The organism is Bradyrhizobium sp. USDA 4461, assembly GCF_054055655.1.
This window is the reverse complement of the sequence record NZ_JBSRXM010000001.1, coordinates 3472545-3698394: the sequence shown is the minus strand read 5'-3', so window position 1 is coordinate 3698394 and position 225850 is coordinate 3472545. Positions and strand designations below refer to the sequence as shown.

Annotated in this window: 212 protein-coding genes, 2 tRNA genes, 1 other RNA gene, 5 pseudogenes and 1 riboswitch (2 of these 221 only partly in view); of the genes and pseudogenes, 97 read left to right on the top strand and 123 right to left on the bottom strand. The window is 65.5% G+C overall.

The features are described 5' to 3' along the window. From ACVINW_RS17315 to ACVINW_RS17305, 3 genes are all read left to right on the top strand, one after another. On the top strand, positions 1-551 hold the 3' portion of the coding sequence (locus tag ACVINW_RS17315; protein WP_456752425.1) for an ABC transporter substrate-binding protein. 796 nt of this gene lie to the left of the window's left edge; the window shows 551 of its 1347 coding nt (coding positions 797-1347); the start codon falls outside the window, past its left edge; its stop codon occupies positions 549-551. Between the two features lie 130 nt (positions 552-681). Further along, entirely contained in the window at positions 682-1638 is a 957-nt protein-coding gene (locus tag ACVINW_RS17310) for a carbohydrate ABC transporter permease (RefSeq protein ID WP_456752424.1), read from the top strand. A gap of 46 nt (positions 1639-1684) precedes the next feature. Beyond that, a complete protein-coding gene (locus tag ACVINW_RS17305) occupies positions 1685-2527 on the top strand; it encodes a carbohydrate ABC transporter permease (protein ID WP_371818069.1) in 843 nt (280 codons plus the stop codon). Between the two features lie 21 nt (positions 2528-2548). Here the strand turns inward: ACVINW_RS17305 and ACVINW_RS17300 are convergent. Beyond that, positions 2549-2885 (bottom strand): annotated as a pseudogene (locus ACVINW_RS17300) (antibiotic biosynthesis monooxygenase family protein). A gap of 255 nt (positions 2886-3140) precedes the next feature. Here ACVINW_RS17300 and ACVINW_RS17295 point away from each other — a divergent pair. Both ACVINW_RS17295 and ACVINW_RS17290 read left to right on the top strand, forming a co-directional pair. Further along, a pseudogene (locus ACVINW_RS17295) lies at positions 3141-4493 on the top strand (esterase-like activity of phytase family protein). 284 nt (positions 4494-4777) lie between these two features. Further along, positions 4778-5221, top strand: a complete 444-nt coding sequence (locus ACVINW_RS17290; RefSeq protein WP_456752423.1) for a hypothetical protein — start codon at positions 4778-4780, stop codon at positions 5219-5221. Positions 5222-5339: 118 nt separating this feature from the next. Here the strand turns inward: ACVINW_RS17290 and ACVINW_RS17285 are convergent, their stop codons facing one another. Then, on the bottom strand, positions 5340-7007 hold the full coding sequence (locus ACVINW_RS17285) for a mucoidy inhibitor MuiA family protein (protein ID WP_456752422.1): 1668 nt from the start codon (positions 7005-7007) through the stop codon (positions 5340-5342). Between the two features lie 175 nt (positions 7008-7182). After that, complete coding sequence (locus ACVINW_RS17280; RefSeq protein ID WP_456752421.1) at positions 7183-8616, bottom strand: MFS transporter; 1434 nt, start codon at positions 8614-8616, stop codon at positions 7183-7185. Positions 8617-8700: 84 nt separating this feature from the next. Here ACVINW_RS17280 and ACVINW_RS17275 point away from each other — a divergent pair, with 84 nt between their 5' ends. Beyond that, on the top strand, positions 8701-9159 hold the full coding sequence (locus ACVINW_RS17275; protein WP_456752420.1) for a MarR family winged helix-turn-helix transcriptional regulator: 459 nt from the start codon (positions 8701-8703) through the stop codon (positions 9157-9159). A 72-nt stretch (positions 9160-9231) separates the two neighbouring features. Here ACVINW_RS17275 and ACVINW_RS17270 read toward each other — a convergent pair whose 3' ends face one another. The 11 genes from ACVINW_RS17270 to ACVINW_RS17220 all read right to left on the bottom strand — a co-directional run bounded on the left by ACVINW_RS17270 (position 9232) and on the right by ACVINW_RS17220 (position 20759). Next, positions 9232-10404, bottom strand: coding sequence for a thiolase family protein (locus tag ACVINW_RS17270; protein ID WP_050423239.1), 1173 nt, complete (start codon positions 10402-10404; stop codon positions 9232-9234). A gap of 261 nt (positions 10405-10665) precedes the next feature. After that, positions 10666-12255 (bottom strand): phosphoglycerate dehydrogenase, encoded by a 1590-nt coding sequence (serA, locus tag ACVINW_RS17265; protein WP_456752419.1) that lies wholly within the window; start codon positions 12253-12255, stop codon positions 10666-10668. 207 nt (positions 12256-12462) lie between these two features. Next, on the bottom strand, positions 12463-13635 hold the full coding sequence (locus ACVINW_RS17260; protein ID WP_456752418.1) for a phosphoserine transaminase: 1173 nt from the start codon (positions 13633-13635) through the stop codon (positions 12463-12465). A gap of 78 nt (positions 13636-13713) precedes the next feature. Then, positions 13714-13926 (bottom strand): hypothetical protein, encoded by a 213-nt coding sequence (locus ACVINW_RS17255; RefSeq protein WP_456752417.1) that lies wholly within the window; start codon positions 13924-13926, stop codon positions 13714-13716. Between the two features lie 167 nt (positions 13927-14093). Further along, complete coding sequence (locus ACVINW_RS17250; RefSeq protein ID WP_456752416.1) at positions 14094-14564, bottom strand: GNAT family N-acetyltransferase; 471 nt, start codon at positions 14562-14564, stop codon at positions 14094-14096. An 18-nt stretch (positions 14565-14582) separates the two neighbouring features. Then, positions 14583-15173: a glutathione S-transferase family protein gene (locus tag ACVINW_RS17245; protein WP_456752415.1), complete on the bottom strand. Its 591-nt coding sequence runs from the start codon at positions 15171-15173 to the stop codon at positions 14583-14585. Positions 15174-15262: 89 nt separating this feature from the next. Continuing rightward, on the bottom strand, positions 15263-16153 hold the full coding sequence (locus ACVINW_RS17240; RefSeq protein ID WP_456752414.1) for an outer membrane protein: 891 nt from the start codon (positions 16151-16153) through the stop codon (positions 15263-15265). Positions 16154-16344: 191 nt separating this feature from the next. Continuing rightward, a complete protein-coding gene (locus ACVINW_RS17235) occupies positions 16345-17196 on the bottom strand; it encodes an outer membrane protein (RefSeq protein WP_456752413.1) in 852 nt (283 codons plus the stop codon). A gap of 307 nt (positions 17197-17503) precedes the next feature. Then, positions 17504-18760, bottom strand: a complete 1257-nt coding sequence (locus ACVINW_RS17230) for an MFS transporter (protein WP_456752412.1) — start codon at positions 18758-18760, stop codon at positions 17504-17506. Between the two features lie 262 nt (positions 18761-19022). Continuing rightward, a complete protein-coding gene (glmM, locus tag ACVINW_RS17225) occupies positions 19023-20369 on the bottom strand; it encodes a phosphoglucosamine mutase (protein WP_456752411.1) in 1347 nt (448 codons plus the stop codon). Between the two features lie 216 nt (positions 20370-20585). Then, complete coding sequence (locus ACVINW_RS17220; RefSeq protein WP_456752410.1) at positions 20586-20759, bottom strand: hypothetical protein; 174 nt, start codon at positions 20757-20759, stop codon at positions 20586-20588. A 136-nt stretch (positions 20760-20895) separates the two neighbouring features. Here ACVINW_RS17220 and ACVINW_RS17215 point away from each other — a divergent pair, with 136 nt between their 5' ends. Then, positions 20896-22032, top strand: a complete 1137-nt coding sequence (locus ACVINW_RS17215) for an alpha-hydroxy acid oxidase (protein WP_456752409.1) — start codon at positions 20896-20898, stop codon at positions 22030-22032. A 158-nt stretch (positions 22033-22190) separates the two neighbouring features. Here the strand turns inward: ACVINW_RS17215 and ACVINW_RS17210 are convergent, their stop codons facing one another. The 8 genes from ACVINW_RS17210 to ACVINW_RS17175 all read right to left on the bottom strand — a co-directional run bounded on the left by ACVINW_RS17210 (position 22191) and on the right by ACVINW_RS17175 (position 30448). Continuing rightward, positions 22191-22799, bottom strand: coding sequence for a hypothetical protein (locus ACVINW_RS17210; RefSeq protein WP_456752408.1), 609 nt, complete (start codon positions 22797-22799; stop codon positions 22191-22193). A gap of 171 nt (positions 22800-22970) precedes the next feature. Then, positions 22971-23549, bottom strand: coding sequence for a hypothetical protein (locus ACVINW_RS17205; protein WP_456756419.1), 579 nt, complete (start codon positions 23547-23549; stop codon positions 22971-22973). 117 nt (positions 23550-23666) lie between these two features. Further along, positions 23667-24509 carry a shikimate dehydrogenase gene (locus tag ACVINW_RS17200; RefSeq protein ID WP_456752407.1) on the bottom strand — a complete coding sequence of 281 codons (843 nt, stop codon included), beginning with the start codon at positions 24507-24509 and terminating at the stop codon, positions 23667-23669. Between the two features lie 31 nt (positions 24510-24540). Further along, positions 24541-25182: a YoaK family protein gene (locus ACVINW_RS17195; protein ID WP_456752406.1), complete on the bottom strand. Its 642-nt coding sequence runs from the start codon at positions 25180-25182 to the stop codon at positions 24541-24543. A gap of 202 nt (positions 25183-25384) precedes the next feature. Continuing rightward, positions 25385-27433 (bottom strand): elongation factor G, encoded by a 2049-nt coding sequence (locus ACVINW_RS17190; RefSeq protein ID WP_456752405.1) that lies wholly within the window; start codon positions 27431-27433, stop codon positions 25385-25387. A gap of 293 nt (positions 27434-27726) precedes the next feature. Continuing rightward, entirely contained in the window at positions 27727-28209 is a 483-nt protein-coding gene (locus tag ACVINW_RS17185; protein WP_456752404.1) for a DUF992 domain-containing protein, read from the bottom strand. A 260-nt stretch (positions 28210-28469) separates the two neighbouring features. Further along, on the bottom strand, positions 28470-28991 hold the full coding sequence (locus ACVINW_RS17180; protein ID WP_456752403.1) for a DUF992 domain-containing protein: 522 nt from the start codon (positions 28989-28991) through the stop codon (positions 28470-28472). Positions 28992-29245: 254 nt separating this feature from the next. Then, positions 29246-30448 (bottom strand): pyridoxal phosphate-dependent aminotransferase, encoded by a 1203-nt coding sequence (locus tag ACVINW_RS17175; RefSeq protein WP_456752402.1) that lies wholly within the window; start codon positions 30446-30448, stop codon positions 29246-29248. 633 nt (positions 30449-31081) lie between these two features. Here ACVINW_RS17175 and ACVINW_RS17170 point away from each other — a divergent pair. From ACVINW_RS17170 to ACVINW_RS17160, 3 genes are all read left to right on the top strand, one after another. Beyond that, the gene (locus ACVINW_RS17170; protein WP_456756418.1) at positions 31082-31732 is read left to right on the top strand and encodes a glutathione S-transferase family protein; all 651 of its coding nucleotides are present in this window, start codon (positions 31082-31084) and stop codon (positions 31730-31732) included. Between the two features lie 180 nt (positions 31733-31912). Beyond that, positions 31913-32089, top strand: coding sequence for a hypothetical protein (locus tag ACVINW_RS17165; RefSeq protein WP_456752401.1), 177 nt, complete (start codon positions 31913-31915; stop codon positions 32087-32089). A gap of 62 nt (positions 32090-32151) precedes the next feature. Continuing rightward, positions 32152-32307 carry a hypothetical protein gene (locus ACVINW_RS17160; protein ID WP_456752400.1) on the top strand — a complete coding sequence of 52 codons (156 nt, stop codon included), beginning with the start codon at positions 32152-32154 and terminating at the stop codon, positions 32305-32307. Positions 32308-32317: 10 nt separating this feature from the next. Here the strand turns inward: ACVINW_RS17160 and ACVINW_RS17155 are convergent, their stop codons facing one another. Then, positions 32318-32671, bottom strand: a complete 354-nt coding sequence (locus ACVINW_RS17155) for a DMT family protein (protein WP_456752399.1) — start codon at positions 32669-32671, stop codon at positions 32318-32320. 211 nt (positions 32672-32882) lie between these two features. On the opposite strand from ACVINW_RS17155, the gene ACVINW_RS17150 reads away from it, so the two are divergent. After that, positions 32883-33698 (top strand): PAS domain-containing protein, encoded by an 816-nt coding sequence (locus ACVINW_RS17150; RefSeq protein ID WP_456752398.1) that lies wholly within the window; start codon positions 32883-32885, stop codon positions 33696-33698. Between the two features lie 92 nt (positions 33699-33790). Further along, entirely contained in the window at positions 33791-34252 is a 462-nt protein-coding gene (locus tag ACVINW_RS17145) for an N-acetyltransferase family protein (protein WP_456752397.1), read from the top strand. A gap of 388 nt (positions 34253-34640) precedes the next feature. Here ACVINW_RS17145 and ACVINW_RS17140 read toward each other — a convergent pair whose 3' ends face one another. Together ACVINW_RS17140 and ACVINW_RS17135 are read right to left on the bottom strand one after the other, a co-directional pair. Next, positions 34641-35870 carry a DUF1501 domain-containing protein gene (locus ACVINW_RS17140; RefSeq protein ID WP_456752396.1) on the bottom strand — a complete coding sequence of 410 codons (1230 nt, stop codon included), beginning with the start codon at positions 35868-35870 and terminating at the stop codon, positions 34641-34643. After that, positions 35867-37438: a DUF1800 domain-containing protein gene (locus tag ACVINW_RS17135; RefSeq protein WP_456752395.1), complete on the bottom strand. Its 1572-nt coding sequence runs from the start codon at positions 37436-37438 to the stop codon at positions 35867-35869. The genes ACVINW_RS17140 and ACVINW_RS17135 overlap by 4 nt, the downstream gene beginning before the upstream one ends. 315 nt (positions 37439-37753) lie before the next feature. Between ACVINW_RS17135 and ACVINW_RS17130 the strand changes: the two genes are divergently transcribed. After that, positions 37754-38428 carry an HAD family hydrolase gene (locus tag ACVINW_RS17130; RefSeq protein WP_456752394.1) on the top strand — a complete coding sequence of 225 codons (675 nt, stop codon included), beginning with the start codon at positions 37754-37756 and terminating at the stop codon, positions 38426-38428. A 27-nt stretch (positions 38429-38455) separates the two neighbouring features. Here ACVINW_RS17130 and ACVINW_RS17125 read toward each other — a convergent pair whose 3' ends face one another. Beyond that, on the bottom strand, positions 38456-38635 hold the full coding sequence (locus ACVINW_RS17125; RefSeq protein ID WP_456752393.1) for a hypothetical protein: 180 nt from the start codon (positions 38633-38635) through the stop codon (positions 38456-38458). A 198-nt stretch (positions 38636-38833) separates the two neighbouring features. Between ACVINW_RS17125 and ACVINW_RS17120 the strand changes: the two genes are divergently transcribed. Continuing rightward, on the top strand, positions 38834-39046 hold the full coding sequence (locus tag ACVINW_RS17120) for a hypothetical protein (protein ID WP_456752392.1): 213 nt from the start codon (positions 38834-38836) through the stop codon (positions 39044-39046). 381 nt (positions 39047-39427) lie between these two features. Here the strand turns inward: ACVINW_RS17120 and ACVINW_RS17115 are convergent, their stop codons facing one another. The 3 genes from ACVINW_RS17115 to ACVINW_RS17105 all read right to left on the bottom strand — a co-directional run bounded on the left by ACVINW_RS17115 (position 39428) and on the right by ACVINW_RS17105 (position 41356). Further along, positions 39428-40348, bottom strand: a complete 921-nt coding sequence (locus ACVINW_RS17115) for a hypothetical protein (protein ID WP_456752391.1) — start codon at positions 40346-40348, stop codon at positions 39428-39430. Continuing rightward, the gene (locus ACVINW_RS17110; RefSeq protein ID WP_456752390.1) at positions 40341-40619 is read right to left on the bottom strand and encodes a hypothetical protein; all 279 of its coding nucleotides are present in this window, start codon (positions 40617-40619) and stop codon (positions 40341-40343) included. The genes ACVINW_RS17115 and ACVINW_RS17110 overlap by 8 nt, the downstream gene beginning before the upstream one ends. A 140-nt stretch (positions 40620-40759) precedes the next feature. Then, positions 40760-41356, bottom strand: coding sequence for a TetR/AcrR family transcriptional regulator (locus ACVINW_RS17105; RefSeq protein ID WP_456752389.1), 597 nt, complete (start codon positions 41354-41356; stop codon positions 40760-40762). A gap of 91 nt (positions 41357-41447) precedes the next feature. Between ACVINW_RS17105 and ACVINW_RS17100 the strand changes: the two genes are divergently transcribed. Further along, positions 41448-42239, top strand: coding sequence for a crotonase/enoyl-CoA hydratase family protein (locus ACVINW_RS17100; RefSeq protein ID WP_456752388.1), 792 nt, complete (start codon positions 41448-41450; stop codon positions 42237-42239). A gap of 112 nt (positions 42240-42351) precedes the next feature. On the opposite strand, the gene ACVINW_RS17095 is transcribed toward ACVINW_RS17100, so the two are convergent. Then, a complete protein-coding gene (locus tag ACVINW_RS17095) occupies positions 42352-43059 on the bottom strand; it encodes a glutathione S-transferase N-terminal domain-containing protein (protein WP_456752387.1) in 708 nt (235 codons plus the stop codon). Between the two features lie 48 nt (positions 43060-43107). On the opposite strand from ACVINW_RS17095, the gene ACVINW_RS17090 reads away from it, so the two are divergent. Genes ACVINW_RS17090 through ACVINW_RS17080 form a run of 3 tightly spaced genes read left to right on the top strand, consistent with a single transcriptional unit; the run spans position 43108 to position 45047 of the window. After that, positions 43108-43245: a hypothetical protein gene (locus ACVINW_RS17090; protein WP_456752386.1), complete on the top strand. Its 138-nt coding sequence runs from the start codon at positions 43108-43110 to the stop codon at positions 43243-43245. Between the two features lie 48 nt (positions 43246-43293). Beyond that, positions 43294-44409: an MBL fold metallo-hydrolase gene (locus ACVINW_RS17085; RefSeq protein WP_456752385.1), complete on the top strand. Its 1116-nt coding sequence runs from the start codon at positions 43294-43296 to the stop codon at positions 44407-44409. A gap of 8 nt (positions 44410-44417) precedes the next feature. After that, a complete protein-coding gene (locus ACVINW_RS17080; RefSeq protein ID WP_456752384.1) occupies positions 44418-45047 on the top strand; it encodes an SCO family protein in 630 nt (209 codons plus the stop codon). Between the two features lie 12 nt (positions 45048-45059). On the opposite strand, the gene ACVINW_RS17075 is transcribed toward ACVINW_RS17080, so the two are convergent. Beyond that, positions 45060-45293, bottom strand: a complete 234-nt coding sequence (locus tag ACVINW_RS17075; RefSeq protein ID WP_456752383.1) for a hypothetical protein — start codon at positions 45291-45293, stop codon at positions 45060-45062. A 263-nt stretch (positions 45294-45556) separates the two neighbouring features. Between ACVINW_RS17075 and ACVINW_RS17070 the strand changes: the two genes are divergently transcribed. The 5 genes from ACVINW_RS17070 (at position 45557) to uvrB (ending at position 51672) form a co-directional block, all read left to right on the top strand. Further along, positions 45557-46459, top strand: coding sequence for a LysR substrate-binding domain-containing protein (locus tag ACVINW_RS17070; protein ID WP_456752382.1), 903 nt, complete (start codon positions 45557-45559; stop codon positions 46457-46459). After that, positions 46452-47672, top strand: coding sequence for an NAD(P)-binding domain-containing protein (locus ACVINW_RS17065; RefSeq protein ID WP_456752381.1), 1221 nt, complete (start codon positions 46452-46454; stop codon positions 47670-47672). The genes ACVINW_RS17070 and ACVINW_RS17065 overlap by 8 nt, the downstream gene beginning before the upstream one ends. 358 nt (positions 47673-48030) lie before the next feature. After that, entirely contained in the window at positions 48031-48267 is a 237-nt protein-coding gene (locus ACVINW_RS17060; RefSeq protein ID WP_456752380.1) for a hypothetical protein, read from the top strand. Continuing rightward, a complete protein-coding gene (locus tag ACVINW_RS17055; RefSeq protein ID WP_456752379.1) occupies positions 48264-48470 on the top strand; it encodes a hypothetical protein in 207 nt (68 codons plus the stop codon). The genes ACVINW_RS17060 and ACVINW_RS17055 overlap by 4 nt, the downstream gene beginning before the upstream one ends. A 289-nt stretch (positions 48471-48759) precedes the next feature. Beyond that, positions 48760-51672 carry an excinuclease ABC subunit UvrB gene (gene uvrB, locus ACVINW_RS17050; protein ID WP_456752378.1) on the top strand — a complete coding sequence of 971 codons (2913 nt, stop codon included), beginning with the start codon at positions 48760-48762 and terminating at the stop codon, positions 51670-51672. A 459-nt stretch (positions 51673-52131) separates the two neighbouring features. Here uvrB and ACVINW_RS17045 read toward each other — a convergent pair whose 3' ends face one another. Beyond that, on the bottom strand, positions 52132-52518 hold the full coding sequence (locus tag ACVINW_RS17045; protein ID WP_456752377.1) for a hypothetical protein: 387 nt from the start codon (positions 52516-52518) through the stop codon (positions 52132-52134). A gap of 877 nt (positions 52519-53395) precedes the next feature. Between ACVINW_RS17045 and ACVINW_RS17040 the strand changes: the two are divergent. Continuing rightward, positions 53396-54382, top strand: a pseudogene (locus ACVINW_RS17040) (IS30 family transposase); the annotation flags it as partial. Between the two features lie 338 nt (positions 54383-54720). Here ACVINW_RS17040 and ACVINW_RS17035 read toward each other — a convergent pair. After that, positions 54721-54960: a hypothetical protein gene (locus ACVINW_RS17035; protein WP_456752376.1), complete on the bottom strand. Its 240-nt coding sequence runs from the start codon at positions 54958-54960 to the stop codon at positions 54721-54723. Between the two features lie 195 nt (positions 54961-55155). On the opposite strand from ACVINW_RS17035, the gene ACVINW_RS17030 reads away from it, so the two are divergent. From ACVINW_RS17030 to ACVINW_RS17000, 7 genes are all read left to right on the top strand, one after another. Beyond that, on the top strand, positions 55156-55947 hold the full coding sequence (locus ACVINW_RS17030; RefSeq protein ID WP_456752375.1) for a hypothetical protein: 792 nt from the start codon (positions 55156-55158) through the stop codon (positions 55945-55947). A gap of 448 nt (positions 55948-56395) precedes the next feature. Next, the gene (locus tag ACVINW_RS17025; RefSeq protein ID WP_456752374.1) at positions 56396-56839 is read left to right on the top strand and encodes a nuclear transport factor 2 family protein; all 444 of its coding nucleotides are present in this window, start codon (positions 56396-56398) and stop codon (positions 56837-56839) included. Between the two features lie 123 nt (positions 56840-56962). Then, complete coding sequence (locus ACVINW_RS17020) at positions 56963-57223, top strand: hypothetical protein (RefSeq protein WP_456752373.1); 261 nt, start codon at positions 56963-56965, stop codon at positions 57221-57223. A gap of 197 nt (positions 57224-57420) precedes the next feature. After that, complete coding sequence (locus ACVINW_RS17015) at positions 57421-57855, top strand: nuclear transport factor 2 family protein (RefSeq protein ID WP_456752372.1); 435 nt, start codon at positions 57421-57423, stop codon at positions 57853-57855. Positions 57856-58002: 147 nt separating this feature from the next. After that, positions 58003-58959: a hypothetical protein gene (locus tag ACVINW_RS17010; RefSeq protein ID WP_456752371.1), complete on the top strand. Its 957-nt coding sequence runs from the start codon at positions 58003-58005 to the stop codon at positions 58957-58959. A 154-nt stretch (positions 58960-59113) separates the two neighbouring features. Further along, positions 59114-59536 (top strand): hypothetical protein, encoded by a 423-nt coding sequence (locus tag ACVINW_RS17005; RefSeq protein ID WP_456752370.1) that lies wholly within the window; start codon positions 59114-59116, stop codon positions 59534-59536. A gap of 226 nt (positions 59537-59762) precedes the next feature. Next, entirely contained in the window at positions 59763-59900 is a 138-nt protein-coding gene (locus ACVINW_RS17000) for a hypothetical protein (RefSeq protein WP_456752369.1), read from the top strand. 88 nt (positions 59901-59988) lie between these two features. Here ACVINW_RS17000 and ACVINW_RS16995 read toward each other — a convergent pair whose 3' ends face one another. From ACVINW_RS16995 to ACVINW_RS16985, 3 genes are all read right to left on the bottom strand, one after another. After that, positions 59989-60132, bottom strand: coding sequence for a hypothetical protein (locus ACVINW_RS16995; RefSeq protein ID WP_024584466.1), 144 nt, complete (start codon positions 60130-60132; stop codon positions 59989-59991). A gap of 171 nt (positions 60133-60303) precedes the next feature. Continuing rightward, on the bottom strand, positions 60304-60786 hold the full coding sequence (locus tag ACVINW_RS16990) for a MaoC family dehydratase (RefSeq protein WP_456752368.1): 483 nt from the start codon (positions 60784-60786) through the stop codon (positions 60304-60306). A gap of 8 nt (positions 60787-60794) precedes the next feature. Then, positions 60795-61253 (bottom strand): MaoC family dehydratase, encoded by a 459-nt coding sequence (locus ACVINW_RS16985; protein WP_456752367.1) that lies wholly within the window; start codon positions 61251-61253, stop codon positions 60795-60797. A gap of 265 nt (positions 61254-61518) precedes the next feature. Between ACVINW_RS16985 and ACVINW_RS16980 the strand changes: the two genes are divergently transcribed. Together ACVINW_RS16980 and ACVINW_RS16975 are read left to right on the top strand one after the other, a co-directional pair. Beyond that, a complete protein-coding gene (locus tag ACVINW_RS16980; protein WP_456752366.1) occupies positions 61519-61815 on the top strand; it encodes a DUF4282 domain-containing protein in 297 nt (98 codons plus the stop codon). A 155-nt stretch (positions 61816-61970) separates the two neighbouring features. Continuing rightward, a complete protein-coding gene (locus ACVINW_RS16975; RefSeq protein ID WP_456752365.1) occupies positions 61971-62114 on the top strand; it encodes a hypothetical protein in 144 nt (47 codons plus the stop codon). Positions 62115-62178: 64 nt separating this feature from the next. On the opposite strand, the gene ACVINW_RS16970 is transcribed toward ACVINW_RS16975, so the two are convergent. The 3 genes from ACVINW_RS16970 to ACVINW_RS16960 all read right to left on the bottom strand — a co-directional run bounded on the left by ACVINW_RS16970 (position 62179) and on the right by ACVINW_RS16960 (position 63869). Beyond that, entirely contained in the window at positions 62179-62859 is a 681-nt protein-coding gene (locus ACVINW_RS16970) for a ParA family protein (RefSeq protein WP_021081815.1), read from the bottom strand. A 180-nt stretch (positions 62860-63039) separates the two neighbouring features. Next, positions 63040-63372 (bottom strand): hypothetical protein, encoded by a 333-nt coding sequence (locus ACVINW_RS16965; RefSeq protein ID WP_456752364.1) that lies wholly within the window; start codon positions 63370-63372, stop codon positions 63040-63042. 158 nt (positions 63373-63530) lie between these two features. Continuing rightward, positions 63531-63869: a hypothetical protein gene (locus ACVINW_RS16960; protein ID WP_456752363.1), complete on the bottom strand. Its 339-nt coding sequence runs from the start codon at positions 63867-63869 to the stop codon at positions 63531-63533. A gap of 273 nt (positions 63870-64142) precedes the next feature. On the opposite strand from ACVINW_RS16960, the gene ACVINW_RS16955 reads away from it, so the two are divergent. Then, positions 64143-69764: a DUF7379 domain-containing protein gene (locus tag ACVINW_RS16955; protein ID WP_456752362.1), complete on the top strand. Its 5622-nt coding sequence runs from the start codon at positions 64143-64145 to the stop codon at positions 69762-69764. A gap of 74 nt (positions 69765-69838) precedes the next feature. On the opposite strand, the gene ACVINW_RS16950 is transcribed toward ACVINW_RS16955, so the two are convergent. The 3 genes from ACVINW_RS16950 to ACVINW_RS16940 all read right to left on the bottom strand — a co-directional run bounded on the left by ACVINW_RS16950 (position 69839) and on the right by ACVINW_RS16940 (position 71225). Continuing rightward, positions 69839-69915: transfer RNA gene (locus ACVINW_RS16950), tRNA-His, on the bottom strand. Positions 69916-70103: 188 nt separating this feature from the next. Then, a complete protein-coding gene (locus ACVINW_RS16945; protein WP_456752361.1) occupies positions 70104-70538 on the bottom strand; it encodes a phasin in 435 nt (144 codons plus the stop codon). Between the two features lie 288 nt (positions 70539-70826). Further along, on the bottom strand, positions 70827-71225 hold the full coding sequence (locus ACVINW_RS16940; protein ID WP_456752360.1) for a phasin family protein: 399 nt from the start codon (positions 71223-71225) through the stop codon (positions 70827-70829). Between the two features lie 338 nt (positions 71226-71563). On the opposite strand from ACVINW_RS16940, the gene ACVINW_RS16935 reads away from it, so the two are divergent. Beyond that, on the top strand, positions 71564-75418 hold the full coding sequence (locus ACVINW_RS16935) for a PAS domain-containing protein (protein ID WP_456752359.1): 3855 nt from the start codon (positions 71564-71566) through the stop codon (positions 75416-75418). 340 nt (positions 75419-75758) lie between these two features. Here the strand turns inward: ACVINW_RS16935 and ACVINW_RS16930 are convergent, their stop codons facing one another. Further along, positions 75759-76823, bottom strand: a complete 1065-nt coding sequence (locus tag ACVINW_RS16930; protein WP_456752358.1) for a ketopantoate reductase family protein — start codon at positions 76821-76823, stop codon at positions 75759-75761. A gap of 258 nt (positions 76824-77081) precedes the next feature. Between ACVINW_RS16930 and ACVINW_RS16925 the strand changes: the two genes are divergently transcribed. Both ACVINW_RS16925 and ACVINW_RS16920 read left to right on the top strand, forming a co-directional pair. After that, entirely contained in the window at positions 77082-78308 is a 1227-nt protein-coding gene (locus ACVINW_RS16925; RefSeq protein WP_456752357.1) for a TetR/AcrR family transcriptional regulator, read from the top strand. Between the two features lie 338 nt (positions 78309-78646). Continuing rightward, positions 78647-79885 carry a branched-chain amino acid ABC transporter substrate-binding protein gene (locus ACVINW_RS16920; protein WP_456752356.1) on the top strand — a complete coding sequence of 413 codons (1239 nt, stop codon included), beginning with the start codon at positions 78647-78649 and terminating at the stop codon, positions 79883-79885. A 16-nt stretch (positions 79886-79901) separates the two neighbouring features. On the opposite strand, the gene ACVINW_RS16915 is transcribed toward ACVINW_RS16920, so the two are convergent. Continuing rightward, positions 79902-80039 (bottom strand): hypothetical protein, encoded by a 138-nt coding sequence (locus ACVINW_RS16915; RefSeq protein WP_456752355.1) that lies wholly within the window; start codon positions 80037-80039, stop codon positions 79902-79904. Positions 80040-80071: 32 nt separating this feature from the next. Between ACVINW_RS16915 and ACVINW_RS16910 the strand changes: the two genes are divergently transcribed. Genes ACVINW_RS16910 through ACVINW_RS16895 form a run of 4 tightly spaced genes read left to right on the top strand, consistent with a single transcriptional unit; the run spans position 80072 to position 83749 of the window. Next, positions 80072-81019, top strand: coding sequence for a branched-chain amino acid ABC transporter permease (locus ACVINW_RS16910; RefSeq protein WP_456752354.1), 948 nt, complete (start codon positions 80072-80074; stop codon positions 81017-81019). After that, positions 81016-82308, top strand: coding sequence for a branched-chain amino acid ABC transporter permease (locus ACVINW_RS16905; RefSeq protein ID WP_456752353.1), 1293 nt, complete (start codon positions 81016-81018; stop codon positions 82306-82308). Before ACVINW_RS16910 ends, ACVINW_RS16905 begins: the two co-directional genes overlap by 4 nt. After that, positions 82305-83054 (top strand): ABC transporter ATP-binding protein, encoded by a 750-nt coding sequence (locus tag ACVINW_RS16900; protein ID WP_456752352.1) that lies wholly within the window; start codon positions 82305-82307, stop codon positions 83052-83054. The genes ACVINW_RS16905 and ACVINW_RS16900 overlap by 4 nt, the downstream gene beginning before the upstream one ends. Further along, positions 83054-83749, top strand: a complete 696-nt coding sequence (locus ACVINW_RS16895; RefSeq protein WP_456752351.1) for an ABC transporter ATP-binding protein — start codon at positions 83054-83056, stop codon at positions 83747-83749. Before ACVINW_RS16900 ends, ACVINW_RS16895 begins: the two co-directional genes overlap by 1 nt. A gap of 129 nt (positions 83750-83878) precedes the next feature. Here the strand turns inward: ACVINW_RS16895 and uca are convergent, their stop codons facing one another. The 10 genes from uca to ACVINW_RS16845 form a co-directional block, all read right to left on the bottom strand. After that, positions 83879-87421: an urea carboxylase gene (gene uca, locus ACVINW_RS16890; RefSeq protein WP_456752350.1), complete on the bottom strand. Its 3543-nt coding sequence runs from the start codon at positions 87419-87421 to the stop codon at positions 83879-83881. A 3-nt stretch (positions 87422-87424) separates the two neighbouring features. Continuing rightward, the gene (locus tag ACVINW_RS16885; RefSeq protein WP_456752349.1) at positions 87425-88060 is read right to left on the bottom strand and encodes an urea amidolyase associated protein UAAP2; all 636 of its coding nucleotides are present in this window, start codon (positions 88058-88060) and stop codon (positions 87425-87427) included. Next, positions 88057-88902, bottom strand: a complete 846-nt coding sequence (locus tag ACVINW_RS16880) for an urea amidolyase associated protein UAAP1 (protein ID WP_456752348.1) — start codon at positions 88900-88902, stop codon at positions 88057-88059. The genes ACVINW_RS16885 and ACVINW_RS16880 overlap by 4 nt, the downstream gene beginning before the upstream one ends. Next, the gene (locus tag ACVINW_RS16875) at positions 88899-89732 is read right to left on the bottom strand and encodes an ABC transporter ATP-binding protein (RefSeq protein ID WP_456752347.1); all 834 of its coding nucleotides are present in this window, start codon (positions 89730-89732) and stop codon (positions 88899-88901) included. Before ACVINW_RS16875 ends, ACVINW_RS16880 begins: the two co-directional genes overlap by 4 nt. Further along, positions 89729-90547, bottom strand: a complete 819-nt coding sequence (locus ACVINW_RS16870; protein WP_456752346.1) for an ABC transporter permease — start codon at positions 90545-90547, stop codon at positions 89729-89731. Before ACVINW_RS16870 ends, ACVINW_RS16875 begins: the two co-directional genes overlap by 4 nt. 46 nt (positions 90548-90593) lie before the next feature. Next, complete coding sequence (locus tag ACVINW_RS16865) at positions 90594-91667, bottom strand: putative urea ABC transporter substrate-binding protein (protein ID WP_456752345.1); 1074 nt, start codon at positions 91665-91667, stop codon at positions 90594-90596. Positions 91668-91745: 78 nt separating this feature from the next. Then, positions 91746-91856, bottom strand: a riboswitch (guanidine-I (ykkC/yxkD leader). Between the two features lie 321 nt (positions 91857-92177). Continuing rightward, positions 92178-92894: a GntR family transcriptional regulator gene (locus ACVINW_RS16860; RefSeq protein ID WP_456752344.1), complete on the bottom strand. Its 717-nt coding sequence runs from the start codon at positions 92892-92894 to the stop codon at positions 92178-92180. A gap of 79 nt (positions 92895-92973) precedes the next feature. Then, positions 92974-93765, bottom strand: a complete 792-nt coding sequence (locus ACVINW_RS16855) for a transporter substrate-binding domain-containing protein (protein ID WP_456752343.1) — start codon at positions 93763-93765, stop codon at positions 92974-92976. Between the two features lie 54 nt (positions 93766-93819). Then, the gene (locus tag ACVINW_RS16850; protein WP_456752342.1) at positions 93820-94491 is read right to left on the bottom strand and encodes an amino acid ABC transporter permease; all 672 of its coding nucleotides are present in this window, start codon (positions 94489-94491) and stop codon (positions 93820-93822) included. Between the two features lie 31 nt (positions 94492-94522). Beyond that, positions 94523-95305, bottom strand: coding sequence for an amino acid ABC transporter ATP-binding protein (locus tag ACVINW_RS16845; RefSeq protein ID WP_456756417.1), 783 nt, complete (start codon positions 95303-95305; stop codon positions 94523-94525). A gap of 174 nt (positions 95306-95479) precedes the next feature. Here ACVINW_RS16845 and ACVINW_RS16840 point away from each other — a divergent pair, with 174 nt between their 5' ends. Together ACVINW_RS16840 and ACVINW_RS16835 are read left to right on the top strand one after the other, a co-directional pair. Then, a complete protein-coding gene (locus tag ACVINW_RS16840; RefSeq protein WP_456752341.1) occupies positions 95480-96472 on the top strand; it encodes a hydroxyacid dehydrogenase in 993 nt (330 codons plus the stop codon). Further along, positions 96469-97731, top strand: a complete 1263-nt coding sequence (locus ACVINW_RS16835) for a Zn-dependent hydrolase (RefSeq protein ID WP_456752340.1) — start codon at positions 96469-96471, stop codon at positions 97729-97731. Before ACVINW_RS16840 ends, ACVINW_RS16835 begins: the two co-directional genes overlap by 4 nt. Positions 97732-97756: 25 nt before the next feature. Here ACVINW_RS16835 and ACVINW_RS16830 read toward each other — a convergent pair whose 3' ends face one another. Then, positions 97757-98533 carry a LamB/YcsF family protein gene (locus ACVINW_RS16830; RefSeq protein ID WP_456752339.1) on the bottom strand — a complete coding sequence of 259 codons (777 nt, stop codon included), beginning with the start codon at positions 98531-98533 and terminating at the stop codon, positions 97757-97759. Between the two features lie 165 nt (positions 98534-98698). On the opposite strand from ACVINW_RS16830, the gene ACVINW_RS16825 reads away from it, so the two are divergent. The 3 genes from ACVINW_RS16825 to ACVINW_RS16815 are packed head-to-tail and all read left to right on the top strand — an operon-like array spanning position 98699 to position 101441. Next, entirely contained in the window at positions 98699-99442 is a 744-nt protein-coding gene (locus ACVINW_RS16825) for a 5-oxoprolinase subunit B family protein (protein ID WP_456752338.1), read from the top strand. A gap of 8 nt (positions 99443-99450) precedes the next feature. Continuing rightward, the gene (locus ACVINW_RS16820; RefSeq protein ID WP_456756416.1) at positions 99451-100476 is read left to right on the top strand and encodes a 5-oxoprolinase subunit C family protein; all 1026 of its coding nucleotides are present in this window, start codon (positions 99451-99453) and stop codon (positions 100474-100476) included. 35 nt (positions 100477-100511) lie between these two features. Continuing rightward, on the top strand, positions 100512-101441 hold the full coding sequence (locus ACVINW_RS16815) for a dihydrodipicolinate synthase family protein (protein ID WP_456752337.1): 930 nt from the start codon (positions 100512-100514) through the stop codon (positions 101439-101441). A 14-nt stretch (positions 101442-101455) separates the two neighbouring features. On the opposite strand, the gene ACVINW_RS16810 is transcribed toward ACVINW_RS16815, so the two are convergent. The 5 genes from ACVINW_RS16810 to ACVINW_RS16790 form a co-directional block, all read right to left on the bottom strand. Then, the gene (locus tag ACVINW_RS16810; RefSeq protein WP_456752336.1) at positions 101456-102160 is read right to left on the bottom strand and encodes a hypothetical protein; all 705 of its coding nucleotides are present in this window, start codon (positions 102158-102160) and stop codon (positions 101456-101458) included. 79 nt (positions 102161-102239) lie between these two features. Next, positions 102240-102818 carry an invasion associated locus B family protein gene (locus ACVINW_RS16805; protein WP_456752335.1) on the bottom strand — a complete coding sequence of 193 codons (579 nt, stop codon included), beginning with the start codon at positions 102816-102818 and terminating at the stop codon, positions 102240-102242. Next, entirely contained in the window at positions 102815-107419 is a 4605-nt protein-coding gene (locus ACVINW_RS16800; RefSeq protein ID WP_456752334.1) for a beta strand repeat-containing protein, read from the bottom strand. Before ACVINW_RS16800 ends, ACVINW_RS16805 begins: the two co-directional genes overlap by 4 nt. A gap of 339 nt (positions 107420-107758) precedes the next feature. Beyond that, entirely contained in the window at positions 107759-108646 is an 888-nt protein-coding gene (locus ACVINW_RS16795) for a helix-turn-helix domain-containing protein (protein WP_456752333.1), read from the bottom strand. A 1456-nt stretch (positions 108647-110102) separates the two neighbouring features. Next, positions 110103-111842: a peptidoglycan-binding protein gene (locus tag ACVINW_RS16790; protein ID WP_456752332.1), complete on the bottom strand. Its 1740-nt coding sequence runs from the start codon at positions 111840-111842 to the stop codon at positions 110103-110105. A 352-nt stretch (positions 111843-112194) separates the two neighbouring features. Here ACVINW_RS16790 and ACVINW_RS16785 point away from each other — a divergent pair, with 352 nt between their 5' ends. Further along, positions 112195-112620: a hypothetical protein gene (locus tag ACVINW_RS16785; protein WP_456752331.1), complete on the top strand. Its 426-nt coding sequence runs from the start codon at positions 112195-112197 to the stop codon at positions 112618-112620. Between the two features lie 331 nt (positions 112621-112951). Here the strand turns inward: ACVINW_RS16785 and ACVINW_RS16780 are convergent. After that, a tRNA-Val gene (locus ACVINW_RS16780) sits at positions 112952-113026 on the bottom strand. 77 nt (positions 113027-113103) lie between these two features. After that, complete coding sequence (gene cpdR / locus ACVINW_RS16775; protein ID WP_016843340.1) at positions 113104-113463, bottom strand: cell cycle two-component system response regulator CpdR; 360 nt, start codon at positions 113461-113463, stop codon at positions 113104-113106. A gap of 305 nt (positions 113464-113768) precedes the next feature. Here cpdR and ACVINW_RS16770 point away from each other — a divergent pair, with 305 nt between their 5' ends. The 3 genes from ACVINW_RS16770 (at position 113769) to ACVINW_RS16760 (ending at position 117087) form a co-directional block, all read left to right on the top strand. Beyond that, positions 113769-114656, top strand: coding sequence for an N-formylglutamate amidohydrolase (locus ACVINW_RS16770; protein WP_456752330.1), 888 nt, complete (start codon positions 113769-113771; stop codon positions 114654-114656). A 695-nt stretch (positions 114657-115351) separates the two neighbouring features. Continuing rightward, the gene (hisN, locus tag ACVINW_RS16765) at positions 115352-116131 is read left to right on the top strand and encodes a histidinol-phosphatase (protein ID WP_456752329.1); all 780 of its coding nucleotides are present in this window, start codon (positions 115352-115354) and stop codon (positions 116129-116131) included. Positions 116132-116334: 203 nt separating this feature from the next. Then, the gene (locus ACVINW_RS16760; RefSeq protein WP_456752328.1) at positions 116335-117087 is read left to right on the top strand and encodes a hypothetical protein; all 753 of its coding nucleotides are present in this window, start codon (positions 116335-116337) and stop codon (positions 117085-117087) included. Between the two features lie 5 nt (positions 117088-117092). Here the strand turns inward: ACVINW_RS16760 and ACVINW_RS16755 are convergent, their stop codons facing one another. Beyond that, entirely contained in the window at positions 117093-117986 is an 894-nt protein-coding gene (locus tag ACVINW_RS16755; RefSeq protein ID WP_456752327.1) for a LysR family transcriptional regulator, read from the bottom strand. A 110-nt stretch (positions 117987-118096) separates the two neighbouring features. On the opposite strand from ACVINW_RS16755, the gene ACVINW_RS16750 reads away from it, so the two are divergent. Then, complete coding sequence (locus ACVINW_RS16750) at positions 118097-118849, top strand: sulfite exporter TauE/SafE family protein (protein ID WP_456752326.1); 753 nt, start codon at positions 118097-118099, stop codon at positions 118847-118849. A gap of 56 nt (positions 118850-118905) precedes the next feature. Here the strand turns inward: ACVINW_RS16750 and ACVINW_RS16745 are convergent, their stop codons facing one another. Beyond that, complete coding sequence (locus ACVINW_RS16745; protein ID WP_456752325.1) at positions 118906-119541, bottom strand: LysE family translocator; 636 nt, start codon at positions 119539-119541, stop codon at positions 118906-118908. A gap of 235 nt (positions 119542-119776) precedes the next feature. On the opposite strand from ACVINW_RS16745, the gene ACVINW_RS16740 reads away from it, so the two are divergent. Together ACVINW_RS16740 and ACVINW_RS16735 are read left to right on the top strand one after the other, a co-directional pair. After that, positions 119777-121576 carry an adenylate/guanylate cyclase domain-containing protein gene (locus ACVINW_RS16740; RefSeq protein WP_456752324.1) on the top strand — a complete coding sequence of 600 codons (1800 nt, stop codon included), beginning with the start codon at positions 119777-119779 and terminating at the stop codon, positions 121574-121576. Between the two features lie 60 nt (positions 121577-121636). Further along, positions 121637-122296 carry a hypothetical protein gene (locus ACVINW_RS16735; RefSeq protein WP_456752323.1) on the top strand — a complete coding sequence of 220 codons (660 nt, stop codon included), beginning with the start codon at positions 121637-121639 and terminating at the stop codon, positions 122294-122296. A gap of 27 nt (positions 122297-122323) precedes the next feature. Here the strand turns inward: ACVINW_RS16735 and ACVINW_RS16730 are convergent, their stop codons facing one another. Beyond that, on the bottom strand, positions 122324-123271 hold the full coding sequence (locus ACVINW_RS16730; RefSeq protein ID WP_456752322.1) for an alpha/beta fold hydrolase: 948 nt from the start codon (positions 123269-123271) through the stop codon (positions 122324-122326). Between the two features lie 220 nt (positions 123272-123491). Between ACVINW_RS16730 and ACVINW_RS16725 the strand changes: the two genes are divergently transcribed. Then, complete coding sequence (locus ACVINW_RS16725) at positions 123492-123965, top strand: Hsp20 family protein (RefSeq protein WP_456752321.1); 474 nt, start codon at positions 123492-123494, stop codon at positions 123963-123965. Positions 123966-124196: 231 nt separating this feature from the next. On the opposite strand, the gene ACVINW_RS16720 is transcribed toward ACVINW_RS16725, so the two are convergent. Continuing rightward, positions 124197-124973, bottom strand: coding sequence for a hypothetical protein (locus ACVINW_RS16720; RefSeq protein WP_456752320.1), 777 nt, complete (start codon positions 124971-124973; stop codon positions 124197-124199). A 474-nt stretch (positions 124974-125447) separates the two neighbouring features. On the opposite strand from ACVINW_RS16720, the gene gltB reads away from it, so the two are divergent. From gltB to ACVINW_RS16705, 3 genes are all read left to right on the top strand, one after another. Then, positions 125448-130199, top strand: coding sequence for a glutamate synthase large subunit (gene gltB / locus ACVINW_RS16715; RefSeq protein WP_456752319.1), 4752 nt, complete (start codon positions 125448-125450; stop codon positions 130197-130199). A 148-nt stretch (positions 130200-130347) separates the two neighbouring features. After that, complete coding sequence (locus ACVINW_RS16710) at positions 130348-131805, top strand: glutamate synthase subunit beta (protein ID WP_456752318.1); 1458 nt, start codon at positions 130348-130350, stop codon at positions 131803-131805. A 531-nt stretch (positions 131806-132336) separates the two neighbouring features. After that, on the top strand, positions 132337-132909 hold the full coding sequence (locus ACVINW_RS16705) for a hypothetical protein (protein ID WP_456752317.1): 573 nt from the start codon (positions 132337-132339) through the stop codon (positions 132907-132909). 37 nt (positions 132910-132946) lie between these two features. On the opposite strand, the gene ACVINW_RS16700 is transcribed toward ACVINW_RS16705, so the two are convergent. Then, complete coding sequence (locus tag ACVINW_RS16700; RefSeq protein WP_456752316.1) at positions 132947-134698, bottom strand: outer membrane beta-barrel protein; 1752 nt, start codon at positions 134696-134698, stop codon at positions 132947-132949. A gap of 189 nt (positions 134699-134887) precedes the next feature. Between ACVINW_RS16700 and ACVINW_RS16695 the strand changes: the two genes are divergently transcribed. Next, positions 134888-135895, top strand: a complete 1008-nt coding sequence (locus tag ACVINW_RS16695; RefSeq protein WP_456752315.1) for a KpsF/GutQ family sugar-phosphate isomerase — start codon at positions 134888-134890, stop codon at positions 135893-135895. Between the two features lie 113 nt (positions 135896-136008). On the opposite strand, the gene ACVINW_RS16690 is transcribed toward ACVINW_RS16695, so the two are convergent. Beyond that, positions 136009-136548: a carboxymuconolactone decarboxylase family protein gene (locus ACVINW_RS16690; RefSeq protein WP_456752314.1), complete on the bottom strand. Its 540-nt coding sequence runs from the start codon at positions 136546-136548 to the stop codon at positions 136009-136011. Positions 136549-136637: 89 nt separating this feature from the next. On the opposite strand from ACVINW_RS16690, the gene ACVINW_RS16685 reads away from it, so the two are divergent. Further along, positions 136638-136973, top strand: a complete 336-nt coding sequence (locus ACVINW_RS16685) for a winged helix-turn-helix transcriptional regulator (protein ID WP_456752313.1) — start codon at positions 136638-136640, stop codon at positions 136971-136973. Here the strand turns inward: ACVINW_RS16685 and ACVINW_RS16680 are convergent. The 3 genes and pseudogenes from ACVINW_RS16680 to hemH form a co-directional block, all read right to left on the bottom strand. Further along, positions 136970-137417 (bottom strand): annotated as a pseudogene (locus ACVINW_RS16680) (NfeD family protein). The gene ACVINW_RS16685 and the pseudogene ACVINW_RS16680 sit on opposite strands and share 4 nt — an antisense overlap. Before the next feature lie 41 nt (positions 137418-137458). Then, positions 137459-138463 (bottom strand): SPFH domain-containing protein, encoded by a 1005-nt coding sequence (locus ACVINW_RS16675; RefSeq protein WP_456752312.1) that lies wholly within the window; start codon positions 138461-138463, stop codon positions 137459-137461. A gap of 230 nt (positions 138464-138693) precedes the next feature. Continuing rightward, positions 138694-139731 (bottom strand): ferrochelatase, encoded by a 1038-nt coding sequence (hemH, locus tag ACVINW_RS16670; protein ID WP_456752311.1) that lies wholly within the window; start codon positions 139729-139731, stop codon positions 138694-138696. Positions 139732-139847: 116 nt separating this feature from the next. Here hemH and ACVINW_RS16665 point away from each other — a divergent pair, with 116 nt between their 5' ends. Beyond that, positions 139848-140246, top strand: coding sequence for an MAPEG family protein (locus tag ACVINW_RS16665; RefSeq protein ID WP_456752310.1), 399 nt, complete (start codon positions 139848-139850; stop codon positions 140244-140246). Positions 140247-140385: 139 nt separating this feature from the next. On the opposite strand, the gene ACVINW_RS16660 is transcribed toward ACVINW_RS16665, so the two are convergent. From ACVINW_RS16660 to ACVINW_RS16650, 3 genes are read right to left on the bottom strand one after another with little or no spacing between them, the layout of a single operon-like run. After that, positions 140386-141486: a nickel/cobalt transporter gene (locus ACVINW_RS16660; protein WP_456752309.1), complete on the bottom strand. Its 1101-nt coding sequence runs from the start codon at positions 141484-141486 to the stop codon at positions 140386-140388. Continuing rightward, positions 141483-142121: a DUF1007 family protein gene (locus tag ACVINW_RS16655; protein WP_456756415.1), complete on the bottom strand. Its 639-nt coding sequence runs from the start codon at positions 142119-142121 to the stop codon at positions 141483-141485. Before ACVINW_RS16655 ends, ACVINW_RS16660 begins: the two co-directional genes overlap by 4 nt. 14 nt (positions 142122-142135) lie before the next feature. Beyond that, the gene (locus ACVINW_RS16650; RefSeq protein WP_456752308.1) at positions 142136-144223 is read right to left on the bottom strand and encodes a M3 family metallopeptidase; all 2088 of its coding nucleotides are present in this window, start codon (positions 144221-144223) and stop codon (positions 142136-142138) included. 130 nt (positions 144224-144353) lie between these two features. Here ACVINW_RS16650 and ACVINW_RS16645 point away from each other — a divergent pair, with 130 nt between their 5' ends. Next, positions 144354-144614, top strand: a complete 261-nt coding sequence (locus ACVINW_RS16645) for a hypothetical protein (RefSeq protein ID WP_456752307.1) — start codon at positions 144354-144356, stop codon at positions 144612-144614. A 476-nt stretch (positions 144615-145090) separates the two neighbouring features. On the opposite strand, the gene ACVINW_RS16640 is transcribed toward ACVINW_RS16645, so the two are convergent. Next, positions 145091-145279 (bottom strand): hypothetical protein, encoded by a 189-nt coding sequence (locus ACVINW_RS16640; RefSeq protein ID WP_212012021.1) that lies wholly within the window; start codon positions 145277-145279, stop codon positions 145091-145093. On the opposite strand from ACVINW_RS16640, the gene ACVINW_RS16635 reads away from it, so the two are divergent. From ACVINW_RS16635 to ACVINW_RS16615, 5 genes are all read left to right on the top strand, one after another. Next, positions 145278-146420: a type III PLP-dependent enzyme gene (locus ACVINW_RS16635; RefSeq protein ID WP_456752306.1), complete on the top strand. Its 1143-nt coding sequence runs from the start codon at positions 145278-145280 to the stop codon at positions 146418-146420. The genes ACVINW_RS16640 and ACVINW_RS16635 overlap by 2 nt on opposite strands. A gap of 127 nt (positions 146421-146547) precedes the next feature. Next, entirely contained in the window at positions 146548-147150 is a 603-nt protein-coding gene (locus ACVINW_RS16630; protein WP_456752305.1) for a GNAT family N-acetyltransferase, read from the top strand. A gap of 9 nt (positions 147151-147159) precedes the next feature. Further along, positions 147160-147327, top strand: coding sequence for a hypothetical protein (locus ACVINW_RS16625; protein ID WP_456752304.1), 168 nt, complete (start codon positions 147160-147162; stop codon positions 147325-147327). 119 nt (positions 147328-147446) lie between these two features. Continuing rightward, the gene (locus tag ACVINW_RS16620; protein WP_456752303.1) at positions 147447-147836 is read left to right on the top strand and encodes a RidA family protein; all 390 of its coding nucleotides are present in this window, start codon (positions 147447-147449) and stop codon (positions 147834-147836) included. Between the two features lie 38 nt (positions 147837-147874). Continuing rightward, on the top strand, positions 147875-149317 hold the full coding sequence (locus ACVINW_RS16615) for a homospermidine synthase (protein WP_456752302.1): 1443 nt from the start codon (positions 147875-147877) through the stop codon (positions 149315-149317). Between the two features lie 67 nt (positions 149318-149384). On the opposite strand, the gene ACVINW_RS16610 is transcribed toward ACVINW_RS16615, so the two are convergent. From ACVINW_RS16610 to ACVINW_RS16575, 8 genes are all read right to left on the bottom strand, one after another. Next, the gene (locus tag ACVINW_RS16610; RefSeq protein ID WP_456752301.1) at positions 149385-150125 is read right to left on the bottom strand and encodes an acetoacetate decarboxylase; all 741 of its coding nucleotides are present in this window, start codon (positions 150123-150125) and stop codon (positions 149385-149387) included. Between the two features lie 121 nt (positions 150126-150246). Continuing rightward, positions 150247-150579, bottom strand: a complete 333-nt coding sequence (locus ACVINW_RS16605; protein WP_456752300.1) for a hypothetical protein — start codon at positions 150577-150579, stop codon at positions 150247-150249. Between the two features lie 75 nt (positions 150580-150654). Continuing rightward, complete coding sequence (locus tag ACVINW_RS16600) at positions 150655-151371, bottom strand: MgtC/SapB family protein (protein ID WP_456752299.1); 717 nt, start codon at positions 151369-151371, stop codon at positions 150655-150657. A 38-nt stretch (positions 151372-151409) separates the two neighbouring features. Next, positions 151410-152429 carry a WD40 repeat domain-containing protein gene (locus ACVINW_RS16595; RefSeq protein WP_456752298.1) on the bottom strand — a complete coding sequence of 340 codons (1020 nt, stop codon included), beginning with the start codon at positions 152427-152429 and terminating at the stop codon, positions 151410-151412. Further along, complete coding sequence (locus tag ACVINW_RS16590; RefSeq protein ID WP_456752297.1) at positions 152429-153484, bottom strand: CobW family GTP-binding protein; 1056 nt, start codon at positions 153482-153484, stop codon at positions 152429-152431. The genes ACVINW_RS16595 and ACVINW_RS16590 overlap by 1 nt, the downstream gene beginning before the upstream one ends. A gap of 108 nt (positions 153485-153592) precedes the next feature. Continuing rightward, a complete protein-coding gene (locus ACVINW_RS16585) occupies positions 153593-154465 on the bottom strand; it encodes a metal ABC transporter solute-binding protein, Zn/Mn family (RefSeq protein ID WP_456752296.1) in 873 nt (290 codons plus the stop codon). 5 nt (positions 154466-154470) lie between these two features. Next, positions 154471-155340: a metal ABC transporter permease gene (locus ACVINW_RS16580; RefSeq protein WP_456756414.1), complete on the bottom strand. Its 870-nt coding sequence runs from the start codon at positions 155338-155340 to the stop codon at positions 154471-154473. A 5-nt stretch (positions 155341-155345) separates the two neighbouring features. Further along, positions 155346-156101 carry a metal ABC transporter ATP-binding protein gene (locus ACVINW_RS16575; protein ID WP_456752295.1) on the bottom strand — a complete coding sequence of 252 codons (756 nt, stop codon included), beginning with the start codon at positions 156099-156101 and terminating at the stop codon, positions 155346-155348. A gap of 1106 nt (positions 156102-157207) precedes the next feature. Here ACVINW_RS16575 and ACVINW_RS16570 point away from each other — a divergent pair. Then, the gene (locus tag ACVINW_RS16570) at positions 157208-158665 is read left to right on the top strand and encodes a leucine-rich repeat domain-containing protein (protein WP_456752294.1); all 1458 of its coding nucleotides are present in this window, start codon (positions 157208-157210) and stop codon (positions 158663-158665) included. Positions 158666-158928: 263 nt separating this feature from the next. Here ACVINW_RS16570 and ACVINW_RS16565 read toward each other — a convergent pair whose 3' ends face one another. After that, a complete protein-coding gene (locus ACVINW_RS16565) occupies positions 158929-159846 on the bottom strand; it encodes a LysR family transcriptional regulator (RefSeq protein ID WP_456752293.1) in 918 nt (305 codons plus the stop codon). Positions 159847-160122: 276 nt separating this feature from the next. Here ACVINW_RS16565 and ACVINW_RS16560 point away from each other — a divergent pair. Continuing rightward, positions 160123-161434 (top strand): annotated as a pseudogene (locus tag ACVINW_RS16560) (MFS transporter). A 20-nt stretch (positions 161435-161454) separates the two neighbouring features. Continuing rightward, positions 161455-162528 (top strand): tartrate dehydrogenase, encoded by a 1074-nt coding sequence (locus ACVINW_RS16555; protein ID WP_456752292.1) that lies wholly within the window; start codon positions 161455-161457, stop codon positions 162526-162528. A gap of 116 nt (positions 162529-162644) precedes the next feature. Here the strand turns inward: ACVINW_RS16555 and ACVINW_RS16550 are convergent, their stop codons facing one another. From ACVINW_RS16550 to ACVINW_RS16515, 8 genes are all read right to left on the bottom strand, one after another. Further along, positions 162645-163394 (bottom strand): serine O-acetyltransferase, encoded by a 750-nt coding sequence (locus tag ACVINW_RS16550; protein WP_456752291.1) that lies wholly within the window; start codon positions 163392-163394, stop codon positions 162645-162647. Positions 163395-163560: 166 nt separating this feature from the next. Further along, entirely contained in the window at positions 163561-164052 is a 492-nt protein-coding gene (locus ACVINW_RS16545) for a DUF2852 domain-containing protein (RefSeq protein WP_456752290.1), read from the bottom strand. Between the two features lie 130 nt (positions 164053-164182). Then, entirely contained in the window at positions 164183-164896 is a 714-nt protein-coding gene (locus tag ACVINW_RS16540) for a TetR/AcrR family transcriptional regulator (protein ID WP_456752289.1), read from the bottom strand. Positions 164897-165006: 110 nt separating this feature from the next. Further along, on the bottom strand, positions 165007-165369 hold the full coding sequence (locus tag ACVINW_RS16535; RefSeq protein WP_456752288.1) for a hypothetical protein: 363 nt from the start codon (positions 165367-165369) through the stop codon (positions 165007-165009). 86 nt (positions 165370-165455) lie between these two features. Continuing rightward, the gene (locus ACVINW_RS16530; protein WP_456752287.1) at positions 165456-165881 is read right to left on the bottom strand and encodes a YciI family protein; all 426 of its coding nucleotides are present in this window, start codon (positions 165879-165881) and stop codon (positions 165456-165458) included. A 134-nt stretch (positions 165882-166015) separates the two neighbouring features. Next, positions 166016-166432 (bottom strand): YciI family protein, encoded by a 417-nt coding sequence (locus ACVINW_RS16525; RefSeq protein ID WP_456752286.1) that lies wholly within the window; start codon positions 166430-166432, stop codon positions 166016-166018. A 129-nt stretch (positions 166433-166561) separates the two neighbouring features. Continuing rightward, positions 166562-166933 (bottom strand): nuclear transport factor 2 family protein, encoded by a 372-nt coding sequence (locus tag ACVINW_RS16520; RefSeq protein WP_456752285.1) that lies wholly within the window; start codon positions 166931-166933, stop codon positions 166562-166564. Positions 166934-167081: 148 nt separating this feature from the next. Further along, positions 167082-167735: a glutathione S-transferase family protein gene (locus ACVINW_RS16515; protein ID WP_456752284.1), complete on the bottom strand. Its 654-nt coding sequence runs from the start codon at positions 167733-167735 to the stop codon at positions 167082-167084. 521 nt (positions 167736-168256) lie between these two features. Here ACVINW_RS16515 and ACVINW_RS16510 point away from each other — a divergent pair. Further along, complete coding sequence (locus tag ACVINW_RS16510; RefSeq protein WP_456752283.1) at positions 168257-169927, top strand: methyl-accepting chemotaxis protein; 1671 nt, start codon at positions 168257-168259, stop codon at positions 169925-169927. Between the two features lie 174 nt (positions 169928-170101). Continuing rightward, the gene (locus ACVINW_RS16505; RefSeq protein ID WP_456752282.1) at positions 170102-170887 is read left to right on the top strand and encodes an SDR family NAD(P)-dependent oxidoreductase; all 786 of its coding nucleotides are present in this window, start codon (positions 170102-170104) and stop codon (positions 170885-170887) included. A gap of 181 nt (positions 170888-171068) precedes the next feature. On the opposite strand, the gene ACVINW_RS16500 is transcribed toward ACVINW_RS16505, so the two are convergent. After that, a complete protein-coding gene (locus ACVINW_RS16500; protein WP_456756413.1) occupies positions 171069-171638 on the bottom strand; it encodes a histidine phosphatase family protein in 570 nt (189 codons plus the stop codon). Between the two features lie 67 nt (positions 171639-171705). Beyond that, complete coding sequence (cobS, locus tag ACVINW_RS16495; RefSeq protein ID WP_456752281.1) at positions 171706-172458, bottom strand: adenosylcobinamide-GDP ribazoletransferase; 753 nt, start codon at positions 172456-172458, stop codon at positions 171706-171708. A gap of 153 nt (positions 172459-172611) precedes the next feature. On the opposite strand from cobS, the gene cobT reads away from it, so the two are divergent. Then, positions 172612-173625, top strand: a complete 1014-nt coding sequence (cobT, locus tag ACVINW_RS16490; RefSeq protein WP_456752280.1) for a nicotinate-nucleotide--dimethylbenzimidazole phosphoribosyltransferase — start codon at positions 172612-172614, stop codon at positions 173623-173625. Positions 173626-173682: 57 nt separating this feature from the next. Further along, the gene (locus tag ACVINW_RS16485; RefSeq protein ID WP_456752279.1) at positions 173683-174129 is read left to right on the top strand and encodes a hypothetical protein; all 447 of its coding nucleotides are present in this window, start codon (positions 173683-173685) and stop codon (positions 174127-174129) included. 256 nt (positions 174130-174385) lie between these two features. Here the strand turns inward: ACVINW_RS16485 and ACVINW_RS16480 are convergent, their stop codons facing one another. The 5 genes from ACVINW_RS16480 to ACVINW_RS16460 all read right to left on the bottom strand — a co-directional run bounded on the left by ACVINW_RS16480 (position 174386) and on the right by ACVINW_RS16460 (position 177564). Then, on the bottom strand, positions 174386-174796 hold the full coding sequence (locus ACVINW_RS16480; RefSeq protein ID WP_456752278.1) for a VOC family protein: 411 nt from the start codon (positions 174794-174796) through the stop codon (positions 174386-174388). 104 nt (positions 174797-174900) lie between these two features. After that, positions 174901-175311 carry a DoxX family protein gene (locus ACVINW_RS16475; RefSeq protein WP_456752277.1) on the bottom strand — a complete coding sequence of 137 codons (411 nt, stop codon included), beginning with the start codon at positions 175309-175311 and terminating at the stop codon, positions 174901-174903. A 155-nt stretch (positions 175312-175466) separates the two neighbouring features. Continuing rightward, positions 175467-176744, bottom strand: a complete 1278-nt coding sequence (locus ACVINW_RS16470; protein WP_456752276.1) for an RNA polymerase sigma factor — start codon at positions 176742-176744, stop codon at positions 175467-175469. Beyond that, positions 176741-177109 (bottom strand): YciI family protein, encoded by a 369-nt coding sequence (locus ACVINW_RS16465; protein ID WP_456752275.1) that lies wholly within the window; start codon positions 177107-177109, stop codon positions 176741-176743. Before ACVINW_RS16465 ends, ACVINW_RS16470 begins: the two co-directional genes overlap by 4 nt. Before the next feature lie 167 nt (positions 177110-177276). Then, positions 177277-177564, bottom strand: a complete 288-nt coding sequence (locus ACVINW_RS16460) for a hypothetical protein (RefSeq protein ID WP_456752274.1) — start codon at positions 177562-177564, stop codon at positions 177277-177279. An 89-nt stretch (positions 177565-177653) separates the two neighbouring features. Here ACVINW_RS16460 and ACVINW_RS16455 point away from each other — a divergent pair, with 89 nt between their 5' ends. Next, the gene (locus ACVINW_RS16455) at positions 177654-178619 is read left to right on the top strand and encodes a 2-hydroxyacid dehydrogenase (RefSeq protein ID WP_456752273.1); all 966 of its coding nucleotides are present in this window, start codon (positions 177654-177656) and stop codon (positions 178617-178619) included. A 245-nt stretch (positions 178620-178864) separates the two neighbouring features. On the opposite strand, the gene ACVINW_RS16450 is transcribed toward ACVINW_RS16455, so the two are convergent. The 4 genes from ACVINW_RS16450 to ACVINW_RS16435 all read right to left on the bottom strand — a co-directional run bounded on the left by ACVINW_RS16450 (position 178865) and on the right by ACVINW_RS16435 (position 181254). Then, on the bottom strand, positions 178865-179356 hold the full coding sequence (locus ACVINW_RS16450; RefSeq protein WP_456752272.1) for an SRPBCC family protein: 492 nt from the start codon (positions 179354-179356) through the stop codon (positions 178865-178867). After that, positions 179337-179756, bottom strand: a complete 420-nt coding sequence (locus ACVINW_RS16445; protein ID WP_456752271.1) for an ArsR/SmtB family transcription factor — start codon at positions 179754-179756, stop codon at positions 179337-179339. Before ACVINW_RS16445 ends, ACVINW_RS16450 begins: the two co-directional genes overlap by 20 nt. Before the next feature lie 98 nt (positions 179757-179854). Then, positions 179855-180505 carry a dihydrofolate reductase family protein gene (locus tag ACVINW_RS16440; protein WP_456752270.1) on the bottom strand — a complete coding sequence of 217 codons (651 nt, stop codon included), beginning with the start codon at positions 180503-180505 and terminating at the stop codon, positions 179855-179857. 89 nt (positions 180506-180594) lie between these two features. Beyond that, positions 180595-181254: a TetR/AcrR family transcriptional regulator gene (locus tag ACVINW_RS16435; RefSeq protein ID WP_456752269.1), complete on the bottom strand. Its 660-nt coding sequence runs from the start codon at positions 181252-181254 to the stop codon at positions 180595-180597. A 97-nt stretch (positions 181255-181351) separates the two neighbouring features. Between ACVINW_RS16435 and ACVINW_RS16430 the strand changes: the two genes are divergently transcribed. Beyond that, positions 181352-181996, top strand: a complete 645-nt coding sequence (locus tag ACVINW_RS16430) for a glutathione binding-like protein (protein ID WP_456752268.1) — start codon at positions 181352-181354, stop codon at positions 181994-181996. 168 nt (positions 181997-182164) lie between these two features. Further along, positions 182165-183496 carry an IS1182 family transposase gene (locus ACVINW_RS16425; protein WP_456756412.1) on the top strand — a complete coding sequence of 444 codons (1332 nt, stop codon included), beginning with the start codon at positions 182165-182167 and terminating at the stop codon, positions 183494-183496. A gap of 208 nt (positions 183497-183704) precedes the next feature. Here ACVINW_RS16425 and ACVINW_RS16420 read toward each other — a convergent pair whose 3' ends face one another. The 7 genes from ACVINW_RS16420 to ACVINW_RS16390 form a co-directional block, all read right to left on the bottom strand. Beyond that, on the bottom strand, positions 183705-184172 hold the full coding sequence (locus ACVINW_RS16420; protein ID WP_456756411.1) for a nuclear transport factor 2 family protein: 468 nt from the start codon (positions 184170-184172) through the stop codon (positions 183705-183707). Between the two features lie 83 nt (positions 184173-184255). Then, on the bottom strand, positions 184256-184705 hold the full coding sequence (gene ybgC, locus ACVINW_RS16415) for a tol-pal system-associated acyl-CoA thioesterase (RefSeq protein ID WP_456752267.1): 450 nt from the start codon (positions 184703-184705) through the stop codon (positions 184256-184258). Positions 184706-184828: 123 nt separating this feature from the next. Beyond that, on the bottom strand, positions 184829-185746 hold the full coding sequence (locus ACVINW_RS16410) for a metallophosphoesterase (RefSeq protein ID WP_456752266.1): 918 nt from the start codon (positions 185744-185746) through the stop codon (positions 184829-184831). A 169-nt stretch (positions 185747-185915) separates the two neighbouring features. Then, entirely contained in the window at positions 185916-186965 is a 1050-nt protein-coding gene (ruvB, locus tag ACVINW_RS16405; protein ID WP_456752265.1) for a Holliday junction branch migration DNA helicase RuvB, read from the bottom strand. Continuing rightward, positions 186962-187579 (bottom strand): Holliday junction branch migration protein RuvA, encoded by a 618-nt coding sequence (gene ruvA / locus ACVINW_RS16400; protein ID WP_456752264.1) that lies wholly within the window; start codon positions 187577-187579, stop codon positions 186962-186964. The genes ruvB and ruvA overlap by 4 nt, the downstream gene beginning before the upstream one ends. A gap of 277 nt (positions 187580-187856) precedes the next feature. Continuing rightward, entirely contained in the window at positions 187857-188384 is a 528-nt protein-coding gene (ruvC, locus tag ACVINW_RS16395) for a crossover junction endodeoxyribonuclease RuvC (RefSeq protein ID WP_456752263.1), read from the bottom strand. Positions 188385-188600: 216 nt separating this feature from the next. After that, a complete protein-coding gene (locus ACVINW_RS16390) occupies positions 188601-189347 on the bottom strand; it encodes a YebC/PmpR family DNA-binding transcriptional regulator (RefSeq protein WP_456752262.1) in 747 nt (248 codons plus the stop codon). Between the two features lie 216 nt (positions 189348-189563). Between ACVINW_RS16390 and ACVINW_RS16385 the strand changes: the two genes are divergently transcribed. Together ACVINW_RS16385 and ACVINW_RS16380 are read left to right on the top strand one after the other, a co-directional pair. Further along, positions 189564-191339 (top strand): methyl-accepting chemotaxis protein, encoded by a 1776-nt coding sequence (locus ACVINW_RS16385; RefSeq protein ID WP_456752261.1) that lies wholly within the window; start codon positions 189564-189566, stop codon positions 191337-191339. Between the two features lie 101 nt (positions 191340-191440). Next, entirely contained in the window at positions 191441-192865 is a 1425-nt protein-coding gene (locus tag ACVINW_RS16380; protein ID WP_456752260.1) for a methyl-accepting chemotaxis protein, read from the top strand. 127 nt (positions 192866-192992) lie between these two features. Here ACVINW_RS16380 and ACVINW_RS16375 read toward each other — a convergent pair whose 3' ends face one another. The 5 genes from ACVINW_RS16375 to ACVINW_RS16355 form a co-directional block, all read right to left on the bottom strand. After that, positions 192993-193817 (bottom strand): TIGR00282 family metallophosphoesterase, encoded by an 825-nt coding sequence (locus ACVINW_RS16375; protein WP_456752259.1) that lies wholly within the window; start codon positions 193815-193817, stop codon positions 192993-192995. Positions 193818-193819: 2 nt separating this feature from the next. Continuing rightward, positions 193820-194398 (bottom strand): 5-formyltetrahydrofolate cyclo-ligase, encoded by a 579-nt coding sequence (locus ACVINW_RS16370; protein WP_456752258.1) that lies wholly within the window; start codon positions 194396-194398, stop codon positions 193820-193822. A gap of 199 nt (positions 194399-194597) precedes the next feature. Then, a non-coding RNA gene (gene ssrS / locus ACVINW_RS16365) (6S RNA) lies at positions 194598-194758 on the bottom strand. A gap of 262 nt (positions 194759-195020) precedes the next feature. Continuing rightward, entirely contained in the window at positions 195021-195404 is a 384-nt protein-coding gene (locus ACVINW_RS16360; protein ID WP_050405741.1) for a cell division protein ZapA, read from the bottom strand. Then, the gene (locus tag ACVINW_RS16355) at positions 195401-195721 is read right to left on the bottom strand and encodes a DUF4164 domain-containing protein (protein ID WP_456756410.1); all 321 of its coding nucleotides are present in this window, start codon (positions 195719-195721) and stop codon (positions 195401-195403) included. The genes ACVINW_RS16360 and ACVINW_RS16355 overlap by 4 nt, the downstream gene beginning before the upstream one ends. A 322-nt stretch (positions 195722-196043) precedes the next feature. On the opposite strand from ACVINW_RS16355, the gene tkt reads away from it, so the two are divergent. From tkt to ACVINW_RS16315, 8 genes are all read left to right on the top strand, one after another. After that, positions 196044-198026 (top strand): transketolase, encoded by a 1983-nt coding sequence (tkt, locus tag ACVINW_RS16350; protein WP_456752257.1) that lies wholly within the window; start codon positions 196044-196046, stop codon positions 198024-198026. A gap of 160 nt (positions 198027-198186) precedes the next feature. Next, on the top strand, positions 198187-199194 hold the full coding sequence (gene gap / locus ACVINW_RS16345) for a type I glyceraldehyde-3-phosphate dehydrogenase (RefSeq protein WP_456752256.1): 1008 nt from the start codon (positions 198187-198189) through the stop codon (positions 199192-199194). A 141-nt stretch (positions 199195-199335) separates the two neighbouring features. Continuing rightward, on the top strand, positions 199336-200532 hold the full coding sequence (locus ACVINW_RS16340; RefSeq protein ID WP_456752255.1) for a phosphoglycerate kinase: 1197 nt from the start codon (positions 199336-199338) through the stop codon (positions 200530-200532). Between the two features lie 40 nt (positions 200533-200572). Beyond that, entirely contained in the window at positions 200573-201640 is a 1068-nt protein-coding gene (gene fba / locus ACVINW_RS16335; RefSeq protein WP_456752254.1) for a class II fructose-bisphosphate aldolase, read from the top strand. Positions 201641-201831: 191 nt separating this feature from the next. Then, positions 201832-202857: a class I fructose-bisphosphate aldolase gene (locus ACVINW_RS16330; protein ID WP_456752253.1), complete on the top strand. Its 1026-nt coding sequence runs from the start codon at positions 201832-201834 to the stop codon at positions 202855-202857. Beyond that, entirely contained in the window at positions 202858-203547 is a 690-nt protein-coding gene (locus ACVINW_RS16325) for a thiamine phosphate synthase (protein WP_456752252.1), read from the top strand. 7 nt (positions 203548-203554) lie between these two features. After that, the gene (locus tag ACVINW_RS16320) at positions 203555-204646 is read left to right on the top strand and encodes a tetratricopeptide repeat protein (protein ID WP_456752251.1); all 1092 of its coding nucleotides are present in this window, start codon (positions 203555-203557) and stop codon (positions 204644-204646) included. Positions 204647-204881: 235 nt separating this feature from the next. Beyond that, positions 204882-205676 (top strand): inositol monophosphatase family protein, encoded by a 795-nt coding sequence (locus ACVINW_RS16315; protein ID WP_456752250.1) that lies wholly within the window; start codon positions 204882-204884, stop codon positions 205674-205676. A 15-nt stretch (positions 205677-205691) separates the two neighbouring features. On the opposite strand, the gene ACVINW_RS16310 is transcribed toward ACVINW_RS16315, so the two are convergent. The 3 genes from ACVINW_RS16310 to ACVINW_RS16300 all read right to left on the bottom strand — a co-directional run bounded on the left by ACVINW_RS16310 (position 205692) and on the right by ACVINW_RS16300 (position 211310). Beyond that, a complete protein-coding gene (locus tag ACVINW_RS16310) occupies positions 205692-206831 on the bottom strand; it encodes an AAA family ATPase (protein WP_456752249.1) in 1140 nt (379 codons plus the stop codon). Between the two features lie 108 nt (positions 206832-206939). Continuing rightward, positions 206940-210098 carry a multidrug efflux RND transporter permease subunit gene (locus ACVINW_RS16305; protein ID WP_456752248.1) on the bottom strand — a complete coding sequence of 1053 codons (3159 nt, stop codon included), beginning with the start codon at positions 210096-210098 and terminating at the stop codon, positions 206940-206942. Positions 210099-210104: 6 nt separating this feature from the next. Next, the gene (locus ACVINW_RS16300) at positions 210105-211310 is read right to left on the bottom strand and encodes an efflux RND transporter periplasmic adaptor subunit (protein WP_456752247.1); all 1206 of its coding nucleotides are present in this window, start codon (positions 211308-211310) and stop codon (positions 210105-210107) included. A 518-nt stretch (positions 211311-211828) separates the two neighbouring features. On the opposite strand from ACVINW_RS16300, the gene ACVINW_RS16295 reads away from it, so the two are divergent. Genes ACVINW_RS16295 through ACVINW_RS16285 form a run of 3 tightly spaced genes read left to right on the top strand, consistent with a single transcriptional unit; the run spans position 211829 to position 214264 of the window. After that, positions 211829-212827, top strand: coding sequence for a flagellar motor protein MotA (locus ACVINW_RS16295; RefSeq protein ID WP_456752246.1), 999 nt, complete (start codon positions 211829-211831; stop codon positions 212825-212827). 15 nt (positions 212828-212842) lie between these two features. Next, a complete protein-coding gene (locus ACVINW_RS16290; RefSeq protein ID WP_456752245.1) occupies positions 212843-213211 on the top strand; it encodes a VOC family protein in 369 nt (122 codons plus the stop codon). A gap of 21 nt (positions 213212-213232) precedes the next feature. Next, positions 213233-214264: a peptidoglycan -binding protein gene (locus tag ACVINW_RS16285; protein ID WP_456752244.1), complete on the top strand. Its 1032-nt coding sequence runs from the start codon at positions 213233-213235 to the stop codon at positions 214262-214264. Positions 214265-214507: 243 nt separating this feature from the next. Here ACVINW_RS16285 and ACVINW_RS16280 read toward each other — a convergent pair whose 3' ends face one another. After that, positions 214508-215500: an aldo/keto reductase gene (locus ACVINW_RS16280; RefSeq protein WP_456752243.1), complete on the bottom strand. Its 993-nt coding sequence runs from the start codon at positions 215498-215500 to the stop codon at positions 214508-214510. A gap of 109 nt (positions 215501-215609) precedes the next feature. Here ACVINW_RS16280 and ACVINW_RS16275 point away from each other — a divergent pair, with 109 nt between their 5' ends. From ACVINW_RS16275 to ACVINW_RS16265, 3 genes are all read left to right on the top strand, one after another. Beyond that, positions 215610-216503: a LysR family transcriptional regulator gene (locus ACVINW_RS16275; protein WP_456752242.1), complete on the top strand. Its 894-nt coding sequence runs from the start codon at positions 215610-215612 to the stop codon at positions 216501-216503. 157 nt (positions 216504-216660) lie between these two features. Continuing rightward, on the top strand, positions 216661-216945 hold the full coding sequence (locus ACVINW_RS16270) for a hypothetical protein (RefSeq protein ID WP_456752241.1): 285 nt from the start codon (positions 216661-216663) through the stop codon (positions 216943-216945). Positions 216946-217346: 401 nt separating this feature from the next. Further along, complete coding sequence (locus tag ACVINW_RS16265) at positions 217347-219059, top strand: hypothetical protein (protein ID WP_456752240.1); 1713 nt, start codon at positions 217347-217349, stop codon at positions 219057-219059. On the opposite strand, the gene ACVINW_RS16260 is transcribed toward ACVINW_RS16265, so the two are convergent. Beyond that, positions 218987-219307 (bottom strand): PilZ domain-containing protein, encoded by a 321-nt coding sequence (locus ACVINW_RS16260; protein WP_456752239.1) that lies wholly within the window; start codon positions 219305-219307, stop codon positions 218987-218989. The two genes, ACVINW_RS16265 and ACVINW_RS16260, sit on opposite strands and share 73 nt — an antisense overlap. A 381-nt stretch (positions 219308-219688) precedes the next feature. On the opposite strand from ACVINW_RS16260, the gene ACVINW_RS16255 reads away from it, so the two are divergent. From ACVINW_RS16255 to ACVINW_RS16240, 4 genes are all read left to right on the top strand, one after another. Then, positions 219689-221206 (top strand): AMP-binding protein, encoded by a 1518-nt coding sequence (locus ACVINW_RS16255; RefSeq protein ID WP_456752238.1) that lies wholly within the window; start codon positions 219689-219691, stop codon positions 221204-221206. Positions 221207-221350: 144 nt separating this feature from the next. After that, positions 221351-222322 carry a S1C family serine protease gene (locus ACVINW_RS16250; RefSeq protein ID WP_456752237.1) on the top strand — a complete coding sequence of 324 codons (972 nt, stop codon included), beginning with the start codon at positions 221351-221353 and terminating at the stop codon, positions 222320-222322. Between the two features lie 23 nt (positions 222323-222345). Continuing rightward, positions 222346-223413, top strand: a complete 1068-nt coding sequence (locus tag ACVINW_RS16245; protein WP_456752236.1) for a carboxylesterase family protein — start codon at positions 222346-222348, stop codon at positions 223411-223413. A gap of 394 nt (positions 223414-223807) precedes the next feature. Next, complete coding sequence (locus ACVINW_RS16240; protein ID WP_456752235.1) at positions 223808-224014, top strand: hypothetical protein; 207 nt, start codon at positions 223808-223810, stop codon at positions 224012-224014. Between the two features lie 9 nt (positions 224015-224023). On the opposite strand, the gene ACVINW_RS16235 is transcribed toward ACVINW_RS16240, so the two are convergent. Together ACVINW_RS16235 and ACVINW_RS16230 are read right to left on the bottom strand one after the other, a co-directional pair. Then, complete coding sequence (locus ACVINW_RS16235) at positions 224024-224326, bottom strand: AzlD domain-containing protein (RefSeq protein WP_456752234.1); 303 nt, start codon at positions 224324-224326, stop codon at positions 224024-224026. Beyond that, positions 224319-224996 carry an AzlC family ABC transporter permease gene (locus ACVINW_RS16230; protein WP_456752233.1) on the bottom strand — a complete coding sequence of 226 codons (678 nt, stop codon included), beginning with the start codon at positions 224994-224996 and terminating at the stop codon, positions 224319-224321. The genes ACVINW_RS16235 and ACVINW_RS16230 overlap by 8 nt, the downstream gene beginning before the upstream one ends. A 74-nt stretch (positions 224997-225070) precedes the next feature. Between ACVINW_RS16230 and ACVINW_RS16225 the strand changes: the two genes are divergently transcribed. Further along, positions 225071-225673 (top strand): CGNR zinc finger domain-containing protein, encoded by a 603-nt coding sequence (locus tag ACVINW_RS16225; RefSeq protein WP_456752232.1) that lies wholly within the window; start codon positions 225071-225073, stop codon positions 225671-225673. A 16-nt stretch (positions 225674-225689) separates the two neighbouring features. On the opposite strand, the gene ACVINW_RS16220 is transcribed toward ACVINW_RS16225, so the two are convergent. After that, positions 225690-225850: the 3' portion of a DsbA family protein gene (locus ACVINW_RS16220; RefSeq protein WP_456752231.1), read on the bottom strand. Its footprint extends 517 nt past the window's final position; the window shows 161 of its 678 coding nt (coding positions 518-678); the start codon falls outside the window, past its right edge; the stop codon is at positions 225690-225692.

The following is a 225850-nucleotide window of genomic DNA, read 5'->3' as shown; positions in this document are numbered from 1 at the left end:
ACGACGTCTCCAACAACCGCGCCTACTCGTCGCAGGAAATCGGCCTGACCGCCAACGGCGTCTCGCTGTACTTCTCGCTGAAGAACGATCCCGCCACCAAGGCGATCGCCGACGACACCGAGCATCAGTTCCTGATCAAGGGGCTGGCGCCGGTCTCGCCGATGTCCGGCCTGACGCTGAATGCGATGGCGTTCAAGCACAGCCCGTATCCCAATGCGGCGAAGGCGTTCCTGCAGTTCATGCTGGAGCACGAGCAGTACGAGCCGTGGCTCAACGCCAACTCCGGCTACTGGTCGCAGCCGCTCGCGGCCTATGCCGACGCCGCAGTGTGGTCGGGCGATCCCAAGGTCGCGATCTTCAAGGACACCATGAAGAGCCCCTACTACAACGGCTACAAGGGGCCGATCTCGACCGCGACCGGCGCCGTCAACGCCGACTACGTGCTGGTGCAGATGTGCGCCTCCGTCGCGACTGATGCGGCAACGCCGGAGGCCGCCGCAGCGGAAGCCGAGCAGCGCGCCAAGCGTTACTTCCGGCGGCAAGGCCGGTAACGGGGGTCGTTGCAGCTGTCATTCCGGGGCGATGCGCAGCATCGAACCCGGAATCTCGAGATTCCGGGTCTGGTGCTGACGCACCATCCCGGAATGACCTTTCAAAAAATCAGACCGGGACAAGGATCTGATGTCTGTCACGACACTGCCTTCACGGGGACAAGCCCTGCACCAGCCGGGCTGGCTCGCGCGCCTGTTCGACTACAAGCCGTTCCTGATCGTGATGTGCCTGGCGCCCGCGGTCGGCCTGCTCTTGGTGTTCCTCACCTATCCGCTTGGGCTGGGCATCTGGCTCGCCTTCACCGACACCACGATCGGCCAGCGAGGCATCTATATCGGGCTGGAGAACTTCCAATACCTACTCAAGGATCCCTTGTGGTGGAACGCGGTGTTCTACTCGATCTTCTACACCGCGGTCGCGACCTTCGGGAAGTTTGCGCTCGGCTTCTGGCTGGCGCTGCTGCTCAACAACCATTTCCCGTTCAAGAGCCTGATCCGGGCGATCGTGCTGCTGCCGTGGATCGTGCCGACGGTGCTGTCGGCGCTGGCGTTCTGGTGGATCTACGATCCGCAGTTCTCGATCATCTCCTATCTCTTGGTCGACGTGCTGCATTGGCGCGACAGCAATGTCGACTTCCTCGGCTCGCCCTGGCCGGCGCGGTTCTCGCTGATCGCGGCCAACATCTGGCGCGGCATCCCGTTCGTCGCGATCTCGCTCTTGGCCGGTCTGCAAACCATTTCGCCCTCGCTCTACGAGGCGGCGATGCTCGACGGCGCCACCTCATGGCAGCGCTTCCGCTACATCACCTTCCCGATGATGATGCCGATCCTCGCGATCGTGATGACGTTCTCGATCATCTTCACCTTCACCGACTTCCAGCTGGTCTATGCCATCACCCGCGGCGGCCCGGTCAACTCGACCCATCTGCTCGCGACCTTGGCGTTCCAACGCGGCATCGCCGGCGGCGAGCTCGGCGAGGGCGCTGCGATCGCGGTCTCGATGATCCCGTTCCTGGTGTTCGCAACATTGTTCAGCTACTTCGGCCTCGCCCGCCGCAAATGGCAGCAGGGAGAAGCCAATGACTGACATTGCAGCCCAATCCTCCAACGTCGCCAGCGCCACGCCGGACACGATGGCGTGGGACTCCCGCGCCCGGCGCGTGGTGATGATCTATCTGCCGCTCGCCTGCTTCATCCTGATCCTGCTGTTCCCGTTCTACTGGATGGCGATCACCTCGTTCAAACCGAACGCCGAGCTCCTGAACTACAAGGAGCACAACCCGTTCTGGATCACCTCGCCGACGCTCGCGCATGTCAAGCATCTGTTGTTCGACACCTCGTATCCGCGCTGGCTGAAGACCACCATGCTGGTGGCGATCGGCTCGACCTTCCTGTCGCTGTTCGCTTCCACGCTCGCCGCCTATGCGATCGAGCGGCTGCGCTTCCGCGGCAGCCCCTATGTCGGGCTCGGCATCTACCTTGCCTATCTGGTGCCGCCGTCGATCCTGTTCATTCCGCTCGCCACCGTGATCGTGCAGTTCGGCCTGTTCGATTCGCCGCTCGCGCTGATCCTGGTCTATCCGACCTTCCTGGTGCCGTTCTGCACCTGGCTCTTGATCGGCTATTTCAAGTCGATCCCCTATGAGCTCGAGGAATGCGCGCTGGTCGACGGCGCGACGCGGCTGCAGATCCTGTGGCGGATCACGCTGCCGCTCGCGGTGCCGGGCCTGATCTCGGCCGGCATCTTCTCCTTCACGCTGTCCTGGAACGAGTTCATCTACGCGCTCGCCTTCATCCAGAGCGGCGCCAACAAGACCGTGCCGGTCGCGATCCTGACCGAGCTCGTCACCGGCGACGTCTACCAATGGGGCGCACTGATGGCCGGCTCCCTGCTCGGCTCGCTGCCGGTCGCGCTGTTCTACTCTCTGTTCGTCGACTACTACGTGTCGTCGCTGACGGGGGCGGTGAAGGAGTAGCAGGGAATTTGAGCAATTGGGTCACGCCGTGACGCCCTTGGAGCGCTCGGTCATCAGCACCTCGAAGCCTTCGAACCTGGGATGGTCGAGATAGAGGCTGCCGCCGGTCTCGTTGCCGGCGCGGGAATGGGCACGGCGGAACGCTTCCGATTTGGTCCAGTCCTCGAACGTCGTCCTGCTGGACCACACGGTGTGAGTGGCATACAGCGTGTGGTCCTCAGCCGCCGGCCCCTTGACCAAGTGAAACTCGATGAAGCCCGGAACATCGCCAAGATGGGAATCCCGCGTGCTCCAGACCGTTCTCGAACGCCTCCTCCCTGCCCCTGATCACTTGAAACCGGTTCATTGCGATGAACATGAATGGGTTCTCCTGTTAAGCGGCGGACATCCGCGAGTGATCCGCCGGTTGATCCCGTTGATATCATGGATGGCTCAAGGCCGCGCTGGGAAACCAGCCTCACGGAGACCGGCACAAGGTCGGGCATGACGGAGGAAGGCGACGTAACGCCGCAAGCCTTATCCCGCCGCAACACGCGTCATTCACAAAACTGTCAGCCGGTTGTAACAGGCGGCTCGGAGAACACCGCATCGTTTATCCTTTGGGAGATCAACCATGCGCCTGTCGCTGCTCTGCTCCGTCGCCTCGCTCCTGCTCGCCACCTCGGCGTTGGCGCAGAGCGAGGGTGAATTCCCGGCAACCTGGCGGGACATGTGGTGATGCCGGCGGAGAGCTTCATCGACGCGCCGGCCGACGCCCCGAACGATTTGAAGACCTCGGGCAAGTACACCACCGGCAAGCGCGTCGACGACATCGGCACCGTGATGGGCAAGTCCTACGAGCGGCCGACCGGCGTGTCGCTGCCGTTCAAGGGCCAGCCGCTGCAGGGCCACTCCGGCATCAAGGCGATGCCCGACGGCTCGTTCTGGGTGATCACCGACAACGGCATGGGCTCGCGCTACAACTCGGCGGACTCGATGCTGTATCTGAACCGCTACAAGATGGATTGGGCCGGCGGCAAGATCGAGCGCCAGGAGACCGTATTCCTGCACGATCCCAACAAGAAGGTGCCGTTCCGCATCGTGCATGAGGACACCGCCAAGCGTTATCTGACCGGCGCCGACTTCGACACCGAAGGATTCCAGATCATCAACGATACATTCTGGATCGGCGACGAGTTCGGGCCCTACATCCTGAAGGCCGACAAGACCGGCAAGATCCTCGCGGTGTTCGAGACGGTCGCGGACGGCAAGCCGGTGCGCTCGCCGGATCACTGGGCGGTGCAGTCGCCCCGGCGCGCCCGGCGCCACCTACAGCAACGTCAATCTGCGCCGCTCCAAGGGCTATGAAGGCTTCGCCTCCTCCAAGGACGGCAAGTTCCTCTATGGCCTGCTCGAGGGACCGCTGTGGGATGCCGACAAGAAGGACTGGGAGAAGGTCGATGGCAAGGAAGCCTCGCGCATCCTCGAATTCGACGTCGCGGCGGAGAAGTTCACCGGCCGCTATTGGCAGTATGTGTTCGAGCAGAACGGCAACGCGATCGGCGACTTCAACATGATCGACCCGACGCAGGGCCTGGTGATCGAGCGCGACAATGGCGAAGGCACCGCCGACAAGGCCTGCCCGCAAGGCCAGCGCGGCGAGACCTGCTTCCCCGACCTCGCCAAGTTCAAGCGCGTCTACAAGATCGAGCTGTCCGACGCCAATGTCGGCAAGCCCGTGCGCAAGATCGCCTATATCGACCTCCTGAAGATTCGCGATCCGAACAAGAAGGCGCGCAAGCCGCTGAACGACGGCGTCTACACCTTCCCATTCTTCACCATCGAGAACGTCGACCGCGTCGACGACACCCACATCATCGTCGGCAACGACAACAACCTGCCGTTCTCCTCGAGCCGCGATCCGAACAAGGCCGATGACGACGAGTTCGTGCTGCTTGAGGTCGGCGACTTCCTGAAGGCGAAGTAATGCACTTCTCGCCACAAATAACGGCGTCGTCGCCCGGTTCAACCGGGCGACCCAGTATTCCAGAGGCGCTCGAGTTCAACAGATAAGCCGCGGCGTACTGGATGCCCCGCTCAAGGCGGGGCATGACAGCGAATTTGGGGAAGCCGGGTCCGATCCAGCTTGGATTGGCTAACGCATGGCTTCTGGCCTCGCCCATTCCCAACGGTTGTTCTACAATTGCGCTTCTATCAAAACGCTAGATGATGATAGCCTCGACCGATACTTGAATCGCTTCGGGGCAAATCATGAATGAGAAATCCGCTTTAACCTATATTGAGGCCCTGATCGCCGCGGGCTTCATTGCGTGCCTGACCTGGGACCAGAGCTGGGGTCTGCCGCCGCCGTGCATCGCCTTGATGCTCGGCGTGATCGTCTGCTTTGCCTATCTGTGCCTGATGCGCTGGTTGGTGCGGCTTCATCAGAACACCTATCAGGTCGTGGCGACGATCCTGGCTCTTGCATGGGCCGCGCTGGCCTATTGCGCAACAGGCGCGCTGCAGGAGGGATTTGCCAACCAGATCCCCGGTACGCTGCTGATGCATCTATGGCCCTGGATTGCGGCGATCGCCGCGTTCCTGGGAGCGCTCGCCAGCAAGGTGCGCTTCATGGACGATGCCCGCGACTATGTGCTCGGCCGCCGCGCGCACTGGGATAACCAGCAATGGCTGGAGGAGAATGCCGGCTTCTAGCCGGCGTTCTCGCGGCAAGGCGCGTCATTCCTTCTTCGCCCGATAGTCCGATCTCAGGCTTTTGCTTTTGGCAAACTGATGCCCGAGATCGGGATTTGTCATCGCCGCGAGATGCAGATCAGCCCGCCGGCACCATCACGACGCCCTTGTCCTTGGGCCAGCGCATCCGCCAGGCGAAGTTGATATCACGGACCTCACCGGCCTTGGCCTCGAACGCCCATTCCAGCACGCCGCGCTTGTCGCGCAGATTGGTGGTCGTCGCAGCCGTCGACGACGGGAGCAGCTCGACCACGATATCGTCGTTCTCGCTGACCGGGAGCTGATCCTGGATCGCGACCTTGATCGGGAAGTCGTGGCCGTTGCGAACCGTGGTCTTGAACGCGCGCTCGTCGGTCTTCGATGTGGTGACGATCAGGCCGGCCGAGCCCTCGTTGCGTTTCACCACCGTGCGCTCGATCTTGACCTTGTCATCGGCGCCGAAGCCGAGCCGCACGGTCTCGTCCTTGGCGGCGCTCGCCATCCGGCTGCGGCCGACAAAGATGCCGTCGCGATAGATCGCGACCTGGCCCGGCAGCAGCGGCGCGTCGTCGGTCTGCACGAAGCTCGCCTCCAGGAACGCGGTCGGATCCAGCACAGGCACCGCACGCACCGCGAGATCGGGGGTGATGGTCGCGGTCGAGATGCGCAGGCTCTTTGCTCCCTCATTGGCGGCAACGCTGACGCGGCCGGGAATCCTGAAGCTGGCCTGGAAGGCGCTGGCTTGGGCAGCCGCTTCCTGCTCCTCGGCCTTCTTGAACAGATGCTGCTCCATCGAAGGCGCAGCCGGTGCGGGCATCAGTGCCGAGGGCTGTTGCACGCTGTCAAACGCTCGGCCAGCCGCCAGCGGTCGCGGCGGCTGCGGATACTGCACGATCAGCGAGCGGAGGTCGGGCGCATTGCCGCCGCGGGCGACGCGTACGGTGGAGACGTCGAGCGCGACATTCGACCAGTCCTCGCCGGTCGACTGGGTGATCTCGGCGCGGCGCACCAGTTCGATTGCGGGCTTGCGGTCCTTGGCGCCGGTGTCGAGCCGGGCGTCATAGATCGGCGTCCAGCGCGCGTTGGGAACCGCATAGGTGACCCGCAGCGTGGCCCTGGTCGCCGCCGCTGATGCCAGCTCGATGCGGACCTCGAGCTTGCTCGGCGGCTTGGCGGCGCGATCGGCCTCAAGGCGCGCGATCTCGCGATCGATATCGCGCTGCTTGCGCGTGGCGTCGCGGATCGCGTTGTCGGCGGTTGCGACCTCGTCCCCAACCGCAGAGAACGCAGCACGCCATTCGCTCACCGGGCGCGCCTCGCCCTTCTCGCCGATGCCGACCGGCGCGGCCTCGGCGAAATGCTCGGCGAATTTGCGCCGCGCCTCCGCCGACGTGATCATCCCCTGCAAATCCTCGCGCTGGTCGCGCAGCGCCTCGATCCGCTTGTCGATCTCGGGCAGGTTCGCCGGCTCCGCCGGGCGTGGTGGCCGCGCGTCGATCGCCCCGATCGTGAGCTTCGCTCCACCCTCGCCCTCGACCCGCAGCGAGGACGGATCGAGCCCGAGCGGGAAATCCTTCGCGACCAGCGTGTTGTCGCCGGCGGGCAGATCCATCGTGATGACGCGGGTGACGCTCGCGCCGTCGGGATAGACGGTGACGGCATCGACCTGCGAAGCCGCGTCGAGATTGGCCGCATGCAGCGGCCCGGCAACCAGCGCTCCCGCCAGCACCAGGCTGGTGGTGACGAGATAATTCGCAATCCTTGACATGACATCCCTCCGGAAAAACGCACATCGCGCGCGATGAACGGCCGCCGAACTCATTGGCGCGCCGTTTCTCGTGGTGAGACGCAGCGAGGAAGGGACTGGTTCGATTGAGGTTTCGCTGCGGCGCGACGATGGCGCTGCCGCGGCTGCAGAATGGCGCGGCGATGTCTTTCGGGTGTTAGCGACCTGTCCGGCGCCGGATGAACAGAACATTCGGCACGAAACCGGCAAGCGTGATCGCGATCATGATCCACCAGCCGCGATGAAACGCCGCGATCCGCTCGGTCATCGTGGCGGGGCTAGCCAGGATCGCGACAAAGATCGCGACGCCGATCGCCAGCGCCGCCTGCCGGATCATGTTGATCACGCCGGAGCCGGTGGCGAACGACGACGGCGGCAGCGAACCGGCGCCGACGCCCATCAGGGTCGGAAACGTCAGCCCGACGCCGACACCGGTGAACATCATACCGACCACGAAGGCAGGCATGTTGGGCTGTGCATCGAGCAGCGTTGCCCAGATCATAAGACCGCCCGCGAACGACATGATGCCGGCGGACACCACGGCCGCCGCGCCAAATCGCGCGATCAGGCGACCGGCAAACAACAGCGAGGTGAACGGGACAAGCAACGGACCCGGCGCGATCGCAAGGCCGGTCTTCAGCGCCGACCACCCCCACACGGTTTGCTCCCACAGCGCCACCGACAGCAGCATCGCACCGAAAGCCGCCGAGTAAGGCGCCATGACCAACGTCGCCCCGGTAAACGGCCTGACTGCGAACAGCGCCGGGTTGACGAAGGGGTTCTGCGATCGGAGGCAGTGCCATGCGAAGGCGGCGAGCGAGAGGCCTGCGACGGCAAAGCCGAGCACGACGCCGCGCGAGCCCCAGCCCCAGTCATTCGCCTTCACGATGGCGAATGTCAGCGCGCCGATGCCGGAGGTCACCAGCAGCGCCGCCCACCAGCTCGGCCGCGGCACGTCGTGGCCAGGCACCTCGGGCAGTTTGAGCCAGCCGACGATCAGCGCCACCACGCCGATCGGGACATTGACGATGAAGATCCAGCGCCAGTCGAAAGTGACCAGCACGCCGCCGGCCAGCGGCCCCAATGCTGCGGCAAGGCCGCCGATCGCGGTCCAGGTGCGCACCGCGCCGGCGCGCTGCTCGGGCGGGAACGAGGCCAGCAGCAGGCCGATCGAGGTCGGCGTCATCAATGCGGCGCCGGCGGCCTGCGCCACGCGGAACAGGACCAGGAGCTCGACACTGGGTGCCAGCGCGCACGCTGCCGAGGCGGCCGTGAACAGCGCAACACCGAGCAGGAAGCTCAGATTGCGGCTGTGGCGCTCCGCCAGGCGGCCGAAAAACACCAGCAGTGCCGCATAGACGATCGCATAGGCATTCAGGATCCAGGACAAATCCTCCAGCGAGGCGCCGCGGAATTCCTGCGCGATGTTCGGCAGCCCGACATTGACGATGAACAGGTCGAGATTTGCCAGGCAGATTCCGACCGAGACGATTGCCAAAACCTGCCGCGGAGTTGCAGTCGCGGCGTGGGACCGCGGCCGTGCTTCGGGTCCGGCCGTCAGCCCGATGGTCTCCGCCTCGACCTCCGACATCACACCCTCCAGGTACGTGCATATGCATCTATTGCCATTAGGTGCATATGCATGTATCTGTCAAGCCCAGTTTGGAGGCAGCCAATGGCGAAGACGGAAGCCACAAGGTGCAATCTCACGGCGTTGCGCAAGGCGACACGGCGGGTGTCGCAGCTCTATGATCAGGTCCTCGCGGCGTCGGGGCTGCGCGGCACCCAGCGGGCCATCCTGGTCCATGTCAGACGAACGGGCGCCCCGACGATGGGGGAGCTTGCCGCAGCTTTGGTGCTCGACCGCACGGCGCTCAATCACAACCTCAAGCCGCTCGCGCGCGACGGCCTGTTGACCATCACTGTTGACAAGAATGACCGCCGCAGCCGGCTGGTGCGGCTGACCAAACGCGGCGAAGCCAGACTTGCGGAGTCGCAGGCCGCCTGGCTTGAGGCGCAGGACCGCTTCGAGACGGCGTTCGGCGCCAGGCAGGCCGCCGATCTCAGGCAGACGCTCGAACTGGTCGCCGCGCTCGAATTCGGCGAACCCGCCGCGGATGTGCCGGCATCATGACGGGCCTCAAATGAAAGCGGCCCGGCGATACCGCCGGGCCGCTCGTTCGCACGCGATCGTGTCGAAGCGCGCTTAGCTGTAGATCTCGAACAGGCCGGCGCCGCCCTGGCCGCCACCGATGCACATGGTCACGACGCCCCACTTGGCCTTGCGGCGACGGCCTTCCTGCAGCAGATGGCCGGTGAGCCGGGCACCGGTCATGCCGAACGGATGGCCGATCGCGATCGAGCCGCCATTGACGTTGTACTTCTCGGGATCGATGCCGAGCTGGTCGCGCGAATAGAGGCACTGGCTGGCGAAGGCCTCGTTGAGCTCCCAGAGGTCGATGTCATCGACCTTCAGGCCATGGCGCTTCAGGAGCTTCGGCACGGCGAACACCGGACCGATGCCCATCTCGTCGGGCTCGCAGCCGGCCGAGGCCCAGGCGACGAAACGGCCGAGCGGGTTGAGGCCACGCTTCTCGGCATCCTTGGCTTCCATCAGCACCACGGCGGCGGCGCCGTCGGAGAGCTGGCTGGCATTGCCGGCGGTAACGAACTTGCCCGGGCCCTTGACCGGCTCGAGCTTGGCGAGGCCCTCCAGCGTGGTCTCGGGGCGATTGCACTCGTCGCGATCGACCACGTAGTCGACGATCGACTCGGCCTTGGTCGCCTTGTCGACCACCTTCATCTTGGTCTTCATCGGGACGATTTCGTCCTTGAACTTGTTGGCCTGCTGCGCGGCCGCCATGCGGCGCTGCGACTCCAGCGAATACTCGTCCTGGTATTCGCGGCTGAGCTTGTAGCGCTCGGCGACGATGTCGGCGGTGTCGATCATCGCCATGAAGATGTCGGGTGCCGTCTTCAGCAGATCCGGGTCGATCGATTCCTTCGGCGAGCCGCCGCCGGGAATCGAGATGCTCTCGACGCCGCCGGCGACGATGCAATCGGAGCCGTCCGAACGAATCGAGTTGGCGGCCATCGCGATGGTCTGCAGGCCCGACGAGCAGAAGCGGTTCACCGAGACACCGGCGGTCGACTTCGGCAGGCCGGCGAGCAGCGCCGCCTGGCGGCCGATGTTCGGGGCGCCATGCGCGCAATTGCCGAGATAGCAGTCCTCGACATACTCCTTGTCGACGCCGGCGCGGTCGACCGCGTGCTTGATGGCGTGCGCGGCGAGCGACATCGGCGGGGTGATGTTGAATCCGCCGCGGCCGGATTTCGCCAGGCCGGTGCGCGCGTAGGAAACGATGACAGCTTCACGCATTGTTTTCTCCCTCTGAGATGACGGTCATTGTGGCGTGTCGTGGCCCGTTCGTACACATTTTTCGACGGGCGCAACAGCAATACCGGAGGCTCCGGAACGACAAACGCCGCCTCCGGGGCCGGAGACGGCGTCATGTTCCGCAGATCGGAATTTGGACGTACCTGAGCGGTATCTTCGTTCGTCACGCCCGGACGCTTCCAGGCGATGACAAGACCGTTCGAACAGTGTTTAAAACGTCAGCGCCTTGAGAACGTCAGCGCCTCAGAACGTCAGCGCCTTGGCCTGCTTCACCTGCGGCAGCGCCTGCACCTTGTTCAGCAGCTCCGCCGGCACCGCACCGTCGACCTCGACCAGCGCGATGGCGTCGCCGCCCTGCTTGACGCGGCCGAGATGGAAGGTCGCGATATTGATCTTCGCATCACCCAACAGGCTCGCGAATGCGCCGATGAAGCCCGGCTTGTCCTCGTTGGTGACATAGATCATCGATTTGCCGAACTCGGCGTCGACCCGGATGCCCTTGATGTCGACGAGGCGCGGCTTGCCGTCGGCATACACGGTGCCGGACACCGAACGCTCCTGGCGCTCGGTGGTGACGGTAACCGTGATCAGGCTTTCATAGTCGCTCTGCGCGGCGCGGACGACCTCGTCCACCACCATGCCACGCTCCTTGGCGACGACCGGCGCCGAGACCACGTTGACCTCGCCCAGCATCGGCCGCAGCAGGCCGGACAGCACCGCCGAGGTGATCGCCTTGATCTTCATCTCGGCGACGTGGCCCTCATAGGTGATCGTGGTCTTGAGGATGCCGCTCTCCGTCAACTGGCCGGCGAACGAGCCGAGCTTCTCGGCGAGCTCGATGAACGGCTTCAGCTTCGGCGCCTCTTCCGCCGTGATCGACGGGAAGTTGACCGCGTTCGAGATCGCGCCCGACAACAGATAGTCCGACATCTGCTCGGCGACCTGCAGCGCGACGTTCTCCTGCGCTTCCGTGGTGGAGGCGCCGAGATGCGGGGTGCAGATCACGTTGGGATGGCCGAACAGCACGTTGGTCGTCGCCGGCTCCTCGACGAACACGTCGAAGGCGGCGCCCGCGACATGCTTGGAATTGAGCGCATCGACCAGCGCCTGCTCGTCGACCAGGCCGCCGCGGGCGCAGTTGATGATGCGCACGCCCTTCTTCATCTTGGCGATCGCGGCCGCGTCGATGACGTTGCGGGTCTTGTCTGTCAGCGGCGTATGCAGCGTGATGAAATCGGCGCGCTTCAAGAGATCGTCGAGCTCGACCTTCTCGACACCGATGTCCTTGGCGCGCTCCGGCGACAGGAACGGGTCGAACGCGATCACCTTCATGCGCAGGCCGAGCGCGCGGTCGGCGACGATCGAGCCGATATTGCCGCAGCCGATCACCCCCAGCGTCTTCGCCGTAATCTCGACGCCCATGAAGCGGTTCTTCTCCCACTTGCCGGCCTGGGTCGAGGCGTCGGCCTGCGGGATCTCGCGCGCCAGCGCCAGCATCAGGGTGATGGCGTGCTCGGCGGTCGTGATCGAATTGCCGAACGGCGTGTTCATCACGATGATGCCCTTGGCGGTCGCGGCCGGAATCTCGACATTGTCGACGCCGATGCCGGCGCGGCCGATCACCTTGAGCCTGGTCGCCTTCTCGATGATCTTGGCGGTCGCCTTGGTGGCCGAGCGGATCGCAAGGCCATCATAATTGCCGATGATCTCGGCGAGCTTGTCCTTGTCCTTGCCGAGGTTGGGCTGGAAGTCGACCTCGACGCCGCGATCCTTGAAGATCTGCACGGCGGCGGGCGACAGCGCGTCGGAAATCAGAACTTTGGGCTTCGTCATGTGACTGTTCCTCTGCCCTGCAGCGGGCGGGTCTCTTGGACCAATGTGGTGAAGTCTCTGATCACGTCTCCACTCCCCGTACTTGCAGGGAGAGGGTTGGGGTGAGGGCAGCCACAGGCGAGGAATAAGTCGAAAGGGCCCCTCGCCCGGATTGCTGCGCAATCCGACCTCTCCCCGTAAGAACGGGGAGAGGTGACAAGAGAAAACTCAGGCCGCCTTCGGCAGCGCGGCCTTGGTCTCGGCAAAGGCCCAGTCGATCCACTGCGTCAGCAGCTCGACGTCCTTGGCCTCGACGGTGGCGCCGCACCAGATGCGCAGGCCGGCCGGCGCATCGCGGTAGTACGCGAAGTCGAAGCCGGCATTCTCCTTCTCGACCAGCGCGACCAGCTTCTTGCAGAAGTCGGCCTGCGCGTCCGATGGAAGCGAGGTGATCGCGGGATCGGTGAACTTCAGGCACACCGAGGTGTTGGAGCGGATCGCGGCATCCTTGGCCAGGAAATCGATCCAGGGCGTCTTCGCCTTCCAGTCGGCAATCGCCTTGGTGTTGGCGTCGGCGCGCGCGATCAGGGCCTTCAGGCCGCCGATCGACTTCGCCCAGTTCAGCGCATCGAGATAGTCCTCGACGCACAGCATCGACGGCGTGTTGATGGTCTCGCCTTCGAAGACGCCCTGGTTGAGCTTGCCGCCCTTGGTGAGTCGGAAGATTTTCGGCAGCGGCCAGGCCGGCTTGTAGGTCTCGAGCCGTTCCACCGCGCGCGGCGACAGGATCAGCATGCCGTGCGCGGCTTCGCCGCCGAGTGCCTTCTGCCAGGAGAAGGTGACGACGTCGAGCTTGGCGAAATCGAGCGGCTGCGCGAAGGCGGCCGAGGTTGCGTCGCAGATCGTCAGGCCTTCACGGTCCGCGCTGATCCAGTCGGCGTTCGGCACGCGCACGCCCGAGGTGGTGCCGTTCCAGGTGAAGACGACGTCCGACTTGGGATCGACCTTGGAAAGATCGGGGATTTCACCGTAAGCCGCGTTCAGCTTGGTGACATCCTTCAGCTTCAATTCCTTGACGATGTCGCTGACCCAGCCTTCGCCGAAGGATTCCCAGGCGAGCGTGGTGACCGGCCGCGCACCGAGCAGCGACCACAGCGCCATCTCGACCGCGCCGGTGTCCGACGCCGGCACGATGCCGATCTTGTAGTCGGCAGGTACCTCAAGCACCTCGCGCGTCAGTTCGATCGCGAGCTTGAGTTTGGTCTTGCCAACCTTCGCACGATGCGAGCGGCCGAGGGCGGCGTCCTTGAGATTGTTGGGGTTCCAGCCGGGGCGCTTGGCGCAGGGGCCGGAGGAAAAATGCGGCACGTTGGGCCGCGAAGCGGGCTTCGCTGCAGTCATAATCTACCCTTCCAGATAGCTGCCTCTCGGTGGGGAGAGGTTTCCCGCCGCCGGGGATATTGGAAAGGGGCCAGAACGTCAAGGAAGTTCGGACTTGTCCGGAACAATCGCGCGATCACGGCTGATTGATGGGGCGTCCCCGACCTGCTGCACCGTCTCCTGGTCGAGCAAATCCGCCGCCAGAGTCATGATCTTAACCGCCCTGCGCCGGCTCGATATTCTCAAAATGCGCTTATCGCCGGCCTGCACGATGTACTCGTTGCCGACCCGCACGATCGAATATTCCGACATTCCAATCCCCAGTTGCCCGCGCCCCGTGGGAGACGTCCGACATACCGGACTCGTTCCGCCCCGTAAAATCACGGAGGCCGGCTTAGTTTACCGGCTGTTAACCGGATCGCCGAGCGGCGGCTACCGCAGGCATTGCCTTGTGTGCGGCACAACTTCGCGCGCGGATATCACAAGCGAAGCGTCATGCCGACATGACTGCGCGCAAACCCAAGCCGCTCATAGAAGCGCTGCGCATCGACGCGGGTGTGATGCGTCAACAGTTCGACGAGCATGCAGCCTTGCGCCCGCGCCTCCGCGACCGCCCACTGCACCAGTTTCTCGCCGATGCCGCGGCTGCGGCAATGCTTTGCGACACGGACATCCTCGAGCAGACCGCGCGAAGAGCCCTGCGAGCTGATGCCCGGCAGCACCGCGAGTTGCAGGCAGCCGACGACGGCACCCTCCCCGTCGACGGCGACGACGAGCTGCAAATTGGCATCGCGCTCGACCCGCGCGAAGGCGTCGTAATAGCATTGCGGCAGCGGATCCTCGATCCGCTCGCGCGCACTGCCGAGCGGATCGTCCGCCAGCATGCCGACGATGGCGGCGACGTCCTCGCGGCGCGCGCGGCGGATCGTGATCGACGAGGGTTCGGTCATGGCGGCATTCACCTGCGATCAGCGGACCGGCGGCAGCGCGAGCACATGCTCGGCATCCGCGATCCAGCGGCGGATCGTGGGGTAGCCCTCGAGCGCGAGGCCGCCGTCCTCCGCCATCCGCGTATAGGCAAGCAGCGACACGTCGGCGAGCGAGAATTGATCTCCGACCAGGAATTGCGCACCAGCAAGATGCCGCTCCAGATGATCGAGCGCCCCATAGCCGCGCTTGATGAGGTTCGGATCGATCTCGGAGACAGGCTTGCCGAGATAGACGGCCTGAAAACGGCAAACCGCGACGTAGGGCTCGTGGCTGTTCTGCTCCCAGAACATCCAGCCATCCATCTGCGCCGCGCGATAGGGATCGCCGGGAATCAGATCGCTGCCGCGCGCGAGATAGCGGATGATGGCGTTGGACTGCGCCAGCGTGCGGCCGTCGTCCAGCTCCACCGTCGGCACCTGGCCCCAGCCGTTCAGCTTGAGGAATTCCGCGGTTCGGCTGCCGCCCTTCATGGTGTCGATCTCGACCCATGTGTACGGCAGCGCCAGCCTGTCGCACACCCATTTCACCTTCAGGCAATTGCCTGAATTGGCGTCGCTGTAGATTTTCATGCGAGGTCGCTCCGCTTGCGGAGCGATATCGGACCAGCCGCGCCATACGCTGTCAAGCTGCGCGGCTTTGTCTCAGAACTTGTAGCCAATCAGAACTTATAGCCAAGACCAGCGCGCACGCTGTTGAGCGAGATGCTGGTGTCCTTGATCGGCGAGAACTTCACGTATTCCCATTCGCCGCGCATGAACAAGCCGCCCCACAGGCAGTATTCGAAACCAAGGCCGGCGGTCCAGCCTGCCACGAAGGCGTTGGTCTTCTGCTCGCTGGCGGTCTGCGACAGCGATGGGATCTGGGTGAACGACGTCGACACGATCGATGTCGTTTGGTTTCCGAACGCATCGGTGGTCGTCGCGGTCACGTCGTCACGCAGCACCACATTGGTGGACACCGAACGCGACACGTCCATGCGCCCGACCGCAAGGCCGCCGAACATGTAAGGCAGGAAACCGTCGAACGCCCAGCCCGCGCGGCCGCGGAACGTGATCACGTCCTTGATCGTCGCGGCGGCAGCGCCATCCAGCGACGTGTTGTAGGTGTAGGTGTGATTGGGCGGCGCGGCCGAGCCCGGTGGGCTCACGATCGCGAGCGCCATCGACCCTTTCGACGAGCTCGAGATCCTGTTCATGTAATTGTAGTTGGCCTCGACGCCGAACACGACATCTTCCCACTGCCAGTTGCGGCCAACGAAGGCGCCGAAATTGGTGCCCTGCGCGGTGTTCTTGTTCAACAGCGTCCATGCCGATGTCGGCTGCGCAAGCACGCTGTTGCGGAAGATGAAGTTGGTCAGCGACACGATGCTGTTGTCGAAGTTCATGTCCGCGGCCGAGTAGCCGACCTGGCCGCCGGCGTACCAGCCCTCCCAGTTCCTCGTGGGCGCCGGTTCGGCCGGAATACTGCCGCGCAGGAAATCGGGCATGTCGGCCGCATGCGCGCCGGTCACTGCCCCGAACATCATCGCCGCCAGCAAGAACCTACGCATCGCAACGCTCCAATCCACTCACCGAATGCGCGCTGATCATCGCCTGTTAACCTTAACCAATCGTTGTCGCCGACGGATTTCGAGCACGCAAGTTGCAGAACTTCGCGAGGACGAGACGCAAAGCAAAAACGGCGCGGGATGATCCCGCGCCGTTGCAATCGTTAACCGTGAAGGGCCGAAATTAAGCCTTATCAGCCCTTGCGGATCAGCGGGGGCGGCGGCGGCGGAGGCGGCACGTCGCAGCACGGCAGGTTGAAGCGCACGCCGAGCTTGACGTCCTGCGAGGTCATGTCGCGGTACTGGAAGCTCGAAGGCCCGGTCGGCGTGTTGTCGAAGAAGTGACCCTGGCCCTGCCCGACGGTGCCCATGTCGAGGTAGCGATAGGCCAGTTCAACCGTGAAGTTGTTGGTGACCTTGTAGGCGACACCGGCATGCAGCGCCCAGGCGAAGTTGGTCTTGGTCGCACCGTCGGCGATGTAGGAGCTGGTCAGGCCGGACCCGCTCGGGAACGTCGCATTGTCGGAGAAGGCCGAGGTCTTGAGCACGGCGGCACCGACACCGGCACCGATGAACGGGGTCAAGCAACCCCAGGTGCCGAGATCGGCGTAGACGTTGACGAGGCCGACCCAGCTCTGGACGCCGCCATGATAGGTGTCGGCCAGCGAGCTCGGCCCGGGGAACGTGAAGAAGTCGGTGCCGTTGAAGCTCACCTTCGAGCGATACTCACCGGTGATGTCGGCGCGGAACCAGCTGTTGAACTGATAGCCGACGCCGAGGCCGAACAGCATGCCGCTGTCGAAACCGTGGCCGTACTGGTTGAACGCGGTGCCGGCCGGCAGCGTGTCGTAGGCGTTGACGTGCAGCTTGGCCTGGGTGTTGGTCATGCCGATATCGCCGCGCAGATACCATCCGCCGAAATCCTGGACCGGCGGGGGAGCATACGCCATCGGGGGCGGCGGCATGATGGGCATGTCGGCGGCGAACGCCGCCGAGGACAACAGAGATGCCGCTCCTGCGGCAATCAGGGTCTTTACGCTACGCATTGGCTTCGTCCTTTTGGGCCAAGTGAGGCGACACGAAAGCCCCACGTCTGAAACTCACGGGCGGACGATGGCAGCAAATGTTTAAGCGGCACTTAACCCTAATTTTTAAGGTTGATTTTCTCTCACCTATTTCCGTGGCTGTTGCTTATGGGTCCATAAATGCGCGCGCGTGCCGTGAAAAATGGCGACCTCGCCACAAGTGCTAATGAAGCGTTGACGCAAGGCGCGCCGTTTGCGGCGCACGCAAGCCGGGCTCGTTAGCGAATGCTTAATCGGGGCGAAGCGTACGCCCCCGCCGCCGGGAGGCTCAGCGAACCGCCTTCGGCATCTTCGGCAGGAACACCGCGAGCAGGCCGATCGCCGGCAGGAAGGCGCACAGCTGATAGACGAAGGCGATTGAGGTGTGGTCGGCGAGCTTGCCGAGCACGGCAGCGCCGAGACCACCGATCCCGAACGCAACGCCGAAGAACACGCCGGAGATCATGCCGAAGCGATGCGGCATCAGTTCCTGCGCAAACACGATGATCGCCGATGTCGCCGACGAGATGATCACGCCGATCACCACCGTGAGCACGGCGCTGGCGAACAGTCCGGCGTAGGGCAGCGCCAGCGTGAACGGCAGCGCGCCGAGGATCGAGAACCAGATCACGTATTTGCGGCCGAAGCGGTCGCCGAGCGGCCCGCCGATGAACGCGCCCGCGGCGTTGGCGGCAAGGAAGATGAAGAGATAAAGCTGCGCGGCCTGGGTCGAGACGCCGAACCTGTCGATCAGATAGAAGATGTAGTAGCTCGACAGGCTCGAGACGTAGAGCTGCTTGGAGAACAGCAGCGCGACCAGCACGATGAGCGCGATCATCACGCGCCGCTGATCCGGATGGTCCGGATGCCGCGCGATGGCCGTAGCCTTCTTGCCTGCGATCTGCGGCTTGTACCAGACGCCGATGCGCCACAGGATCACGATGGCGAGGAACGCGATCGAGGAGAACCAGGCGATCGAGGGCTGGCCGAACGGCACCACGATCAACGCGGCGAGCACAGGCCCCATCGAGGTGCCGAAGCTGCCGCCGAGTTGGAACACCGATTGCGCGAAGCCGTAACGTCCGCCGGACGCCAGCCGCGCGATGCGCGAGGATTCCGGGTGGAACACCGCTGAGCCGAGACCGACCAGCGACGCCGCGATCAGGATGATCCCGTAACCATGGGCGACGCTGAGCAGCAGCAGCCCGAAGAAGGTGAAGCCCATGCCGATCGACAGCGAGAACGGCTGCGCCTTCTTGTCGGTGAAGTGCCCGACCAGCGGCTGCAGCAGCGACGCCGTAAATTGAAACGCCAGCGTGATCATGCCGATCTGCGCGAAGTCGAGCGCGTAATTGTCCTTCAGGATCGGGTAGACCGAGGCGATCAGGGACTGCATCGTGTCGTTGAGGAAGTGCGAGAAGCTGATGCCGGCAAGCACGACATAGGCCGGCCCGGCGGCGGCCACTTTCGTGGCCTGCGCAGAGGTCAGTTCGGCGACCTCCACCGGTTCGCCCAGTGCCTGTTCGCTCACGACGGGTTTGTTCACTGCAGCATTCCCGGATAGTTTCGCAAAAATACCTCCGCGTCGTACGACGCGAAGGTGAGCCGGACCAGTTGCGTTAGCCGATGGCAGCGATGCGCTGTGGGCTCCGCAACAACAGTGCGGCCTCCCGTCATCCTGAGGAGCGGCCACTTGGCCGCGTCTCGAAGGATGAATCGGCCACCGGCCGGGCCGTGCATCCTTCGAGACGCGCGCAAGGGCGCGCTCCTCAGGACGACGGATCACGAGCTGATGCGGCCGGACGCCCTTACGCCGCCGCGGCGTGGCCGAGGGCGCTGACGATGTTGTCGACCACCTCTTCCACCAGGATGCGGTCGTCGCCCTCGCCCATCACCCGGATGACGGGCTCGGTGCCGGAGGGACGGATCAACAGGCGGCCATGGCCGTTGAGGCGCTTCTCGCCGTCGGTGATCGCGGACTTGACCTCGGCATCGTCGAGCGGCTTGCCGCTGCGATAGCGCACGTTCTTCAGGATCTGCGGCAATGGTTCGAAACGCCGGCAGATCTCCGACACCGGGCGGCGCAGCTTCTGCACCACGGCCAGCACCTGCAGCGCCGCGACGAAGCCGTCGCCGGTGGTCGAATAGTCCGACATGATGATGTGGCCCGACGGCTCGCCGCCGAGATTGTAGCCGCCGCTCAGCATCTGCTCGAGCACATAGCGGTCGCCGACCGGCGTGCGGACCATCGAAAGCCCGATGCTTTGCAGGAAGCGCTCCAGCCCGAGATTGGACATCACGGTCGTGACGATGCCGGGCTTGGCGAGACGCCCCTCTTCCTTCCAGCTCTGCGCGATCACCGCGAGCAGCTGGTCGCCGTCGACGATGTGGCCGCGCTCGTCGACCAGGATGACGCGATCGGCGTCGCCGTCGAGCGCGATGCCGATATCGGCGCGCATCTCGCGCACCTTGCGCGACAGCGCTTCCGGCGAGGTGGAGCCGCATTCCTTGTTGATGTTGAAGCCGTCGGGCTCGACCCCGATCGGCACCACGTCGGCGCCCAGCTCCCACAGCGCCTCCGGCACCACCTTGTAGGCCGCGCCATTGGCGCAATCGACCACGACGCGCAGGCCGTCGAGCGAAAGATCGCGCGGCAGCGTGCGCTTGGCGAATTCGATGTAGCGGTCATGGACGCCGTCGATGCGGCGGGCGCGGCCGAGGCTCGCGCTCTGCGCCAGGCGGCGATCGAGCGATTCGTCGAGCAGTTGCTCGATCTGCTTCTCGACATCGTCGGAGAGCTTGAAGCCCTGCGGGCCGAACAGCTTGATGCCGTTGTCCTCGAACAGATTATGCGACGCCGAGATCATGACGCCGAGATCGGCGCGCATCGACTTGGTCAGCATCGCGATCGCCGGCGTCGGCATCGGGCCGACCAGCAGCACGTCCATGCCGACCGAGGTGAAGCCCGCGACCATGGCGTATTCGATCATGTAGCCGGACAGCCGCGTGTCCTTGCCGATCACGACGCGATGGCGATGGTCGCCACGCTGAAACACCAACCCTGCGGCCTGCCCCACCTTGAGCGCGAGCTCCGGCGTGATCAGCCCATTGGCGCGGCCCCGAATTCCATCGGTCCCGAAATATTTGCGGCTCATGATACCCCCAAGGTGGACCTCTCGAACCACCCGGCGAGAGCGTCCCGAACGCCTACCAGTGTAGCGTGCATCGGCCTTATAGACTGCCAGGCGCTAAAATGACTTCAAAAAATATGATGAATCATTACCGCGGCCGAACCGCCTCTTTCGACCTTAAGGCACTGAAAATATATCATTATTTCTCTTTCGGCAATCCCCGGGAAGGCGCGCTGTCCCCTACCCTTTGCCGTCGCGCTTGACGTGCCGGTCGCCCTTGGTGGGGGCCGGCTGGGTGACATTGACGGGATCGGAACCAGGAAACGTCTCCTCAAGCCCCTCTTCCAGGGCCTCGTCGAGCCGGCGCTTTTCGGCGCTGTCGTCTGCCTTCGGCTTGGAGCCTGATTGCGTCATCGCACTCTCCCATCCGTCTCCGATTTGGCAGGCCACCCAACCATGTTAGATGACGGCAAGACCGAACAGCTGCAAGGCTGATTACCGGGACTCGTTACATAGAACTTGCGACATAGAAGAAGGGCCGGGAACGTCCATGAAGCACATTACCTGCATCGAAGACCTGCGCCAGCTGCACAAGCGCCGGGTGCCGAAGGCGTTTTTCGACTATGCGGATCGCGGCTCCTACACCGAGGATACGCTGCGCGCCAATTCCGAGGACCTGCAGCAGATCAAGTTCCGCCAGCGCATCCTGGTCGACGTCTCCAGGCGCAGCCTCGCGACCACCATCCTCGGCGAGCCCTCGGCGATGCCGCTGATCCTGGCGCCGGTCGGCCTGCTCGGCATGCAGCATGGCGACGGCGAGATTTACGCCTGCCGCGCCGCGCAGGCGGCCGGCATTCCCTTCACCCAGAGCACGATGTCGATCTGCTCGATCGAGGACATCGCAGCCGCCGTCGACAAGCCGTTCTGGTTCCAGCTCTACGTCATGAAGGACCGCGGCTTCATCAAGTCGCTGATCGAGCGGGCGATCGCAGCCAAGTGCTCGGCGCTGGTGCTGACGGTCGACCTCCAGGTGATCGGCCAGCGCCACCAGGACATCAAGAACGGCATGACGGTGCCGCCGGAATGGTCGCTGTCGAAGCTGATCGACTTCGCGACCAAGCCGGCCTGGGTGTCCGGCGTACTGCAAGGCAAGCGCCGCACCTTCGGCAACATCGCCGGTCACGTCAAAGGCATGGACGACATCGTCAAGCTGTCGGAATGGACCGCGTCGCAATTCGACACCACGCTGAACTGGAAGGATATCGACTGGATCCGCAGCATCTGGCCGGGCAAGCTGATCCTTAAAGGGATTCTCGACGTCGAGGACGCCGAACTCGCCGCCAAGAGCGGCGCGCAGGCGATCGTGGTCTCCAACCATGGCGGCCGCCAGCTCGACGGCGCACCGTCCTCGATCGAGGTGCTGCCGGAGATCGTCGACGAGGTCGGCTCCAAGCTCGAGATCATGTTCGACGGCGGCATCCGCACCGGCATGGACGTCATGCGCGCGCTCGCGCTCGGCGCCAAATCCTGCATGATCGGCCGCGCCTATGCCTACGGCCTCGGCGCCGGCGGCCAGGCCGGCGTCGCCAAGGCGCTCGACATCCTCGGCAAGGAGCTCACCACCACGATGGGCCTGTGCGGCATCAACACCATCGCCGAGATCGACGACAAGGTGCTGGCGGTTTAGGGACAGCTCTCCCTTCCCTTCTCCCCTTGTGGGAGAAGGTGGCGCGGATGAAATCCGCGACGGATGAGGGGTCTCTATCCGCGGAGACAGACCCCTCACCCCGCTTCGCTTCGCGAAGCGACCCTCTCCCACAAGGGGAGAGGGTGAAAGAGCAAACCTCACATCGGCGGCGCAATTCCATCGCGGCCGACATTGACGCGGTTGGCTTCCAGCGTGCCGTCGTCCTTCTTCACCGCGCCGAAGATGATGATCTTGGCGCCCGGCTTCAGCTCCGACTTGTCGCCGGAGACGAAGGTGACGACCGGGGTACCCGGCGGCACCACGACCTTCTTCTCACCGTCCTTGTATTTCACCGTGATGTTCTGACCGTCGGTGCCCTTCACGGTCTCGGCGACGGTGGCGTTGGTCATGGTCGAGTTGGCGCGCAGATCCCACGGGCGGAAGCCCTCGGCGGCGCCGCGCTGGTTCTCCGGGAAGATGTGAACCGCGATCGCCTTCTGCGTTCCGTCGGGCTCGGGCATCGCGGTGACGCCGATATAGGAACCGGGCTTGATCTCCGACAGATCGGTCTTGGCAACGCCGAACACCGCGACATTGTCCGTCGTCCGCACCTTCATGTCGGCACCGTCGCGCGACTTGATCGACAGCATGGCGCCGTCGACGGCCTCGATGGTGCCGCGAATGCGCACCGTCGGCGGCTGCTGTGCGGAGGCGACGGAAGCAAAGGCAACGACAAGCATTGCGGCGAAGAGCGGCAATTTCGACATGGTGTCCCTCATGGGTTGGCTGGCGAATCAGGGAACACCGGGGAGTTGGTGGTATTCCGTGCAAGCCACAACTCCGCGCGGGAGCGGCGGCTCGCAGGACAACTACGCACGGGACCGGCGGCCCGTTACTGCGGTAACGGACAGGTGATGCTGCGCAGCCGTCGCAGCCCGTCACATCGGCGGCGTGAGGCCGTCGCGGCCGACGCTGACGCGATCGGTCTCCAGCGAACCATCGGGCAATTTCTTCATGAAGGCGATGATCTTGGCACCGGCCTTCAGGTCGGCCTTGTCGCCAGGAACGTAGGTCACGACCGGCGTATCGGGTGGGACCTGGACCGTCTTCTCGCCGTCCTTGTACTTGACCTGCAATGTATGACCGTCATTGCTGACCACGGATTGCGCGACGGTCGCATTGGTCATGCTGCTGTTCGGCTTCAGATCGTAGGGGCGCGAGCCTTCGCCGGTGCCGCGCATGTTCTCCGGGAAGACATGCACCTCGACCGCCTTCGGCGTGCCGTCGGGGCCGGGCACGGTGGTGGTGCCGATGAAGGAACCGACCTTGATGTCGGACAACGCGATCTTGCTGAGACCGAGCACCACCATATTGCCCGTCATATGCAGCTTGACCTCTTCGCCGCTGCGCGACTTCACCGCCAGCGTATCGCCGTCGACGCTTTCGACGGTTCCGCGCACGCGGGTCGGCGTCGGCGGCTGCTGCGCGAGCGCGTAGAGCGTGGATGCCGTCACCATCGCAAGCGCAATGAACGGACGAACGAGATGGAAACGGCGGGCAGTCATGCTTGATCTCCGGGAGGGAACGCGGGGGGACTAACACGAGACCCCGCCCCGGAGACGCTATTCCAGGCCTCAAGTCTTTGTGAGATCGGCTTCGACGATCGCACGCAATTCCGGCGTGACCTGCGGGCGCTGCCCGAACCACAATTCGAAACCGCGCACCGCCTGGTGCAGCAGCATGCCGAGCCCGTCGGCCGTCTTGAGGCCGCGTGCCTGCGCGGCGGCCAGCAGCGGCGTCACCAGCGGCACATAGACAATATCAGAAACAACCGCGCCCTGGGCCAACAGCCCGACATCGATCTCGAGCGCCGGCTGGCCGTGCATGCCGAGCGACGTCGTGTTGACGAGCAGGCCTGAGCGCGGCAGCAGCTCACCGACCTTGTCCCAGGTCGTGGGATGAACACGCGCGCCATATAGTTCTGCCAGCGCGCGGGCGCGATCGATGCTGCGGTTGACCAGATGGACGCGCGCGATGCCGCGCTCGATCAGGCCGAACACCACCGCGCGCGACGCACCGCCGGCCCCTAACACCAGCGCGTCCTCGGTCTGGTCCCAGCCGGGCGCACAGGCGTCGAGATTGTTGATGAAGCCTTCGACATCGGTGTTGGTCGAGCGCAACTCGCCGTCGGCAAACCAAAGCGTGTTGGCGGCACCGACCGCGCGGGCGCGCTCATCCGGCGCCGTCAGCGCCAGCGCGTGTTCCTTGTGCGGAATGGTGACGTTGGCACCGACGAAGCCGCGCAACGACAGGCGGAACAGGAAATCCTTGAAATCCTCCGGCGGCACCGCCTCGATCACGTAGCCGCCCTCGAGGCCGAGCGTGCGCAGCCAGTAATGATGGATCAGCGGCGAGCGGGAATGCGCCGCCGGCCAGCCGATCAGGCATGCGGCGCGGGTCTTGGTTGCGGAGGTCATGACCGTGACATCGGCCAAGGCGGGCGCGCTGTCAATCCGTCCGCTTCGCGGTTGCGGCAACCAGCGCGCTGAGGGCGAACGCGGTGGCCGCGGCGAACCAGATCGCACCGAGATTGATCCAGTGGTAGGCCAATGCGCCGGTGAGCGCGCCCGCGACCAGCGCCGCCCACAGCAGGACGTTCGGCAGCCAGGCCCGGGGCGCGCCGCCGGTCAATGCGGCTGCGATGAGCTGACCGGCCTTGATCAACGCTCCGGTGACATAGGTCAGGCCGAGCCCGGCCCCGCCTTCAAGCTGGAACACCGCGTTCTCAAGCCCCATCGCCAGCACGATGGCCGCGACCGCAGCATTCGGCAGGCCGTAGGCATAGGCCAAGGCCGCTGCCGTCAGCAGCAGCCCCTCGCCGAACAGGATCACCGGCTGCCGATGCGCGATGCGGCTGAGCACGACGAGGCTGCCGGCCGCAGCCCCCGCGACGAACAGCACGATCAGCGCCAGCGCCTCCATCGCGTGCTGCCAATGCCCCTCGGCCAAGGTCACGCCGAGCCGCGTCGAGTTGCCGCTCATGAAGGAGACGAACAGCCCGCCGAGATGCAGATAGCCGATGCCGTCGACATAGCCGGCCAGCGCGCTGAGCGCACAGGCCAGCGCCAGGTTGCGGCGGGATTCAAGCATGGGGGCGGAAATCGCTGCCTTTGTTCAGAGCGACAATGTTCATGAAACCGATCGGCTTGGGAAGAGAAGGAAGAGAAGCCCCCCTCCCCGTCATTCCGGGGCGATGCGACAGCATCGAACCTCAGATGCGCAATTGCGCATCGGGGAATCTCGAGATTCCGGATTCGCTCGCTGACGCGAGCGCTCCGGAATGACGGTAATATCACGCCGCGTCGCGATGCGCGGCGATGATCTGGTCGGCGGCGCGGCCCGTCACCTCGGCCATGCGGTCGAACTGACGGGTGAAGGTGCCGGCGCCTGCGGTCGCCGAGCGCAGCTCGACGATGAGGTCGCCGATCTCGGATTCCGGCATCGTGGCGCGAACGCAGTCCCAGCCGCTCCAGCCCTCGCGGGTATCGAAGCCGAGGATCTGGCCGCGGCGCGCCGACAGGATCGCGTTGATCTTGGCGGTCGCATCGGTCGGACAGACGATCTCGACCATGTGAATCGGTTCCAGCAGCACCGGTTGGCACTGCGGCAGCCCTTCGCTGACGCCGATCCGCGCCGCGGTGCGGAACGCGAGATCGGAGGAGTCGACGCTGTGATAGGAGCCGTCGGTCAGCGTGACGTCGACGTCGATCACCGGGAAGCCGAGCGGTCCCCGCGCCAGCGCGTCAACGACGCCCTCCTCCACCGCACCGATATAATTGCGCGGCACCGCGCCGCCGACCACCTTCTCGTGGAATTCGAAGCCGCTTCCGCGCGGCTTCGGCTTGATGTCGAGCACCACGTCGCCGAACTGACCGTGGCCGCCGGACTGCTTCTTGTGCCGGCCGCGCTGGGTGATGGCTTTGCGGATGGTCTCCTGATAGCCGATCGCCGGCGGATGCGATTTGACGTTGACGCCGTAGCGGTCCTTCAGCCGCTCCTGCGCGACGCGCAGATGCATCTCGCCCTGTCCCCACAGCACGGTGTCGTGGGTGCGCGGGTTCTGGATCATGGTCAGCGAGGGATCCTCCTCATTCAGCCGCAGCAGCGCCTGGCCGAGCTTGACGTCGTCCTTGCGGTCGATCGCGGCGATCGAGATCGACAGCACCGCCGCCGCCGGTTCGACCTTGACCAGCGATGCCGGCGCCGTCTTGCCGCTCGAGACCGTATCGCCGGTCTTGATCGCATCGAGCTTGCCGAGCGCAACCGTGTCGCCGGTCTCGGCCTGCGGCCGCTTGCTGTCATGCGCGCCGGAGACCGCGAGGATGCCGGAGACCCGTCCGCTCTCGCCGGATGAGGATTGCAACGTCGCACCGTCGTCGAGCCGGCCCGCCAGCACGCGCGCCAGCGACAGCTTGCCGCCGTGCTGCAAATGCACGGTCTTGAACACATAGGCCAGCGCGTCCTTCTGATCCTTGACGCCGAGCCGGCTGGCGGTCTCGGCGACGCCGGGCGCTTCGTGACGCAGCGCCTTCATCAAGCGAAGCACGCCGTTCTCGCGGCTCGCGGCACCCAGCAGCACCGGACAGATCAGCCCTTCGCGCAGTTCGCGGGCGAGATCGTCGAACACGGCATCGCGCGGCGGCTGGATATCCTCCAGCAGCTGCTCCATCAGCGCGTCGTCGTGATCGGCGAGCTTCTCCAGCATCGAGAAGCGGGCTTCCTTCTCGCGGTCGAGATTGCCGCCCTCGAGCGCCATCACCTCCGACGGCTTGTGCTCGCGATAGACGAAGGCGCGCTCCAGCGCGAGATCGACAAAGCCCTCGATCAGATCGCCGTTCCAGATCGGGATCTGGCGCAGCACCAGCGGCACGCGCGACGCCGGCTGCAGCGTCGCAAGCGTCTCGCGGACGCGCTTGTTGGCGCGATCGATCTTGTTCAAAAACAGGAAACGGGGAATTGCGAGCTCCTCGAGCTCGCGCAGGATGATCTGCAGCTGCGGCAGCTTCTTCTCGTCAGCCTCGCAGACCACGACTGCGGCATCGACGGCCGGCAACGCGGCACGCATGTCGTGCGCGAATTCGATCGAGCCGGGGCAATCGATAAAGGTGTAAGTGTCCCCCATGAAGCTGGTGGTGGCGGCGGTCAGGCCTACGCCCATCTTGTGTTGGCGCGCCTCGGGGCTGGCATCGCCGACGGAGGTTCCGGCATCGACGCTGCCGCATGACTTGATGGCGCCGGTGCGCGCCAGGATAGCTTCCAGAAGTGTGGTTTTACCGCTTTGGAAAGGGCCCACCAGCGCGATGCACCGTGGACCTCGGGGACTTCTGACGTCTTGTCCCATTGCCGCCTCCTCGTTTTGGAGCTCGGCCCATGATTGGGTCGGCGACCGTTCATGCTCTGCCTGCGTTTGACTTTTGGCAAGCGGGAAAACGTCGCTGCGGTGCGGCGTCGCGCAGGTTTGCGATGGCGGAGCGAAGCGACGAAGCGCCCGGGATCGTTGCCGAAGAAGTCCGAGGCTTCTTCGGCGGATTGCAGAACGGTGTGCGGGATCAGAGCGTGATCCGGAAAAGCGCCAAGCGGTTTTCCCGCGACAAACGCGGAACGCGTCTGTGCGGAGATCATGCTTGGACGGCTTTAGCGGCCCGGACGCAGCTCCAGGCTTTCGAGGCCCGCGGCGACGTTGACGCCGACCTGACCCTGCACGCTGAGCGGCTGCAGGGCGATGGTGTTGTCGGAGCCGCCGACCAGCACGTTGCCGCCGACGCCGACACCGAGCGTCGCGCTGCCCTGTGCGCCGGCGTAATTGCCCGAGAGCGCACCCGGTCCGAGCCGTTCCACCGGTGCGTAGACGCCCCAGGCCAATGCCGACTCCTGCGTGATGCCGAGATCGATGCCGACCTTGTGGATGGTCGCGATGTAGCGATCCTCAGGCATGCCGTTGGCGCGCAGCACGCAGCCGAGGTTGGTCACGGAACCGACGATGAAGCCGATGCTCGCGCCACCGCGGCATTCCAGGACACCGACCTGCACGCGCTGGCTCGGCTGTTGGGCGTTGACGCCAACGATTGCGGTCAGCGTGGCGATGGCGGCACCGGCGAGGAGAGTGAAGCGACGCATGTTGCGGGGTCTCCGGCTGAGAGGCATGACGCGAGCAGAGAACAGAACGGCGCCGTGTCTGCGGCGCCGTTCGCATCCTATGCCATAACATCGAATGGTCAGCCAGAATTTGCGGTGCCCGGCCACCGATTGTTGGGGGATGTTGCGGTGCTGCTATGTTCCACCGGGCCTGCCGCTCTGGCCGGGCAACGGACAGCAAACCACCGACAACAAAAAAGAGGCCCGCTTTGGCGGGCCTCCCTGATCGAACACCGGCCGACTTAGCGGTGGTGATGGTGACGGTGATGGCGATGATGACGGCGCGGACCGTAGGCAACCGGCTCGAGATCGATCCCGGCGATGCCCGCCGCAACGTTGAGGCCGGTCTGGCCCTGCACGCTGATCGGCTGCAGCGCGTAGGCGTTGTTCGGGCCGCCGAACAGGAAGTTACCGCCGGCGCCGAGGCCGACCGAGGCGTTGACGCCGACGCCGCCGTAGCTGCCGGCGAGCGCACCGCGCGGAAGCTGCGTGGTCGGGGCGCTGACGGCCCAGGCGAGCTGGGTGGTCGCGGTGACGCCGAGGTCGACGCCGATGCGCTTCACGGTCGCAACATAGGGCTCGGGGCGGCGGCCGCCGCTCTGGAACACGCACTCGAGGCGGGCAACAGAGCCGACGACGAAGCCGACGTTCTCGCCGCCCTGGCATTGCAGAACCCCGGCCTGAACCTGCTGAGGTGCCGCGTTGGCGGTGGCGAACGGCGCCAGCAACGCAAGCGCTGCAAGGGTGAGAGTCGAAAGTCGCATTATCTGTCTCCGCAAGGTGAACTGAACTGGAATTTGTGCGGCGGACACAATGCAAGGCTCGTGTCCAAAACAAGGCAGTTCGCAAAGCGGCCGTAAAAACTTCCCGCGTGTGGCATCGATGTTCGCACACACGCGCGTGAAGTGAGCAGCTTGTGATTTGACTCTGCGATTTTACCGGCAGGCGATTGAACGCCACAAACAAAAACGCTCCCGCATTCGGTGCGGGAGCGTTTCTTCTATTAACTCAGAAACAATTAACGCAGATTGCCGCAGAAGCGCTGGATGCGCTTGCAGGCATCCTCGAGATCCGAGGTCTTGGTGGCGTAGGAGATACGGAACGCCGGTCCGAGACCGAACGCCGATCCCTGCACCACGGCGACGCCTTCGCTCTCGAGCAGCTCGGTGACGAACGCCTCGTCATTGTCGATCACCTTGCCGGTCGGCGCGGTCTTGCCGATCGTGCCGGCGCAGGACGGATAGACGTAGAACGCGCCTTCCGGCCGCGGGCACTCGATGCCGCTCGCCTGGTTGAGCATCGACACCACGAGGTCGCGGCGCTCCTTGAACACCTTGTTGTTCGCGGCGATGAAGTCCTGCGGACCGTTCAGCGCCTCGACCGATGCCCATTGCGCGATCGACGACGGGTTCGAGGTCGACTGCGACTGGATCGTCGCCATCGCCTTGATCAGCTGCGCCGGGCCGCCGGCATAGCCGATGCGCCAGCCGGTCATGCAGTAGGCCTTCGACACGCCGTTCACGGTCAGCGTGCGGTCGTACAGGCTCGGCTCGACCTGCGCCGCGGTGGTGAAGACGAAGTCGTCATAGACGAGGTGCTCGTACATGTCGTCGGTCATCACCCAGACATGCGGATGCCTGACCAGCACGTCGGTCAGCGCCTTGAGCTCGCTCCTGGTGTAGGCCGAGCCGGTCGGGTTCGACGGCGAGCACAGGATCACCCACTTGGTCTTCGGCGTGATCGCCTTGTCGAGATCTTCCGGACGCAGCTTGAAGCCGGTCGAGGCCGGGCACACCACCGCGACCGGCTCGCCGCCGGCGAGCGCGACCATCTCGGGATAGCTGACCCAGTACGGCGCCGGGATGATCACCTCGTCGCCCGGATTGATGGTCGCCATCAGCGCGTTGTACAGCACCTGCTTGCCGCCGGTGCCGACGATGATCTGGTTCGGCCTGTAGCTCAGGCCGTTCTCGCGCGAGAACTTGTTGATGATGGCTTCCTTGAGCTCCGGAATGCCGCCGACATCGGTGTACTTGGTCTTGCCGGCCTCGATCGCGTGGATCGCAGCCAGCTTGATGTTGGCGGGCGTGTCGAAGTCCGGCTCGCCGGCGCCGAGGCCGATGACGTTGCGGCCCGCGGCTTTCAGCGCGCGTGCCTTGTCCGTGACCGCGATCGTCGCGGACGGCTTCACACGGTCGAGCGCAGCGGACAGGAAGGCCATTATCATCTCCTGGCAAACGTCGTGAGCGGTTGGGCCACGACTTGATTTGAATGGGATCGCGGCACCCTAGGCCGGTCGCCGCTGCACCGCAAGAAGCTTCGCGGTAAAGCACGAAAACTTTCACGCACGGCTCGCGACACGCGCAATATTGCGCAAGTTCCGGAGCCGAATGACTCATATCCGGCAAGCGCGGCCGTGGCCGCTAGCGCCCTGTCGGCAAGCCCTCCGGCGGCATGCACCGATGCGGATTGCTCCGAGGACAATGTGCCGCGCGGCGCTTGCCCGACGGCGGCGACCGGGAGGCCATCAGGCGCAGCGGCCGGGCCGTCTCGCGATCGGAATGGCGCGTTAACGTTGGTGAATTTGCAACGTGCCGGGCCATAGCGTCGATCATGGCAATTGATCAGGCATCGACCGGCACCGTGCACACGTCGCGCAACCGTGATCCCCGGTGTTCGGCCGTGTTGATGGAATCGTTCTGCACGCGTGCAGTGCGGTAGAGGTTTCGACTTTTTCCACTCTCCAGGGCTTGCGACACCCCTCTGTCGGCATCATTGTTTAGCGGCGTTGCGGTGTGACAGGCCGCGCAATCTCGAGCGTACCGTCTCCCTGATCCGAGTGAACACCAACGCAATGTACAAGCTCTATTCGATGCAGCGCTCCGGCAACAGCTACAAGGTCCGGCTGGCGCTTGCCGTGCTGAACACGCCGTACCAGGCAGTCGAGATCGACATCCTGCGCGGCGAGAGCCGCACCCCGGACTTCCTGGCCAAGAATCCGAGCGGCCAGGTGCCGCTGCTCGAGGTCGCCGACGGCCGCTATCTCGCCGAGTCCAACGCCATCCTCTGGTACGTTGCGATCGGCACGCCGCTGGCGCCGGAGTCGCGGATCGAGCGCGCCGAGGCGCTGCAATGGATGTTCTTCGAGCAGCATGCGCTGGAGCCGAATATCGGCGCCGCCTATTTCTGGCTCTCGCTGGTCAAGGGCGGGCGCGACCTGCAAACCCATTCGCTGGAGGACTGGATGGAGCGCGGCTATGCGGCGCTCCAGGTGATGGAGAACCACCTCAAGGGGCACACCTACTTCGCCGCCGAGCAGTTCACCGTCGCCGACATCGCCCTCTACGGCTACACCCATGTCGCCGACCGCTGCGACTTCGACCTGACGACTTTCCCCTCGATCCGCGCCTGGCTGAAACGGGTCGAGCAGACCCCCGGCTTCGTCTCGATGGACTGGCAGCCCGACGCCGCCGAACCGCAGGCCCGCCTTGTGGCAGGCCTCTGAACAATGGGGGTTGGATAGCGGGAAGAACGGGGAAACTGCCTGAACAGCGGGCAAAACCATCCCTTTTGCCGTATTTTGGCCATTTTCGGGGGGCTTCGCCGCCGCAATGTTGCCGGTGACCATCGGCAGATTCGCTCGGATGTCGCGAGTGATTCGCTCGCGGCCTGAGGGATTTAGACCATGACACGGTGGTCCGGCACGGCAGGCTTCCACGGCCGCCCTGCGCCGGTGGCATCGTCCCGGCTGACGAACGCGATCGCCGCGTCGCTCGCGCTTGGCGCGCTGACGCTGTGCCTGGTCGTCGCGGTGACGGTGCTGTCGAGCAACCTGAGCATGGCAATAGCGATCCCGGCGTAATCAGACAATTCCAGTTGGCACCTTGATCCGCGGCAAGGCGCGGGAGGGACAGCGGCGCGACCATGATGAAGACCCCAGTCGGACTTGTGACCGTGACGCTGTCGGCGGCGATCCTGCTGGCCGCGTCGCTCCTGATCGTGACCGGCACCCAGGGCGAAGACCGCGCCCACCCCGCGCCGGTGACGGCCCCCGCCGCCAAGCCGGCTCCGCATCGCTAGCGCAGCGGCACTAGCTCCATTTGTGGAAGATGAAGAACGCGCCGGCGGCGATGAAGGCAAATCCGAGCGCGTGATTCCAGCCCAGCGGCTCCTTCAGGTACAGCACCGAGAAGGCGGCGAACACGACCAGCGTGATCACCTCCTGCATCGTCTTGAGCTGCGCCGCCGAGTAGACCGCGCTGCCCCAGCGATTGGCGGGCACCGCAAGCCAGTATTCGAAGAAGGCGATGCCCCAGCTCACCAGGATGACCAGGGGAAGCGAATGATCCTTGAACTTGAGATGGCCGTACCAGGCGAAGGTCATGAAGACGTTCGAGGCGAACAACATCAGGATCGGCAGCAGCGACGGCGAAATGGCGGGCATCGATGTCCTCTTGAAAGCAAAGCAGGCGGCAACCCGCAGGCCCGGAACCGGGTTCCATGGCGATCTGCATAGCATTTGATTTGAAAGCAGCGAAAGCTGGTTCAGCCCGCGCAAGATGCGCTTAACGGTCGAGACCGAAATGCCGGCGCCGTTGCGGCGCTGTCGTCAAACTAACGCTTTATCGTTTGTTCGACAGATAGCGAGAACGCGCATGCGGTTCGACTGGCGTGCCATTTCAGGTCCGGCCCTGACGGCGATCGCGGCGCTTGCCGCCTTCCTGATCGATCGCCTGATCGTCACCGTCCCCAATCCGGCGCCGCTGTTCGTCTGCATCGTGGCGCTGGCGAGCTCGATCAGCGGCATCACGTCCGGGCTGATTTCCGCTGCGATCGCGGTGGCCGGCTCGGCACTGTTCTTCCTCGATCATCGCGCGCTGCCCGGCTACGACACCGCCGACGTCGCGCGAATGCTGCTGCTGGCGGCGACCGCGGCCGGCACCGCCGTGATCACCGGCATGCTGCGGCAGAAATGGATCGACGCCTTCGCCGCCGACCGGCAGCATCACGCCACCTCGGAGCGGCTCGCCGCCGCGCTCGACCAGGTCGACATCGGCATCGTGCTGCTCGACGCCGACACCCGCGCCGAATTCATCAACCGCGCCTTCCGCGATTACTTCGCGCTATCGGATGCGCAGGCCGAGAGCAAGCCGCCCTTCGTCGCGCTGATGTATCATGGCCGCGACACCGGCGCCTATGAACTGCCGGAAGACGAGCTCAGCGCGTTCATCACCGAGCGCATCGCGATGATGCGTTCAGGCGATTCCACGCCGATCAACCTCAATCTCGCCGACGGCCGGGTGCTGCGCTTCAGCTGCACCGCACTGCCCGACGGCGGCCGCATGCTCAGCTATACCCCGGTGACCGACCTGGTGCGGCACACCGACGATCCGGCAAGGGCCGATGAATATCGGGCACAGCGCGCCGGGCCCGAGCGGCATCCGGCGCGATTGCTGCGCGCCGCGAAGTGAGGCGCGACCTCCACAATTGATCCCGCGGGATAGCGACGGTAGAAGCTTGCGAGCGATGCACACGCATCGTGCAATGCGGGATCATCCACCCCATGTCCGACGACGTCACCATCCGCTTCGTCACATCAGACGATTACGCCCAGTGGCTTCCTTTGTGGGACGGCTACAACGCCTTCTACGAACGGTCCGGACCGACCGCGCTCGCGCCCGAGATCACCGCGATGACGTGGCAGCGCTTCTTCGATGCCTACGAGCCGGTGCATGCGCTGGTCGCCGACGCCGGCGGCACGCTGCTCGGCTTGACGCACTATCTGTTTCATCGCTCGACCACGGCGATCGCGCCGACCTGCTATCTGCAGGATCTCTTCACCAGCGAGGCCGCGCGGGGCAGGGGCGTCGGCCGCGCCTTGATCAACGGCGTCTACGCGCAGGCCAAGCTCGCGGGATCACCGCGCGTCTACTGGCAGACGCATGAGACCAACCACACCGCAATGCAGCTTTATGACAAGGTCGCGGACAGACCCGGCTTCGTGATCTATCGCAAGATTCTCTGAGCGCGCATGCGCGGCCTGTGGATCGAATAAAGATGTCACCGGCACGTTACAAAGCCCGGCTAGGCTTCGCCCTGCGTAAGATCAGGCCCCCCGTCTCAGATCTTCGCCCCGAGCGGTCCCCGTCAGTCGCCGCGTCTGACCGGGACCGCTTTTTACCGCACTGCTTTCGTGACATTCCGTTTGTGACACTGCCCGCGCGGCAGGACGGCACCTTGCTGGCGCTTGTTCTTATGACAGTGCGCAGCATCCTTGCCTGCCCCACATACCTTCGTCATTCGGGGATGCGCCGAAGGCGCAGGCCCGGAATCCATTTCACCGCCTGCGCTGCGGCCCGATGGATTCCGGGCTCGCGACTTCGTCGCGCCCCGGAATGACGGTAGAGCGAGATCTAAACCACCAGCCCCTTCATCGGCTTCACCGGGGCGCTGTCCGGAAACACCGCATCGGCCAGCACGCGCTCGCCGAGGCCGAACTGGTCGTGCAGCAGGCCCTTGATCACGGCGCGGAGGTCGGTGGTCGGGGCGAGATCGCGGGCCTGGTAGAGATTGGCGGGCTTCAGCCCGGGCCAGTCGGTGATCATGCGGCCGCCGTTCACCGCGCCGCCGGCGAGCAGCGCGATGGTGCCGGTGCCGTGGTCGGTACCCTCGGTGCCGTTGATGCGCGCGGTGCGGCCGAACTCGGTGGCGACCACGATCACGGTGTCGCGCCAGCGTGCGCCGAGGCCGCTCTGGAATTCCGCCAGCGCACCGTCGAGGCCGCCGAGCAATTGCGCGAGCCGGCCGACCGGCCCGCCCTCATTGGCATGGGTATCCCAGCCGTCGAAGGCGAGCGCACCGATCCGCGGGCCGTCATCGGCTGACATCAGTTTCGCGGCGCCGCGCGCGACCAGCCGCATCGCCGCTGCACCGCCGCCACCGGGCTTCGGCTTCATCTCGTCGCCCTGCGCCTGTTTCTCGAGCTGCAAGCCCTGCGTCAAAGCACTCGCGAGCATCGGATCGCGGTGCTGATAGAGATCGAGCAGCCGCATCGCGGTATCGTCGGCGGCCTGCGGCAGCGCGGTCGGCGCCCAGCCGACGGTCGGCGCCGCGCCGCGCAGCACCAAAGGCGTGGTCGGGCCGACCGCGAGTGCGCTGGTCACCCGCTCGCCCTTCGGAAGCGCCTCCAGCGCGCGGTTGAGCCAGCCGGACTGCACCCGGCCGGGACCGGGGAAGCCGCTCTCCAGCACATCCTGACCGTCGAAATGCGAGCGGTCGCGATACGAGGTCGCCACCGCATGCACCACCGCGGCCTGCTTGGCGCGATACATCCTTGCAAACTCCGGCATCGCCGGATGCAGGCCGAAGAACGGATCGAGCATCACCGCCGCGTTCGGCCCATCGGCGCGCAACGCGATCGCGCCATGCAGGCCGGCATAATCGGGATCGCCGACCGGCGCCACGGTGGCAAGGCCATCGAGTGCGCCGCGCAGGATGATGGTGACGAAACGCGGATCGCGGCCATCGGCGGCGCGGGCGAATTTCGGCAAATAGGCCCAGGCGGCAAACGAGGCGCCGCCGAGCAGCAGCGCGCGGCGCGACGTCGCCTGCATCATCAGGCTCTCGGAGCAATCCATCGTCATCTCCTCTGGAATTCCGGCGACATCAGCAGCAACGCCAGCGCCTGTTGCCGCGATTCCGCGCGCTCGATGGTGCGTCGCGTCTCCGCCGACGCGGCGTCGGCAGCCACGAGTTCAAGCAGGTCGCGCGGATCGAACTTGTCGGCGAGCTGGGACGCCACCTGCGCCGAGATGTCGAGCCTGAGCTTGAGGCCTTCAGGCGCCGCCCAGGCCGCGCTGGTATCGGGAAAGCCGTTCGGTCCGGCCGGCGACCACAGCGGCTGGCCGAGCACGTTAAGGCCATTGAGGTAGCGCCCCGGATCCTCCGGATTGCGTGCCAGCAGGCGGCCGGAGGCAACCAGGAATTCGTAAGGCGAGCGCATCTTGGTCGGCGGCGCCTGCCAGGCCTCGTTGGACTGGACCAGCGTCGTGGCCAGCGCCCTGAGATCGCCGTCGGTTTTGGTGAAGCTGTCCTGCAGCTTCGCCACCAGCGCCGGCGGCGGATCGTCGGCGACGAAATGACGGGCGAATTTGGTCGCGATGAATTTCGCGGTGGAGGGATGCCGCGCGATGTCGGACAGCACCGCCTCGCCCTGCGCGACACCGACCTGCGCGTAGGTCTTGCCCAGCACCTGCTGCGGGCCGGGCTGGTGCGCATTGGCGTTGAACACGAAACTACCGGGCGTGCCGAGCTGGCCCTGGCGGCCGGCAAAGGTCCAGCCGGTGATGACGCGCGCCAGCGCCGTCACGTCGTCCTGGGTGTAGCCGCCGCCGACGCCGAGCGTATGCAGCTCCATGATCTCGCGCGCGAGGTTCTCGTTCAGGCCGCGGTGGCGGTTGATGCCGGCGCGCGACTCCGGCCCGAGCGATTGCTGGTTGTCGAGGAAGAACAGCATCGCCGGATGCTGCTCGACGCTCTTCAGCATGTCCGCGAAACGACCGAGCACATGAGGGCGGATCGCCTCGCGCTCGAACGAGCCGGCCCACATCCGCGCCAGCGCGCCCTTGTTGGCGGAGATGCAGAAATGGTTGGACCAGAACACCACCAGCCGCTCGACGAAGCCGCAGTCGGCGACCACGCCGCGCTGCAGCCGCGCCAGCGCCTCGGCGCGGAACGTCTTCTGGATGATGTTGGGCGGCTCCGCCGGCGGCTTGGGCGGATTGGCCACCGTCTGCATCGTCGAAGGCTGCATCGCGGCGGACGGCATCATCGCCGCATTGGCATTGTCGACCGCCTGTGGATCCTTGCCGGCGATCTCCTTGGCGGCCGTCGAGAGCGACAGATTGCGCCGCTGCGGCGGCGTTGCATCGGACCCTTGCGACGGTGTCTCGCTCGCGCCCTGCTGCGCGACTTTCGCGGCGTTGCGTGCCTGCTGGATCTCGAACTGATAGTCGAACACCTGCCGGCCGAGCTCTGGCGTCGAGAGCAGGCCCGGCACTTCGAGCAGCGCGCCATTCGGGCGCGCCAGTTCCGCCAGCACGAAACCGCGCGGATCGGAGGCTGCGTTGATGAAGTCGCCGGCCGCCCCGCCGCGGGCACCAAATCCAAACCGATTGAGCGCAGTCAGCGCGGCTTGCGAATCACGGGCCATCAGATTTCCTTTGGCGGCCTATTCCGGCTATACCTGTTGCAGAGCATGATAGCGCGGATCAGGATGAACCCGAGATTAATTCGCGCATTAAATCGCGGTTAGAATGGACCTCTCTTCACGTGATCGTTCCGAACAAGCATCACCGCGCCGGCTGGCCTGCACGGCGTGCGGCAGCGAATTTTCCTGCTCGCCGACAGGACCGTGCTGGTGTTCCGACGAGAGCTTCCGGCTGCCGATGCCGACCGACGGCAGCGACTGCCTGTGCCCGTCATGCCTGCGCAAGCTCGCGGACCAGCAAGCTGACGTGAGCGGCACGTGAACGCACCCTGGACCGTCGACGCCATCCTGCTCGACATGGACGGCACGCTGCTCGACACCGAGAAGGTTTACTTCGACAGCCTGGTCGCGGCGCTGAACGCGTGCGGCTACACCGATGATGTCGTCGCGCTGTGCCGTTCGATGGTCGGCCTTCCCGGCCCGGTCTGCGAGGCGATGCTGCTTGACCGCTATGGCGCGGCGTTTCCGCTCACCGAGGTCAACCGCACCTTTGTTGTCACCCGCGATCGCATGTTCGACGCCGGCCTGCCGCTCAAGCCCGGCACGATCGAACTGCTCGACGGCCTCGCCGCCGCCGGCTGCCGGACCGCGATCGTGACCTCGTCATCGCGCCGCACGGCCGAACGCCATCTCACGCTCGCCGGAATCCGCGACCGCTTCGAGACGCTGCTGACGCTCGACGACGTGACCCACGGCAAGCCGGACCCCGAGCTCTATCTGAAGGCTGCCGCGCGGCTCGACGTGACGCCGACGGCCTGCATTGCGGTGGAGGATTCCAATCACGGCGTCACCGCGGCGCACGCCGCCGGCGCGATCACGCTGATGGTGCCGGACATGGCACCACCGACGGAAGAGACCCGCGCGAAATGCGCCGCCGTGCTGCCCGACCTGAATGCCGTGCTGGCGCTGCTGCAAGAGCGCGGCGCGCTTTAGCGTCATTGGGAGCGGCAGCGAAGCAATTCATGTCCGTGCGGGGAGTCGATGTCGTGATCGCGCTTCTTCAAGGCAAATCGAGCCGGTCTTCGCCGCGCTGCTTCCTCTTTTGATGGCCAGGAACGCAGGCACCCCTGCGGCAGCAGTGCCCGCGAAGAACACGGTCAAAGCGAATACCACGGCCGCAAGTTCGTTCTGCGTGGTCATTGGAACAGCTCCGCAGATCGCTACTCTGCCAAGCTAGCCATGGGTACACCGGCTTGCAGCTCACAACTTTGAAACCGTTTGAGAGTCATGGTTTATGGTCACCGTCTGCGTTTGGACCCATCGCCGTCATCCGCTGTATAGTATCGTCTCAACAGGCGAGCCACCGGGTTGACGAAATGCGGGCGGAAGGATCAGAGAATGACGAGTTCAGCCTTGATTTGCTCCTTCTGCGGCAAGGAGCCGGAAGAAGTTGTTTCCATGATCAACGCGTCATCCGTGAACGCCAAAGGTCAGCAAACCGCCGGCGCGATCTGCAACGAATGCGTCGAACTCTGCGTGCAGGTCATCGGTTTGCAAAAGCCGGAGTGGCTTGAGCGACATCGCCAGTTTGTCGCCGCGTTAGGAAAGTAAGGCCGCAGTGCTACCCAACGCCGTGGTGGCTTTGCTGCAGCAGCGCGGCGCGCTTTAGCCGAGCGCTTCGGGTACCACGCTGTCGGGCTACGCCGAAGCCGCCATCGGACCGCGACTTTTGCGTAGACCGGTGGGCTAATCTTACTGCGTCATAAATCCTGCCTCCTCCGTCATTGCGAGGAGCGATAGCGACGAAGCAATCCATCCAACCGCGTTTGCGGGCCGATGGATTGCTTCGCGGAGCCTGTCATCCGGCGGCGCTTCGCGCCGAGCGGTGGCTCGCAATGACGGATGAATTCGTTTACGGCCTCTCAGGATTGGCTATAAGAGTGCTTGTGACGCAGTAGTACGAACCCAGCATACGAAGCATCGCGAACCCGCTCAGGTCGTTCGCACCTTCGATGACTTCGCGGTCTTTGCGCGTTTCGCCGCGGCGCGATTGTCGTGCGCTGCGTGGCGGCTGCGCGGCTTCGCGTCCCGCGCCGCCTGCCGCGTTTTGTCGCCACCGCGGTGAGCGGCATATTCCTTGCCGTCGATCGGCGCCAGATGAGGCGGGTCGAAATCGAGATAGGGGCGCGCGACGCCAAACTCCTTGCCGTGCGCGTCGACCCATTTCCAGAGCCTTTCCGACGATTTCCAGCGGTCGTCGCGAGTCGCGCCGTCGATGCTGACGATGTCGGCCGCGAGCCCATGGCCGTAGCCGCCACGGAAGCTGCCGCCGTGATACGACTTTGTGCTGGCCGCCTTCAGCCCGCTCGCAATCGACTGGCGGTAGTCGTCGCGGAAGGCGCTGGTGATGCCGGGCGACAGTCCGGCCTGTTCCGCCGCCAGCAGCGCACGAAAGAGCTTCAGCTTGAAGCTGCGATCGACGCCTCCCACGACGTAGTCCATCATCGGCATGCCGGCTCTTTCGGCCGCCTTGGCGTCCTTCCAGGCGAAATCCTCATCGACGAGCTTGGTGAAGGTCCTGGTGACCGTCACCATTTTCTTCTTTCTCTTGACCGTCACCTGCCTCTGCTCAGGCACCTTGATGGTGTCTTCCTTGGGCGTCCTTTGATAGAGCGCCCACAGATAGCGATCGACGCAGGCATTGACGTCCCAGCACTCGTCGAGGATTTCGACGGAGTCCACCGCGGGCTTGACCACGCGCGGCTTCGGATCCGGCGCGTTCGCTGCCGGCGCTTGCAGCGGTTGAATGTCCGGCGGCAGCGCCGGATCGGTCAATGCGGCCTCGACGACAGGCTCCGTCTCGCGCGCGGTCGGCGCGGCATGGGCAGTCGCCACCGCTTCCTGTTCATTCATGGTCGGTGCACGAGGGCCGTCGACAGCTGCGTTCGACGTGGCCAGTCGCCGGCGATGTCGCCGATACGGCATCGGCGATAACAGTGGGTGCGCGGGACCCATCAATCGATGCACCGGCAACTGACGCATCGGCGACTGGCGCATCGGCGACCGATGCACCGATTTTCTCGATACCAGCCGAACCGAACGCCGCAAACCACGAGACAATGCAGCCCGACAGAACGACCGTGCCGCCCAATGTCGCCGCCCGCACCCGCCGCGAGTTCATCATCCCAGCCTCCACGGCTCCTCGGGAGCCAGATTGCAAGCATGTGACGATGCGATCATCGGCTACGGGAGTGGTCGCGCAATGGCGAAAGAAGGTTAACGACCCATCTTTCCGAACGATGTTGCCCGAATGCAACTCGCGCCCTAGCCCCGTTTTTGTCCCTTCTTCTTGAGCGCTATCTCGATCAGCGTCCGCGCGGCTTCGCCCGCGGTCTCCATGTAGCTGGCGTCGCGATGCAGCAGCACCACGGCGAATGATCCGTCCAGCAGCAGCAGGATCTGCCGCGCCAGCTTAAGCGGATCGGCGATCCCTTCGACGGCGAAGGTCGCACGCAGCCAGTCCTCGAACTTCTTCTTGTGCGCAGCGCCGATTTTGATCGCGGGATGGCCGGGCATGTTGGCGAGCTCGGCCGAGGTGCGCAGGAAGCCGCAGCCCTTCCACTTCGGGTGCCGCGCCGAGCGCGCGAGGTTCTTGAAGATGACCTCGACTTTCGCCGGCAGGCCGCCCCCGGCCTCCGCGAACCATTTTCGGAACAGCGCCAGGTTCGGCTGATCGCGCGCGGCGAGATAGGCGGCGACCAGATCGTCCTTGCTCTTGAAGTGATAATACAGCGTGCGCTTGGTGAGGCCGGCCTTGGCGGCGACCTCGTCGACGCTGACGCGGCGGATGCCTTCGCTGTAGAACAGCGAATTCGCCGCCTGGACAATGCGCTCGCGGGTCGGTTCGGAGGCTCTGGGCATGCAGTCGTATGTATACTAACCAGTGAATATACTCAAATTGCGGAAGCCTCTAGGTTCGGCTGCGCGAAACGCCCATGCCGGAGACTGCACCATGTCCGAACCCATCCTGCTCGAGATCACCGACGGGATCGCCCTGATCACGTTGAATCGTCCCGAACAGCTCAACGCGCTGAACTACGCGCTGATCGACCAGCTGATGGCGGCGCTCGGCCGCATCGAGGGCGATGCGAGCGTGCGCGCCGTGATTCTGACCGGCGCCGGCGAGCGCGCCTTCTCGGCGGGCGCCGACATCAAGGAATTCTCGGACAGCGTCAAGCAGGGCGCCGCCGTCGCGGTGCGCGACTTCGTTCGCCGCGGACAAGCCATGACCGCGCGGCTCGAGGCGTTCAAGAAGCCCGTGATCGCCGCGGTCAACGGGATCGCCTTCGGCGGCGGTTGCGAGATCACCGAAGCCGTGCATCTCGCCGTCGCCAGCGACCGCGCGCTGTTTGCAAAGCCCGAGATCAAGCTCGGCATGCCGCCGACCTTCGGCGGCACGCAGCGGCTGCCGCGGCTGGCCGGACGCAAGCGAGCCCTTGAGTTGCTGCTGGCGGGCGATCCGTTCCCGCCCGAGCACGCGCGCGAGATCGGGCTGGTCAACCGGATCGTGCCGCACGATCAATTGCTGACCGCCGCGCGCGAGCTCGCCGGCCGCATCACCAGGCATTCGCCCGGCTCGGTCGCCGGCACCATCACCGCGGTGACGCGCGGGCTCAACATGCCGATCGCCGAAGGCCTGCTGGTCGAAAGCGAACAGTTCGCCGCACTGGTGCCGAGCCGCGATCTCGCCGAAGGGCTCACGGCGTGGAAGGAGCGGCGCCCGGCGAAGTATGCCGAGGCATAGAGCACCAACGCTACCACGTCATTGCGAGGAGCGAAGCGACGAAGCAATCCATTGCTCAGCACGCGCGGACAGATGGATTGCTTCGCTTCGCTCGCAATGACGGCGACGAGCCCTACCGCACCACGGCCGCGGTCTGCCCGAACAGCAGCTTGCGCTCTTCCTCGGTGCGGATCGCGGGCTGGCCGAAATTCGGGTTGACCTCCTTGGCCTTCGCATAGGCACGCTCGGTCGCGGGACGCTTGCCGATCGTCTCCAGCCAGCGCTTCAGATGCGGGAAGTCGTCGATCTCCTGGCCCTGGTTCTTGTAGGGCACGACCCAGGGATAGCTCGCCATGTCGGCGATCGAATAATCGCCGGCGATGAATTCGCGGTCGGCCAGCCGCTTGTTGAGCACGCCGTAGAGCCGGTTGGTCTCGTTGACATAGCGATCGATCGCGTAAGGCAGCTTCTCGACCGCGTAATTGCGGAAGTGATGGTTCTGCCCGGCCATCGGCCCGAGCCCGCCCATCTGCCAGAACGTCCACTGGATCGCGTCGTAGCGGCCGTAAATATCCTGGGGCAGAAATTGTCCGGTCTTCTCGGCGAGATAGAGCAGGATCGCGCCGGACTCGAACAGCGAGAGCGGCTTGCCGCCGCCCTTCGGCGCATGATCGACGATCGCCGGAATGCGGTTGTTCGGCGCGACCTGCAAAAAGTCCGGCTTGAACTGATCGCCCTTGCCGATGTTCACCGGGAAGATCTTGTAGGCGAGGCCGGTCTCCTCGAGGAAGATCGTGATCTTGTGACCGTTCGGCGTGGACCAGTAATGGAGATCAATCATGGGCGTGATCCTGGATGTCAAGGGATTGCCGGCGCATCGGCGAGAACGATGCGCGAGAAAGATGCGATTGCATTGACTTGGGCGCATAACCGCACCCAAGTCAATGGCGCCCGCATTGCACCGCGCGCGAATGTGATCTGCAAACAACGCAAGCGCCCGATTGAGCCGCGCCCCGATTGCACCTAGGCTCCGCATGCTTCGTATTCAAGAATTTTCAGAACATGGGGGATTGCGATGACACGGGATTTGGCACGACGTGAATTCCTGAAGGGCTCGGCGGCGATCGCCGGCGCTGCGGCGGTGGGCGCATTCTCCTGCGTCGAGATCGCGAGCGCGGCACCGATCCAGGTGCCGAGCGTCGACAAGCTCTCGATCCGCGTGCTGGTCGATTCCAGCTTCGACCTGTTCCTGCGGCCAAAGCAGGCGCACGGCGTCTCGATCGCGCCGGCGGCGCGCGGCGCCGACTTCCGCAAATCGCTGCACAATGAATGGGGCCTGTCGCTGTGGCTGGAATCCGAAGCCGCGGGCAGCCAGCGCAGCCTGATGCTGGACTATGGCTATACGCCCGAAGTGCTGCTCAACAACATGGAGCTGGTCGGCGTCGATCCGGCCAAGCTCGACGCGCTGATCGTCAGCCACGGACACTACGATCATTTCGGCGGCCTGAACGGCTTCCTCGACAAATTCCGCGACAAACTGCCGGCCGACGTCAAGCTCTATGCCGGCGGCGAGGACAATTTCTGCCACCGCGTCAACGCGACGGCGACCAAGGGCCAGTTCACCGACTTCGGCACGCTGGACCGCCGCCAGCTCGCCGCGCAGCGCGTCACCACCGTGCTGTGCGAGACGCCGACCGTGATCGCCGGCCACGCCTTCACCACCGGCAAGATCACCCGCCGCAGCATCGAGCGCGTGCTGCCGCAGACCTGGGTCGAGTTCGGCATCAAGGACGGGCTCGGCTGCAACGCCAGCCACTATCTGCCGGCCGAGATGGACGGCAAGATCGTGCCCGACGAGCACATCCACGAGCATGCGACCTGCTTCAACCTGAAGGATTTCGGCCTGGTCGTGATCTCGTCCTGCGGCCATGTCGGCATCGTCAATTCGGTGAAGCAGGCGCAGGAGGTCTCGGGCATCCAGAAGGTGCACGCGATCGTCGGCGGCTTCCATCTCGGCCCGGCGCCGAAGGACTACCTCGCCGAGGTGGTGGCCGAGATCAAGAAGCTCGATCCCGACGTGCTGATCCCGATGCATTGCTCCGGGCTCAACTTCGTGCAGGAGGCGACCGCGCAGATGGGCGACAAGGTGCTGGTCACCACCACCGGCAGCCGCCTTTCCTTCGGCATATGATCGCGCCGATGCTGCGCGCTATCGCATGCGCCGGCGCCGGCCTGTGGCTGACGCTGGCGGCGGCGCTGGCCGGCGATCCGCCACAACAGCAACGATCGGCGCGATCGGCCGCCGAGATCATGGACATCCTGATGTGGAACAGGGAGCCGGTCGGCGGACCGTTCGCGCTGACCGATCAGGCCGGCCATGAACGCACCGACCGCGATTTCCGCGGCAAGCTCATGCTGATCTATTTCGGCTTCACTTACTGCCCCGACGTCTGCCCGACCGATCTGCAGGCGATCGGGCTCGCGCTCGACAGACTCGGCCATGACGGCGATCAGGTGCAGCCGATCTTCATCACCGTCGATCCCGAGCGCGACACCCCTGCGCATCTCGCCGACTACGTACCGATGTTTCATCCGCGATTGATCGGACTGACCGGCAGCGCCGATGCGATCCGCGAACTCGCCGATGCCTACAAGGTCTATTACGCCCGGGTGCCGCTCGAGGGTGCCGGCGACTACACCGTCGATCACACCGCCTACATCTACCTGATGGACCGCGACGGCCATTATCTCGGCTTCTTCCCGCCGGGCACCTCGGCCGACCGCATGGTCGAGATCATCCGGCCCAGGCTCGCGGAGCCGGGACGCTGACTTCCCGCTGCGTCAATGCATCCGCCCGTGCACGCGCAAAAACGTCTCGCCGCTTTCCGTCACCATCACCCGCATGCCCTCGACCGAGGGACGACGCGCGACGTAGCCGCGGTCGACGGCGTCTTCCCAGATCGTCAGCCGCGGGCACGAGGTGCGCCAGACCTCGAGCACCTCGGCATAGCGCCGCGGCTCGCGCGCGACCCATTCCACGAGATCGAGCACCAGGGCGTCCGTGGTTTCGGTCATCGCATGTCTCCTTCAACGACCCGAGCGCGATCGCGACTTCCCCTTCTCCCCGCTTGCGGGGAGAAGGTCAGGATGAGGGGGAGTCTCCGCAAGGGAAGTTGCAGTGGGACTCGCGGAGGCTCCCCCTCACCCGGCGCTTCGCGCCGACCTCTCCCCGCAAGCGGGGCGAGGCGTCACAAACGATCGCTGCATATTACTGCGCCGCTTGGCCTCTGCCCGCAAACCGAGTTATCTTGCCCTTGCATCAGTTTTCCTGAGGGTTCATGCGGCGGCTGCTCTTTCTCAACGGCATCAAGGCGTTCGAGGCCGCGGCGCGGACCGGCAGCTTCGCGGCCGCAGGCAGCGAGCTCAACGTCTCGGCCGCCGCGATCAGCCGGATGGTGCATCTCTTGGAAGAACGGCTCGGCGTCGCGCTGTTCGAGCGCAAGGCCAACCGCCTCGTCACCACACAGGCCGGCCGCGCCTATCAGAGCGGGCTGACGCCGATCTTCGATGCGCTGGCGAGCCTCACCGCGCAGGTCACGGCGTCGGCAAGCGCGCGGGTGCTGACCGTCGGCGTCGGGCCGACATTCGCGATGAAGTGGATGATCCCGCACCTCGCCGAGTTCCGCAAAGCCGAGCCCGACATCGAGGTGCGGATCACGACCGGCGGCATGGCGGTGCCGTTCGCCGACGACTGGAGCTGCGGCATCCAGCTCGGCGACGGCCAGTGGCCGGGCCTGGTCGCCGAGCCGCTGTTCGCCGCCGACCTGATGCCGGTCTGCACCGCGCGGCTCGCCGGCACCTTGAAGCGCCCCGCCGATCTCAAGGGGCCGAGCCTGATCCGCGTCGCGCATTCGCCCGACGACTGGCCATCCTGGCTGAAGGCCGCCGGCGTGCCGCGCCTGACCGCGCGCGGGCCGGAATTCCAGTTCTACGGCCAGGCGCTGCAGGCAGCCAGCGACGGGCTCGGCATCGCGATGGGCATCCGGCCCTATATCGATGACGATCTCGCCGCCGGCCGGCTGGTGGCGCCGTTTGCGCTCAGCGTGCCGAAGGGCATGCGCTGGTATCTGGTCTATCGCGGCTTCCACGCCGAGCAGCGCGACTTCGCCGCGTTCCGGCGCTGGATCATCCGCGCCGCCGCCGAACCCGCCGCCCGCCGCAAGGGAGCGCGCAGTGCCTGAGGAGACCATCGACACGCTGGTGATCGGCGGCGGCCAGGCCGGACTCACCATGAGCCATCGGCTGAAGCAGCGCGGCATCGCACATCTGGTGCTGGAGCGGCGGCGCATCGCCGAGCGCTGGCGCAGCGAGCGCTGGGACGGATTGATGTTCCAGTTTCCGAACTGGTCGGTGCGGCTGCCGGAGTTTGCCTTTCCGCACGGCGATCCCGACGGCTTCTCGGACACCGCGGCGATCATAGCCTTCATCGAGGCCTATGCCGCCTTCGTCGCGCCGCCGCTCCGCTGCGGTGCCGAGGTGTCGAGGCTGCGCCGCGACGCCGCCGGCTTCGTTGCCGAGATCGCCGGCGGCAGCATCCGTGCCCGCAATGTCGTGGTCGCCACCGGCCCCTATCAGCGGCCGCTGCGGCCGGCGCTGCTGCGCGATCACCCCGGCCTGTTTCAGGTCCATGCCAGCGCGTACAAAAATCCTGCGCAATTGCCCGATGGCGCGGTGCTGGTGGTCGGCGCCGGCGCCTCGGGCGCGCAGATCACCGACGAGCTGATGCGCGCCGGCCGCCGGGTCTTCCTCTCGGTCGGCCGTCACAACCGGCTGCCGCGCCGCTATCGCGGGCGTGACCTGTTCTGGTGGCTGGCCGAGATGGGCATCGACCAGACGCCGGTCGAGCAGCGCGGCCCGTCCCGCCTGCTGCCGGTGATCTCGGGCGCGCATGGCGGCCACACCATCGATTTCCGCCGCTTCGCCGCCGACGGCGTGATGCTGCTCGGCCGCATCATTGCGGCACGCGACGGCGTGCTCGAGATCGCGCCCGATCTCGCCGTCAACATCGCCAATGGCGACGCCTACTGCGCGACATTCCTCGGCATCGTCGACGACTTCGTCGCGGCCCGCGGCCTCGATCATCCCGGCGATCCCCTGGCGCGCATGCGCTTGCCCGACCCATCGTGCCTGTCTGCGCCGCTTGCGACACTCGACCTCAGCGCCGAGCGGATCACCTCGGTGATCTGGGCCACCGGCTATGGCCTCGACCTCGGCTGGATCGACATACCGGTGCTGGATGCCGATGGAGCACCACGACACCGCCGCGGCGTCTCGGACGTGCCGGGCCTTTATTTCCTCGGCCTGCAATGGCTGTCGAAGATGAAATCCTCGTTCCTGTCGGGCGTCGGTGACGACGCCGCCGATCTCGCCGACCACATCGCGGCCCGCCGATAGGGACGAGCAAACTTACCTCAAATCAAACGGCAGCCTCTGCTTCACCTCGCCCCGCGTGCGGGGAGAGGCATAAGCCGCCTTCGGCGGCCGTTCTCGATAACGCCGAAGCAGAGCTTCGGCTATGAGGCATCGTCAGATGCGTTCCGGGTGAGGGGAGTCTCCGCAAACACAGCTCTGACCGTAGCGCGGAGACGGCCCCTCACCCCAACCCTCTCCCCGTAAGAACGTAAGAACGGGGAGAGGGAGCCCAGCGCCAAGTTCCGCCACTCTGCGGAAATAAACCGCGCGATTTGTGATCTGGTTCACATAGGGCACCGTGCGCCCGTGCTTCCTATGAGAAGGGCATCCCGAGGTCGCCATGATTTACAGCGGTTTTGAGATCACGTCGTTCGAAGTGGGGAAGGGGCAATGGCACGCCAGGATTCAACGGGTCGATCAAAGGCCGGTCGTCATCGATGGCATGCCGTTTCCGACGCTCGACATCGGCTTTGCGTGGTCCGATCCGGATGCGGCGATCGACGACGCGAAGAGAGCTATCGACCGATTCCCACAACGGTCTGGCATGATGCTGCCGGTGGCCAAAGTGTCGGCGTGACCGGCAACGTCATGATTGCCGCCATTCCGCAATGCGAGCCGGATCCGGTCTGGCCGGCTCAGGTCCGCACCGATTGCCCGGAATGCGCCGCCCGGCTCTCGCTGCTGCGCGTCATCCCGGGCCGCGCCGCCGAATACTGGACCATGCGCTGCGACGGCTGCGGCGGCATCCATCTCGACATCGTGGACAAGCCGCGCGCCTGAGAGGGTGTGAAGCTTTGTCCTCATCCACCGTTGTCGTCGCCCGGCTTGGCCGGGCGACCCAGTACGCCGCGGCTTATCGGCTCAAGCCACGACCGTCTCTGGAATACTGCATCACCCGCAAATGCGCGGGTGATGACACTGAGCAAGCTGCGTAAACCGATCCGGTCATCCTGACGCGCTGCACCGGCCTTTGCCCTGCTGCCACCCTGCTGTCAGCAGCCTCGGCTGCGCGCCAATCCAGCCGTCGTTTGCCCTTTTCTCGCTGCCGGACTCGTCCCATATTCCCGGCATGGCGAAGACACCGAACACCCCGAAAAAGCCCGGCAAATCCCCCAAATCCAAAGCTCATCGACCAGACGTGCTCCCGATCGGACCGGCGCTGGCCGAACTGCTCAATCCCGCGATCAACCGCGGCGACGCCGGCATGGGTTCAGGCACCGGCCTGCAGCCGCCGCCGGACAATTCCTGGGACCGCCGCGCCGGCGGCGAGGCTGCCGCGCATCGCGCGCGGGCGTCGACGCGCGAGACCAGCGAAGGCGTCGCCAAGCGCGATGCCTCCGGGCTCGAGGAGGCCCCGCAGGCCAATTACGGCACCTCGGCCACGATCCCGACGCTGGATCCGGAACTGGCGCGGCAGCTTGGGCTGCCGACCGCCGAGGACGATGACGAGGCGCTGGCCCGTCCGCCGCGCAGCAAGATGGAGGCGCTCGGCGTCAAGGCCACCGCCGACGCGCTGGAGAATCTGATCCGCGACGGCCGCCCCGAGTTCCGCAAGGATGACGGCTCGATGCGGGTGTGGACCCCGCACCGCCCGCCGCGCCCGGAGAAATCCGAAGGCGGCGTGCGCTTCGAGATCAAGTCGCCCTACGAGCCGAAGGGCGACCAGCCGACCGCGATCGCGGAACTGGTCGAGGGCATCCAGCGCAACGACCGCACCCAGGTGCTGCTCGGCGTCACCGGCTCGGGCAAGACCTACACCATGGCCAAGGTGATCGAGGCGACGCAGCGCCCGGCGCTGATCCTGGCGCCGAACAAGACGCTGGCCGCGCAGCTCTATGGCGAGTTCAAGAGCTTCTTCCCCGACAACGCCGTCGAGTACTTCGTCAGCTATTACGACTACTATCAGCCCGAGGCCTACGTCCCGCGGACCGACACCTATATCGAGAAGGATTCCTCGATCAACGAGCAGATCGACCGCATGCGCCACTCGGCGACGCGCGCGCTGCTCGAGCGCGACGACGTCATCATCGTCGCCTCGGTGTCCTGCATCTACGGTATCGGCTCGGTCGAGACCTACACCGCGATGACCTTCGCGTTGAAGAAGGGCGAGCGCATCGACCAGCGGCAATTGATCGCCGACCTGGTCGCGCTGCAATACAAGCGCACCCAGGCCGAGTTCACCCGCGGCACCTTCCGCGTCCGCGGCGACGTCATCGACATCTTCCCGGCGCACTATGAAGACCGCGCCTGGCGCGTGAACCTGTTCGGCGACACTATCGAGACCATCGAGGAGTTCGATCCGCTCACCGGCCACAAGCAGGACGAGCTCGAATTCATCAAGATGTACGCCAATTCGCACTATGTGACGCCGCGCCCGACGTTGGTGCAGGCGATCAAGTCGATCAAATCGGAACTGAAGCAGCGGCTCGACCAGCTCAACGACCAGGGCCGCCTGCTGGAAGCGCAGCGGCTGGAGCAGCGCACCACCTTCGATCTCGAGATGATGGAAGCGACCGGGAGCTGCGCCGGCATCGAGAACTATTCGCGCTACCTCACCGGCCGCCGCCCCGGCGAGCCGCCGCCGACGCTGTTCGAATACGTCCCCGACAACGCGCTGATCTTCGCCGACGAAAGCCATGTCACCGTGCCGCAGATCGGCGGCATGTTCCGCGGCGACTTCCGCCGCAAGGCGACCTTGGCCGAATACGGCTTCCGCCTGCCCTCCTGCATGGACAACCGCCCGCTCCGCTTCGAGGAATGGGACATGATGCGGCCGCAGACGATCGCGGTGTCGGCGACGCCGAGCGGCTGGGAGCTGAACGAAAGCGGCGGCGTGTTCGTCGAGCAGGTGATCCGCCCGACCGGGCTGATCGATCCGCCGGTGGATATCCGCCCGGCCCGCACCCAGGTGGACGACCTCGTCGGCGAGGTCCGCGCCACCGCCGCCGCCGGCTATCGCTCGCTGATCACCGTGCTGACCAAGCGCATGGCCGAGGATCTGACCGAATATCTGCACGAGCAGGGTATCCGCGTCCGCTACATGCACAGCGATATCGACACGATCGAGCGCATCGAGATCATCCGCGACCTGCGCCTCGGCGCGTTCGACGCGCTGGTCGGCATCAACCTGTTGCGTGAAGGTCTCGACATTCCCGAATGCGCGCTGGTCGCGATTTTGGACTCCGACAAGGAAGGTTTCCTGCGCAGCGAGACCTCGCTGATCCAGACCATCGGCCGCGCCGCGCGCAATGTCGACGGTAAGGTGATCCTCTATGCCGACGGGATGACCGGCTCGATGGAGCGCGCGATCGCCGAGACCAATCGGCGGCGCGAGAAGCAGGTCGAGTACAACGAGGCCAACGGCATTACGCCGGAGAGCGTCAAGAAGTCGATCGGCGACATCCTCAACTCGGTCTACGAGCGCGACCACGTGCTGGTCGAGATCGGCGACGGCGGCATGGCGGACGACGTCATCAGCATCGGGCACAATTTCGAGGCCGTGCTCAGCGATCTCGAAACCAGGATGCGCGAGGCCGCCGCCGACTTGAACTTCGAGGAAGCCGCCCGCCTCCGCGACGAGGTCAAGCGCCTGCGCGCCACCGAAATGGCCGTGGTCGACGACCCCACCGCCAAGCAGCGCAACGTGCAGAAGCAGGCCGGCGCCTATGCCGGCACAAGAAAGTACGGCGATGCCGCCAACCTGCCGGTCTCAGCGCTGAAAAACAAGTCCGCGCAGACCTCGCTCAAGGCCAGCCGCGGCGGCAAGTCCGGCTCCCGCGTGCACAAGCCCGACCTCGACGAGATGCACGGCCCGGAATCCCTCCCCTTCCGCCCCAGCGGCGCGCTGCCGGCAAAACCGTTCGGCACCACGAGCCGCATCATCCAGCCGACCGACTCGCGGCAGTCGGGGCCGGAGTTCGGGCCGTCGCCGCGGTCGAGCGGGGGAGCGCCGGGGAAGCGCGGTGGGTGGAAGAAGAGGTGAGCGTGACGCGCGCCAAGCTCTGTAAAAGCAAGATCAAGAATGGCTCGATCAAATGAAGCGAAGCCACATTGTCGAAGCATACAGTGAAGGCACCGAGCCGCCACGTCCTGAATTCTTAGACGATCCAGTCAGGTCTCTTTCCTTGGCTGACATGCATCGAGTCGCCAACAAATTGGATCTCGAGCATAGTTGGAGAGAATTTGTTGGCTGGATTGGCTTTTCAGTTCTTTCCAAATCTTTAGCGAGAAAATCAACTTCGATAGACCAAACGTCTTTGAGACTTCTCTCTGAACAAATTTTTTCTATCGAAATTGGATTAATCAAGATCATCAAACGCTGGTCTGCTCTTAGGAAGTTGGGGTAACCGACTCTCGGAATCAAGGGCGAAGACCGCCTGTTCGTCCCTAATCTGTAGATCGCAGGTAGGACAGGTTGCCTGTAATGGCAAGATGGGACTGCTTACCCCACGCTCGCCACCGCGACCGCCAACAGCGACAGCATGATCATCGTCGTCACGAGTTGCAGCGAGACGCTGGGCTGGGCGCGCCATTGCGCGATCTTTTCGGAGAACGACAGGCCCGCGTCGAAGAACATCGGCGCGTAGGCGTTGCCGAACCGCCTTGGGAATTTGGCAGCAAGCTGCGGCATGATCGCGGCGTAGACCAGCGAGGCGAGCACGACGAAGATCGCGGCGCCGTAGCGTTCGCCGACGATCTCGCGCGCGCCTGATATCTTCAGCACGAGCACGGCGGCGGCGAAGGTCGGCAGGCCCTGCAGGATGGCGGCGAGCGCGAAGCCTTCGAGCCGGTTCTGCGCGGGCGATTTCGGTGCAGTGATGGCGTTCATGGCGGCGTTTCCTTGGCAGTGGTCCGACGCCGCCAATCTAGCCGCGCCCGGCCACCCGCGACATGATGCGCGTCACGCGCCGGCACGAGATCGCCGGGTGCGACAAATCACCCCGACGGGCAAAATAGCGCTTCCGTCGTCGGGCAAATCAGATGTTCAATTCCGCCCGTCTCACCCGACACGAGGGGCGCTTCGCGGTCGTCACGAACGCGGGTCGAGATGCGGTGGACGCCGATTGCGCAACTGACGAGTGCGCATGAGGCGGACGGCGAAATCGTGCAGGCCTGACGCCCTAGCGGTAGGTGTCTCTTCCGATTGCGCAGTGCGCGTTGTGAAGACGGTGACAACAAAGCCAAGTCTCGCCGGGGAGAGCACGTATAAGCCGTAAGCCATCGCGCAGGGAAAGCCGGATTGCTCCGGTTACACCTGTGGTCCTACCCCCGAGCTTTCTACCCCATTGCTCGGGGCCCATGGGTGCGATCGGCACCCGGCTTTCCCTGCGCCCTCTGAACGAGAGAGGGTGGAAAGAAAGAGCAAAGCTCGGACAAATCATGTCGCGAGAATGCGGAGCTGTGTCCTCATCCTCAACTGTCATCGCCCGCGAAAGCGGGCGATCCAGTACGCCGCGGCTTCTCGATTCAAGCACTGCTGTCTCTGGAATACTGGATCACCCGCATGCGCGGGTGATGACATCGAAGAGGCTGTTTGACAGGTGAATCAGATTCCCAGCGTCCCGGCCTGGTGGCCATTGCGCACGGGGCCCATTGCCCCAAACGCGCGACGCTGTGGCTACGATCCCGTTCACAATTGAATGCGGTGGTTATGAGTCCCCTGAGTTCACAAACGAAGTGCAACACTTCCTTGAGGAGGTGTTGCGATGGGGCGGAGTTACGAGCAGCTATCCCTGGACGAGCGATGCGAGATTGCCCGGCTTTCAGCCAATGGCAGCTCGGTGCGGCAAATCGCGGCAGCTCTGGATCGCTCGCCATCAACGATCTCTCGGGAGCTGAACCGCAATTCTGGCGCCCAGGTCGGCTACAAACCCAGCTATGCCCAGCAACAGATGCGAGCGCGGCGCTGGACGGGCGTACGCCTCGAACGGGAGCCCGGCCTGCGCCGCGCGGTCTTGGAGCGCCTTGGTCGGGGCTGGTCGCCCGAGCAGGTCGCGGGCCGGCTGGCCCGCGAACACGGCCGCAAGGTGATCTCCCACGAGACCATCTACCGCTTCATATACGCCCAGATCCGACGCACCTCGGACTTCAGCTGGCGGCGTTATCTGCCACGCGGCAAGAGCAAACGCGGCTACCGCGGCAAGAAGGGCGGCAGTCCCGCAAGCTTCATAGAAGGCCGTGTTTCCTTGAACAAACGGCCTATCGAGGCCGCCGATCGCAATGCCCCCGGTCATTGGGAAGCCGACCTGATGATGTTCTCCAAATACGGTCAGGCGATCCTGACCGTGCACGAGCGCACCTCGCGCCTGCTGCTCGGCATCCGCATCGCCAGCAAGCTCGCGCGCGGTATCGCCCGTCATCTCGTCCGCTTGTTTGCTGCCTTGCCGGAAGGCCTGTGCCAGACCGTTACCTTCGACAATGGGACCGAGTTCGCCTGTCACCTGGAGCTGCACCGCCTCGCGATCGAGACCTTCTTCTGCGATCCGCACGCGCCCTGGCAGAAGGGCGGCATCGAGAATGCGATCGGTCGGATGCGCCGCTTCATTCCACGCAAAACCGATCTCGCGACCTTCCCGACGCGCCGCCTCCGCCAGTCGATCAACGCCTACAACAACACCCCGCGCAAATGCCTTGACTTCCAAACCCCTCTCGAGGCCTTCTCTCAAGTGTTGCACTTCGAGTGTGAATCCACCTCCTGGCTTTCGCCAGGACGACCCGGGGATATGGCGCCGCCTCGTGCCCTACCCCGATCGCTTGTTGCTGGTGTTCTGGGTCAGATTGCCGTGCGCGGCCTGCTCGCGGATGTTGTGCTTCTCGTCGTCGCGATGGCCCTTGGTGGTGTCGAGGGGAACGCCGGGGGCGCTGCCGGGGCCCTTGTGGCTCTTGTTGTCGTCGGGAACGGGCTGGATGGTCTTTGTCTTTGGTTTCGTCATCATCGTCTCCGTTACGCAACGAGACAACGCCGCCCGAGCGGGCGGCGTTCCCGGAACGTGCCTTCACGTTCCACGACGACTTCACAACTGATCTTGCCTTACAGCTTTTCCTGCTGCGACGGCTGCGCCTGTTGCTGCTGGCGCTGGCGTTCCTGCTCCCTGGCGTGATGGCGGCCGTAGAGGCAGCCGGCCGCGGCGCCGAGCATGCCGTGATGGCCGGCATAATGGCCGGCGACGCCGCCGACAACAGCGCCCTTGATGCAGCCCTTGGCGTCGGCCGGGGACGCTGCGGCAAGCGCGGTGACGGCAATGGCGGATGCGAGAAGAATTGATTTCATGATGCGGCTCCAATGCAATGATGCGGCATCAACGATCGAGCCGCCGCCCGGTTCCCATCGGCCTCGCCGCAGAAATTCGCTGCGCGGAGCTCGCCATCGTGCTCTAAATGCCGCCGCATTGCGGACAGCGTTTTGAAGATCATGCGGACACCACATACTGCTTTGGCCTGCTTCGCCCCGGCACTTTGCGCGGCGGTGCTTTTCGCCGCGTGCCTCATCGCAAGCCCGGCCCGCGCCGAGGACAGCGACCGCGCGCTGCTCGCGACCTTCTGCGCCGCCGGCAATATCAAGGGATCGAGCTGCACGCGGGCAAAATTCTATCCGAATGGCGGGGGCCGCGCCTGCGACGTCAAGCTGACCCAGGAGCGCTACGCCGGACGCTTCCTCGCCGCCGGCCCTGCGCTGCTCGCCGTCAATTATGAAAGCGAATGCGAGCCGCACGCGACCGATTTCGGCGGCGTCGCGCTGTTCGAGCAAGCCGGCAAGACGGCCCGCTTCATCCGCTTCCTGCCCGGCGCGCAGGGTCACGATTGCATCGTGCTGCCCAACGACCAGCCCAAGGACGACCAGCAGGACGCGCTGGTTTGCACCGTCGGTCACATGGGCCAGGGTATCGTCGAAAGCGCGGTCGCGCGGATGGAGTTCAGCAGGAAGTCCGGCAGGCGGATCGAGATCACGCCGGACTTCCTGCTCCGCGCCGAGGATGCGGTCAGCGCCTATGGCTTCAATGTCGTGATGTGCAACGAGGGTCCGAAATATTTCGGTCTCTCAAACCTCGCCGCCGGTCCGCGCCGCAACACGGTGGCGGTCGACGTCGACTACGCCGACGACGAGACCATCCGCACCGCCTGCGGCGCAGGCTTTGCGAAGCCGAAGGAACTGTTTCACGACCTCTTGCCCGGCGAGGCTTTCGTGCCGGAGGGCAACGAGAAGAAGAAGCGCTTCATCATCGATCTCGTGACCGGCAAGGCCGCGCCGGCGGATTGACTAGCTCGCTGCAGGATTGCGCACCGCGACAGCGAACCGGCGTGATCGCTCGGGTCGGCCCCGGAGGAGCTCAAGGCCTCGACCGGCGTCGGCGCCGGCTCACCGTCGCGCGGCGCGCGCTCGGATGGGCTATCCGGAGGCAAGAACAGCGGCGACCGCACGCGACATGGTATTGCTCATGAGGAACTCCTGATCGCGGACCCGTCGCCCATGCCGGTCCAACCGGGCGCGCGCGGCGAGGTTTCATTAATTCGCGGCAACCTGCCCCGCGCGCTTCACGTCTGCGGACCGCCGCGCCGTGTGCAAATTGTGCCACAATGCACGTGTTGGTTGCCGAACCTAATCCGGTTCCGCGCGTCAAACATGTGTTTGATTGTGTGACACTTCGGGTCACAATGTGAGCCAGGGCAAGCCAGAGGCGAGTCGGACGGAACCGGCGGGGTCGATCATGGGCGAGGATTTGAACCGGCAGCGCGTCCTGAACTTCCTCGACGTCTATTATGCCGGCGGCATCGAGGGCGCGCTCGATCGCTGCAGCGACGACATCGCGTTTCTCGCCAATGCCCCGATCGACATTCTTCCGCATATGGGCCAGCACCGCGGCAAGGCCGCGCTGCGTCAGATGTGGACCACGATCCATGAGCGCTATTCCGACATGCGCTACGAAGCGCCAACCGTGGTGGCCGAGGGCGACATGGTCGCAGCCCAGCTGCGCGTGTTCTTCCGCAAGCGCAACAACCGCCGCGTGGTGCAGTTTGACGTTGCGGTTTTCTACACGCTGCGCGACGGCAAGATCACCGAGATCCGCGAGATCATCGACACGTTCGACCTGGTCCAGCAGGTGCTGGAGCGCGACGTCGCCGCGGCGCTGCTCGGCCAGACCGCGGAATAGCTGCTCGAAGCCGGACGACACACCCCGGCATCTCGCCGGCAAATTTGCACAGCCCAGCGTTGAACCTCGCCGGCCCGGCGCGGACCTATCACTGGGCTTGTTGCGGTCGGGGCTGAAATCATCATGAAAGTCGCATTGCTCGCTGTGCTTGGCCTGGCACTGGGTGCCCTCGGCGGCGCCGCGCTCGGCATCGGAGCCGGGCTGACCTGGATCGGGATGGCCAAAACCTCGGGAATCGACAGCGGAACGCTGGTGTTCTTCACCTTCATGCCGCTCGGCGCCGCGATCGGCGGCATCGGCGGTGCGCTGCTGTTCGCTGTCGTCGCGATCCGCGACGCCGAGATCGTGATCGAACGACAGCCGATCCGGCAGCGCGACCGCTGAATTGCGGTCACAATCTGGCGGCGGCCACATTCCGGCAAAGACCTCCGCAATTGTGCATTGCAAAAATGTCATTTGCGTTTTTGCCGCTCGGCCCTATTTCAGCCGGCAATAGCGATGTGCAGCAACCTGGCAGGGCGTCGGCGCTGACCCCCTGCCATTCGTTTGCGTTGAAAATCCAGTTTCAGGACGAGACCAAAATGACAGAGCATAGCCTCTGGCGTTTTTCGCGCGCATTGCATCGCGCGATCAACGAACGCCAGCTTGCAGATATCGAGCTCATGCTCGACGACGAGGTCGAATGGGCCATCTATGGACCGATCGACCTGTTTTCCTTCTTCGGCGCGCGCCGCGGCAAGGCCGCCGTGCTCGAGGTGATCAAGCAGATCGGCGAGAACCTCAGGGTTCACCGCTTCGACCGGGAGCAGATCATGCTGGGTGCGGATTCCGCGGCGTCGATGCTGCGCTATTCGCTGACCGCGCTGGACTCCAACAAGCCGATCTCGGTCCGGATCGCGCATTTCGCGCAGTTCAAGGCCGGCAAGCTCATGAGCTTCCGCGCGCTGATCGACAGTTTCGACCTGGTCGAGCAGACTGTCGGTTACCCGATCCATCTGCCGCGCATCGCGGTCTGACGGCGTCACGCCTTCGTCATGTCCGGGGCCCTTCGCGCGGTCCCGGTCATCGCGATCACGCGTTGCTCACTTGCCTTTGCAGGCCCGTTGCCGCAATTTTGCGCCACGGCAAATGCATGCTGCCGCTTTGGAATTTGCGGGCTGGGAATGACTTCCACATTGCGATTTGGCTGGGCCAGGCTGCCGGTGCTGGCGGCCGGCTTTTGCATGGCGCTGGCGCTTTCGGCCGCGGCGCAGTCTCCGCCGGTGCAGCCCGCGCCCTTGCGGATCACGCCCCCGGCGCAGGACGCTCCTGCCGATAGTGCCGAGGCCACGCCCGACGCGACGCCGCCGGCGGCCGATGCCAATGATGCCGACCTCCTGAAGGACATCGACGAGAGCAAGCTCGACTGGAGCCAGCTCGACACCGATTCCACCAGCCTGCCCACGCTGGCACCGAAGAACGCGGCCAGGCGCGCCAGCGTCACCGGCAACGATCCGTCCTGGACCACCAACAGCAACGCCAACGGCTCGTCGGCGGTGTCGGTCAAGCAGTCGGTCTCGCCCTTCCTCGACACTCGCATCGGCGCCGACATGACTGTCGCCAGGCAGGGCACGATGACCACGTCGGAGCAATTGTCGGAGCGGCTCGCCAATGGCGGCAGCCTGCCGCAGTCCGGCGGCTCGGCCTGGGCATCGATCTCGACGGGCGGCGTGGCGTCGATCTGGGACAAGACCTCGGTCGAGGCGCGGGTCGACCCCGGCGCCGACCAGAGCAAGGTCGGCACCTCGCTGAGCAAGTCGGTGCCGCTGTCGGAGCAGTATTCGCTGACGCTGCAGAACGGCTACAATGTGATCCAGCAGGGCGTGGTCCCGGTGCCCGGCATCGTCGGCCGTCCATCGAGCAGCTACAACACCGATCAGTCAGCCAGCCTGTCGGTCAACGACACCGGCACCAGCATCACCGCGGGCCAGACGCTGTCGACCACCGACGACAAATGGCTGCGCCGGGTCGGCGCCGAGCAGAAGCTGTTCGACGGCGTCACCGTCTCCGGCTCGGTCGGCGAGACCCCCCAGGGCACGATCAGCAAGAGCATCGGCGCCGGCTACAAGCACTCATGGTGAACGATCTGTTAGCCCTGTCGCGCTAATGATCAGGCATTGCCCCAACTTGGCCCAGATGCGGTCAAATTCGGCGGCACTGATAGGTCCGTAACTTCATCAATTCGTCGTGCGGGGGACAAGCCGCGCTTCGCTATTGCGATCCAGGGGAAAGCCGATGAACGCCACCAACCGTACCGAGGAAGCCGAAGTCGAAACGACGTCCGAGGTCGACACCAACCTCGCCGCGGTTTCGGAAGTCGAAGCCGGCATCCGCGACTTCGTGCGCAACGATATCGCCTATCTGCGCCGGCCGGTGGCGAGCCCGGAGACCGCGCCGGCCGACACCAACACCGATGCCACCGTCAGCAACGTCAACTCGCTGATCCAGCGCGTCGCCGGCACCTCGCTGGCCGAGATCGAGAAGCTGATCGGCGAGCTCGAGAGCCTGCGCGACCTGCTGCATGCCGAGGGCCAGCGCGTCCAGCGCGAGATCTCCGGCTATGCCCAGCTCAGCCAGGCCGCGATGAAGTCGACCCGCATGATCGCCGACAACGTCTCGCAGTGGAAGCGCGCCGCCGACGGCCTGCGCAACAGCTGAACCCGATCAGGTCTGCGAACCGACAAGCCGCCGCCTCCCCGGGAGGCGGCGGCTTCGTTTTGCGTGCCCGCCTCCTGCGCAGAACGATTCGTTATGCAGCGCGGTGTACACTCCGCGATGTCGTTTTTGCCGAAGCCGATTTGAACCGGAGATGCCGGGCCCGCGCCCAATCCGGAATTGACCGAGCGGACCGCGCCTGAGCAGGGCATCGATTTGGAGAGCATTCATGCAGAGCGTCCGGCCGGACAACGCCGATCCGATACCGCTGCGCCAGCCGCAGCAGGGCATCGGCACGATCATGATCCGCTTCGTCGGCATCCTGGCCGCCGCGACCGTCGTGATGGTGCTGATCTGGAATCGTTAATCCGGAGACGCGAAGTGTGACGTCGTCCGCCGACGGGTCACATTGAAACAGGCGCCACCCTGCGCTCCCGCGAGCAACAGACGGTCGCTCAGCGATCGATGCTCGCGGTGGTCTCGAAGGAATAATTGCCGTCGGCAAAGCCCTTCACGACAAGTCCGGTCGCCAGCATCACCACCAGCGTCACCGTCGCGAAGATAATGCCGACGAGTTTCAACGCGCTGCGATCTGCCATGGTATCCCCAGTAGTGCTTGCCCAGATGTCCGAGTCCACAAACCATAGGCAGGGACAAAGGTTCAAAATGCGTTAGCAAAATATGGATTCCGCGCAACGCACAACTACGTCGGCAGCAGACTTAGTCCGCCACCATGGCGCCCGGGCAACATCAGAGGTGCGCGGGCCACATCAGGAACCGGGCTTCCGGCGCGGCACGAATGCGATCGCCAGGAACGAGAACACCACCTCATTGCGCTGATTGACGCCGGTATTGCGGGCCTGAAGGATGCCCCATTCGGGCCGCTTCTCGGACGTGCGCTTGGTCTCGACCTGGTTGGTGAAGCTGATCGTATCGCCCGCCAGCACCGGGCGGATCCAGCGCAGCTCGCGGAAGCCCGGGGACGGGCCCCAGACCGCGACCGTCTCGCCGCGCGCGGCGGCTTCCGCGGCGAGCTTTTTGCCGTCGGCGACGAGCAGCTTCATGCAGACGCTGGCGACGTGCCAGCCCGACGCCGCAAGCCCGCCGAACAGCGAGTTGCGCCCCGCCTCCTCGTCGAGATGGAACGGCTGCGGATCGAACTGCGCGGCAAAGCGCTTGATGTCCTCGGCCGTGAAGGTGAAGGAGCCGAACGCGCGCCGGGCGCCGATCTCCATGTCTTCGAAGAAGCGCATGATGCCCCCTATGCGGTCGCGCCGGCACGGCGGCTGATGATGATCGGCGATTCCATCTCGCACAACATCTCGCCGCGCGCGTTGCGGATCGTGCCCTTGAAGGTGACGATGCCGGTCTCGGGCCGGCTCTTCGAAACCCGCGCCTCGACCACATCGACATCCAGCGTCAAATCGTCGCCCGGACGCAGCGGCGCCACCCAGCGCATCTCGTTGACTCCGGGCGAGCCGAGCGAGGCGGTGCGGCCGATGAAACCGTCGAACAGCATCCGCATCATCAGCGAACCGAGATGCCAGCCCGAGCCCGACAGGCCGCGGAGCATGGATTTCTTCGCCGCCTCCTCGTCGAGATGCATCGGCTGCGGGTCGAATTCGGCGGCAAAGGCGAGTATCTCTTCGCGCGAAACGTGGCGCGGGCCGAACGTGCCGAAACGGCCGGGCTTGAAGTCTTCGAAGGTCAGCGTGGTCATTGGATGAGGATATGCCGGAGGGAAGCCCGATTGTGGCCGTTATTTGCGGCAATCACAACCGGCCTGCTCGCATAGCTCGCCCCTGGACTGCCGGCGCCCGGTCCGGGCTCGCCACCGGCGGGACATGGGGCTCCTGCGGTATCGATTCCGGTGGTGCAGCGGCGCTTCGGCGCCGTGGCGCACCATTGGCCCGGCGCAACGCCGGGGGTGACGCAGTAGGATGAACGAGACGCGAATCATATTTCGGCCTGCCGGGAGAACCACGATGTTCGATTTCCAGGATCTGTTTCAGTGGGACCGCTTCATCACGCCCACGATCATCAAGACGTTCTACTGGCTGGTGATCGCCGTCATCGTGCTGTTCGGGATCTCCGGCATCCTGTGGAGCCTCACGGCGATGGCGATCAGCCCGTTCGTCGGCTTCATCCAGTTGCTTGCGTCGATCGCCAGCATCTTCGTCGGCATCGTATTCTCGCGCATCGCCGCCGAGTTCATCCTGATCGTGTTCCGGATCAACGAGCATCTCGGCGCGATCCGCGATCGCGACGGGGGCATGCACTGAGGCTATCGGAGGGCCTGCCGGATGCGGCCGGCCGCGCCGGCCGTGGTTAATCCGAAGTAGCGCCCGCGCGCAAATGCCTGCGAAATTCCAACCGGGATATTAAAGCCGCTCGCGTATCAGCCTTGCGCATTGCATGAGAGCAACGCGGGGGCGTCGTGAATTCGAGGAATGGTTTTGCCGTGAGGTCCGGTGCCGAGCCGGGCTTTACGACCGAGGATATTTTGTGGGCTGTCGGCATCTGGTCGGTGATCCTGACCCTGGCGCCGGTGATCGTGTTCTATCTGCTGATGGTGGCGTGAGGCCAGTCGACAAAAAACGCGCGAGTGCCGCGCGTTCTTCCAGTTCGAACGAGAAGCGGCGTTGTTACGCCGCCTGCTTGTGCATCGCGCCGGAGGCCGACGCCGTGCCGCGGATCGCCTTGATCGAGCGTTCGATCGCAGCCCACAGCCGGTTGATCTCGGCGGCGGCGCGGCCTTCCGCGTAATATTCGCGGGCACCTTCGCCCTGGCCGAGCGCCATCAGCAGATCGGCGCGGTTGGTGATCTGGCCGCTCCACACCGGGGCGCGGAATTTCGCCAGCGCCTCGCGTGCGATCGCGACGATGCGGCTCTCGGCGCCGTCACGCTGCGCGGGCGCGCCGTTGATCACGACGGCATAGGGCTTGCGCATCGAGCGGCAGGTCTGAATGGTTTCCTGCACCGCGTTGACGTCGAACACGCCGGGCCGCGCCGGAATGATCACCATCGTGGCGTTCTTGATCGAGTCGTCGACCACAGCCGACAGGTTCGGCGGCGTATCGATGAACACCCACTCGATGCCGTCACGCTTGGCTTGGGCAATGATCCCGCTGACCGAGTTCACCGCCGTCTTGATCGCCGGCTCGTTGGTGCCGCGCAGCTTGTGCCAGAGCGTCAGCGAGCCCTGCGGATCGGCGTCGATCAGCAGACATGGTTTCGTCGCCTTGTGCACTTGCGCGGCGAGGTGAGCAGCCAGGGTACTTTTTCCCGAGCCCCCCTTACGCGAAGCGAAAACAATCACGTTCATACGTTGGCCTCCAGATTGACCCCAGGAGGCGAAAATGAATCAGAGCGCTGATTCGCGAAAGAAAAAATTTCTTGCAATCCGCAAAGTGGCCAAGATTACCGGTGCATTTTGCTTTTTGAGTCACACTCAACTTATGACACAACCGAAAATGGAAGCGCTAAGCGCTTGATTTGACTCGGCCTAGCGCTTTTCGGCAGCCTTGGCGCGCTCACGCGCGATCCACTTGCGCTCGATCCAGCCGAGCAATTGCGCGGTGGGTTTCTGCAACATCGGAACATCCTGCGCGAACAAAAGGAGTCCGAGCGGCAGCATCCAGAGTCCGAGCACCGGCAGGAAGCTGAAGATGCCGCCGACGATCAAGAGGATCGCCAGCGGAATCCGCACATAGCGCGACGACGGCCGGCGCAGCCACGCGACGAAGCGCGCCGGCCGTTCCGGAAGCTTGGCCTCGAACCAGGCGAAGTGCCGGTCGATCTCTTGCTTGTAGTCTTCTGGCTTGCAGTCTTGGCTCACGCGTCCCACTCCATCCGTTCCACTGGCGGGAACGGATCTGGCTGACAATACAAACCCCAGAGATGATGCTGCGTGACAGCGTCACAAGGCGTCAGTCTGTCGCGTATCGCACCCTTGAAATCGCAGCCGGGCGACCCGTGCGCACGATGGGAACAAGGTCAGTGCGTGGACTTCTTCGCCTTGTGCGATTTGTGGACCTTCCGCTTGGCTGCGACCGGACGCCGCTCCTCGCGCTCGCTCGCCTCACGCGGCTCAGGACCTCCGCGGAAGAACACGCGGCAGGCCGGCGACAGCTGCGCCTTGTTCCTGATCATGCAGGCGGTGATGCGATCGACGTCGGGGATATCCGAGCCACAGAGCCGGAATGCATCCGGCGTACAGGCCTGCTGCTGGTCCGGCGTGTAGGCCTCGCCTCGGCCCGGCAGCAGGAGCAGCAGCGCAACGGCGAGCCCTGATATCAACGCAAACGAAAAACTCCTTGAACCGGCGGTCCCCATGCGTCCCCCCAAGGTGTCACCAAGCGTGGTTAAGGTGTCGTTTCGGGGAGTGTGGGTGAAGCAACGCAGAAGTGCAAGCGGGCGTGATGACACGCCGAGGACGGAGGATCTGTCGCCCCGAGCCGCAACGCTTGCCAATTCTATTAGAGCGAGTATCGTTGCGTCATTGCTCGTCGATACCTTATTTCAGTGGCCACCTCCCCGGCCGAGTAGGCTTGCTCCGCTCGCGCCCGGTGTCTTGTGTTGTGGCCCGGCCATTGCGGGAGCGTCACATTGTCCGAACCAATCGCATTCGTGATGACCGGCGTTCGTCCGGGAGGAACGGCCCGCGGCGCGCGCGGTCCGGCGCCGTCCACAATGGGACATCTGAAGGACTCCGTGATTGTGACGGCGCAACGCGGCGCCGGCGACGCGGTCATCAAGACCGCGGCTGCCGTTCCCAACGAGGACATCGTCGTCATTGATATCGCAGGCGGGCCTTCGCTTTGGCTTCATCCCGAATCCGCGCGAGACCTTCTGCAAGCGCAGCAGGATCCGCTCGCACGCGGCGGACCCGCGCTCGGCTCGGGAGAGGTGCGTGTGCCCGGCCGGCTGCAGTGGCGCCTCGAGGACACCGCTCCGGTGTCGCGCGGCACGCGCAGCATGTTCGGCGACGTACAGGTGGGGGCCCTCCACATCGTCACCGGGCTGGTCGAGGACAAGGCGGCCGACTTCGTCGCCTCGAAAGTCGTCAAGTCGTTTGATTCACAGGTCGATCCGGGTGTCTATCGGCTGCAACCCGACAAGCTCGAGTCGCTCAAGGGGCACGCCACGTCCGCCATCGCCGCGGACGACGGGGCGTCGCTGGTCCTGATCCACGGCACCTTCAGCCAAACGTCCGGCACGTTCGGCAAGCTCTGGACCGAGCACCCGCAGCGGGTGGCTTCGCTGTTCAAGTCCTATGGCAACAGGGTCTACGCCCTCGATCATCCGACGCTCGGCGCGAGTCCGATCGCCAACGCCATCACGCTCGCCGAAGCTGCGCCCAAGGGCGCGCGACTTCACCTGCTGACGCATTCGCGCGGCGGACTGGTTGCGGAAGTGCTGGCACGGGTGTGCGCCAATCCGCGCCTGTCCGATCTCGACCTGTTCAAGGACGACGGTACGAGCGCGGCCGAGTTGAAAAGGCTCGCCGAGATCGTCTCGGACAAGCGGATTTCGATCGAGCGGGTTGTCCGCGTCGCCTGCCCGGCGCGCGGCACGCTGCTCGCCTCCAAGCGGCTCGACGCCTATGTGTCGGTGCTGAAATGGGCGCTCGAGCTCGCCCAGATTCCGGTCGCGCCGCAGCTCGTCGACTTTCTCGGCGAGGTCGCCCGCAGACGCGCCGATCCCGACAAGGTGCCCGGTCTCGCGGCGCAGATTCCGGACTCTCCGCTGATCCGCTGGCTGCACTCGGCAACGAACCCGATCGCCGGCGATCTGCGCGTCATCGCCGGCGATCTGCAGGGCGATTCGGTGGTGTCCTGGGTCAAGGCCTTGCTGTCCGACGCGTTTTTCTGGACCGACAATGATCTCGTCGTGCAGACGCGATCGATGTATGGCGGCTCGCCGCGGGAGAAGGACTCGACATTCGTCCTCGACCAGGGCGGCAAGGTCTCGCACTTCAACTATTTCAGCAACGCGCAGACCGCAGCGGCGGTGGTCGACGCCCTCACCAGGACGGGCGGTAGCTCCCCCGACGGGTTCAGCGTGATCGGCCCGCTCTCCTGGGCCGGACAATCATCGAGCGGGGCGCGCGCGGCACTGCCCACACGTCCCGCCAGCAAGGCGGCCGAATTGCCGGCGCTGTTCGTGCTGCCCGGAATTCTCGGCAGCAATCTCAAGATCGACGACGAGCGGATCTGGCTGGGATGGCGCGTCGTCAACGGCCTCAAGCGGCTCGCCTACCTTCCGGGCAAGGACAAGGTCGCGCCCGACGGGCCGATCGGCATCTACTACGACGACCTCGCGACCGCGCTGTTCAACGATCATGACGTCCAGCCGTTCGCATTCGACTGGCGGCGCCCGATCCTGGCCGAGGCACAACGGCTCGCCGCGGCGATCGCAACGGCGCTCGACGCGCGCAAGGCGTCAGGGCAGCCGGTGCGGATCATCGCCCATTCGATGGGCGGGCTGGTTGCACGCGCCATGCAGATCGTCGACCCCGCGACCTGGAACCAGATGATGGCATCCGACGGAGCGCGGCTTCTGATGCTGGGGACGCCGAACGACGGATCCTGGACTCCGATGCAGGTGCTGTCCGGTGACGACAGCTTCGGCAACCTCCTCGTCAATGTGGGCGCGCCGTTCGCCAGCAACGAGACGCGCCAGTTGATTGCCGGCTTTCCCGGATTCGTTCAGCTCCAGGCGGGCTTGCTGGATCGGCTCGGTACGGAAAAAGCCTGGAGGGATCTCGCAAAGTCCGATCTCGATGCGATCAGCGCGCGCAGCACGTGGCACAATCTGGGACTTCAGCTGGCTCAATTCCAATGGGGTATTCCGCCGCAAGCGGTGCTCGATGACGCCGTGGAGCTGCGTCGCAAGCTCGACAAGCAACGCGACCATGACCTGGTCTCATGGGCCGACAGGCTTCTGCTGGTCGTCGGCAAGGCCGCAACCACACCCGCCGGCTACGAAGGCGCGAGCAACGGCGAGCGAGGACTGGCCTATCTCGAGGTCGACGACGGCGATGGCCGGGTCACGCGGGAGAGCGCCGAGCTTCCGGGCGTGGCGACCTGGCTTGCGGATGCCGATCACGGCTCGTTGCCGCGGTACAAGGCCGCATTCGAGGCCTACCGCGAGCTTCTGAACACCGGCAGCACGGAGCGGCTCGCCCGGGTCTCCGCGGCCGGCGCCGCCCGGCAAAAGGCAACCGAAACCGCCGGACCGGTCGCGCGAAGCCGTCCCGCCCGACAGCGGGTGCGGCAATCGCCGCCTCAGAGCGAGCTCGACGTGCTGTCCTCGGCCGTTGCGCGCGAACCGCAAACCGCGCCGCCTTCGGCATCCCTGCGCATCGACGTCGTCAACGGCGATCTCACCTTTATCGCCGAACCATTGCTGATCGGCCACTACCGGTCATCGAGCCTCACCGGCGCGGAAGCGGCGATCGACCGTGTCCTCAGCGGCGCGATGAGCGCGTCGTTGCAACGCGGTCTCTATGCCACGAGTCCCGGGACATCTCAGATCTTCCTCAATCTCACCCGCGATCCCGTCAAGCTGATGCCGCTGCCGGCGGCGGTGATTGTTGCGGGTCTCGGACCCGAAGGCGAGTTGCGCGGCTCGGATCTCGTCGACACGGTCCGGCAGGCCGTGATCGGATGGTCGCAGCGGCTCACCGAACGCAGTCCGGTCGCCACGGGATTTACGCTGGCGACCACGCTGTTGGGCAGCGGCGGCAGCGGCATCACGCCCGGACAAGCCGCCCAGCTGATCGCCCAGGGCGTGCGCGAGGCCAACGAACAGATCGCCCAAAGCGTGCGTGAGACCAGCGAGCGCACCCGGGACGAGGGCCTTGCAGGCACGCAGTGGCCGCGTGTCGATCAGCTCAAGATCATCGAACTCTACCTCGACCGCGCGAGCGACGCCTGGAATGCGCTTCAGGCCCTCGCGATCTCGGCACCCGCCTCCTACACGGTCGCCCCGACCATCGCACGAGAAGCCGGCGCACTGCGCCGGCCCCCGGAGGCCGGATACCGCGGCGCCGACTACGACTTCATCAGTGCCCTCATCCTGAAGACCGAGGATGACAACCAGGAGATCGGCTACACCATCAACTCGAAGCGGGCGCGCAACGACGTGCGTCCGCAGCCGATGCAGGTGCGGCTCATCAAGAACCTGGTGACGACCGCCTCCAACAACACCAACACCGACACCCAGATCGGCCGGACATTGTTCACCCTGCTCGTGCCGCCCGATCTTGAGTCGTTCCTGGGCGGCAGCACGGCGACGGTGCTGGAACTCGACGAAGGAACGGCCCCGATCCCCTGGGAAGCCCTGGAATCGCCGACGGCTTCGAACCGCCAGAAGCCATGGTCGATCCGCACCAAGCTGTTGCGCAAGCTGCGGACCGCGACGCCCAGCATCATGGTGAACAGCGCCACCGCCGACGACGACATCCTTGTGATCGGCGACCCTGCCTGCGATCGAAAGGACTATCCCATCCTGCTGGGCGCCAGGCGCGAGGCGCTCGAGGTCGCGACATATCTGACCACCGCGACCACCGCTCCGGGTGGCCGAAAGTTCGCCGCCGCGCGGGTGACGTCCGTGATCAGCGGTCCCAACCCGGGAGATCCCGAACCCGACACGACCGAAGTGATCAATGCGGCCTTCAAGAAATCCTGGCGGATCATCCATGTCGCCGGCCATGGCGAACCACCGACGAAGACCGACAAGGGCCTCGAGACAAGGGGCGTGGTGCTTTCGGGCGGTTCGTTCCTGGGAGCCAATGAAATCCAGGCGTTGCGGGTCAAGCCCGAACTCGTGTTCGTCAATTGCTGCCATCTCGGCACCGGCGCTCCAGGCCGGCTGCTCGAGGTCACCAATTACGGTCGCGCGCAGTTTGCATCGGGTGTCGCCCAGGCCTTGATCAACAGTGGTGTGCGATGCGTGATCGCCGCGGGCTGGGCGGTGGACGATGAGGCTGCGAGCGTATTCGCCACGGAGTTCTATCGCGCGCTGCTCGCAGGCAAGCGCTTCATCGACGCCGTCGCCGCTGCCAGGGAAAAGGCCTATGCCTGCGGCGGCAACACCTGGGCGGCGTATCAGTGCTATGGTGACCCCGACTGGAAGTTCCGGCAGGCGACCGGCGATGCGCAACGCCCGACTCCCGATCCGGGGCAGGAATTTTCCGGCATTGCCTCCGCCTTGTCGCTGATCTTCGTGCTCGAACAGATCGGCGTGGAAAGCGAATACCAGCGCAAGTCTCCCGACACTCAAGCCGGACGCCTGCGCTATCTGGACGCAACCTTCGGCCGGTATCGAGAGCAGGGAAACGTCGCCGAGGCGTTCGGAAACGCGTGGATGAAATCGGGGCGCTTCGCGGAGGCGATCGCATGGTACGAGCGCGCGCGAGCAGCACAGGATGGAACGGCGTCGCTGATCGCGATCGAGCAGCTGGCGAATGCGCGGATCCGCCAGGCCTTGAACGACATCAAGAACAACGCCGCTCCGTCGGCCAAGGCGTTCGACGCGGCTCGGGCGGCGATCAAGGATGCGATGGCCCTGCTCGACACGCTGCTGGCACTGGCGCCGACCTATGAGCGGGAAAGCATTTACGGCTCCGGCTTCAAGCGGCTGGCGATGCTGGAATCCCTGGCCGGTGATCCGTCCGCCGAAATGCAGGCGATCAATCGGATGTGGCAGCACTATAGCGCCGCAGAGACGATTGCTCGAAACACGAAGACGCTTCCGTTCTTCTACCCGGCGATGAACCGGATCGCGGCGCAACTGGTGCTCGCCAAGCCGCTCAAGAGCGATGACATCGCGGAGGTGCGCCAATCAATGTCTTCGGTCGCGCCGGACTTCTGGTCGACCGTCGGACAGACCGAACTGGACCTGTTCGAGTCGATCGGCGCCGGCAGCCTTGCGCAAGACGTCGAGCGCTTGGTCAAGGACTTCCAGAAGCACTATGCCCGCGTCGATAACGCCAGGATGTGGGGCTCCGTCCTCGATAACGCAGCATTCGTGCTTGCCAGATACGCTGGGTCTGCCGGGCAAAGCGAGAAGGGCGCCGCCGACCGACTCCTCGCCGAACTCAGGTCGCTCGCGGGAAGCGCGCCGCCGCCGGCCGCAGCGACGAAGCCCGGCACCGCCAAGCGGGCGCCGACGCGACGACCCAAGGCCGCCAAACGCGCCGCGAAAAAGCGGCGGCATCGCTGAGCGAGACGGGCGGCACGCATCGGCCACGTCAACGAGGGGCTGGAGAGACGATCGATACTGGCTATTTAACGTGATGGTACAGTTGGGTGGGCTCGAACCACCGACCTCCTGTTCCACAGACAGGCGCTCTAACCAACTGAGCTACAACTGCATCCTGACGCGCGGCCCGCTCAAGCGGGGCGGCGATTTCGGGCGGAAACTAGGTGCAACGCCCGCCTTTGGCAAGCGCTTAACGCGCCGATTTCCGCTCTTATCTCGGGCCGCTTAACGGTCCCCGTCCAGCAAAAAGGCCCGGACCGTCAAGGCCCGGGCCTTTCGCTGAGATCCTGCGGACCGCGATCAGGCGGCGGGCTTGTAGAACTTCGAGGCGCTGGCCTTGATCGGCTCGGCGGTCTCGCTGGCGACCTTCTGGCCGAGCTCGGCCAGTTCCTTGGCCTGCGCAGTGTAGGTCTCGAACTGCTTGCGGGCGTGGGAGGTCCACAGCTCGACCGCTTCGGTCGGCGACTTCACGCTGAACAGCTCCTGGGCGAAGTCGAGCGACGAGGTGGTGTTGGCCTTGAAGAACTCGATCAGCTTGGCCGAGTAGGCGCTGGCGCCCTTGCTCACCGAGGTGAACACGGCTTCGACCGTCGAGTTGTGGGTCTCGGCAGCGTCCTTGAACTTGGCGTAGCTGTCGCGAGCCTGCAGCACGCCCTTTTCGGCGAACGCGCGCATCTGCTCGGGAACCTCGAACGGGATAATGGAGGCGGAGAACGGATCGGACGGGTTGGTCATACGTGTAATCCTTCGCAACGGGTGAGTAGATGTGACCATTGCGAACGTCCCGGAGCCAGCAGGCCGGGAACGTTGAAATGGATCACGCTGCCTTGATTCACGGGATTGCCTTCGTCGGGCGCGCCTAATAAACACCCATATCATGTCAATATTGTGCAACGCAACGTGAGATCGCGTGCGACGCCACATTTTTTACGTGACGGAATATGGGGTTACCGCACCCAACCAGGATTGGGGCCAAAATCAGCCTGAGTTTGGCCCCCGGGCCAGTCCTTCCCAGTTCGTGCCTCAGCTCTTGGGTTTGACCGCATCCATCGCCGCGCGGCTGACCGCCTGGCCCATTTCGCTGGCCTGCTCGGCGAGCGAGCGCATCTGGCCCTGCACATATTCGCTGTGCAGCCGCATCACCTCGGTGAGGTCCTTCGCCTTGAGCAGCGACTGGGCGTAGTCGAGCGACGACTGCACGTTCTTTTCCGCATAGGACAACGCCTTGGCCGACAGGTCCTTGGCGCCGGCGCGCATCGTGGCGTTGCGCTCCTCGATCTTGCCGGCGGTGTCCCTGGCGTTGGTCACGAATTGCTCGAAAGCCTTGCGTGCCTGATCGAAGCTTGCTTCCGCCATCGACCGCATATCCTTGGGGATCTCGAACTTGGGGATCTCGAAATGGTCACGCCCGTTGTCACTCATGGTCGTTCTCCCTCGCTTGGTGATCTGCCCGCCGCTTGGCCTTGCGGGCGCGCGGCAGGAATATCGCGGCACTGCAACCGCAAGTGTGACGCGGTGCCACCAGGCGCCGCAACACGCTGTCGCAGCCACTGCCTCTGCCCCGACAACGCTAAACCGCTGTGGATCGTTCAGCCAAGTTAACGTTATCCCGGCTTTGGCGGGGGCAGTTTGGCCGCGGACATGGACCTGCCGCCCCCCGCTTGCGATACTAACCTTCTGTTAAGGCTGTCGTCCTGCGGCTGCCGGGCCTTCGGCAAAGCTAGGAAGAAAGCCAAACCTATGCGGTCAAATCGTGCGTGATGAGTGACGCGGAATTCCAGATCCAGGCGCTCGGCGATGTCAGGCTGGCGGACCATGCGACGAGCTCCCTGCCGGCATGGCTGTGGTCGGCCGACGGCGCACGGATTCTGTGGGCCAATCCGGCCGGTGCGCAGGTATTCGGTGCCGCTAACGGCACCGAGCTGGCGAAGCGCGTCTTCGGTCCGGCCGATCCGCATCGCCGCCAGGTCGCACGGCTCGGCCCGAGCCTCGGCAGCAACGGCGCGGTGCGGCTGGAGCGGCTGCGCGGCTTCGGCGCGGCGCCCGGCATGCTCGCGACCTGCGGCTGCATCCGCATCGAGCTGCCCGTCGGCAGCCAGGGCATCCTGATCTCGGCGCTCGATGCGACCGGCCGCAGCATGCCGCTTGCCGAGCGCTTGCTGCGCCTGGTGCAGGGATTGCCGCGTCCCGCTGCCGCCTTCACCAGTGACGGACTGTTGATCGCAACCAACGAAGCGGCACGTGCGCTGCCCGGCCTGCACGATCTCGGCGAAGCCGGTCTCGATGCGGCGCGCGACGAGGCGCTGGCGCAGGGCCGCGCTGCGGCGAGCGTTGCGATCGGCCGCGTCGTGCTGCAACGGATCGGCCGCGGCGCCGATCGCGCGCTGATCGCGCTGATCAAGCCGGCGCCGCATGTCGCTGCAAGACCTTCGGCACCGATCGTGCCTCAACCAATTGAGTCCGAGACGGCTGCGCCGACCGCACCTGAAGCGCCGGTATTATCAGCGGTGACGCCGCCGGAGACCGCAGCAACCGAGCCGCCGCCAACGCCGCTCGCCGTCGAACAGCAAGCGGCGCATCTCGAAGCCCCCGTGCAGGCCAGCGACGCGTCGGCCACCTTCACGCTGTTCGACGCACTCAACCCGACGCCGGAAGAAACCGCCGAGCCGATCATCAGCGTGCCTGAATCCGAACACGCAGACGTTGCTCCATCGCTCGCGTCAGAAGTGACGCAGGCAGAAGAAGCTCCCATCGCGGCCGCACCTCTCGACACGACACCCGACGACACTCCGGCGGTCGAGGAGCCGTTGTCGGAGGCGCTGATCGAAGCCCCTGCCGAAGCGCAGGTCGAAGCCGCGACTCTCGACACCACGCCTGACGAAAGCCCAACCGTCGAGGAGCCGCTGTCGGAAGCGCTGATCGAGGCGCCCGCTGAAGCGCAGATCGCAGAGCCTGCAGCGGAGCCTACACCTGTTCTCGAAGAGACCGCGCCTGCGCCGGCCGCGGAAACACCGGCACCGCCGGCTGATCCCGTCCCCTCGCCCTATGCGATCGCAGATCTGCCTGCGCCGCCGCCGGCCACCGACCCCGAGCCCGCGACGTCAGCACCGGCAAAGCCGCCCTCCTGGCTCGACGAGCCGTTGCCGGTGCGGCGGCATCCGCTGCGCTTCATGTGGCAGATGGACCACGAGGCGCGCTTCTCGCTCGGCTCCGACGAATTCACCCGCCTGATCGGCCTGCACACCGCGGCCGGTTTCGGCCGGCTGTGGAGCGACATCGCCGACAGCTTCGGGCTCGATCCCGAGGACCGCGTCATGCAGGCGTTCGCCAGCCACGACACCTGGAGCGGCATCACGCTGCACTGGCCGGTCGACGGCGGCGGCCGGCTGCCGGTCGAACTGTCCGGCCTGCCGGTATTCGACCGCAACCGGAATTTCGCCGGCTATCGCGGCTTTGGTGTGTGTCGCGATCTCGACGGGCTTGCGCGACTCGCCGCGTTGCGACGCTATGAGTTCTTCAGCGGCGCGGTCGCGCCGCAATCGCTGTCGGCCGATGTCGCGCCGGCGCCGCGCACCGCTGCGCCGCCCGGGCCCGCCGCGCCGCATGACGATCCTCCGCCGCATGCGGAGCCGCCGCCCGATACGACCGCAACAGCACCACCCGAGGAATTGACCGAGCCCGTAGCAGAGACTTCACACCAAGCCGATCCGGATCACGCCGTGGACACGCACGAGGACACGCACGAAGTGCGTCACGACCCGCCACCGAATGTGGTGCCGTTCCGCCCGGCCGGCGACGCGCGGCCGCCGTCGCTGACGCCGGTCGAGAACAACGCGTTCAACGAGCTCGCGCGCCAATTGTCGGCCCGGCTCGAAAGCGAGGCCGGCCTCACTGCTGCGACCAACGAGGCCGCCACCGCGGAGCCGGTTGCCGACGAGCCGCACGCGAACGAGTCGCAGCAGGAGCCGGAAGCCGTGCTCCAGCACGAAAAGGCTGCGCAGCAAGAAACCGTCGCGCAACGCGAGACGCCGGCAGAGTCGCCAAAGCCCGGCTGGCTCGCCGCCGCCGAGCCCGCGCCGCGCGCCGACTCCCGACGCGACCGCACGCTGCTCGATCTGTTGCCGGTCGGCATCCTGGTCTACCGGCTCGACCGCCTGCTCTATGCCAACCACGCCTTCCTCGCCCGCATGGGCTATGACAGCCTGCACGCGCTGGAAGCCGCCGGCGGGCTCGACGCGCTCTATGTCGAGCCCGGCGTCTCGCAGGCGAGCAGCACCTCCGGCACCGGCACGCCGGTCACGATCTCGGCCAACCAGAACGCCCAGGCCGAGCAGGTGTCTGCGGAAGCGCGGCTGCACACCATCAGCTGGGACGATGACGCCGCGCTGGCACTGATCTTCTCGCGCACGCTCGACGAGGACACCGTGGTCGCCGCCGCGCTCTCCGATCCCGAACCGGAGGCTGCAGCAGAGCCGCTGCTTGCGCCACCGCCGCCGCAGGCCGGCCACGCCGACGCCGAGGAGCTCGGCGCCATCCTCGACACCGCGGCCGAAGGCATCATCATGTTCGATGCCGAAGGCAACATCCATTCCTGCAACCGCAGTGCGGAAGCGCTGTTCGGCTATGACGGCAGTGAGTTCGTCACGCATAACCTCGCCGATTTGTTCGCGCCGGAGAGCCAGCACGGCATCTTCGACTATCTGGCGAGCGTGAAATCATCCGGCGTCGCCAGCCTGCTCGATCACGGGCGTGAGACGCTCGGCCGCGTCCGCCAGGGCGGCATCATCCCGCTGTCGGTGACGATGGGCCGCACCCGTGCCGACGGACCGAATTTCTTCGCGGTGTTCCGCGACCTCTCGCAAACCAAGAAGAGCGAAAGCGAGGTGCGCGAGGCGCGACGGCTCGCCGAGCGCGCGGCGAACGCCAAGACCGACATGCTGGCGCGGATCAGCCACGAGCTGCGCACACCGCTCAACGCCATCATCGGCTTTGCCGAGGTGATGATCGGCGAGCGCTTCGGCGCGCTCGGCAACGAACGCTATGTCGAATACATGAAGGACATCCGCGCCTCCGGCGAGCGCGTGATCGCGATCGTCAACGATTTGCTCGACCTGTCGCGGATCGAGACCGGCAAGCTCGACCTCGCCTTCACCAGCCAGAACCTCAACGAGATGGTGGAGAGCTGCGTCGCGGTGATGCAGCCGCAGGCCAATCGCGAGCGCATCATCATCCGCACCTCGCTCGCGCATACGCTGCCGCCGGTCGTCGCCGATGCCCGGGCGCTGCGCCAGATCACGCTGAACCTGATCGGCAACTCGATCCATCTCGCCAATGCCGGCGGCCAGGTGATCGTCTCGACCGCGCTGTCGGATTTCGGCGAAGTGATGCTGCGGGTGCGCGACACCGGCCAGAGCCTCAACGACAACGAGGTCGCCGCCGCGCTCGAGCCGTTCCGCGCGCCAACGCCATCCGATCAGGCCGGCTCCGGCGGCGTCAGCCTGTCGCTGACCAAGGCGCTGGTCGAAGCCAATCGCGCCAAATTCCAGATCCGAACCGGCGGCCGCACCGGCACCTTGATCGAGGTGACCTTCGCCCACGCCGCCGCAAGGGCGTGACCCTCGGCGACACGCGAGCGGTCAACAGCTTCCTCGCTTCCGCGTGAGAGACGCACCAGCGGACCTTCCCACCCTCCTCCGCAAGGGAGGAGGGAGCCTCACCGGCGTGCTCGCCTCACGAGAACGGAGCACGATAGCCGAGCCTGCTTGAAGCAAGGATGTCGCGTGCGCGATCGAGGTCGCCATAGGTTGCTAACAGAGGAAGCGATTTGATCGACATGTCCGTGGCTCCAAGCCGCAGCTGCGCGAGCCGAGCCATGCGTTCGAGAACCGCGATCGCGCGCTTTGCCGAGCGCCGATGCATGGCGAGGGCACAAAGCCCCCGCCATCACACGTTGCGCTACTCCGCGCCCGAGCCGCCCTGCACGATCTTCTCGTTCAGCTTCTGATCGACGGTCTCGACCGTGCGGTCGATCTCCGCGCTGGGCGTGCCGAGCTGATGCGAGATCAGCTTCACCAGCAGGTCGACGCGCTCGATGAACGGCGCGCCGGCGGCGACCGCGCGGGCCGCCGAGGACGGCTTGAGCAGGCTTTCCGCCGCCTTGGCATATTTTGCGAACGGCACCTGGTCCGCAGGATCGGCGCCGAGCTTGCGCGCGATGCCGTCGACATGGTCGTAGATCGCCTGCGAGCGGTTGAGATCGCTGTGCACGGCGTCGCGGATCGATTGCGGCTCTGTCGGCGTGATGCAGCGATAATTGCCGGTCAGCAGCATCGACCATTTCGCCAGCGGCACGAACAGCGACGAGAAGACCTTCAGCTTCACCGGCACGTCCTGGCCGTCGAGCGTCACCGCGTCGATGTCGGCTTCGAGCTCGCGCAGCACCTTGTTGTGCTTGTCGTCGGCGAAGGCGGAAGCCTTGAAGTTGGTCGGCAGGCCGACATGGAGCACATTGGCCTTCTCCTCCGGCGGCCGGAAGGCCTGCGGATCAGGCGAGCACAGCGTGACCAGGCCCGGCTCGAAGCGCTCCCACACCTGCGCGTTGGTGTAGGCCTCCTCGAGGTCCATGCCGGCCAGCGCGGGGATCCGCTTCAGATACGGCAGCGGCGGCATGTTCATGATCGACAGGCACGGCAGCTTGGCCGCTGCGATCTTGATCATCAGCACGCGAACCGTGTGGTTGGTGTATTGCGGCTCCTGCATCGCAAGTCCAACCATGTCGTAGCGCGACACGTCGACATCGGCGGGCGTCACGGCGTCGAGCTTGCCGGGCAAGTCGCGCGAGAAGATCGAGCGGTGCTCCTTCTCGTCGCGCAGCTTGATGCGGACCTCGGTGCCTTCGCGATTGATCAGGTCGGCGGTGTTCTTGCGGCACACCAGGGACACGTTGTGCCCGGCCATCAAAAGCTTGGTCCCCAGCAGGGAGCCGTAGGAAGCTCCAAGGATCAGAATGTTGCGCGCCATGCTCTGTTAAGCCCTTCTCTTCAAAATCCTGCCCTGAGGGTGATGCCGGCTGATGCCCGGTCGATCTTGGCCGTCCAGCGCGTCCCCGGTCCGGCGTCCGCCACATCACCCCTCGGACAACACGGTCCGGCTGGTGTATGGTATGCCACCGTCTATCGCAGATCGACAGGCGGCTGCCAAGGGGATTATCTCGGGGATTATCTCGGGGATTATCTCGCCTGCGGACTTTCGTTCCGCGACCAGGAAGGGCATTCGAGCTTGCAAGTCGCCGCCGATCTCACGGACCGGGCTGAAGAAATCCTCGTCTCAGCGTCCCGGCTGTTTGCCCGCCACTCCTATGCCAATGTGACGATGGAGCAGGTTGCGGCGTCGGTCCGGGCGGTGCCGGGCGCGCTGTACCACTATTTTCGCGACAAGGAAGATCTGATCTTCCACTGCTATCTACGGGGCCTCGCAATCTACCGGCACGAGATTGAAGCCGCGGCCGAGCCCGGGATCGACGGGCTCGAGATCGTCAGGCGCTTCGTGCGCGGCCGGCTCAGGCCGGAAGGCCAGCGCATGATCCTGTTCAGCGATATCGATGCGCTGGCTGCGTCCTACAGCAGCGAAGTTCATGCAAGGCGCTGGCAGAACGCTGCACTGCTCGCGGACATTCTCAAGCGCGGCGTCGCCGACGGCTCGATCGCCTGCGACGAACCGCTGCTCGCGGCGGTGGCGCTGATCTCGATCCTGGACTGGGTTCCGTTCTGGCTGTCGGAACGCGATTACTACACGCGGCAACAGGCGATCGATGCGATCGACGACATCATCACCCACGGCGTGTACCGGCGCGAGATCGCCATGCCCGCAATGCCCGAACCGCTCAGCCTTGCACCGTTCCTGGAGTCCCGCGCCGCGTTGAACAAGCGGGCCGCGAAGTTCGACAGGATGCTGTCGATCGCCTCCGACAGCTTCAACCGGCGGGGTGCGTCGGGCACGTCGCTCGAGAGCATCGCGGTCGATGCCGGCATGACCCGCGCCGGCATCTACTATCATTTCAGTGAAAAGGAGAGCCTGCTGCTGGCGTGCCTGCGACGCGGGCTCGCCGGCGAGATCAGCATCCGCGAGCATCTGCAAGCGCACAGCCTTGGCCCATTCGATCACATCGTGCAACGAATCCGCCTGCTGCTGATGCTGCACGACACGCCCTGCGGTCCAAAGGCGACCTACCACAACATCAACTATCTCAACGACGTCGACCGCAAAGCCTATGTCGGCGACGTGCTGGCAACGATCCGGCAGGACCAGAACAGCTATCAGCGCTGGATCGACGAGGGCCGCTTCCGCCGCATCGATACGTATTTCGCAGAACGGATTTTGACCGGAATGGGCCATTGGTATCCGATCTGGTTCAGGACCAGGCGCGACTGGACTCCGATGCAGATCGCCGATCATTTCGCGCGGCTGTTTCTGGCAGGCCTCAAGCCGCGCCGATATCCGGCCTGAACCGCTTCCCCCTTCCCTCTGAAAGGGGGAAGGTCGGGATGGGTCAGCCCCGGGCGATGCTGTATGTTGAGAGAGCCGGTTTAGAGCGAGACAGCGCCGGCGTCAGTTCCAAACAGCGAACCAATACGAACGCCGCCCTCATCCAAAAGTTTACCTGCAATTCAAAACAGCGACCAATTCCCAGCCGATTCCGGCTTCGTATAGCCTATAACATCATGGTACCACCCGCTAAAACTTGACGCAGTATTCAAAGCGAAAGTTGCGAAGGCTCGGCAATTGGGGTTATGAGACGGCCTCGATCGCTCAGATCAAGAAACACAAGCAAGGGAGAACGCAGGATGCACAGGCTGATCGTTGCCGCCGCGGCAGCGCTGACGGTGTTGGGAGGCGCGGCGTCCGCGCAGGAAAACCTCAAGATCGGCTATATCGATCCGCTCTCCGGCGGCGGCGCCAGCGTTGGCGAAGGCGGCCTGAAGACGTTCCAGTATCTTGCCGACGAATTGAACGCCAAGGGCGGCATCCTCGGCCACAAGGTCGAGATCGTGCCGCTCGACAACAAGACCAATCCGCAGGAAAGCCTGGTGCAGGCGCAGAAGGCGGTCGACGCCGGCGTCCGCTACATCACCCAGGGCAACGGCTCATCGGTCGGTGCCGCGCTGGAAGACTTCGTCACCAAGAACAATTCGCGCAACCCCGGCAAGGAAGTGCTCTACTTCAACTACGCCGCGGTCGATCCGAGCATGACCAACGAGAAGTGCAGCTACTGGCATTTCCGCTGGGATGCGAACTCGGACATCAAGATGGAAGCGCTGACCAACTACATGAAAGGCCAAGCGTCCATCAAGAAGGTCTACCTGATCAACATGGACTATTCGTTCGGCCAGTCGGTGCGATCAACGGCGCGCAAGATGCTGGGCGAAAAGCGGCCCGATATCCAGATCGTCGGCGACGAGTTGCACCCGATGCTCAAGGTCACCGACTTCTCGCCCTACATCGCCAAGATCAAGGCGTCGGGCGCCGACACCGTCGTGACCGGCAATTGGGGCCAGGACTTCGCGCTGCTCTTGAAGGCTGCGGCCGACGCCGGCCTGAAGGTCAACTGGTACACCTATTATGCCGGCGGCGCCGGCGGACCGACCGCGATCAAGCAGACCGGCCTCGAGAACCAGGTGTTCCAGATCAGCGAAGGCGTGCCGAACTCCGGCAACAAGGCGGCGATGGATTTCGAGAAGGACTTCCGCGCCAAGACCGGCATTTCCGTGTGGTATCCGCGCGCCGTCAACGAGATGCGGATGTTCAAGGCGGCCGCCGAGAAGGCCAACTCGATCGATCCGGTGAAGGTCGCGGCGGCGCTCGAAGGCCTGAAGTTCGAGGTGTTCGACGGCGGCGAGGGCTTCATGCGCAAGGACGACCACCAGTTCTTCCAGCCGATCTACATTTCTTCGTTCGGCTCGCTCGCCGACAAGGCCAAGGAGCCGTACGACGAGGAAAACACCGGCTGGGGCTGGCACATCGTCTCCAAGATCGACACCGAGCAGACGATGCTCCCGACCACCTGCAACATGAAGCGGCCCTGATCGGCCGCCTCTCTCTTCATTCCGGGGCGATGCGAAGCATCGAACCACAGATGCGCAATTGCGCATCGGGGAATCTCGAGATTCCGGGTTCGATGCTTTCGCATCGCCCCGGAATGACGGTGAACTCCCTTTCCTTCGACAGGTCTTTGATCACGTGAACCGTTCCCAGTCTCAAACGGGTGCGCCATGGCTGAATTGATCGTCATCTCGACGCTCAACGGCGTCTTGTTCGGGATGCTGCTGTTCCTGCTGTCCAGCGGGCTCACCGTCATCTTCAGCATGATGGGTGTGCTCAACTTCGCGCATGCCAGCTTCTATATGCTCGGCGCGTTCTTCGGTTATCAGCTCACCCGCTGGATCGGATTCTGGCCGGCGCTGGTGATCGCGCCGCTCCTGGTCGGCGCGGTCGGCATGGCGGTCGAGCGCTACGGCCTGCGCAACACCCACAAGCACGGCCATGTCGCCGAGCTGCTGCTGACCTTCGGTTTGGCGTTCGCGATCGAAGAGATCGTCTCGATGATCTGGGGCAAAAGCCCGGTCGATTATCGCGTTCCGGCGGTGCTCGATTTTCCGGCCTTCACGGTGTTCTCGACCAATTATCCCGCCTACAAGATCTTCATGCTGGTGGTCTCGGTCGTGATCTTCATCGCGCTGCTGGTGACGCTGAAGCGGACCCGGGTCGGCCTCATCGTGCAGGCCGCATTGACCCATCCGAGCATGGTCGGCCATCTCGGCCACAATGTCGGCCGCGTCTTCATGCTGGTGTTCGGCGTCGGCAGCGCGCTGGCCGGCCTTGCCGGCGTGATCGCCGGTCCGTCGCTGGTGACGCAGTCCGACATGGCCGCGCTGCTCGGCCCGATCCTGTTCGTCGTCATCGTGTTCGGCGGCCTCGGCTCGCTGCCCGGCGCCTTCATCGCTTCGCTGCTGATCGGGCTGATCCAGACCTTTGCGGTCGCGCTGAACGGTTCGCTCGCCAGCGTGTTCGGCCCGCTCGATCCGAGCCTCGGCTCCACGCCGCTCACCGACATCTGGAACGTGACGATCGCGCAGATCGCGCCGATCCTGCCCTATCTGCTGCTGGTGCTGGTGCTGATCTTCCGCCCGATGGGCCTGTTGGGGACGCGTGAGTCATGACGAACGCTGCCACGCCCGTCTCCGCCGTGACCAAACAGGAATCCGGCGGCGCCCTCGGCTTCTACGGCGTCTGGTTGCTCGCTGCGGTCGCGCTCGTCGTGCTGCCGCTGGTGTTCTCCTCCGGCGGCTCGCTGACCTCGTTCAGCCTGATCGGCATCGCGATCATCTTCGCGCTGTCCTACAACATCCTGCTCGGCCAGACCGGCCTGTTGTCGTTCGGCCACGCCGTGCAATACGGCCTCGGCGGTTTCCTTGCCGTGCACGTCATGAACGCGGTCTCGAGCCATAACTGGCCGATCCCGCTGCCGGTGATCCCGCTGGTCGGCGGCATCGGCGGCATGGCGTTCGCGTTGCTGGTCGGCTGGGTCATGACCAAGCGCGCCGGCACGGTGTTTGCGATGATCTCGCTCGGCATCGGCGAACTGGTCGCCTCGTCGTCGCTGATCCTGCGCAGCGTGTTCGGCGGCGAATCCGGCATCACTACCGATCGCACCGGGCTGATGCCGCTGTTCGGCTGGACCTTCGGGCCGCAGATCCAGGTCTATTATCTGATCGCGTTCTGGGTGATGGTCTCGGCGATCGCGATGTATGCGCTGACCCGCACGCCGCTCGGCCGCATCTGCAACGCGGTGCGCGACAATCCGGAGCGCGTCGAGTTCATCGGCTACGATCCGCATGTGGTGCGCTATCTCGCCTACATGTTCGCCGGCTTCTTCGCCGGCATCGCCGGCGGGCTGACTGCGATCAATTTCGAGATCGCCAACTCCGCCTATCTCGGCGCGACGCAGTCGGGCCTGGTGCTGTTTTCCGCCTTCATCGGCGGCACCGCCTACTTCTTCGGCCCGATCCTGGGTGCCATCCTGGTGACCTATCTGCAACTCGGGCTGACCAGCGTCACCTCGGTCTGGCAGCTCTATTTCGGCATCATCTTCATCGGCATCGTGATGTTCGCGCCGGGCGGCATCGCCGGCATCCTGATGAAGCACCGTCCGCTGATCCGCGCGGGCACGCTCGGCACCGTGATCCCGTCCTATCTGGTCGCGGCAATCCCGACGCTCGCGTTTGCGCTCGGCATCATCCTGACCATCGAAACCGTGGCACGCTTCTCGGGCGGCGACCCGATCAACCTGCTCGGCATTCCCTTCGTCGCCAGCGCACCGACGACCTGGGCGGCCGCGGCGGTTCTCTTGGTCGGCGGCTTCCTGGCCGCAAGCCTCACCTGGCGGCGCGTTGCGGAGGCCTGGGATCGCGCCGCGACGGTGGCCCGTGATCGGGGGTATCTCGCATGACCGCTGCCATTCACGTCAACGCCGTCGAGAAGAGTTTCGGCAATGTCCGCATCATCCGCGACCTCAACCTGAGCGTCGCCAAGGGCGAGCGTCATGCCATCATCGGCCCGAACGGCGCCGGCAAGTCGACGACGTTCAACCTGATCTCCGGCCACATCAAGCCGACCTCGGGCGAGATCCGCCTGAACGGCGAAGTGACCTCGGGCTTGCGGCCATTCGAGATCAACCGGCGCGGGCTGTCGCGCTCGTTCCAGGTCACCAACGTGTTCGCCCGCATGACGGTGTGGGAGAACGTCCGCTGCGCCGTGCTGTGGGCGACCGGGCACCGCTACGCGTTCTGGAAGAACGTTGACGATCTGCCCGAGGTGAAGCAGCGCACCGCGCAGATTCTCGACGACATCCATCTCAGCCATCGCCGCGACGTGCCGGCGGGCCTTTTGACTTATGCCGAGCAGCGCGAGCTCGAGATCGGCATCACCATCGCCGGCGGCGCCAGCGTCATCATGCTGGACGAGCCGACCGCGGGCATGAGCCACGCCGAGACCGAGCGCGCCGTCGCGCTGATCCGCCGCCTCACCGAGGGACGCACGCTCGTCATCGTCGAGCACGACATGAGCGTGGTGTTCGGCCTCGCCGACCGCATCTCGGTCTTGGTCTACGGCCACATCATCGCCTCCGGCACCCCTGAGGAGATCCGCGGCAATCCGAAGGTCAAGGAAGCCTATCTCGGCGAGGAGGTCGACTGATGCTCGAGGTCAGGAATCTTCACGCCTATTACGGCAAGAGCCACATCCTGCAGGGCGTCGATCTCGACATCGCCGCCGGCGAGGTGGTGAGCCTGCTCGGCCGCAACGGCGTCGGCCGCTCCACCACTGTCAAGGCGATCATGGGCGAGGTGCCGCCGCAGGGCACCATCCGCTTCAAGGGCCAGGACATCGTCGGCCTCCCGAGCCACAAGATCGCCCGCCTCGGGCTCGGCTATGTGCCGGAGCACCGCGACATCTTCCCGGGGCTGACGGTGCGCCAGAACCTGATCCTCGGCATCAAGGACCCGCGCCGCCCGGGCAAGTGGCGGCTGCAGGAGATGCTCGACATGTTCCCCAATCTCGCCGCGCGCGCCGACACGCCGGCCGGCGTACTGTCGGGCGGCGAGAAGCAGATGCTGACCACCTGCCGCACATTACTCGGCGACCCCGATCTGATGATGATCGACGAACCGACCGAAGGACTTGCGCCCTTGATCGTGCAGCAGGTCGGCGAACTGATCGCACGGATCGCCAAGGCCGGCGTCGCCATCCTGCTGGTCGAGCAGAAGCTCTCGATCGCGATGAAGATCTCGAACCGCGTCTACATCATGGGCCACGGCCGCGTCGTGTTCGAAGGCACGCCCGAGCAGCTGAAGAACAACGCCGCTATTCGCGAGGAATGGCTGGAAGTGTGAAGCGGGAGCGGCCTCGTCATTGCGAGGAGCGTAGCGACGAAGCAATCCATGCTTCGTCACGGACGGAGCGATGGATTGTTTCGCTCGCAATGACGGGGAGGTATCGCAGCTCACACGGGTCGGCATGATTTACCCCGGCCGGATCAACGCCACCACATCCCCCGCGCGCAGCGTCTGGCCGGGCTTCACCGGCACCGACGCGATGCGGCCCGCGGCGGGCGAGAGCACCGAGATTTCCATTTTCATGGACTCGATGATGGCGAGCACGTCGCCGGCCGCGACCTCGGCGCCCTGCTCGACCAGGACCTTCCAGATGTTGCCGGGCACTTCCGAGAACGCGCCGATCTGGCCATCGGGAATGCCGGTCGCGGCGACGCTGGCGTCGATCGGCTCTACCGGCGCCTCGTCGAGCTTCATCTCGCGCCAGCGCTGGCGCTCGGCGTCGAATGCGGCCTGCTGGGTCGCCTTGAACGCGGCGATCGAGGGCTGCGTCGCGGCCAACTGCTTCGCATAGTCGGCGTAGGAGAACTCGCCCTGCTCGATCCTGATGTCGTATTGCCCGTGCGGGAACGCGGCGCGCGCGTCGAGTAATTCATCGGCATCGACCGGGAAGAAGCGGATCTTGTCGAAGAACCGCAGCAGCCAGGGATGGCCGGGTTCGAACACCCGCGTGGTGCGCCAGGTGTTCCAGACCTGGATGGTGCGGCCGAACAGCTGATAGCCGCCCGGCCCTTCCATGCCGTAGATGCACATATAGGCGCCGCCGATTCCGACCGCGTTCTCCGGCGTCCAGGTCCGCGCCGGATTGTATTTGGTGGTCACCAGCCGATGCCGCGGATCGAGCGGGGTCGCGACCGGCGCGCCGAGATAGACGTCGCCGAGACCGAGCACGAAATAGTCGGCATCGAACACGATGCGGCGGACGTCATCCTCGCTGCCGAGCCCGTTGATGCGCCGGATGAACTCGACATTCGACGGACACCACGGCGCATCCGCGCGCACCAGCTCCTGATATTTGCGCATCGCGAGCTCGGATTCCGGATCGCGCCATGACAGCGGCAGATGCACGGTTCGGCTCGGCACCCGCATCGCATCGACCGGCGGCAGTTCGCGCTCGATCTTGCGCAACAGGTCGAGCAGCTTGCCACGCGACAGCGCGCTGCCGTCATAATGGATCTGCAACGAGCGGATGCCGGGCGTCAGATCGATCAGGCCGCCGAGCCTGGCCTCCTCCAGTGCCTGCGCCAGCACATGCACGCGCAGCCGCAGCGCGACGTCGAGCTCCATCGGTCCGTATTCGACCAGCAGATTGTCGTCGCCGGCGCGGCGATACACCACCGGGATCGGACCGTCATCGTTGCGGCCGACGATCGCCGATCCGAGCTCGGGCGCACGCAGCACCGTGGGACCGGCAACCGGATCGTCACGCGTCACCGGCACAAAGCGCACGGTGTCGCCGGGCCGGAGCTGGCCGACCTTCCAGAGCTCGTCGCGCGCGACGACTGCCGGACAGACGAAGCCGCCGAGGCTCGGTCCGTCCGGCCCGAGGATGATCGGCATGTCGCCGGTGAAATCGATCGAGCCGACCGCATAGGCGTTGTCATGGATGTTCGACGGATGCAGCCCGGCCTCGCCGCCGTCGGCCCGCGCCCAGTGCGGCTTCGGCCCGATCAGCCGGACGCCGGTGCGGGCGCTGTTGAAGTGCACCTCGTAATCAGACGCGAACAGCGTCTCGATGTCGTCCTCGAGGAAGAAGTCCGGCGCGCCATGCGGGCCGTAGACCACGCCGATCTGCCACGCCGACGTGAGTTCTGGCCGCTCGTCTTGCGTGGCCGGCCGCGGCGTCGCAAGGTCAGGCCTCTCCGCGCCGATATGCAAGACATCACCGGCCTTCAGCGAGCCCGTCGCGTGGCCGCCGAAGGCGCCGAGCGCAAACACGGCGCGTGAGCCGAGAATCTGCGGCGCGTCGATGCCGCCACGAACGGCGAGATAGCTGCGCTGACCCGGGCCCTTGATGCTGCCGATCGCAAGCGTCTGCCCCGCGCGGACCGCGATCGGTTCGTCATAGGCCACATCGGCGCCATCCATCGACGCCTTCATCCGCGCGCCCGACAGCGCGACGATCGCATCGGTGTTGAAACGCAGGGTCGGCCCGTTGACCGTCAGCTCCAGCGCAGTCGTGGTTTCCGGATTGCCGACCACGCGATTGGCGAGGCGGAACGAGCGTTCGTCCATCGGGCCGCTCGGCGGCACGCCGACATGCCAGAGATGCAGCCGGCCGGGCAACTCCTGCACCCCGCTCTGCGCACCGGGCGCAACCACATCGATGGTGTGCGGCCGATACGCAAAGGCGCCGAGCACGCTGGTCGCGACCTGCCCGCTGCGGAACACGTCCGATGCCGCGATCGCACGCAGATAGTCGAGATTGGTCTCGATGCCGGCGACGACCGTGTCATCCAGCGCGTGCGTCAGCTTTGCGATCGCGGCCTCGCGGGTCTCGGCTGACACGATGATCTTGGCCAGCATCGGATCGTAGAACGGCGACACCTCGGTGCCGGTCTCGATCCAGCCGTCGATCCGCGCATCGCCCGAGAAAGCGACCCGCGTCAAGCGGCCCGCGCTCGGCCGAAAGCCGGCGCCCGGATTCTCGGCATAGAGCCGCACCTCGATCGCCGCGCCCTTTGGCGTGAGCGTGCCGGCCTGGCCCAGCACATCCTCGCCGGCGGCCTGGCGGATCATCCATTCGACCAGGTCGACACCGGTGACCTGCTCGGTGACGGGATGCTCGACCTGAAGGCGGGTGTTGACCTCGAGAAAGTAGAAATCCTCGCGCTCGACGTCGTAGATGAACTCCACGGTGCCGGCGGATTCGTAAGACACCGCCTTGCCGAGCGACACCGCGGCCGCGTGCAGCCGCCGCCTGATCTCCGCGGACAGCCCCGGCGCGGGGGTCTCCTCAAAGACCTTCTGGTTGCGCCGCTGCAGCGAGCAATCGCGCTCGCCGAGCGCGACCACATCGCCCCTGCCATTGCCGAAGATCTGCACCTCGATATGGCGCGCCTGGGCGACGAAGCGCTCGAGATAGACCCGTGCATCGCCGAAGCTCGCCCGCGCCGTGCGCTGCACGGATTCGAAGCGCTCCCGCAGCGTCGCCATGTCGTGGCAGAGCTGCATGCCGATGCCGCCGCCGCCCGCCGTGCTCTTCAGCATCACCGGAAAGCCGATCCGCTCAGCCTCGCGCACCGCCTCGTCGATGGTCTCCAGCAGCCTTGAGCCCGGCAACAGCGGCACCCCGCTGCGCTCGGCGATCTCGCGTGCCCGGTGCTTGAGGCCGAAGGCGTCAAGATGTTCGGGCCGCGGCCCGATGAAGGTGATGCCGTGCTCGGCCAGCCGCTCGGCAAAGCGGCGGTTCTCCGACAGGAAGCCATAGCCGGGGTGAACCGCCTGCGCGCCGGTGGCAAGGCACGCCGCCATGATGGCATCGACGTTGAGATAGCTCTCGGCCGCCGGCGCCGGGCCGATCCGCACCGCCTCGTCGGCATCGAGCACCGGCCGGGTGAAGCGGTCGGCGTCGGAATAGACCGCGACCGAGCCGATGCCCATATGACGCAATGTTCTGCCGATCCGCCCGGCGATCTCGCCGCGGTTGGCAATCAGGACCTTGCTGAACATGCCTCACGCCTCCGGCTCGAATATCGTGACCTGAACCGGCGTCGGGAAGAAGCCGTTGCAGGGATTGTTGATCTGCGGGCAGTTCGAGATCAGGCACAGCACGTCCATCTCGGCGACCAGCTCGATCGCGTCGCCCGGCTTGGAGACGCCGTCGACCACGGTGAAATTGCCGGCGGGATCGATCGGCACGTTCATGAAGAAGTTCAAATTCGGCACGATGTCGCGCTTCGACAGGCCGTATTTCGCGGCTTCGATCACAAAGTTTTCGCGACAGGCGTGCTGGTACCGGGTCTGGTGCCCGAACCGCACGGTGTTGCTCTCGCAGGAGCAGGCGCCCGCCGAGGTGTCGTGCAGGCCGCAACTGTCTGCCGTCACGCGCAGCATCACGCGGCCTTCATTCGACATGATCCTGGTGCCGAGCCCGACATAGGCCGAGCCTTGCGCGCGCAGCGTATCCTGGCCGCTGTAGCGCTCACCGAAATCATCGGCGCGATAGAACAGCGTATCCACCGCCTGCTGGCCGTGGGTATCGGTGATGCGCAGCGTCTGGCCCTTGCGGATGATCGCCGACCACGGCTTGCGCGCGGGAATTTCGACATCGAGCATGATGCGGCCGGTCGGAACGGATTGCGTGGTCATCGCACGGCTCCTTCGCTGGTCTCGCCGAAATACAGCGCGTTGTTCTCGAAGGCGCGGATCGCCTCGGCCGTCGCCGTCCGGCACAGATCGTCGGCAGCCGGCGCACCCGCGCGGCAGCGCACGATCTCCACACTCGCTTGCGGATAGGCCGTGGCCGGATCAAGCGGATGCGGGCAGTTCGACAACGCGATCAGCAGATTCATTTCGGCGCGCAGATCGACGAAGTCGCCTTTCTCGCGCCGTCCCTCGGACCAGACGAATTTTCCGTCCGCATCGATCGCGACCGGGGCGAAGAAGCTGACGCAGGGATGGACGTCGCGGCGATCGAGCCCGAGCTTCATCGCGGCGAGGACGAAGTTGTCACGCGTGTTGCGGAAATTGCCGTCGCCGTACTTCGCCTGGTTGGTCGCGGCAGTCGAACCGCCGACCACGGCATCATGCGCGGCACTGGTGTCCTCGGTGATGGCGAGCAGTACGCGCCCCATGTCCGACAGCAGCACGCGCCCTTTCTGCAGCCGCGCCGCCCATTGCACTTTGATGGTGTCGGCGTGGTTGAGCCGCTCGGTGGTGTCGGCGGCGTTCCAGGCGAGCAGGCTGACGGTCGATATCCCCTGTGGGTTGACGATGCGCAGCGTATCGCCGCGGTTCAGCCGCGTGGTCCAGTACCAGCCCGCCGGAATCGCCTCGCGGTGGATGATCGCATCTGTGGCGATCGGTGCGGCATCGCGCGCGGTCGGCGCCGGGAGCGCCCGCGGCGCGTGCTCCTGCCCGGCCGATTTCAGCTCGTTGTAGCGTCGCGTATGCGCCGCGACCTCAGCCTTCTGTTCCGCTGTGAGGATCATGGTTGCTCCTTCAAGACGAGAGCGCCGGGCCGTCCCGGCTGGTGCTCCTTGTCTGACCGGGTCGTCCCGGCCGGAGCTGGTTGAACCGACGACCGCAGCTCGGCGCTGCGGCGCGGGAAGATCTCGAGGTCGCGCGACACCGTGGCGCCGTAGCGATCGCGCTCCTCGGGCCGGTTGCGCGACCGCTCCAGCGCGATCACCCGTGTCGCGAGCCCGAATGCTTCGCTGAGATCATGCGTGACCATCATGACGGTCAGATGGGTCTCGTTCCACAGCCGCTTCATCAACAGGTGGATGTCGGCGCGGATGCCCGGGTCGAGCGCGCCGAATGGCTCGTCAAGCAGCAGGATCTTCGGCTCGCGCATGATCGCCTGCGCCAGCGCGAGGCGCTGCTGCATGCCGCCGGACAGTGAAGACGGATATTTGTTTTCCTGACCGGCGAGCCCGACTTCGGCCAAAAGCTTCATCGATTCATCCATGGCGGCGCGCCGTGCGGCGCCGAACAGCCGAGCCGCGAACTTGGCATCGCGCAGCTCGCGGCCGAGCATCACGTTCTGCAGCACGGTCAGATGCGGAAACACCGAGTAGCGCTGGAACACCACGCCGCGGTCGGCATCCGGCTCGGCGGGCAACGGCTTGCCGTCGACCAAAATCCGGCCGCGGCTCGGCTGCTCCTCACCGAGCAGCATGCGGAGCAGCGTGGTCTTGCCGCAACCGGACGGGCCGACCAGCGCGATGAACGCGCGCGGCTCGACCTCCATCGTGATGCGCTCGAGCACGATGTGATCGCCATATTCCTTCCAGACGTCGTCGAACCGGATCGCGCTCATTCCGCCCTCATCGAGGCAAACCAGGGAAACGCCTTGCGTTGCAGGACGCGCAGCCCGACATCGATCAGGAACGCCAGCAGCGTGATCCAGACGACGTAGGGAATGATCACGTCCATCGCGAGATAGCGGCGCACCAGGAATATCCGGTAGCCGAGCCCGGAATCGGAGGCGATCGCCTCGGCCGCGATCAGGAACAGCCACGCCGGGCCGAGTTGCAGGCGCAGCACGTCGATCAGCCGCGGCAGGGTTTGCGGCATCGCGACCCGCAGCGCGATCTGCCAGGTCGAGGCGCCGAGCGTCTGCGCCTTGACGATCTGCTCGCGCGGCAGCTCCTGCACCTTCATGGCGAGGTCGCGGATCATGCAGGGCAATGTCCCGATCACAATCAGCGCGATCTTGGAGTTTTCTCCCAACCCCATCACGATGAACAGGATCGGCAACAGCGCCAGCGGCGGCACCATCGAGGTGACCGACACGAACGGCCCAAGCAGGGCATTGGCGCCCGGCAACAGCCCGATCACGATACCGAGCACCAGTGCCGCCACCGTCGAGATCGCCAACGCCGACCCCAGCCGCCCGAGGCTCGCGACCGTGTCGGAGGCCATCAGATAGCTGCCGGTGCGGGGATCGACCTCGAAGGCCATCTGCTTGACCGCCTGCACCATGCTCGGCAGCGCCGGCAGCAGCTTGTCGTTCGGGTTTTGCGCGAGCCGCGCGCTGGAGCCGGCGAAGTAGGCGATTGCGACCAGGAGGAACGGCAGCGCGAGTAGATAGAAGCGCGTCTGCCGTCCCGGCCGTATGTTCACAAGTCGCATCGTCGGCTCCTGCGTGAGGTCGGCGTTGTGCGCGTCAGAGCTTGCCCTAGAGCTTTCCCTTGGCGGCTTCGTCCATGTAGGTCGGGTCGAAGCGCAGCTTGATGTTCGACTTGTCACCCAGCACCGACTTGTCGGCGAGCTCGATGCCGACCGCGTCGGCCGACTTTGCGCCCTTGCCGAGCAGATCCTTCTCGAACAGGAACTTGCGCACCCGATCCATCGTCGTGCCGACCGTCTTGCTGCGGGTGAAGGCTTCGGCGTCGGTGGCCCTGTCGAACAGCTTGGTGGTCGAGAGCTGGCTGTCGAAGCCGGCGAGATCGGTGCCGGAGGCCTTGGCCATCGCTTCCTTGGCGGTCTTGGCGGCGGGATCGTTCGCGGTCATCTTGGACAGCGTCTCGTACCAGATGCCGACCAGCGCCTTGGCGAAATCCGGATTGTCCTTGGCGACCGCGGTGTTCACCACCATCAGGTCCATGATCTCGCCGGGGATCTGCGAGGAATCGAACACCTTCTTGGCGTCCGGCGAGCCGAGGATCTCGGTCACGATCGGATTCCAGGTCACGACCGCATTGACGTCAGGCGTCTTGTAGGCCGCCGCGATATCGGCATCCGAGGTGTTGACGACCTTGACGTCCTTCTCGCTCAGCTTGCTGCTCTCCAGCGCGCGCGCCAGCAGATAATGCGACACCGAGAACTCGACCAGATTGACGGTCTGGCCCTTGATCGCGGCGAGGTCGGATTTGTTCTTCAGGATCACGGCATCATTGCCGTTGGAGAAGTCGCCCATCACGACCGCGGTGGTGTCGACACCGCCGGCTGCGGGAATCGAGAGCGCATCCATGTTGGTGATGGTGACGGCGTCATAGCCGCCGGCGGTGTACTGGTTGATCGATTCGACGTAGTCGTTGAACTGCTTGACTTCGATCGTGATGCCGTATTTGTCGGCCCATTTCTTGACGATGCCGGTGTCGGCCGCATAACCCCACGGCATCCACCCGACATAGATCGACCAGGCGACCTTGAAGCTTTTCTTCGGCGCGGCGTCGGCCGCAGGCGCCGTCGCGAGCACGATCGCGCAGCCGATGACAACAGAGCGAAGGAAGAAAGAGAACTTGTTCATTGCCGATCCCTCTTGCGAAATTTCACAAAAAGGGACTGGCGAAAAGACCATCGCTCCGCCAATCCCTTGGCTAACGAGGTCTCCCGGGCTTTTATCCCGCCGTGCACCTGCGGGGATGTCTCCCCCGCAAGCGGCTGCTCTCGGACCAGCATCTTGCCTGGCAAGATCGGAACCCTAGCGGCCAACTCGACGCCCTTGATGCACGAGCCGTGCCACGGTGGCGGTGTTTGAATCTCATGAGATTTTTCGGCGCGCGCGGTCCAGCCGCGCGGCCGTTCTGCTTAAAAACTGCGCAAGTCTGCTCAGAATTGGCTCTGTCATTTCGTCGTCGACACCAACAGGATCGCGTCATGGCTGACGCCGAGGGAGATGTTCGATGGGCAAGCTTTTGAGCCTTTTGTTCGCAAGCTTCTGGCGCGGACTGCACGGCCGGTTCGGCCTGGTGCCGCACCGCGATGCGCGAGGCCCGAGCGCCTAACCTGAGGCGCCGCTCCGGCTCCGCGTTGGCAATCAGCCGACGGTCCCGAGCTTGCGCATGATGCTGAGCTTGATGTTCTCGATATGCGCCTCGACGGCGGCGCGAACCGCGGCGGCATCCCTGGCGCGCAGCGCGGCGATGATCGCCAGATGCTCGTTGTGAACCGGGACGAAGCGCTCCGGCAGCCGGCTGAGGTTGAACATCTGGGTCTTCAGCCTGAGATCGCGGATCAAGGCCGCCAGCACCGCATTTCCGCTGTTGTCGGCGACCAGCTCGTGGAAGCGGCCGTCGAGCTCGCGGTTCTCCGGCGACTGCGGATCGCCGCGCTCGCGCAGCTGCACGATCCTGGCCTGTAGCTCATCGAGCTCGGCCGGCGGAATGCGTTCGATCGACTGCACCGCCGCCTCGGCCTCGAGCACCCGCCGCACCTGCAGGATCTCGATGAACTCGCGCAACGAGAATTCCTTGACCACCAGGCTGTTGCCGGGCGCACGCGTGACCAGCCCTTCGGTCTCGAGCCGGTAGAGCGCCTCGCGGATCGGCGTGCGCGAGATGTCGAGGAACTCGGCGAGCCGGCGCTCCTGCATCACCGTTCCGGCCGGCAGCTCGCGCTTCACCAAGAGATCGAGGATGCGCTCATACGCCAGCTGGCTCAGGCTCTTTTCGGTCGGGGCGAGCAGAAGGGAGACATCGGGTGCGGCTTGCGACCGGTTGGTCGCCTTGCCCGCTGCATTCGGCCTGCGCGGCATGTCCTGATCTTCCCTCGGATGACTTCTGCGGCGACATTCCGGTTGGCCGGAATGCCGCCTCAATGCGGACGACGATCGATCAATTGATCTCGCTGCGAATCGGCTCCGCGGGGTGCGGATCAAATCCGATCAATTCGGTCGTGAGCTTGGCATAGGTACCGTCGGCGATCATGTCTGCCAAGGCCTTGTTCACAGCCCTGGTCAGGTTGGGCTTGCCCTTCTGAATCGCCAGCCCCTTCTGGATCTGGCTCAGCGTGCCTTCGCCGGTCACCAGCGGCAGCTTCTTGGCCTTGATCGCATAGTTGGCGGCAACGGCATCGGTGATCACGGCATCGAGGTTGTCGTTGACGAGATCCTGCACCGCGTCGACCTCCGCTTTGTAGCTCTTCAGTGTCGCACCGTTCTGCTCGGCGATCTTGCCGAAGGTCGAGGCCGCGACGGCGCCCACATTCTTGCCCTTCAAATCGGCGCCGGTCCGGATCCCGGTGTCCTTGCGGGTGAGGATCGTGGCGCCTGAAGCAAGCCAGCCGTCGGCAAAGGTCACCTGCTTCTGGCGGGCTGGAGTGATGTCCATCGACACGCTGGTCATGTCGAACTGACCGGCGAGAAGGCCGACCAGCGCGGCGTCGAACTGCGTGATGACGGGCGTGTATTCGAGGCCAAGGCGGCGCGCGATCTCCTTGCCGACCCGGATCTCCAAGCCATCGAGCTCGCCGTCCGGCCTGCGCATCGAAAACGGAGCAAAGGTGCCCTGGGTCGCGACCTGCAGCTTGCCGGGCTGCAGCAGTTCGAGGTCGGACGCAACGGCGGGAACGGAGAACGTCAACCCGGCACCGAGCGCTAGATAGGCAAACTGCCGTCGCGAGATCATCAGTCGTGTCCTTTCATGGATGGAGGCGTTCACATTCGTCATGGGACGTTTCGGTCAATAGCGCAGCGCGTAGCTGCGCTCGAGCCATTGTGCGAGTCTCGACAGCAACGTCGTCATGACCAGATAGATGAAGGCGCTGGCGATGTAGAAGTCGAACGGACGGAACGTGCTGGCGATCAGCAATTGCGAGTAGAGCGTCAGCTCGACCACCGTGATGGTGGATAGCAGCGAGGTGTTCTTCAGCGCCGAGATCGCCTCATTGGTGAGGGACGGCAGGATGATGCGGAACACCTGCGGCAGGATGATCCGGTGCATGGCTCCCGCGCGGCTCATGCCGAGCGCGAGTGCCGATTCCATCTGTCCCCTGGGGATCGCGGTGAGGCCGGAGCGGATGGTCTCGGCGACATAGGCGCCGCTGGAAACGCCGAGCGCGAGCGTGCCGGCGACGAACGGCGACAGTTTCAGGCCGAGCTGAGGGAAGCCGAAATAGACGATGAAGACCTGCACCAGGGTGGGCGTGCCGCGGATGAACCAGACGTAGAAATCCGCCGCCCCGCGCACGACCTTCAAGCGCGACTGCTTGCCGAGCGCGGCGATCAGGCCACAGATCCAGCTGACCAGGATGATCAGCACGGTCAGCGCCAGCACGATCCCTGCGGCCTTGCCGAAGCCGGGAAGATAGATCGCGAAATCGACGGCCCAGTCGTGAATCCTGGTCAGGAACATCGGCGTGTCCAATCAAGCGATGCGATAGCGGTCATGCGGCGAAGTCCTGGTGCAGCACGCGCTTGAGGAACTGGCGCAGGCGGTCGCTGCTGGGATTAGCGAGGACGTCGCGCGGCGCGCCCTCTTCGGCGATCACTCCCTGGTCGAAGAACACCACCCGTGACGACACATCGCGCGCGAACGCGATCTCATGGGTCACGAGCAGCATCGTCATGCCCTCGGCCGCGAGCGATCCCATCAGCTCCAGCACCTCGCCGACGAGCTCGGGATCGAGCGCGGAAGTCACCTCGTCGAACAGCATGACCGCCGGCTTCATCGCCAGTGCCCGCACGATCGCAACGCGCTGCTGCTGGCCGCCGGACAGTTTGGACGGATAGGCGTTGCGCTTCTCATAGAGCCCGATCCGGCGCAGCAACGTCTCGGCGTGCTCGGTCGCCTCCTTGCGCGGCACCTTCTTGACCCGGACCGGGGCCTCGATGACGTTTTCCAGCACCGTCATGTGCGGCCACAGATTGTAGCTCTGAAACACCATGCCGATCTGGGCACGCAATTCGCGCAGCTGCTGCGGCGTCGGTTGGCGTCGTGCACCCTCGGCGTAATCGAAGGCGAAACTGCCGAAGTCCATGAAGCCTTCGTCCGGAAGCTCCATCAAATTGACGCAGCGCAGGAACGTGCTCTTGCCGGAGCCGCTGGCACCGATGATCGAGATCACCTCCCCGGCCCTGACGTCCAGCGACACGCCTTTCAGCACCTCGTTCGCATCGAAGCGCTTGCGGATGTCCTTCAGCTTCAGGATCGGCGCAGCGCCCGGCATCGCGGTCACATTAATCCTCCCGACGAACGACATGATCGTCTCGACGCACCGACTTTGCCGCCGGCGTTGGATCCGGACTTTTCAGCTATTGAAACGTCCGGCGCATTTAAGCTAATGGTATACCATTGGAGTGCCAATGGCATTTTTTAGGCTGCCTATGCACAGGAATTAAGCATGGCCGAGACCTCGAAGACCTGCCTGATCGTCCAGCCGATTCATCAGGCCGGGCTGAACGTCCTGACACAGGGCGGCCTCGTGCTGCATCAGCTTGCGCGATCCGACCCGCAATCGCTGATCCGCGCGGCAGCGGATTGCGTCGCCGTCGTGACCCGAAGCGCAGGCTTTCCGGCCGCCGCGATCGAGGCCGCGCCGGCGCTGCGCGTGATCGGCTCGCATGGCGTCGGCGTCGACGCGATCGACGTCGCGCGTGCGACCGCGCGCGGTATCGTCGTCGTCAACGCCCCGAACAGCAACGTGCGCTCGGTGGCCGAACACGCCATTGCGCTGATCTTCGCGCTCGCCAAGTCGATCGTCAGCGCTGACCGCGCCGTGCGTGACAACGATCACGGCTTCAAATATCGCGCGCGGCTGACCGAGCTGGACGGACTGACGCTCGGCATTGTCGGCTTCGGCAATATCGGTCGCCAGACCGCTTCGCTTGCCAAAGCGCTCGGACTGCGGGTGATCGCGCATTCGCTGGAAACCGCGCCGGAGATCTATGCGGCTGCCGCCGTCGCGCCCGTCGCCGCGCTGCGCGACCTGCTGGCGCAATCCGACATCGTCTCGCTGCATCTGCCGCTCACGCCGTCCACCCGCGGGTTGATCGGCGCGGCCGAGTTGGCGGCGATGCGGCCGGGCGCCCTCCTCGTCAATACCGGCCGCGGCGGAGTGATCGATGAAGCCGCACTGCTCGACGCACTCGATGCCAACAGGCTCGGCGGCGCCGGGCTCGATGTCTTTGCGCGCGAGGAGATGCCGAAGGATCATCCGCTGTTGCGGCACGATCGCGTCATCCTGACCCCGCATATCGCAGGCTCGACGGAGGCAAGCCTGGCGCGGACCGCTGAGGATGTCGCGCGCGGCGTTCTTGCGGTGCTGGCGGACGAGCGGCCGCGCTTCCTCGTTAATCCGCTGGTCTGGCCGCAGCGTCGCGGAGCGCGCCCATGACCGCTCAGCGGATGCTGCACGCCGATCGCGCGCTCGCAATTCGCCTGTTCGATCGGTTGGCGGAGCAAAGCCACGACGACCCCGGCGTCACCCGCGACGCCTATGGCGCCGGCGAACAGCGCGCGCACGACCTGGTCAGCCAACACGCCGCCGAGCTCGGGCTGTCCCGTGCCGTCGATGCCGCCGGCAATCTGCTGCTCACGCTTGCGGGCACCGATCCGGACCTGCCGGCCTGGGTGGTCGGCTCTCATCTCGACTCGGTGCCGCACGGCGGCAATTTCGACGGTGCCGCCGGCGTCATCGCCGGCCTTGCCGCGGTCGCAGGACTTAGACGGAGCGGACTGCGGCCGCGACGCAGCGTCATCGTCGTCGCGACGCGCGCCGAGGAGAGCAACTGGTTTCCCGCCTCCTATATCGGCGGCCGCTCGCTGCTCGGCCTGCTGCCTGCCGATGTGCTCGATCTGCCGCGCTCCGACACCGGGCGGGCGCTGCGCGACCACATGCGCGATCTCGGCTTCGCGCCGGAACGGGTCGCAAGGGGCGAGCATCTGCTCAAGCCGGCGCAGATCCACGGCTTCGTCGAGACGCATATCGAGCAGGGCCCGACGCTCGAGGCCGCGAAGCTGCCGCTCGGCCTCGTCACCGGCATCACCGGCAGCTTCCGCTACCGCAAGGCGCGCTGCCTCGGCAGCTACGGCCATTCAGGTGCGGTGCCCCGCCAGCATCGCCACGACGCCGTGTTTGCGGTCTCGGATCTCATTCAGTCGCTCGATCGGCTCTGGGACGATCTCGAGGCCGCGGGCCGCCCTGCCACCATCACGTTCGGCGAGGTCTTCACCGATGCCTCCCAGCACGGCTTCAGCAAGGTGCCGGGCGAACTGAATTTCTGCCTCGACGCGCGCAGCGTCGACCGCGAGCTGGTGGAGCACATCCACGACCGAACGATCGCTTTCGTCGCCGAGATCGAGACCAGGCGCGGCGTCCGTTTCGAGCTCGGCGAGCGCACCGGTAGCCAGCCGGCGGTGATGAGCGCGGACCTGCTGCGACAGCTCGGCCGCCTCGCCGATCGTCTCGAGATCGCCCATCTGACGATGCCGAGCGGCGCGGGGCATGACGCCGCGGTGTTTGCCAATGCGGGCATTCCCAGCGTCATGCTGTTCGTGCGCAATCAGAACGGCAGCCACAATCCGCACGAGGCGATGCGGATCGAGGACTTCCAGGCCGCCGCGACTTTGCTCGCCCACCTCGTGCTGGAGTGAGGAAGCGGTGAGCCGCGGCCAATCCTCACGCGCCGATCACTTCGGCCATCGGCGCCAGCTTGACGCCCGATGCGGCAAGGCGCTCGCGCAGCCGCTGCGCCATCGCCACCGCACCCGGCGTGTCGCCATGGACGCAGACGCTGTCGATCCGGGTTGGCAGGCGCGTGCCGGACAGACAGGTGATGGCACGGTCCTCGATCATGCGGATGACCCGTTCCGCCGCGACCTCGGCATCATGGATCACCGCGCCCGCGAGGCGGCGCGATACCAGATTGCCGTTGTCGGCGTAGGCGCGATCGGCATAGATCTCGCGCACCAGCGGCAGGCCGAACTTCTCCCCTGCCCGCTCGGTCTCCTGGCCCGGCATCACGACGAAGATCAAATTGCGATCGACGGTGTGGATCGCCCGCGCCACCGCCTCCGCAAGGTCGCGGTCCTCGGCGGCGATATTGCCGAGCGCGCCATGCGTCTTGACGTGACGGATCGGGTGGCCGACATCGGCGGCCAGCGCCATCATCGCGCCGATCTGGTAAAGCATGATCTTCTCGATATCGGCCGGGCGCTCACCCTGGATCGGGCGGCGGCCGAACCCCCAGAGATCGAGAAAGCCGGGATGCGCGCCGGCCTGAACGCCGTTGGCCTTCGCCTCCGTCAGCGTGCGATGCATCACGAGGGGATCGCCGGCGTGAAAGCCGCAGGCGATGTTGGCCGACGTCACGGTGCGCAGCATCTCGGCATCGTCGCCGAGCGTGTAGACACCGAAGCCCTCGCCCATGTCGCAGTTCATGTCGATCAGCGCCATCGTCTTCCCTCTCTTGATAGTACAGGTCCGATATACACATCGCGCCCACGGCATACCACGAGGAATTTTGGCGCAGGGATTGCAGAGGGTGTCTCGCGGGAGAGGCTCTCGCGCGATCACGTCCGCGCGTCGCCGGACGATCGCAACAGAAGATGAGCGCACCTGATGAATGAAGCACTCTACGCGCAGCCGCGCTTTCGCAGGTCTGGCGATGCCGCGCTGACCATCGAACTCGGCGACGGCATCGATGCAAAGGTGAACGCCCGAGTCGTCGATCTCGACCAGGCGCTGACCGCACGCGCGCTACCCGGTGTGGTGGAGATCGTGCCGACCTACCGCACCGTGCTGGTCTGCTTCGACCCGATCGTGGTGACGCGGCGCGAGATCGAAGCCGAAGTGATGGCGCTCTGGCCGCCGGCGCCGACCGGCCGGCTGCGCCATCGCTGGACCGTTCCCGTCACCTATGGCGGCGAACACGGAATGGATCTCGACTGGCTCGCGCAACGTCTCGACACCACGACGGACGAGATCGTCGCGCGGCACGGCGCGGCGGAATACCGCGTCTACATGATCGGCTTCATGCCGGGGCTGACCTATCTCGGCGGGCTCGATCCCGTGCTCCACATCGATCGGCGTCCCTCGCCCCGGCTGACCACACCGCCCGGCAGCGTCTCGGTCGGAGGCCAGCAGGCCGCGATCTCGCCGCCGATCGCAGCACCAAGCGGCTGGCACATGCTGGGGCGCACGCCGGTGCGCTCCTACGATCCCCGCCGCGAGCGGGCGCCGTTCCTGTTCAGTGCCGGCGACCTGATCCGGTTTCGGCCGATCGCGGCCGCCGAATTCGCCGCGCTCGAGCGCGCCGCGGACGCCGGCGAGATCATCGCCGACAAAGAGGAGCTGCGCACGTGAGCGGCACGGTGTCGGCGCATCTTGAAGTCATCGCGCCCGGTCTCGCCACCACCATCCAGGACCTCGGCCGTCACGGCTGGCAGCGGTTCGGCATCTCCGCGTCGGGCGCGATGGATACGGTCGCGCTGGCGATCGCCAACGCGCTGGTCGGCAATCCTGCGAATACCGCGGCGCTCGAGATCACGCTGACCGGGCCGGTGCTGGCCTGCACCGGCGGCGACATCCGCTTCGCGCTGGCCGGTGCCGACTTCGCCATGACGATCGACGGCCGAGAGGTCGCCGCGCACGAGACCCACGACTTGAAAGCAGGTCAGCGCCTGTCGATCGGCTCGTCGCGCGACGGCGCGCGCGCCATCCTCGCAGTCAGCGGCGGCTTCGCGATCAAGCCGATGCTCGGCAGCGTCGCGACGCACGCGCGCAGCCAGCTCGGCGGACTCAACGGCGGGCCGCTGCGCAACGGCGATCTGCTGCCGCTGGCAACGCCGGATCTGCCGGACCGGCCGCATCTGATGCTGTCTCCCGCGCATCGGATCCAGCATGACGGCCCGATTCGCGTGCTGCTCGGTCCGCAGGACGATGCGTTCAGCGCCGAGGGCATCACGACGTTCCTGACGTCGGACTATGAGGTGACCGCGCTGTCCGATCGCATGGGCTACCGGCTCGACGGGCCGCCGGTGGCCCATGCCGGCGCCGTCGGCATCGTGTCCGACGGCATCGTGTTCGGCAGCATCCAGGTTCCGGGCAACGGCCAGCCGATCATCCTGCTCGCCGACCGCCAGACCACCGGCGGCTATCCGAAGATCGCAACCGTCATCTCGGCGGACTTTCCGCGGCTGGCCCAGCTGCGCCCCGGCCAACGCATTCGCTTCCAGGCGATCGAGGAAGACGCGGCGATCGCGCTCGCGCGCGAATTGCGGCGGCGGCTCGATCGCATCGCCGATGCGCTGATCGAGATCCATCGCAACATCGTGCCGACCTCCGAGCAGCTGCTGGCCGGCAACCTGATCAGCGGCATGATCTCCGCGCTCGACTGACACCGACCACACCAACCACGACAGGAACACCAGTCATGACCTTGTTCAACGAAACCGCGAACGGTGTCTATGTGATCGCGGTGACGCCGTTCACCGACACCGGCGCGCTCGATCTCGACAGCGCCGATCGCATGGTCGATTTCTATCTCGATAAGGGCGCGACCGGCCTCACACTGCTCGGCATGATGGGCGAGGCGCCAAAACTCACCGCGGCGGAATCCCGCACGCTGGTGCGTCGCGTGCTGGCGCGCACGGCCGGACGCGTCCCGGTCGTGGTCGGCGTTTCCGCGCCGGGCTTCGCCGCGATGACCGAACTCAGCCGCGCGGTGATGGACGACGGCGCCGCCGGCGTCATGGTCGCCCCGCCATCGTCGCTGCGCACCGACGACCAGATCGTCGGCTATTACGACATGGTCGCGGAAGCGATCGCCGGCGCGCCGCTGGTGTTGCAGGATTTCCCGCTGTCGACGCAGGTCCAGTTCACGCCGAAGGTGATTCTGGCGATCGCCGGGCGACTGTCCAACATGGTGATGCTCAAGCACGAGGATTGGCCGGGCCTTGCCAAGCTGTCGGCGCTGCGTGCGGCGAGCGACGCCGGCCGCGCCCGGCGGATCTCGATCCTGGTCGGCAATGGCGGGGTGTTCCTGCCCGAGGAGCTCAGCCGCGGCGCCGACGGCGCGATGACCGGCTTCGCTTATCCGGAGATGATGGTCGATGTCTGGCGCGCCCATGCCGCCGGCAACATCGAGCGCGCCCACGATCTGTTCGACGCCTATCTGCCGCTGGCGCGTTACGAGCAGCAGCCCGGCCCGGGCCTTGCGATCCGCAAATATGTGCTGGCCAGGCGCGGCGTGATCGCTTCAGCCACCTTGCGCAAGCCCGGCGCCGCACTCGCACCTGCCGACATTGCCGATGTCGAGCGCTTGATCGCGCGTCAAACGCGGCGCCTCGCGGAGCTTGGTTGAGCCGGGCGTAAGCATTATCCCGCGAGGCGCAGCGCGGTCACCGCGACGCAGGCATTGCCGAACGGAAGCAGCACGACCTGCGCGCCGTTCGGCAGCGCGATCGTCGCGAGTTCGCCGAGCGCGCCGGTCTGGCCGTTGAGCTTGGCGAGCTCGGCCGCAACCGTCGGGCAGCTTTCCGCCCGCGGCGTGACCCGCACCAGATTGCCTTCGCAGGACGATCCGACCGGAGCGGCAAACACGATGCCGGCGGCCTGCTGAACGGCGGTCCCCTGCGGGGCCTGGTTTCCCTGCGGGGCTTGGTTTCCCTGCGGGGCCTGGTTCGGTGCGAGCGCGACCAGCGACTGCACCGAATGCGAATTGCCGGCCTTGGCGTCCCACTGCGACTGCGCGGTGTAGTTGGAGTTCATCGCAAGTCCACGGCCGAGCGTCCCGAACAGGTTGGCGCAGGTCACGATGTTGGCCTGCCGCGCCTGATCGTCGAACACGGTCGGTTGCTGCCCAGCCTGCTGCGGCGGAACGGCCGCGGCCGCCGGCGTCTGCGCCTCCTGCGGACGTTTGTGCGGCTGCGGCTTCGCGGCGACGGCGGGCTTCTTGGCCGGTGCCGGCGCGGCCGGCTGCAATGGGATCGGCGGGGTCTGCTGCGCATAGACCACGACGCCGGCGGCACCGAGCGCAGCCACCACGACCGCCACAAAGATCAAACCAAGGGTGCGCCGCATCGACCATCCGTCCTTTTCATTTCGCGTGTCAGTCTCGAGCCGGATCCCGGAATTCCACATCCGCATCTCCGACCTCGCTTCATTTCAATTTCGCCAGCACGCCGGACAGTCCGTCGAGCGGCGCCTCCAGCATGACCGGCCCGGTCTGCGGGAGCTGATAGGACACCAGGCACGGCGTCGCCGCGCGGATATGCCGCCGCAGCACGTTGCCGATCGCGATCGTGGCGAAGCAGAAATTGGTGTCGCAGCGATCGGTCTGCGCGACGATGCGATCCGGACTGTCGCCCATCGCGAGCTCGATCTGCGCGCCGACGCCGGCGGCCGCGGGAATCCGCATCGCCATCAGCGGCTTGCCGTCGGCGGTCGCGACCAACGACCAGTTGAAGGCAAGCGCGCCCTGCGCGTTGACGATCGACTGCGTGACGTTGCAGACCCGGCGCTTCGATCTGAGGCTCTCGTCGCAGATCAGGGTCCAGTTCTTGAACGGCTGGATCATCCGCCTGAACTCGCCGAGCGTCTCGCCTTCCGGCACCACGACATCAGACGGTTTCACGGAATAGGCAGGCGGCGGCGCGGGCTGCGCACCCGCGCTCGTCGCCGCCGCGAGCCAGACCAACCAGGCCAGACACGCCGGCCGCCTCGTCGCCGTCAGCGTCAATTGAGCGTCAGGCTCACGCCGGCACTGACGCCCCAGTCGCTGCCGGCGGTGGTCGCCGCCAGGTTGCTGCGCAGCCGGCTGTTCTCGCTTGTGTAGCCGATGCCGAAGGCGAGCGCGCCCTGGCTGCGCCAGACGCCGCCGCCGGCCGATGCGCTGATCTTGCCGGGCCGGTCGTCATAGCGCAGCGATGCGGCGGCCATGCCGATCGCGGCGGCACGCCAGGCGTCCTGCCGCACTTCGCCGATCTGGCCGTTGAGCTGCTGGAACGCGCTGTTGAGCTGGTTGACGTTGACCGCATCGGTGCCGGCGACGCCCGCCGCGACGTTGCTGATGGTCACCGGCCCGCCATTGCCGCTGTTCAACGTCACCTTGTTGGTGGTGTTGCCGGAGGCGTCGGTGTCGTAGCGGATCGAGCTCGACGCAACCGCCTGCAGCTGGCTGACGTTGACCGCGTCGGTCGCGGCCGAGCCGGCGGCGACATTGGTGACGCGGCGCTCGGCCCCGGACGAGCCGACCGACACCTCGCCGGTCGCGACCCCCGCCACGCTCTTGCCGACCACGGGCGTATAGGCCGCATCGCTCAGATTGGCCGTGGTGGTGGAATTGGCGCCGAGCGCCAGCGAGTTGGCCGCCGTCGCCTTGGCGCCGGCGCCGATCGCCACCGAATTATCGGCCGACGCGGCGGAGCCGTTGCCCATCGAGATCGCATTGGCGCCGCTTGCGACCGATTGCGGTCCGATCGCGACGCTCTCCGATCCGGTCGCGATCGAATCCGCGGCGGTCGAATTGGCGTGGAAGTATTTCACGCCGCCACCGCCCGTCGAGATGTTGTTGACCGTGGTGTAGAGCGCGGCGAGCGAGGTGTTGGTGGCCCAGAGCTGCGAGCCGTTGATCGCATCGGTCGAGGTCGAGCTGATCTGGCCCGCGGCCACGTTGGTGATGGTACGCTCCGCACCGGCGCTGCCGACGCTGACGGTCGAGGTCGGCGCGGTACCGGCGAAGTCGTAGGTGGTCCCGGCAATCGTGGTGCTCTTGGTCGCGACCACCGTCGAGGTGGTCGAATTGGCACCGAGCGCGACGTCGCCGGCTTGCGCGGTCGCCTTGGCGTTCGGGCCGAGCGCGACGCTGGTCGGGTTGGTGGTCTGGGATCCCGCGCCGATCGACACCGACTGGATGCCGTTGGCCGCCGCGCTGGTGCCGAACGCGATCGAATCGGCAAAGTTGGAGACCGAATTCTGGCCGATCGCGATGCCGCCGGGCGCGGTCTGCGCCACGGTCGCGCCATTGCCCATGCCGATGCCGTTGTCGCCGTTGACCACGGTCTGTGGTCCAACCGCGACCGAGTTGTTGCCGACCGCAAGCGAATCCGCGAGCGTCGAGTTGGCGTGGAAGTATTTCGTCGTCGTGGTCGCAAACGATTGCAGCGCGCCGGTCAGCTGCCGCACGGTGACGGCGTCGCTCGATTCGGTGCCGTCGGCGACATTGGTGATCTGCCGGTAGCTCGTCGCATTGCCGACCGACACCGCGCCGAGCAGCGTGAGATCGGTGGTGTTGTAGGGGATGATGGTGCCGCCGATGGTGCCCGATGCCGGCGCCAGCGCGCGGTTGGAGATCGAGCCCGAGCCGAGCGCGACGCCGTCGGCGACCGTCGCCTGGGTGTTGAAGCCCAGCGCGGTGGAATTCGCCGCGGTTGCCGACGCGGCAACGCCGGCCGCCATCGAGTTCGCGCCGGTCGCGCCGTTGTTGTTGTAGTTGGCCTGCTGGGTACCGCCGTCGTTGTAGCTATAGTAATGCGTCAGGCCGTTATTGACGATGGTCGAGAGGCTGTCGATTGCCGAGGTGGCGGCAAACAGCTGCGAGCCGTTGATCGCGTCGGTCGAGCCGTTGCTGATCCGTCCCGCCGCGACGTTGGTGATGGTACGCTCGTTGCCGACCGAGCCGACGCTGACCGTCGAGGTCGGGGTGGTGCCGGCGAAGCCGTAGGTGTTGCCGCCGATGACAATGCTGGCGGTTTGAACCGCCGCGCTGGTCTGGCTGCCGGAGCCGAGCGCGACCGCGTTTGCGTTCGTCGCGCTGGCATTGGCGCCGAGCGCGAGTGCATTGGCGGCACCGGCACTCGAATTGACACCGAGAGAGGTCGCCTGAACGTCGGATGCCGCCGCATTCTGGCCGATCGCGGTGCTTGATGTGGCCGAGGCCTGCGCATTGGGTCCGACCGCGGTGCTGTATTGCCCCGTCGCCTTGGCGATGTAGCCCAAAGCCACGGAGTCGAGCGCCGACGCACTCGAGGCGAAGCCGACGGCGACGGCATTGTCGGCCCCGGTGGACGAGGAGTTGCCGACGGCGATCGCATTCGTGCCGGTCGCGCTCGCCAGCGGACCGACCGCAACCGAGTCGGTTCCGACCGCGGAGGAATCGGCCAGCGTCGAATTGGCGTGGAAATACTTGATTCCGCTGGTGCTGATGTTGTTGACTGTGGTGGCGAGGCTGTCGACCGCCTGGTTGGTGGCGAACAGCTGCGAGCCGTTGATCGCGTCGGTCGAGGAGTTGCTGAGCCGCCCCGCCGCGACATTGGTGATGGTGCGCTCGGCACCAACAGCGCCAACGCTGACGGTCGAGACCGCTGTCGTGCCCGCGAAGCTGTAGGTGGTGCCGTTGATCACCGTGCTCGGCGTGTTGACAGCGGTCGCGGTGACGCTGCCGGAGCCGAGCGCGACATCGCCGGAGCTTGCCGCCGCCGTGGCGCCGTTGCCCAGTGCGACGTTGCCCACTAAGCCGGCGGCGCCTGCGGTCGAGCCATTGCCAAGCGCGACCGAGCCCTGCCCGATCGCCTTGTTGTTGTTGCCGATCGCAACCGCGCCGTTGGCCTGGTTGGCGGCGGTGGCGGTGGCCGTGCCGTCGCTGTTGGCGATGTTGTTGGCGCCGCCGGTGAAGGCGCCGGTGCCGCTGGCATAGCTGGGATCGCCGATCGCCACGGCACCGTTGCCAAAGGCAGTGTTGTTCGCACCGATCGAGACGGCCTGACCGCCGGCGGCCGCCGCATTGGTGCCCACGGCGACAGCATTGGCGGAACTGGCCGCGGCATTGGTGCCGAGCGCAATCGCGCTGACGGCGCTGGCAGCTGCCTGCCCGCCGATGGCGATGGCGTTATTCCCGGAAGCATTGGCGCCGGCGGTCGAATTGCCGCCGAGCGCGATCGATCCGACGCCTGAGGCGATCACCCGCGTCGCCACCGTGGTCCCGCCGGAGCCAATTGCAGTTGCATAAGTGCCCGTCGCTTGGGCCTGGGTGCCGAGGGCGGAGGCATTTCCGCCTGATGCGGACGCCCCAACGCCGACAGCGGCAGCAGACACACCGGTGGAGCTCGCATTATTGCCGACCGCGATGCCGCCCGTCGCCGTGCCGCCGACGATTGCACCCGATCCGATCGAAACCGCGCCCCCCGCGGCCAGCGCCTGCGCCTGGTTACCCAAAGCAACGGCGAAATTCCCGGATGCGGTGGCGAGATTGCCTCCGGCAAATGCGCTCGTTCCCGATCCCGCGGCGGAAGAGCCGATGGCAATCGCGTTTACGCCCGACGCATTCGCGGTGTAGCCCAACGCGTTCGCGCCTTGGCCGGAGGCCGCCGCGCCGTTTCCGAGCGCAGTGGCCTGATTACCCGCTGCCGTGGCGGAGGTGCCGAGGGCGCTGGCGCCGGTGCCGGTCGCAGAAGCGCTCGAACCGACGCCGGTCGACCATGCCCCCGTCGCGGTGGAGCCGGTACCGAGCGCGACGGCCTCAAAGGTGAAGCCGCTCGGTGCGGTCCCGCTGGCATTGGCATTCACACCGATCGCGATCGGCGACCCACCGCCGGTTCCGGCGTTGGCCTTGGAGCCGACCCCGATGGCCGTGCCCGAACCATTTGGAGACGAGGCGGCAGAAGACAATCCAATGGCGATCGAGGCACCGCCCGAGGCGTTGGCCGATGAGCCGATGGCGACGGCACTCGCCCCGTTTGCAGTGGTGTTGACGCCGAAGGCGCTCGATCCGTCGCCGGTGGCGTGCGCGTTTCCGCCTACGGCAAGGGCATTGGTACCGGTCGCGTTGGCAAACACACCCATGCCGATCGCATTGAGGCCGTTCACCGAGTTGGCATAGCCCACGATGATCGAGCCATCGCCGGTTGCGGTGTTGGCATCGCCGATCGCCAGGGAGTTCTGGCCATTCGCGGTGGTGCTGGTGCCGATGGCGGTTGAACTGGATCCGGCGGCGTGGGCGCCGCAACCCAGCGCAGTGCTGCCCGCGGTTGCAGCAGTGGGGTTGGTGCAGTTCGCGGGATTGCTCAAGACCCCGTTGCCGATGGCGACCTGCGCGAACGCCGCCTGCGGGCTCATGAGCCCCACGACAACAAACATCGCGCCGACCGCCCCACCGGCTCCGAGCGGGCCAAGTCCCAGCCGAGCGCGCTTCACGCCAAGGATTCGGTGTGCCTGCCGCAACACCGCCAGCAACCGGCGCCGCAGCGAACGGCTGTCCGCATCGCCCGACGCGATCCAGCAATGGACGAAGCCGCTGCGGCGCTGCGTCTTCAGAGATGTGGTTGAGTTGCGTGCGACAGCCATGGTGCGCCCCTTTCGCGACATCTGGTCCAGACGCCGGAGGCGACGCGCCATGGACCGTGCCGACGCGCGGGCCCCATGGCCGCGCACGCGGAGAGATGAAGACGATCGCGCGACACGCGCTCGGCTTCCAGTCCTGGCCAACGATGTGTCGAACTCAACGAGCGCATCTTGCCACCCCGCGCTCGCTCGACTGCCCCATCAATGTGCCCCGAGTCGTCATAACCGAAAATGATAGACACATATTTGGCAACGTCACTCAGCAGGCCGTCCAAATAACGCGCAGATCGTCTCACAAGTTGAATGATTGGCCGATGCACCGTGAGGTATTTTATCGCGCCTTCAACCGGCAGTTGATCGACGGCGCGTGCGTTCGCGCATTTCGCGCGGGCTGACGCCGAACTCGCGGCGAAACGCGCGCGTGAAATCCGACGCCAGCTTGAAGCCGTTGCGATAGGCGATCTCCTGCACCTGCCTGTCGTTGAACGCGACGAGTTCGGCATGAGCGGCGCGCAGCCGCTTGCGCAGGATGTAGCCGGCGACGCCGCCGACGCTCTCGAATGCACGGTAGAGGGCGGAGCGCGAAATGCGCAATTGCTGCGCGATGCGATCCGGCGTGAGGTCAAACTCGCCGAGATGCGTCTCTATATAGAGTCGCGCACGCTCGAACAGCACCGACTCGATCGCGCCGTGCGAAGACTCGAGCCGATCCGAGGACAGCTGGACGCAGGCGGCGATCATCTGTGCGGTCGCCCGCCCCGCCTGCCGCAACTCGTCCGGCGACATCAGCATGATGCGCGTCTCCAGCCTGTCGAGATAGTCGGCAAGCAGCGCGGTCAGGTTGCCTTCGAGAAGAATATTGCAGAGCTCGTCGAACTGATCGGCCACCTCGGCGAACGACCTGCGCGGCAAGCCCAGCACCAGGCCCTCATAGTCCGTGATGCTGCCGCTGAAATCATCATCGAGCGAAATCAGGAACATGGCATCCGGCCCGGCGTGAATTCGTCGCCCGGCGCTCGCGAAGCGCGCTTCACCGGAGCGTACCCGGTAGAGCCACCAGATATCGACCGGCGCGCCCTGCGACGGTTTGATGACACGCGCGAACGATTGCGCGGCGAATCGTCCCGACGTGAAGACGATTTCGGCCATGTTGCAGGTCAGGTACTCCACCAGGAACCCTTGCGCGGGGCTATAGCCTTCGGGTGGCGCGACCTCGACCAGCGAGGCCATGCGCGTCTTCCAGACCTCGAACTGCTCCGATGGCGGATAAGGGCGTGTCGAGAACAGCCGCGGCGGTGCCGCAGCTATGTCCCTGATGTTCCGCGGCTCGCGCGGCATTGGAACATGTTCGAGGAGTTGCGATGCGCGTGGCGGCGTGTCGTCGTCTTGTCGCATGTACTTCCGTTCCCCGTTTTCGCAGACGACAGACATCGGCTCAACGGAGGGGCATTCCAAAGGTTGCGTCGCCTGCACCGAAAGGCCGGCGAATTCGGGAGATAAAGAAGCGGCATCCGGGAAAGCGAAGATCAGCCTGCTTACGCCGGCCGCTCCCGATAGGGCTGATGCAGGTTGCTGAGGCGGTCGTGCTCACACATGCTTTTTTCATCATCGTGGCGTCATGGCCGTATCCGACCCGACTGATCTAGAGAACACTTTGCGCGATAGCCAGAGGAGCGGCAACGCGCGCCGCGAAGAATTGCACGATTGCCTTCACGCGATGCGATCGCGCAACGCATCGTCCAAGAGACTTCAGAAAATGTTAGCGATCTCGGCGCTGTGGGACAGCGGATATAACGGCAGGAAGCGGAGGTAAGCACGGTACATGACATATCGAGACCTCTGCGACGATCGCCGCGACCAGGCATGGGGACGTCTGCCTATTCCTGCGCCAATCCACCGCATGCGGCGTGACTGCAAACCCTGTGGCATGCGGCCGTACACACTGTCGCTGCTTGCGGCATTTACATATGAGTGTCGAGGTGGCGGAAGTCACAACGGCTCATCGAATTTTTTGGTTCACTGAATTTTTGCCGGGAGTGTTGCGCGCCAGATAGCACTGTCCCATCGCGCGGCTGTGCCGGCGCCTCGCGATCGTTGACACGAGCAGCGTGAGGAAGCCACCGGCGGATGCGCTCCCTCCCCCCTCTTGTCCGCCGGAGCCTCTTGGCGAAGGCGGATGCGGGGGAGGGTTGGGGAGAGGGTGCCACACGGCGAACTCTCTCAATACTTCGCGCAGCACACGATCGGCGTCGAGAAAGCGATGCTCGTCTCGATCATCTCGCCCGAGGCGCGCCCCTCGCCCCGCCCTCTCCGCAACGCGGGGCGATCGCACATGTCTACGGCTCCGTCCCATCGGACGGCGTTAGGCGCACTGCACGTTTTCTGGATAATAGAATAATGCCGCTGATTTGCCCGACGTGTCAAGTCGACATATCGAATGCCGGCACGCCGACGGCTCCTTTGCATGGGGTTGTTTTGCAGGTTTTGATGCGCCCCTGCCGAGGCAGGCCAGATGCCATAGCCCTGCCTTAAAAGGGGAGGGCCGCCTCACTCGTCAGAGCGAGCGGGCGGGGACCTGCTCTCTCCGCCGACTGTGCAGTCCGCGGCCACCCATCCCGACCTTCCCCCTTGCGGGGGAAGGAGAAGTGGGAGGTTTTCGAAGCGCTGCCGATCGGATGGATAGAGCCTACTTCCGATCGGAACCCTGCGCCGGCGTCTGTGGGCTCGTGCTTGAGCCTGACGACGGTGGAGCGTTGTTTTGGTTCGGCTGATTGGACGACGAGGTCTGGCCGGTGCTCGGCTGGTTGCCGCCGCTGCCCTGCCCGACGGTGGACTGGTTCTGCGGCGCGGCCTGTCCCGTCGTATTCTGCTGCGGGGCCTGCTGCTGAGCCGACGGCTGGTTTCCGGCCTGGCCAGACGTCGACTGGTTCTGTGGCGCGTTCGCCTGACCCGTGGTCTGCCCTGTCGTGTTTTGCTGGGCAGGCTGCTGCGTGCCGGTCTGGTCGGTCGACTGGTTTTGCGGCACGTCGTTGGTCTGGCCGGTCGTCTGTCCCGTCGTGTTTTGCTGGGTGCGGCTCTGACCGACTGTTGACGATCCCCGCCCCGCGGCCTCGCCGATCCTGTCGGACAGGCCCAGTGCGGCCACCGTGCGGGTGTCGACGCTGCCGCTCGTCGTTAGGCCTTCTCGGCGCTGGAACGTGATCAGCGCCTCGCGGGTCCGCGAGCCGAGCACGCCGTCGGCCTCACCAACCAACAGGCCGCGGTCGATCAGCACTTGCTGCACCTCACGGATCTGTTGCGGGCTCAGGTCCATCATCGCAACGCTGCCGCCACTGCGGCCGCGATGGCTGAAGCGCGTCCGCGGTCCGACCGGGACCACGTCGACGACCCGACGATCGCGATCGAGAAATACGACCTCGTCCTCGACGATGAAGAAGCTGTCGTCGCGATAGTACGGGAATGCATCGATCAGCGCCGGGAAGGCGGCGACCGAAATTGCGTTGAACCTCCGCGGCACCGCCACGCCCGGATTGACCGCGAAATTGATCGCGTTGACATTGATGCGTGGCGCATTGCGCGCAGAGAGCACCGAGCGCTGGATCGTGCTCTGCTGCTCGGCGGTCACGGTGCGCCCGGCCTCGGTCTGGACCGCGGCGTTCGACTGGGTCTGGGCCGTTGTGTTGGCCTGCCCAGTGGTCTGTCCGGAATTGATCTGTCCGGATTTGGCGCCGGAGTTGACCTGGCCCTGCGTGGTGCCCGGTTGCTGGGTGGCCGCACCGGTCGTCTGGCCGGCTCGCGTGTTCGGGCTCGTGGTCGTGCTCTGGCCGGTTGTCGTGCTCGCACCTCTGCGCTGACCGGTCGTGGTGCCCTGATTGCGATTGGCGGCGTTGGCCCGGTCCTGCTGCTGCTGGCTTTGCCGCGTGGTGGCGCTGCCGCTTTCACGGGATTCCGATCGGCCGACCTGCTCGCGCTGGCTTCGGCTTTGCCCGATGGTCTGCTCCTGGCGGCCCTGATTGCGCTGGCTCTGCCGATCGCCTCGCTGCTCGACGCGGCCGCTGTCGCGGGCCTGCCCGGTGGTCTCGCCGCGCATGCTCTCGCCGCGCTCGGCTGCGCCGCGGCCCATCCGACTTTCAGCACGGCCGCTTTCCCCTGGCTCCTTTGGGCTCGCGCCCTGCCCTCGGCCGACGGTCATGCCCTCGCTTCGCGACGCCCCGGGACCTTCATGCATTGCACCGCCGGAACGCCCGCCCGACGGACCTGCAGACGGTGCGCGCTCGCTACCGCCGGCGCCGACGCTGCCGCCGCCACCGATGTTGCCTCCGCCACCGCCGCCCTCGCGCAGGCCCTGCGCCGATGCGAGACCGACGCCAGCCAACAGCACGGCTGTCGTCAGCAGAAACTTGCTCTTGATGATCTTGCTGTGCATTGCTGATTCCTCCTGAGATTTGGCGGCTGTTCAGTTCGCGAAAGCTGCTGCCAATGTCTGGCGCTCACTCCGCCACGGCCGCTGCCCCGCGAAGCCAACGAAATCTGCGGCACCGCGCGCGCGATTCATCGGTGAACTGCCTTGCAGGAAAACAACGTCGCCGCCCTCGCCGTTCCTCGACCATCCGCGGCGCGACATTTCGCGCCGGGGGAACTGCGACAGGATCCCTTCTGAGCCGGCTGGCCGGTGTCCGATTCCGCTTGAGGAACCTTTCTGCAGGCGCGCTGCCGGCAGCAACCAACGCCGCTCCACTCCGTTGACCGGCTGGGCAATCACTATCGAGGAGGATCTGATGAGGAAGACAGCCCTTGTTCTTGCGACAGCCGGTGCACTCGGAGTGAGCGCGATTGCAGCGCCCGCACCCGCCGAAGCGCGCGGCGGGTTCGGTCCGGCGCTCGCAGGCGGATTGATCGCCGGCGCCGTGGTCGGCGGCCTCGCCTCATCCGCCTATGGCTACGGCTACCCGGGCTATGGCTACGGTTATGGCTACGCACCGGCCTACTATGCGCCCGGTTACGACGCATACGCCTATGATTACGACGACTACGGCTACGCGCCGTATCGTTGGGGCGGCGGATACACCACGACATATTATAGCGGCTACGGGCCGGCCTATTACGGCTACCGCTATCGTCACGTGGTGCGGCCGGCATACGCCTCATACGCCTACTATCGCGGCGGCTACCCGCGTTGGCATCATCGCTGGCATCATTGGTGAGATCGGTCAGGCCGAGCGCGCGGTCGTGTGATGATCGGAAGCCGAGCCCTGCCGCTTCATTCCGAAGTATGGCGTGCCGAGCCGATGCTCGCAGCCAGAGGCCCGCCTTCGCCCGGTGGCTTCGGCGCGACAGTCCGTCTTCGCCTTCACTGCGTTCAAGCTACGCCGGACACGCTTCGCACAGAAGGTCTCCGGCGTGGCTGCGCCACGCGAAGCCCGTCCATAGATGATATGAAGCGTGGCTTGCCGAGCCGAAGCTCGCGGCCAAAAGGCCCGCCTTCGCCCGTCGGGCTTCGGCGTGGCATCCTTCTCTCGCTGCGCGAGCGAAGGATGGTGGGTGCGACAGGGATCGAACCTGTGACCCCTACCATGTCAAGGTAGTGCTCTCCCGCTGAGCTACGCACCCAAAGCCATTTGGATCGGGTCCCTATAACGGACGGCGGCGGGGCAGGCAAGGACGCAAAGTGAAGGTTTTTTGGCGAATCAGGCCGCCAGCAACTTATTCACTTCGCTAACCAATTCCCTGAGGTGCACGGGCTTGGCCAGCACCTTGGCGTTTTTCGGCGCCTCCGAATCGGAATTGAGGGCCACGGCGGCGAAGCCGGTGATGAACATGATCTTGATGTCGGGATCGAGTTCCGAAGCACGGCGGGCAAGCTCGATGCCGTCCATCTCTGGCATCACGATGTCGGTGAGCAGCATTTCAAACGGCTCCTCGCGCAGCCGCTGGTAGGCCGACATGCCGTTGTCGTGCGGCGAGACCTTGAAACCCGCATTTTCAAGCGCCTTGACCAGGAAGCGGCGCATATCGGTATCGTCTTCGGCGAGGAGAATTTTCGGCATGGCAGGAATCGTCGAATCCGGCTGGAGGATCAGTCCGAACAGTAAGCCCGACAGACGGTAAATTTCGGGTGAAATTTGCGTCAAGCCTGAAGCGTCGGGCCAACGACTATTTGTGGACCGAACCACCCATGGAATCAACCGGCTGCGGCATTTGCTGCCTTTCAGACGCGTTCCAGCGGATACCGCACTCTTTTCACTTGGCAGAATGATCGCGATTACCGACAATGCCCGCCCATAAATCTCCGCTTTTCCGGCAGAATCAATTCTTGCGGGGCGAGGCGGACGCAAGGGACGGCGCCAAGGGAATGAGCGAATTTGCTGGCGAGTTGTCGCCCCCGTTCGAGATCGTTGAGCCGCAGGCCTGGCGCGCGCCGATCATCTTCAATTCTCCGCATTCAGGCTCGGTCTATCCGGCCGAGTTCCTGGAGGCGTCGCGAATCGACGTGACGTCGCTGCGCCGCTCCGAAGACAGTTTCATGGACGAGCTGATCGCGGGCTTGAGCGATCGCGGCTTTCCGATCGTCCGGGTCAACTTCCCGCGCTCCTATGTCGACGTGAACCGCGAGCCCTACGAGCTCGACCCGCGGATGTTCACCGGGCGGCTTCCGAGCTTTGCCAACACGCGCTCGATGCGGGTGGCCGGCGGGCTGGGCACCATCCCGCGGGTGGTCGGCGACGGCCAGGAGATCTATCGCGAGCGGCTCGAGGTCGACGAGGCGCTGCGGCGGATCGAGCTGCTCTACAAGCCCTATCACCGCGCATTGCGCCGGCTGATCAACAAGGCGCACCAGGCGTTCGGCGCCGTGATCCTGGTCGACTGCCACTCGATGCCGTCGGTCGGCGTCTCGCGCGACGAGCCGCGCCGGCCCGACGTCGTGATCGGCGACCGCTACGGCACGAGCTGTGCGCCGCTGCTGCCCGATCTGGTCGAGGAGGTCATGGGTTCGCTCGGTCATTCGATCGGCCGCAACAAGCCCTATGCCGGCGGCTTCATCACCGAGCATTACGGCAACCCGGCGAGTGGCCTGCACACCGTGCAGATCGAGCTCAACCGCGCGGTCTATATGGATGAGCGCCGCCGCGAACGCGGACCGCGCTTCGCCCAGGTGGCGGACGATTTTGCAACGCTGGCGGACGCGCTCGCGAAAATCCCGTTCGGAGATCTCGGCCCGTTCCAGGCGGCGGCGGAGTGAAGGATCGTTCGTCGAGCCGCTGTGCCGATGAAGTCATGAACTGCGAATTCAGAATGGCGATGCGATAAGCGCCGAATTGGATTCCCAATTCACTTGCGAAAACGTTGGCCGAAGAAAAAAGGGCCGCTTGAATGAACAAGCGGCCCAAGTCTAGGGAGGAAACGCCCAAGGAGGGCAGCGATAGCGCGAGGCGCTACCGCACCGCAACAATATGCGACCGCGCTGCACAAAACGCAAGAACTTTCGAAACATTTCCTGGGAAATGTTGGAAGCTCTGGCAGATCTGCAACAGGTCAGCGGGAGCGGCTTTCCGCATGTAGGATCAATATCTTACAGGGGAACGCCCGGGCGGCCAGCGTTCGGCGCATAGCTTGTATACCAGAACTCGCAACTTCGTGATCCGTCCTGAGGCCGGCCAGACTTTCGAATCCGAAGCCAAATCGAAAGCGCGAAGCCAAGCCAGAACCAAGTCAGAAACCAGGTCATCAGGCTGGGATAACACTCCGTTAATCGTGCGCGCCGCATTGGATTGAGCTAGAGCGTTTTCGAGCGAAGTGGCTACCGGTTCGCGTAAAGAAAGCGCGTCAAAACAAGAATCCAGAGCCCCGTTCCGATTCCATCGGAACGGAAAAGGCTCTAGGCAAGAGCAGGATTCGAACTTCTATCGCCTCGTTTGCGCATTTCAGGGACATGCCGTGACGGTCATCGACTTTACCGCCTTCATCGGCCGCCTCGCGACGGCATCGGGCGAAACCATCCTGCCGTTCTTCCGCACCTCGCTCTCGGTCGACAACAAGAGCTCGAACGATTTCGATCCGGTCACCGAGGCCGATCGCGCCGCGGAAGCGGTGATGCGGCGGCTGATCAAGGCGAACTTCCCCCAGCACGGCATCGTCGGCGAGGAATTCGGCAATGAGCGAGAGGATGCCGACTATGTCTGGGTGCTCGATCCGATCGACGGCACCAAATCCTTCATCGCCGGCTTTCCGATCTGGGGCACGCTGATCGCCCTGCTGCACAAAGGTACGCCGGTATTCGGCATGATGCATCAGCCCTATATCGGCGAGCGCTTCTCGGGCGACAACGGCTCGGCGAATTACTCCGGGCCGTCGGGCGAACGACGACTTGCGGTGCGGCGCTGCGCCTCGCTGAAGGAGGCGACCGCCTTCACCACGAGTCCCCTTCTGATGAATCCGGAGGACCGCACCCGCTTCGGCCGGATCGAGAATGCGGTCCGCCTGTCTCGCTACGGCGGCGACTGCTACTCCTATTGCATGCTCGCAGCCGGCCATCTCGACCTCGTAGTCGAGACCGAGCTGAAGCCGTACGACATCGCCGGACTGATCCCGATCGTCACCGGTGCCGGCGGCATCGTCACCACCTGGGACGGCAAGCCGGCGCAAGGCGGCGGCCGCATCATCGCCGCCGGCGACCCCCGCGTGCACGAGGCCGCGATGAAGCTGCTGAACGCCTGATTCTCGAGTTGCCGAGCTATTGGCATGCCCGACCTCGTCATCGAGAACTGGTGCGGCATGATCTCGCCCGCAGCGGTTTTGGACAGCCACACACAACTTTCCCGCGAATCGTGCATGTCGATTTAACCGATGTGTCAGGAATGCAGCCTAGCTTCGCTCTCGCGGCCGGGAGGTGGCCGTAGCACGTCCGTTTGGAGTTCATGATGCCGCTGCTGACCGATCGGCTGGATCCCGCGGCGCTCGCCGCGGAGCTTGACCAGAAGGGCTTCGTCTGCATCGAGAATGCGATCGATCCGGCCTGGATCGAGCGGGCGCAGGGCTACGTCCACGGCCTGGTCGAGCAAAAGGGCAAGCGCTATTTCGCGCTGAACTGGCTGTCGCGCAACGAAGGCACGCCGCCACAGGAATTGACCGGCGATCCACAGATGCGCCGGCTCCTCACGAGGCTCGCGCAAATCGGCTGCCCGAGGGCGAAGCTGGACGAGGAGATCTATACCGGCCTGCGCGTCGTCGCCGGTCGCACCGGCGACGAGCGATCGTTGCTCTACCACTACGACAAGCATGTCATCACGGCGCTGGCACCAATCCTGATCCCGGACGGGCCGAAGCGGCGCGCCGGCGAGCTGATCGTGTTTCCGAACCGGCGTGGCTATCGCCGGTTCACCTTCCTCAACATCGTCGAAAAGGCGATCACACAGAGCAACTGGTACCGCAACCGCGTCACGCGCGCCCTGGCGGAGGGCGACCTGCCGAACATCAAATATCTGAAGCCCGGCAACCTCTATCTGTTCTGGGGCTACCGGACCTATCATGCCAATTTCCCGGTCGCCAGCGACGCGGTTCGCGCGACGATGCTGCTCCATTACGGCGATCCGCATCCGGGCAGCCTGATCCTGAAGGCCAACACGGTGCGGCAAAACCGCGACGAGCGCCGCATCGCGCAGGAAGCCTCGTAAGACTCTCAGCGTTGCGCTTCGGCCCGCAGATAGTCCACGAGCTGCTTGGCGGCGCGCGGCAGCGCCTTGAAGCTGCGGGCGCAGATCGTCAGCCGGCGGTTGGCCCAGCCGTCGCGGATCCTGATCGTCGTGATCGGCATCGCAGCCGCACAGCGCCGCGCGGCGGTTTCCGGGATCACCGCGATGCCGACATCGGCGGCGACCATCTGGCAGATGGCGTCGAAGCCGCGCAGGCGGGCGCGGAAACGCAGCCGCGCGCCGAGCTTGGCCGCATGCCGGGAAATATGCACCTGCAGCGCGGACGTTGCCGTCAGGCCGACGAAATCGCGGCCGACCACTTCCTGGAAGTCGATCTGGCGACGGCTGCCGAGATCGCTGCGCCGCGACGCCACCAGCATCAGGCGGTCCTCGCTGAACAGGAAGCGCTCGACGCTGTCGGGCAGCGCGTGTTCGGCGGCGAAACCGAGATCGGCGGCGCCGCTCGCGATCGCGGTCGCGATATCGGTGCTCTCGCGCTCCTCGACATCGACACTGATATCGGGATGCTCGTGCAGGAAGGCCGCGAGCGCCCGCGGCAGATGTTCCGACAGACCCGAGGTATTGGCGAGCAGCAGCACGTTGGCGCGGACGCCGCTGGCATAGGCGGCGAGGTCGCTCTGCAACGCCTCGACATTGTGGATCACGATGCGGGCATGGCCGAGCAGGCTCTCGCCCGCAGCGGTCAGTTCGACGCCGCGGCGGCCGCGCTTGAGCAGTGCGACGCCGAGCGCCTCCTCGAGGCCCTTGATCCGCTCGCTGGCCGAGGCCAGCGCCATGTTGGCACGCACCGCGCCCTGGGTGATACTGCGCGCATCGGACACCGCGATGAACAATTGCAAATCGATCAGGTCGAACCGCATGACATGTTCCGCCCCATTATCTTCTTCCGCCCCGCGCCTTCGGACCGTCCGAAGGCTAACTCCGTAACCTCCAGATTGTGCCGATCGCGTCGATCGGTCAATGTGCCGTCATGGTCGACCATCTCCTGATCTTCATTGCCTTCGCCTTCCTGCTGGCCGGCTTCGTCAAGGGCACGCTCGGCCTCGGCCTGCCGACGGTCGCGATGGGGCTGCTCGCAACCACCATGGCGCCGGGCCAGGCGATTGCGATCGTGATCGTGCCGGCGATCGTCACCAATATCTGGCAGACCTTCGTCGGCCCCTATTTGCGCGACATCCTCAGGCGGCTGTGGCCGCTGATGCTCGGCACCGTCGTCGGAATCTGGATCAATGCCGGGCTGTTGACCGGGCCATACGCGGCCTACGGCACCGTGGTGCTCGGCGTGCTGCTGGTGATCTACGCGATCGTTGGCTTGAGCAGGTTCAACTTCAAGGTCAGGCGGCGCGACGAGAAGTGGATCGGCGGCATCGTCGGCGTCGTCACCGGACTGATCTCGGCCGCGACCGGCGTGCAGGTCATCCCCTCGATGCCGTTCATGCAGGCGATCGGCATGGAGCGCGACGAGCTGGTGCAGGCGCTCGGCGTCTTCTTCACCACCGCAACGCTCGCACTCGCCTTCAACCTGACGGCCTCGGGCCTCTTGACGGCGGCCACCGCGCTGCCGGGCGCGGTCGCGATGGCGGCATCGTTCATCGGCATGTTCATCGGCCAGGCGGTCCGCACGCGGATGCAGCCTGATGTGTTCCGCCGCTGGTTCCTGATTTCGATGATCCTGCTCGGCCTCTATCTCGCCGGCAGCGCGCTGCTCAAGATCCACGGATAAGCGTGATCCGGAAACGTCTGAAGCCGTTTTCCGAGCAGGCCGTGCACAAGTGATAGCTAGCGCGCCTCCAGCATGGCGACGCGGACGCCGAGATAGATGAAGAGCGCGCCGAGCGAGCGGTTGATCCAGGCGACCACGCCGCCCGATTGCCGGATGCGGCCGGCGGCCCTCGCCGCAAAGGCCGCAAGACCAAGGCACCACACCGTGCCGCCGGTGATAAAGATCAGCCCGAGCACCAGGAAGGCGAGCGTCTTGTGGGCGGAGTCCGCCGCCACGAATTGCGGCAGGAACGCCAGGAAGAACAGCGCAACCTTGGGGTTGAGGATGTTGGTCAGCGCCCCCTGCCAGAACACGCGCGAGATCGAGGTCTCGCCGCCCTGCCCCGTGATCTCAGCGATCGGCTTGGCGCGCGACAGCAGCATCTGCAAGCCGGTCAGCACCAGATAGGCCGCCCCGATCAGCTTGACCGCCAGGAACGCGGTCGACGACGCCATCAGCAGCGCGGAGAGCCCGATCGCCGCGCCGAACACGTGGACCAGGCAGCCGCAACTGATGCCGATCGCGGCAGCCGCGCCGCCCCGCCATCCGAGCTGGATCGTGCGCCCGATGATATAGGCGGTATCCGGACCCGGCGTGACGTTGAGCAGCAGCCCGGACAGGACGAAGAGCCAGAGTTCGTGAATTCCCAGCATGCCTGCGTTAACCTATCTAAGTAGGGGTCCGGAAAGGGCGATCGGCCGGCTTGCGCCATCGCGGCGACACACGAATTCCGTAGAGAAACGGTGGTACGATCCGTTGGTCGCATGCCAATTCCTGCTACTATGCATTATAGCTGCCCGTAAACCGAGCTTCCGCCGGACCCGGCCTGTCTTGTAAGTATCGGATTCGGTCACCTCGGCTAAGTGGCCATTCCAGGGCACAGGAGACATGGAAAGACGGCTCGCTGCCATTCTTTGCGCCGACATCGCCGGCTATTCCCGCATGATGGGTGCCGACGAGGCGGGGACGCATGCCTCGTTCAAGGCGCATCGCAGTGCGATCTACCCGATTATCCTCAACCATGGCGGCAGGATCGTCAAAAACACTGGCGACGGCTTCCTGCTGGAATTTCCGAGCATCATCGGCGCGATCGAGGCTGCCGTCGCGATGCAGACGCTGATGGCCGAGCGCAACGAGCACCTGCCGGCCGACCGCGCCATGCACTTCCGGATGGGCGTCCACATGGGCGACGTCATGGCCGACGAGGACGAGGTGTTCGGCGACGACGTCAATATCGCCGTCCGTCTCGAGACGGTGGCAAAGCCCGGCGGGATCGCGGTGTCCGACAAGGCCCGCACCGAATCGGGGCGACGGCTGGCCGTCACCCTGGTGGACGCCGGCCCGCACCGCTTCAAGAACATCGCCGAACCGATCCATGTCTGGACCTGGGCGCCGGCCGGATCCGATCATCAGGAAAAGACCCCGGACGACGGCCCGCATCTGCCGGGGCAATACCGGACCGCGATCGTCGGCGTGCTGCCGTTCGACAATCTCAGCGGCGGTGCCGACGAATATTTCTCGGACGGTCTGACCGAGGATCTGATCCACGCGCTGTCGCTGCAATCCTTCTACCGCGTGCTGAGCCGCAATTCGACCTTCGCCTACAAGGGCAAGAACGTCTCGACCCGCCTGATCGCGCGTGAGATCGACGCCACCTATCTGATCCAGGGCTCGGTGCGCCGCGCCGGCAACAAGATCCGCGTCTCCGCCGAACTGATCGCGCCCGAGAAGGGCGAGCAGTTGTGGACCGGCCGCTACGACCGCGACATGGGCGACCTGTTCGCGATGCAGGACGAGATCACCGCCAATCTCTCTGCCGCTGTTGCCCAGGAAATCTACCGCGCCGAGGCCTCGGCACCGGCGCGCTCGCCGAATGCCGAAATCACGGCTTGGGATCGCTTCCTGAAGGGTCTGTCGCACTACTATCACCAGACCAAGGACGATTGCGAAACCGCGATCGCGCTTTTCAAGGAAGCAATCCAGCTCGATCCCGCACTGTCGATCGCGCGCGCCTATCTGGCGCTGATCCAGATCCAGAGCATCCAGTTCGGCTGGATTCCGAGCACGCGCGAATTATGGGCCTCGTCGGTCAGCCTGGCCGAGAGCAGCGTGCGGCTCGACCCGCGCTCCTCGTTCGCGTTTTCGCTGCTGGCCTATCTGCACGCGATGCAGGGCCACTACGAAGCCGCGATGGACGCCATCAAGCGGGCGATCGAGCTCAACCCCTACGATATGGGTGCGCGCGGCGTGCTCGGAATTTGCCACATGGTGATCGGCGACCACCGCAAGGCGGTCGATCTGTTCTCGACGGCGGTCCAGCGCGGCAACAGCGACCCGCGCTACCAGTGGGCGGCGCTGAACGCATTCAGCCATTATCTGCTCGGGCAATATGACGCATCGCTGTCATGGTCGCGCGAGGGGCTCTATCTCAACCCGAACCATCTGCAGTGCCTTGCGGTGCGCGCCGCAGCGCTCGCCCAGCTCGGACGCAAGGACGAGGCGGCCCAGGCTGCGGAGGCGCTGCTTGGCAACTATCCCGACCTGACCGTCAAACGCCATCTGCGCAATTTCCACTGGAAGAACCCGGACGATATCGCGCTTTATCGCGACGGCCTCTTGAAAGCCGGCGTCCCCTTCGGCAAACTCGTTCTGGTTGCATCCGGATCGAAACTCGCCGCCGACTCCTGAGCGAGTTCATTCACCGGTAATGGATGCTTTTTAAGCTGAAGCTTTTCAGGATGTGGTTTGATGTCCGATCCGGCTGCAAGCGCGGCACCCGCCCCGCAGGTTTCCCCTGACAATCCCTGCCCGTTCCTGCGCGCGCTGGTCGCCGGCAACTATGTCGGCGGCCATCTCGTGCCGCTGCCGGAGCTGACCGCAACCATCGACCGCGCCACCGGCAAGACCGGGCTTCCGGCGCTCAGCGCCGGCGCGAAGATCTTCATGGTCGCGCAGATGGCCAACGGCATCGGCCCGTTCAGCCAGATGCGAAGCCTGTTGCAGGGCGCCATCCTCGACGAATTGCGCAACGGCCCGCTCGACAAGCACGGCGCCGGCTCGCGCATCCTCGACCAGCATGCCGTGGTGCATGAGGACGAGATCGCGCGGCTCGCCACCTTCGGCAGCGACTACAAGGCGCCCGACGGCAGTGTCGAACGCGGATTGTCGGCCTCCGAGATCAAGACCTTCATGGCGGCGAACTTCCAGCGTGCCAAGGACGAGCATCCGCCGTCCTACGGCATGCTGCACTGCTACTATCCGCTCTTGATGCTCGGCGAGTGGCCGGTGCTGCTCGACATCATGGGCAAGGGCGAAGGCAGGGACCGCTATCTTAGCGTCGCCGAGGTCAGGACCCTGTTCGTCGAGAAGCGCTTTCCCGAGCGGATCGTCGCGCTGCTCAACGGCTGAGCCGCAGACGCCGCGCCAGCAAATTGCTCACTTGAACAGCGGCGTGCCCGGCACGAAGGCGTCGAACGCCGCCCAGAATTGCGCCCTATAGCGGTCCTGCTCTTGCAGGATCTCGTGCTTGGCGCCGGCGATCACCAGATGCGAGCCGGCGCGCAGATGATAGGCGAACTCCTCGATCGCCGCGGTCGACACCACCTCGTCATTGCTCGCCGCCAGCATCAGGATCGGCTGGCGGATCTCGGACGGATACGACATGCCGCGGAAGGTGCGCATCGCGGTGAATGCGGTGTCGGCCCAGGCGATCGTCGGCGCCGCGATGCCGAGCGTCGGATCCTCTTCCAGGATCGCTGCGTTGCGGGCGTGGCGCACCGGATCGCTGGTCACGGGATTGCCGATGAAGGGCGCGAGGCCGACCAGTTCGTCGGTGCCGCCCGGCACGTAGCGGCCGCCCTGCCCGGCCAGTCGCATGATCCTGAGCAGCGCGCTCGGCAACAGCGACACGCGGCCGCGCGGCAGGTCGATCATCGGCGCCGACAGCACCATGCGGTCGAACCAGCGCTTGCCGGCATGTGCGAGGCGCAGCATCACCGCGCCGCCCATCGAATGCGCCAGCGCGAAATAGGGCGGCGGGCAATCCGGCAGCACCACCTGCTGCACGAAGGTCTCGACGTCGACCTCGTAGTCGGCGAAGTCGCGCACATAACCCTTCCGCGGATCGCGCAGCCGCCGCGACGAGTGGCCCTGCCCGCGCCAGTCGATCATTGCCACCGCAAAGCCGCGGTCGCGCAGGTCGCGCACCGTCTCGAAATATTTTTCGATCATCTCGCCGCGCCCGGCAAACACGCAGACCGTGCCCTTGCGGCCGGGCGGCGGCGCCCAGCGCGCGAAGCGCAGCTCGGCTCCATCGGGGGTCTTGATGGTGCCACTGACAACGTCGTCCGGAACCGGGTTGGCGGGGATCGAGACGAGCGTCATGCAGGAGACCGGACCGGTGAGACAGGGTGGAGATCAAGGACGCCGGCGCAAAAAAAGCGACGCGGTTTCCGCCCCTTGAACGCGACGTGACCCCTCCCATATCACCGGAGTGCAGGCCGCTACCAGTGTTTCGGACCCGGAACATCAGGCTGCACACATCTAAGCCCGGCCCGATGGCGGGCGGGTAACTGAAACAGTCGCTCACTGGAGGACTCATCCTATGCGTAGCTACGACCTCACTCCGTTTTATCGTTCCACCGTCGGCTTCGACCGTCTCTTCAACCTGCTCGATCAGGTGACCTCGGACGGCAGCCCCGGCTATCCCCCCTACAACATCGAGCGCACCGGCGAGAATGCTTACCGGATCAGCGTTGCGGTCTCCGGCTTCTCGCAGGCCGAGCTTTCGATCGTCGCGAAGGAGAACACGCTGACGATCAAGGGCGAGAAAACCGCCAACGAGAATTCCGGCAACGGCTCCGAAGTGCTCTATCGCGGCATCGCCTCGCGCGCCTTCGAGCGCGCCTTCCAGCTTGCCGACTTCGTACAGGTGAAGAACGCCTCGCTCGAGAACGGCCTGCTCCACGTCGATCTCGTCCGCGAGATTCCCGAGGCCAAGAAGCCCCGCAGCATTCCGATCGGCAGCGGCGAGAAGGCGCCGCAGGTCGTCGACGGCTCGGCCAAGGTCGCGGCCTAAGCACCATCTCCAGCGTCAGCAGATATTGGCTGCACGCGAAAACGCCCCGGGAAACCGGGGCGTTTTTTTTGGCTCGCTCAATTTCCGTAGCCCGGATGGAGCCAACGGGTCGCGCGTACGCGCGCCCGATGACAGGCTCCGCGTAATCCGGGGCAAGTCCCGCCGCGGGAATGACCCCAGATTTCGCTGCGCTGCATCCGGGCTACGCAGCGACCTTGATCACTCCAACCCTCACTCCAACCCCTGCACCTTCGGCATTTCCTGGGTCGGCAGGATCGCCGGCGGGGGCGCCGCCGGTGGTGGAGCGGCCTGACCGACGGTCGGGGCCTCGGCCCGCGGAGCGGCCTGCTGCGTCGCCGCCTGGGTCTCGGCCGGCTTCGAAGGTGCCGCCGCCTGCTCGGCCGGCGCCGGTGCGGCTGCCTCGGCGGGTGCCGGTTGCGGCGCGGCGGCCGGCGCGGGAGCCTGGACTGTCGCAGGGGCCTGGGCCTTGGCCGAGAGCGGGCTCCGCTTCGGCACCGGCACGCGGCTTGCGACATGGGGGATCGGGAGCGGTGGCCGCGGCACCCTCGCCTGGATCGGCCGCAGCATCGGGCCGACCGGGCCGTAGGTCGCGCTCATCTCTTCCTCGTAATTGTCGCCGAGCCGATAGGCCGGGGTGAAGCGGATGATGTGCCCGTCGCGGGCGTCGATCACCAGCCGGCCGTCATCGCCACCCTGGTCGATCACCGAGATGGTGTAGACGAAGCCGCGCTGCTGCGGCGCACCGAGCGGCAGATAGCCGTTCTCGCGCAGCACTGTGTAGACCTCGACCGGCGGCAGCAGGCTCGGGACCCGGCCATAGCGCGGCGGCGGCGGAACTTCCGGCATGGCGGCGTAGGGCTCACCGATGTCGGACACCCTGACCAAAAGCGGGCTGCCGATCCGGGCGGACGTCGCCAGCTGGGCCTGGGCCGAGGCCGCGCTGAGCGCGAGGGCGGCGGCTGCAACCGAACCTGTGAACAACTTCATCGCCGTAACTCCTGTCTGCCCCGCCCCCAGGAGCGTTTCCGCTTTCTTGCCGGCTTGCCCGGGAGTAAAATTTCGGTTTGAAATTCGGCGGTCCTTGGTCGCTGCTTGGGCCAGATCACGGCGTGTTTGCTTCGAATCGGGGGCGCCAGGTGGCTATCGAGCCGTCCGATCCGAGCATGCAAGCGGGGACTTCCTCGCGCTTGTGTGATAGACAAAAATTTGGCAAGGTCGAGGTTACGACAGCAAGGCTGTCTCAATTTCGAGGCCATCCCGGCATGGGGATTGCAACGAAACCTCGGCGCCCCGGGCTCCGAGAATGCTGCAGGCAGGGTCGTCCCTCAGGGGACGTTGAAACGCCCGTCGTCTGAATTTAGGAAAATGCGGCTCGCGGCGGACGAGCGGTGGCCCGGTGGGTGCCGCAACGTCCAAGGTGCGCCAAACAGGGTGAGACCCCTTACGCAAGGGAGAGGACACATGAGCGGGTCGGAATTCGAGCGCGAAATCATCGTGGCAGGTACGCTGTCGGCGACCGCGGACTCGAAAGCCGCCGAACCCGCGCGCGAGCTTCATACGCCTGAACTTCATACCTGGCGTCCTGAAGCCGAAGGCCTGTTCGATCCGAGCCTGGAAAAGGACTCCTGCGGCGTCGGCTTCATCGCCAACATCAAGGGCCAGAAGTCGCATCAGATCGTCTCCGACGCGCTGAACATCCTGTGCAACCTCGAGCATCGCGGCGCCGTCGGCGCCGACCCGCGCGCCGGCGACGGCGCCGGCATCCTGGTGCAGATCCCGCACACCTTCTTCGCGCGCAAGACCGCGGAGCTCGGCTTCAAACTGCCGCAGCCCGGCGAATACGCCATCGGCGCGCTGTTCATGCCGCGCGATGCGGCGTGGCGGAACGTGATCAAGAGCATCATCGCCGACGAGATCAAGAACGAGGGCTTCAAGCTGCTCGGCTGGCGCGACGTGCCCAGTGACAATTCCTCGCTCGGCGTCACCGTGAAGCCGACCGAGCCCTACCACATGCAGGTCTTCATCGGCCGCAACGGCGCCGCCAAGACCGAGGACGATTTCGAGCGCCGGCTCTACATCCTGCGCAAGTCGATCTCGCAGGCGATCTATCAGCGCCGCGACCGCGGCATGGCGGGCTATTATCCGTGCTCGCTGTCGTGCCGCACCGTGATCTACAAGGGCATGTTCCTCGCCGACCAGCTCGGCAAGTACTATCCCGACCTGCATGAAGCGGACTTCGACAGCGCGCTGGCGCTGGTGCATCAACGCTTCTCGACCAACACCTTCCCGACCTGGTCGCTGGCGCATCCCTACCGGATGATCGCCCATAACGGCGAAATCAACACGCTGCGCGGCAACGTCAACTGGATGGCGGCGCGGCAGGCCTCGGTGCATTCGGAAGCTTACGGCAAGGACATCAGCCGGCTGTGGCCGATCTCCTATGAAGGCCAGAGCGACACCGCCTGCTTCGACAACGCGCTCGAATTCCTGGTGCAGGGCGGTTACTCGCTGCCGCACGCCGTGATGATGATGATACCGGAAGCGTGGGCCGGCAATCCCCTGATGGATGAGCAGCGCCGCGCGTTCTACGAGTATCACGCCGCGCTGATGGAGCCGTGGGACGGCCCGGCTGCGATCGCGTTCACCGATGGCCGCAAGATCGGCGCGACGCTCGACCGCAACGGCCTGCGTCCGGCGCGCTATCTCGTCACCAAGGACGACCGCATCGTGATGGCGTCCGAAATGGGCGTCTTGAAGATTCCGGAGGACCAGATCGTCACCAAGTGGCGGCTGCAACCCGGCAAGATGCTGCTCGTCGACCTCGAGCAGGGCCGCCTGATTCCCGACGACGAGATCAAGGCCGACCTCGCCAAGAGCCATCCCTACAGCGACTGGCTGCATCGCACCCAGATCCAGCTCGAGGAACTGCCGGATGCGCCGGCCAAGGGCGTGCGCTCCAACCTGCCGCTGCTCGACCGCCAGCAGGCGTTCGGCTACAGCCAGGAAGACATCAACATCCTGATGACGCCGATGGCGTCCACCGGCGAGGAAGCCGCCGGCTCGATGGGCAACGACACGCCGATCTCGGCGCTGTCGGACAAGCCGAAGCAGCTGTTCACCTACTTCAAGCAGAACTTCGCGCAGGTGACGAACCCGCCGATCGACCCGATCCGCGAAGAGATCGTGATGAGCCTGGTCTCGATCATCGGGCCGCGGCCGAACCTGTTCGACCTACAGGGCGTCGCCTCGACCAAGCGGCTCGAGGTGCGGCAGCCGATCCTGACCGACGCGGATCTGGAGAAGATCCGCTCGATCTCCGACGTCGCCGAGACCCATTTCAAGTCGCGCACGCTCGACACCACCTTCCACGCCGGATTCGGCGCGGCGGGCATGGAGCAGGTGCTCGACGAGCTCTGCGCGCGCGCCGAGGGCGCGGTGCGCGAGGGCATCAACATCATCATCCTGTCGGACCGCATGACCGGCACCGACCGGATCCCGATCCCGTCGCTGTTGGCCTGCGCCGCCGTGCATCATCATCTGATCCGCACCGGCCTGCGCACCTCGGTCGGCCTGGTGGTCGAATCCGGCGAGCCGCGCGAAGTGCATCACTTCGCCTGCCTCGCCGGCTACGGTGCTGAAGCGATCAACCCCTATCTCGCGTTCGAGACCATCCTCGCGATGAAGGACCGGCTGCCCGGCGCGCTCGACGACTACGAGATCGTCAAGCGCTATATCAAGTCGATCGGCAAGGGCCTGCTCAAGGTGATGTCCAAGATGGGCATCTCGACCTACCAGTCCTATTGCGGCGCGCAGATCTTCGACGCGGTCGGCCTCAAGGCGGACTTCGTCGCGAAGTATTTTGCCGGCACCCACACCCGCATCGAGGGCGTCGGCCTCGGCGAGATCGCCGAGGAGACCGTGCGGCGCCACACCGACGCGTTCGGTGACGGCCAGATCTACAAGAGCGCGCTCGATGTCGGCGGCGAATATGCCTACCGCACCCGCGGCGAGGACCATGCCTGGACCGCGGAGTCGGTCTCGACCCTGCAGCATGCCGTGCGCGGCAACTCGCAGGAGCGCTACCGGGCGTTCGCCAAGATCCTCAACGAGCAGTCCGAGCGTCTTTTGACGCTGCGCGGCCTGTTCCGGATCAAGAGCGCCGAGGACGACAAGCGCAAGCCGGTCAAGCTCGAGGAGGTCGAGCCGGCCAAGGAGATCGTCAAGCGCTTCTCCACCGGCGCGATGTCGTTCGGCTCGATCTCGCGCGAGGCGCATACCACGCTCGCGATCGCGATGAACCGGATCGGCGGCAAGTCGAACACCGGCGAAGGCGGCGAGGAATCCGACCGCTTCAAGCCGCTGCCCAACGGCGACAGCATGCGCTCGGCGATCAAGCAGGTCGCCTCGGGCCGGTTCGGCGTGACGACGGAATATCTCGTCAACTCCGACATGATGCAGATCAAGATGGCGCAGGGCGCCAAGCCCGGCGAAGGCGGCCAGCTGCCCGGCCACAAGGTCGACGCCACGATCGCCCGCGTCCGCCACTCGACGCCGGGCGTCGGCCTGATCTCGCCGCCGCCGCATCACGACATCTACTCGATCGAAGACCTCGCCCAGCTGATCTACGATCTCAAGAACGTCAATCCCGACGGCCAGGTCTCGGTCAAGCTGGTGTCCGAAGTCGGCGTCGGCACGGTTGCCGCCGGCGTCGCCAAGGCGCGCGCCGACCATGTGACCATCGCCGGCTTCGAGGGCGGCACCGGTGCCTCGCCGCTGACCTCGATCAAGCATGCCGGCTCGCCGTGGGAGATCGGCCTTGCCGAAACCCATCAGACGCTGGTGCGCCAGCGGCTGCGCAGCCGCATCGCGGTGCAGGTCGACGGCGGTTTCCGCACCGGCCGCGACGTCGTGATCGGCGCGCTGCTCGGCGCCGACGAGTTCGGCTTCGCCACTGCGCCCTTGATCGCGGCGGGCTGCATCATGATGCGCAAGTGCCACCTCAACACCTGCCCGGTCGGGGTCGCGACCCAGGATCCGGTGCTGCGCAAGCGCTTCACCGGCCAGCCCGAGCACGTCATCAACTACTTCTTCTTCGTCGCCGAGGAAGTCCGCGAGATCATGGCGCAGCTCGGCTACAAGAAGTTCGACGACATGGTCGGCCAGGTCCAGATGCTGGACCAGACCGCACTGGTCTCGCACTGGAAGGCCAAGGGCCTCGATTTCTCCAAGCTGTTCGTGCGGCAGAAGGAGGAGAAGGGCCAGACGATCTATCACTCGGAACGCCAGAACCACCATCTGGAAGCCGTGCTCGACCGCCGGCTGATCGAGAAGGCGCAGGCTGCGCTCGATCGCGGCGCGCCGGTCAGGATCGAGGAAGAGATCAACAACACCGACCGTTCCGCCGGCGCGATGCTGTCGGGCGCGGTGGCCAAGATCTACGGCCATGCCGGCCTGCCGCTCGACACCATCCATGTCGGCCTGAAGGGCACCGCCGGACAGGCGTTCGGCGCCTGGCTCGCCAAGGGCGTCACCTTCGAGCTCGAGGGTGAAGGCAACGACTATGTCGGCAAGGGCCTCTCGGGCGGCTGCATCATCGTCAAGCCGCCGAAGATCTCCGGCATCGTGCCCGAGGAGTCGATCATCGTCGGCAACACCGTGATGTACGGCGCGATCGCGGGCGAATGCTACTTCCGCGGCATCGCCGGCGAGCGCTTCGCGGTGCGCAACTCCGGCGCGGTCGCGGTCGTCGAAGGCGCCGGCGATCATTGCTGCGAATACATGACCGGCGGCATCGTGGTGGTGCTCGGCAAGACCGGGCGCAACTTCGCGGCCGGCATGTCCGGCGGCATCGCCTATGTGCTGGACGAGGCCGGCGACTTCAACAAGCTCTGCAACCTGTCGATGGTCGAGCTGGAGCCGGTGCTGTCGGAAGAGATGATCAACGCCGACACCTACCATCACTCCGGCGATCTCGAGGCGCATGGCCGGGTCGACGTGTTCCAGAACCTGCTCGACTCCGACGTGGAGCGGCTGCATGTGCTGATCACGCGTCACGCCAAGCTGACCGGCTCGAAGAAGGCGGCGGAGATCCTCGCCAACTGGAAGACCTGGCTGCCGAAATTCCGCAAGGTGATGCCGGTGGAGTACCGCCGCGCGCTGAAGGAAATGAAGGCCAACGCCGACGCCGAGCCGAAAATCGCGATCGGCGCGTAACGACACGAGCTCGTCATTGCGAGCGCAGCGAAGCAATCCATAGCGCCACAAGCCGAACGATGGATTGCTTCGTCGCTACGCTCCTCGCAATGACGGAAGATAACGAAACAGAACAGACGAACACATGATGCAGGGGCATCGGGTTTAAATGGGCAAGATCACAGGTTTCCTCGAGATCGAGCGGCATGACCGCAAGTACGAGCCGGTCGCCGATCGGCTCAAGAACTTCAAGGAATTCGTCGTTCCGCTGAGCGAGAAGGACACCCGCGACCAGGCGGCGCGCTGCATGAATTGCGGCATCCCCTATTGCCACGGTACCGGCTCGACCGTGCCGGGCACGCCGGGCTGCCCGGTCAACAACCAGATCCCCGATTTCAACGACCTCGTCTATCAGGGCAACTGGCAAGAAGCCTCGCGCAACCTGCACTCGACCAACAACTTCCCCGAATTCACCGGCCGGATCTGCCCGGCGCCGTGCGAGGCGTCCTGCACGCTCAACATCGACGACAACCCGGTCACCATCAAGACCATCGAATGCGCGATCGTCGACCGCGCCTGGGACAATGGCTGGGTCAAGCCGGAGATCGCCGCGCAGAAGACCGGCAAGAAGGTCGCCGTGATCGGCTCCGGTCCCGCCGGCATGGCCGCGGCCCAGCAGCTCGCGCGCGCCGGCCACGAGGTGCATGTCTACGAGAAGTTCGCCAAGGCCGGCGGCCTGCTGCGCTATGGCATTCCCGACTTCAAGATGGAGAAGGGCGTCATCGACCGCCGCGTCGCACAGATGGAAGCCGAGGGCGTCACCTTCCACTACGGCAAGGCCGTCGGCGGCTCGACCCCCGACGCGATCGACCCGCAGGAGCTCGCCAAGCAGGTTGACGCGGTGGCGCTGACCGGCGGCGCGGAAGCCCCGCGCGACCTGCCGATCCCGGGCCGCGATCTTGCCGGCATCCACTTCGCGATGGACTTCCTGCCGCAGCAGAACCGCCGCGTCTCCGGCGAATCGCTGAACGGCGCGGTCGACATCCTCGCCGGCGGCAAGCATGTCGTCGTGATCGGCGGCGGCGACACCGGATCGGACTGCATCGGCACCTCGTTCCGGCAAGGCGCGCTCTCGGTGACCCAGCTCGAGATCATGCCGGCGCCGCCCGAGCACGAGAACAAGGGCGTGACCTGGCCGAACTGGCCGCTGAAGATGCGGACCTCGTCGAGCCAGGCCGAAGGCGCGGTGCGCGAATTCGCCGTGCTGACGACCAGGTTCGAAGGCAAGGACGGCAAGGTCAGCAAGCTGCATTGCGTCAAGGTCGACGACAAGTTCAAGCCGCTGCCCGGCACCGAGTTCACGCTCGACGCCGAGCTGGTGCTGCTGGCGATGGGCTTCGTCCATCCGGTGCACGAGGGCCTGCTCAAGACCTTGGGCGTCGACCTCGACCAGCGCGGCAATGTCCGCGCCTCGCTGCACGACTACCAGACCTCGCGCGCAAAGATCTTCTCCGCCGGCGACATGCGCCGCGGCCAGTCGCTCGTCGTCTGGGCGATCCGCGAAGGCCGCCAATGCGCGCGCGCGATCGACGCGTTCCTGATGGGGAAGACGGATCTGCCGGGGTGAGTGCCCCGGCGAGTGCGGCGCAGATCATCATCTCGCACGGTGACCACCGATAAACCTTCAGGGCGCTATTCTCGCCCTAAGTTCGATATCCAATTCCATGCTGTCAATGAGACGACATGGTGCGATAAGATGCGCCTTCGATACCAAGCTCGCAAAGCAATGCGAGTGTGTTGATCACGCTCACTCCCCCTTTCCAATTTTGGCGGTGTCCGAACCAAGTTTTGCTTGCGCTCGGCGTAGGGGGAGATCGGGCTCAAACAAGTTGCGCCCCTTTTCTCTCTACGTCTTACCATGCGCACCGAGTAGTCCACAGGACACTTGGATATGGTTTGACGTAGGATGCCACTCCAATCAGCATTTGAGCAAAATTTCCGTTGCAATCCCTCGTTGCGCTTCGGTACGCTGCCTAATTGGGGGAAGGCACAATGAAGATAGAATCAAAGAAGCGTGCGCTCGACAAGATCTACAAGAGGAGAGACCGTTACGAGATCCCAGACTGGCAGCGTGAAGAGGTCTGTCTTTCAGAGATCGGTGAACGCCAACGTAAAGGGAGCGGCGAAGACTCGTCATACAATTCTCTTACGAAAGCTGCTGCAATTCGACCCCTCGTTCCTAGATGTATTTGGTCCAACGGTTATCGCCAGCAGTGGGCTCCACCAGGAGATCAAGCGATTGGGCGACTCGATTGCTAGTCTAGTCGAGAAGGTTCACGCTGCGGACCATGGCACCGATCTCATCAAGCCCACCAACAAGACTATGACCGCTATTCGAACTCTCGCAAGTCCAATCCGCAACTATGCCGAGTATCGCGACTTCGTAAGCGGACTTTATTTCGTATTTTGGGAGGGAATCGGCGATCGACTAGGAGACAACATTCCGAATTCATTCGTTGATGTTAACGTCCTGAGGACCGATCTTCAGCACGACCTGGATCACGGCAAACAGAAGAAGGTGGCATCCAAGCGGAGGAAGAGCTCAGCTACTTTCAAGAAGTACGCGAGTTCGGCCACCCCCCAGACATCAGCTCCTGAGAGCTTTCCATTGTTGCAAGTTGCCTTGCTAGCTCACATCGAGAAGGACCTGCGGGTACTCCTAGCATCGTGATCACTAGTTCGCCGCGCTGTCGACGTTTTGGGAACTGCTAGTTCTGCACCCGCACGCCGAGCATCACCACCGTCGACGCCGAGCTCTGCAGCGGCTGGTTCGAATCCAGCCAGTCGCGGCGGATGGTGCCCTTGATCCAGAGGCTGCGGGTCATCTTGTAGATGATATCGGTCGACACCGAGTAGACGGTGTCGTTGCGGTTGTCGCCTTGGTACTCGAGCGTGCCGTAGGTGAACTTGCCGATTGCGGTCAGCCAGCGGCGGAAGTCGTGATCGACCTCGACGGTGTAGGTACGCGACAGCACGCCCGAGGTGCCGGGCAGCGTGGTCTCGCCGAGCTGGGTGTCGGAATAGAATTTGGCCGTGGTCAGCGGCGTCGCGGTCCAGGTCAGCGACGCCGTGGTGAGCAGGCCCTCGAGCCGGTTGAGCCTTGTGTCGGCATAGTCGCGCATCGCGTAGCCGATCGAGATCTCGCCGAACAGCATCCGGGTGAACTCGAACGAGGTACCGGCCTTGACGTAACCGCCCGACGAATCGCGCGCGTAGCCGGCGCGGTCGAGATAGAGATCGTGGACGCGACTGTCGCCCTGCACCTCGACGAACGGCTTTACCGCCGGATTGAGCTCATAACTGACGCGGCCGATGCCGCCATATTGGCTGAAGTTGCGGTCGTCGTTCGACGACGAGGTGCCGTCGGTGAGCTTCGACCATTGGTAATCGGTGCGGTCGACGGTGGCGCCGAGCGAGACCTGCATGCGGTTGAAATGCTGGTCGATGCCGAAGGTGCCGCCGACCGTGCTGTAGATCGGATATTTGGCAAGACCCGCCTGCACGTTCGGGCTGCCGGGATTGTCGGTCGAGACCAGCAGGCGGGCCTGCGCCGTCAGATGCGTGTCCTTCGACACATCGAGACGGCCGTCGATATGGCCGGTGAAGTTCGGACGGTCGACATCGAGCGGCGCCGACAGCGGCGTGCCGTCGGCGTTGGGCGTCAGCTGCGAGCCGTAGCCGGTGAACGAGCCGCGCAGATCGGCGACGACGGCGTGACGCTCCCAGTCCGACATCGCGACGAATTCCGGCGACACCATGTAGAACGCCTTGCCCTGCGGCTGATACAGGCGGCCCGGATTGGTGTCGTAGCCGGCCATCACCTCGACCGCGGTCTTGACCATGAACGAGCCGGCGTAATCGCCGACCGCGCCGAACGGATCGTCGTCGAGCTTGAGCCGCCTCCGCGGCGGCTGGCCGACGATGGTACCGGCCATCGCCGGCGGCAGCGGCGCCTTGGCGGCAGCCTCCGACGGCGGGATCGACAGCCGCAGCTGCCCGGCCGCATTCAGCGGCGGTGGCGGCGGCACCGGCGAGCCCGGCCCCGGCGGCGGCTTCGGCTTGGCCTGGCCCGGATAATATTTCGGCTTGAGACGTTTGCGGTTGAGCGAGTCATAGCCGGACGTCGCGGCGCCGTTCGCGGCGGGGAGCCCATAGGTCGGGATTTGCCCGAGGCGCTCTGTGGTCGACGTCGATGACGACGAACGCCGGGTGGGATCGGCATCCGGCAGCTTCAGGCCGTTGAGCGGATCCATGGCGTCGAGCTGGGTCCGGCGCAGCGGCGAATCCTGGGTGATCACCTGGCTTTGCCGGTTCGGGCTGAACAAATCCGGCGTCACGGTCTGGGCGGTGGCGAGGCCGCCGGTCGCAGTCAGCAAAAGAGCCGTTAGCAAAAGGCACGGCAAAGCCACGCGAACGAGGCGTCCGCGCCGATTTGGGCCGCTTGCTGGCCGCCGCACCACGATGGAAATACCCCAACGAATTCATGCACTTGACGTACGCATTCCACCGGGTGGCGGAAAACGTCGTTAATGGAGTTAAAACAATTATGGTTAATGAGCCGTTGAGGAGCGGCGGCCGCGCGTCGCATCGCCGAATCGAACGTGCTAAGGGAGACGCCCGGGTGCAAAACCCCTCCCCTGGAATCCGAAATGGCCAAACCGAAACCGCTGATGACCAAATCATCCGGCCCCGATGACGGCGCCGTTCAGTCGGCGCTCCGCACCCTCGATGCCGAAGCCAGCGGCGTCGCTGCGCTGTCCGCGGCCCTCACGTCCGATCTCGGCGCGGCGTTCACGGCGGCGGCCGAGCTGATCCGCAAGGCCAAGGGGCGGCTGATCGTGACCGGACTCGGCAAATCAGGTCATATCGGCCGCAAGATCGCCGCGACTTTCGCCTCGACCGGCACGCCGGCGTTCTTCGTGCACTCGGCGGAAGCGAGCCACGGCGATCTCGGCATGATCACCGCCGATGACGTGATGCTGGCGCTGTCCTGGTCCGGCGAACAGGCCGAGATGCGCAACCTGATCGCCTATGCCGCGCGTTTCGGCATTCCGCTGATCGCGATGACCGCCGACAAGGAATCGACGCTGAGCAAGGCCGCCGACGTGCAGCTGACGCTGCCGAAGGCCCGCGAGGCCTGCCCGCACAATCTGGCGCCGACGACCTCCTCGCTGATGATGCTGGCGCTCGGCGATGCGCTGGCGATCGCGCTGCTCGAGGGCCGCGGCTTCACCTCGACCGATTTCAGCGTGCTGCATCCGGGCGGCAAGCTCGGCGCGCTGCTGAAATATGCCCGCGACCTGATGCATAGCGGCGACGCGCTGCCGCTCAAGCCGCTCGGCACCAAGATGTCGGATGCGCTGGTCGAGATGACGTCGAAGGGTTTCGGCTGCGTCGGCATCGTCGACCGCCACGGCCATCTCGTCGGCATCGTCACCGACGGCGATCTGCGCCGGCAGATGCGGCCCGAACTGTTGACGCTGTCGGTCGACGAGGTGATGACCACCACGCCGAAGACGATCGGCCGCGACACGCTGGCCGGCGAAGCGCTCGAGCTGCTCAACGCCTCGAAGATCACCACGCTGATCGTGACCGACGCGAAGAAGCCGGTCGGCATCATCCATCTGCACGACCTGCTGCGCGCGGGCGTGGCGTAGGCCCTTTTTGTCATTCCGGGGCGCGCCTCTTGGCGCGAGCCCGGAATCCATACTCACGATGGTGGTTATGGATTCCGGGCTCGCCGCTTCGCGTCGCCCCGGAATGACGGTGATTACTTCGGAAACCGCGCCGCCGTCGCCTCCAGCGGCAAGGCCAGCGCGTTGGCGAGATATGAGACCGTGCGGTAGAAGCCGCACAGCAGGATGATCTCCAGGATCTGATCCTCATCGTAATGCGCCGACAGCGCAGCGAATTCCGCGTCATCCAGCGTCGCACGCTCATGCAGCGCGTCGACCGTCGCGATCAGCGCCTGTTCCGACGTTGACCAGCAATCGGCATCGGCCGCACCGTGCATGGTGGCGTGGATCTGCTGCGCGGACAGCTTGGCGGCGGCGCCGAACGCCGTGACATGCACGCCCCATTCGTATTCGCATCTGTTCAGCGCGCAGGTGCGGTCGATCACGATCTCCCGCTCGCGCAGCGGCAGCGGCCCGCGATCCAGCAGGCTGGCGCCGCGGAATTTCTCCCAGGCGCGCGGATGGGCCGCCATCATGCGGAACAGCACGAGCGGCGGCTTGCCGCGCATGATGCGGTCGAAATGCTGTTGAACGTCCGCCGCATAGGGCGGATCGAGCGGCGCGATGCGTGACATGGCTCGGTCTCATTGCTACATTTATTGCAGCGATACGCTACAATATCTGTAGCGATCGACGCAAGCGGGATTCGAGAGGGATTGGCGACATGGCGAAGCAAGTTCCGACAGCAAAACCCGGCGTCCGCGGCTCGCGGTCCGGCCGCCCGATCATGGCGCTGCTCGATCTGTTGGGGCGGCGCTGGACCTTGCGCATCTTCTGGGAATTGCGCGAGGGCGCGCTGACCTCGCGCGCGCTGCGCAGCGCCTGTGACGAAGCCTCGCCGACGATCTTGCAGACGCGACTAACCGAGCTGCGCGAGGCGGGCCTCGTCGAGCTGACCGATGATGGTTACGGCCTCACCGTGCTCGGAAGAGAGCTGTTTGCGACGTTCACGCCGCTGAACCGCTTCGCCGAGCGCTGGAGCAAGCGCGCTGGCAGCTAGACTGCGGCCACCGTCAGGCTGGCGCCGTCGGCGCGGACCACCTTGACACGGCTGCCGGCCGGCGCATCGGGGCCGGCGACGCGCCACACCGTGTCGTCGATCCGCACCGTGCCTGCGCCGTCGATAATCGGCTTCTCCAGCGTGAATTCGCGGCCGACCAGCGCTTCGTTGCGGCGGTTGAGGAACGGATTGGTCTTGCTCGCCGCGGTCGCGCCCCTGGCAAAATGCCGCCAGGCCGGCACCGCCAGCGCGGCGAACACCGCGAACATCAACAGCTGTACCTGCCAGGACGGCGTGAACACGAAGGACAGCAGGCCGACCAGGAGCGCCGCGAGCCCGAGCCAGAACAGGAACACCCCGGGCGCCGCAAGCTCCAGCGCCATTAGGATGAAGCCGAAGATCAGCCAGTTCCAGGGTACCCAATGTCGAAAACATCTCGGCCATGATACGACCTCTACCATTGCAGGCGTGACGTCGTCACGTCCTCACCGCTGCGGCGGCACCGGCGGTGGTGCCTGTGGACCGGCCGGCGGCACCGAGCCGCCGCGCCGCGCTGCGGCGCTGGCGGATGCCGCGCTCTCGCCGAAGGTGGCGCGGGCGATCTCGCCGATGCCGGCGAGCGAGCCCAGCACGCTCGAGGTTTCGATTGGCAGCATCAGCACCTTCTGGTTCGGCGATTCCGCGAGCTGGCCGAACGCCTTGATGTATTTGTCGGCGATGAAGTAGTTCAGCGCGGCGACGTCGCCCTTGGCGATCGATTCCGACACCATCTGGGTCGCCTTGGCCTCGGCCTCGGCGAGACGCTCGCGCGCCTCGGCGTCGCGGAAGGCGGCCTCGCGGCGCCCCTCGGCCTGCAGGATCTGGCCCTGCTTGGCGCCCTCGGCGCGCAGGATCTCCGACTGCCGCTGGCCTTCCGCCTGCAGGATATCGGCGCGCTTGACGCGCTCGGCCTTCATCTGCCGGCCCATCGCCTCGACGAGGTCGGCCGGCGGCACGATGTCCTTGATCTCGATGCGGTTGACCTTGACGCCCCACGGCGACACCGCGGCGTCGACCACCCGCAGCAGCCGCTCGTTGATCTCGTCGCGATGCGACAGCACCTGGTCGAGGTCCATCGAGCCCATCACCGAGCGGATGTTGGTCATGGTCAGCACCGTGATCGCCTGGTTGAGATTGGCGACCTCGTAGCTCGCCTTCGCCGCATCGAACACCTGGTAGAACGCGACGCCGTCCACCGTCACGGTGGCGTTGTCCTTGGTGATCACCTCCTGCTCGGGGATGTCGATCACCTGCTCCATCATGTTGATCTTGCGGCCGATGCGATCGAAATACGGCACGATCAGATTCAGGCCGGGCGACAGCGTGCGGGTGTATTTGCCGAACCGCTCGATGGTCCAGTCGAAACCCTGCGGGACGGTCTTGATCCCGGCGAATAGCGTAACGATGACGAGAAGAACGAACGCAATCGCGAAAATGTCGAAGCCAGTCATGAAGTCCTCCAGAGCCGGCGAGACCGTCGCCAGGCGCGCTCGTGCATTGGTCGGCACGACCGCGGCGCCGGTTCAGGCCGGCTGTCGTTCTACCTAGCACATTGGAAGCTGCTGTCGGACTACCAGATGCAACCGAATAGCCGGTCCTGCTGTCACCGATCGTTAACAATCCGATCCGGGCCTTGCTAGATCCACCCTTGTTAGATCCAGCCGTGTTAAATCCAGCCTTGTTAAATCCAGCCTTGGAGCTCACGCAGCACGAGCTGGCGGATCACGGCCATGCCGGGATCGCTGTCGTTGAGACAGGGGACCGCGGCGAACTGCTCGCCGCCATTGTGCCGGAATATCTCGGCGTTCTCCTGCGCGATCTCCTCCAGCGTCTCCAGGCAATCGGCGGAGAAGCCGGGCGTGACCACGGCTACGCGCCGCACGCCGTCCTTGGCCAGCTTCTCGATTGTCTTGTCGGTATAGGGCTGCAGCCACTCGGCATTGCCGAAGCGCGACTGGAAGGTGAGGATCAGCCTGACGGCATCGAGCCCGAGCCGCTTGCGCAGCGCGTTTGTGGTGGCGATGCATTGCGCCTGATAGGGATCGCCCTTGTCGACATACTCCTTCGGCATGCCGTGGAACGAGGCGACGATGATCTCGGGCTGGAACGGCAGTGTCGCGAGATGCGCATTGATCGAAACCGCAAGCGCCTCGATGTAATCGGGGTCGTCATAATAAGGCGGCGTCACCCGCAGGATCGGCTGCGCGCGCATGCCGGCCAGCACGCGAAACGCCTCGTCGCAGACCGTCGCCGACGTCGCCGCAGAATATTGCGGGTAGAGCGGCACCACCAGGAGCCGGCCGCAGCCCTGCGCCGCCAGCGCCTCGATCCGCTCCTTGATGGAGGGATTGCCGTAGCGCATCGCCCAGTCGACCACGACGTGATCGTGATCGGCGATCGCCTCCGCCAGCTTGTCGGCCTGCGACCGCGTGATGGTCTTCAGCGGCGACTCGTTCCTCTCGGTGTTCCAGATCTTCAGATAGTCGCGCGCCTTGCGGGCCGGGCGGACGCGCAGGATGATGCCGTTGAGGATCAGCTTCCAGAGGAGGCCCTGATCCTCGATCACCCGCGGATCGGACAGGAATTCCCTGAGATAGACCCGCACGCCCGCGGCGTCCGCCGTATCCGGCGTGCCGAGATTGACCAGCAGCACGCCGACGCGTTCCGGCTTCGGCGCCGCAGCGGACTTCGGGCTCTCGAACGGAATTACCGTGCTCATGATGGCCTTGCAGCTAAAGTCCTTCGCCCTGGGGGCTTTGGGCTTCGCGCGTTGCTCCAACCTTGTCAAGCCGAGTGCGGGTTGGCTACGTTCCGCTCCGTGAATGAGGGGGAACCATGACGATCGCCGAATGGTGCGTCTTCGGGACGCTGATGCTCTCGCTGCTGACGGTCGTATCGGTGAAATGGATCGGCTTCCGCGGGTTCGACAATTCAAGACCGCGCGATCCCGACTTCTACGACGACCCGATCCGCTCGCGCGCGCTCGGCGCCCATCAGAACGGCCTCGAAGCGTTGCCGTTCTTCGGCTTCGCCGTGCTGCTCGCCGAATTCCGCGTCGGCCCGCTGCGGCTGATCGACGAGCTCGCCGTGCTGTTCCTGATCGTGCGGATCGCCTACGTCTTCACCTATATCGGCAATCGCCCGACCCTGCGCTCGATCCTCTGGAGCATCGGCTTCGCCATCAACATCGCGATCTTCTTCCTGCCGGCGATCCGGGGATATCTGGCGCGGTGAGCCCAACTCTCTTCCCGTCATCCTGAGGAGCCGCGAAGCGGCGTCTCGAAGGATGAATCGGCCACCGGCCGGGCCGTCCATCCTTCGAGACGGCGCTGACGCGCCTCCTCAGGATGACGGATAACTTGAAGTTAGGACCTCAAAGGCACGTCGCCCGCTCGGCTGCGACATAACCGAACAACAGCCCGAGCCCGAACAGCAGCACGAGACCCGCGGCGGCGAACTCCAGGCCGCGCATGATCAGCATGCCGCCGCCGTCGCGCGCCGCACTCAGCCGCTCCGCGACGCCGCGCGCCGACACCGCGATGAGTGCGATTGCCGCCACCGTGATGGCGGTGCCGAGCCCCATCACGAAGGTCGCTGCGATGCCGGCCCAGAACAGGCCCTGCGCCAGCGCGAACACCAGGACCAGGATCGCGCCCGAGCACGGCCGGATCCCGACCGTGAGGATCGCGCTGATGCCGCGCCGCCAGCCGCCGGGTCCTTCAAGCTCGGCCGGCGTCGGCCCGTGCGAATGGCCGCAATGCTCGTCATGGACGTGGCTCGCGTCATGCCCATGATCGTGGCCGTGGTGATGGTCGTGATCGTCGTGCGCGTGATGATGATGGTGATCATGGCCGTGGTGATGGTGGTCATGATCGTGCTGCTGCGCGCCGGCCAGCGCCAGCGCCGGACGCGGCACCTGCAGCGCACGGACAAAGCCGCCGCCCTTGACCCAGACCAGCCGGGCGCCGAACGCCGCGATCAGCGCGTAGCTCGCGATCTCGATCGCCTTCTCCGCTCCGCACATCGTCTTGGCGGTCGCGTTGAGCAGCCAGGCGCAGACGCCCACGATCAGGACGGCGACCAGCGATTGCATCAGCGCCGAGGCGAACGACAGCACAATTCCGCGCCGCGCGGTCTCGCGGTTGGCGACCATGTAGGACGAAATCACCGCCTTGCCGTGACCGGGCCCGGCGGCATGGAAAATCCCGTAGGCGAAGGAGATCGCCAGCAGCGTCCAGACCGCCGAGCCATCGGATTTCGCGGCGCGGATGGTCTGCGACATCTCGCGATAGAACTCCGACTGTTTGGCCAACAGCCAGCCGACCAGCCCGCCCTGCGGCTCGGCCGCGCGCGGCGCGCCGAACGGATTTTGCGCCAGCAGCGCATGCACCGTACCGTCGAGCAGCGCGAGCGCCGCGAGCACGGCAGCAGAGACGGCGAGGCCGCGCATCACGCGGGAGGCGATCGGCGTCATGGGCAATCCACCGTGATCTTGTTGGCGAACATCATCGCAAAATTGCCGGCACTGCCGTCGAGGAAGTTCTGCTCGCCGAGCTTCTGCGCGGCGGCGGTACCGTCGCTGTTCGGCCGCTCGAACTGCATCTTGCAGTCGGCCGCGGCGCCGACCAGCTTGACCGGCTCCTTCTCGGCGAACTGGAAGTCGATGAAATAGGTCGGGTCGAACACTTCGAGCGAGAGCTGTTTGGCCTTGAACGGCGTCTTCACCGGCAAAGTGAAGTGCAGCGTCAACGCCGAATCCTTGTATTCGAGGAAGTAGTCGACCGGCTCGGTGAACTTCTGCTTCTTGCCGTCGCCCTTGGCGAAGGTGAAGTAGGCGTATTCCTTCAGCGACTCGACATTGGTCTGGGCCAGCGGCGCCAGCTCCTCGCGGCTGAAGGCGCCCTTCACCTTGGTCTCGATGCCCTGCAGCGCATAGGTCGAGAACATGTCGTCGAAGGTCCAGGCATGCCGGACCGCGGTGATGGTGCCGTCGGGCGCGTAGATCAGCTCGCTTTTGGCTGTGATCCAGACATGCGGATGCGCCCAGGCCGCCGCCGTGCCGAGCACGACGGACACCGCCAACGCGAACCCGGCGATCAGCCGGTTCAGGGACGGCCGCACCGTCAGGCCGCCTCAGACGTCTCGAGCAGCCCGCGCCGGCGCAACAGCGCGTCCGGTTCGGGCTCGCGGCCGCGGAACGCGACATAGGCCTCCTCCGGATCGCGCGAGCCGCCCGACGAATAGATGTCGTCATGCAGGCGCTTGGCGGTCGCCGGATCGAAGATGTCGCCGGCCTCCTCGAACGCGCCGAACGCGTCGGCGTCCATCACCTCCGACCACATGTAGCTGTAATAGCCGGAGGCGTAATGGTCGCCGGAGAAGATGTGGCCGAACTGGGTCGGCCGGTGCCGCAGCGAGATTTCGGCGGGCATCCCGATCTTCTCCAGCTCCTTCTGCTCGAAGGCGCGGACGTCCCAGCTCGCCGCCGCCGGCTGGGTGTGGAACTCGAGATCGACCAGCGCCGAGGAGACGAACTCCACGGTGGCAAAGCCCTGGTTGAACTTGCGCGCGGCGAGGAAGCGCTTGAGCAAATCGTCCGGCAGTGCCTCCCCGGTCTGGTAGTGCCGGGCGAAGCGCTGCAGCACCTCGGGCCGCTCCTGCCAGTGCTCGTAGAGCTGCGACGGCAGCTCGACGAAGTCAGTGAAGACAGATGTTCCAGACAGTGACGGATAGGTCACGTCAGAGAGCATGCCGTGCAGGCCGTGGCCGAACTCGTGGAACAGGGTCCGCGCTTCGTCCGGCGACAGCAGCGCCGGCGCGCCGTCGGCGCCCTTGGCGAAGTTGCAGACATTGATGACCAGCGGCGCGACGCCGCCGTCGAGCTTCTGCTGGTCGCGCAGCGAGGTCATCCAGGCGCCGGAGCGCTTCGAGGGCCGCGCGAAGTAGTCGCCGTAGAACAGCGCCTTGTGTTTGCCGTCGCGGCCCTTGACCTCCCAGACCCGGACATCCGGGTGCCAGACCGGGACGTCCTTGCGCTCCGCGAAGGTGACGCCGAACAGGCGGGTGGCGCAGTCGAAGGCGGCCTCGATCATGTGGTCGAGCACCAGATAGGGCTTGATCGCGGAATCGTCGAAATTGGCGCGGCGCTGGCGCAGCTTTTCGGCGTAGTAGCGCCAATCCCAAGCGGCCAGGGCGAAATTGCCGCCCTCTTCCGCGATCAGCGCCTGCAGCGCGTCGCGATCGGCGAGCGCCCGGACCCGCGCCGGCTTCCAGACCCGCTCCAGCAGGCCGCGCACGGCCTCCGGCGTCTTGGCCATGGAATCCTCCAGGCGGTAGGCGGCATAGGTCGGGAAGCCCAGGATCTTGGCGGTCTCCTCGCGCAGCCTGAGGATCTCGACGATGGTCGCGTTGTTGTCGTTGGCGTTGCCATTGTCGCCGCGGGCAATGAAGGCCTTGTAGACCTTCTCGCGCAGGTCGCGCCTCTGCGAGCTCTGCAGGAACGGCTCGACCGAGGAGCGCGACAACGTCACGATCGCCTTGCCCGGCATGCCGCGCTCTTCCGCCGCAGCCTTGGCGGCCGCCACAAACGTGTCGGAGAGGCCGGCGCGGTCGCCCTCGCCGAGCTCCATGAACCACTCCTGCTCGTCGCCGAGCAGGTGGTGGCTGAACGTGGTGCCGAGATGGGCGAGCCGCTCGTTGATCTCCGCCATCCGCGCCTTTGCGGCCTCGTCGAGCCCGGCGCCGGAGCGGCGGAAGCGGGTGTAGGTGCGCTCCAGGAGCCGCATCTGCTCGCCGGTCAGGCCGAGCGAAGCGCGCTTCTCGTGCAGCATGGCGATGCGGCCAAACAGCACAGCGTTCATCATGATCGGATTCCAGTGCCGCGCCATCCGGGGCGAGACCTCCTTGTCGATCTCCAGGATCGCCGGGTTGGAATGGGCCGAAACCAGGTCGTAGAACACCGCCGAGACCTTCGACAGCAGCTTGCCGGAGCGCTCCAGCGCCGTGATGGTGTTGTCGAAGTCGGGCAGCGCCGGATCGTGGGTGATCGCAGCCACTTCGGCCGAATGGTCGGCGAAGGCCTGCTCGAAGGCGGGCAGGAAATGCTCCGGCTTGATCTCGGCGAAGGGCGGCGTCTCGAGCGGCGTCTGCCACGCCTTCAGGAGGGGGTTGGCAAGAACCTGATCGTTGGCTTCTGCGCTGGTTTCTGACATCGAAAATCCCGTTTTTCGCCCTGAAAATGCGGCCCACTCTATATCACGCGATACGGCATTTTTGGGCCTTTTGCGCTTGATAGATGGGCTCTTTTCGGAGAGATTGCGCCCCCTGAACAGGACCTATTTCATGAGCATGCAGCCCACAGCCTCTGGCAATCGCACCATCGCCTGGCCGAGCGTCATCACCGTGATCTCGGCCGCGATCCTGATCGGCGCGGAAGTGTTCGGCGCGGCGTTCGCCGGCGGCTGGGCGCTCGCGATCCTGTTCGGGCTCGACGATGTCGCCGCGCACATCCTGCAGGCCGTGCTGTTCGGCATCGGCGTCCTGATCATGATCGCCTTCATCCGCGCAGCTCAACGCGTCGAGCCGTTCACGCGTCGCGCGTGAGCCTCGTGCGATTCGAGAAAGTGCTGCGGCACAGGGCTAAAACGCACACGCTTCGTTAGTCATTCTTAACAGCCGTTCATCTTCAACACGGGCTGCGCGCGAGATCGCAAGCACGCGTTAGGGAAATTTGCCGCTATCGCAAAAAAATTCTTGCGCCGCGAAGTCAAAAGACTTATTTCCTGCCTTGCCCAATTTCGCACGTGCCTGTGGTCGTGTGTCAGTCGGTAGGTATCCGGACAAGAGGCCGGACAGCCGCCAAGGGGTGGAAGAACCGAGGGTCGCTTACGTCCGAGAGGACACGAGGCGGCCAGCATCTCTCTCCAGGGATGCCGCGTTGAAGGTCTCGCCACTCTTTGCAACCGTGACTGGCAGCCGGAGGCGAACCGGCGCACCCCGCTCTCAACGGGGGACGCGACTTAAAGCAACGACGGATCGGGCTTTTTTGGTCTCTACCGGCATTCCAACGCCGGCGCGGGCTACTGAAAAGGCTTGTCCTTCATTGCCAGGTGTGCGGGCGGGAAACTCTCCCAACCAATCCACGGCAGCACAGTCTGGTTTGAGTTTTTCGGCTTCGTTGCGCCTCCATCGCGCGATGTGGCCGGAGCGCTCTTATCCGACGTCACGTTGATACGGATCCCGTCGCTGGGGCCGTTGGAGAGTGCCATGACTGAACGTATCCAGGAATTCCTGCGCAACCGCCGCAGCGAAGGTCTCGACACCGAGCCGTGCCTCGTCGTCGACCTCGAGGTCGTGCGCGACAACTACCAGACCTTCGCCAAGGCGCTGCCGGACAGCCGCGTGTTCTACGCGGTCAAGGCCAACCCGGCGCCCGAAGTGCTCTCCCTGCTCGCCTCGCTCGGCTCCTGCTTCGACACCGCGACCGTTGCGGAGATCGAAATGGCGCTGGCTGCCGGTGCGACGCCGGACCGCATCTCCTATGGCAACACCATCAAGAAGGAGCGCGACATCGCGCGCGCCTTCGCGCTCGGCATTCGCCTGTTCGCAGTCGATTGCGCCGCCGAGGTCGAGAAGGTCGCCCGCGCCGCTCCCGGCGCCAAGGTGTTCTGCCGCATCCTCTATGATTGCGCCGGCGCCGAGTGGCCGCTGTCGCGCAAGTTCGGCTGCGACCCGGAGATGGCGGTCGAGGTGCTCGACCTCGCCAAGCGCCTCGGGTTGGAGCCGTGCGGCATTTCGTTCCATGTCGGCTCGCAGCAGCGCAAGGTGAAGGCGTGGGACCGCGCGCTCGCGATGGCGTCGACCGTGTTCCGTGACTGCGCCGAGCGCGGCATCAACCTCACCATGGTCAACATGGGCGGTGGCTTCCCGACCAAGTATCTCAAGGACGTTCCGCCGGTCGTGCAGTATGGCCGGTCGATCTTCCGCGCGCTGCGCAAGCATTTCGGCAACCAGATCCCGGAGACGATCATCGAGCCGGGCCGCGGCATGGTCGGCAATGCCGGGATCATCGAGACCGAAGTCGTTCTGATCTCGAAGAAGAGCGACGAGGACGAGGTGCGCTGGGTCTATCTCGATATCGGCAAGTTCGGCGGGCTCGCCGAGACGATGGACGAGTCGATCCGCTACGCCATCCGCACCCCGCATGACGGGGCCGACATGACGCCGTGCGTGCTCGCGGGCCCGACCTGCGACTCTGCCGACGTGCTGTACGAGAAGCTGCCGTATCCGCTCCCGGTGACGCTCGAGATCGGCGACAAGCTGCTGATCGAAGGCACCGGCGCCTATACGTCGACCTACTCGTCGGTGGCCTTCAACGGCATTCCGCCGCTCCGAACCTACCACATCTGACCCGCCTCTTATTCGAGGCCTGAACCGGGAGCCGGCTCCGCCGGCTCCTCGCCGAACCATTTTTGAATTTTCGAACGACGCTTGCCGCGGCGTACGACCGGCCGTTGCGAGCGAGGACTGACGTGCCATGACTGCTAAACGGAACACCCCCGTTGCCCTCATCCGAAATGCCGCTCCGTTCGCGATCCGTGCGGAGCGGGCTTCGGACGTCGTCGCGCGCGAAGCGCTGCTGGATGCCTGCTTTGGCGACAAACGCCATACGCGCACCTGCCAGCGCCTGCGCGACGGACGCGCGCCCGCCCAAGGCCTGAGCCTTGCGGCCGTGCGCCAGGACGGCCGGCTGGTTGGAACCGTGCGGCTGTGGCACGTCAGCGCGGGGGGCCGCAGCGCGCTGATGCTGGGGCCGCTGGCCGTCGATGACGACTGCCGCGGCCTCGGCGTCGGCGCAGCGCTGATGCAGCGCGCGCTGGCCATAGCGAAGGCCCGCGGCCATGGCGCCGTGATCCTGCTCGGCGATGCGCCCTACTACGCCCGCTACGGCTTCACCGCCGCCGGGACCGGCGAATTGTCGCTGCCCGGCGCGTTCGAGCGCGAGCGGCTGCTCGGCCTCGAGCTGGTCGAGGGGGCGCTGGACGGCGCCTGGGGCATGATCACGCCGACCGGCGCGCCGCTGCCCAAGAAGGCATCTCGGACCCGCAAGGCACCGCTTGCCGTGCCGCACGCGGCGTAGGCGGGCGCCATGACAGAGAACCTTCCCGCAATCGACGGCGCGCGCCCGCGTTGGCGCGGCCTCGTCACCACCGTGATGCTGATCCTGATCTCGGTCATGATCGTCAGGGACATCCTGATCAGGCGCTGGACCGGCGCACCGCCATCGCCGCCGGACGCCACGCAGCAGTCCCACTAACCACCGGCCGCAGGGCCGAAATCCAAGCGCCGAATCCTAGGTTCGAATCCAAGGGGTTGCGCGGGCGGCAAGAATGCCCGTAAACCCCGCGCAAAGCCATTTTTCCGTCGAGGTCCAGCATGCCCCGCCGCCTGATTTCCACCGGCTCGCCGTTCGAAAAGACCGCCGGCTACAGCCGCGCCGTGATCGACGGCGACTTCGCCTTCGTCGCCGGAACCACCGGCTACGACTACACCACGATGACCATGCCGGCAGATGTCACGAGCCAGTCACGGAACTGCTTCAAGACCATCGAAGCCGCCCTCAAGGAGGGCGGCTTCGCGATGGCCGACATCGTGCGTGCGACCTACTACCTCACCGACGTCAACGATGCGGACGCTCATTTCGCGGTCTGCGGCGAAGTCCTCGGCGACATCCGCCCGGCCGCAACGATGCTGATCGTCGCGGGACTCTTGAAGCCCGAGATGAAGGTCGAGATCGAAGTCACCGCAAAGCGACGCAACCCCTGATCCACTCTACCCGCCGCTCGGCGCTCCTGGAGAAAATGATGAGCCCCTCCTCGCAGATCTACGCGAAAATCACCGGCCCCATTGTCATGATCGGCTTCGGCTCGATCGGCAAAGGCACGCTGCCGATGATCGAGCGGCATCTCGATTACGACAAGTCGCGGGTCACCGTGATCGACCCCAAGGACGAGGGCCGCAAGGCGCATTGCGAGAAGCAGAACGTCAAGTTCATCCAGAAGGCCGTGACCAAGGACAATTATCGCGAGTTGCTGACGCCGCTGCTCACCGAAGGCGGCGGCCAGGGTTTTTGCGTCAATCTCTCGGTCGACACCGGCTCGACCGACATCATGGAGCTCTGCAACGAGCTCGGCGCGCTCTATATCGACACCGTCAACGAGCCCTGGCTCGGCTTCTACTTTGATTCCTCAAAGGGCCCGGAAGCGCGCTCCAACTACGCGCTGCGCGAAGTGACGCTGGCCGCCAAGAAGGCGCGCCCGGCGGGTTCGACCACGGCGGTGTCCTGCTGCGGCGCCAATCCCGGCATGGTGTCGTTCTTCGTCAAGCAGGCGCTGCTCAATGTCGCCGCCGATCTGAAGCTCAATGCTCCCCGGCCGAAGACCAAGGCCGAATGGGCCGACCTGATGCGGCAGGCCGGCATCAAGGGCATTCACATCGCCGAGCGCGACACCCAGCGCTCCAAGACGCCGAAGGAGCCGGATGTCTTCGTCAACACCTGGTCGGTGGAAGGCTTCCTGTCGGAAGGCGTGCAGCCGTCCGAACTCGGCTGGGGTACCCATGAGAAATGGATGCCCGAGAATGCGCGGACCCACGAGGCCGGCTGCGGCGCGGCGATCTATCTGATGCAACCCGGCGCCAACACGCGCGTGCGCACCTGGTGCCCGACCCGCGGCGCGCAGTACGGCTTCCTCGTCACCCACAACGAGTCGATCTCGATCTCGGACTACTTCACGGTGCGTGACGCATCAGGCAAGGCGATCTACCGGCCGACCTGCCATTACGCCTATCATCCGGCCGACGACGCCGTGCTGTCGCTGCACGAAATGTTCGGCCGCGCCGCGAAGATGCAGGAGAAGCACCACATCCTCGACGAGAACGAGATCGTCGACGGCATCGACGAACTCGGCGTGCTGCTGTTCGGCCACGACAACAATGCCTACTGGTACGGCTCGCAGCTCTCGATCGAAGAGACCCGCGCCCTCGCGCCCTACCAGAACGCCACCGGCCTGCAGGTGACCTCCGCCGTGCTCGCCGGCATGGTGTGGGCGCTGGAGAATCCGAACGAGGGCATCGTCGAGGCCGACGAAATGGATTTCGATCGCCTGCTGGAGATCCAGCTGCCGTATCTGGGCCCGGTGAAGGGTTTCTACACCGACTGGACCCCGCTGACGGATCGTCCGGGACTGTTTCCGGAAGATATCGACACCAGCGATCCCTGGCAGTTCAAGAATATCCTGGTGCGCTAATAAGCGCGCCACAGCTGGAGACGGAAATGCCCGGCCTCGCGCCGGGCATTTTGCCATCTGGCGCCGCTCACCTCGCCATGTAGTCGAACGCCACCGAGCCGAGGCCGAGCGTCAGGTCCGCCTTGTAATGCAGCGCCGACACCACCTCGCGCACCGGCAGGCGTGCGACGTCGCACAGCGCGTGCGGAAACAGGCCGAGCGCGGCGGGACCGGTCCAGGCCTCCTTCAGCACGATGTCGCCGAGCTGAAAGCGCACCAGCTCGCAGATCCGCGGGCTGCCGTCGACATGCGGGATGATCTTCAAAATGAAGTTCGGCGCCTTCATCGCATTCAGCACCGTGTCGTGATCGACCTTGCGGTACTTGTAGCCCATGGTGGCGGAAGCGCAGAGCACCGAGCCGTAATGCAGCGAGCCGACCAGGACGTCGCTCTCGACCGCGATCTTGGGCCGCGCCAGCTTCTTCGGAAATCCCCACAGCTCGCGGCCGCCGGCGATCGGGGCCTCGTCGTCGAGATACATCGCATGGGTATAGGCGCCGAGCTCGCCCTTGAAGCGCACCGGGATCACCTGCCCGGTCTCGGTATAGTCGCCGAAGCCGCTCGAGTCCGGCATGCGGATGAACTCGTACTTCACCACGGGCTCGGCAACCTCGAGCGGCTCCGGCACCACGGCCGCCAGCGCCTCCGGGTCGGTCTTGTAGGTGATGATGAAATATTCGCGGTCGAAGAACCGGTACGGCCCCGGCGGAAATGACGGGTTGGTGAGCGGCATCGAATAGGCGGTGCGCCGGACGTCTTCGATCTTCATGGAAGGCCCCATCTGTCGTTGGCAAGACGACGGATTATGGCGGGCGGGGCCGACGGAGGCGAGACCGTATAATCGGCAGCATCAGTCAAATGCGCGTCACACGCTAGAGGCAGCGGCGCGGCTATTTCTTCTCGATCGGCGGCGCGGTCTTCTCGGCGGGCGCCGGCGGCAGCACCGGCTTGGCGCCGGCCTTCTGCGCCTCGTCGTCGGGGCGGGCCGGCTGCGGCGCCGGGGTGGTCGGCCGCTCGCCACCGGGCTTCGACTCGGCCGGAGCGGTCGTCTTCTGCGGCTCTGGCGTCGGCGTCGTCTGCAGCGGCTGGGTCGCCTGCGCCATCTCCTGCGGCGGAGCGGCGTTGATCGCGTGCAGCGACAGCGCCGCAATCGCGACGCCCGCCGCGACCAATGTCGAGGCGATCAGCACGTCTTTCCGCAGTTTGCGCCGATCAGCAGCCATCCCGTTCACCCGCATCATGTCAGCGGGGTCAACGATCCGGCCGACGCATGGTTCCTGCGCGCCGCCGCCCGGAACTCAATCGGTGGTGCTGATCTCCCAGGTCGCGTGGCGCACGCCGGGCAGATGCTGCAGGTCGACCACCACGGCATTGAGCTCGTTGGGTTCGACCGCGGTGGAGACCAGCTCCGCCACGATCTCGAGGAAGTCGTCGCCGGCCTCGACCACGTTGACATCGGCGACCGGATAATTCGCGGCCTCGAGCTTCTCGACCAGGCGATCGCGCATGTCGGGCAGCGCGTCGGAAGTGACCGCGAGCTTGAAGTAGTAGGTCGCCTCCAGCGCCTTCTCGTTGAGCGGGATTCGATTGATGGCGTTGACCAAGGGACGCAGCAGCGTGTTGCCGGCGATCACGAACACGGTCAGCGCCGCCGCCTGCGCCACCAGATCGGCGCCGGCGCAGGAGCCGACCGCGGCCGAGGCCCACAGCGTCGCCGCGGTGTTGAGACCGCGCACGTCCATGCCCTGCTTCATGATGACGCCGGCGCCGAGGAAGCCGATCCCCGACACCACATAGGCGATCACCCGCACCGCGCCGTCGGCACCGGCGAGATGCATCGCGAGATCGACGAAGGCGGCCGCCCCGACCGCGACCAGCACATTGGTGCGCAGCCCCGCGGTACGCTGCCGGTACTGCCGCTCGGCGCCGATCAGGGTGCCGAGCACGAAGGCTGAGGTCAGGCTGACCAGCGTGTCGAGGAAGTCTGCGAGCTGGAATGTCGTCAGGAATCGCATGGCGCTGCCCCGGCGCGAGCTTCGGATGCAGCGATCTCTTACATTTCCAGGATGCCCGCGTCACCATCTTCCGTGCCGAAGGCGAGCAGCGTGCCCTTGGCATTCCATCCGAGCGCCGACACCGCCGCGCCGGTATTCCGGCGCACCAGGATCTCGGCGCCGTCCTCGAGGCGGACCATCAGCACGGTGCCGTCGGCATAGCCGACCGCCATGATGTCGTTCTTCGGATGGCAGGCGACCACCGCGACCCGCGCCGGCATCGGCGCCAGCATCGCCGGCTCCTTGCCCATCGGGCCGTCCTTGCTGGTGAACGGCCAGACGATCACGGTATCGGCGCCCGAGGTCGCGAGCCCCTTGCCGCCGACGCTCCACGACATCGAGCGCACCCGGCCGGGATAGCCGCTCATCCGCATGTGCCGGTTATCCGCGAGCCGCCAACCGTGCATCGCAGCCTCGTGCATCGCCGTGACCAGGAACTTGTTGTCGGGGCTGAAGGTGACCGCGAGATGCGAGCCGGCCCATTCCAGGAATTCCGGATTGGCCGCCATGTTGGGAAACCACAACGTCACGCCGTTGTAATGCGCGATCGCAAGCCGCAGGCCCTTCGGCGCGAACGCCAGCCCGCCGACGGTCGACGGCACCTCGAAGGTTTTCTCCTCGCCCTTGGGATTGCGCACGAACGCGGTCTTGCCCGCCGACCACGCCACCGTGCCGTCGCTGTGCAGCGCGACATTGTCGATCCAGCGCCGCTTGGCGTCGGTCGCAATCGTTGCGGTCTCGCCCTTGGCGTCGATTGCGATCAGCTTGCCGTCATCGCCGCCGGTGACGAGCCGCTTGCCGTCGGAGGCCGCGCACAGGATGGCGCCGAAATGCGTCTCGGTGCGCGTGATCTCGCCGGCGGCGGTCGCGATCGCGACGCTCTCCTCCGCGCCGACGAAGAACGCGCGATCGCCGAGGAAATGCACCGAGCCGACCGCCGCGCCCAGAGCGAGCTGCTTGACGCGATCGGTGATCGAAACAATGGAGGAAGCGGCCTCGCCCGGATCGAACTCTTTCATCACGCGGTGATGCACTGCTCGAAGCCGTCGCGGATCGCCTGCTCCGGCAATTCGCGACCGATGAACACGACCCGGCTTTCGCGCTTCTCGCCGTCCTTCCATTTCCGCTGGTGATCGCCTTCCAGCATCATATGGACGCCCTGGAACACGTAGCGATCGTCATCGCCGGTGAAGGCGAGAATGCCCTTCGAGCGCAGAATCTTCTGGCCCTCGGTGGCGACGAGGTTCTGCAGCCATGGCATGAACTTGTTCGGATCGAGCGGCTTCTCCGAGCGCAGCGACAGCGATTGCATGTCCTCGTCGTGATAGTGCTTCAGCCCGCCATGGCCATGGCCATGGTCGTGATCATGGTGGTGGTGATCATGGTCATGATGATCGTGGTCATGGTCGTGATCGTCGCCGGCTTCGAGGAAATCGGGCTCGATCTCCAGGATGCGGTCGAGGTCGAACGCGCCGCGCTCCAGCACGTCGGTGATCCCGACCTGGCAACGCTCGGTGCGGTGCAGCTTGGCGTACGGATTGATGCCGCGGATGCGGGCCTCGACCTCGGCGAGCTCGGGCTTGGAAACCAGGTCGGTCTTGTTCAGCACGATGACGTCGGCGAACGCGATCTGGTTCTTGGCTTCCGGCGCGTCCTTGAGGCGGTCGCTCAGCCACTTGGCGTCGGCCACCGTCACCACGGCGTCGAGCCGGGCGTTCTTCTGCACGTCCTCGTCGACGAAGAAGGTCTGCGCGACCGGCGCCGGATCGGCAAGGCCGGTGGTCTCGACGATGATGGCGTCGAACTTGCCCTTGCGCTTCATCAACCCGTCCATGATGCGGACGAGGTCGCCGCGCACCGTGCAGCAGACGCAGCCATTGTTCATTTCGAACACTTCCTCATCGGCGCCGATGATGAGGTCGTTGTCGATGCCGATCTCGCCGAATTCGTTGACGATGACGGCGTATTTCTTGCCGTGGTTTTCCGACAGGATGCGGTTCAACAGCGTGGTCTTGCCGGCGCCGAGATAGCCCGTCAGCACGGTCACTGGAATTTTTTGCGAAGCTTCAGCCATAACAACTCCGAAGGAACTCTTTGTTTGAGCATGATCTTATCGGAAAACCGGACCCCACTTTTCCGGATCATGCCAGGCGGCGCTCGACTCGGCAGGGAGGCCCCTGCCCTAGTTGGCGAGCGCGCTGGTCAGGGCCTTTATATTGTGCCTGACCATATCAATGTAAGTGGGTGCATCGCCCTTTTCGCCCGTCAGACTGTCCGAATACAGCGTCCCGCCGACCCGGGCGCCGGTCTCGGCCGCGATCCGCTCGATCAGGCGGGGATCGCTGATATTTTCGAGAAAAACTGCCGGAATTTTCGCGACCTTGATCTGGGCGATGATGGCGGCGATATCGCGTGCGCTGGGCTCGGAATCGGTGGAGACCGAGAGCGGCGAGAAGAACGTGATCCCATAGGCGTCGGCGAAATAGCCGAATGCGCCGTGGGTCGAGATCACCTTGCGCCGCGGCTCCGGCACTTTGGCCACCGCCTCACGCACCTCGCGGTCGAGCGCCTCGAGCTTGGCCAGATAGGCATCGGCATTGGCCTTGAAGGCGGCCGCCTGGTCGGGCGCCACGGCGATCAGGCCGTCGCGAATATTGACGACATAGATCTTGGCATTGGCCACCGATTGCCAGGCATGCGGATCGTCATGGCCGCCCATCTTCCGGGGCATGATGCTCTTGGTCGCGACCGCGACCGGCGCCTTGCTGCCGGAGGCCTGCAACAGCCGCGGCATCCAGCCCTCGAAGCCGAGGCCGTTGATGACCAGCAGCCTGGCATCGGCGACCTTCTTGGCGTCGGCCGGCGTCGGCGCGTAAACATGCGCGTCGCCATCGGGCCCGACCAGTGCCGTCACGTCGACGCTGTTGCCGCCGACATTGCGCACCATGTCGGCGAGGATCGAGAAGCTCGCCACCACATTGATGCGATCGGCGGCGCGCGCCGGTCCGCCCGCCAGCACCAGCGCCAGACCGATCAATCCAAACAACCGCCGCATTGTCGTCATGCCTCGAGATGGCGGCCGGGGAACAGCTGCCGCACCAGGCCGCTGACATTGCCGAACAGCAGCGACACAACATAGAGCCCGGCCGCGACCAGGATGATCGCGGGGCCGGAGGGAATCCGGGTCTGGTACGACAGCACCAGCCCGGCATAGCCGGACAGCATCGCGCTCGCCACCGCGATGCAGATCATGGTGGTGATATCGCGCGACCAGAAACGCGCGATGCCGGCGGGCAGGATCATCAACCCGACGCCGAGCAGCGTGCCGAGCGCGTGGAAGCCGTTGACGAGGTTGACCACCACCAGCGCCAGGAAGGCGAGATGTGCCGGCGCGCCGGCCCGACTCACGGTGCGCAGGAACACCGGATCGACGCATTCGATCACCAGCGGCCGATAGATCACCGCGAGCACCAGCAGCGTGATGGTGGCATTGAACGCGATCACCAGCAATGTCTGGTCGTCCATCGCGAGGATATTTCCGAACAGCACGTGCAGCAGGTCGATATTGGTGCCCTTGATCGACACGATGGTGACGCCGAGCGCAAGCGAGACCAAGTAGAAGGTCGCGAGCGAAGCGTCCTCCTTGAGCTCCGTGGTGCGGGCGACGAGGCCGGCGAGCAGCGCGACGGCAAAGCCTGCGATCAGGCCACCGGTGGTCATCGCGAACAGATTGAGTCCAGAGATCAGGAAGCCGATCGCGGCCCCCGGCAGGATCGCATGCGCCATGGCGTCGCCGACCAGGCTCATCCGCCGCAGCATCAGGAACACGCCGATCGGCGCACCGCCGAGCGACAGCGCGATCACGGCCGCGAGCGCGCGGCGCATGAACTCGAATTCGGTGAAGGGCGTGATCAGCGCGTCGGTCAGCATCGGCATCAGGCGGCTCGCGAACGTGGATCGGCGGCGCAGGCGCCGGCCTGGTCGTCGAACGCCTCGCACATCCGCATCGCGACTGTCAGATTCTCAGGGGTCAGCGCCTCGGCGGTCGGCCCCCATTCCACCGGGCCGCGTGCCAGGAGCAGCGTCTCCGGGAAATTGTTGCGCACCATGTCGAGGTCGTGCAGCGCCGCCAGCACGGTACGGCCCTCGCCGTTCCAGCGCTTCACCAGCGCCAGGAGGTCGGCGGTGGTCTTGGCGTCGATGGCGTTGAACGGCTCGTCGAGCACGATCAGGCGGGCATCCTGCAGCAACACGCGCGCGAACAGCATGCGCTGGGTCTGGCCGCCCGACAGCGTGCCGATCGGGCGGTTCTCGAACCCGTTGAGGCCGACCGCGGCGAGCGCCGCCAAAATCTTGTCGCGCGCGGCCCTGCCGATGCCGCCGAAGAAGCCGGTCGAACGCCACAGCCCGGTGCCGACGAAATCGAACACCGAGATCGGGAACGTTCGGTCGATGTCGGCGGATTGCGGCAGGTAGGCGATGTCGCGGTGCTCGAGCCCGTCGAGATCGATCACGCCGGACAGCGGCTTCAGCACGCCGGCAATGCCGCGCAACAGCGTCGACTTGCCGGCGCCGTTCGGACCGATCACGGCAAGCAGCGCACCGGCCTCGACCGCACCATTGAGATGATGCACCGCCGGGTGGCGGTCATAGCCGAGGGTAACGTCGCGGAAGGTGACAAGCGGGCTCATCGGCTTACCTCATCGCCAGCCAGACGACGGCCCACAGGCAGGCCGAGACCGCGAGCGCGGCGGAGAACCTGGCCGGCACCGGCATGCGCAGGATCGACCAGTGCGCGGTCTGGGCCGGGTGCGCGTGGGGGCCATGGCCATGCCCGTGGGGATGTGCGTGGCCGTGATGGTGGTGGTCGTGGGTGTGCGTCTGCGCCATGGGGAGACTGTTATATTATAACATAACGCAAGTCCACCGACGAGGAACTCATGGCCGATCCGCAGAACCGGGGGAGATTTGCCCCATAAAGCCTGAATGGCGGTCCCTCCCCAAGTCGTCCCGGCGCAGGCCAGGACGACGATGGGGACAGTTCTGGATTCAAGATGCCTCACAACGCGGTGTCATCACCCGCGAAAGCGGGTGATCCAGTATTCCAGAGGCGGCTGTGCTTGAGTCGAGAAGCCGCGGCGTACTGGATCGCCCGGTCCCGTCTACGCCAAGGCTTCGACGAGGCAAGCAGTCCGTGGCGCGCCGAAGCTTTAGCGGAGGCGGCGAGCCGGGCGATGACAGTTGAGGATGAGGACGCGGCTTCGCATTCTCGCGACATGTCTTGCCCGAGCTTTGATCGTCATTTCGCCGCTCTGAAATCAGAGGGCGCAGGGAAAGCCGGGTGCCGATCGCACCCATGGGTCCCGCGTAATGAAAAACGCGGGAGGTAGGACCACAGGTGTAACCGGAAACATCCCGGCTTTCCCTGCGCGATGGTTTTACGGCTTATACGTGCTCGCCCCGGTGAGACTGGGCTTGTTTGTCACCGTCGCCGCGAAACGCTGTCGCATCTCGCGGGAGACACCTGCCGCTAGGGCGTCAGGTCTGCACGACTTCGCCGTCCGCCGCATTGTGCACGTCGTCAGTGCGCAAGCAGCGTCCACCGCATCTCACCGCAACACTCCTGACGATGCGCAGCGCCCCTCGATCGGGTGAGACGGACCCATTCAACACCTGAGTTGGGTCCGATGTCAAGTTAAATTCTGCAAATCGGAAGGAAAGCGCGTGCGGATCGAAGCACTATTTTGTTAACGCCTGCCCGGCATGATTTCCGCCTTGCCATTTGATGGGGCGAGGCATGTCGGACCAATGGACAACTTACGCATTGTGGCAAGCCGACCCTGAAGCTGCGCTGTCGGAAGCGGAGCGGCGCGTCGCGGTCTGCACCGAACGACATGATGAGGGTCTGACGCTCGGCGGCCTTGACCTCCAACGGCTTCCCGACGGTATTTCGGCACTGACATGGCTGCGCAATCTGGAGATCTACGGCTGCAGGGTCACTGATTTCTCGCCGCTCGCACCGCTGTCGAACCTGGAATCCTTGCAGATCGGATCGATGAAATGCCCATTTCCGGGCCTCGACTTCATGTCGGGCTGGACCGGCCTGCAAGTGCTCGAAATCCTTACACCGTCGGCGATCGATCTGAAGCCCGCGGCCGATTGCGCGCCGCTGAAGCGCTTGCATGTCTGGTGCACCCAGGGTCGGATCGACCTGCTCAATCTCGATGCGCTCGCGACCCTGCAGGGACTCGAATTTCTATCACTCAATGGCGTGCAGTCGGCGCGCTTTGACGTGATCGGGCGATGGCGCGAATTGAAGGTCGTTCTGCTGTTTGGAACTGGGCTGTCCACGCTGGCAGGCTTTGAAAATCTGCATCGGTTGAACAGCCTGAGTGCCACCGAGTCGTCGGTCACCGACCTGTCGCCGCTCGCCGGCCTGACAACGCTCGAAGAACTGAACCTTCGCGGCACCCAAGTTAGCGATGTGTCGGCACTGGCCGGTCTGCCCTCGCTGAACAGCCTCGACGTCTCGAAGACCCAGGTTTCCGATCTGTCGCCGCTGCGGCCGTTGGCCGAATGTCAGCGCGAATTCGATCAAATGAAGCGTGCGGAGAATTCGTTCTGGGTGTTCAAGGGCCTGGAGCGGCTTAACATATCGAACAGCAAGGTCAGCGACATTTCCGCGATCGCGCATCTCGACGGCATCAGATACCTCGATCTCGGCGAGACCGCGGTTTCGTCGATCGATCCACTGCACGATTGCAAGACGTTGTGGAATTTGAACATCGCGGGGAGCGCGGTAACCGACCTCGGACACCCCGGCTCGCTCTCCCAGCTGCAATCCATCAACGCATCGAAAACCCGGATCAGGAGCTTGCAGGCGCTCGCGCCTGCGTCATCACTGCAGACGTTGAACATCGCTGAAACTGATGTATCCGACCTGACGCCGATACAACGCGCCCATGAATGTCGATCGCTCGATCTGCGCGGCTCGCAGGTGGCCGATATCAGCCAGATCATCGATATCGGCAAGAATCAGGCGGACCATCGCTATTCGTCCGAAGCGCTGGATTTCCGCGATACGCCGGCCTCGCGCGCAAGCGAACGATATGCAGAGCTCGCTGCCCTGGCGGACGCCAACCCGACGACCTGCTTCTTTGAAACGAAACGCCATCTACAGGCGATGGCTTGCCCCCGCGCAGCACCGCCCCGGCGCGGATTCTGGAGCGCATTGATCGGCCGCCCGCGATCCTGACGTCCTTGGCGTGCCATGCTGTCAGCCGGAGTGCCGTAGGACGCCGTCCGATCAGCGCCGGCTACGGAGAGCGGGGCATGGGAAAGCCGGGCGGAACGGCGTTAGGGCTCGACGTTATCCCCTCGTCATTCCCCGGTGCGCAATTGCGCACCTGAGGGCTCGCGAAGCGAGAGCCCGGAACCATTCATCAACGGAGCATGCGGCCCGATGGATTCCGGGCTCGTGCTGCGCACGCCCCGGAATGACGACGGGGAGAGACGTGCTCACGCCTCGCGTGCGTAACCCTTCAACTTCGCCTGCAGCACCGCGAGCACCTGGTCGCGGACCGGGTCGCGGGAGCCTTTCAGCCAGGCGGCGGCGAGCGGCAGGCGGCCGGCGGGGCTGCCGCGCCTGAGCCTGAGGGGAACGAAACGCACGCCCGGAATCGCCATCCGCGCGGTCCAGCGCGGCACGATGGCGACGCCGAGCCGTGCGGCGACCATGTTGACGATGGTCTGCTTCTCGTCGGCGATCTCCTGGATGCGCGGCGTCAGCCCCGCCTCGTCGAACAGTTTTGTCGTGAGATCGTGGCTGTGCGGCCGCGAGCGGCGCTCCGGCACGATCAGGGGCTGATCGGCGATATCGGGCAGCACGATCTGCTTGCGACGCGCCAGAGGATGCTTGTGCGACAACGCCACCACCGCGGTCTCCTGCAGCAGCGGGACGAACTCGATACGGCGGTCGGGCCGCTCCGGCGGGCGCACGAAGGCGAGATCGAGCGCACCCGACAACAGCTTGGGCAGCAGCCGGATGGTCTTCTCCTCGAGCAACTGCACGGCAACGTCGGGATGGGCCGCGCGGAGATCGCGCAGCAGCGGCGGCAGCAGGCCGGCCGCGGCGCTGTCGATCGCGCCGATCCGGAAGCGCCGCGCCTGCGGCTTGCGCAGCCGGCGGCGAAAGCCGTCCTCGATCGCCTCGGCGCGCCCGAGCAGCGCGCGGCCCTCGCGCAGCAAAGTGGCGCCATCCTCGGTCAGCGACACCGCGCGCGTCGTGCGCGCGAACAGCCGCACCCCGAGATCCTCTTCCAGCAGCTTGATGTGGCGGCCGAGCGCCGACGGCATCATCTGCAGCCGCTGCGCCGCGCGGCCGAAATGCAGTTCCTCGGCAGCCGCCACGAAGCAGCGAAGCTGGTGCAGTTCCAAGACGGACTCCTCCCGCACACCCGCCGTCATTGCGAGGAGCGAAGCGACGAAGCAATCCATCGTTCCGCATCTGCGGTGACAATGGATTGCTTCGCGGAGCCTGTCATCCGGCGGCGCTTCGCGCCGACCGGGTGGCTCGCAATGACGGGGGCGATTATATCATTTTTTTGTATAAACCGGCGCAGATTGAACCGGAAGGGCCCGCCCCTCTAGGCTTCCCGGTGGCGCGGCGGAATGCGCCGTCCCAACAAACAACACGAACCCCCGAGGAAGCCCATGGAAAGCGAGCTTGGCACGCGCGTGTTGCGCAAGGTCACCCTGCGCATCGTGCCGTTCATCATGCTGCTGTACTTCGTGGCCTTCATCGACCGCGTCAATATCGGCTTCGCCTCGCTGACCATGAACAAGGACATCGGCCTGTCGCCGACGGTCTATGGCTTCGGCGCCGGTATCTTCTTCTGGGGCTACTTCTTGTTCGAGGTGCCTTCCAACATCATCCTGCACAAGATCGGCGCGCGGATCTGGATCGCCCGGGTGATGATCACCTGGGGCCTGGTCTCGGCGGCGATGGCGCTGGTGCAGGGCGCGACCAGCTTCTACGTGCTGCGCTTCCTGCTCGGCGCTGCGGAGGCCGGCTTCTTCCCCGGCATCATCCTCTATCTCTCCTACTGGTTTCCGGCGCGGCAGCGCGCCGCCGTCACCGCGCTGTTCATGGCCGCGGCGCCGCTCTCGACCGTGCTCGGCTCGCCGCTGTCCGGCGCGCTCTTGGAGATGGACGGACTGCTCGGCTTCAAGGGCTGGCAGTGGCTGTTCGTGCTGGAGGCGGTGCCCGCCGTGCTGCTCGGCTTCGTCGTGCTCGGCTTCCTCACCGACCGGCCGGAGCAGGCCAGATGGCTCGCCGATGACGAACGCGCCTGGCTGGTCAGGACCATGAAGGCGGAGACTGACGGCAAGGCCACGACCGCGAGCCACAGCATCTGGCGCGGGCTTGCCGACCCGCGGGTGCTGGCGCTGGCGCTGGTCTATTTCGGCACCTCGGCCGGGGCTCTACACACTCGGCGTGTGGGCGCCGCAGATCATCAAGGCGTTCGGCCTGTCGTCGCTGCAGGTCGGCTTCCTCAACGCGGTGCCGGCGACGGTCGCCGTGATCGCGATGGTGCTGTGGGCGCGGCACTCCGACCGCAGCGGCGAGCGCACCTGGCACGTGGTGCTGGCCTGCCTGACGGCAGCGGCGGGGCTCGCGCTTGCAGGACTATGGACCGGGCTTGCCGCGGTGATCGCGGCGCTGACGCTGGTCAATATCGGCATCTCCTCGTCGAAGCCGCCGCTGTGGAGCATGCCGACCATGTTCCTGTCGGGCTCGGCCGCCGCGGCCGGGATCGCCACCATCAACTCGATCGGCAATCTCGGCGGCTTCGTCGGGCCTGCGATGATCGGCTGGATCAAGGACCGCACCGGCAGCTTCGACGGCGGTCTGTATTTCGTCGCCGGCCTGCTGGTGCTGTCGGCCGTGCTCACGCTGCTGCTGGCGCGCGCGCAGAGCGGGCCGGCGGCCAGTCCCGAACCCAATCCTGTGCGAACCCGCTAACAATCCATCCGGAGAAACCCATGCGTACCCATTCCATCGCAGCCATTCCCGCCGACGGCATCGGCCCCGAAGTGATCTCCGCCGGAGTCCGCGTGCTGGAGGCGCTGGCCAAGCGCTCGGGCGACATCAGCTTCAACGTCAAGACCTTCGACTGGGGCTCGGACTATTACAAGAAGCACGGCGTGATGATGCCGGCCGACGGCCTTGCCGACCTCAAGACGTTCGACGCGATCTATTTCGGCGCGGTCGGCGCGCCCGACGTGCCCGACCACATCACGCTGTGGGGCCTGCGGCTGCCGATCTGTCAGGGTTTTGACCAATACGCCAATGTGCGGCCGACCAAGATCCTGCCCGGCGTCGCCTCGCCGCTGCGCAATGTCGGCGTCGGCGATCTCGACTGGGTGATCGTGCGCGAGAATTCCGAGGGCGAATACGCCGGGATGGGCGGCCGCGCGCACAAGGGCCTGCCGGAAGAGGTCGGCACGGAAGTCGCCGTGTTCACCCGGGTCGGCGTGACGCGGATCATGCGCTACGCGTTCCAGCTGGCGCAGTCGCGGCCGCGCAAACTGCTCACCGTGGTGACCAAGTCGAATGCGCAGCGCCACGGCATGGTGATGTGGGACGAGATCGCCGCCGAGGTGGCGAAGGACTTCCCCGACGTCAGCTGGGACAAGATGCTGGTCGACGCCATGACGGTGCGGATGACGCTCCATCCGAAGAGCCTCGACACCATCGTGGCGACCAACCTGCACGCCGACATCCTGTCGGATCTCGCAGGCGCGCTCGCCGGCAGCCTCGGCGTCGCACCGACCGGCAACATCGATCCGCAGCGCCGCTTCCCCTCGATGTTCGAACCGATCCACGGCTCGGCCTTCGACATCACCGGCAAGGGCATCGCCAACCCGGTCGCGACGTTCTGGACGGCTGCGCAGATGCTGGAGCATCTCGGCGAAAAGGACGCCGCCGCGCGGCTGATGGCGGCCGTCGAGAAGGTGTGCGCGGCCGGCGTGCTGACGCCCGACGTCGGCGGCAAGGCGACGACCAGGGAAGTCACCGATGCGGTGATCGACGCGATCCATGGGTCGAATGTGTGAGACAGGTTCGCGTTGCCCTGTGCAGTAAGGAGAGCACGCTAGTCTCCCCACCCTCTTCCGCAAGGGGAGAGGGAGGCTGAGAGAGTGCTCACCTCACAACCGTCGGGATACTCACCTCACGATGACACCCCCGCCTCGGCGCAATTGGTCAGCCGCGCCGGCACGCCGACGGCGGTGCAGCCGGCGGGCACGTCTGACGTGACCAGCGCGCCGGCGCCGATCCTGGCGAAGTCGCCGATCGAGAGATGTCCGATCACGGTGGCGCCGGCGGCGAGCAGCACGCCATGGCCGATCTTCGGTGCGTGGCGCGGGTCATCCTGATGCCGCGCGATGGTGACGTTTTGCAAAATCGTGACCTCGTCGCCGACGGTAGCCAGCGCGCCGACGATGATGCCGGTGCCGTGATCGAGGAAAACAGCGGTTCCGATTTGAGCCGACGGGTGTATGCTGATCTGCAACTGATCCGCCGTCGCGCTGTGCATCAGCAGCGCGAGATCCGGGCGGTCCTGACGCCACAGCCAGTTCGACACCCGCCAGGCTTGCAGCGCGGCGTAGCCCTTGAAGTTGAGGAACGGCAATAGCAAGCCCGTGATCGCCGGGTCACGGCGCACGATCGCCGTGAGATCGACGGCTGCGGCATCGACCAGCGCAGGCTCGTCTGCGAACGCCTCGCGCGCCGTCCGCACGAATTGGGCGCGGTCGCCATCCTCGCGGCCGATGCGCCGGCCGATCAGGAAAGCCAGCGCGCCACTGAGCTCGCCCTGATCGAGGATGAAGGCGGCCGAGGCCTCAAGAAAGCGATCGGCGACGACAGCCGCCTGCGCTTCGCGCCGGATCGCGGACCAGAGATCGTCAGAACTCGCCATCGCAGCTTCGCCTCGTCGCGCGCAGTCAAACGATAGTGGGCATCACCGGGCCAAAATGCAAACCGCCCGCTTGCTCATCGCAAACGGGCGGCTCAGGGCCATCAGGTTCTATGGGGGCACATCGCCTGAAGGCTAGCTCGTGCCTCGCGCGATCAGCCTATTCAGATCAGCTCTGGGGCGGCTGGTCGTTCGGCGGGGTCGGACGGGTCTTGTGCTGCGCCATGAAGGCGTCGAACTCTTCCTTGTCCTTGGCGTGGCGCAGGCGATCGAGGAAGTTCTTGAACTCGACCTGCTCCTCCTCGAGCCGGCGCAGCGTATCCTGGCGGTACTCGTCGAAGGCGCGGTTGCCGCTGGAGGGCGGGCCGAAGCCGCCGAACGGGAAGCCGCGGCGCTCCATGCGGCTCCTCATCCGCTCCATCTTGTCCTGCATGCGCTCCATCTTGTTCTGCCAGCGATCCATGTCGTTGTGACTCCAACACGCCATTTTTCTGCTCCCGAGTGTGAAAAAGAGAAGGGCGAGGCCGATCGGCCACCAGATCATGAAGCCGAGGATGATCCCGGCGATCTTCAGGGGGTGCCACGGCGTCGCGTAGAAGTGCGGACGGTAGGGCTCTTCGACGGGGCCGCGCCAGCGATTGACATCAGCGGTGTAGGCCATTTCCTTCTCCATCACGGCATCACGCCGTTGTGAATGTAAATAACATTTACATAGGTAGCCCATCCCCCGGGAAAGTCAAGCAGCGCGGATGACGCACCCGGCCGATTATTTTTGGCTCAGCCTTTGAACCTTATTTCGCCTTGCCCCACGGACCGGACCTTTCACCCGCCGGCTTTTCGTCGGCCGAGCTGGTTCCAGGCCTGCGATCAGTCGGGAAGCCGAGGCCGCGCAGATAGATCAACACCTCGGCCTCGAGCAGGTCCTCCGGCGACATCGGCAGCTTGCGCCGCGCGGCGTCGCCGCGGCCGAACAGCGAGGCGACGCCGTGCGACATCGACCAGATGTGCAGCGCCATCATCATCGCCGGGGGACGCGGCATGCCCGGCGGTGCCAGTGCGGCGAGCCGCTCGGCAGCGGCGCGGATGATCGCGAACGCGCGCTCGCTGGCGGCCATCAGCGTCGGATTGGCATCGGGCGGCAGGCCGGATTCGAACATCGCGGAATAGAATGCGGGCTCCTCGCGGGCGAAGGCGAGATAGGCCTTGCCGACCCGCTCGAACGCCGTGACGGTGTCGGGGCGGCCGTCGTCCCAGGCCTGGGTCAGCAGCGACTCGAACTGCTCGAAGCCGCGCTGCGCGATGCTGGCGATCAACTCGTCACGGTCGCGGAAATGCCGGTACGGCGCGGCGGGGCTGACGCCGGCCATCCGCGCGGCATCGGCGAAGGTGAAGCCGGCCGGCCCCTTCTTCGAGATCAAATCGAGGGCGGCCTGCAGCAACGCCTCTTTGAGATTGCCGTGATGATAGCCGCGCTCGGCGCGGCCTTGGTCCTTGCGCCAGCTCATGTGAACGGCTTTTACATGAGCCGGCAGTAAAGGTCACTAGCGGGGCGGCGATGCGTTCATCAAGATTAACGGACCGCTCCCGCTGGATGCGGGCCTGACGGCCTGCGGCCCTATCGGCCCGGAATCGGCAGCACCGGCATGATCTCGACGGCTTCGCCGGGGAAGATCGAGAAATGCGGGTGGTTCTCGAACAGCTTGGCGGCCGCCTCATGCGAGGGCGCGCGCACCACCGTAAAGCCGGTGAGCTGGTTGGCGATGTCGGCGGTGCCGGCGGCGCCGACCTGCTTGGTCTTGCCGAGCGGGCCGCCGATCTCGACGATCACGTCGTGGTGCTTCTCGACCCAGGCGCCCCAGGCCGCCATGCCCTGCTGCTCCTTGGCGCGCCGCTCGGCCTCGGGCATCGCGTTCCAGGCTGCCATGCGCGAGCCGTCCTTGCTGCCGAGATAGACGGCGAGGAAGGTGTTGGTGCTCATATTTCATCTCCGTTGTGCGCGTAGGTGGTTTGACGATCGATGGTTGGTGCGCTGACGCCGTGCGGCGGCAGCGCTTGTTGCAAGATTTAGCGCAGCGCCTTGCCCCAGCCGCCCTGCGGATGCTCGAAGATGGCAGCGGCCTCTCGCACTTCCTCCGAGAAGTCGCCGATCTCCTGGACCTGGCGGATCTCGATGATCTCGTTGGCCGAGGCCGGGCACTGCTTGGCCCATGCGATCGCGTCCGCACGCGAGGCGACCTCGATCATCCAGAAGCCGCCGATCACCTCCTTGGCCTCGGTGAACGGGCCGTCGATCACGACCGGCACGCCGGTGTCGAACTTGACGCGAGCGCCGGCAGCCGGCGGATGCAGGCCCTCCAGCGTGATCAGCACCCCGGCGTCCTTCAGCGCCTGATTGTATCGCATCATCGCGGCGACCCGTTCGGGATCGAGCTCGAGCTTGGCCGGCGCGGACTCGTAGCCGAGCGGGATCATCAGCATCATGAAACGCATGGGTCGGATTTCCTCATCTGTTGACGCACTCGCAATTCTCGTCTTCGTCATCCCGCGACCCGTCAGGCCCGGAATCCATGACTTGCGTCGATGGTTATCACCGCGTCGGCGATATCGCAGAATGACGTCGGGTGTCATGTCTTGCTCACCTGCTTGCGCAGGCGCTCTCCCTGCTCGCGCAGCTCGGGCGTCAGCGCCGCGCCGAAATCGTCCGGCGTGAAGACCTGGCGGATCTCGATCTCGGCGCCGCCATCGAACGGCGCGCGCTTCATCCAGTCGATCGCCTCATCGAGCGATTTGGTCTCGATCAGCCAGAAGCCCGCGACGAGATCACTGGTCACGCTGAACGGCCCGCGGCTCACCGTGCCCTGCCCGCCGGCATATTTGACCCGCGCGCCCTTGCTGGTCGGATGCAGGCCCTCGCCGGCCTGCATCACGCCGGCCTTGACCATCTCCTCGTTGAACTTGCCCATCGCGGCGAGCAGCTCGGTGCTCGGCATCACGCCGGCCTCGGTATCCTTGTTCGCCTTCACGATCACCATGAACTTCATCATCCTGCTCCGTCGCCTTGTTGTGTTTCCGGCACCGCCGGTGCTCGTCTCAAGGACGACGCCGGTCGTGCCACGCCGACAGGGCACGCGAAATTATTCCGGAGGTCATTGCATCGCGCGCCACGGCCTTCAGCGCTCCTGCCTGACGAGTTCGCCGTCCTGATGCGCGGGACCGAAATAGACGTCGATGCGCGACACCTTGTCGCCGTCGAACACGACGAACTCGGTGTTGCGGAAGCTCTTGCCGTCGCGCGCGATGCAGCGATAGGTGACAAAGGCATTGCTGCCCTCGACCATGATGCGCTCGATCTCGTGACGGCCGATCCAGCCGGAGTCGCGCCAGCACTCGGCGAAATAGCGCGGCTTGTCGATGTTCTCGCCATAGGGCGTCGAGAAGCGGAAGTTCTCCGCAAACGCCGCCTCGACGCTCGCGCGGTCATTGGCGAGATAGGCGGCGAAGAGGGAGCGGATGATCTCCGCCCTGTTGCCAGCTGCAGCCATGTCGTCTCCACATCATTCGCCCGGGCCTCCGGAGCGGTCAGCGCTCCAGAACCCGGACCTCAGGTGGAAGACGAATGGAGCGGCCCGAACGCGACATCGGGCCGCTATTTATTTTGGGAACCGGGCCGCCCCTTCGCTGGCTCCATTCTCAGGTTTCCTTGGGAAACATGCCGAAATAGGGCTCGGCCTCGCGGAGCACACGGGCGAAGGACGGCCGCGCCTTGAGCCGCTCGAGATAGGCTGCCAGATGCCGGTGTTCCTCCGCAAACGGCTCGACCTTGTTGCCATAGAACAGCGTCGGCGCCGCGGCGCAATCGGCCAGCGAGAACCGCTCACCCATCATCCAGCCGCCATGCGCGAGTTGCGGGTCGAGGATCGCATAGGAGGTGCGGAGCTGCGCCCGCGCCTCGGCGACGCCATGGGGATCCTTGCTGTCTGCGGGCCGCAGCCGGTCGCCGACGATTTTCTGCATCGGCAGATGGACGTAGAGATCGAGGAAGCGATCGCGCAGCCGGGTTTGCAGCGCGAGCTCCGGGTCCTCCGGGATCAGCCTGACGGCACCAGGGTAGTGCCGGTCGAGATATTCGATGACAATGCTCGATTCCGGCACCGTCTCGCCGCGCGCCTCGTCGCGGAGCACGGGAAAGCGACCGATCGGCGACAGCGCGAGCAGCGCCGCGCGCTCGGCGGGATCGCCGAGATTGACCAAGTGAGGCGTGAACGGCGCGCCATTCTCGTAAAGCGCCACCAACGCCTTCCAGCAGAACGACGACAGCGGGTGGTAATGCAGGGTAAGCGACATCAGAACTCCATCATGGAACCAGAGCCCGGAGGACGAAGCAGGGACCGTTCTTCCGACATCGCGCGCGCGATAAATTTTTGGTACGGCGATACTTTTCGTGCTCGGCGGGCGCGCGCAGACTCACGCATCGAGCACGATGCGGATTGGTCGCGGCCGCGAATCGCGACGCGAAATCGATCGGTGAAGCGATCAGCAATATCAGCGATCGTAATAGACCTATCAGCGACGCTGAAGTGCACGCGTTCCGATCGTCTGCATCAGACCAAAGTTGTCATCGATTTTCGTCCGTAAGATTACGGTGAACATCGCATGCCGACTCTGGATGATAACGTGCATATCGAAAAAATACCTCGCAAGTTGAAATAGATGCGCGCGTGCGTGATCGCTCTATGCAGTTCGTGCCACGCGCGTGCGAGCCGCAGGCTTTACCGATGCTAAACGGCTCGCTGCAACCTTTCCGTGAGTTGCAACGATCCGCTTTTCTCATCCCCTTTCATTGTTTGAACCTTCACGGAGCCCTGATGTTCAGTTTCAGCAACAAGGCAAAGATCGACAACGCGCTGGCGCAGGCCGCAGCGATCGGAAAATCGCAGGCGGTGATCGAGTTCAAGCTCGACGGCACCGTCGTCGACGCCAACGAGAACTTCCTGAACGCGATGGGCTACACGCTCGACGAGATCAGGGGCAAGCACCACAGCATGTTCGTCGATGCCGCCACGCGCGACAGCCACGACTATCGCCAATTCTGGGCGAACCTGAACCGTGGTGAGTACCAGACCTCGCAGTACAAGCGCGTCGCCAAGGGCGGTCGCGAGATCTGGATCCAGGCCTCCTACAACCCGATCCTGGACAAGAACGGCAAGCCGGTCGGTGTCGTCAAACTCGCCACCGACATCACCGCACAGAAGATCCACAGCATGGAAGATGCCGGCAAGATCGCCGCGATCGGACGTGCCCAGGCGGTGATTGAGTTCAATATGGACGGCACCATCGTCAACGCCAACGAGAACTTCCTCGGCGCGATGGGCTATTCGCTGGCCGAAATCCAGGGCAAGCATCACAGCATCTTCATATCGCCGGCCGACCGCGATAGTCCGGCCTATCGCGATTTCTGGGCGCGGCTGAACCGCGGCGAGTTCGAGACCGGCGAGTTCAAGCGGATCGCCAAGGGCGGCAGGGAAATCTGGATCCTCGCCAGCTACAACCCGATCCTCGACGATCGCGGCAAGCCGTTCAAGGTCGTCAAGTTCGCGACCGACGTCACCCAGCAGAAGCTGAAGGCCGCCGACAATGATGGCCAGATCGACGCGATCGGCAAGTCGCAGGCGGTGATCGAATTCAACATGGACGGCTCGATCCGCACCGCGAACCCGAACTTCCTCGCCGCGATGGGCTATTCGCTCGCCGAGATCCAGGGCAAGCATCACAGCATGTTCGTCGAGCCCGCCGAAGCGAGCGCGAACGGCTATCGCGAGTTCTGGGGCGCACTGAACCGGGGCGAGTTCCAGGCCGCCGAGTACAAGCGCATCGCCAAGGGCGGCCGCGAGATCTGGATCCAGGCCTCCTACAACCCGATCCTCGACCTCAACGGCAAGCCCTACAAGGTGGTGAAGTACGCCACCGACATCACCGCGCAGGCGATCGGCCGCAAGAAAGCCGACAGCGCGCGCGGCCTGATCGAGGCGGTCGCCGCCGGCAGCGAGGAGATGAGCGCCTCGATCCGCGAGATCTCGGAAACCATGACCAAGTCGAAGCAGAACGCCGCGGTCGCCACCGGCCGCGTCGAGGCTGCCGACGGCCAGGCGCAGAAGCTCAACGCCGCGGCGCAGGCGATGAGCGGCATCGTCGAGATGATCTCGAGCATCACCGGGCAAATCAACCTGCTCGCCCTCAACGCCACGATCGAATCGGCCCGCGCCGGCGAGGCCGGCCGCGGCTTCGCGGTGGTGGCCTCCGAGGTGAAGAGCCTCGCCAACCAGGCCAAGCAGGCGACCGACACGATTTCCTCGGAGATCGATGCGCTGAACTCGATCGCCGCCGCGGTGGTCACCTCGCTGTCGGAGATCAAGGCGGCGATCGCCGGCGTCAACGAGTACATCACCTCCACCGCCGCGGCGGTCGAGGAGCAGAGCATCGTGACGCAGGACATGTCGACCAACATGCAGCGCGCTTCCGCCGAGCTTGCGGCGTAGGACGCGGTGCGATCCTCGAAGGGTGCGCGGCCCGGGCTGGGGGCCGTGCATCCTTCGAGACGCGCTACGCGCTCCTCAGGATGACGGAGGAACGGCACGTCACTGGTTGTTGACAGCTCCACATAAAGGTCGCAGACGGTCGGGACTTTCCTGCCCGAACCGATGGACCGCCCGATGACTCCCTCCGAACAAAAAGTCGCCCTCGTGACCGGCGCCGCGCGCGGCATCGGGCTTGCCGCGGCGAAACGCTTCCTCGCCGACGGCTGGCGCGTCGCGCTGCTCGACATCGAGGGCGCGCTGTTGGAGAGCGCGGTCGCGGCCTTGAAGCAGCCCGACGACACAGTCGCGCTGACCTGCGACGTATCGGATGCCGCTGGCGTGGCAGCCGCGATCGCTGCGATCGCAAACGGCTTCGGCCGGCTCGACGCGCTGGTCAACAACGCCGGCACCGCGGTGTTCGCGCCGGTGCTGGAAACCTCGGACGCCGACTGGAGCCGGATCATGGCGGTCAACCTCACCGGCCCGTTCCTCTGCACCAAGGCGGCTGCGCCCCTGATGCGCGAGCATGGCGGCGCGATCGTCAACATCACCTCGATCTCGGCGGTGCGCGCCTCGACGCTGCGCTCGGCCTACGGCACCAGCAAGGCGGGGCTCGCGCATCTCACCAAGCAGCTCGCGGTCGAGCTCGCCTCGCTCGGCATCCGCGTCAACGGCGTCGCGCCGGGCCCGGTCGAGACCGCGATGGCCAAGGCTGTCCACACGCCGGAGATCCGCGCCGACTATCACGACGCGATCCCGCTGAATCGCTACGGGCTGGAGGAAGAGCTGGCGGAAGCGATCTTCTTCCTGTGCTCGGATCGCGCGAGCTACATCACCGGGCAGATTCTTGCCGTCGACGGCGGCTTCGACGCCGCCGGCATCGGCCTGCCGACCCTGCGCGGCCAGCGGCGGAATGGGTAGCCGTCCCGCGTTCTCACCGTCATCCTGAGGAGGCCGCAAAGCGGCCGTCTCGAAGGATCGACGGTCCCGCTATCACCGGTAGACGATCAACGTACGCCGAGCGATCGGGGGCCGTGCATCCTTCGAGACGCGGCCAAGAGGCCGCTCCTCAGGATGACGGAATTGACATTGCCGCATTGGCCTACCGCCCATTCACCACGACCACACGCCACGTATCACCCAACCGATCGATCCGGGTCAGCGACAGCGGGTCGATGACGAAGCGCAGTGCGAGCTCCGGCGCGAGTTCGAGCGCGATGGCGAGCACCGCGCGGATGGTGCCGGAATGCACGACCAGCACGACGTCGCCGGCCGGCAGGCGTGCCAGCCCGGCCTGCGCGCGACCGATCTGATCCGCAAAGCTTTCACCACCCGGCGGGCGGTTGATGCCCGGCGATTGCCAGAAGGCGCGGTAGGCCACGGCGCCGAGCTCGGCTTCGATCTCACTGTGGCGGCGGCCGGTCCAGTCGCCGAAATCCTGCTCGCGAAAGGCGTCGTCTTCCGTTGCGGTGAGGCCGAGCCGCGCTGCGGTCTCGCGTGTGCGCCGCGCCGGACTGCAAACCGCGATCGCATCCGCCGGAAGCCTCGCCTGCAACGCAGCCAAGGCCGCGGCATCGCTGAGGTCCGCCGGCGCATCCGGCGCATGGATCACGCCGCGTGGACCATCGACCGGCGCGTGACGGATCAGCCAGAAGCGGGTTTCACGATCCATCACCACTTGGCCTTTCATTGACGCGTTTTCTTCACGCGAACCGGGATCCACTTCGCTCGAAAACGCTCTAACCCAACCGCGCCGCGAGCAGCACCAGCATCGCGGTCTCCGCGACCTGCTCGGCGCCGCCGAGCACATCGCCGGTCTGGCCGCCGATCTGCCGCTTCGCCAGCAGCGCCATGATCAGCGCGCTCGCACCGGCCGCAATCGCCGCCAACAGCGCGCTGCTGAACGGCAGCGCGAGGATTGCGATCACCAGCGCGAGACCTGCTGCGACCGCGGCAATCATGCCGTCAGGCCGGCCGGCATTGGCCGCGAGCCCATCCGCGCGCGCATAAGGCATGCTGATCGCGATCCACGGCAACGCGCCGCGGCCGAGCGCATGCGCCGCAATCAGGCTCTGCACCACGACGCCATCCGGAATGGCCGCAAGCGCCGCGAGCTTGCTGGCAAAGCTCACCACCAGCGCCAGCGCGCCATAGGTACCGAGCCGGCTGTCGCGCATGATTTCAAGCTTGGCCGCGACATCGCGGCCGCCGCCGAACCCGTCGGCGACATCGGCGAGCCCATCCTCATGCAGTGCCCCGGTCAGCAGCGCGCCGCCGCCGAGCGCGAGCGCCGCCGCGGCAAGGTCCGGCACGCCGATCGACCGCAGCAGCAGGCAGAACAGGCCGATCGCAGCGCCAATGCCGGCCCCGACCAGCGGGAACAGCCGCTGCGCCCGCGCAAAGCTCTCCGGCCGCGCGCCGTCCGGATGCGGCATCGGCAGCCGGGTCAGAAAGGCGGTGGCGGTCCTGAGATCGTCGAGCAATTCACGCATGGTCGCGGCCCTGGAATTGAGCTAAAGCGCGCTGAGATCGGGCTGAATCTCACCGCGCTTGAGCTTCTTGTTTGAGCACGATCCGTTCGGAAAACCGCTTCACAGGTTTCCGGATGGTGCTTTAGCTTGCGGCCCGCTCGACGAGGGAATCGCATGCAGTTCAGTACTCTAGACGACATCCGCAGCTTTTGTCGCGACCTGCCCCAGGGCGACGAGGCCAGTGCCGCGGCCGCTACGGTTCGCCAGCAGAACCTGACCAAGCCGCCGGGCAGCCTCGGGCGGCTTGAAGAGGTGGCGATCTGGCTGGCGCGCTGGCAGCAGCGCGAGATCCCCCGGCTCGATGAGATCACGATCGCGGTGTTCGCCGGCAATCACGGCATCGCCGAACGTGGCGTTTCCGCCTATCCGTCCGAAGTCACCGCGCAGATGGTGGCGAACTTCGCCGCGGGAGGTGCTGCAATCAACCAGATCGCCAAGCTTGCCGGCGCCGAGCTGCGCGTCGAGCCGCTCGAGCTGGCGCGCCCGACCCGCGATTTCACGATGGCGCCGGCGATGGACGGCGCCGATTTCCTCGTCGCGTTCGATACCGGCTGGCGCACCGTGCCGGAGCAATGCGACCTGCTGGTGGTCGGCGAGATGGGGATCGCCAACACCACGGTCGCAGCAACACTGTGCGCGGCGTTGATGGGCGGGCGCGGCGCGCGCTGGGCCGGCCGCGGCACCGGCGTCGACGATGCCGGCCTGCTGCGCAAGCGCACCACGATCGATGCCGCGCTCAAGATGCATCGCAGCCTGCTCGACGATCCGCTCGCAGTCGCGGTCGCGCTCGGCGGGCGCGAGCTCGCGGCGATCGCCGGGGCCGTGCTGGCGGCGCGTGCAAGGTCCATCCCGGTGCTGCTCGACGGCTTCGTGGCGACAGCGGCGGTGCTGCCGCTGGCGCGGCTTGCGCCCGGCGGTCTCGCGCATTGCCGCGCCGGGCATGTGTCGGCCGAACTCGGCCACCGCGAATTGCTGCGGGAGCTTGGACTCGCGCCCCTGCTCGATCTCGAGATGCGGCTCGGCGAAGCCTCCGGCGCCGGAATCGCGATCCTGCTGCTGCGCGCCGCGCTCGCCTGTCACGGCGGCATGGCGACCTTTGCCGAAGCCGGCGTCTCCGGCAAAGGCTGACAAACTCTCGCCGCAAGCGCTAGCCTAACTGGAGCCGGCAACGGAAGGAACGGCCGCATGCGCATCGGGGCGATCTGGACGATCTCGACGATCTTGGGCTTGGCGGCGCTCTTCGCCGACATCTCCGGCGCAGATGCCGAAGTTCGTATCCTCGCCAGCCCCGGCGGGCAGGTCGGCCCGTTCATCGACCTGTTCGACAAGGTGCGCGAGTCCGGCGAGCGCGTGGTGATCGACGGGCCATGCCTGTCGGCCTGCACGCTGGTGCTTTCGATGGTGCCAAGCGACCGCATCTGCGTGACGCGGCGCGCCGTGCTCGGCTTCCACGCCGCGCGCTCGATCGACCAGCGCGGCCGGACCTATGCCGAGCCGGAAGCGTCCGAGGCGGTGCTGGCCGCTTACCCTCCGCCGGTGCGCGGCTGGATCGTGCGCCGCGGCGGCCTGACCTCCCGCCTGCTGCTGCTGCGCGGCCGCGACCTCGCGGCGATCTATCCACGGTGCAGGTAGCGGCGATCGAGTCCGATCTGAACTGAGCAAGCGATGCTGCCAATCCCGTCATTCTGAGGAGCGCCAACGGGTCCGCGCGAAGCGCGGCCCGATGACAGGCTCCGCGCGTCTCGAAGGATGCACGGCCCGGATGGCTCAGCGCGCGCACGTTGGAACAGCCGGGCCGTCGATCCTTCGAGGGCCGCTGAAGAAGCGGCCACCTCAGGATGACGGCGATAGAACGAGAATCGCGGTGCTAGGCAGAAGTAACCTCGACCTACATCTGTGCCGGGCAGTTCACCATCCAGGGGATGCCGAACTGGTCGACGCACATGCCGAAGCCGTTGGAGAAGAAGGTCTTGCCGAACGGCATGGTGACGGTGCCGCCTTCCGACAGCGCCTTGAAGCGGCGTTCGGCCTCCGTGGGATCCTCGACCTGCAACGCGACGTGAAAGCCCTGCGGCTTCTGGAAATGGCCGGGCGGCGCGTCGGAGGCCATGATGATCTCGCCGTCGATCGTGAGGCGGGCGTGCATGATCTTGTCCTGCCAGCCGGGCGGCGTCTGCATTTCCGCGTTGCCCTCGCCATAGGGGAAGGATTCCTCGATCCGCGCGCCAAGCACCTTCTCGTAGAATTTCAGCGCGGCGCCGCAATTGCCGTCGTAGGACAGATACGGGTTGACCTGCATTGCATGCTCCCTTGGTTAGTTATTTTTCAATCGGCTCGGACGATACACTGTTCATGTGACGCTGGTCGCATGTCCCTGCGGCAGCATTGTGGATGAACGATCACTCAGCGGCGGAACGGCAGCAGCGCGCGCAGATCGCCGTCGCGCAGATAGAGCCCGCCCCACAGCATCAGGCCGAGATAAAGCCCGAACAGCGTGTGGGTGAACAGCGGGCTGCCGATCCGCACATGGGAAGCGATCGCGCCGCCGAGATAGCCTGTGAGCAGGATGGCGCCGAGGATCGAGGTCGGCGGCACCGAGTACAACAGCGTGCAGACGATGGTGATGATGCCGAGGCTGCGCGCCAGCGTATCGCTCGCGCCCCAGCCCATCTTGTCCATGGTCTCGGTGACGACCGGCAACGGCAGCAGCTTGATCGCGCCGTCGAACAGCAGGAACAGGATGACCACGCCGCTCATGACACGGCCGGTGATGCGGGCGGGCTTCGAGATTTCGGTGTCGACGATCGTCGGCATGACAGGCTCCGTGACGCTTGGTGATGCTCTCTGCCTTCATGACGAACGGGGGAATGCGGGGCCGACAAGATGGGTGAAGAATTTTTCGGAAGCACAACCGCGGTTGCACGAGCGACGCTCCCATCGATCAGCTCGCCCGGGGCCAGGCGAGCCGACTACTTCGCCTTCGCATTGCGCGGCTGGCTGTCGCGCATCAGGCGGTCGATATGCATGCGGATGTGGGCCGCTTCGGCCGTGGTGTTGGCGAGGGCGATGGCGCGGTCGAAGGCGACGCGGGCTTCCTCGTTGCGGCCGAGCTGCATCAGGAAGGCGCCGCGCACGCCGAAGTAATGGAAATAATTCGCAAGCCGCGGCGCCAGCGGCTCGATCATCTCGAGCGCGGCGTCTGGTCCCTTCACCTTGGAGACCGCAACCGCGCGGTTGAGTGTGATCACCGGCGACGGCTGCATGATTTCGAGCGCGCCGTAGAGCAGGTCGATCTGGGTCCAGTCGGTGTCCTCGGGCTTTTCCGCGCGGGCGTGCAGGGCGGCGATCGCGGCCTGCACCTGATAGGGTCCGCTGCGGCGATGGCGCATCGCCTTGTCGATCAGCGCGAGGCCCTCGGCGATCAGCTTCTGATTCCAGAGCGTGCGGTCCTGGTCGTCGAGCAGGATGACCTGGCCGTCGGCGTCGAAGCGCGCCTCGGCGCGGGCGTGCTGCAACAGCAAGAGCGCCGTCAGCCCCATGATCTCCGGCTCGCTCTGGAACAGCCGCAGCAGCAGCCGCGCGAGCCGGATCGCCTCCTCGCACAGCGGCGCGCGGATTTCGGCGGTGTCGCCGCTCGCCGAATAGCCCTCGTTGAAGATCAGATAGATCATCGCCGCGACCGAGGCGAGCCGCTCGCTGCGCTCGACCGCGCCCGGCGTCTCGAACGGCACGTTGGCATCGGCGACGCGAGCCTTGGCGCGGGTGATGCGCTGCTCCATCGCGGCTTCCGAGACCAGGAAGGCGCGCGCGATCTGCTTCACCGAGAGGCCCGAGACGATGCGCAGCGCCAGCGCGATCTGCTGGGTCGCCGGCAGGTCCTTGTGACAGCAGATGAACAGCAGCCGCAGGATGTCGTCGCGATAATGTGAGCCGTCGAGCCGCTCGGCGATCTCGTCCTCGGCATCGTCGAGATCGGAGATCGCCTGGTCGTCATCGGGCAGCGCTTCCTGCTTCTTGCTGCGCCTGATGTCGTCGATCGCGACGTTGCGGCCGACCATGATCAGCCACGAGGCGGGATCGCGCGGCGGGCCGTTCTGCGGCCAGCTCTTCAGCGCCCGCAGGCAGGCGTTCTGGAACGCCTCCTCGGCGGTATCGAGATTGCGGAAGTAGCGCAGCAGTGCGCCAACCGCCTGGGGACGCGCCGACGTCAGCGCGGCATCGATCCAGGCGGTGTCGGTCACGCTCACGCTTTGGTACCCCCCTGATTGAAGTAGCCGACCGGGCGGATCTCATAGGTGCCGCCGGGATTGGCCTCGCCGAGGTCGCGCGCGATGTCGAGCACCTCGTCGAGGTTCTTGCCCTCGACCAGATAGAAGCCGAGCAGCTGCTCCTTGGTTTCGGCGAACGGGCCGTCCAGCACCACCGGCGGGTTTTCCTTGCGCAGCGTGGTCGCCGCGGTGGTCGGCAGCAGCCGCGCCACCGGGCCGAGCTTGCCCTGCTTGGCGAGCTTGTCCTGCACGACGGACAATTTCTGCATGACCGAGGCGTCGTGTTCCTTGCTCCAGGAACCGACCATGTCTTCGTCATGATAGCAGAGGATGGCGTACAGCATCGAAAAGGCATCTCCGTTCATTGCAAGAACGAACGATTATGCCCGCTGCCGACAGGCGGCGCGAAAGAAATTTGGGTTCCTGATGCGGCGCTCGATGTCGATCACATGCCGGGACGTCGGACGCGGCGATGACGCGTCACGCCATCACCGCGACAATCATGGTGCCGTCACCAGTAGATGCCGTAACGCGCGGCGATCCGGCGCGCCTTGGCTTCATCGCTCTCCCGGTGATGGACGTGGCTCCTCTGCAACGGCTGGGACGCCTGCTGCCGCGGCGCCTCCGCCGGCTGCGCCTGCGACGGCGCCGGCTGGGCCTCGGCCTGGGCCGGAGCAACGGCCGGTTGCGCCTGGGCGGGCGTATCGGCATTTGCGAGCACCAGGCCGCGGCTCTGGCCGGCGTGCGCGGTGGCGATGGCGGCGAGGATGAAAGCCGAGCTCAGGACCAGTTTGCGCATGGAAGTTCTCCCCTGTTGATGGCAGGAGACTAGGGCGCGGGTTACGCCCGCTCTGTGACATAAGTCACATTGGCTTTGGAGGTATCTGAATGGGTAAGGGCGCACTCGCGCTGCTGATCAATGGCGGCTCGGAAAACTGGTCGCCGGCGCGCTGGAAGGCGCGGTTCGACACCGTCTGCGCCGACCGGGCGGTGGTGCTGCTGCCGGACGGCGCGCTCGATCCGGCTGAGGTGCATTACGCCGCGGTGTGGAAGCCGAAGCCGGGCGAACTCGCGGCGTTCAAGAACCTGCGCGTGATCTTCAATCTCGGCGCCGGGGTCGACGCGCTGATGGCCGACCGCTCGCTGCCCGACGTACCGCTGGTGCGGGTCTCGGTCTCCGATCTCACCGACCGCATGACCGAATATGTCGTGCTGCATGTGCTGATGCATCACCGCCAGGAGCTTTACCTGCGCGAGTCGCAGCGCAAGAAGTACTGGGCGCCGAACTATCAATGGGCGGCGAACGCGATCACCGTCGGCGTGATGGGGCTCGGCACGCTGGGCGCGGCCGCGGCGCAGGCGCTGCGCGCGCTCGGCTTCCGCGTCGTCGGCTGGAGCCGCAGCGAGAAGCGGATCGACGGCATCACCTGCCATCACGGCAGCGACGGGCTCGACGCGTTCCTGCGCGCGACCAACATCCTGGTCTGCCTGCTGCCGCTGACGCCGGATACAAGGCATGTGCTGAACCGCGATGCGTTCGCCAAACTGAACCGCGAGAGCCCGCTCGGCGCGCCCGTCATCATCAATGCCGGCCGCGGCGGCTTGCAGAACGAGGCGGATATTTTGCACGCGCTCGATGACGGCACGCTGGGCGCCGCCTCGCTCGACGTGTTCGAGACCGAGCCGCTGCCCGAAGCGAACCCGTTCTGGAGCCACCCGAAGGTGGTGCTGACCCCGCACAACGCCGCCGACACCGACGCCGACGAGATCTCGAAATACGTCGCGCAGCAGATCGCGCGCTTCGAGCAAGGCGGGGAGCTGGACAACGTGGTCGATCGCAAGCGGGGCTATTGAGGCCCGGCGCGTAGCCCGGATGCAGCGAAGCGAAATCCGGGGTCCTTGCTACGGGCAGACCACTCCCGGATTGCGCGGAGTTTGTCATCGGGCGCGCATTCGCGCGACTCGTTGGCTCCATCCGGGCTACGAAGCCAGCGCTCGCCTCCCGTCATTGCGAGCGAAGCGAAGCAATCCATACCTCCGCATGTGCGGTACGATGGATTGCTTCGTCGCGTTGCTCCTCGCAATGACGACGTACAACGTCACCCCATCCCAGCCACGATCTCGGCGAGCCGGTCGTAGGCCGGCTCGACGCCCTTCTCGATGCCCGAATTGAGATGGCCGTCGCGCGCTTCCTTGGTCGGATGGCGGATCGTGGTGGTCAACGTGGTCTTGCCGCCCTGCTCGTCGAAGGTCGAGATCACCAGATACTCGTCGCTGGTGAAGCCCGGCATCGAGAAGGTTTCGCCGAACGCGAGCCGTTCCGGACGCACCACCTCGCGATAGGTGCCGGTGAGTTCGTGCTCGATGCCCTCGGACGAGCGGAACACGAACCGATAGGCGCCACCGACGCGCAGGTCGACTTCGCACACCGGCATGGCCAGCGTCTCGCAGCCGAGCCAGCGCACCAGAAATTCCGGCTTGGTCATCGCGTCGAACACAAAGCGCCGCGGCGCATCGAACTGGCGCGTCATGGCGAATTCGAAATCCGACGGGGTCGTGATCCTCAGCGTCTTATCCACGCGTGCGTCCACGTTGCTTCTCCTCGGTTACTCTGACTTTACGGTTGGTGACTTTGCGGTTGCTGCGCGGCGGGGCCTTCGCGGCCTCCTCCGCCTTCATCTCCTCGAGCAGGCCGTCGAGGCGGTTGAAGCTCTCGTCCCAGAAGCGGCGGAAATTGCCGAGCCAGCCGTCGACCTGTTTGAACGAGGCCGGCGCGATGCGGCACGGCCGCCACTGCGCCTCGCGCCCGCGCGAGATCAGCCCGGCATGTTCCAGCACCTTCAGGTGTTTCGAGATCGCCGGCAGGCTCATGTCGAACGGCTTCGCCAGCTCCATCACCGAGGTCTCGCCAAGCGCGAGCCGCGCCAGGATCGCGCGCCGGGTCGGATCGGCCAGCGCCGCGAAGGTCGAACTGAGGGGATCGGGCGGCATCTACTTAGCTCATAGGTTAAATAACCTTTGGGTTAAGTACGCCGGAACGGCGTTGGCGTCAACGGCCGATTTCGGCCGCTGACGCAGGCGTGAACGATCTACGATTTGCGCGCGAAGGTGACGTGCGTGGCGTTCGGGCTCGCGACGTGCGAAACGACGCCATAGCCAAGGGCGGGCAGATCGAGCCCGGCAAACAGGCTCTCGCCGCCGCCGAGCAGCACCGGCGCCAGCGCCAGTTGCACCTCGTCGAGCAGCCGCGCCTCAAGGAATTGCCGCACCAGCGACACGCCGCCGCCGACCCGGATGTCCTTGTCGCCCGCCACTGCGCGCGCCCGCGCCAGCGCGGCGTGGATGCCGTCGGTCACGAAATGAAACGTGGTGCCGCCTTCCATCTCGATGTCGGGCCGCGCGTGATGCGTCAGCACGAACACCGGCGTGTGATACGGCGGATTGGGGCCCCACCAGCCTTTCCAGGCATCATCCGGCCACGGCCCGCGGATCGGGCCGAACATGTTCCGCCCGAGGATCCAGGCGCCGATATTTTCCATCGACTTGCGCGCGATCTCGTCATCGAGCCCGGTGCTGCCGCCCTCCTTGCCGACCATCGCGCGAAATGCCCGTGTCTCGAAGAACCAGGAGGCCGGCAGCGCCAGGCCGCCCTCGCCGAATGGATGTTCGAGGCTCTGACGCGGCGCCGCGCCAAATCCGTCGATCGAGACCGTAAAAGCTGAAGTCCTGACTTTTCCCATGAGATTCCACTTCCGTGAGTGAGGAGACCTGACGGAGGACGGCCGGGAAAAACACCGCCCGACATTTGCTGCGGAAAAATTGGCGGCGGCTATTTCAGCCCGCACATCACGTCGATGGCGCCCTGCACGATCGCCTCGAGCTCCTTGCGCGCCACGCGGGCACGGGCGCGGATCGCGATGGTGTGGATGGTGGCGGAGGCAAGATGCGCCAGCGCCGCCGGATCGGCGCCGTCAGGCAGCTCGCCGCGCTCCCTGGCATGGCGGAAGCAGATGCCGAACGCCTTGTCGAGCTCGGTCAGGCCCTCCAGCACCATGGCGCGGATGTCCGGATCCGACACCGCCTCGGACGCTGCCGTCATCACCGTGAAGCAGCCGCGCGGGCCGGATTCGCCGGAGAGATAGATGTCGAGCGCGATGCGATAGATGCGCTCGAGCCGCTCGCGGAGCGGCGCATCGGCGCGGAAGATGTCGGCCATCGCGGCGCGCGCGTCGTCGCGATAACGCTGGTAGCTCTTGATGTAGAGCTCGCGCTTGTCGCCGAACGCGCCATAGAGGCTCGGCCGGTTCATGCCGGTCGCGGCACTGAGATCATCGAGCGAGGTCGCGGCAAAGCCGTCGCGCCGGAACAAATCGAGCGCCTTGCCGAGCGCGACATCGGGCTCATAGGCGCGCGGCCGCCCGCGGCGCTTCGGTGCGACCGGCGCCTCGATTTTGGCAGCAGATGGCGGCTTCTTAATTTTTTGTACCATTTCGCACTAAATTCCTTGACCGGACAAATATTATCCAGGACAGTACAAAAATCAACAACGGCCGGGCACCCGCGCCAACACCGCCAAGGAGGCACCAATGGACCTCTATTTCTCGCCGCTCGCCTGCTCGATGGCGACCCGCGTCGCGCTCTATGAGGCCGGCCAGCCGGCCAATTATCTCGAGGTCGATCCGAAGACCAAGCAGGTGCGCAACGACGGCTCCGACTTCAACACGGTCAACCCGCTGGGCCTGGTGCCGACGCTGCGCACCGACGATGGCGTCGTGCTGACCGAGAACGCGGCGATCCTGCAATATGTCGCCGACCAGTTCCCGTGCGCCGGCCTCGGCACCGCGTCGAACGCCGAGCGTTCGAAGCTGCATCAATGGCTGTGCTTCATCGGCACCGAATTGCACAAGGGCCTGTTCCTGCCGCTGCTCGACAGGAAGGCACCGCCCGAAGCCAAGACCTATGCGCTGGAGAAATACGTTTCGCGGCTCGACTATGTCGAAGATCATCTCAAAGGCCGCGACTATCTGCTCGACCATTTCAGCGTCGCCGACGCCTACCTCGTCACGGTCATCAACTGGACCATGGCGACGCCCCCGATCGAGCTTTCGAAATGGCCGGCGCTGAAGGCCTATTACGAGCGGCTGCGCGCGCGGCCCTCGATCGCGAAGGCGGTCGCGGAAGAATTCGAGCTCTACAAGGCCGAAATCGCCCGGCACAAGGCGGCGGCGTAAGGCACATTCTCGTTTCGAACGTGACGGCCTCCGAGCGGGGCCGTCCATCCTTCGAGGCTCGCTCCGCTCGCACCTCAGAGGGTGTGATTTTTTTGGGGTTTCAGCGAGCATTATAGCCGAAAGCCGGCGCGGTGTGATTCTCTGGCGATGATGGATTCGCGGGAGGTGATGTTGGCTGCCGATGAGTTGTTTGGGGACCTGCCGGAGCAGGCGAAGCCACCAGTCGAAGCGGGCTTGCCCGGCGCTCCGCGGCTGCGTGAGCCCCAGCGCGACCAGATTGCGCTGCGAGCGGTTGATATTGAGAGCCTGATCGGGGAAGACCATCCGGTGCGGCTGATCTGGTCTTATGTCGAAGAGCTTGATCTGAGTGAGTTGGAGGACCGGATCAAGGCTCGCGGCGATCGTCCCGGTCACCCCGCGACCTCGCCCCGGCTTTTGCTGGCGCTGTGGCTCTATGCCGCCAGCGAAGGCGTTGGCAGCGCGCGGGCGTTGGAGCGGCTGTGCGAGAGCCACGATGCCTATCGCTGGCTGTGCGGCGGGGTGTCGGTGAACTATCACCTGCTGGCGGACTTCCGGGTCGGCAACGCCGATCTGCTTGACCGACTGCTCAGTGAGCATCTGGCAGCGTTGGCAAAGGCCGGTCTCGTCGATCTGGAGACCTTGGCGCAGGATGGCATGCGGGTCCGGGCCAGCGCCGGGGCGGCCTCGTTCCGGCGCGAGGCGACGCTGGATAAGCATTTGGCGCAGGCTGAGGCCGTGGTGGAAGACCTCAAGCGCGAGGTCGACACACGCTCGGACGCCAGCAATAAGCGTGCCCGGGCAGCCAAGGAGCGGGCCGCGCGGGAACGCAGCGCGCGGGTGAAGGCGGCGCAGACGGCGCTCGCCGAGATCAAGCAGCAGCGCAAGGAGCGCGAAGAAAGTCGCGGCAACGGCAAGACGCCGAAGGAGCCGCGGGCCTCCACGACGGACGCCTATGCACGGGTCATGAAGATGGCGAACGGCGGCTTCCGCCCCGCCTACAACGTGCAGGTGACGAGCGTGGCCGGCGAGCAGATCGTCGTCGACACCAGAATTTGCAACATCGGATCCGATCGCGGCCTGATGCGTCCCATGCTGGAGCGGCAGCGTGCGCGGCCCGGAGGGTTGCCCAAGGACCATCTCGTCGATGGCGGCTTTGGCAGTGCCGAGGACATCGAATGGGCCTATGCCGAGGGCATCGATATCTTTTGTCCGCCCACTCAATCCAAGCACGGTACCGATCCCTATCTACCGCGGCGCGGCGACGGTCCGGGGGTGTTGGCCTGGCGTGCGCGAATGGCGAGCAAAGAGGGCAAGGCCCGATACAGGTCCCGGTCGATCTGCGAGTGCATCCATGCCCGCTGGCGCAATTGGGACCTGCGGCAATTGACCGTGCGCGGCATCGAAAAGGTCCGTGCCGTCGTGCTCTGGTACGCCCTCGTCAACAACATCCTGCAAGGCAACCGCCTCTCCAGAGCCTAAACAACGGGTCATCGCCGAACTCGAACTCAAACCTGCCAATTGCTGCGACGAACAGCCGCCAAAAACTCCGCAGGAGCCGAATCCGTCACAAGCTCTCAGGATGACGAAACTGCTCGCAGCAAATCTAGCACCTTGCGAATATCAATCACCCGTCATGCTGAGGAGCGCGGAACGCGCGTCTCGAAGCACGACGGCCCACCTCTCACCGTCAGAACGGCTCCTGCCCCAACCCCGGCACATCGGCCGGACGCGGGCCCGGCGCAGGCCAGTGGAAGCGGCGGTCCTTTTCTGCGATCGCGATGTCGTTGATCGAGGCCTCGCGGCGGCGCATCAGGCCGTGCTCGTCGAACTCCCACTGCTCGTTGCCGTAGGAGCGAAACCAGTTGCCGCCGGCATCATGCCATTCGTACTGGAAGCGCACCGCGATGCGGTTGCCGTCGAACGCCCAGAGATCCTTGATCAGGCGGTAGTCCTGCTCCTTCTCCCATTTGCGGGTGAGGAAGGCGACAATCGCCTCGCGGCCCTGAAATACCTCGGAACGATTGCGCCAGCGGCTGTCCTCGGTATAGGCGCCGGCGACCCGAACCGGGTCGCGCGAATTCCAGGCATCTTCGGCCATGCGCGCCTTCTGCGCGGCGGTCTCGCGGGTGAAGGGCGGCAGCGGCGGACGTGACATCGGCGATCCCTCGCGGTTGTTGGTCACGCAAATCTATCGCCGCGGGATCGAGAGTCGATGGGGCGTTTCCTATTGCCCGATAATCATGCCAGATCGGCCTTCATCAGCATACGGATGGATTTCGGGATCGGCTGCGCGCGGCCGCCGCTGACGAAGGCGACGCGCACCTGCGCCTTCACAAGCACGTCATCGCCGCGCCTGACCTCCTGCGCCAGCATGATGGAGGCGCCCTTCACCGCGATCGGCCAGGTTACGACATCGAGCATGTCGTCCATCCGCGCCGGCTTGAGGAAGTCGAGCGTCATCGAACGCACCACAAAGGCGAAGCCGCCGGTCTCGGCCTCGGCCTCCTCGAACAGCGCGTTCTGCTCGGCGCCCATCAGGCGGAGATGATTGGTGCGCCCGCGCTCCATGAAGCGCAGGTAGTTGGCGTGGTAGACGATGCCGGAAAAGTCGGTGTCCTCGTAATAGACGCGGACCTGCATATGGTGGCGGCCATCACGGATCGCGCCGTCGATATGGGGGAAGGTCAATTGCGGCCCCTCGATTGAGGTCGTTTGAGCATGATCTCTTCGGAAAACCGCTGCGCACTCTTCCGGATCATGCTTTTGGAACAACAATCGTGTTGCGCAAATTGCGCGATCACGCAAGCGCGGTCAGGACACCACCGGCCCTTTTCCGCCGAGCGTGACCTGCACGATCTCGGGCGGCACGCCGAGGCGGAACGGCATGATGCTGCAGCCGAGGCCGCCGGAGACGACGACGTCGCATTTCAGCTTGATGTGGCCATAGGCGAGCCGCATGCCGTGCTTGACCGGCACCGCCGGCGACCAGCCGAGCAGCCGGACCTGGCCGCCATGGGTGTGGCCGGAGAGTTGCAGCGCGACACGCGAGGGCACGCGGAGCGCAACGTCAGGCTCGTGCGCGAGCAGGATCACCGGTGCGTCGTCGGTGACCTTTGCGAGAGTCCCGCTGAGGTCGTCGACGCCGATGCGCCTGATCTCGCGATAGCGCCGCGCCGCCATGAAGGCGAGCTGGTCGCCGAGACCGGCAAGCCAGAACGGACGATTATCTTTGACGAGCCGCACCGCGTCGTTCTCGTAGACCGGGATGCCCGCGCGCTCCAGCGCGCGGCGCGCAACCGGCGCGCCCTGCCCTTGCCGTTGCACCGTCTTGTCGTCCCAATAATCGTGATTGCCGAGCACGGCATGCACGCCGAGCGGCGCCTTCAGGCCCTTGAGCACCGCGGCCCATTCTGACGCCGGGATGAAACGCGTGACGTGGCGCAGCCCGGCGACATAATCGCCGAGCAGCACGATGATGTCGGGGTTGAGCGCATTGGTGTGGTCGACGATCTCGGCGATGCGATCGAGTGACATCCAGGGATCGCAGGCATGAATGTCGGCGAGTGCGGCGATCCTGAGCGGAAAGTCCGCCGGCCATTGCCGCGGCGACAGGTCGTAGCGCGTCAGCGTGAGGCGGACGACCGGCTCGCTCAGGCCATAGGCCGCGGTCGAAGCGGAGGCGGCGGTCAATCCGCCGGCGGTGCGCAGAAAGTTTCGACGGGAAATCATGGACGTGTGATCGGTGATGCCTGAGCCAGGATAGGCCCTTGATTGGAGCGAAATTTGGCCCCGTTTGTGCAGACGGCCTGCAGAGCTGCAGCGATGGTTAGCGCGCAAGGTTACCGGCAGCGCAATGCGCTGCACCAACACGCCTGTTCACGTCTTCGAGAGCTTAGCCTTAGTCCTCGTCGCCATTGCCGCCGAACAGGCCGAACTGCGAAGGGTCGCGGTTCGGCTCGGCGAGGCCGAGATGGCGGAAGGCGTGCGAGGTCAGCAGCCTGCCGCGCGGAGTGCGCTGCAGATAACCGCACTGGATCAGATAAGGCTCGATGATGTCCTCGATCGCATCGCGCGGCTCCGACAGTGCCGCCGCCATGGTCTCGACGCCCACCGGCCCGCCGCCATAGTTCAGCGCGATGGTGGTGAGATAGCGCCGGTCCATCGCATCGAGCCCGGCGCTGTCGACCTCGAGCGCGCTCAGCGCGCGATCGGCGATGCCGCGATCGACGGAATCGGCGTCGGCAGCGGAGGCGAAATCGCGCACCCGGCGCAGCAGGCGGCCGGCGATGCGCGGCGTGCCGCGGGCGCGGCGCGCGATCTCGTTGGCGCCATCGGGGCTCATGCCGATGTTGAGCACGCGGGCGCCGCGGGTGACGATCTTCTCCAGCTCCTCAACGGTGTAGAAATTGAGCCGGATCGGAATGCCGAAGCGGTCGCGCAAGGGATTGGTGAGCAGGCCGGCGCGGGTCGTCGCGCCGACCAGGGTGAATTTCGACAGCTCGATCTTGACCGAGCGCGCCGCGGGGCCTTCGCCGATGATCAGGTCGAGCTGAAAATCCTCCATAGCCGGATAGAGCACTTCCTCGACCGCCGGGCTGAGACGATGGATCTCGTCGATGAACAGCACGTCGCGCTCTTCGAGATTGGTGAGCAGCGCCGCGAGATCGCCGGCTTTCGCGATCACCGGGCCCGAGGTGGCGCGGAAGCCGACACCGAGCTCGCGCGCCACGATCTGCGCCAGCGTGGTCTTGCCGAGGCCGGGGGGACCGACGAACAGCACGTGATCGAGCGCCTCGCCGCGCTTCTTGGCGGCCTCGATGAAGATCGAGAGATTCTTGCGCGCCTGCGCCTGCCCGACGAACTCGGTCAGCGACTGCGGACGCAGCGCGGTGTCGCCGACATCGTCGGAGCGGCGTTCAGGCGAGACCATGCGCGAGGGCGGGTTCACTTCGACAATTCCTTCAAGCCCAGCCGGATCAGCTGCGCGGTCTCGGCTTTCTCGCCGGCGCTGCGCGAGGCGGCGGCGATGGCGGCGGCGGCCTGCGGCTGGCCGTATCCGAGATTGACCAGCGCGGAGATCGCATCCGTCACCGGGCGCGGCGCGCGGTTGTTGTCGATCGCGCCTGACAGCTGCACCACCGCGGGATCGACATCGGCAAAGCCCGGCGCCTTGTCCTTCAATTCGCTGACGATGCGCTCGGCGACCTTCGGCCCGACCCCCGGGGTGCGCGCCACCGCCGCCCTGTCGCGCAGCGCGATGGCGTTGGCGAGGTCGGTCGGCGGCAGCGTGCCGAGCACCGCAAGCGCGACCTTGGCGCCGACGCCCTGCACGGTCTGCAGCAGGCGAAACCATTCGCGCTCGTGATCTGACCGAAAGCCGAACAGCTTGATCGCGTCCTCGCGGACATAGGTCTCGATCGACAGCACCGCCGCGCCACCCGGCGACGGCAATGCCTGCAGCGTGCGGCTCGCGCAATGCACCTGATAGCCGACGCCGCCGACGTCGAGGATCACGTAGTCCTCGCCGTAGGAATCGATCAGCCCCTTCAGCTTGCCGATCATCGCACGCCCCCGCTTTCGCATCCGTCGGTAAGGGACGCACCGGCGGACGGGTTCCCTCCCCCCTTGCGGGGGAGGGTTAGGGAGAGGGGTGCCGCTGGCTCCGTTGTCCGACGCTTCGCGCGAACAACGTTTGCACCGCGCTCAATTGGCTCGCGAACTTCATTGATACATCGTCGTCGCACATCACTGGTCGGAGCGCCGGGCTTACCCCTCTCCCCAACCTTCCCCCGCAAGGGGGGAGGGAGCCTGAACAGCGTGCCCTCCTCACATTGCAGGATCATAGGTTCGCCACCCTGAGCCGCAGCGCGGTGCTCTGGCGGTGATGGGCGTGGGTGATCGCGATCGCGAGCGCGTCGGCGGCATCGGCGGATCGCGGCTCGGCCTTCGGCAGCAGGATCTTCAGCATCACCTGGATCTGGTTCTTCTCGGCGTGGCCGGCGCCGACCACGGTCTTCTTGACCTGGTTCGGCGCGTATTCGGCGACCGAGATACCGAACATTGCGGGCGCCAGCATGGCGACGCCGCGCGCCTGGCCGAGCTTCAGCGTGGCGACGCCGTCCTTGTTGACGAAGGTCTGCTCGACCGCGGCCTCCGCCGGCCTGAAGTCGCCGAGCACGGCGGCGAGCCCCTCATGGATCGCCAGCAGACGGCTCGCCAGCGGCAGATCGTCCGGCGGCTCGACCGAGCCGCAGCCGACATAGACCAGACGGTTGCCTTCGGTCTCGATCACGCCCCAGCCGGTGCGGCGGAGGCCGGGATCGATACCGATGATGCGGACGGGAGAGCGAATCGGCTGCGCTGTCATGCGGTAGTGATACCGCCTGGCCTGCGAGAACGAAACACAAACGGCGGTCCATCCCCGGCTCTGTCGCGGCCGGCCCGCTGATCATTCCGCCTCTGCTCGTCATCCCCCGCGAAAGGGGGGATCCAGTACGCCGCGGCTTATCGGCTCAAGTACTACGGCCTCTGGAATACTGGATCGCCCGGTCGAGGCCGGGCGACGACAGCGGAGAAAGCGGCCTCAGCCGCCCATCTTCGCGAGCAGCGCGTCGGACACCTCGAAATTGGCGTACACGTTCTGGACGTCGTCGTGCTCGTTGAGCAGGTCCATCAGCTTCAGCAGCTTCTCGCCGGTCTCGTCGTCGACCGCGACGGTGTTCTGCGGCTTCCACGTCAGCGCCGCCTTGCGCGGCTCGCCGAACTTGGCTTCCAGCGCTTTTGCCACGTCGCGGAAAGAGTCCTGCGAGGCGTAGACCTCGTGGCCGGCCTCGCTGGAGACCACGTCGTCGGCGCCGGCCTCGATCGCGGCATCCAGCATGGCGTCGTCGGAGGCGACCTTGGCGTCGTATTCGATGATGCCGGTGCGGTCGAACATGAAGGCGACCGAGCCGGTTTCGCCGAGATTGCCGCCCGACTTGGTAAAGAACGAGCGGATGTCGGAGGCGGCGCGGTTGCGGTTGTCGGTCAGCGCCTCGACGATCACGGCGACGCCGCCGGGGCCATAGCCCTCGTAGCGAATCTCGTCATAGTTCTCGCCCTCATTGCCGGCGGCCTTCTTGATGGCGCGGTCGATATTGTCCTTGGGCATGTTCTCGGCGCGGGCCGCGACCACGGCGGCGCGCAGCCGCGGGTTCATCGCCGGGTCCGGGGTGCCGAGCTTGGCCGCCACGGTGATTTCGCGGGCCAGCTTGCCGAAAAGCTTCGACTTCTGGGCATCCTGCCGGCCCTTGCGGTGCATGATGTTCTTGAATTGGGAATGGCCGGCCATGCGACGTCTCTTCGGAGCTTAGGGTCTGAACGGGGATGGAAAACGCGGCCTTATAGGCCCCTCACGGTCAAAATCAAAGGATCGGCGAGGCCATCCGGCGGAGGAATACTACCGCATGCCGGAATATGAGGCACTTGTTAACCATGACTTCATGCCCGGATGCGAGGATCGCGCCCGTCCCGCCGCAACTTTCCAATAGCCCGCAAAAGAGCTCCCATGGCGTTCGGTTTGTTTCGCAAGCAAGTGCCGGAGCCGGCCGCGCCGGCCGTCGCGCCGCAGGTTCCGGCTGAAGCCGCGACCGCGACTGATTCGGCCCAGGATTCGTCCAAAGATTCGTCCGGAGATTCCTCGAAGGAGATCCTGGAACTGCTGGAACTCGAGCTCGGCGCGATGATCCGCCAGCTCGAGCGCGCCGCAGGCTCGGTGGCCGATGGCGCCGAGGCGACGGCAGCCAAGCTTGCCGCCATCCGCGCCCGCACCGATGCGCTGACCGGCCACAGCAGCGACGCACAGAGCACCGCGACGACCTTCTCCGAGGCCGCCGACCGTTTCACCCGTTCCGCCGAGGGTATCGGCCAACAGGTACGCAGCGCGAGCCAGCTCGCCGACGACGCCGCGGCCGCGGCGCGCGAGGCCACCGCCAATGTCGACCGCCTGCGCGAATCCTCGGCCGCGATCGGCAACGTCGTCAACCTGATCGCCCAGATCGCGCGGCAGACCACGCTGCTGGCGCTGAACTCGACCATCGAAGCGGCGCGAGCCGGCGCCGCCGGCAAGGGCTTTGCGGTGGTCGCCACCGAGGTCAAGGCCCTCGCGGTCCAGACCCAGAGCGCGACCGAGGAGATCACCAAGAAGATCGAGGCGTTGCAGAAGGACGCCACCGGATCGGCGGATGCCGTGCACCGCATCTCGGAGGCGATCGACAAGATCCGTCCGGTGTTCGACAACGTCAACGGCGCGGTCGCCGAGCAGAACCAGATCACCGGCGAGATGGGCCAGAACGCCGCCTCCGCCTCGACCTTCATCGTCTCGGTCGGCACCAGCGCCGGCGAGATCGACAGCGCAACCCGCGAAGCCGCCGCGCATGGCGACGATGTCGCCAAGGCCGGCAAGGCGGTGACCGCGTTCGCGCAAAAGCTCAAGGCGCGCTGCGCGGTGCTGCTGCGCCAGGACGAGCGCGGCGATCCGCGCAAGGACGAGCGGCTGCCTTGCAGCCTCACCATCGAGATCACCACCGCGCGCGGCACCGTCACCGCGCCGGTCTACGAGCTCGCGATGGACGGCATCTTGATCGGCGGGCCCGACGTCGAGAAGCTGCCGGTGCAGGAGACCCTGAGCGCGACCTTGCAGGACATCGGCGCGTGCCGGATCAGGATCGCCGACCGCGCCAAGGCAGGCGTCCAGGCGCGTTTCGAGGCCGCGACATCAGCGCTGCGCGAGAAGATCGAAGACCGGATGTGGGCGATCCACGAGGAGAACGCCGAACTCGTCACCCGGGCGATGGAAGCCGGCCACGCGCTGAGCAAGATCTTCGAGAACGGGCTCGTCAGCGGCGCGATCACGCTCGACGATATGTTCGACACCGACTATGTCGAGATCGCCGGCACCAACCCGGTGCAGTACCGCACCAAAATGCTGGACTGGGCGGATCGCGCGCTGCCCGCGCTGCTCGAGGCGTTCCTGGCCAAGGACAAGCGGCTGGCATTCTGCGCAACCGTCGACCGCAACGGCTATCTGCCGGTCCACAACAAGATCTACTCGCATCCGCAGCGACCGGGCGACGTCGCCTACAACACCGCCAATTGCCGCAATCGCCGCATCTTCAACGATCCGGCCGGCCTCGCCGCCGCGCGCAATCAGCGCGCCTATCTGGTGCAGAGCTACGCGCGCGACATGGGCAACGGCACCACCGTGATGATGCGGGAGATCGACGTGCCGATCCGGGTCCGCGGCCGGCACTGGGGCGGGTTCCGTACCGCCTACAGGCTGTGAGTGCACGCTCAGGCAAGACTGCCTTCGCGAATCACGCTCTGGATCGGATGGGGAATGCTGCGGCGGCTTGACGGGCCGCTGTGACGGGAGGACGTGCTGACATGTCGGCTGCGCAGCTTGCAGTGCTGGATACATCATCGAACCGGACGCTGGCCGAACGGCTGGTCGACCAGCTCGCCGACCGCATCGGCGGCCTCGGGGTCGAGCTTGCCGACATTGCCGGCAACGTCCAGGAGGTCGCGAACCGGGTCAGCAACCAGTCGGAGCGATTCCACCATTTGCAGAAGACCGCCGAGATCATGGTCTCGGCCAATCACGACATCGCCAACGCCTCGCAGGCGGTGCAGACGACCGCCTCCGCCGCGGTCGGCCAGATCGCCGAGTCGCGCGACGTGGTCGAGACCGCGGTGAGCCACATCGCCGAGCTCGTCGCCGCGGTCGGGCGCATCGAGGCACGGCTTGCCGCGGTCGGCTCCGCGCTGAGCCAGGTCGCCAAGGTCTCCGGCTCGATCGAGGCGATCGCCAAGCAGACCAATCTCCTGGCGCTCAACGCCACCATCGAGGCGGCGCGCGCCGGCAATGCCGGCCGCGGCTTTGCGGTGGTCGCGAGCGAGGTGAAGAACCTCGCGGAGGCGACCCGCCAGGCGACGCATCAGATCTCCGACACCGTGCGCGATCTCGACGGCCAGATCGGCAGCCTGATCGGCGAAAGCAGCGATGCCTCGCTGCGCGCCAAGAGCGCCGGCGAAGGCGCCCAGCAGATTTCCGGCATCATCAGCCGCGTGCAGGACGGCTTCTCGTCGGTCGGCGCCGAGATCGGCAATGTGGCGCGCGCCGCGACCTCCAATCTCGGCCATTGCGACAGCGTGATCAGCGAGCTCAACGAGCTCGCCAAGGGCGTCGACCTCTCCTCGCGCGACCTCAAGCACGCCGACAGCCGCGTCGCGAAGCTGCTCGAGCTCTCCGAGAGCCTGATCGTCACGATCGCCGACAGCGGCGTCGAGACGTCAGATACGCCGCTGATCCGCGTCGTGATCGACACCGCGAAGCAGATCTCCGAGCTGTTCGAGACTGCGATCGCGCGCGGCGAGATCACGCTCGCGCAATTGATGGACGAGAACTACCGTGAGATCGCGGGTACCAATCCGAAGCAGTATCTGACCGACTATGTCAGCTTCACCGATCGGGTGCTGCCCGCGATCCAGGATCCGATCCAGAAGACCGATCCGCGCATCGTGTTCTGCGTCGCCTGGGCGCGCAGCGGCTACCTGCCGACCCACAATCCGAACTACCGGCTGCCGCAGGGGCCGGACCCGGTCTGGAATAACGCCAATTGCCGCAACCGCCGGCTGTTCAACGACCGCGCGGTGAGCAAGGTCGCGGCCAACACCAAGCCGTTCCTGCTGCAGACCTATCGCCGCGACATGGGCGGCGGCAATTTCGTGCTGATGAAGGATGTGTCATCGCCGATCGTCGTCAACGGCCGCCACTGGGGCGCGTTCCGGATGGGGTTTAGGCAATCGTGACCGGTAGCCCGGATGGAGCGCAGGGCAATCCGGGGATGTCGCAAGTCGAAAGAATGGCCCCGGATTTCGCGGAGCCTGTCATGGGCGCGCGTTCGCGCGACCCATTGGCTGCATCCGGGCTACAACATCAAATCCAGAACCCCGGCGCCGCGGGTTCGAGCCGCCCGCCGGCGCGGACCGGCGCGACCTTGACGGCAAGCCCGGTCCCATCGTCGGTCTCGACCGCGATGCCGCTCAGCGTCGCGACGCCGCCTGCCGGCTCGAAACGGCCGGAGGGAATGCCGGTGAGGAAGCGCTGCAGCGGCTCCTCCTTCTGCATGCCGATCACCGAATCGTAGTCGCCGGTCATGCCGGCGTCGCTCATATAGGCAGTGCCGCCCGGCAGCACCTGATGATCCGATGTCGGCACATGGGTATGCGTGCCGACCACGAGGCTGACGCGGCCGTCGCAGAAGAAGCCGACCCCCTGCTTCTCGCTGGTCGCCTCGGCGTGGAAATCGAGCACGATGGCGTCACAGCCCTCGCGCAGCGGGCAGGCCTCGAGCTCGCGATCGATCGCGCTGAACGGATCGTTCGAGGACGGCTCCATGAAGACGCGGCCGATCGCGTTGAGAACCAGCGCGCGCTTGCCGTTCTTGGTGTCGACCAGCGTGGCGCCGCGGCCCGGCGAATGGCGCGGGAAATTCAACGGGCGGATCAGGCGCGGCGCGCGCTCGATGAAGACCAGCGCCTCCTTCTGATTCCAGGCGTGGTTGCCGAGCGTGATCGCGTCGGCACCGGCATCGAGCAGCTCCTGATAGATCGCCTCGGTGATGCCGAAGCCGCCGGCGGAATTCTCGCCGTTGACGACGACGAGATCGAGCGACCAGTCCCTGATCATGCCGGGAAGGTGGTCCGAGATGGCGGTGCGGCCGGTCCGGCCGACGACGTCACCAACGAAAAGGATACGCAAGGCTAGCTACTCCGGAAATCGAACGTCTTGCGCTCCGTTAGCACATAATCGAGCGGGACGTCGTGCGACAGCGCCGGAATGGCCTTGGTTTCCTGTGCAGCAAAGGCAATCCCGACCCCGATCACATGCTTGGTCTTGCGCAGATGCGCGAAGGTATAGTCGTAATAGCCGGCGCCATAGCCGATGCGGTGGCCGAGCTTGTCGAATGCCGCAAGCGGCACCAGCATCACGTCGGGATGCACCTCGGCCGCGGCCGGCGACGGCTCGGGAATGCCGAGCGGCCCGAGCATCAGGCGATCGTGCGGCGACCAGCTGCGGAAGGTCAGCGACTGGCCGCGCGCATTGATGCAGGGCAGCGCGAGCCGCGCGCCCTTCTCGGCCAGCTTCTTCATCAGCGGCACCGGATCGAGCTCGCTGCGGATCGGGGCGTAGCCGGAGACGATCATGCCCTGGGCGATCTCGAACGGCGCGCCGCGCTTGGCGAGCGCTTCGGCCGCGGTCGCGCGCTGCTCGTCGCTCAGCGCATCGCGCTTGGCGAGGGCAAGCGCCCGAAGCTCGGCCTTCGATGGAGATGCGTGCATGATCCATCTTCCGCTGTCGTCGTCCGCGACAACGGACGATCCATCATTCAGAGACGCAAGCATTCAGAGACGCAAGCATTCAGAGACGCAAGCATTCAAGGGCCAGGCCGCGGCGCACTGGACGCCCTGCTTCGCAGGGGACAGCGCTGCACCACAATCGAACCGCCGCCGCGCGACGACCAGGAAACAGCAAAAATAGTGCGAAGCCGCAGAGGCCGTTGGAGCGCTCGATCCCGGAGTTCCCTACGAAAGTAGGTGGGCACCATATGTCCGGGTCCACGGACCCGGCCAGGGACAGTTCCCTAAAGGATCGATAAGGCCCCGGGGATATATGGCTCCTGACGCACGACGCAGCTTCGCGAGGCTAATCTAGCCATCGTTGCCGCAATCCGCCAGCGGTAAGGACGACGCAGTCCACGCTCGTATGATCTTGCTCAGCCTGCCCCGGAGCGGCGCACTGCCAAAACAGCGAAAACAACCCCATGCAAAGGAGCCGGCAGCGTGCCGGCATCCGATATGGCAACTTGACATGTCGGGCAAATCAGCCGCATTATTCTATAATTCAGAATCGATTGGCTCAATCACCCGGCAGGATTACGATGCGGCCGTGGCCGCATGCGCATCACCCGATCGCGATGCCGCCGCCGATGGTGCGGTTGAGCACCTGCGTGGTGCGCTCGATCCGCTCGGCGGCGGCGTTGAGCGCGTTGGAGACCGCGGTCTGGGTCGCGCGGGCGCGGTCGGCTGCGGCGGTGCGGGCATTGCGCAGCTGCTCGACCTCTTCCTCGAGGCTGCGGATGCGCGCGCTGGCGTCGACCAGCTCGTCGCAGGCGGTGAGCGCCGCCATCACCGTGAGCCTGGCATCGCCGATCTCGCCGAACTTGCCGCGCAGCGATTCGACGCGCTGCTGGAGATTTTCCGCGAGCTTCAACAGCCGCACCTCCTGGCCCTCCTCGCAGGCCATCCGGTATTGCCGGCCATTGATGGTGACGTTGATGTGGCTCATCGACCTTCTCCGCCCTCGAGCACGGCGCGAATGCTGCCGATCGCCGCATCGAGTCTTTCCGCGATGTCGCGATTGACGCGCTCGAGCTTGCGCGTCTTCACCAGCGATCCGTCGAGCTCGTCGGCCAGGCGAGAGCGATCGGCGCCGAGCGCCTGGATCCGGCTCGCCAATTCGTTCTCGTCGCGGTCGGCCTCGCGGCGCCGCTCCACCGAGCTTTCCAGCGCATCAAGTGCTGCCATCAGCCGCTTTGTCGCAGCATCGATATCGGCAAGCGGTGCCTCGGTATTGCCAGACCCATTGGCGAGACGATCACTCATGACGTGCGGCGTGGACCCCTCGATCAGGCCTGCTGGAGATGGCTGCCGCACGGCAAAACTGGCGGTTCGGCAAGCGTTTACGGGACGAAATTTACGTGGCGAGCGAGCCAAGCGCAACGGCGGCGCGAAACTATGCACCGTTCAATGAAATAGGGCCATTTCGAGCAACTTTTCCCCGTTTTGGGGCGTTTCATCGCCTTGGACTTGCGGAATTGAGGTGCTAATCCACCCTCCAACCCGTAAGGCCATCCACGCACGCATCGCGGCTGCCCGCCCCGATGCGTTCAGCACTCAGCTCCTCATTCCAGGCGGACTTTTCATCATGACGCAGGTCGATCACACCCGTATGGCCAATGCGATCCGTGGCCTTGCCATGGACGCCGTCGAGAAGGCGAATTCCGGCCATCCCGGCCTGCCGATGGGCGCCGCCGACATCGCGACCGTGCTGTTCACGAAATTCCTGAAGTTCGATGCCGCCGACACGGCGTGGCCCGATCGCGACCGCTTCGTGCTGTCGGCCGGCCACGGCTCGATGCTGCTCTATGCGTTGCTGTACCTCACCGGCAACAAGGACATGACGCTCGACCAGATCAAGCATTTCCGCCAGCTGGGATCGCTGACGCCGGGACATCCCGAGAATTTCCACACCAAGGGCATCGAGACCACCACCGGTCCGCTCGGCCAGGGCATCGCGACCGCAGTCGGCATGGCGCTCGCCGAGAAGATGCTGGCCGCCGAGTTCGGCAAGAAGATCGTCAACCACCACACCTATGTGCTGGCCTCCGACGGCGACCTGATGGAAGGCATCTCGCAGGAGGCGATCGCGCTCGCCGGTGTCTGGCGCCTCAACAAGATGATCGTGCTGTACGACGACAACGGCATCTCGATCGACGGCCCGACCTCGATCTCCGACTCGGTCGACCAGGTGAAGCGCTTCAAGTCCGCCGGCTGGGCTGCCGAGCTGATCGACGGCCATGATCCGCAGGCGATCGCCGCAGCGATCACCCGCGCGCAGAAGTCCAACAAGCCTTCGATGATCGCCTGCAAGACCACGATCGGATACGGCGCGCCGCACAAGGCCGGCACGGCGAAAGCCCATGGCGAGGCGCTCGGCGCCGACGAGCTCAAGGCTGCCAAGGAAAAACTCGGCATCTCGCTCGAGCCGTTCTCGGTGCCCGACGACGTGCTGAAGGCCTGGCGCGAGGCGGGTGCCCGCGGCGCCGCCGCGCACAAAGCGTGGGACGAGCAATTCGCGCAGCTCGGCAACCGCAAGCGCGCCGAGTTCGAACGCCGCATCCGTCACGAGCGGCCGCAATCGCTCGCCAAGGGGCTGCGCGCCTTCAAGAAGGGCCTGCTGGAAAATCCGCTCAACGTCGCCACCCGCAAATCCTCCGAAGCCGCGATCGAGGTGATCGCTGCCGCGATGCCGATGGAATTCGTGGCCGGCTCCGCCGACCTCACCGGCTCCAACAACAACAAGGCGAAGTCTGCGACCGCGTTCGGCGCCAAGACGCCGAAGGGCCGCTTCATCCATTACGGCATCCGCGAGCACGGCATGGCGGCGTGCCTCAACGGCATCTTCCTCCATGGCGGCTTCGCGCCGAACGGCGCCACCTTCCTGGTGTTCACCGACTATGCGCGCGGCGCGATGCGGCTGTCGGCGCTGATGGGCGCCGGCGTCGTCTATGTCATGACCCACGACTCGATCGGCCTCGGCGAGGACGGCCCGACCCACCAGCCGGTCGAGCACCTCTCCGCGCTGCGCGCGATGCCCAACATGCGCGTGTTCCGGCCCTGCGACGCGGTCGAGACCGCCGAGTGCTGGGAACTGGCACTCAACCGCATCGACGGACCGACGGTGCTGGCGCTGACCCGCCAGAACCTGCCGCAGCTCCGCACGTCAGCACCGAACGACAACCCGTGCAGCCACGGCGCCTATGAGCTGGTCGCGGCCCAGGGTGACGCAAAAGTGTCATTGTTCGCCTCCGGTTCCGAGGTCCAGATCGCGGTCGAGGCGCAGAAGCAGCTCGCCGGGCGCGGCATCGCGACGCGGGTGGTCTCGGTGCCGTCGCTGGAATTGCTGCTGGCGCAGCCCGCCGAGCGGCAAAATGCCATTATCGGCAAGGCCCCGGTCAAGATCGCGATCGAGGCCGCGGTGCGCTGGGGCTGGGATGCCGTGATCGGCCATGATGGCGAATTCATCGGTATGCACGGATTCGGCGCCAGCGCGCCGGCGAAGGACCTTTTCCCGCATTTCGGCATTACCACTGAAGCCGTCGTTAACGCTGCCACCAAGCGCGTCTGACGCTGGCCTGACACCAGCAGGCCGCGGTTGAGCTTGTCGTAAAAAAGGATTACCAAAGCTCCATCTTTTCCGTACGCGCCCGGCTGAACCGGGCGTTCCGCCGTAAGAACCTCGTGGGAGCCCTCCCGCGGGGCTGACAACAGCTTTAGAGGAGACGAGCATGGCAATCCGCGTCGCGATCAACGGGTTTGGGCGTATCGGCCGCAATGTGTTGCGCGCCATCGCCGAGTCCGGCCGCAAGGACATCGAGGTGGTCGGCATCAACGACCTCGGCCCGGTCGAGACCAACGCACATCTGCTGCGCTTCGATTCCGTGCACGGCCGCTTCCCGGGCACCGTGACCGTCGACGGCGATGCGATCAGCCTCGGCGACAACAAGATCAAGGTTTCGGCCGAGCGCGATCCCTCCAAGCTGCCGTGGAAGGCGCTGGGCGTCGACGTCGCGCTGGAATGCACCGGCATCTTCACCGCCAAGGACAAGGCCTCGGCGCATCTCGCCGCCGGTGCCAAGCGCGTGCTGGTCTCAGCGCCCGCCGACGGCGCTGACGCCACCATCGTCTACGGCGTCAACCACGACACGCTGAACAAGGATCAGCTGGTCGTCTCCAACGGCTCCTGCACCACCAACTGCCTCGCGCCGGTCGCCAAGGTGCTGAACGACACCGTCGGCATCGAGACCGGCTTCATGACCACGATCCACGCCTATACCGGCGACCAGCCGACGCTCGACACCCTGCACAAGGACCTCTATCGCGGCCGCGCGGCGGCGATGTCGATGATCCCGACCTCGACCGGCGCCGCCAAGGCGATCGGCCTGGTGCTGCCGGAACTGAAGGGCAAGCTCGACGGCGTCTCGGTCCGCGTGCCGACCCCGAACGTCTCCGTGATTGACCTCAAGATCGTCGCCAAGCGCGCCACCGACGCCAAGGAGATCAACGAGGCGATGAAGCGCGCCGCCGAACAGCAGCTCAAGGGTATCCTCGGCTACACCAACGCGCCGAACGTCTCGATCGACTTCAACCACGATCCGCACTCGGCCACCTTCCACATGGACCAGACCAAGGTGCAGAACGGCACGCTGGTGCGCGTGATGGCCTGGTACGACAATGAGTGGGGCTTCTCGAACCGCATGGCGGACACCGCCGTCGCGATCGGCAAGCTGATCTAGGTTCGACTGTTCGCGATGCCCGGCCCAAAGCCGGGCATTTGCGTTTGCCCTCCGCATCCGCGGCCCCGACGGCCGCGACATCGGCAAGCGAAAGCTGCGCCGTCCGCCGGACGGCGGCGTCCGGCCGCACAGGAAACGCTCATGACAAAATCGTTCCGTACCCTCGACGACGTCAACGTGAAGGGCAAGCGCGTGCTGCTGCGCGTCGACCTCAACGTCCCCATGGAAGGCGGCCGCGTCACCGACGCCACCCGGCTCGAGCGCGTTGCCCCCACCATCACCGAGATTTCCGACAAGGGCGGCAAGGTGATCCTGCTCGCCCATTTCGGCCGCCCCAAGGGCCGCGATCCCAAGGAGTCGCTGAAGCCGGTCGCCGAGGCGCTGTCGAAGGTGATCAAGCGCCCGGTCGGCTTCGCCGAGGATTGCATCGGCGAGGCGGCGGCCAATGCGGTTGCAGCCCTCAAGGACGGCGACATCCTGTGTCTCGAGAACACCCGCTTCCACAAGGAAGAGGAGAAGAACGACGCCGGCTTCGTCGCGGAGCTCGCAAAGCTCGGCGACATCTGGGTCAACGACGCCTTCTCCGCCGCGCACCGCGCCCATGCCTCGACCGAAGGCCTCGGCCACAAGCTGCTGGCCTATGCCGGCCGCACCATGCAGGCCGAGCTCGACGCGCTGGGCAAGGCGCTGGAAGCCCCGACCAAGCCTGTCATCGCGATCATCGGCGGCGCCAAGGTCTCGACCAAGATCGACCTGCTGGAAAACCTCGTCAACAAGGTCGACGCGCTGGTGATCGGCGGCGGCATGGCCAACACCTTCCTGCACGCGCAGGGCGTCGCGGTCGGCAAGTCGCTGGCCGAGAAGGACCTCGCGGCGACGGCGCTGCGGATCATGGAAAAGGCCAACGCCGCCAATTGCGCGATCATTCTCCCCGTCGATGCCGTCGTCGCCAGCCAGTTTGCCGCCAACGCGCCGTCGCATGCCTATGGCCTCGACGCGATCCCGGCCGACGGCATGATCCTCGACGTCGGCCCGCAATCGATCGCGCGCATCCATGCCGCGATCGACGATGCGGCGACGCTGGTCTGGAACGGACCGCTCGGCGCCTTCGAGCTGACGCCGTTCGACCGCGGTACTGTGGTATCGGCCAGGCATGCCGCCGAGCGCACCAAGGCCAAGAAGCTGATCTCGGTCGCCGGCGGCGGCGACACCGTCGCGGCGCTGAACCAGGCGGGCGTGGCCGGCGATTTTTCCTACGTCTCGACCGCGGGCGGCGCGTTTCTTGAATGGATGGAAGGCAAGCCGCTGCCGGGCGTCGAAGTTTTGAAACACGGTTGAATGAGTTCAAATCCGAACGCGCTTTAGAGGGAGAAATGGAATGGCTCGCATCACGTTGCGGCAACTGCTCGATCACGCGGCCGAGCACGACTACGGCGTACCTGCCTTCAATATCAACAACATGGAGCAGGCGCTGTCGATCATGGCGGCGGCCTCCGAGGTCGATGCGCCGGTCATCATCCAGGCCTCGCGCGGTGCGCGGTCCTACGCCAACGACGTCATGCTCAAGCACATGATGGACGCCGTCACCGAGATCTACCCGCAGATCCCGGTCTGCGTGCATCTCGACCACGGCAACGAGCCCGCCACCTGCATGACCGCGATCCAGGCCGGCTTCACCTCGGTCATGATGGACGGTTCGCTGAAGGCCGACGGCAAGACGCCCGGCGACTGGGACTACAATGTCGGCGTCACCAAGACGGTGACCGGCATGGCCCATCTCGGCGGCATCTCGGTGGAAGGCGAGCTCGGCGTGCTCGGCTCGCTCGAGACCGGCATGGGCGACAAGGAAGACGGCCATGGCGCCGAGGGCAAGCTGTCGCATGACCAGCTGCTGACCAATCCGGACGAAGCCGTGAAGTTCGTCAAGGAGACCAAGGTCGACGCGCTGGCGATCGCGATGGGCACCTCGCACGGCGCCTACAAGTTCACCCGCAAGCCCGACGGCGACATCCTCGCCATGAACGTGATCGAGGAGATCCATCGCAAGCTGCCGAACACGCATCTCGTCATGCACGGCTCCTCGTCGGTGCCGCAGGAATTGCAGGAGATCATCAACGCCAATGGCGGCAAGATGAAGCCGACCTGGGGCGTGCCGGTCGCCGAGATCCAGCGCGGCATCAAGAACGGCGTGCGCAAGATCAACATCGACACCGACAACCGGATGGCGATGACCGGCCAGATCCGGAAGGTGCTGAAGGACAATCCGGAAGAGTTCGATCCGCGCAAATACCTGAAGCCCGCGATGGACGCGATGACCAAGTTGTGCAAGCAGCGCCTGCAGGAATTCAACACCGCGGGGCAGGCCAGCAAGATCAAGAGGGTGCTGACCACGGCCGAGATGGCCAAGCGCTACGCCGCGGGGCAGCTCGATCCCAAGGTTGCGTAACAAGGTTGCCTGACAACTTATCGCCTGAATCATTAAGGCGGGACACCGGCTCTGACGCAGTCGGAAACGGTGTCCCGGAGGCTTGATCGCCAGCCGCGGCAAACGCTGGCCGCGACGAACGTTTTCTAGGCATTTGCCCGAGAACCGCCTATTTTGGTTTGCAAAGGCAATGGCTCTGGAGGACGCTTCCGATGAACCTCGCTGACCTCAATAAAATTGCGCTTGCCATGGTCACCCCGGGCAAGGGCCTGCTCGCGGCCGACGAATCCTCCGGCACCATCAAGAAGCGGTTCGACGCCATCAAGGTCGATTCGACCGAAGACAACCGCCGCGACTATCGCGAGATGCTGTTCCGCTCGCAGGAAGCGATGAGCAAGTACATCTCCGGCGTCATCCTCTACGACGAGACGATCTGGCAGAACGCCAAGGACGGCACGCCGCTGGTCAAGCTGATCGAGCAGGCGGGCGCGATCCCCGGCATCAAGGTCGACGAAGGCACCCAGCCGCTGCCGAATTGCCCCGGCGAACTCGTCACCGTCGGCCTCGACAAGCTCGCCGAGCGGCTGAAGAAATATTACGAGCGCGGTGCGCGCTTTGCGAAGTGGCGCGCGGTGATCGATATCGGGTCGCGAATCCCGACCCAGACCGCGGTCCGCGTCAACGCCCATGCGCTGGCGCGCTACGCCGCGCTGTGCCAGGCCGCGCAGATCGTGCCGATCGTCGAGCCCGAGGTGCTGATGGACGGCGATCACGACATCGACCGCTGCTATGAAGTGACGCAGCGCGTGCTGAACCGCACCTTCCAGGAATTGCGGGTGCAGCGCGTCGCGCTCGAAGGCATGATCCTGAAGCCGAACATGGCGATCTCGGGCAAGAAATGCCCGAAGCAGGCCTCGGTGCAGGAAGTCGCCGAGAAGACCATCCGCCTGCTCAAGAGCTGCGTGCCGGCCGCGGTGCCCGGCATCGCCTTCCTCTCCGGCGGCCAGAGCGACGAGGAAGCGACCGCGCATCTCGACGCCATGAACAAGATCGGCCATCTGCCCTGGCGGCTGACCTTCTCCTATGGCCGGGCCTTGCAGGCGGCGCCGCAGAAGGCGTGGTCCGGCAAGCCCGACAACGTCCCCGCCGGCCAGCGCGCCTTCTCGCATCGCGCCCGGATGAACGGGCTCGCGAGCACCGGCAATTGGGAAGCCGGCCTCGAAAAGCAGGCGGCATAATTGGCCAGCAAGCCCGTTCCGCCGCGGCCGGCGCCGCGCCTCTATCTGGCAACCCCGCCGGTCGACGAGCCGTCACGGCTCGCGGCCGAGCTCACCGAGCTGCTGGCTGCGGCCGATATCGCCGCCGTGCTGGTGCGGCTGCGCGAGACCGATCCGCGCAGCATGATCTCCTACGTGAAAGCCCTGGCGCCCGCGATCCAGAACGCCGGTGCGGCGCTGTTGATCGATGGCCATGCCGACATCGTGGCCCGGGCCGGTGCCGACGGCGCGCATCTGACCGGGCTCGCCGCGATGGAAGAGGCCGCGCCCGCGCTGAAGCCCGACCGCATCACAGGCGTCGGCGGGCTCGTGACGCGCCACGATTCCATGGCCGCGGGCGAGGCCGGCGCCGACTATGTGCTGTTCGGCGAACCCGACGCCAGGGGACAGCGGCCCTCGCTTGAGGCGATCGCCGAGCGGCTGGAATGGTGGGACGAATTGTTCGAGCCGCCCTGCATCGGCTTTGCGGCCTCGCGCGAGGAGGCCGAGGCGTTTGCGGCGGCCGGCGCGGATTTCGTGCTGGTCGCGGATGTCATCTGGGCCGATCCGCGCGGTGCCAAGGCGGCGCTGGTCGAGATCGGCACCGCGATTGCGCAGGCCCATGCCGGCGCATTCGGCAAGGCCAAGGTCGAGGGAAAGACCGAGGGATGACGGCGGAATGAAATGCCTGCGTCCGATAGCTGTTGCGCTCGGCTGCACGATGCTGGCGAGCGGCGCGATGGCGCAGCTCTCGATCACGCCGCCGGCCCAGACGCCGCCGCCTGCCAAGAAGGAGGCGCCGAAAGAGAAGCCGAAGGTGCATTCGCCGGTCGCAAAGAAGCCGACGCCGAAGCCTGCCGCGTCCGCGACGCCAAAGCCTGGCGCATCCGCGACCCCGACGCCGTCGGCAACCCCGATGCCGGACGATCCCAATGTCGACATCGTCTACGGCGCCTATCAGCGCGGCATGTACAAGAGCGCGTTCGAGCTCGCCACCATCCGCGCGCAGAACAACAACGACCCCAAGGCCATGACGATGCTGGGCGAGCTCTATGCCAACGGGCTCGGGGTCAAGCGCGACTACGCCAAGGCCGACGACTGGTACAAGCGCGCATCCGACGCCGGCGACCGCGAGGCGATGTTCGCGCTCGCCATGATGAAGATCGCCGGCCGCGGCGGCACCGTGGACAAGGATGGTGCGGTCAAGCTCCTGGCATCGGCGGCCAAGCTCGGCGAGCCGAAGGCGGCCTATAACCTCGCGCTGCTCTATCTCGACGGCCAGACCCTGCCGCAGGACCTCAAGCGCTCCGCCGAGCTGCTGCGGATGGCCGCCGACGCCGGCAGCCCCGAGGCGCAATACGCGCTGGCGACCTTCTACAAGGAAGGCACCGGCGTGCCGAAGGACCTCGAAAAGGCGGCGCGGCTGTTGCAAGCGGCCTCGCTGGCCGATAATGTCGATGCCGAGGTCGAATACGCCATCGCGCTCTACAACGGCGCCGGCACGCCGCGGAACGTGCCGGCGGCGATCGCGCTGCTGCGCAAGGCCGCCCGGCAGAACAGCCCGATCGCGCAGAACCGCCTCGCCCATGTGCTGGCGACCGGCGCCGGCGCCCCGGTCGACAAGGTCGAGGCCCTGAAATGGCACACCGTCGCCAAGACCGCCGGCAAGGGCGACCCCGATCTCGACGACATCCTCGCCGATATGACCCCGGCAGACCGCGCCAAGGGCGAGGCAGCCGCGCGAAAATGGATCGGAAACAACGTCAAATGACGCCTTGACGGCGCCACTTCCAGAGGGCACCCAGTCCGGAAATCCGGTGCGGCCATGCCGTCCACTCTTGACCCGTCATCCTGAGGAGCGCGTAGCGCGTCTCGAAGGATGAACGGCCCGGTCCGGGGCCGTGCACCCTTCGAGGCTCGCTCCGCTCGCACCTCAGGATGACGGGTTGAGATTTACGCGCGCCGCCTGATCGACTTTCACATTTCTCGGGTCACAAGTTCTCATCATGCTCTACTCCGCCCTCATCAATGTCATGGTCAAGGCCGCGCGACGCGCCGGCCGCAGCCTCAAGCGCGACCTCGGCGAGATCGAACATCTCCAGGTGTCGCTGAAGGGGCCGGCGAATTTCGTCTCGCTGGCCGACAAGCGCGCCGAGGAGATGCTCTACACCGACCTCGAAAAGGCCCGGCCCGGCTACGGCTTCCTCGGCGAGGAAGGCGGCAAGCGCGAAGGTTCGGACAAGACCCACACCTGGATCGTCGATCCGCTCGACGGCACCACCAACTTCCTGCACGGCATCCCGCAATTCGCGATCTCGATCGGGCTGCTGCGCGAGGATACCGTGATCGCCGGCGTGATCTACAATCCCGCCAATGACGAGCTCTATATCGCCGAGCGCGGCAAGGGCGCGTTCCTCAACGACCAGCGCCTGCGCGTCGCCGGCCGCCGCCAGCTCAACGAATGCGTGGTGGCCTGCGGCCTGCCGCATATCGGCCGCGGCAACCACCAGCTGGCGCAGCAGGAGATGGCCGCGCTGCAGACCAAGGTCGCGGGCTTCCGCCGCTTCGGCGCCGCCTCGCTCGATCTCGCCTTCGTCGCCGCCGGCCGCTTCGACGGCTATTGGGAGCGCAATCTGCAGCCCTGGGACATCGCGGCCGGCCTGTTGATGGTCCGCGAAGCCGGCGGCACGATCTCCGGCATTCAGGGCAATGACGACCCGCTGCAGACCGGCCATGTGGTCTGCGGCAACGAGTTCGTGCACGGCGAGCTGATCAAGGTCCTGAAGCCGCTCGGGCAATGACGCGACGACGACGTTCTAATCGTCGTCATCGTCGTCCTCATCCTCGCCTGCCCCGTCACGAAACTCGCCGCTGAGGGTCAGGCCCTCGATGGCGGTGGCGCCCTTTGCCTTGATCACCCGGCGCAGCGGCACCGAGCTCTCGCTGCGCAGCGCCTCCATCAGCTGTTCCGAATGGGTGACGATCCAGATGTCGGCGCGGCGCGACGCCTTGGCGATCAGCCTCGCCAGCGGCGCCAGCAGCGACGGATGCAGGCTGGTCTCGGGCTCGTTCAGCGCGATGAACGGCGGCAGCCGATAGCCCATGAACACGGCGAGCAGGCAGATATATTTCAGCGTGCCGTCGGAGAGTTCGTGTGCCTTGAACGCACGCGGCATGTCCGCCTGCCGCAGCTCGAATTCGCACCGCCCGTTGTCTTCCCATGCCCCGAGCTTGGCGCCCGGGAACGCATCCTCGATCGCATCCTGCAGGTCGACCGCATCCTGCCGGATCGCGCTGAGCGTTGCCAAGGCGGCGGCCAGATCGCTGCCATCGGCGCTCAGCGACGGCGTGGTGATCGCCAGACACGGCTTGCGGATCGGCGATGCCGGATCGGTGCGGAAGTCGTGATAGAAGCGCCAGCTCTGCAACGCGTTCCTGATCAGGCCGACTTCGGGACAGCTCTGGCCGTCGACGAAATCGGCGAGCGCGGTTTCCGACGGCAGCACCGCATTCTTGTACTCGCTCCAGGCGCCGCTCTCGCCGCGGACGCTGACGTGCGAATTGGTCCGCTCCATCATCAGGACCTTGCGCTTGCCGTGGATCGCCTCGATGCGTTCGGACTTGATCATCGGCTCGCCGGGAAACGCCGCCTCGACCGGACCGGGATGTCCGAGTTCGATCGCGTAATTGACGTGCTCGAACCTGACCGCCAATCGCAGCCGCGCATCCTCGCCCCGCCGGCGGATGCCGGACCAGCAGACCGAGTTCAATCCGCCCTCGTCGGCGATCGTGCGAGTGATCCGGCCCGTGGCCGCGTCGCGCAGCAGCGACAGCGACTTGTAGAGATTGGATTTGCCGACGCCGTTCTCGCCGATGAAGACGGAGAGCGGTTGAATGGGCATCGAGAGCCGCCGGATCGAGCGATAGTTCGAGATCGCAATATCGCTCGGCCGCATCACATGCTCTCAGTCCTCGGGTTGCCTGCTCGCCACCCGTTCAATCCAGAGCTGTAATCTGGATTGACTGGCTTGCGAAAGCAAGCCGGAGGCGTCGCCGACGGGACCTCAGTGGCCTCCCCTCGCCGGCGCAGGCGGACCATAGACTTCGGCGCTCTCCGCGGTCTTCTCGCGATCCCCCGCCAGCACGCGTTGCACGCTGACGAAGAACACCGGCACCAGGAGCAGCGCGAGGATCACCACTGCGATCATGCCGCCCATGACCGAGGTGCCGAGCGCCTGCTGGCTGGCACCGCCGGCGCCGGTCGCGATCGCCATCGGCAGCACGCCGCAGACGAAGGCGAGACCGGTCATCAGGATCGGGCGGAATCGGAGACTGCACGCCTCGATGGTCGCCTCGACCAGCGGCTTGCCCTGCGCCCGCAGATCCTTGGCGAACTCGATGATCAGGATCGCGTCCTTCGCCGCAAGGCCGATGATGGTGATCAGGCCGACGGTGAAATAGACGTCGTTCGGCAGGCCGCGCAGCGTCGCCGCCACCACGGCGCCGAGAATGCCGAGCGGCACGGTGAGCAGCACGGCGAGCGGAATGGTCCAGCTCTCGTAGAGCGCGGCAAGCAGCAGGAACACCACCAGCACCGACAGCGCGAGCAGGAACGGCGCCTGCGAGCCCGACAGCTTCTCCTGCAACGACTGGCCGGTCCATTCATAGCCGAAGCCGCGCGGCAGCTTGTCGGCGAGCCGCTCCATCTCGGCGATCGCATCGCCCGAGGTGAAGCCCGGCTTCGCCTCGCCGGAGATGCGCACCGCCGGATAGTAGTTGAAGCCCGCGATCTGCGTCGGCCCCTTGGTCCATTCGATGGTGGCGAAGGCCGAGAACGGCACCAGCTGGCCGCGGCTGTTCTTGACGTTGTAATTGAGGATGTCGTCCGGCTTCATGCGGCTGGCCTTGTCGGCCTGCACGACGACGCGCTGCATCCGCCCGCGATTCGGGAAGTCGTTGATGTAGTTCGAGCCGAGATTGGTCGAGATCGTGTTGTTGATGTCCTCGAAGGTGAGGCCGAACGCGCCGGCCTTCTCGCGATCGATCATCAGATTGACCTGCGGCGCCGGCGGCAGGCCCTCGACATAGACCTTCTGCAGGATCGGGCTGGCATTGGCCTCGGCAATCAGGCGGTCGCTTGCTGCGATCAGCGCCGCATAGCCCTTCTGGCCGCGGTCCTGCAGGCGGAACGAGAAGCCAGAGGAGTTGCCGAGGTTGTCGATCGGCGGCGGCTGCAGCGCCGAGATCCTGGCGTCGCGGATCGATGACGACAGGTCGCGGTTGATGTCGGCGACGATGGCGGCGGCGGAATCCTTCGATCCGCGCTCCGACCAGTCCTTCAGCGTGATGAAGGCCTGCGCGGTGTTCATGCCCTGGCCGAGGAAGCTGAAGCCGGTGAGGAACGTGACGTTCTCGATGCCGGCGCGATCCTTCAGGTATTTCTCGACCCGCTCGACCGCAGCCTCGGTGCGCGCGTAGGACGATTCCGACGGCGTCTGCACGTCGGTCGTGATGAAGCCCTGGTCGTCGACCGGCAGGAAGCCGCCGGGCAGCCGCACGAAGCCGTAGGCGACGCCTGCGAACAGCACGAGATAGATCAGCATCAGGCGGCCGGTGCGCTTCAGCGAGCCCTGCACCGTGCGCGTGTAGCCGGCGCGGCTATAGTCGAGCACGCGGTTGAACCAGCCGAACACGCCCTTGCGGGCATGGCCGTGGCCCTGCTCGACCGGCTTGAGCAAGGTCGCGCACAGCGCCGGCGTCAGCGACAGCGCGAGCAGCGCCGAGAACGCGATCGCCGCCACCATGGTGACCGAGAACTGCCGGTAGATGATGCCGACCGAGCCCGGGAAGAACGCCATCGGCACGAACACCGCCATCAGCACCAGCGTGATGCCGATGATGGCGCCGGTGATCTGCGACATCGCCTTGCGGGTGGCTTCCTTCGGCGGCAGGCCTTCCTCGGCCATGATGCGCTCGACGTTCTCGACCACGACGATGGCGTCGTCGACCAGGATGCCGACCGCCAGCACCATGCCGAACATGGTCAGCATGTTGATCGAGTAGCCCACCGCCATCAGCGTGGCGCAGGTGCCGAGCAGCGCCACCGGAACCACGATGGTCGGAATGATGGTGTAGCGGATGTTCTGCAGGAACAGGAACATCACGACGAACACCAGCACCACCGCCTCGACCAGCGTCATCAGGACCTTCTCGATCGAGGCCTTCACCACGGGCGTGATGTTGTAGGGGATCTCGTAGGAGATGTTGGCCGGAAAGAAGCGCGACAGCTCCTGCATCTTGGCTTCGACCGCGCTCGCGGTCGCCAGCGCATTGCCCTTCGGCGACAGCAGCACCGAGAGGCCGGCCGTCGGCCTGCCGTTCACGCGGGTGTTGAACTGATAGCTGAGGCCGCCGACCTCGATCCGCGCGACGTCGCGCAGCCGGACCGTCGAGCCGTCGGGATTGGCGCGCAGGATGATCGCGCCGAACTCGTCCGGCGAGGAGAGCTGGCCCTTGACCAGCACCTGCGCCGAGATCTTCTGCGTGTCGGTGCTCGGCTCGGCGCCGATGCTGCCGGAGGCGACCTGGGCGTTCTGTGCCGTGATCGCCTTGTTGACGTCGTCGGCCGACAGGCCGTAGCCGACCAGCTTGGCCGGATCGATCCAGACGCGCAAGCTGCGCTCGGTCGAATACAGCGTGGCGCGGCCGACGCCGGGGATGCGGCGCACCTCGCCCAGCACGTTGCGGATCATGAAGTCGCCGAGGCCCACTTCATCCAGCGAGCCGTCGGTCGAGTTCAGCGTGATGATCTGCAGCACGGCGGAGGAGGCTTCCTCGACCAGGATGCCCTGCTGGATCACGGCGCGCGGCAGCCGCGCCTCTACGCGCTTGAGGCGGTTCTGCACCTCGACCGAAGCCTGGCTGGTGTCGGTACCCGGCTTGAAGTTGGCGATGATCTCGACCTGGCCGAGCGAGTCGGAGGTCGATTCGAAGTTCAGGATGTTGGCGGCGCCGTTGAGCTCCTCCTCGATCAGCCGCGTCACGCTGTTGTAGAGGTTCTCCGGCGACGCGCCGGGATAGCTCGTCGAGATCGAGATCGAGGGCGGCGCGATGATCGGGTACTGCGCCACCGCAAGCAGCGGAATCGAGATCGCGCCGACCAGACAGATGAACAGCGCGACGACCCAGGCGAAGATCGGCCTGTCGATGAAGAAGCTAGGCATGGCGGATCACGGCTTCGCGTGGGCGGTCTGCTGCGAATCCGACTGTATTGCAGCAGCATCGACCTCGCGCCAGGCCAGCGGCCGGACCTTGTCGCCGGCGGCGAATTTCTGGAAGCCCTCGACCACGACCTTGTCGCCGGCCTTCAGGCCCTCGGTCACGAACCAGGTGCCGCCCTGCACCGAGCCGGTGCGCACCGGCTGCACCGCGACGAGATTGTCGTCCTTGACGACGAACACCTCGCTGCCGCCGCCGCCATTGCGCTGGATCGCTTGCTGCGGCACCGCGATCGCGTCCGAGTCGATGCCCTGCTCGATCTGCACGCGGACATACATGCCCGGCAGCAGGATGCGATGCGGGTTCGGGAACTCGCCGCGCAGGGTCACCTGCCCGGTATAGGCGTCGACCTTGGCGTCGGAGAACAATAGCTTGCCCGGCAGCGGATAGATCGAGCCGTCGTCGAGCACGAGGCGAACCTTCATCGCGTCGGGCGCGATGCGGTCGAGATCGCCGCTCTCGAAGGCGCGGCGGAGCTGGTTCATTTCGGTCACCGACTGCTGGAAGTCGGCATAGATCGGATCGAGCTGCTGGATGGTGGCAAGGCTGGTGGGGTCGTTCTGCACGACGAGCGCGCCCTCGCTGATCACCGCAGCGCCGATCGTGCCGTCGATCGGCGCACGGATGGTGGCGTAATCCAGATTGAGCTTGGCGCGCGCGACGTCGGCCTCGCGGCCCTGCACGTCGGCTTCGGCCTGCTTCAGATTGGCGATCGCCCTCTCGTTCTCGGCCTCCGAGGTCGCGCGCTGATTGGTGAGGGTCGCGATGCGGCGGGCCTGCAGCGCGGTCTGCTCGAGCACCGCCTTGGCACGCGCCAGCGCCGCCTCGGTCGACTGCAATTCGACCTCGAACGGCCGCGGATCGATCTGGTACAGGGGATCGCCGACCTTCACCTCGCTGCCCTGATGGAACATGCGGTTGACCACGATGCCGGAGACGCGCGGGCGCACCTCGGAGACGCGGGTCGGCGCGATGCGGCCCGGCAGCTCGCGCACCATCGCGCGGGCCTGCGGCTTCACGGTGACGACACTGACGTCCGGCTCGGGCGCTTGTACGGCGGCGGTTGCGGTGGTCGGCTCGTCGCAGCCAGCAAGCAGTGGCGCCGTCACGGCCAGCATCAGAGCAATGCATGCCGATTGCGCGCGAAGTCCAGACATTGAGATGGTCGCCCCTGTGGTTGGTTGGGAATAAACAAACGGCGGCGCCACACCGGCACCGCTCCTGCCGCCAAAAATAAATCCTGCTTGCTGCGACGCAATGCGTTTGTCGGGCGGCTCAATGTCACACAAACCTATCGTTCTGATTTCGCGGCATGTTTTGTCGACTCACCGGATTGTGAGCGGGTTCCATCGCAGGCTGTGGGCATGCGTTAAGGACTGCGGGAGCGGGAACGCGGCCTTTGCCTGCGCAGGAATGTCGCAGATTGCGAACGCGCAAATCCGCGGCGCAGGCATCGCGGATCGCCCCGCCCCCTGAGTCCGTCTCGCGATCTGCGGGGATTGGCACCTTCTGCACACGCCGGTGCGCCGGCGCCTCGGAAAGCTGCGCAATGCGGCAACACTTCGCTCCGGATCAACCCCAGGTTCTGCCGGCAGCCTTTGGATTCGGCTTTCCTCACTGCGCCGCTGTGCCATATTGCTGGCAGATGCGGCCTTCGCGAACGGATGACCCGGCAATGCCCCCTTCCCGCTCCGACATGGAGATCGAACTGAGCAAGCTGTCCTCGCCCAGGATCTTCCTGGTGCGGATGCTGGTGTTCCTGGTGCTGTGCGGCCTGGTCGGGGTGGTGCTGTACAAGCAGATCGTCACCGCCTTCTTCGCCAATCCCGGGCTGAACGCCCTGATCGGCGCGGTGCTCCTGATCGGCGTCATCCTGGCGTTCCGCCAGGTGATCCGGCTCTATCCCGAGGTCGCCTGGGTCAATAATTTCCGCATCGCCGACCCCGGCCTTGCGATCGACCGGCGCCCGACGCTGCTGGCCCCGATGGCGGCCATTCTCGGCGGCGAGCGCAGCGGGCGGATGTCGATCACGCAGCAGACCATGCGGCATCTATTGGATTCGATCGCAACCCGGCTGGATGAAGCCCGCGACATCTCGCGCTACATGACCGGACTTCTGGTGTTCCTCGGCCTGCTCGGCACCTTCTGGGGCCTGATCGAGACGGTGGGCTCGGTCGGCAAGGTGATCGACGGGCTCAAGGTCGGCGGCGACGCCGGTGCGCTGTTCGACACGCTGAAGGAGGGCCTCGCCGCCCCGCTCGGCGGCATGGGCATCTCGTTCTCGTCCTCGCTGTTCGGCCTCGCCGGTTCGCTGATCCTCGGCTTCCTCGATCTGCAATCGAGCCAGGCCCAGAACCGCTTCTACACCGACCTCGAGGACTGGCTCGCCACCACGGTGCGCGGCATTTCCGGCGACGAGGCCGGCGCTGGCGGCGCCGAGATGCAGGGCGCGATTGACCGGCTGCGTGCCACGCTCGAGGAAGGCGGCGGCGGCGCGGGCGGCCGCAACACCACGGCGGCGATGGCCAATCTGGCCGAGGCGATCCAGGGACTGGTCGCGCATATGCGCACCGAGCAGCAGATGATCCGCGAATGGGCCGACGGCCAGGGCGAGCAGAACCGCGAGATCAAGAGGCTGCTCGAGCGCCTCGCCCGCCAGCCCGAGAAGAGCTGAGCCACGGAGGCCGATATGCTGGACCACGTGACCATCGGCATCAGCGATATCGAGCGGTCCAAGGCCTTCTATGATGCGGCTTTGCGCTCGCTCGGCATCAGCCGTCTGTATGCGGAGGGTGCCGGGTTTGCCGGCTATGGCGTGCATCCGAAGGCCTTCTTCTGGATCGGCCGGCGCGGCACGCCGCAGAGCGGCGCCCACATCGCCTTCACGGCAAATGATCGCGCCACCGTCGATCGGTTCTACGAGGACGCGATCAAGGCCGGCGGCAGGGACAATGGGCGGCCCGGAATTCGGCCGCACTATCATGCAAACTACTACGGTGCTTTCGTGCTGGACCCCGACGGCCACAACATCGAAGCCGTCTGCCACGCGCCGCACTGACAGGAACTAAAGGGAAACCAGATGGCCCTCGCCCGCTCGCGCCGCAGCGAATCCGGCTTCAACTACTGGCCCGGCTTTGTCGACGCGCTGTCGACGCTGGTGCTGTCGATCGTGTTCCTGCTCTCGGTGTTCCTGGTCGTGCAGTTCTTCCTGTCGCAGGAGGTCACCGGCAAGGACAAGGCGCTGGAGCAGCTTACCGCCAAGATCGCCCAGCTCAACGAGCTGCTGTCGCTGGAGAAGCTCAGCAAGCTGACGCTCGACGACCAGGTGTCGCAGCTGCGCGCCGGCCTTGCCTCCGCCGAGAGCGAGCGCGACCGCATGAAGGGGCTGTATGAGGGGCTCGCCAATTCCGGCAACGACGCACAGGGCCGCGCCACCGAGCTCAACAAGGCGCTGGAGTCCGAGAAGAGCGTGTCGTCGCGCGCGCTGGCGCAGATCGAGGTGCTGAACCAGCAGATCAGCGCGCTGCGCCGTCAGCTCGCCGCACTCGAGGAGGCGCTCGACGCCTCCGAGAAGCGCGACAAGGAATCGCAGAACCGGATCGCCGATCTCGGACAGCGCCTCAACGTCGCGCTGGCGCAGCGGGTGCAGGAACTGTCGAAATACCGTTCGGAATTCTTCGGCCGGTTGCGCGCGATCCTCGGCAACCGCCCCGATATCCGCATCGTCGGCGATCGCTTCGTGTTCCAGTCGGAAGTGTTCTTCGACACCGGGCAGGCGACCTTGCTGCCGGACGGCAAGACCGAGCTCGATACGGTCGCAAACGCGCTGATCGATCTCGACAAGCAGATCCCAGCCGAGATCGCCTGGGTGCTGCGCGTCGACGGCCACACCGACGTGCGGCCGATCACCAACAGCCCGCTGTTCAAATCGAACTGGGAGTTGTCCTCGGCGCGCGCGATCTCGGTGGTGCAATATCTGATCTCGCGCGGCGTGCCGGCGCAGCGCCTGGTCGCCGCCGGCTTCGCCGAATTCCAGCCGCTCGACACCGCGCAGACCGAAGACGCCTACAAGCGCAACCGCCGCATCGAGCTGAAGCTGACGGAACGGTGAGGCCGCGAGGCGGGTGTGGCCCCGGCCTCTTGCGACAACGAGCATTACGATGGCGGTGGATGGTTCCCGACTCAAGATGTCAAACAACGCGGTGTCATCACCCGCGAAAGCGGGTGATCCAGTATTCCAGAGGCGTCAGTGCTGGAGCAGAGAGGCCGCGGCGTACTGGATCGCCCGGTCGAGCCGGGCGATGACAGGTGTAGCTGGGGACGCAGGCGCGCGTCCCGCGACGACGGAAAGCGCTTAACGCCCGACCAACCCGAGCAGTTGCTCCGGATAGCGCGCGCCCTGGACTTCGACTGCGGTGACGGCGCTGCCGATGTCGGCGAGGTCGGCCGCGGTCAGCTCGATGTTCGCTGCGCCGATGTTTTCCTCGAGCCGATTGAGCTTCGTGGTGCCCGGGATCGGCACGATCCACGGCTTTTGCGCCAGCAGCCAGGCAAGCGCGATCTGTGCCGTGGTCGCGCCCTTGCCGGCTGCGATCCGGCCGAGCTGATCGACCAGCGCCTGATTGGCGCGGCGAGCCTCCGGCGTGAAGCGCGGCACCAGGTTGCGGAAATCGTCGCCGGCAAACGTCGTGGACGCGCTGATCGCGCCGGTGAGAAAACCACGGCCCAGCGGGCTGTACGGCACGAAGCCGATGCCGAGCTCTTGCAGCACCGGCAGGATTTCCGCTTCCACCCCGCGATCCCACAGCGAATATTCGCTCTGCAAGGCCGTCACCTTCTGCACCGCATGCGCGCGGCGAATGGTTTGCGCGCCGGCCTCCGACAGGCCGAAATGGCGCACCTTGCCGGCGGCAATCAGGTCCTTGACGGTGCCGGCGACGTCCTCGATCGGCACCGCGGGATCGACCCGATGCTGATAGAACAGATCGATGATGTCGATCTTCAGCCGCTTCAGCGAGGCATTCGCGACCGCCCTGATGTGCTCCGGCCGGCTGTTCAGCGACCGGTGCCGCTCGGCCATCGAGCCGAGATCGAAGCCGAACTTGGTCGCGATCACGACCTGGTCGCGGACCGGCGCCAGCGCTTCGCCGACCAGTTCCTCGTTGACGTAGGGGCCATAGACCTCCGCGGTATCGAAGAAGGTGATGCCGCGCTCGACCGCGCCGCGGAGCACCGCGATACCCTGTGCCTTCTCGAGCGCCGGGCCGTAGGCGAAGCTGAGGCCCATGCAGCCGAGGCCGATCGCCGAGACCTCGAGGTTGCTGCTGCCGAGCTTACGTTTCTGCATGATGTCTCTCCACGTCGATGACCTGAATTCGTCGTCGCGGGATTTAGGACGTGCATCGGCGGAGCATTAGACGTAAAAATCAGGATGGACTTATGAGCAGGGCTCATGAATGCCGCGGCACGACGTCAACGACCTGATCGCCTTTCTTGCGGTGGCGCGCGAGCGCAGCTTCACCCGCGCCGCAGCGAGGCTCGGCGTGTCGCAGTCGGCGCTGAGCCATACCCTGCGCGCGCTGGAGGAACGGCTGGGCGTGCGGCTTCTGACCCGCACCACGCGCAGCGTCGCGCCGACCGCGGCCGGCGAACGATTGCTGCAAGGCATCGGCCCCCGTTTCGAGGAGATCGACGCCGAACTATCAGCGCTCAGCGCCATGCGCGACAAACCCGCCGGCACCATCCGCATCAATGCCGGCGAGCACGCGGCCGAGACGATCCTGTGGCCGGCGCTGGAAACGTTCCTGCCGCGCTATCCCGACATCAAGGTGGACCTGACCGTCGACAACGGTCTCGCTGATATCGTGGCGGAACGCTTCGACGCCGGCGTCCGGCTCGGCGAACAGCTCGCCAAGGACATGATCGCGGTGCGGATCGGGCCGGATTTCCGCATGGTCGTGGTCGGTGCTCCCTCCTATTTCAAGCGGCGCGAGCGCCCGAAGCGGCCGCAGGACCTGACCCAGCATGCCTGCATCAACATCCGCCTGCCGACCCATGGCGGCATCTATGCCTGGGAATTCGAGCGGCGCGGCCGCCCGCTCAAGGTCCGCGTCGACGGACAATTGGTGTTCAACAGCACGACCTTGCGGATCAAGGCGGCGCTGGCCGGGCTGGGACTGGCCTATATCGCCGAGGATCAGGTGTGCACGCAGCTCGCCAAGGGCCAATTGATCCAGGTGCTCGACGACTGGTGCGCGCCGTTTCCCGGTTATCACCTGTATTATCCAAGCCGCCGGCAATCCGCGCCGGCCTTCGCCCTGCTGGTCGATGCGCTGCGCTATCGCGGCTGATAGTCGCCGACGCCCGACACACGCAGATGTGCATCACGGTTGAGCGATGGCCCTTGCAACCGGAGCAACACGTCCGACGTTATCGGTGATATCATCGCGCGGGCTTGACGGACGTCACATCTTCCGCCGCGGCTGTCGCGCCATCCCGGACCAGATCATGCGCAAGACCACATTCGCCATCATCGTCGCCGCCGGCCTCACCCTCGCGCCGGACCAGCTTCTCGCCCAAGGCGCGGGCGGCTCCCCGCTGCCGCCGCGTCCCGGCGACCGCGCCGCGCCGTCGGGTAGCGCGCTTCCGACCCAGAGTGGCCAGCGCTATGCACCGTCATCCGGCGGCAATTTCAGTGCAGCGCCGGCGCTTCCGGGCTCGACAACCGGCAATGCCGGCAACACCAACAGCGCGGGGGACGCCGTGCAGCCGCCTGCTCGCGTGCGCCGTTGAAGGCGCACTGATGCGTCCGGCGACTTCACGTCGAACTCGACTTTAGTCGCGAGCTAGCGCACAGATCGCGGCACCCGCATAATTTGAGGGTGCATTTTTCCAAATCCACAGGTTGTATGTTACCTAATCGATCCAACCGTAACTGAATGTTAACGGCCCCCACGCGACATGGCCGTGTGACAACCACAGGTAAATTAGCGGAACACCACAACCGCAGCCGAAGTCTCGGCGCGATGTCCGCGAAGTTTCCCGCGGTCAACCTCGTCGCGAGCGGGTTCCGCATCCGCTTCATCCGGGTGTTCCTGAATGCCGCAGCCTGGCTTCCGATCTGGTCCAGCTGGAGCATCGGGCACGCATTCCAAATGCACTGCGCGCGAGCGGACGGACAGGACTAGCCGCCGATGCACGCGCCCCTGGTCAAGACGGCTGCCACCCACGTTCAATCGATGCGTGAGGCGGCTTGGCGGTGGCTGGCGACGGCGGTGGCGCTTGCGATCGTGTTGCTGGCTCCGCTTCTCGTCATCGACGTGCCGCCGCTCACGGACTATCCAAATCACCTCGCGCGGTTCTTCATCCTGGCCCATCCGGACGACCCGGTCCTCTCGAAGATGTATGCGCCACACTGGACGATCCTGCCCAATCTCGGCATGGACGTTATCGGGGCAGGGCTGCTGCGCATAACCGATCCCCACACGGGTGGCCGAATATTGCTGGCGCTGTGCCTGCTCGGCCCGGTCGGCGGCGCGGTCGTGTACCACCGGGTCGCTTTCGGCTGCCGTTCCTACTGGCCGCTGGCGTCGGGCCTGGTCGCCTACAACGCAGCCTTCTTCATGGGCTTCATGAATTTCCTGCTCTCGCTGGGCCTTGCGCTGGTCGGTGCGGCCGCCTGGGTTGCGCTGCGCCGGCGGAATCGTTCCGGATGGAAAACGCTGGCCGGCGCGACCGCCGCGGTCGCGACCTTCTTCACCCACATCTTCGGGCTGGCCTTTCTATTCCTCCTGATCGGTGCGGAAGAGGCAGCGGAGGTCCGGAAACGCTGGTCATCGGGCACGGTCACCGTACACGATGTCATGCAGGCCGCGATCCCGATCCTGGTCGCGCTCGCTCCGGCGGCCGTGTTGTATCGACTCAGTCCGTTCGGCGACGCCGCCACGTCGCTCGGCGCGTGGCATGCGATCGTCAAATTGATGAGGCTGTTCAGCGCGTTCACGATACCGGGCTTTAACCTGACGATCGTGACTGCCGTCGCCTTCGTCGTCGCGCTGTTCGCCATGCGTCGTCATCTCGCATTCGCTCCGGGAATGCGGCTTGCGATTGCCGTGCTGGCAATCGTCTACATCGCCGCGCCGCTGCGGATGAAGGGAGGCTCCCACATCGATCTGCGGGCTGCGGTGATAATCGGATTGCTGCTGTTCGCGGGCGTGCAGCCGCGGATCGCGCGGCGCGAGGCAATGATGTTCGGCGTCGTCTTTGCAGCCTTGATTCTCGTCCGCTCGGCCTATGTCGCTGCGACGTGGATGGACAGCCGGGACGACCTTGCCGATCTGCGCGCGGCGATCGCCGGCGTCGAGCCCGGTGCGCGCGTGCTGGCCGCGACGGGATCGACGGAAGAACGGACGATGGCGCCTCCGGCGCGACGCACGCTGCCCTGGATCTACCGGCTGACCTACCACCTCCCGGCGTTGCTCCTCATCGAGCGCAGAGCGTTCTGGCCATTGTTGTTTGCCTACCCGGCGCAGCAGCCGGTGACCATTCTGCCGCCGTTCGATCGAATGTCTCACCCGCTGACGGAGCCGATCGACTGGAAGGTGCTGGCCAACGAACCGTTCTCGGCGAAAACCCTGCGATGGGCGCGCTACCTGGTCGACTGGCGTTCGAACTTCGACTATGTGCTGCTGATCGATCCAAAGCCTGGATTTCAGCCGATCGAGAAGCTCACGCCGCTCCATGACGGCGAATTCGCAAAGCTCTATCGGGTGGAACGGCCGGACGGGCTCGCGCCGCATCGAACCGGCAGCCAGACGGCGGCAGAACCTTTCGGCTATACGGCGCCGGCAGGCTCCGCGGCCGGCTCATCCGGCTCGGCTTCTGCCATCACGAATTTGAGCCCGTAGGTGTTGCCGCGACGCCAGACCACCTCGCAGGGATAGCGCTTGGCATGATCGGCGAGCAGCGTCAGCGCAAGGCGGTCCTTGACCTCGAACGCGACCTCGGTGGTGATCTTGGCGCCGCCGGGCGAAATATCGACCACCGCGCATTCGTTCTCGGTGGCGCCATCATCGACCGTGATCCACGCCGCACGGTTGTTGAGCTGGCGCCGCGGCTCGCGACTGACCTTGATCCGTGCTCCATTGCTCGCCATCGTCGTCGTCCTTGAAGACATTGGTCCTTGAAGACATTGGTCCTTGAAGACATTGGTCATTGAAGACATTGGTCATTGAAGACATTGGTCATTGAAAACTGGAATCCGCGCACGCCGATCGGCGTGCCGGCACAGAACCGCACCGGTCACAATGCCGTCCCCCCGTAAAGTCCGGCTTAGCGTGATCGCTTGAACTTTACCGGAATCTTGACGGGGCTTTTAGCGAACCGGGATTCCACAATATCATCAGCAGGATATCGGCTGCGCGAGCAGCCGTCGGCTTGACATCGAGACCACATAATTGGTGAAGTGGCGGCCGTGGCCCTCGCCACATCCCTGCAACAAGAGCGCTTCAAGCCGCCTTTCCGACGGAAACGACCCATGCTTCTCCCCCTCGCCGACGTGCCGCGCTGGTATGCCGAACGCAAGCCCGCTGATGCGATCGCGATCAGTCATGGCGCGGAGACGCTGACATGGCATCAGCTCGAGCGCCGCGCCAATGCGCGGGCGCGCGCCTTCGCCGCGAAAGGCGTCAAGCCCGGCGACTTCGTCGCGATCGGGCTGCCCAACAGCAACGCATTCTTCGAGACCAGTTTCGCGGTGTGGAAATGCGGCGCGACGCCGACCTCGCTGTCGTGGCGGCTGCCGCGCGGCGAGGCAGCCGCCGTGCTCGAGATTCTCAAGCCGTCGTTGGTGGTCGGCGGCGAGGCCGACTGGAATGCGCCGAACTCGCTGCCGGTGAATTTTGTGCCGGAAGGATTTTCCGAAGAGCCGCTCGATGCGCCGGTCGCGCGCTACTGGAAGGCGATGACCAGCGGCGGCTCGACCGGGCGGCCGAAGGTGATCCTCGATCACAACCCCGCGGTGATCGAGACCACGACGCCGCTGATGCTCGGGATTCCGCATCAGGCCTCGCTGCTCAACCCGGGGCCCCTCTATCACAACGCGCCGTTCATCCTGGCGCACTCCGCGCTGTTCGGCGGCGGCAAGCTGACCGGCATGGTGAAGTTCGACGCCGAGGAAACGCTGCGGCTGATCGAACGCGAGCGCGTGCAATGGGTCAATTTCGTGCCGACCATGATGCACCGGATCTGGGCGCTGCCCGACGAGGTGCGCAAGCGCTACGACGTCTCCAGCCTGCAGATCGTGTTTCACATGGCGGCTCCGATGCCGCCCTGGCTGAAGGAGAAGTGGATCGAGTGGCTCGGCCCGGAGCGGGTGTGGGAGCTCTATGGCGGCACCGAGCGGCAGGGCGCCTGCGTGATCTCGGGCGTCGAATGGATGGCGCACAAGGGCTCGGTCGGCAAGATCGGCGAGACCGCGAAGCTGCGCATCATCGGCGAGGACGGCAACGACGTTAAGCCCGGCGAGACCGGCGAGATCTATTTCCTGCCCAATGACGGCGCCGGCTCGACCTATCACTATCTCGGCGCATCGCCGAAGCGGCGGCCGGACGGCTGGGAATCGCTCGGCGATATCGGCCGGCTTGACGAAGAGGGCTATCTCTATCTCGGCGACCGGCTCGCCGACATGGTGCTGCGCGGCGGCGCCAACATCTATCCGGCCGAGGTCGAGGCCGCGGTCAGCGAGCATCCCGAGGTGCGTTCCTGCGTCGTGGTCGGATTGCCCGATCCGGAATTCGGCCAGCGTGTGCATGCGATCCTCGAACTCGCCGAGACTGCCGATGCGCAAGCGATCGCCGACGGCATGGGCGATTTCCTGAAAGACCGGCTCAGCCGCTACAAGCATCCGGAAAGCTTCGAGCGCGTCGGCACCGCGCTGCGCGATGATTCCGGAAAGGTCCGCCGCACCATGCTGCGCGACGAGCGCGCCGCCTGGATCAAGGACAACCGCGCCTTCCGCATCATGCCGGCACGTGCGGCAACAAAAACCGAATAGATTCGTTTGATCTTGCGAGGGGCAGGTCTGCACGCCAGATGAGCTGTGCAGGCCGCCGCGCAGGGTATATCATTCCATCTTCCCTGCCGGCAGAACCTCGCACTACTATGAGGTTCCAGCACGCTGCGCGCCAGGAGATCCCTAATGCCCTCCACCACCGAATGGAAAGTGCCAGCGGCCTTTCAGCCCCGCCCCGAGGATTATCGCTATGACCTCGATCGTGCACTGATGAGCGTGGTCGGGCTGCATTCGATCATTCCGCCTGACGCGTTCAGTGCCGAGACGCTCGGCACCGAGCGCACCGGCAACGGCGTGGTGATCGACCGCGGGCTGGTGCTGACGATCGGCTATCTGATCACCGAAGCCGCCACCGTGTGGTTGCATCTCGGCGACGGCCGCGCGGTCGAGGGCCATGCGCTCGGCTTCGATTTCGAATCCGGCTTCGGCCTGGTGCAGGCGCTGGGACAACTCGACATCGATCCGCTGCCGATCGGCTCGTCGGCGGCAACCCAGGTCGGCGACAATGTCGTGCTCGGCGGCGCCGGCGGCCGCACCCGCTCGGTCGCAAGCCAGATCGCGGCCAAGCAGGAATTCGCCGGCTATTGGGAATACCTGCTCGACGAGGCGATCTTCACCTATCCGGCGCATCCGAACTGGGGCGGCACCGGACTGATCAACAAGGACGGCGAGCTGATCGGCATCGGCTCGCTGCAGCTCGAACGCGAGCGCTCCAGCCGTTCCGAACATGTCAACATGATCGTGCCGATCGATCTGCTGCGCCCGGTGCTCGGCGATTTGCGCAAGTTCGGCCGCGTCGACCGGCCGGCGCGGCCGTGGCTCGGCATGTACACGACCGAGATCGACAACCGCCTGGTGGTGGTCGGCGTCGCCAGCAAGGGACCGGCGGCGCGCGCCGAGTTGAAGACCGGCGACGTGATCCTCGCCGTCGACGGCGACAAGGTGACCGGCCAGACCGGCTTCTATCGCAAGCTCTGGTCGCTCGGTTCGGCCGGCGTCGACGTGCCGCTGACCGTCTACCATGAGGGCGTCACCTTCGACGTCACGCTGACCTCGATCGACCGCATGAAGCTGTTGAAGGCGCCGCGGCTGCACTAGGCAAAAAAGAAGAGGCAGTGGCGATGAGCGAGGCCGTGGTCGACGACATCGTGGCCGTGCTGCCGCCGCTGTTGCAAACGCTGGAATCGCTGGCCTTCGTCGCGCGCAACCTCAACCCGCCGGACTTCGATCGCGTGATGCAGATCGCGGGCGAGCCGGAGCAAGCCTTGCAGGCGGTGCAGCCGCGGCTCGCCGATTGGCCGGAAAAATTCGCGCACATCAAGGTCGCGCTGGAGGCTGCGATCGAACCGGCGCTGGCCGGCTATGCGGGGCTGCGCGCGGTGCAGAACGGCCAAGGCGACCTCGTCAGCGTGTTCCGCGCGCTGCGCCATCTGCCGCGCGCGCAGGAGGCGCTCTATCCGCTGACCGAATTGCCGCCGGTCAGCGGCTTCTTCATGGCGCCGGATTTGCGCGAGGATGCCGGGCTGCAGGCGAAGCTCGCGGCCAAGCCCAACGCCGACACCGGCATCTTCCACGAGCGCAACGAACCGGGCAGCCGCGGCGGCTTCTCGATGTATGTGCCGGAATATTACACGCCCGACCGCGGCTGGCCGCTGGTGATGGCGCTGCACGGCGGCAGCGGCAACGGCCGCGGCTTCCTGTGGAGCTGGCTGCGCGACGCGCGCAGCCGCGGCGCCATCCTGGTGGCGCCGACCGCGACCGGCCAGACCTGGGCGCTGATGGGCGACGACAGCGACACGCCGAACCTCAACCGCATCCTCGACCAGGTGCGCGAACGCTGGAAGATCGACGAGACGCGCATGCTGCTGACCGGGATGAGCGACGGCGGCACGTTCAGCTATGTGAGCGGCCTCGATGGCGCCTCGCGCTTCACGCATCTGGCGCCGGTCGCGGCGACCTTCCATCCGCTGATGGCCGAGATGGCCGATGCGGACAGGCTGCGCGGCCTGCCGATCTTCATCACCCACGGCAAGCTCGACTGGATGTTCCCGGTGCAGACCGCGCGGCAGACGCAAGGCTTGCTGTCGGCCGCCGGCGCCAAGGTGACCTATCGCGAGATCGACGACCTCAGCCACACCTATCCGCGCGAGATCAATGCAGAGATCATGCAGTGGCTGAATGGTGGGTGAGCCGACGGCACTTGAACTCACCTCTCCCCGTCACCCTGAGGAGCACAAAGCGCGTCTCGAAGGGTCGACGGCCCGGCTGCGGCTGGCTCCGGTTGCGTCGAGGCCGTGCATCCTTCGAGGCTCGCAAGCGCTCGCACCTCAGGATGACGTGTGAGAAATTGTAGCGAGCAGCCTCGCCACGCCGTCGTCCTGGCGAAAGCCAGGACGACACTGAACACATTCACACTCTCTCAGGATGACGGTCATGGATTGGCCGTGAATAGAACAACACAACTCATGCGCCTGCGGCTTGCAAGGCCGCAACCGGGAAGACGGTTGACGATGCGGCGCACCGAGCGCTGGAACCACAGCGAACCCTCCAACGTTATCCTGCCGACAGCGGAGGGATTAAGCGATGCGGACGTTTTTCGGCATGATCTTGGGCGCGCTCCTGCTGGTTTGCGGCGTCTATGTGGCCGATTCGATGCGGACATCGAGCGTGGCCAATGGCGAGGTCGCGCAAGACACCCGCACCATCGTCAATTGGGACGTCGCGGCCCATGACTGGAATCTGCTGAAGGCGCGTACCCGCGAGCAGTGGGACAAGATCGCGTCGAAGTAATCGCTGCCGTCACCATCCGATCGTGGACGCCGCCAGCGCAGCGCCGAACCCGGCTCCCAGCGCGGCCCATTCCCGCGCCGTGATCGCCATCGTCACCAGCGCGACCACGGTCCCGATCAGGCCTGCCGGCCCGCCCGACAGGCAGCCGCCGACAATGAATGCAATGAACAGATTGCCGGGCGCGAGCCGGAGAAACCGCGCGGCGATGCCGTCCTCGCGCATCGATGCGGCGAGAACGTATCCGCCGGCGCGCATGGCATAGCAGGTGATGCCGAGGATGCAGATGACGCCGAGGACCTGCAAGTCATGCATCGCTCGGCTCCATCATGCTCACGAGCGTGCCGCAGCCGCCTCCGATCAGCATCGACCAGCTGGGATCGACAAAGCGGGCGACGAGCAACGCGGCAACGGCCGAGGTCAGCCACGGCCAGGGCGATCGCGCGTTCTTCCATTGGCTCGGAATAAGAGTCGCGATGAACATCGTCGGCAGCAACGCGGCGGCAAGCCTGAGCGGTCCGTTTGCCGCGAGCGGGGCGGCATAGGCGAGCGCGGTGCCGCCGACCCAGCCGACCGCCATCGGGATGCTTGATCCCAGCAGATAGCCTGCATCAGGTCCGTTGCGGTCGGCGTCCGCGCTCGTCATCAGCCACGACGCATCCGCGAGCAGAAACAGGCTGGGCAGCATCTTCCGGGGCGCCAATCCGCCAAACAGCTGGCGCAGATGGGCGCCCATCACTAAGTATCGTGAATTCGTGGCGATGCAGGCAACCACCATGGCAACGACCGGCAGCGGACTGGCCCACATGCTCAGCGTGATCGCCTGCGCCGTGGCGGAGTAGACCAGCAGGCTGAACAGGATTGCATGCGCCGCCCCCAGCCCAAGCCCCTTGTAGGTCAGCCCCATCACGAGGCCGGCGGCGCCGTTGCTGAGCAGGAAAGGCAGCGCCGCGACCAGGCCCCGCCTGAATCCGGCTGTCGTCATCGTGGGGACGCGTTGAAACTGTCGGGCACTTGTAATGGTCATGACCATTAGATTAGACTTGGTGAGAGGCCGTGATGTCAAGAGACCCCGCGCGGGCAGCGACGCAGTTCTTCGGCGGACGGGTCTGCCTTGACTTCGCCAACACGCTGGACTGGCGCACCTCCAACGATCCGCAGGAGCTGATCCCGGATTATGCGGCGCTGTTGGCCTGGAGCGAACGCCGCGGGACCTTGCCGCTTGCTGCGGCCACAAAGCTGAAAGCGCGGGCGGCGAGCAGCGAGGCCGCTCGCGCGATGCAGACGGCGTATGAGCTGCGCCGCGACATCTGGCGCATCTCGGACGCGCTGCGCGGCGACCGCGCCGTGAATCTTGGTCTCGTCAATCGATTGCTCGCAGCGGCGCCCCGGCAGCCCGACCTTGTGCGGCAGGACCGTGGCTATCGCCATGCGCTGGCAGGGACCGATTTGACGGAGCCGTTATGGCCGGTGCTGTGGTCGCTGACGGCTCTGCTGGCGTCCGACGACGCCAGCCGGATCGGATGCTGCGAGGCCGATGGCTGCGGCTGGTTCTTTGTCGACGAGAGCCCGAACCGAACCCGCAGATGGTGCTCGAGCGAGGTGTGCGGCAATCGCGAGCGCGCGCGGCGCGCCTATGCCAAGCGCAAGGGCTCCGCGTGATTGAATGCCAAGGGACTTAGTTCTGCTCGGTCTTGCGGCCCATATTGGCCTTGCGCGCGTCGGCGATCACCTGCTCGAACTGATCCATGCTGAGCACGCCAGGCACCCGATACTTGCCGACGATGAATGACGGCGTGCCGTTGAAGCCGAACGCCATCGCCTGCTCGTTGTTGCGCG

Excerpts from the sequence above, each read along its gene's own strand:
- ACVINW_RS16810 (WP_456752336.1), bottom strand. The coding sequence starts at position 102,160 with ATGCGGCGCACCCTTGGTTTGATCTTTGTGGCGGTCGTGGTGGCTGCG.
- ACVINW_RS16690 (WP_456752314.1), bottom strand. The coding sequence starts at position 136,548 with ATGTCACGCATCGCGCCGCTCGATCCGCCCTATGCGGCGGACGTTCAA.
- ACVINW_RS16625 (WP_456752304.1), top strand. The coding sequence starts at position 147,160 with ATGACAGAGAACCTTCCCGCAATCGACGGCGCGCGCCCGCGTTGGCGC.
- ACVINW_RS16860 (WP_456752344.1), bottom strand. The coding sequence starts at position 92,894 with ATGCCGCGCAGGCCGAATGCAGCGGGCAAGGCGACCAACCGGTCGCAA.
- ACVINW_RS16735 (WP_456752323.1), top strand. The coding sequence starts at position 121,637 with ATGTCCGATCCGGCTGCAAGCGCGGCACCCGCCCCGCAGGTTTCCCCT.
- ACVINW_RS16545 (WP_456752290.1), bottom strand. The coding sequence starts at position 164,052 with ATGGCCTACACCGCTGATGTCAATCGCTGGCGCGGCCCCGTCGAAGAG.
- ACVINW_RS16260 (WP_456752239.1), bottom strand. The coding sequence starts at position 219,307 with ATGGCGAGCAATGGAGCACGGATCAAGGTCAGTCGCGAGCCGCGGCGC.
- ACVINW_RS16895 (WP_456752351.1), top strand. The coding sequence starts at position 83,054 with ATGCTCGAGGTCAGGAATCTTCACGCCTATTACGGCAAGAGCCACATC.
- ACVINW_RS17070 (WP_456752382.1), top strand. The coding sequence starts at position 45,557 with ATGCGGCGGCTGCTCTTTCTCAACGGCATCAAGGCGTTCGAGGCCGCG.
- ACVINW_RS16305 (WP_456752248.1), bottom strand. The coding sequence starts at position 210,098 with ATGCCTAGCTTCTTCATCGACAGGCCGATCTTCGCCTGGGTCGTCGCG.
- ACVINW_RS16630 (WP_456752305.1), top strand. The coding sequence starts at position 146,548 with ATGACTGCTAAACGGAACACCCCCGTTGCCCTCATCCGAAATGCCGCT.
- ACVINW_RS17125 (WP_456752393.1), bottom strand. The coding sequence starts at position 38,635 with ATGACCACGCAGAACGAACTTGCGGCCGTGGTATTCGCTTTGACCGTG.
- ACVINW_RS17205 (WP_456756419.1), bottom strand. The coding sequence starts at position 23,549 with ATGGTGACGGCATCCACGCTCTACGCGCTCGCGCAGCAGCCGCCGACG.
- ACVINW_RS16275 (WP_456752242.1), top strand. The coding sequence starts at position 215,610 with ATGCCGCGGCACGACGTCAACGACCTGATCGCCTTTCTTGCGGTGGCG.
- ACVINW_RS16980 (WP_456752366.1), top strand. The coding sequence starts at position 61,519 with ATGTTCGATTTCCAGGATCTGTTTCAGTGGGACCGCTTCATCACGCCC.
- ACVINW_RS16315 (WP_456752250.1), top strand. The coding sequence starts at position 204,882 with ATGCTCTACTCCGCCCTCATCAATGTCATGGTCAAGGCCGCGCGACGC.
- ACVINW_RS16410 (WP_456752266.1), bottom strand. The coding sequence starts at position 185,746 with ATGATTTCCCGTCGAAACTTTCTGCGCACCGCCGGCGGATTGACCGCC.
- ACVINW_RS16845 (WP_456756417.1), bottom strand. The coding sequence starts at position 95,305 with ATGCCGGGCGCTGCGCCGATCCTGAAGCTGAAGGACATCCGCAAGCGC.
- gltB (WP_456752319.1), top strand. The coding sequence starts at position 125,448 with ATGAGCGGGTCGGAATTCGAGCGCGAAATCATCGTGGCAGGTACGCTG.
- ruvA (WP_456752264.1), bottom strand. The coding sequence starts at position 187,579 with ATGATCGGCAAGCTGAAGGGGCTGATCGATTCCTACGGCGAGGACTAC.
- ACVINW_RS16865 (WP_456752345.1), bottom strand. The coding sequence starts at position 91,667 with ATGAACAAGTTCTCTTTCTTCCTTCGCTCTGTTGTCATCGGCTGCGCG.
- ACVINW_RS16710 (WP_456752318.1), top strand. The coding sequence starts at position 130,348 with ATGGGCAAGATCACAGGTTTCCTCGAGATCGAGCGGCATGACCGCAAG.
- ACVINW_RS16290 (WP_456752245.1), top strand. The coding sequence starts at position 212,843 with ATGCTGGACCACGTGACCATCGGCATCAGCGATATCGAGCGGTCCAAG.
- ACVINW_RS17115 (WP_456752391.1), bottom strand. The coding sequence starts at position 40,348 with ATGAATGAACAGGAAGCGGTGGCGACTGCCCATGCCGCGCCGACCGCG.
- ACVINW_RS16480 (WP_456752278.1), bottom strand. The coding sequence starts at position 174,796 with ATGCAGGTCAACCCGTATCTGTCCTACGACGGCAATTGCGGCGCCGCG.
- ruvC (WP_456752263.1), bottom strand. The coding sequence starts at position 188,384 with ATGACAGCGCAGCCGATTCGCTCTCCCGTCCGCATCATCGGTATCGAT.
- ACVINW_RS16515 (WP_456752284.1), bottom strand. The coding sequence starts at position 167,735 with ATGTCGCTTACCCTGCATTACCACCCGCTGTCGTCGTTCTGCTGGAAG.
- ACVINW_RS17085 (WP_456752385.1), top strand. The coding sequence starts at position 43,294 with ATGACACGGGATTTGGCACGACGTGAATTCCTGAAGGGCTCGGCGGCG.
- ACVINW_RS16575 (WP_456752295.1), bottom strand. The coding sequence starts at position 156,101 with ATGAGCCCGCTTGTCACCTTCCGCGACGTTACCCTCGGCTATGACCGC.
- ACVINW_RS16475 (WP_456752277.1), bottom strand. The coding sequence starts at position 175,311 with ATGCCGACGATCGTCGACACCGAAATCTCGAAGCCCGCCCGCATCACC.
- ACVINW_RS17025 (WP_456752374.1), top strand. The coding sequence starts at position 56,396 with ATGGGCGAGGATTTGAACCGGCAGCGCGTCCTGAACTTCCTCGACGTC.
- ACVINW_RS16610 (WP_456752301.1), bottom strand. The coding sequence starts at position 150,125 with ATGAAGATCGAAGACGTCCGGCGCACCGCCTATTCGATGCCGCTCACC.
- uca (WP_456752350.1), bottom strand. The coding sequence starts at position 87,421 with ATGTTCAGCAAGGTCCTGATTGCCAACCGCGGCGAGATCGCCGGGCGG.
- ACVINW_RS16535 (WP_456752288.1), bottom strand. The coding sequence starts at position 165,369 with ATGAGCACCAACACCTTCCTCGCCGTCTATCTCGGCAGCAAGGACGGC.
- ACVINW_RS16245 (WP_456752236.1), top strand. The coding sequence starts at position 222,346 with ATGAGCGAGGCCGTGGTCGACGACATCGTGGCCGTGCTGCCGCCGCTG.
- ACVINW_RS16640 (WP_212012021.1), bottom strand. The coding sequence starts at position 145,279 with ATGGCACTCTCCAACGGCCCCAGCGACGGGATCCGTATCAACGTGACG.
- ACVINW_RS16520 (WP_456752285.1), bottom strand. The coding sequence starts at position 166,933 with ATGGCTGCAGCTGGCAACAGGGCGGAGATCATCCGCTCCCTCTTCGCC.
- ACVINW_RS16270 (WP_456752241.1), top strand. The coding sequence starts at position 216,661 with ATGCGCAAGACCACATTCGCCATCATCGTCGCCGCCGGCCTCACCCTC.
- ACVINW_RS17155 (WP_456752399.1), bottom strand. The coding sequence starts at position 32,671 with ATGCCCGCCATTTCGCCGTCGCTGCTGCCGATCCTGATGTTGTTCGCC.
- ACVINW_RS16760 (WP_456752328.1), top strand. The coding sequence starts at position 116,335 with ATGCCGCTGCTGACCGATCGGCTGGATCCCGCGGCGCTCGCCGCGGAG.
- ACVINW_RS16265 (WP_456752240.1), top strand. The coding sequence starts at position 217,347 with ATGCACGCGCCCCTGGTCAAGACGGCTGCCACCCACGTTCAATCGATG.
- ACVINW_RS16605 (WP_456752300.1), bottom strand. The coding sequence starts at position 150,579 with ATGGCTGCTGATCGGCGCAAACTGCGGAAAGACGTGCTGATCGCCTCG.
- ACVINW_RS16435 (WP_456752269.1), bottom strand. The coding sequence starts at position 181,254 with ATGGTACAAAAAATTAAGAAGCCGCCATCTGCTGCCAAAATCGAGGCG.
- ACVINW_RS16300 (WP_456752247.1), bottom strand. The coding sequence starts at position 211,310 with ATGTCTGGACTTCGCGCGCAATCGGCATGCATTGCTCTGATGCTGGCC.
- ACVINW_RS16555 (WP_456752292.1), top strand. The coding sequence starts at position 161,455 with ATGCGTACCCATTCCATCGCAGCCATTCCCGCCGACGGCATCGGCCCC.
- ACVINW_RS16930 (WP_456752358.1), bottom strand. The coding sequence starts at position 76,823 with ATGGCGCGCAACATTCTGATCCTTGGAGCTTCCTACGGCTCCCTGCTG.
- ACVINW_RS17075 (WP_456752383.1), bottom strand. The coding sequence starts at position 45,293 with ATGACCGAAACCACGGACGCCCTGGTGCTCGATCTCGTGGAATGGGTC.
- hemH (WP_456752311.1), bottom strand. The coding sequence starts at position 139,731 with ATGAGCACGGTAATTCCGTTCGAGAGCCCGAAGTCCGCTGCGGCGCCG.
- ACVINW_RS16580 (WP_456756414.1), bottom strand. The coding sequence starts at position 155,340 with ATGCTGACCGACGCGCTGATCACGCCCTTCACCGAATTCGAGTTCATG.
- ACVINW_RS17185 (WP_456752404.1), bottom strand. The coding sequence starts at position 28,209 with ATGCGTCGCTTCACTCTCCTCGCCGGTGCCGCCATCGCCACGCTGACC.
- ACVINW_RS17285 (WP_456752422.1), bottom strand. The coding sequence starts at position 7,007 with ATGTCAAGGATTGCGAATTATCTCGTCACCACCAGCCTGGTGCTGGCG.
- ACVINW_RS16420 (WP_456756411.1), bottom strand. The coding sequence starts at position 184,172 with ATGTCACGTCCGCCGCTGCCGCCCTTCACCCGCGAGACCGCCGCGCAG.
- ACVINW_RS16880 (WP_456752348.1), bottom strand. The coding sequence starts at position 88,902 with ATGATCCTCACAGCGGAACAGAAGGCTGAGGTCGCGGCGCATACGCGA.
- ACVINW_RS16750 (WP_456752326.1), top strand. The coding sequence starts at position 118,097 with ATGGTCGACCATCTCCTGATCTTCATTGCCTTCGCCTTCCTGCTGGCC.
- ACVINW_RS16485 (WP_456752279.1), top strand. The coding sequence starts at position 173,683 with ATGCGCATCGGGGCGATCTGGACGATCTCGACGATCTTGGGCTTGGCG.
- ACVINW_RS16665 (WP_456752310.1), top strand. The coding sequence starts at position 139,848 with ATGACGATCGCCGAATGGTGCGTCTTCGGGACGCTGATGCTCTCGCTG.
- ACVINW_RS17260 (WP_456752418.1), bottom strand. The coding sequence starts at position 13,635 with ATGACTGCAGCGAAGCCCGCTTCGCGGCCCAACGTGCCGCATTTTTCC.
- ACVINW_RS16635 (WP_456752306.1), top strand. The coding sequence starts at position 145,278 with ATGACTGAACGTATCCAGGAATTCCTGCGCAACCGCCGCAGCGAAGGT.
- ACVINW_RS16570 (WP_456752294.1), top strand. The coding sequence starts at position 157,208 with ATGTCGGACCAATGGACAACTTACGCATTGTGGCAAGCCGACCCTGAA.
- ACVINW_RS16790 (WP_456752332.1), bottom strand. The coding sequence starts at position 111,842 with ATGCACAGCAAGATCATCAAGAGCAAGTTTCTGCTGACGACAGCCGTG.
- ACVINW_RS17210 (WP_456752408.1), bottom strand. The coding sequence starts at position 22,799 with ATGTCGAAATTGCCGCTCTTCGCCGCAATGCTTGTCGTTGCCTTTGCT.
- ACVINW_RS16540 (WP_456752289.1), bottom strand. The coding sequence starts at position 164,896 with ATGAGCTGGCGCAAGGACCAAGGCCGCGCCGAGCGCGGCTATCATCAC.
- ACVINW_RS17305 (WP_371818069.1), top strand. The coding sequence starts at position 1,685 with ATGGCGTGGGACTCCCGCGCCCGGCGCGTGGTGATGATCTATCTGCCG.
- ACVINW_RS17045 (WP_456752377.1), bottom strand. The coding sequence starts at position 52,518 with ATGAACGCCATCACTGCACCGAAATCGCCCGCGCAGAACCGGCTCGAA.
- ACVINW_RS16730 (WP_456752322.1), bottom strand. The coding sequence starts at position 123,271 with ATGACGCTCGTCTCGATCCCCGCCAACCCGGTTCCGGACGACGTTGTC.
- ACVINW_RS16295 (WP_456752246.1), top strand. The coding sequence starts at position 211,829 with ATGCCCCCTTCCCGCTCCGACATGGAGATCGAACTGAGCAAGCTGTCC.
- ACVINW_RS16945 (WP_456752361.1), bottom strand. The coding sequence starts at position 70,538 with ATGACCAACCCGTCCGATCCGTTCTCCGCCTCCATTATCCCGTTCGAG.
- ACVINW_RS16870 (WP_456752346.1), bottom strand. The coding sequence starts at position 90,547 with ATGCGACTTGTGAACATACGGCCGGGACGGCAGACGCGCTTCTATCTA.
- ACVINW_RS16835 (WP_456752340.1), top strand. The coding sequence starts at position 96,469 with ATGACCGCTCAGCGGATGCTGCACGCCGATCGCGCGCTCGCAATTCGC.
- ACVINW_RS16920 (WP_456752356.1), top strand. The coding sequence starts at position 78,647 with ATGCACAGGCTGATCGTTGCCGCCGCGGCAGCGCTGACGGTGTTGGGA.
- ACVINW_RS17160 (WP_456752400.1), top strand. The coding sequence starts at position 32,152 with ATGATGAAGACCCCAGTCGGACTTGTGACCGTGACGCTGTCGGCGGCG.
- ACVINW_RS16935 (WP_456752359.1), top strand. The coding sequence starts at position 71,564 with ATGAGTGACGCGGAATTCCAGATCCAGGCGCTCGGCGATGTCAGGCTG.
- ACVINW_RS17275 (WP_456752420.1), top strand. The coding sequence starts at position 8,701 with ATGGCGAAGACGGAAGCCACAAGGTGCAATCTCACGGCGTTGCGCAAG.
- ACVINW_RS16745 (WP_456752325.1), bottom strand. The coding sequence starts at position 119,541 with ATGCTGGGAATTCACGAACTCTGGCTCTTCGTCCTGTCCGGGCTGCTG.
- ACVINW_RS17255 (WP_456752417.1), bottom strand. The coding sequence starts at position 13,926 with ATGTCGGAATATTCGATCGTGCGGGTCGGCAACGAGTACATCGTGCAG.
- ACVINW_RS17165 (WP_456752401.1), top strand. The coding sequence starts at position 31,913 with ATGACACGGTGGTCCGGCACGGCAGGCTTCCACGGCCGCCCTGCGCCG.
- ACVINW_RS16550 (WP_456752291.1), bottom strand. The coding sequence starts at position 163,394 with ATGGCGAGTTCTGACGATCTCTGGTCCGCGATCCGGCGCGAAGCGCAG.
- ACVINW_RS16230 (WP_456752233.1), bottom strand. The coding sequence starts at position 224,996 with ATGACGACAGCCGGATTCAGGCGGGGCCTGGTCGCGGCGCTGCCTTTC.
- ACVINW_RS17200 (WP_456752407.1), bottom strand. The coding sequence starts at position 24,509 with ATGACCTCCGCAACCAAGACCCGCGCCGCATGCCTGATCGGCTGGCCG.
- ACVINW_RS17180 (WP_456752403.1), bottom strand. The coding sequence starts at position 28,991 with ATGCGACTTTCGACTCTCACCCTTGCAGCGCTTGCGTTGCTGGCGCCG.
- ACVINW_RS16910 (WP_456752354.1), top strand. The coding sequence starts at position 80,072 with ATGGCTGAATTGATCGTCATCTCGACGCTCAACGGCGTCTTGTTCGGG.
- fba (WP_456752254.1), top strand. The coding sequence starts at position 200,573 with ATGGCTCGCATCACGTTGCGGCAACTGCTCGATCACGCGGCCGAGCAC.
- ACVINW_RS17215 (WP_456752409.1), top strand. The coding sequence starts at position 20,896 with ATGAAGCACATTACCTGCATCGAAGACCTGCGCCAGCTGCACAAGCGC.
- ACVINW_RS16900 (WP_456752352.1), top strand. The coding sequence starts at position 82,305 with ATGACCGCTGCCATTCACGTCAACGCCGTCGAGAAGAGTTTCGGCAAT.
- ACVINW_RS16465 (WP_456752275.1), bottom strand. The coding sequence starts at position 177,109 with ATGCTGTACGCCATCCTCTGCTATCATGACGAAGACATGGTCGGTTCC.
- ACVINW_RS17090 (WP_456752386.1), top strand. The coding sequence starts at position 43,108 with ATGCGCGAGAAAGATGCGATTGCATTGACTTGGGCGCATAACCGCACC.
- ACVINW_RS16985 (WP_456752367.1), bottom strand. The coding sequence starts at position 61,253 with ATGACCACGCTGACCTTCGAAGACTTCAAGCCCGGCCGTTTCGGCACG.
- ACVINW_RS17110 (WP_456752390.1), bottom strand. The coding sequence starts at position 40,619 with ATGATGAACTCGCGGCGGGTGCGGGCGGCGACATTGGGCGGCACGGTC.
- ACVINW_RS17290 (WP_456752423.1), top strand. The coding sequence starts at position 4,778 with ATGAATGAGAAATCCGCTTTAACCTATATTGAGGCCCTGATCGCCGCG.
- ACVINW_RS16850 (WP_456752342.1), bottom strand. The coding sequence starts at position 94,491 with ATGTTCCTGACCAGGATTCACGACTGGGCCGTCGATTTCGCGATCTAT.
- ACVINW_RS16815 (WP_456752337.1), top strand. The coding sequence starts at position 100,512 with ATGACCTTGTTCAACGAAACCGCGAACGGTGTCTATGTGATCGCGGTG.
- ACVINW_RS17310 (WP_456752424.1), top strand. The coding sequence starts at position 682 with ATGTCTGTCACGACACTGCCTTCACGGGGACAAGCCCTGCACCAGCCG.
- gap (WP_456752256.1), top strand. The coding sequence starts at position 198,187 with ATGGCAATCCGCGTCGCGATCAACGGGTTTGGGCGTATCGGCCGCAAT.
- ACVINW_RS17060 (WP_456752380.1), top strand. The coding sequence starts at position 48,031 with ATGATTTACAGCGGTTTTGAGATCACGTCGTTCGAAGTGGGGAAGGGG.
- ACVINW_RS17280 (WP_456752421.1), bottom strand. The coding sequence starts at position 8,616 with ATGTCGGAGGTCGAGGCGGAGACCATCGGGCTGACGGCCGGACCCGAA.
- ACVINW_RS16995 (WP_024584466.1), bottom strand. The coding sequence starts at position 60,132 with ATGGCAGATCGCAGCGCGTTGAAACTCGTCGGCATTATCTTCGCGACG.
- ACVINW_RS16675 (WP_456752312.1), bottom strand. The coding sequence starts at position 138,463 with ATGACTGGCTTCGACATTTTCGCGATTGCGTTCGTTCTTCTCGTCATC.
- ACVINW_RS17095 (WP_456752387.1), bottom strand. The coding sequence starts at position 43,059 with ATGATTGATCTCCATTACTGGTCCACGCCGAACGGTCACAAGATCACG.
- ACVINW_RS16380 (WP_456752260.1), top strand. The coding sequence starts at position 191,441 with ATGTCGGCTGCGCAGCTTGCAGTGCTGGATACATCATCGAACCGGACG.
- ACVINW_RS16905 (WP_456752353.1), top strand. The coding sequence starts at position 81,016 with ATGACGAACGCTGCCACGCCCGTCTCCGCCGTGACCAAACAGGAATCC.
- ACVINW_RS16505 (WP_456752282.1), top strand. The coding sequence starts at position 170,102 with ATGACTCCCTCCGAACAAAAAGTCGCCCTCGTGACCGGCGCCGCGCGC.
- ACVINW_RS16530 (WP_456752287.1), bottom strand. The coding sequence starts at position 165,881 with ATGCGTTTCATGATGCTGATGATCCCGCTCGGCTACGAGTCCGCGCCG.
- ACVINW_RS17220 (WP_456752410.1), bottom strand. The coding sequence starts at position 20,759 with ATGACGCAATCAGGCTCCAAGCCGAAGGCAGACGACAGCGCCGAAAAG.
- ACVINW_RS16685 (WP_456752313.1), top strand. The coding sequence starts at position 136,638 with ATGGCGAAGCAAGTTCCGACAGCAAAACCCGGCGTCCGCGGCTCGCGG.
- ACVINW_RS17105 (WP_456752389.1), bottom strand. The coding sequence starts at position 41,356 with ATGCCCAGAGCCTCCGAACCGACCCGCGAGCGCATTGTCCAGGCGGCG.
- ACVINW_RS17100 (WP_456752388.1), top strand. The coding sequence starts at position 41,448 with ATGTCCGAACCCATCCTGCTCGAGATCACCGACGGGATCGCCCTGATC.
- ACVINW_RS17145 (WP_456752397.1), top strand. The coding sequence starts at position 33,791 with ATGTCCGACGACGTCACCATCCGCTTCGTCACATCAGACGATTACGCC.
- ACVINW_RS16320 (WP_456752251.1), top strand. The coding sequence starts at position 203,555 with ATGAAATGCCTGCGTCCGATAGCTGTTGCGCTCGGCTGCACGATGCTG.
- ACVINW_RS16385 (WP_456752261.1), top strand. The coding sequence starts at position 189,564 with ATGGCGTTCGGTTTGTTTCGCAAGCAAGTGCCGGAGCCGGCCGCGCCG.
- ACVINW_RS17170 (WP_456756418.1), top strand. The coding sequence starts at position 31,082 with ATGTACAAGCTCTATTCGATGCAGCGCTCCGGCAACAGCTACAAGGTC.
- ACVINW_RS17000 (WP_456752369.1), top strand. The coding sequence starts at position 59,763 with ATGCAGAGCGTCCGGCCGGACAACGCCGATCCGATACCGCTGCGCCAG.
- ACVINW_RS17240 (WP_456752414.1), bottom strand. The coding sequence starts at position 16,153 with ATGCGTAGGTTCTTGCTGGCGGCGATGATGTTCGGGGCAGTGACCGGC.
- ACVINW_RS16255 (WP_456752238.1), top strand. The coding sequence starts at position 219,689 with ATGCTTCTCCCCCTCGCCGACGTGCCGCGCTGGTATGCCGAACGCAAG.
- ACVINW_RS16650 (WP_456752308.1), bottom strand. The coding sequence starts at position 144,223 with ATGTCAGAAACCAGCGCAGAAGCCAACGATCAGGTTCTTGCCAACCCC.
- ACVINW_RS16725 (WP_456752321.1), top strand. The coding sequence starts at position 123,492 with ATGCGTAGCTACGACCTCACTCCGTTTTATCGTTCCACCGTCGGCTTC.
- ACVINW_RS17135 (WP_456752395.1), bottom strand. The coding sequence starts at position 37,438 with ATGGCCCGTGATTCGCAAGCCGCGCTGACTGCGCTCAATCGGTTTGGA.
- uvrB (WP_456752378.1), top strand. The coding sequence starts at position 48,760 with ATGGCGAAGACACCGAACACCCCGAAAAAGCCCGGCAAATCCCCCAAA.
- ACVINW_RS16855 (WP_456752343.1), bottom strand. The coding sequence starts at position 93,765 with ATGATCTCGCGACGGCAGTTTGCCTATCTAGCGCTCGGTGCCGGGTTG.
- ACVINW_RS16430 (WP_456752268.1), top strand. The coding sequence starts at position 181,352 with ATGGACCTCTATTTCTCGCCGCTCGCCTGCTCGATGGCGACCCGCGTC.
- ACVINW_RS17250 (WP_456752416.1), bottom strand. The coding sequence starts at position 14,564 with ATGACCGAACCCTCGTCGATCACGATCCGCCGCGCGCGCCGCGAGGAC.
- ACVINW_RS16755 (WP_456752327.1), bottom strand. The coding sequence starts at position 117,986 with ATGCGGTTCGACCTGATCGATTTGCAATTGTTCATCGCGGTGTCCGAT.
- ACVINW_RS16645 (WP_456752307.1), top strand. The coding sequence starts at position 144,354 with ATGAGCATGCAGCCCACAGCCTCTGGCAATCGCACCATCGCCTGGCCG.
- ACVINW_RS16800 (WP_456752334.1), bottom strand. The coding sequence starts at position 107,419 with ATGGCTGTCGCACGCAACTCAACCACATCTCTGAAGACGCAGCGCCGC.
- ACVINW_RS16455 (WP_456752273.1), top strand. The coding sequence starts at position 177,654 with ATGGGTAAGGGCGCACTCGCGCTGCTGATCAATGGCGGCTCGGAAAAC.
- ACVINW_RS17015 (WP_456752372.1), top strand. The coding sequence starts at position 57,421 with ATGACAGAGCATAGCCTCTGGCGTTTTTCGCGCGCATTGCATCGCGCG.
- ACVINW_RS16940 (WP_456752360.1), bottom strand. The coding sequence starts at position 71,225 with ATGAGTGACAACGGGCGTGACCATTTCGAGATCCCCAAGTTCGAGATC.
- ACVINW_RS16740 (WP_456752324.1), top strand. The coding sequence starts at position 119,777 with ATGGAAAGACGGCTCGCTGCCATTCTTTGCGCCGACATCGCCGGCTAT.
- ACVINW_RS16660 (WP_456752309.1), bottom strand. The coding sequence starts at position 141,486 with ATGACGCCGATCGCCTCCCGCGTGATGCGCGGCCTCGCCGTCTCTGCT.
- ACVINW_RS16600 (WP_456752299.1), bottom strand. The coding sequence starts at position 151,371 with ATGCGATTCCTGACGACATTCCAGCTCGCAGACTTCCTCGACACGCTG.
- ACVINW_RS16615 (WP_456752302.1), top strand. The coding sequence starts at position 147,875 with ATGAGCCCCTCCTCGCAGATCTACGCGAAAATCACCGGCCCCATTGTC.
- ACVINW_RS16250 (WP_456752237.1), top strand. The coding sequence starts at position 221,351 with ATGCCCTCCACCACCGAATGGAAAGTGCCAGCGGCCTTTCAGCCCCGC.
- ACVINW_RS16330 (WP_456752253.1), top strand. The coding sequence starts at position 201,832 with ATGAACCTCGCTGACCTCAATAAAATTGCGCTTGCCATGGTCACCCCG.
- ACVINW_RS16510 (WP_456752283.1), top strand. The coding sequence starts at position 168,257 with ATGTTCAGTTTCAGCAACAAGGCAAAGATCGACAACGCGCTGGCGCAG.
- ACVINW_RS16440 (WP_456752270.1), bottom strand. The coding sequence starts at position 180,505 with ATGGGAAAAGTCAGGACTTCAGCTTTTACGGTCTCGATCGACGGATTT.
- ACVINW_RS16620 (WP_456752303.1), top strand. The coding sequence starts at position 147,447 with ATGCCCCGCCGCCTGATTTCCACCGGCTCGCCGTTCGAAAAGACCGCC.
- ACVINW_RS17005 (WP_456752370.1), top strand. The coding sequence starts at position 59,114 with ATGAACGCCACCAACCGTACCGAGGAAGCCGAAGTCGAAACGACGTCC.
- cobT (WP_456752280.1), top strand. The coding sequence starts at position 172,612 with ATGCAGTTCAGTACTCTAGACGACATCCGCAGCTTTTGTCGCGACCTG.
- ACVINW_RS16445 (WP_456752271.1), bottom strand. The coding sequence starts at position 179,756 with ATGCCGCCCGATCCCCTCAGTTCGACCTTCGCGGCGCTGGCCGATCCG.
- ACVINW_RS16285 (WP_456752244.1), top strand. The coding sequence starts at position 213,233 with ATGGCCCTCGCCCGCTCGCGCCGCAGCGAATCCGGCTTCAACTACTGG.
- ACVINW_RS16525 (WP_456752286.1), bottom strand. The coding sequence starts at position 166,432 with ATGAAGTTCATGGTGATCGTGAAGGCGAACAAGGATACCGAGGCCGGC.
- ACVINW_RS17150 (WP_456752398.1), top strand. The coding sequence starts at position 32,883 with ATGCGGTTCGACTGGCGTGCCATTTCAGGTCCGGCCCTGACGGCGATC.
- ACVINW_RS17140 (WP_456752396.1), bottom strand. The coding sequence starts at position 35,870 with ATGACGATGGATTGCTCCGAGAGCCTGATGATGCAGGCGACGTCGCGC.
- ACVINW_RS16235 (WP_456752234.1), bottom strand. The coding sequence starts at position 224,326 with ATGCATGACTTGCAGGTCCTCGGCGTCATCTGCATCCTCGGCATCACC.
- ACVINW_RS16500 (WP_456756413.1), bottom strand. The coding sequence starts at position 171,638 with ATGGATCGTGAAACCCGCTTCTGGCTGATCCGTCACGCGCCGGTCGAT.
- ACVINW_RS17010 (WP_456752371.1), top strand. The coding sequence starts at position 58,003 with ATGACTTCCACATTGCGATTTGGCTGGGCCAGGCTGCCGGTGCTGGCG.
- ACVINW_RS16830 (WP_456752339.1), bottom strand. The coding sequence starts at position 98,533 with ATGGCGCTGATCGACATGAACTGCGACATGGGCGAGGGCTTCGGTGTC.
- tkt (WP_456752257.1), top strand. The coding sequence starts at position 196,044 with ATGACGCAGGTCGATCACACCCGTATGGCCAATGCGATCCGTGGCCTT.
- ACVINW_RS16280 (WP_456752243.1), bottom strand. The coding sequence starts at position 215,500 with ATGCAGAAACGTAAGCTCGGCAGCAGCAACCTCGAGGTCTCGGCGATC.
- ACVINW_RS17270 (WP_050423239.1), bottom strand. The coding sequence starts at position 10,404 with ATGCGTGAAGCTGTCATCGTTTCCTACGCGCGCACCGGCCTGGCGAAA.
- ACVINW_RS17120 (WP_456752392.1), top strand. The coding sequence starts at position 38,834 with ATGACGAGTTCAGCCTTGATTTGCTCCTTCTGCGGCAAGGAGCCGGAA.
- ACVINW_RS16340 (WP_456752255.1), top strand. The coding sequence starts at position 199,336 with ATGACAAAATCGTTCCGTACCCTCGACGACGTCAACGTGAAGGGCAAG.
- ACVINW_RS17035 (WP_456752376.1), bottom strand. The coding sequence starts at position 54,960 with ATGAAATCAATTCTTCTCGCATCCGCCATTGCCGTCACCGCGCTTGCC.
- ACVINW_RS16695 (WP_456752315.1), top strand. The coding sequence starts at position 134,888 with ATGGCCAAACCGAAACCGCTGATGACCAAATCATCCGGCCCCGATGAC.
- ACVINW_RS17020 (WP_456752373.1), top strand. The coding sequence starts at position 56,963 with ATGAAAGTCGCATTGCTCGCTGTGCTTGGCCTGGCACTGGGTGCCCTC.
- ACVINW_RS16885 (WP_456752349.1), bottom strand. The coding sequence starts at position 88,060 with ATGACCACGCAATCCGTTCCGACCGGCCGCATCATGCTCGATGTCGAA.
- serA (WP_456752419.1), bottom strand. The coding sequence starts at position 12,255 with ATGACGAAGCCCAAAGTTCTGATTTCCGACGCGCTGTCGCCCGCCGCC.
- ACVINW_RS16770 (WP_456752330.1), top strand. The coding sequence starts at position 113,769 with ATGAGCGAATTTGCTGGCGAGTTGTCGCCCCCGTTCGAGATCGTTGAG.
- ACVINW_RS16360 (WP_050405741.1), bottom strand. The coding sequence starts at position 195,404 with ATGAGCCACATCAACGTCACCATCAATGGCCGGCAATACCGGATGGCC.
- ACVINW_RS16370 (WP_456752258.1), bottom strand. The coding sequence starts at position 194,398 with ATGCACGCATCTCCATCGAAGGCCGAGCTTCGGGCGCTTGCCCTCGCC.
- ACVINW_RS17190 (WP_456752405.1), bottom strand. The coding sequence starts at position 27,433 with ATGGGACAAGACGTCAGAAGTCCCCGAGGTCCACGGTGCATCGCGCTG.
- ACVINW_RS16795 (WP_456752333.1), bottom strand. The coding sequence starts at position 108,646 with ATGGCCTCGCTGGTCGAGGTCGCGCCACCCGAAGGCTATAGCCCCGCG.
- ACVINW_RS16355 (WP_456756410.1), bottom strand. The coding sequence starts at position 195,721 with ATGAGTGATCGTCTCGCCAATGGGTCTGGCAATACCGAGGCACCGCTT.
- ACVINW_RS16720 (WP_456752320.1), bottom strand. The coding sequence starts at position 124,973 with ATGAAGTTGTTCACAGGTTCGGTTGCAGCCGCCGCCCTCGCGCTCAGC.
- ACVINW_RS16785 (WP_456752331.1), top strand. The coding sequence starts at position 112,195 with ATGAGGAAGACAGCCCTTGTTCTTGCGACAGCCGGTGCACTCGGAGTG.
- ACVINW_RS16970 (WP_021081815.1), bottom strand. The coding sequence starts at position 62,859 with ATGAACGTGATTGTTTTCGCTTCGCGTAAGGGGGGCTCGGGAAAAAGT.
- ACVINW_RS17245 (WP_456752415.1), bottom strand. The coding sequence starts at position 15,173 with ATGAAAATCTACAGCGACGCCAATTCAGGCAATTGCCTGAAGGTGAAA.
- ACVINW_RS16460 (WP_456752274.1), bottom strand. The coding sequence starts at position 177,564 with ATGCGCAAACTGGTCCTGAGCTCGGCTTTCATCCTCGCCGCCATCGCC.
- glmM (WP_456752411.1), bottom strand. The coding sequence starts at position 20,369 with ATGAGCCGCAAATATTTCGGGACCGATGGAATTCGGGGCCGCGCCAAT.
- ACVINW_RS16590 (WP_456752297.1), bottom strand. The coding sequence starts at position 153,484 with ATGGCTGAAGCTTCGCAAAAAATTCCAGTGACCGTGCTGACGGGCTAT.
- ACVINW_RS16595 (WP_456752298.1), bottom strand. The coding sequence starts at position 152,429 with ATGAAAGAGTTCGATCCGGGCGAGGCCGCTTCCTCCATTGTTTCGATC.
- ACVINW_RS17195 (WP_456752406.1), bottom strand. The coding sequence starts at position 25,182 with ATGCTTGAATCCCGCCGCAACCTGGCGCTGGCCTGTGCGCTCAGCGCG.
- ACVINW_RS17175 (WP_456752402.1), bottom strand. The coding sequence starts at position 30,448 with ATGGCCTTCCTGTCCGCTGCGCTCGACCGTGTGAAGCCGTCCGCGACG.
- ACVINW_RS17235 (WP_456752413.1), bottom strand. The coding sequence starts at position 17,196 with ATGCGTAGCGTAAAGACCCTGATTGCCGCAGGAGCGGCATCTCTGTTG.
- cpdR (WP_016843340.1), bottom strand. The coding sequence starts at position 113,463 with ATGCCGAAAATTCTCCTCGCCGAAGACGATACCGATATGCGCCGCTTC.
- ACVINW_RS16390 (WP_456752262.1), bottom strand. The coding sequence starts at position 189,347 with ATGGCCGGCCATTCCCAATTCAAGAACATCATGCACCGCAAGGGCCGG.
- ACVINW_RS16425 (WP_456756412.1), top strand. The coding sequence starts at position 182,165 with ATGTTGGCTGCCGATGAGTTGTTTGGGGACCTGCCGGAGCAGGCGAAG.
- ACVINW_RS16225 (WP_456752232.1), top strand. The coding sequence starts at position 225,071 with ATGTCAAGAGACCCCGCGCGGGCAGCGACGCAGTTCTTCGGCGGACGG.
- ACVINW_RS16585 (WP_456752296.1), bottom strand. The coding sequence starts at position 154,465 with ATGCGGCGGTTGTTTGGATTGATCGGTCTGGCGCTGGTGCTGGCGGGC.
- ACVINW_RS17080 (WP_456752384.1), top strand. The coding sequence starts at position 44,418 with ATGCTGCGCGCTATCGCATGCGCCGGCGCCGGCCTGTGGCTGACGCTG.
- ACVINW_RS16240 (WP_456752235.1), top strand. The coding sequence starts at position 223,808 with ATGCGGACGTTTTTCGGCATGATCTTGGGCGCGCTCCTGCTGGTTTGC.
- ACVINW_RS16825 (WP_456752338.1), top strand. The coding sequence starts at position 98,699 with ATGAATGAAGCACTCTACGCGCAGCCGCGCTTTCGCAGGTCTGGCGAT.
- ACVINW_RS16840 (WP_456752341.1), top strand. The coding sequence starts at position 95,480 with ATGGCCGAGACCTCGAAGACCTGCCTGATCGTCCAGCCGATTCATCAG.
- ACVINW_RS16960 (WP_456752363.1), bottom strand. The coding sequence starts at position 63,869 with ATGGGGACCGCCGGTTCAAGGAGTTTTTCGTTTGCGTTGATATCAGGG.
- cobS (WP_456752281.1), bottom strand. The coding sequence starts at position 172,458 with ATGCGTGAATTGCTCGACGATCTCAGGACCGCCACCGCCTTTCTGACC.
- ACVINW_RS16990 (WP_456752368.1), bottom strand. The coding sequence starts at position 60,786 with ATGCGCTTCTTCGAAGACATGGAGATCGGCGCCCGGCGCGCGTTCGGC.
- ACVINW_RS16875 (WP_456752347.1), bottom strand. The coding sequence starts at position 89,732 with ATGAGCGCGATCCGGTTCGACGACGTCTGGAAGGAATATGGCGATCAC.
- ACVINW_RS16310 (WP_456752249.1), bottom strand. The coding sequence starts at position 206,831 with ATGCGGCCGAGCGATATTGCGATCTCGAACTATCGCTCGATCCGGCGG.